This window comes from Yersinia antarctica (assembly GCF_056636475.1).
The window spans coordinates 1495001-1725686 of the sequence record NZ_JBSJQF010000001.1; the positions used below are offsets into that span (position 1 = coordinate 1495001).

Here is a 230686-nt window from a genome sequence, read left to right on the forward strand (position 1 = left end):
TCGTATTGGAAATGGCCTTGGGCATATAACGTCAATCATACATGTCATTTAAGAATTATTCATGGTGCATGGTGCTGACGCAAGTTTACTTATCAATCCGTGCTTTCACGCTCTATTCAAGTAGCGACCCTCTGGAGGTGCAACTTAAACAGTCCGAATCTGCGCAGCAGCCCACTAAAATAAAACAGGCACTGACAATGCAGCGCCTGCTAATGCGAGTCAACTCGAACAACTATGGTCAGGGTTGATACTGCCCCACGCCAATTTCATTTTCTTTTCGGGTCCGCGCAATGACCGATTGTGGCGATTCATGAACCCGTAGCGCCATCTGGTCTTCGGTGCGCTGCAAAATACCGCGCAGTGAACTGGCATAAACGTCTACAATTTCGACATCAACGAATTTGCCAATCATCTCTGGTGTACCTTCAAAATTCACCACCCGGTTATTTTCGGTACGCCCGGCCAGCTCCATCGCACTTTTGCGGGAGGGGCCTTCTACCAGAATACGTTGCACACTACCAACCATCTCGCGGCTGATTTCCATGGCCTGCTGAGTGATACGCTGTTGCAAAATATGCAGTCGCTGTTTTTTCTCCTCTTCACTGACATCGTCTGGTAGCTCTGCCGCGGGTGTGCCAGGGCGTGGAGAGTAAATAAAGCTGTAACTGGTATCGAAATGAATCTCCGCGACCAGCTTGATGGTTTGTGCAAAATCCTGCTGAGTTTCACCAGGGAAACCGATAATAAAATCGGAACTTATCTGGATATCTGGCCGCGCCTGCCGCAGTTTGCGGATGATAGCTTTGTACTCCAGTGCGGTGTGGGCGCGTTTCATCATGGTTAAAATTCGGTCGGAACCACTTTGCACTGGCAGATGCAGAAAACTCACCAGTTCTGGCGTATCGCGATAAACATCGATGATATCGTCGGTAAACTCAATCGGATGGCTGGTGGTAAAGCGAATGCGATCGATACCGTCAATGGCGGCAACCAGCCGCAATAACTCGGCAAAACTACAGATATCGCCGTCATAGGTGGCACCGCGATAGGCATTGACATTCTGGCCGAGCAGATTCACTTCCCGCACCCCTTGGGACGCTAACTGTGCAATTTCAAACAGAATATCGTCACTTGGGCGGCTGATCTCTTCGCCACGAGTGTAAGGCACCACGCAGAAGGTACAATATTTATTGCATCCTTCCATGATAGAAACGAACGCGGTCGGGCCTTCAGCACGCGGCTCTGGCAGCCGATCAAACTTTTCAATCTCAGGGAAGCTGATATCTACCACCGGACTGTGCGTGCCTTGGACGTGGTTAATCATTTCTGGCAGGCGATGCAGGGTTTGCGGCCCGAAAATGACATCAACACAGGGCGCGCGTTGGCGCAGATGTTCGCCTTCCTGTGATGCTACACATCCACCGACACCAATAATCAGATTGGGATTCTTTTCTTTCAGGAGCTTCCAATGGCCCAGCAGGCTGAATACTTTTTCTTGTGCTTTTTCGCGAATTGAACAGGTATTCAGTAGCAGTAAATCGGCTTCTTCCGGGATCTCAGTCAACTGGTAGCCATGGGTGCTGGCCAGCAAATCTGCCATTTTAGATGAATCATATTCATTCATCTGGCAGCCCCAGGTTTTAATATGCAGTTTTTTCGTCATGGCTTATCTACCATCAAAAATTCATCATAAATGTCACATCGCGCGGTGCGGTGATCCATGTGTTCGCCAGGCGCAAAGGCTCACTAGTTGCGGGGTATTGTAGTCATTTGCAGTTGCGATGACCACCGCAGTTCGGCTTAGTTATTCTGTGGGGTGATGAAAAATCCGGTACACTGAGGGCAGATAAAGTATGGATGTTATTTTAACTTTTAAAAAATGGCCAAAATGAATAAATCGCAACCAAATTATGATGTTGTGGTGGTGGGGGGCGGTATGGTCGGTGCTGCTGCCGCGCTTGGACTGGCACAAACAGGCTGGTCAGTCGCGTTACTTGAGCATGAAGCCCCAGCCCCATTTGAGGCTGACAGCGTGCCCGATTTACGGGTTTCCGCTATCGGCTGCACTTCGGTGTCGTTGCTGAAACAGCTCGGTGTCTGGCCGCAGGTACAGCAGATGCGTTATGCACCTTATCGTCGGTTGGAGACCTGGGAGCAGCCCGGTTCACAGGTGGTGTTTGATGCCGCCTCGCTCTCTTTACCTGAGCTGGGGTTTATGGTTGAGAACCGGATTTTGCAGTTGGCATTATGGCAACAGATAGCGGAATGCCCCAATTTAACGTTGCTGTGCCCGTCACGGCTGCAAACTATGGTTAGAGTAGATGAGTGCTGGCAAATCACGTTAGACGCTCAGCAACAGATACAGGGCCGTTTAGTGATAGGTGCTGATGGTGCCAACTCTCTGGTACGACGGTTAGCTGGTATCGGCACCAATGGCTGGCAGTATCGCCAGTCTTGCATGTTAATTACGGTAGAGACGGATACAGCTCAGCAAGACACCACCTGGCAGCAGTTTTTCCCAACGGGGCCGCGTGCTTTCTTACCGCTATTTGGCCAGTGGGCATCATTGGTCTGGTACGACAGCCCGCAGCGTATTCGTCAGCTTCAGGCGCTGCCGATGGCACAGTTGAATCAGGAAATTGCCAAGGCTTTCCCATCACGTTTGGGGGCTGTTAAAGCGATTGCTGCTGGCTCTTTCCCGCTAGTGCGGCGCCATGCACAACGTTATGTACAGCCGGGATTGGTCTTACTCGGGGATGCAGCCCATACCATTAATCCACTGGCCGGGCAGGGGGTGAATCTGGGATATCGCGATGTCGATGCGCTGTTGGAGGTGCTAAATCAAGCGCGTGAACGGGCAGAACCGTGGCACAGCGAGCGGGTATTACTGCGTTATCAACGCCGCCGCCGCACTGATAATCTGATTATGCAAAGTGGTATGGATGTGTTTTACACCACATTCAGCAATGATCTGCCACCGGTGAAATTCGTACGGAATCTGGCGTTGATAGCCGCTCAGCGCGCGGGCAAATTGAAAGAACATGCGTTGAGGTATGCATTGGGGTTGTAGGGGATGTCTGTTTTTTTGAGTTCAATACTTAATATTTGGGACAGTTCGGAGCTGGTTTCGGTTGATATTCGATCTGTTCTTTTGGCGGGCGTTGTCGCCTCAAGCAACCATCAATCGAAACCTAATCCAACCTGGACTTGAGACATCGGACTCAAGTAAGAGGGAATATAGTGAAATCCCAGAATGCAAAAAGCCCGCCGAAGCGAGCTTTTCTAAATTTGGCTGGGGTACGAGGATTCGAACCTCGGAATGCTGGAATCAGAATCCAGTGCCTTACCGCTTGGCGATACCCCAAAAGATGGTGGCTACGACGGGAATCGAACCTGTGACCCCAGCATTATGAGTGCTGTGCTCTAACCAGCTGAGCTACGTAGCCGTCTTTAAATCTTTAATCTTGAGAAGTTGTATGGCTGGGATACCAGGATTCGAACCTGGGAATGCCAGGATCAAAACCTGGTGCCTTACCGCTTGGCGATATCCCAACTGAAATACAATTCTTTTTTATATGACAACTCTCTTGCCTTACAGCTATCCATCCAAAAAAAAGATGGCTGGGATACCAGGATTCGAACCTGGGAATGCCAGGATCAAAACCTGGTGCCTTACCGCTTGGCGATATCCCATCCGCTGTGACAAACCGATGAACGAATAATGGTGCGGGAGGCGAGACTTGAACTCGCACACCTTGCGGCGCTAGAACCTAAATCTAGTGCGTCTACCAATTTCGCCACTCCCGCAAAAAGATGGTGGCTACGACGGGAATCGAACCTGTGACCCCAGCATTATGAGTGCTGTGCTCTAACCAGCTGAGCTACGTAGCCATCTTTTTCCGCATTACCTTCATCGGCGTTGCGGGGCGCATTATGCGTATATGGCCGAATTGCGTCAACTAATTTTTTCCCAAAAAAGCGCTGAAAGGGTTCGTTTGTGTGGCTTGTGAACAGTCTGGTGATTAAAGCAGCACTTATGGTGATTAATTGTTGAATTTGCCAGCAAAAAACAAGGCTACCCTAGGGCAGCCTTGAGATTGGACAGTCAATATAGGCAGACCATCACATTCAATTATTTATAAGCGTCCTGATGCACGCCAACCGCACGGCCGGAAGGGTCATCCATACTTTTGAATGATTCATCCCACTCGATGGCTTTTGCTGATGAACAGGCGACTGATGGGCCACCAGGGACACATTCAGCGACACTTGGCAGCGGGAACAGCTCTTCAAAAATTTCGCGATACAAGTAGCCTTCTTTTGACGATGGCGTGTTGTATGGGAAACGGAAGTGGGCAGTTTCCATCTGTTGATCAGTGACTTGCTCTGCGGCTTTCTCTTTTAGTGTGTCAATCCAGCTATAGCCGACACCATCAGAGAATTGTTCTTTCTGACGCCAGGCGACGCTGTGTGGTAAGTAAGATTCAAAACATTCACGCAGGACATGTTTTTCCATTTTGCCATTACCACACATTTTGTCCTGCGGATTGATACGCATCGCAACATCGAGGAAGTTCTTATCTAGGAAGGGGACGCGGGCCTCAACACCCCAGGCAGACATCGCTTTGTTGGCACGCGCACAGTCATACATGTGCAGGGCTAGCAATTTACGCACAGTCTCTTCATGCAATTCTTTCGCATTTGGTGCTTTGTGGAAGTAGAGGTAGCCGCCGAACACTTCATCAGACCCTTCGCCAGACAGCACCATCTTGATCCCCATCGCTTTGATTTTACGCGACATCAGATACATTGGTGTTGAGGCACGGATGGTGGTGACATCATAGGTTTCAATGTGATAAATCACATCACGGATAGCATCCAAACCTTCTTGCACGGTGAAATGAATTTCATGGTGCACGGTACCTAAATGGTTGGCGACTTCTTTCGCAGCACGTAAATCCGGTGAGCCAATCAGACCCACTGCAAAGGAGTGCAGTTGTGGCCACCAGGCTTCACTGCGCTCATCGTCTTCGACACGACGGGCGGCAAATTTTTTGGTGATAGCAGAGATAACGGAAGAGTCCAGACCACCGGACAGCAATACACCGTAAGGCACGTCAGACATCAAGTGGCTTTTTACCGCGTCTTCTAACGCGTTAGCCAACTGAACTTTGTCAGTTACATTGTCTTTGACGTTGTCGAAATCAAACCAATCGCGATGATAGTATTCGCGAATCTCACCCTCTTTACTCCACAGATAGCTGCCCGCTGGGAACTCTTTAATGGTGCGGCACACCGGTACCAATGCTTTCATCTCTGAAGCAACAAACATGTTGCCGTTTTCATCATGGCCCATATATAGCGGGATAATCCCCAAATGGTCACGGCCAATCAGATAGGCATCTTTTTCTGTATCGTACAGGACGAAAGCGAACATACCTTGCAGGTCATCAAGGAAGTCTGGGCCTTTTTCCTGATACAACGCCAGAATCACTTCACAATCTGAGCCGGTTTGAAACGCGTAACGGTCACCATATTGCTGACGTAATGCCTGATGATTATAGATTTCACCGTTAACGGCCAAAATATGCGTGTGGGCCGCATTAAACAGGGGCTGGGCACCGGTATTGACGTCAACGATAGACAAACGTTCGTGGGCGAGAATGGCTTTATCATTTGCCCACACACCAGACCAATCCGGGCCACGATGGCGCATTAAACGTGACATTTCCAGCGCTTTTTTACGTAACTCAATGGGGTCGGTTTTAAGGTCGAGGACCCCGAAAATAGAACACATAATAATCTCCCTAACTTCTCTGCTTTGGCGGTGATGATGTTGAATTTGAGTCGTTCATCGCTGGATCTGTTTTTTCACACTTGCTTATGAGTGATGCAAGTTATGCCCCATGACGATGCAGTCATCCAAATTATTTCTAAACTAGATGTGAGAAATACATGCAATTTATACGCCAATTCACAGCGCTATTATTTTGGTGCAATGGTTGGTACGGCAATGGGTACCTATACCCAAAGCACTTGACGTTGCAGGCAGGCAGCCAGCGAGTCAGTCCCGATGAGCTTAACTCAGTCAAGTGATTCGGGTGAGTGAACCCAGCTAACACCCCAGCAGCTTCAAGGACGAAGGCTATAAAAGAAAATGCGCCAAAATAGGGCGTAATGGCAAGAAACTTTGGTGCACTGCACTAAAAAAAGGCATAGCGCTAAAGGGGGTGGGGGCAAAAAAGAGAGTGGCGGCCATGACATGACCGCCAACAGAGATTAGATAATATTGATATCAACCACGGAAGAGAAAACGTAGTTCGGGCGAAATGGCATGGCTTCAATATCTGTTAGCGTTGAAACACCGGACAGGACCAAAATCGTTTTCAACCCAGCCTGGAAACCGGCCAGAATATCGGTACGTAGGTTATCACCGACAATTACCGTGCTTTCTGAATGGGCATGCATTTTATTCAGCGCCGCGCGAATGATCCACGGGCTGGGCTTGCCCACATAAAACGGCTTGCGACCGGAGATTTTCTCAATAGGTGCGCACAATGCGCCACACGCCGGAGCAAACCCGTGCCCGTGGCTATCGGGGTTGGTGGCAATAAAACGCGCACCATTGGCGACAAAATAGGCGGCTTTATGCATCATGTCCCAGTTATAGGAACGGGTTTCACCAACAATAACAAAATCAGGATTGATATCGGTGATGGTAAAGCCAGCTTTATAGAGTTCGTGCACTAATGCACCTTCACCCACAACATAGGCCTTTTTACCTTCCTGATTGCGCAGGAAGTCGGCAGTCGCCATCGCCGAGGTATAAAAGGCGCTTTCGGGTACGTCCAACCCAGCAGAACTGAAGCGGTTAGCCAGATCCTGCGCGGTTTGTGACGGATAGTTGGTCAGAATAACCAGCGGCATTCCAGCATTTTGAATCCGGGCCAGAAAGTCGTTAGCGCCCGGTATCGCTTTATTATCATGTAACAACACACCATCGATATCACAAATAACGCTTTTAATTGTCATGGTTAAACCCAAATTAATTGGAGTTACAGTTAGGCAGCAAATGAGTGCATCCCGATGTGCTGACGCTGGTCAGTATTCGGGTCAGTGAGAGCAGCAGCCTCAAGTCAGAAGGGTATTATATTACTCATTTTTGCACGGCAATGGTCCACTATAACATGACCGATAAGGCGTTTACCCCTGCCGTTGCCTTATTTGCATCTACGCGTTAGCTTTCCAGCAGGCGTTGCAATAATACACCGTTCAACATGGCGCGCTTAGCCAGAGCAAAAGCACCAATTGCAGACTGATGATCAAGCTGCGACGTCACGATAGGCAGATTCAGGCGGAAGTTTTTCAATACTTGTGTATTGATGCAACTCTGAATGGCTGGCAGTAGGATTTTATCGGCTTCAATGATTTCACCCGCAATAACGACTTTTTGCGGATTAAATAAGTTGATGGCGATAGAAATGGCTTTGCCCAGATAGCGGCCCACGTGCTCAATCACTTCGCTTGCCAGCAAGTCACCCCGGTTAGCCGCTTTGCAGATAGCGCCGATATGACAATCATCCAACGTTAATTTGCTTGGGTAGCCCTGAGCGAGCAGGTGGCGCACTCGATTTTCAATGGCTGCATTGGAGGCAACTGTTTCCAGGCAGCCAAAATTGCCGCAATAACAGCGCTCACCCAATGGATCAATCTGGATATGACCGATTTCACCCACGTTACCGTTACTGCCCAAGAATATCTGGCTGTTAACGATAATACCCGCATCGGTACCACGATGCAGACGAACCAAGATGGAGTCTTCACAGTCACGAGTTGCACCAAAGTAGTGCTCCGCCAGTGCCAAACTACGAATATCGTGGCCAACAAAACTGGTGACATTAAAACGATTTTGCAGATTTTCGACTAATGGCCAGTTGCTGACACTGATATGGGGCATATAGCGCACGATACCTTTGTGCGGTTCAACCAGGCCTGGGAGGATAACCGCAATGGCAATCAGCTCACGCAATTTGCGCTGATAGGCTTCGATAAACTGACTGATAATAGTAAACAGCGCGTGTTCCAGCGTTTCTTGCGTGCGTTCAGGTAGCGAATAATGTTCTTCACCCAGTGATTTACCGCTCATATCAAACAGGGTAATAGTCGCATCATGGCGGCCCAGGCGCACCGCAATGGTATGGAACTGGCGGTTTTCTGTCACTATAGATATAGCACGGCGACCGCCGGTAGAGGCTTGCTGATCAACTTCCTTGATAAGCCCCCGTTCCAGCAGCTGACGCGTAATTTTGGTGACACTGGCGGGGGCGAGTTGGCTGAGATCGGCAATCTGAATGCGCGAGATCGGGCCTTGCTGATCAATAAGCCGGTAAACAACGGCACCATTGAGTTGTTTCACAAGATCCACATTACCAATTTGTGACTGTCCGCCGGTGCTCATCAATAAAATTACTCGCTTATTTTAAAACCTCGTTACCGTTAACGATGGTTTTAGTGATTTTATAATCGCGGGTAAAGGCAGTCAGGTTGGCCACTTTGCCGACTTCAATACTCCCTAACTGCTTATCCACGCCAATAGCGCGGGCCGCATACAGTGTCGCCATACGCAATGTTTCGTCCAGTGCGATGCCAACGTGTTCCACACTATTTTGTACCGCTTCGATCATCGTCAGTGCTGAGCCGCTTAATGTGCCATTCTCATCCACACATAAACCATTGCGATAGTATATTGTTTTGCCAGCAAAAATAAATTGATCAATTTCAGCACCCGCCGGAGCGGTAGCATCAGTTACCAGTACCAGCTTGTCACCTTTCAGACGTTTTGCGTTGCGAATATTGGCCCAGTCGACATGCAGGCCATCTGCTATCACCCCGGTGTAGATTTCCGGCGTATCAAAAATCGCTCCGATCAGGCCGGGTTCACGCCCGGTGATGTATGGCATGGCATTATACAGATGTGTCGCAAAGCGGATACCGGCCGCAAAGCCTTGGCGGGCTTGCTGATAAGTGGCATTCGAGTGACCGGCTGAAACCAAAATACCGGCTTCAGTCAACTGGCGAATGTATTTGTCATCAACCATCTCTGGTGCCAGAGTGAATTGGGTAATCACATCCGCATTTGCACACAGATAATCAATCATCTCTGCGGTTGGTTTGCGAATAAACGCTGGGTTATGTGTGCCTTTCTTGAGTGGGCTAAGATATGGCCCCTCCAGATGCAGACCCAACGCTTTATGTTGGTTTTTTTGCAGGTATGAACGCATGACATTAATGCCGTGCTTCATAAACTCATCACTACATGTGATGAGTGTTGGCAGGAAGCTGGTGCAACCAGACTTTTCATTCGCGCGCTGCATGATATCCAATGTCTCTTCGGAGATAGCTTCGAGAGAATCATTGAATTGCACGCCGCCGCAGCCATTTAACTGCACATCAATAAAACCGGGGGCCAGAATGGCGCCACCCAAATCGCGCACCTCAATATCAGCCGGAAGTTCAGCGGCAGGACAGATACGTTCGATCAATCCATCAGCCACGACAACAGCATGATTATCCAGTACTTCGTGGCTGGTATAAATACGGCCGTGAGTTAAAGCGTACATCTTAGCCCCCTGATGACTGTTACAGACCTTTGATATTTTCAGCTTCCAATTCGTGGAAGTATTTTACAGTTTTAACCTTCAATTCCATAGTGGAAGGTTCATCACACACCATGATGGCTTTGGCATGCAGTTGCAGGCAACTGATGGTCCACATGTGGTTGATGCTACCTTCGACCGCAGCTTGCAAGGCTTGTGCTTTACCGTGGCCAGTGACCAGAATCATCACTTCTTCCGCATCCAGCAAGGTACCTACACCTACTGTAAGCGCATATTTCGGCACGAGGTTTGCATCACCACCAAAGAAGCGGGAGTTAGCGATGCGGGTTTCTTGCGTTAGCGTTTTGATACGAGTACGGGATGCCAAAGACGATGCCGGTTCATTAAATGCGATGTGACCGTCAACGCCCACGCCACCCATAAACAGGTTAATTTTACCGTAAGACTTAATTTTTTCTTCGTAACGACGACATTCTTCATCGATATCTGGCGCGTTGCCATTTAACAGGTTGATGTTCTCGGCTGGGATATCAACATGATCGAAGAAATTGGAGTGCATGAAGGTGTAGTAACTTTCGGGGTGTTCTTGTGGCAAACCGACATATTCGTCCATGTTGAACGTAACCACGTTTTGAAAACTGACGTCACCGGCTTTGTGCATCGCGACCAGATGTTTGTATGCTTCCATCGGTGTGCCACCGGTTGGCAGACCCAGTACAAACGGGCGCTCAGCGGTTGGTTTAAACGAATTGATACGGCTAACGATATGACGTGCTGCCCATTTACCAACTTCGGTGGTGTTTTTCAGTGGGATAAGTCTCATCTTGCACCTCTTGGATTGCTAATAGTGGCTATACTCTACGCGATTTGAATCATCAGCTAAGCGTAACCCAGATTTTGACTCATGCGTTGGTACAATGCTTTGTTCATTTTTCGAATGATAAAATAAGTTTTGTATCGTGGCTAGTGCATTGGTGCTTTTTCACTAGTTTTTGGTGACATTTATCACAGAATAGGGGGTTTTAATTTGCGTTACGAAATAATTTTTTTACACTCCGCAATGAGTAATACGTGCCGTGAATAAATAAAAAGTGTGCCATGCGTTTTTCTAAAAGGTAGTGAGTCAATTAAATAAACTACTTAAAGGATCCGATAGCGGACGAATAGGGGGAAAGGTGAATATTCTTAGTTACTTACAAAAAGTGGGCCGGGCCTTGATGGTCCCAGTGGCCACACTACCAGCCGCCGCGATACTGATGGGCGTAGGCTATTGGATCGATCCGGTAAGCTGGGGTGGTGATAATGCACTGGCGGCATTATTTATCAAATCCGGTGCGGCGATTATCGACAACATGTCCGTGCTGTTCGCAATTGGTGTTGCTTACGGTATGTCAAAAGACAAAGACGGTGCGGCTGCACTGACCGGCTTTGTAGGTTTCCTGGTATTAACCACGCTGTGCTCGCCTGCTGCGGTGTCGATGATTCAAAAGATCCCGGTTGATCAGGTTCCGGCCGCTTTTGGTAAAATCAACAACCAGTTCGTGGGTATTCTGGTGGGTATTATCTCTGCTGAGTTGTACAACCGCTTTAGCAGCGTTGAATTGCCAAAAGCACTCTCCTTCTTCAGCGGCCGCCGTCTGGTTCCAATTCTGACGTCCTTCCTGATGATCGTGGTTGCCTTCATTCTGATGTACGTTTGGCCACTGATTTATAACGCGCTGGTGACCTTCGGCGAATACATCAAAGATATGGGTTCAGTGGGGGCGGGTATCTATGCCTTCTTCAACCGCTTGCTTATCCCAGTCGGCCTGCACCATGCCCTGAACTCAGTGTTCTGGTTTGACGTTGCTGGTATTAACGATATTCCTAACTTCCTCGGTGGCCAACAATCTATCGATTCTGGTAAAGCTGTTGTGGGTATCACTGGCCGTTATCAGGCTGGCTTCTTCCCAATCATGATGTTTGGTTTACCGGGTGCGGCGTTGGCGATTTATCACTGCGCGCGTCCTGAAAATAGAGCGAAAGTGGCTGGTATCATGTTGGCGGGTGCATTTGCAGCTTTCTTCACTGGTATCACCGAACCACTTGAATTCTCCTTCATGTTTGTCGCACCGGTACTGTACTTCTTGCACGCCGTGCTGACCGGTATTTCGGTGTTCATTGCTGCCAGCATGCATTGGATTGCCGGCTTTGGTTTCAGCGCCGGTTTAGTGGATATGGTGCTCTCTTCTCGCAACCCGCTAGCCACACAGTGGTATATGCTGATCCCACAAGGTTTGGTGTTCTTCGCCATTTACTACGTGGTGTTCCGTTTCACCATCCAGAAATTCAACTTGCTGACACCTGGGCGTGAATTGGCAGTTGAAGGCAGTGAAGAAGATGGTTATGACGTCAATGTTGATAACACCCCAGCAGTAAACGAAAGTGAAATCAACGGTTTGGCGCGTCGCTATATTGGTGCTATCGGTGGTTCAGATAACCTGACTGCCATTGATGCCTGCATCACCCGCCTACGTCTGAACGTAAAAGATTCTGCCCAGGTTAATGACAGTGTTGCCAAGCGCTTAGGTGCGTCAGGTGTCATTCGTCTGAATAAACAAAGTGTGCAAATCATTGTGGGTACCCGCGCAGAATTGATTGCTTCGGCCATGCGTACTGTGTTGGCAGGTGGTTCGGTTCCTGCCGCCACCAGCAGTTCTGTGGCACCCGCAGACGTTAAGCCTCAGGCAGTTATTAACACCACTAAAACAGCCTCTCTGGTACTGGTTTCGCCTATTACAGGTGATGTTGTCGCACTGGATCAGGTTCCTGATGAAGCTTTTGCCAGCAAAGCAGTCGGTGAGGGTGTTGCCATCCGTCCTACTGATAAAATGGTGGTTTCTCCGGCGAACGGGACTATCGTAAAAATCTTCAATACTGACCATGCATTCTGTCTGGAAACTGAAACCGGCGCAGAAATTGTGGTTCATATCGGGATTGATACGGTAAAACTGAACGGTCAGGGCTTTGCTCGTCTGGTTGACGAGGGAGCCACTGTCGTTGCCGGTCAACCGATATTGGAACTGGACCTGGCTTATCTGAACGCCAATGCGCGCTCAATGATTAGCCCGGTTGTGGTAAGCAATATTGATGATTATGCCGGTATCTCGGTATTGGCAGGCAGCTCTGTTGTTGCCGGTCAAAGCCCGTTGTTTGAGATTCAGAGCAAATAATTGGCTTATACTCGTCATACTTCAAGCTGCATGTACGTTGGCTGCGTTCAATCACCCGAATCACTTACTACAGTAAGCTCATCGGGATTCATTCGCTTGCCGCCTTCCTGCAACTCGTATTATTTAGAGTATAGAATTCGCGGTAGTAGAGTACTTATGTATTGAATGACCGGACTGAGTTTTAATCAAATCAGCGGGAAGAGAGCAATCTCTTCCCGTTTTTTTGTTTTATTTCCTGTAACAAACGGTTGTTTCCAAGTCGGGCTTGTTGGATTATATGCGGTTATATTTGTTGCGTTTGCATTGAGGAATAGAACAATGAGTGAGGCAGAAGCCCGCCCGAGTAATTTTATCCGTCAGATAATTGACGAAGATTTAGCCAGCGGTAAACACACGTCGGTTCATACCCGCTTTCCGCCAGAGCCAAATGGCTACCTGCATATTGGTCATGCCAAATCTATCTGCCTGAACTTTGGCATCGCACAAGATTATCAGGGTCAGTGTAATTTGCGTTTCGACGACACCAACCCGGTGAAAGAAGACGTCGAGTTCGTCGAGTCGATTAAACACGATGTAGAGTGGCTAGGCTTCACCTGGAGCGGTGATGTGCGTTACTCCTCAGACTATTTCGACCAACTGTACCAGTACGCTGTCGAGCTGATTAATAAGGGCCTGGCGTATGTCGATGAGTTAACCGCTGAGCAGATGCGCGAATATCGCGGCACACTGACTGCGCCGGGGAAAAATAGCCCGTACCGTGATCGCAGTGTGGAAGAGAATCTGGCGCTGTTTGAAAAGATGCGTGCTGGTGGTTTTGCTGAGGGAACTGCGTGTCTGCGTGCCAAAATCGATATGGCGTCACCGTTTATCGTGATGCGTGACCCGGTGCTGTATCGTATTAAGTTTGCCGAACACCATCAGTCTGGTAACAAGTGGTGCATCTACCCGATGTATGACTTTACCCATTGTATTTCTGATGCGATTGAAGGGATCACCCATTCACTCTGTACGCTGGAATTCCAGGATAACCGCCGCTTATATGATTGGGTGCTGGATAATATCTCTATCGAATGTCATCCGCGTCAGTATGAATTCTCTCGCCTGAATCTAGAATACGCCATTATGTCTAAGCGTAAGCTGAATCAATTGGTGACCGAGAAAGTCGTGGAAGGCTGGGATGATCCACGTATGCCAACGATTTCTGGTTTGCGTCGCCGTGGCTACACCGCGGCTTCCATCCGGGAGTTCTGCCGCCGTATTGGGGTGACCAAGCAGGATAACAACGTTGAAATGATGTCACTGGAGTCTTGTATCCGTGATGATCTCAACGAAAATGCCCCACGGGCCATGGCGGTTCTTGACCCAATCAAGGTGATTATTGAAAATCGTGTGGCCGGGGAAGAGTGGCTGACTATGCCAAATCACCCGAATAACCCGGAGATGGGCACGCGTCAGGTTCCTTTCGATAGCGAGCTTTATATCGATCGCGCCGACTTCCGTGAAGAAGCCAATAAACAGTACAAGCGTTTGGTGCTAGGCAAAGAAGTGCGCTTACGTAATGCCTATGTTATCAAAGCTGAACGTGTCGAAAAGGACACAGAAGGCAATGTGACTACGCTTTATTGCAGTTATGACGCAGAAACCTTAAACAAAGATCCAGCCGATGGCCGCAAAGTTAAAGGCGTTATTCATTGGGTTTCTGTTAAGCATGCATTGCCGGCAGAAATTCGCCTGTATGACCGTCTGTTTAGCGTACCAAACCCTGCGGCGGCGGAAGACTTCTTGTCTACCATCAATCCTGAGTCGTTGATTATCCGTCAGGGTTTTGTTGAACCAGGTTTGGTTGATGCGGTTCCAGAGCTAACCTATCAATTTGAACGTGAAGGTTATTTCTGTGCCGATAGCCGCTATTCACGCCCTGATGCCTTGGTATTTAACCGTACTGTCGGTTTGCGTGATACTTGGGCGGCAAAAGCGACCAGTTAAGTTTTAGTTCTCACTCAGAACAGTAGAATTGGCGTGGCTTAGTCCACGCTTTTTTTATGCCCTGATTTCCTGCAAATTTGATGTTAACAACGGGTATTCACCCAAATCACATGACTGCGTAAGTTCATCCAGATAGCTGTGCGTTGTCTGGTTGCACACTCGGTTTATTAGAAATAAAACTGAAATTGTTTATTGTACTAAACACTAATAACTCCCTTTCTCTTTTCCACTTCTGCGTTTTATCCCCTGGTCAATGTCGACATATTGCTCCTTTTTTTAGCAACAAAGCGGCTGTCTGTAAGTCTTTCTTAAATATTCGCTTTACGAATTAACTGAGGAGAAATCCCTATTTCATGGAGAGAAAACGCAGGCTTTATTGCATCGGCTGAAACCATTCAATATGTCAATGAGAGAAGATTTATAATTAAGAATATGACGTTATGCATTGTTTTTAAAGCTTTTGTGGGCTCTGTAATATTTTTTCACAGTTATGTGCTCGTTGTCATACTTTGAATAATTAGCGTTATTTTTAATTGATAATTCGCGTCGCGAAAAATAGTCTGTGTGGCAGCAGCAATCTACAGAGCGGTTGTTTTTCGCAACAGAAGTTTTTTAGCAGTAATGGCTGGTGGTTATTTCTCCCCAGCAAAAATTTTACCCACTAGGGTTTTTTTGAGGCTAAACCTGTGAGCTGTGGTGGACACAGGCAACGCACTTTAAATGTGATGTCAAAGAGGAATTTTTTCATATGGTTACGCACGGTGCTAAACGTAAAACGCTGGCGCTCGCAGTCGCGGGTGCATTGTTAGGAACGGGGTACATGGTAGCCCCAGAGGCCAAGGCTAAAGGCTTTATTGATGATTCGTCACTGACCGGTGGGATTTATTATTGGCAGCGTCAGCGTGACCGTAAAGATTTAACGCCAGGGAGTGCGGAGTACGGCAAATATGTCGCCAACTTGCACCATTCTACCTTTAACGCCAATCTGGATTTCTCTTCCGGTTATGCGGCTGACATGTTTGGTATTGACTTGGCTGCTTTCGGCGCAGTTGAAATGACCAACAGTGGCCCGGCAGCGCCAAACGAAATTGGTTTCAGTGACGCTAAAACCCGTTGGGATGAGAAATGGACCGGTGATAAGAGTGGCGTCAGTGTTTATAAAGCCGCGGCCAAATTTAAGTTAGGTGATTTCTGGGCGCGGGGTGGTTATATCCAGCCAACGGGTCAGACACTGCTCGCACCACACTGGAGCTTTATGCCAGGGACCTACCGTGGGGCTGAAGGTGGCGCCAAATTCGATTTTGATACTGCCGGTGCCTTGTCCATGTCTTACATGTGGACTGATGAATATAAAGCACCTTGGTATCAGAATATGTACAACTTCCGCCAGGCTGATGGCAAGACCGGAGTAAGTTACCTGCACTCAATCGGTGCTAAATACGATTTCAAAAACAAACTGGTGATGGAAGCGGCATTTGGCCAGGCAAAAGATTACATGGACCAGTATTTCGCCAAGGCTTCTTACGCCTTCCCGGTGGCTGGCAATGATCTTCGTACCTCTTATCAGTTCTACGGCGCAAAAGATAAAGTTGATGGCGGTGCCAGCAATGTAAACGACGTCTATGACGGATTAGCCTGGCTACAAGCGCTGACATTGGGCTACACCACCGGGCCATTTGACTTGCGTCTTGAAGGTACCTGGGCCAAAGCTGACGGTAACCAAGGTTACTTCCTGCAACGTATGACGCCAGGCTATGCGACCTCTAATGGCCGTTTGGATGTTTGGTGGGATTCCCGCTCTGATTTCAACGCCAACGGCGAAAAAGCGCTGTTTGGTGGCGTGATGTATGACCTGAAAAACTGGAATCTTGCGGGTTGGTCAGTGGGAACCTCCTATGCGTATGGCTGGGATGCAAAACCAAGTACTAACCCAATTTATGACCAGAATACGCGTCTGAAAGAATCTGCTTGGAACTTTGATGTTCTCTACACTCTGCAAGAAGGCCGGGCGAAAGGCACGCTCTTCAAACTGCATTACACCATGTATGACAACCACACCAATATTCCAAGCTTTGGCGGCGGTTTTGGCAACGTATTCCAGGATGAAAAAGACGTTAAATTCATCGTGATTGCACCCTTTACCATCTTCTGATGTTGACCACTTTTTGATTGCCATCCCCGGTAACCAACCCGGGGACATAATGGAGCACCCGCCATGAAGAAAATGCTTTTTATTATTACCACAGTATTGGGATTAAGTGCCTGCGCACCACAAACCCCAGTTCAACCGGAAGATAGCAAACTCAAACAAGCCTACAGCGCGTGCATCAATGCCAGCGAAGGTTCGCCAGAAAGATTGATCCCCTGCAAGGCGGTGCTAGATGTGCTGAAACAAGAGAAAGCGCATCAGGCTTTTACTGAGAAAGAGACCGTTCGAGTATTGGATTACCAGCGTTGCATTGATGCTGCACATACCGGTAATGGTCAGGCCTATGACGCGCAATGCGGGAAGCTGTGGCAAGAAATACGCAGTAATAATAACCCAGATAAATAATAGTCCTGATAAAAGTGACCAGGATAACGGCAATTGAGCTAACAATAACGCTGCCAGCAGCAATACTGTCAATAGCCGTTTTGGCAGCAGTTATTAATTACGGATGAGGTTAGTGATGAATAAATTCAAATTAAATGCTTTAGCGGCGATAACCGCAACCTTTGGCTTGATGGGATATGCCAATGCTGATACCCGTAATCAACAACTTGTTGATCAACTCAGCACATTGAAAGTTAATTATAAATTGTTGGATAACCGTGCTGCTGAAAATGGCGTTGATTGCGCCAAACTGGGTGCCGACTGGGCATCATGTAATAAAATCATGATTACTCTGACCAACACCGGGGATGAGATAGTCGGCCAAGACTGGGCTATTTATTTCCATAGTATCCGCCAGATTCTGACCGTCGATAATAGCCAGTTTAAAATTACGCATCTGACGGGCGATTTGCATAAAATTGAACCTACCGCCAAATTCACCGGATTCCCCGCCAATCAAGCGGTTGAAATCCCTATTACTGGCGAATACTGGCAGTTGTTTGCCACTGACTTTATGCCGCGCTGGTATGCCACTGCTGGCGATGCTAAACCCAAAGTACTAAAAAATACCGATACCGAAGATATCAATGAGTATCTGACACAGTTTACTGGCGATCAGTGGAAACGCACCAAAGATGACAATAATGTGCTGATGACGCCGGAATCACGCTTTGTTAAAAACGAAGCGGTAAAAACGTTGTCTGTGGCTAACTTGCGTGGGCAAATAATCCCTACGCCTATGGAGATTAAGCTCTATAAACAGGATGTGGATCTGAGTCACGGGGTTGCGCTGGATCTGAGTGTATTGCCTAAAGCTGCCGCAGAGGCAGCTCAGCAGCGCTTCGAATTACTGGGTCTGAAGGCCAATTCAGCCGGTTTCCCGATAAAAACTGTGATTCAACCTGCCGCGTTTAAAGGTGACTTAGCGGTTTCCGGTGCTTACGAGCTGAAAATTGGCGAGAAAGGGGCACAGGTTATTGGTTTTGATCCGAGCGGCGTGTTCTATGGCCTGCAATCCATTCTATCGTTGGTTCCGACTGACGGCACTAAGACTATTGCCACTCTTGAGGCGAAAGATGCGCCACGTTTTGAATACCGGGGTGTGTTCCTCGATGTTGGCCGTAATTTTAAAACCAAAGATGCAGTGCTGCGCTTACTTGATCAGATGTCAGCTTATAAGCTGAACAAATTCCACTTCCATCTAAGTGATGATGAAGGCTGGCGTATTGAAATCCCAGGCTTGCCCGAATTGACCGATGTTGGTAGCAAACGTTGTCACGATTTGACGGAGAATACCTGCTTGCTGCCGCAATTGGGTTCTGGCCCAGACAGCAATAATATGGGTAGCGGCCATTTCACTCGTGATGATTATATTGAGATTCTGAAATATGCCAAAGCACGCCAGATTGATGTGATCCCTGAAATCGATGTGCCAGCACACGCCCGTGCAGCCGTAGTGTCGATGGAAGCCCGTTATAACAATCTAATGAAACAGGGCAAAGAAAAAGAAGCTAACGAATTCCGTCTGCTTGACCCGACTGATGATTCCAATACCACGTCAGTTCAGTTCTATGAGCGTAAAAGCTATCTCAACCCATGCCTCGACTCTTCTAAGCGGTTTGTCGATAAAGTGATTGGCGAAATGGCGCAGATGCATAAAGAAGCCGGTATGCCACTGACTACCTGGCACTTTGGTGGCGATGAAGCGAAAAATATCCGTTTGGGTGCGGGTTATCAGGACAAAAACGGGCCGATTGAAGCGGGTAAAGGCATTATTGATAAGAGTGTTGAAGATAAACCTTGGGCCAAATCACAAGTTTGTCAGGATATGGTCAAACAAGGCAAGGTGCAGGATGTTGAACATCTTTCCAGCTATTTTGCCATTGAAGTCAGTAAGTTGGTTAATGCTCACGGCATCGAGAAGATGCAGGCTTGGCAGGATGGGTTGAAAGACGCCAAAGACGCTAAAGCGTTTGCCACTAAACGCGTTGGTGTCAACTTCTGGGATACCCTCTATTGGGGTGGTGCTGACTCAATCAATGATTGGGCCAATAAAGGTTATGAAGTGGTCGCGTCAAATCCAGATTATGTCTACTTCGATATGCCATATGAAGTTAATCCGAATGAACGCGGTTACTACTGGGCAACCCGCTTTAATGACGAAGCGAAAGTATTCAGCTTCGCACCAGATAACATGCCGCAGAATGCCGAGACCTCAGTGGACCGCGATGGTAATCACTTTAGCGCGAAAAGCGATAAACCTTGGCCGGGTGTACATGGCATCTCGGGTCAGTCATGGAATGAAACCGTCCGCACTGATGAGCAGATGGAATACATGATCTTCCCGCGGATGTTGCCATTGGCCGAGCGTGCCTGGCATCGCGCTTCGTGGGAGCAAGATTACAAAGCGGGCCGCGAATATCAAGGTGGCCAGACGCATAGCGTCGATACCAAGGCGTTGGACATCGATTGGCAACGTTTTGCCAACATCATGGGCCAACGTGAACTGGCAAAACTGGATAAAGCCGGTGTGTCATATCGCCTGCCTGTCCCCGGTGCTCGGGTTGTGGCGGGGCAGTTGGAAGCCAATATCTCACTGCCGGGCCTGATTATCGAGTATTCAACTGATGGCGGTAAGCAGTGGCAGAAGTATGATGCGAAGGCAAAACCTACCGTGAGTGGCGAGGTGATGATCCGCTCCACCAGCCCAGACGGTAAGCGTAGTAGCCGTGCTGAGTCGGTTAAAGTCTGAAAATTGGTAATATCGAGCTGTGTCTAATGTTATCTCCTGTTTGCTTTATTTTTTGGCTAAACAAATTTAAGTGAAGTTGAGTTGATGGTTTTTCCCCCGGCAGGTCCGGGGTTTTTTTTGCTGTAAAATTGATGCAGCTCGCTAAAAGGGGGAGAGTCAATAAATGGGGGCGATAAACAGTGAATTTGTCACTCAGGAAAGATCAATAACGGGATAGATACCCAATGTTATTGGTGTTGCAGATAGCTAGCAGGCGAACGAACCCAGAACATCGCTAATACTCTAGTGGCTTTCAGTACCAAGGGGATAAATATCAAGGACATAAATAAGAACGACCACCTGACTCCCAACCGAGAGATACTCAGGTATAGAACGGGAAAGGTGGCCATCTTGCTGATAGCTTATGTTAACCAAACAGTAGAACCTATCAATCTGGATTAAACATAAGCCGTAGTGTATTCAGTGCTTAAAATCTTTATAAGATAATGCTTTCAAAGCACATTATCTTTTATCGTGTGCCGACTCGTTTTCACGGCAATCACCGGTCTCACAATGGCCGTACAGATACAGACTGTGATTGGTCAGCTTGATACCATGCTGTTTAGAAATTTCACGTTGAAGCGATTCAATGGATTCATTGCTAAACTCAATCACTTTGCCGCAATCCAGGCAAATCAAGTGATCATGATGATGCTGCTGCGTCAGCTCAAAGACTGATTTACCGCCTTCGAAATTGTGGCGGGTAACAATACCGGCATCATCAAACTGGTTCAGTACGCGGTAAACCGTGGCTAAACCAATCTCTTCACCAATATCGATCAGCTTTTTATAAAGATCTTCCGCGCTGACGTGGTGGCACGCCGGATCTTGCAACACTTCCAGAATTTTAAGCCGGGGCAGTGTTACTTTAAGGCCTGCGTTTTTTAAGGCTTTGTTGTTGTCAGTCATGCGGATTCAGTCCTGTTACTATCGTTTCAAATTAAGGCTGTTCAGCCTATGACATCCGTGGCGCAATAATTACAATTGCGTCTCATTATAGAACTGCTAGCCCCAAATGAAAACCGTGGTTGTTAACAAAGATATAATTGCACACTTTGTAAGATTAATCATGCAGTGTATTGATGAATGGGGATAACACATCATTTAAGTGTACAGTGACGAGGGATAAAGTTACAAATTTGTAGCAGTTTATTTTCATTTTGCGCGCAGGAAGATGTGGATATGTGGGCCGCTTAACAAAGCACAATCGGATAGCCGGACGCGCTGTTCACCATGGATGGGAGCTAAAGAGAGAGAGAACAACGTTATGACAAAAAGCACAGCTCAAAAGGATAAAAGGCAACGGAAACGCCCGGCAGTGTTGAACACGACCATAGCGTTTCCGACAGGCTTGATTAACCCACTATCTCAGACAGGCTCAGTTCTTCAGTAATCTGTTTTACCCATGCCTCAACCCGCTCATTGGTAAGTTCTGGCTGACGGTCTTCATCAATTGCCAGACCAATAAAGTGGTCGTCATCCGCCAGACCTTTGGACGCTTCAAAATGGTAGCCCGCGGTTGGCCAATGGCCCACGATTGCGGCACCACGTGGCTCAATGATGTCGCGCACGGTACCCATCGCATCACAGAAATATTCTGCGTAGTCTTCCTGGTCACCACAACCAAACAGCGCCACCAACTTGCCATTGAAATCGATCTCTTCCAGTGTTGGGAAGAAATCATCCCAATCACACTGCGCTTCGCCGTAATACCAGGTTGGGATCCCAATCAGCAAAATATCGAAGCCTTCTAAATCTTCTTTACTGCTTTTGGCAATGTCGTGAACCTCAGCAACATCTTTGCCCAGTTGCTTTTGGATCATCTTGGCAATGTTTTCAGTATTGCCAGTATCGCTGCCAAAGAAAATGCCTACAGTTGCCATATAGCTAAATACCTTTTAAATTCAAATAGTTATGCAAATTACTGAGCGTTCTGCCCAATATTATAACACATGTATAGGGCGACATAATGCCAGAGAACCCCATCAGGCTTTTATCAAGTTTATGCGATATTAAATTTTTGTGAGTCGCTCAACCTTATAACACCATTGCCGATAACCGTTGTGTAACTGAATAGTTGCAATTTGCGGTGCCAGGGGGAAACCCGTCAGATGAAGGTCTGCCGGCAAAGGAGTTGTCGTTAGCTGTATGAACGTCCTTTATTGCTTTTCGGTCATCAAATAACACCAGAGTCTCTAACGATAACTATCCGATATATAAGGGGAACGAACATGCAGTTTTTAAAAAATATTACTATCAGGGCGGCATTGCTTTGGGTACTTGGCGCATTTTGTCTGCTCTGGGGCGGTGTATCGGCCTATACCTTGTTATCACTCAACCAACTGACACAATCCTCCAACGCGAATACTGTGTTGGTTGAAAATATGAATTTGGTTAATCAGGGGACGGATCAATATTTCCGTATGGTGACACGTCTGTCTCGTTCAGTAGATTACCGCCAGAGCGGTAATATCGTGGATGCTGACAAAGAATTGAAATCATCCCATGTTGCATTGGAAAACCTGAAACAAAAGTTGGCAGAATTTAAAACTATTGACCATGCACAGTTAGACTCCGCTTTGGTTAGCGGCGTGATTGATGGATGGAGTGGGTTAATTGAACAAGGGGTTACGCCGCTGTATCAAGCTGCAATGGACAATAACAGCGCCGCTTATCAGGATTTAGCGAAAAAAACGGTACCTGCATTGAGTCGCCAGTATGGTTCAGTGGCTGAAAAGTTTAATCAGGCGGCATCAAAAGCTATCGGGGTGGCTAAAGATCAATTCTCTCATTTGACCAAAGTGAGCAGCATTACCCTTATCTCAGCGCTGATCGCCGGTCTGGTGATTTTACTGGCAACAGATCGCTATCTGGTTGCCAACCTGGTGCGCCCACTGGACGATATTCGCGAGCATTTTCGCGTGATTGCTTCTGGTCAGCTTGGTCTGCCTATTGCTGATTTTGGTCGCAACTGTGTTGGGCGGTTATTCCCGCTGCTGCGTGATGTACAAACCAGTTTGGTGAATACTGTTCAGGCAATTCGTAGTAACACCGATGGGATCTATCATGGTGCAGCCGAGATTTCAGCCGGTAACACCGATTTGTCATCCCGCACTGAGCAGCAAGCTGCGGCGCTTGAAGAAACAGCGGCTAGCATGGAGCAGTTAACCGCAACCGTAAAACACAATGCTGATAATGCACACCATGCCAGTCAACTGGCGGCGAATGCCTCCGCCACCGCGAAAAAGGGCGGAATATTGGTAGCAGATGTGGTTAACACCATGAATGAGATTTCAGCCAGTTCGCGGAAAATAGCCGATATCACGACGGTAATTAACAGCATTGCTTTTCAGACTAACATTTTGGCACTGAATGCAGCCGTTGAAGCCGCCCGTGCCGGTGAACAAGGTCGTGGCTTTGCTGTGGTTGCCAGCGAGGTGCGTAATCTTGCACAACGCAGTGCACAGGCCGCGAAGGAGATTGATGGCTTGATTAATGAGTCGGTTAGCCGTGTCAGTAGTGGTTCGGCCTTGGTGGAAAGTGCTGGTATTACTATGGATGAAATTGTTCGTTCCATCACCAATGTGACCGATTTAATGGGTGAGATAGCTTCTGCATCTGATGAACAGAGCAAAGGTATTAGCCAGGTCGGACAAGCGGTGGCAGAAATGGACAGTGTGACACAGCAAAATGCCGCGTTAGTACAGCAAGCTTCCCGTGCTGCGGCCTCGCTAGAAGAGCAGGCCACTCAGTTAAACCGGGCGGTGGCCGTGTTTAAACTAAAGGCAGATGACGAACGAGTAAAACCGGCAGTGAAAACACGGGCAAATCCGTTAACCGCAGCACCTGCCAGCGCGAGAGTGGATAACAACGCAAACTGGGAAACATTCTAAAAACCGCTAACAGCCCGGTGACTTCAGTATGAGCGGGGTAAAGTAAAAACGGCGTAGCGTAAGTGATTACGCCACGCCGTCGTGGTAACCGATAGGGTTAAAACCCTTCTTGTGAATGGGCTAATTGAGCCAGCAACATTTGTTCAATCAGCTCACTACGGCTGATGTTACGCTGCTCTGCAAGGCTGTTGAGAGCATCGACGGCATCGGCATTAATCTTCAGTTCCACGCGTCGTAAGCCACGCACTTTATCGCGCCGTAGTTGATTTCGCTTATTAATTCTAAGCTGCTCATCACGGGATAATGGATTTGTTTTCGGACGCCCCGGACGGCGTTCATCTGCGAACAGATCCAGCGTCGTGCGATCCGTTTGTTCTTTTGCCATAGGTAGCAGTACTACAAGGGATTTACATCAGAAAGCGTAACGAAGCCTTGTCTGACGATTCGGTTTACATGTTTCAGGTTGAGAACATAGCTTGAGCGCATTGAATAACCTATATACCAGCAGCCTGAATTTGCATTTGCACCGGTTACGATCTGTGAACAGCGACCGAAGTCCGCAGCAAAATTAGAGCGCGCCATAATACCCCAGCCAACTGAGCAACGACAATGCTTTACTGTGATTAGATTGTGCTAATTCGTTCTTTTTTGCACAATTTTTCCACAGGAAATACATTTTTTTTCCCCAGGGGATGATTTTTAATCAATCCCCATCGTGCGCTGTACTTTTTTTATTCAGCCTCTTTTTCATCGATGCTGTTTTCATCAATAAAGCGGTGGATAGCCCGCAAGACAGAATCCGGCTTTTCCGCATGTACCCAGTGGCCAGTCCCTGCGACCACATAGGCTCGGGCTTGCGGGAATTGGCGGGCAATATCATCACGATGGCTATCTTGAATATATGGCGACAGCTCACCGCGAATAAAGAGGATTGGGTGCGGCCACGGTGGAATAGGCTGCCAGCCGACAATATTTTCGTATTGATCCCAGAGTGTGGGCACATTAAACCGCCATTCGCCGTTGTGGAATGATTTCAATAAGAACTGAATGACCCCTTCTTCTTTTATCGACTCACGCATCAATTGAGCGGCTTCTTGTCGCTGGGTTATACCCGCAGTACTCACAGCATTGAGGGCAGTAAAGATAGTGTCGTGGCGGCGTACTTGATAGTTAACCGGGGCGACATCAATCGCGACCAGCTTTGCAATACGATGAGGAGCAATTGCTGTCAGTGCCATTGCCACTTTACCTCCCATCGAATGGCCGATGATAATGGCTTTCTCTATTGCGAGGTGGTCGAGCAGCTCCAGCACATCCTGCGCCATTGCAGGGTAATCCACTTGCGGTGAGCGGGGTGATAAACCATGGTCACGCATATCAACCTGAACCACGGTATGATCTCTTTGCAAGTCACGGGCCAAAACACCCAGGTTATCCAGATTACCAAATAGCCCATGAATCAGCATGATTGGCAGGGAAGGTGTGGCAGAAAGCGCGTTTTGTAAGCGGAAGTTTAATTTCATAGCGACGTTCATACTGAGAGATAATGTGGTTAGGATATCATGGCTGAACAAAGGTGTGCTGTTACACAATTATTTGCCTTATCATCAGTCATATGTAGATTATTGAGTTGCTGTGGGTGGGGTGGGCCATTTATCCCGATAAAGCCATTATAAAGGTACTCGTCAGCGCACTTTGACTTTATAATCCTAAGATATGTATAAGAAAGTAGAAACCCGTACTGGATAAAGATGAAAACTATTGAACTCGACGAAGAACTTTATCGCTATATTGCCAGCCATACGCAGCACATTGGCGAGAGCGCGTCTGATATTTTACGACGTATGCTGAAGTTTACGGCCGGTCAGCCGGTACCCAGTATCCCTGCCAGCACTGATGCGGTGAAAGCGGCTACAGCTCCAGCACCACGAGATCGGGTTCGTGCAGTGCGTGAATTGCTGTTGTCCGATGAGTATGCAGAGCAAAATAGGGCGGTTAACCGCTTTATGTTGGTGTTATCCACACTTTACACGCTGGATGCACAGGCGTTTACCGAGGCGACTGAATCATTACATGGTCGCACCCGGGTTTATTTTGCCGGTGACCAACAGACATTGTTGCAAAACGGGACGCACACCAAACCCAAACATGTCCCAGGTACGCCATACTGGGTTATTACCAATACCAATACCGAGCGTAAACGCAGTATGGTGCAACATCTCATGCTGGCAATGCAGTTCCCGCCGGATTTGACCGAAAAAGTGTGCGGGACTATTTAATTTCGTTGAACCGATACCCAAAGAAATTGGAGTTGCAGGTAGGCAGCAAGCGAACGACAAATGGGTTGTAAACCATGTTGAACAGCACTTGCACTGGCCCGCAGGGTGAGCCTCATCAGAGGCTCATAATCCCGATGAACTTACGCAAATATGCGATTCGGGTGAGTGAACGCAGCTTGCGGCTCCAAGTGCGAAGGGGATATATAGGGAGTAGTGACTGTGGCCAATCACCCTCGTGCCGGGCAACCCGCTCAGCAAAGCGATTTGATAAATGTTGCGCAGTTAACGTCGCAATATTATGTATTGCAGCCAGATGCTGAAAATCCGGCCCATGCGGTCAAATTTGGCACCTCCGGCCATCGTGGCAGTTCATTACGCCACAGTTTTAATGAAGCACACATCTTAGCAATCGCTCAGGCGATCGCCGAAGTTCGTCATCAACATGGCATTAGTGGCCCGTGTTATGTGGGTAAAGATACCCATGCACTCTCTGAACCGGCATTTATCTCGGTATTAGAAGTGCTGACGGCGAATGGTGTGGATGTCGTGGTACAGCAAGATAATGGTTTTACACCAACCCCGGCGATTTCACATGCTATTCTCTGCCATAATGTGCAGGGGAAAGCCTTGGCTGACGGCATTGTTATCACACCGTCACACAATCCGCCTGAAGATGGTGGCATCAAGTACAACCCACCGAATGGCGGCCCGGCCGATACCAATCTGACCTCGGTAATTGAAAAAAGAGCTAATCAGTTACTCAGCCTGAAATTAGAGGGCATCAAACGCCAAACGCTGGATAAAGCCTGGCGTGGTAATCATCTGCGTGAGCAAGATTTGATTCAGCCGTATGTTGCAGGCTTGGTGGATGTGGTCGATATTCCGGCTATTCAACGTGCTGGTTTGAAATTAGGTGTTGATCCTCTCGGTGGCTCCGGTATTGCTTATTGGCAACGTATTGGTGAGCACTATAAGCTGGATCTAACACTGGTTAATGATTCTATCGATCAGACCTTCCGCTTTATGCATCTGGACCATGATGGCGTGATCCGGATGGATTGCTCGTCAGAGTCCGCCATGGCTGGCTTATTGGCGTTACGCGATAAATTTGATTTAGCTTTTGCTAACGATCCCGATTATGACCGCCATGGTATTGTGACTCCGGCAGGGTTGATGAATCCGAATCATTATCTTGCAGTATCGATCAATTACCTGTTCCAGCACCGTCCACAATGGGGAGCTGAGGTGGCCGTGGGTAAAACCCTGGTCTCCAGTGCGATGATTGATCGCGTGGTGGCTGATTTAGGCCGTAAGTTGGTAGAAGTTCCGGTCGGCTTTAAATGGTTTGTTGACGGTTTGCACGACGGTAGCTTTGGTTTTGGCGGTGAAGAGAGTGCTGGGGCTTCCTTCCTGCGCTTCGATGGCACGCCGTGGTCTACTGATAAAGACGGTATTATCATGTGTTTGCTGGCAGCAGAAATCACAGCAGTTACCGGTAAAAATCCACAGCATCACTATGATGATTTAGCTAAACGCTTTGGCGCACCGAGCTATAACCGTATTCAGGCTCCGGCGACTCAGGCGCAGAAAAACGCGTTGTCTAAACTGTCACCTGAGATGGTGACAGCCAACATGTTGGCGGGTGATCCTATTACTGCTCGTTTAACCACAGCACCTGGCAATGGTGCATCCATTGGCGGCCTGAAAGTGATGACGGATAACGGCTGGTTTGCGGCCCGTCCATCCGGTACTGAAGACGCTTACAAAATTTACTGTGAAAGTTTTATCAGCCCAGAGCATCGTGAAAAGATAGAGCAGGAAGCCGTAGATATTGTCAGTGAAGTGCTAGCGGGTAAATAGTCATAACCGGTAAGAAATAGCGCCTATTGGTGCTATTTCTTCGCCAGAAGTTACATCAGCCGATAAGCTGACACCTAATATTATATTTCTTCTTTTAGCCCTGTTTTCCATTGCCAGGAGCCGATTACCCCAATGCTACTAGCAATGCTCCGGCGGTAATCAGTGCGACGCCCAAACTCGCCACCAGCGAGATTTTTTCACCAAACAGGATAACCGCCAGGATCACCGCAAAAACTACACTGAGTTTATCAATCGGGGCCACTTGAGAGACATTGCCATGCTTGATAGCCATAAAGTAAAACAGCCAGGATAACGCACCCGCAACGCCACTGAGAATAATGAATAACAGGGCTTTTTTATCGGCCAATACACCACTGATCAGATTGAATTTCCCTTGAGCTAACACCACACCGACCAGGAACAGCGCCATCACGACAGCACGAACGGCAGTCGCAGTATTGGCATCCAACTGCTGCAAGCCGATTTTACCGAAGATAGCGACCAGAGAGGCGGTGAAGGCAGATAGCAGGGCGTAAATCAACCATGTACTCATGAATAATAAGACCTATTAGCATTTAAAAGTTTGATGCTACGCCGCTGACAGCTATTTTCCTAGTATCAATGTAAATTTTTATATCACACAAGGTGTTACGGGATAAAGCGATAGCCGACGCCGGTTTCAGTTAGCAGATGCTTAGGGCGGGTCGGGTCTGTTTCTAATTTCTGCCGTAAATGGCCCATATAAATACGCAGATAGTGGCTGTGTTCGACATAATTTGGCCCCCAGACTTGGCTTAATAACTGGCGCTGGGTAATGACTTTACCGGCATTCGCCAATAATGCAGAGAGCAGGCGAAACTCAATCGGTGTCAGGTGCAGATTTTCGCCGGCACGGGTAACCTGACGATTAATCAGATCAACGCTGATATCCGCAAAGCCCACCAGCGGGCTTTCCTGACTACCACCGCTATGGCGGCGCAAAGCAACCCGCACTCTAGCTAATAACTCACTGATTCCAAATGGTTTGCTTAGGTAGTCATCGGCTCCGGCATCCAACGCGGCCACTTTATCTTCTTCATTGTTACGAGCCGATAAGACGATAATAGGAATGGCACTCCACTGGCGCAGGTCTTGAATATAAGTCAGTCCATCGCCGTCTGGTAACCCCAAATCCAAAATAATCAGGTCTGGTTTGCGGGTACCGGCTTCAATTAGCCCCCGTTGCAAGGTATCACTCTCGAATACTCGCCAGCCCTCACTCTCCAGCGCAATACGAACAAAGCGCCGGATCTCTTTTTCATCTTCTACGATTAGAATGTTAGTCGGGGATATAGTCACTTCTCCTTCATTAGGCTATTTTATTTGCCATTTTGAACCTGGGCAGTGCTCAGAATCCTCACGTACTCGGTGTACACTCCGGTTCTTCCGCTCTGTCCGTGTTCAAACTGCCTGCAACAATGACGCCTACTGAGATAGGTTCTATACCCGTCATACTTCAAGCTGCTTGTGTGTTGGCTGCTTTCGTTACTCGGCCCGTCCATGGGCCTCGCCTCTGTGAGGCCGCTGCAAGCAGCGTTCAAATCTGCTCCTGGCAGGTTTGTCACCCCGGTCACTTACTTAAGTAAGTGACCGGGGACTTACTCAGTTGCCGCCTTCCTGCAACTCGAATTATTTAGGGTATATCATTTTTCAGCATCAAGGTGTTCACTATCAATGTTTTCACCATCAATATCTGGCGCTCTCTCGAGTGGTAGCGTGAAGCGGAAGCTAGCACCGCCATCTTTATTGTTCTCAACCCAGATACGCCCGCCGTGTACATCAATAATGGCACGACAAATGGCTAAACCCAAGCCGACACCGGGAATGGCTGACTCTTTGTTACCTCGGGAGAATTTATCAAAGATTAGCTGTTCTTGCCCAAGGGTCACTCCTGGGCCATTATCCCATACTTCTACATTTAGCCACTCACCTTGTACCGCGGCCCGAATCCCCAGCAATGCCCCCTGACCGGCATATTTATGTGCATTTTCCAACAAATTGATAAACACCCGTTCCAGTAAGCTGCCGTCACAGTTGATCAACACCATTTCATCCGGTAACTCGACGTTGATGTGATGATGATTGAGGGCGGTTTCTAGCATATGCAGGGCGCTACCCACGATCTCTTCCAGTGATTGCCACTCTTTACGTAGATTAAACCCACCCGATTGAATACGCGCCATATCCAATAAGTTATTCACCAGTCGGGTGGTACTCAGCACTTGTTGGCGGATTTGATTGGCTTGCGGCGCATGGCGTGAACCTTCCGCTGCCAGATCCAGCGTCAAAATTTCGGCCTGACCGAATAGCACCGTCAATGGGGTACGTAAATCATGAGATAGTGCCGCCAGCAGTGAGTTACGCAGTTGCTCGCGTTCGGCATCCAGTTTTGCCAATTCGGCACTGCGTGCCAGATGTAGCCTTTCCAGAGCATTGGCGATCAGACTGGTAAAGGTTTGCAGCAAGCGCTGCTGCTCCGGCACCATTAATTGGCGCAGGTTGGCAGGTTCGATTGCCAGCACGCCAAAAGTTTGCTTGGAGGCGGTCAACGGTAATAACTGATAGGGGACACCGGGCAGGGTGTCGGTACCGGCACCTGCCGGTGCGCCTTTGTCAAAACTCCAGCGGGCAATAGCCACATCAACAGAAAGTGCGCCGCCTTCGTCAGTGGCGACTTGCTGCAAGCGTCCATCTTCCTGTGGCAGTAACAGGTCAGTTTTCGCTTGAAAACTGCTGGAGAGAAAATGACGACTGGTTTTGACAATATCCGCAGGCGTTAGGGCACGGCTTAATCCGCGCGACATCTCATACAAATGCCTGGCGCGTTGCTCGCGATAACGGGCAATTCTGGCTTGATAGCGCACCCCAGCGGTAAGATTACCCACCACGATACCGACAATCAGCATCACGCCAAACGTCACCAGATACTGCACATCAGTGACCGCCAGTGACCCATGCGGTTGAACAAAAAACAGATCGAAACTGGCGACATTAATCACTGCCGCCAAGACTGACGGCCAGCGGCCATAGAACAGTGCAATAATCACCACACCCAGTAAGTAGACCATCACCAGGTTGGCTTGATCGAAACCGGGGATGAGCCACTGCGATAACACCGTAATCAGGGCACACAAGCCGATGGCTGCCGCACAGCCACGCAGTTGCATCCGCCACTTTTCAGTAAAGGTACGAGAATCACTCTCTTTCACCACATTGGGGGGGGTATCGCCCTCCAGTGCAATAATCACCAAATCCAGATCTGGCCCCAGCTTGCCCAGGCGATCTGCAAAGCTACCACGCAGTTTCCACTGTTTTTCCGTGCGGCGACCAATGATGATTTTCCCCAGATTATGTTCTCGGGCGTAACGCAGGATGGCCTGTTCTTCACGGGGTTCTGACAGCGTAGCGGTTTCTGCTCCTAACTCTTGCGCCAATTTTAGTGTGCGTAAAATGGCCCGGCGCTTCGCTTCCGGCAGGCCATGCAGACGGGGTGTTTCCACATAGACTGCATGCCAGATACACCCCAGTCGGGCTGCCAGCCGGGCAGCAGTTCGGACCAGTTTTTCGTTACCGCTGTTATGGCCAATACACAATAAAATGGCATCACGGGTATGCCAGACACGTTCGCGCCCCTGAGTGTCACGGAAAGCACGCATCTGATCATCAACCCGATCCGCGGTACGGCGCAGTGCCAGTTCGCGCAGGGCGATTAAATTGCCCTTACGGAAGAAGTGCTCAATGGCTCGCTCCGCCTGACCCGAAATATAGACCTTGCCTTCATTCAGCCGCTGGCGCAGGTCATCGGGGGGGAGGTCGACCAAAACCACTTCAGTGGCTTCATCAAACATATGGTCGGGCACGGTTTCCCGCACCCGGATACCGGTCACGCCGCCGACCACATCATTCAGGCTTTCTAGATGCTGTACATTGACGGTGGTCAGCACATCAATGCCAGCATCCAGCAGTTCTTCAACATCCTGCCAGCGTTTCGGATGGCGCGAGCCATAGGCATTACTGTGCGCCAGCTCATCCATCAGGATCAGTGCCGGGTGGCGTGCCAGGGCCGCATCCAAATCAAATTCACGTACCTGACGATTGCGGTGATGAATTCGCTTTTGCGGTAGGATGGTCAGCCCTTCGAGCAGCGCTGCGGTTTCGCTACGCCCGTGTGTTTCCACCACACCAACCAATACATCCAGCCCTTGAGTCCGCAGGCGCTGAGCCTCTTGCAGCATGGCGTAAGTTTTGCCTACCCCCGCACAGGCCCCGAAAAACACTTTTAGCCGGCCACGGGTTTTCTCATTGGCTGCTGCGAGCAGGCTGTCGGGGTCGGGGCGGGTTGGTTCTGCATCCACCATGTTATGTCCTTAAGATTTTGCCGGGTTGATCGGTACTTTTACCGGGCTTTGGGCATCCAACGCCATATTCAGATTCAGCACATTCACCACAGATTCACCGAAGAAGTTCGGTGTCGCTTTTTGCACACTACTATCAATCAACTGCTTCACTTCAGACAATGGCATCTGGCGCACGCTGGCGATGCGGGGAGCCTGATAATAGGCCGCTTCCAGTGAAATACTGGGATCCAGACCACTGCCTGATGCTGTCACCAAATCAACCGGGACTGGGCCAGTTTGTGTCGGGTTAGCCTGACGCAGTAATGTTACTCGCTCACTGATAACCTGATCCAGTGCGGGATTGCTGATGGACAGATTACTCCCACCAGAGGCCATTGGATTATAAGGCATATCTGCTGTTACCGATGGGCGGCCAGCAAAATAGCCTGGCTGAGTAAAGTTTTGGCCTAGCAAGGTAGAGCCGACAACTTCATCACCCAGCATCGCCAGTGAACCACGCGCTTGCTCGGCAAACATCAATTTTGCCAATCCGGTAGTCAGCAGAGGATAAGCTATCCCGGTGATAAGTGTCAGTAATATCAGTAGAACCAATGAAGGTCGCAGGTATGACATGGATATTGCCTCTCTATTCGGTCTTAATAGCGGCCACGAGCAAAACACGCCGTGGCCATTGCAAACATTAATTACTGAGTTTTCAGCTCATCATTAGGGCGGTCAGTACCAGATCGATCAGCTTGATACCGACAAACGGCACCAATAGGCCACCCAGCCCATAAATCCACAAGTTACGGCGCAGCAGCGCCGCTGCACTCATCGCCTTGTAACTCACCCCTTTCAGTGCCAGCGGGATCAGGAACATAATCACCAGTGCGTTAAAAATAACCGCCGACAGTATGGCCGACGCCGGGGAGTGCAACTGCATGACGTTCAGGGCATTAAGCTGCGGATAGGTAGCTGCAAATGCAGCCGGGATAATGGCGAAATATTTAGCAACGTCGTTGGCGATACTGAAGGTGGTCAGCGAGCCACGGGTCATCAGCATCTGTTTACCGATATGCACCACTTCAATCAACTTGGTCGGGTTAGAATCCAAATCCACCATGTTGCCAGCTTCTTTCGCCGCTTGTGTCCCCGAGTTCATCGCCACGGCGACGTCAGCCTGCGCCAGTGCCGGGGCGTCGTTGGTACCGTCACCGGTCATTGCCACCAATCGACCTTCGGCCTGATACTGGCGAATCAATGCCAGTTTGGCCTCTGGCGTGGCTTCCGCCAGAAAATCATCCACACCCGCTTCGGCGGCAATGGCGGCTGCTGTCAGGCGGTTATCACCGGTGATCATCACTGTTTTGATGCCCATTTTGCGCAACTCGGCAAAACGTTCTTTGATGCCACCTTTGACGATATCTTTCAGCGCCACTACACCCAGCACCCGTGGCCCATCGGCCACCACCAGTGGCGTACCACCGGTGCGGGCGACGCTTTCCACCGCGTCTTCCACTGCCCGCGGGAAATGGCCCTGATTGGACTCGACATGGCGGCGAATAGCATCCACAGCACCTTTACGGATCATTCTGTCCTGCACGTTCACACCACTCATCCGTGTTTGTGCCGAGAAAGGCACAAAGGTGGCATTTAGACTGTGCAAGTCACGTTCGCGCAGGTTAAAGCGCTGTTTCGCTAACACCACGATACTGCGGCCTTCTGGCGTTTCATCCGCCAAAGAAGAGAGTTGCGCGGCATCGGCCAGTTGTTGCTCGGTGACACCCGGTGCAGGTAAAAACTCAGACGCCTGGCGGTTACCCAGTGTGATAGTGCCGGTTTTATCCAACAACAGCACATCAACGTCACCGGCCGCTTCCACCGCGCGCCCGCTGGTGGCAATCACGTTAGCGCCCAGCATCCGGCTCATCCCGGCAACCCCGATGGCTGATAGCAGGCCACCGATAGTGGTTGGGATCAGACAAACCAGCAGCGCCACCAGTACCGTAATTGTCACCGGTGAACCGGCATGGTTGGCCTCAACACTGAACACCGAGAACGGATAGAGTGTCGCCGTCGCCAGTAAGAAGACAATAGTCAGAGCCACCAGCAAAATGGTCAACGCCACTTCGTTAGGGGTTTTACGCCGTTTCGCGCCTTCAACCATGGCGATCATCCGGTCGAGGAAGGTTTCGCCGGGGTTAACGCTGCACTCAACTACCAACCAGTCGGACAGCACGCGGGTACCGCCGGTCACGGAAGAGAAGTCACCACCGGATTCACGGATAACCGGAGCAGATTCGCCGGTAATGGCGCTTTCATCAACGGATGCACCACCTTCCAGCACTTCGCCGTCACAGGGCACGGTATCGCCAGCTTCAATCAACACCACATCGCCTTTGCGCAAGCTATCGGCGGAGACTTTCTCCTGTGGCGCATCAAAGCGGGCTTCTGACAATTTTTTGGCCCAACTGGTTTTTTTCACCCCACGCAGACTTTCTGCTTGCGCTTTACTGCGCCCCTCGGCCAAAGCTTCGGCGAAGTTGGCAAACAGCACGGTAAACCACAGCCACAGAGCCACATTGCCGGTAAACATGGCACTACCGGTGGTTTGGCCGCTTAATATCGCCAGCCAAATCAGAGTGGTCAGCCAACTCCCCAGATAGACCACGAACATCACTGGGTTACGCCATTGGACGCGTGGGTCCAGTTTCTTCACGGCATCAATAAGCGCAGTACGAACCAGTGCTGGCTCAAAAATCGCGCGTTGTTTGCGTGTCATAGTAGTTCTCTCATCAATGTGCTAACCAAACTTGCAGATGCTCAGCAACCGGACCTAAGGCCAGCGCTGGGATAAAGGTCAATGCGCCGACCAACAGCACCGTACCTACCAGCAAACCGATAAATAGTGGTCCAGCGGTTGGCAGCGTGCCATTACCCGCGGGTTGCCGCTTCTTCGCCACCAATGAGTTGGCAATGGCTAATACCGGCAGAATCACGCCAAAGCGGCCGAAGAACATGGCGGCAGCCAGCAGCAGGTTATAAAACGGCGTATTGACACTCAGACCAGCAAAGGCGCTGCCGTTATTGTTGGCCGCAGAGGAGAGGGCGTAGAGAACTTCGCTAAAACCATGCGCACCGGGGTTAAGAATCCCCGCCCGCCCGGCATCAGTGCAGAGTGCTAGTGCGGTACCCAGCAGCACGATAGCCGGGGTGACCAGAATGGCCAGCGCGGTCATTTTCATATCAAATACGTCAATTTTCTTGCCAAGATATTCAGGGGTACGACCAATCATCAACCCGGCAATAAAGACGGTCAGCAGCACGAATAGCAGCATGCCGTATAACCCAGAACCGACCCCACCAAACACCACCTCGCCAATCTGCATTAACCACATCGGTACCATGCCACCTAAGGCGGTAAAGGAGTCATGCATGGCGTTAACGGCCCCACAAGAGGCTGCGGTAGTGACCACGGCATACATACTGGTTGCCAGAATGCCGAAGCGGGATTCTTTACCTTCCATATTGATATTGCTGTCGGCACCTAACTGAGTTAAGTGCGGGTTACCGGCCAGTTCTGCATACATCACCACGACTACGGCCACCACAAAAATCAGTGACATAGCCCAGATCAGCGCATGGCCCTGACGGCTATCACCCACCACCTGACCGAAGGCAAAACAGAGTGCACAGGGTATGAGGAAAATCGCCAGCATCTGCACAAAGTTACTAAAAGCAGTTGGGTTTTCAAATGGATGTGCGGAGTTAGCGCCAAAAAAACCGCCGCCGTTGGTCCCCAACATTTTTATGGCTTCCTGCGAGGCTACCGGTCCCATTGGTAGGGTCTGTTTTACCCCTTCAAGGGTGGTGATATGCAGGTAGCCATCCAGGTTTTGTAATACCCCCTGACTGACGAAAATTAGCGCGATAATCAGCGCAATCGGCAGCAACACATATAAGGTGATGCGCACCAGATCGACCCAGGCATTTCCCAGTGTGTGGGCAGAATGGCGGGCAAAGGCACGGATCAGAGCAAAAGCGACGGCAATGCCGGTTGCAGCAGAGAGGAAGTTTTGTACCGTCAGACCGGCCATTTGACTCAGATAGCTGAGGGTGTTTTCGCCGCTATAGGCTTGCCAGTTGGTGTTAGTGACAAAGCTGACCGCGGTATTTAAGGCCAGATGCCATGACATACCCGGCATGTGTTCAGGATTTAGCGGTAACGAACCTTGCGCCATCAACAGCGTGAACAGCAAGGCAATACCCAGTAAGTTAAAGCAGAGAATGGCGAGCGCATATTGCCAGCCGTTCATCTCTTCATTTTTTACACCGCTACAACGCCATAAACCGGCCTCGACTTGGCGCAATGGCGCAAAGGGTTCGCCTTCGATTATGCGAGCCAAAAAGCTCCCCAACGGACGGGACAGCACCAACAACACCAGCATGAAGCTGGCGATAAGCAGAAATCCTGACGCTGCCATTTAAAAATCCTCCGCATTAAACAAGGCATAAACCAGATAGCCAAGAAGCAGTAGGACCAACAGCGCACCACTAATGATGCTGAAACTCACGATACACCTCCATAACGCTTATTTTTAATAACAACAGCTTATGAAGTCGAGCGAAAAGTTCCTGATAAAAAATGGCCGAGAGGTGTAAAAAAAGTATAAAAACGGTCAAAAAATAGACATAAAATGGGTGTAAATTAACCAGTGGCGGCGCAGTATCGCCAATTCTGGCCCTTGAAGGGTTAGGCACTGAGTCAATACATATAATGTGCCAATTACTAAAGAGTACATAACTGTAATGTAACTAATGATTGGTTTTAAATTAACCTTTCTGTAACAAAATTACAGAATTGACAATTTATTTCGGATTTTGACGTAATTGAGTGGTCGGATGAGTGGTAAAATTTCAACCGATACGGTAAAATTTTGTCCAGTTTCCAATTTTGTTTATTTTATTTTTAACGCCAAGTTGTAAATCGACTCTCTGTTTAACCGAGTTGGCTGTTACACCAAGGCGTTTTAAAGGAGGATCGTTATGACCATGTACAACGCATACCCATTGCATCAGGTTCTCTTGCGCCGGAGCGCAGTGATTCTGGTCGGTTTACTGGCACTGCCGGTGATGCTTTTCCGCAAAGATCGCGCCCGTTTTTACAGCTATCTGCACCGGGTTTGGGCTAAAACCAGTGATAAGCCGGTGTGGTTGGCACAGTCTGAATCGGCAATACAGGATTTTTACTGAGATAAATCAGTAAGCTGCTCGTAGATAAAAACGGCGTAAAATTAATGGCCCGTGGGTTAACACTCGCGGGCTTTTTACTGCCTTTATATCTGCCCCAGATATAAAGGTATCAAGCAAGAGCGTGGTTCTCGGGCAACAACTGTTATGCTGTGATGAGAAAAGCTGCCAAGGCCAAGGGAGAATAGAATGCTGGAGAGTAATCAGGTAACCCACAGTATCGAGTACTGCCATGCGCGAGACGAGCTTGATGCGTTATATGCAGCAGGCATAACACGTGGCCAATTGATGGATTTTCATAGCCGCTATAAGTTAGTGCTGTTGGCGCATTCGCAGCCTGAATACCGCGAAATCGGTCCTTTTATTGCCTCAATGGATAGATGGTCATCATTAATTGAGTTTACTGATGAGTATCGTCAGCGTTTACTGCATTTGTTGTCTCATCAGCCAACGTCCGCCAATCACACCAACGTATTAATGCATGTACAGGGTTATTTTCGGCCTTACCTTACGTCAACACAACGTCAGGCATTGGCACAGCTTATCGAGCAGTATCGGGTAGGTGAGTTGCCTTTGAGTGTCCCCATCGGCCAAATAAATGCTTACTTGGTTGAATTCCCGAATGAGTATCTGGCCGGACAACGCTATTTTACATTTTACTCGGCACAAGGATAAGGCATGGCGACGCATCTGGTCTGGTTTCGTAATGATTTACGCGTAACGGATAATCTGGCGCTGCATGCCGCTTGTCAGGACCCACAAGCCACTGTGATTGCGCTATTTATCGCGACCCCTGCACAATGGGCGGCACATGATATGGCCCCTCGGCAGGCCACCTTCCTGCTGCAAAACCTACAACAGTTACAGCACGCACTGGCTATCCGGGCGATACCGCTACACTATCATCAGTGTGATGATTTTCAGGACTCCATTATCTGGCTGGATGATTTTTGTCAGCAGCAGCAAGTTGATGCGCTATTTTTTAACCAACAGTATGAGTTAAATGAACAACTGCGAGATGGGGCGCTAGTGACGCGGCTCAATCATCGGCAAGAAGCCGGTCACACCATTACCTGCCACCGTTTCGATGACAGTGTGTTATTGCCGCCGGGCAGTGTCCTGACCGGTAATAATGAGATGTACAAAGTATTTACCCCGTTTCGTCGTGCTTTTATTCAGCGTTTAATGATGAGTGAATGCCGTTGTGTCCCTGCGCCAAAAACGCGCGATAACGTGGTAGCTGCCATGCCATTACCACTGCTCCCGTTTGACTATCCGCAACAACCGGTAGATAGCCAATTATTTCAGGCAGGCGAAGAGGCGGCATTACATCGCCTGCGCAGTTTTTGTCGCGAGCAGGTTCAGGACTACCAGCAACAACGTGATCTGCCTGCTGTGGCAGGAACCAGTTGTTTGTCACCTTATCTGGCGTTGGGGATACTTTCGCCCCGTCAATGCTTTAACCGCTTGTTGGCAGAATGTCCCGCGTTGCTGGAAAACTCCGACGGCGGTGCTTTTACTTGGCTCAATGAGTTGGTCTGGCGTGAATTTTATCGTCATTTGTTAGTGGCTTATCCGCGTTTATGCCAGCATCGTCCCTTTATTGACTGGACTGATGGCGTAATATGGCATCACTCAGAACAGCAACTACTTGCCTGGCAGCAGGGACAAACAGGTTACCCTATTGTTGATGCAGCTATGCGGCAGTTGAATGAAACCGGCTGGATGCATAACCGCCTGCGAATGATCAGCGCCAGTTTTCTGGTTAAAGACCTGTTGATCGATTGGCGACACGGCGAACGCTATTTTATGTCCCAACTATTGGATGGGGATTTGGCCGCCAATAATGGAGGCTGGCAGTGGGCTGCCTCCACGGGTACTGATGCTGCACCCTATTTTCGTATTTTTAATCCCACCACCCAGGGCGAGCGTTTTGACCCGAGCGGCGTTTTTATCCGCCGTTGGTTACCTGAGCTGGCTAGGGTGCCAGACAGTGATATCCATCAGCCATGGCGCTGGGCGCAGCGGCAACAGCAACATCTGGATTACCCACTACCGCTGGTGGATCATAAGCTGGCCAGATTGGCTACACTCGCGGCATTTGAAGCCGCTAAGCGGGATGGCCGCAAGGATCCCTAATCACCAGGAGCTTGCATGTTTTTGACATATATTTCGACTAAATTCTGTGTTTCAACTAAAACCCATGTTTTAACGAAACCCACGTTATGTACCAATAAGATAACCCACATGGTGCTTAACGCCGGGCTGATTTTATCGTTTAGCCTATATAGCTCGCTGGCAGCGGCCGGTTTTGAGGTGGTGGCACTGGGGGTGGATGGTGGTGTCAGCGATGGCAATCTGACATCTTATCTGATTCGTGATGATAGCCAGCCGGTCTATTTAGCTCTGGATGCCGGTTCGGTGCTACCGGGTATTGCCAAAGCTCTGGAGAAGGGCGCTTTCCCCGATATTACCGATGAAACCGCCGCCCCGCTGACACGTCAGGGTTATATCTTTCGCCAGCGCATCAACAGCTATTTTCTTAGTCATGCCCATCTTGACCATGTTTCCGGCCTGATTATCGGTTCGCCGCAAGACAGCAACAAGCCCCTTTATGCCTCGGCAGACACGATTGATGTATTGCGAAACTACTATTTTAACTGGCGTGTCTGGCCTAACTTTACTGACAGCGGCAGCGGTACCCGGCTGGGAACCTATCGCATGCAAATGGTGCGGCTAAACCAGCCTCTAAGCCTGGGCTTAACCCGTTTGACGGGGGAATTGTATCCACTGAGCCATGATAAGTCCCCCTCTGCTATGTTATTGATCAGTAGTAATAATCAGTCATTTGCCTATTTTGGTGATACTGGCCCGGATGAGATGGAAAAGTCGAAAAATCTGGATACGGTGTGGCGTAACTTGGCCGAAAAGGTTAAACAGCAGCAATTGAAAGGGATGATAATCGAAGTTTCTTTCCCCAATGACGTTGCTGATAACAAGTTGTACGGCCATATGACGCCTAAGTGGTTGCTGAAGGAATTGAAAAATCTGGAGAAATACAGCGGTGAAGGCCAACCATTAAAGGGGCTGCCGGTGGTTATCAGTCATATAAAACCTTCATTTAAACAGGGACAAGATGTGCGTAAAACCATTGCCACTGAGTTGCAACAAGGTAATGATATGGGGGTTAATTTTATCCTGATGGAGCAAGGCGATAGCCAGCGTTTTTAACTACCCATTTATATTTTTTGAGGCTGATGAAATGCGCAATACCGAACTGGAAACTCTACTCAATAGCCAACTGAATATCTCGGCTTTTCAAGACTATGCACCCAATGGTTTGCAAGTTGAGGGGCGCGAAGAGATCAAGCGCATTGTCACCGGCGTGACCGCCAGCCAGGCACTATTGGATGCTGCGGTTGGGCAACAGGCCGATGCTATTTTGGTTCATCACGGTTATTTTTGGAAAAATGAACCGGTCGTGGTGCGTGGAATGAAACGTAACCGGCTGAAAACATTGCTTACCAACGATATCAATTTGTATGGCTACCATTTGCCACTGGATGCTCATCCTGAATTAGGCAATAACGCGCAATTGGCTAAATTACTGGGTATTCGGGTGTCGGGTGAAATTGAATCTTTCTTACCTTATGGTGAGTTTGATGCACCGTTAAATGCGGTAATTTTACGTGAACGGCTGGAAAAATTGTTGGGCCGTGAGGTATTACATTGTGGTGATCGAGCGCCAGTAGATGTGCGTCGTCTTGCCTGGTGTACCGGCGGCGGGCAGGGTTTTATCCAACAAGCGGCTGATTTTGGTGTTGATGCATTTATCACTGGTGAAGTTTCAGAGCAAACAATTCATATTGCCCGGGAGATGGGCGTGAATTTTTATGCTGCGGGGCATCACGCCACTGAGCGCTACGGTATCAAGGCGTTAGGCGAATGGTTGGCTAGCAAGCATCAATTTGAAGTTATCTTTATCGATATCCCCAATCCCGCCTGACCATTATGCAACATTATGCACTGGTAATAAGTATCGGTGCATAATCTACTGTAGGTATCTCCTTGTTTATGTGCAATTAAACCATACTTTAAACAAGGTTTTATCCTCTCTCTGGCTATTTAAAATCATCATCTGGCCATAGTTGGATGATAAAGCGACAGTTTTTAAGAATGTTTGCTCTCTATAGCCTGATTCTAAATAAGAAAAGAATCGATTATTTACCACTTTCCTTCGTAAAAAACTTCAAAATACGCTGTTTTTAGCGGTTAATTTCAGGATTTACATTGAATCTAGTGATTGCTGATATCTATTGGTTGATTCAGTTCTATTGACAGCAGTTAGGTGCTAACGCATAAATATGTCCTTATAAAAGCTATTTATCTAATGAAAATAAAAACTATACATGTCTTAGGGGGACGGGAGTGCAAAGAGCACGATGCTATTTATTGGGAGAGAGTGCGGTGGTTCTGGAATTGGAACCGCCGGTAACATTAGCAAGCCAGCAACGGATCTGGGGCTTAGCTGATCGTCTGATTCATCATCCTGATGTCCTTGAAGCGATTCCGGGTATGAATAATCTGACTCTATTATTGTCAGATCCACAAAATACGGCGCTGGACGCCATTGAACGCCTCCAACGCTGGTGGGAGGAGAGCGAATCATTAGTGCCTGAATCACGTGATATCACCATTCCAGTGATTTATGGCGGTGAGGCAGGCCCAGACCTGGCTGAAGTGGCTCGTCACACTGGCATGACAGAGCGTCAGGTGGTGGAGTGCCACGCTGGCGCGAGCTATATCGTCTATTTTTTGGGGTTCCAGCCGGGCTTCTCATATCTGGGGGGGATGCCGGAAAAACTCGCCACGCCACGGCGTGCTGAACCACGTTTAGTGGTCGCGCCCGGTTCTGTCGGTATTGGCGGTAGCCAAACCGGTATCTATCCACTGGCAACGCCCGGCGGCTGGCAACTTATTGGCCGCACATCATTGGCACTGTTTAACCCGCTGGAGATGCCGCCAACCTTGTTACGGCCCGGCGATAATGTGCGCTTCCTGCCCTTAAAGGAGGGCGTATGCTGAATATTATTCGTTCAGGTATTTATACCACAGTACAAGACAGTGGCCGTGGCGGTTTTCGCCGTTTGGGAATCAGCCAGGGTGGGGCACTCGATTTACCGGCGCTCAGCATGGCAAATATGCTGGTAGGTAATGAGCCTGATGCTGCCGGGCTGGAAATTACCCTTGGTCAGTTTACGGCACAATTTACGCAACCAGGCTGGATAGCGGTGACAGGAGCCGGTTGCGATGCCCGGCTTGATAACCAATTGCTGTGGACCGGCTGGCGTTATCCGGTCAAGCCGGGGCAGCAGCTAAAACTCAGTGTGCCACATCGGGGAATGCGCAGCTATTTAGCCATCTCTGGAGGGATTGCAGTACCGGAGATGTTGGGTTCACGCAGCACCGACCTGAAAGCCGGTTTTGGCGGTTATCAGGGGCGACTGATCAAAGATGGCGACACCCTGCCATTAGGCCAAGCCACACGTTTACCACGTGAATCAGTCGGTATCAAACAACTGTTATTTGGTAACCGTGTCCGGGCTGTTCCTGGCCCGGAATATCATGAGTTCGACGATATCGCACAGGGTGCTTTTTGGCGTGAAGCCTGGCAACTCAGCCCACAGAGCAACCGTATGGGATATCGCCTGACCGGGCGCGAATTAGCGCGCACCACGGACCGCGAGATGCTATCCCACGGATTATTACCTGGCGTGGTGCAAGTGCCGCACAACGGCCAGCCGATTGTGCTGATGGCTGATGCGCAGACAACCGGCGGTTATCCGCGCATTGCCTGCGTTATCGAAGCAGATCTTTATCATTTAGCTCAGCTTAGGCTCGGCGAACCAGTGCATTTTGTGCCATGCACAGTTGAGGAGGCGCTGCGGGCCAAAGCGGAGCAACAGCATTTCTTAAAACAGATCGAATGGGGTTTACAGCAAGGATTCGATGCGACGGAGGCCAAATGAAGATTGATTTAAACGCCGACTTAGGTGAAGGCTGCGCTAATGATCAAGCACTGCTGCAATTGGTCAGTTCAGCCAATATTGCCTGTGGCTTTCATGCCGGTGATGCGCAGACCATGCGCCAGTCGGTGCGCTGGGCTATGGAATATGGCGTTGCTATCGGTGCGCATCCGAGTTTCCCTGATCGCGAGAATTTTGGTCGAACCGCGATGCAGTTACCCCCTGAGACGGTGTATGCCCAAGTGGTTTATCAATTAGGTGCCTTGGCAGCTATCGTGAAGGCGGAGGGCGGCGTGATGCAACATGTGAAGCCTCATGGCATGTTGTATAACCAGGCGGCGGTTGATCCTCTGCTGGCGGATGCCATAGCGAAAGCGGTGAAAGCCGTGGACACGTCGTTACGGCTGGTTGGATTGGCGGGAAGCGAATTGATCCGTGCCGGTGAACGCGCAGGTTTGGTGACCCGACAAGAGGTATTCGCTGATCGTCGCTATCAGCCTGATGGCACTCTAGTGCCGCGCAGCCAGCCAGATGCCTTAATTGAAAGTGACGAGTTGGCGTTGTCACAAACGTTGGCAATGGTGCAGCGTCAGCAGGTTCAGGCTCGTGATAGCAGTTGGGTAGCGGTACAGGCGGATACAGTATGCGTCCACGGTGATGGAGCCCATGCCTTGGATTTTGCCCGCCGTTTACGCCACAGTTTTCAGCAGCAAAATATCACGGTAACCGCGCAGTAAGATGGACGTTGGGCAGTAAAAATTATAACCGCCTGGCCCGGGTGGAATGGCTTCATCAATTAGCTACATATCACACTTTATAACAACACTTTAGGACAGGAGAGTCACCTTGGAACAAACGGTAAACCTTTGGCCGCTAATTGGTATTGCGGCGATCGTAATCGGATTTTTACTGCGTATCAACGCAGTACTGGTGGTGATTACCGCCGGTATCATCACTGGTCTGGCGGCGCTAATGCCAATGGCCACTATTTTGGAAAAACTGGGTGAAGGTTTTCTCAATACCCGCAACCTGCCTCTGATTCTGTTACTGCCACTGGCTGTTATCGGCTTGCTGGAGCGCCACGGCTTGAAAGAGCGAGCGCAGGCGTGGATTTCACAAATTAAAAGTGCCACCTCTGGCCGTTTATTGATTGTGTATCTGTTTGTGCGTGAAGCGACAGCCGCGCTGGGTTTAACCAGTCTGGGTGGTCATCCGCAAATGGTACGGCCATTACTGGCACCGATGGCAGAAGGGGCGGCTGAAACCCGTTATGGTGAGTTACCGGAGAAAGTGCGTTATCGCCTGCGTGCAATGTCTGCCGCGACCGATAACGTTGGGTTGTTCTTCGGTGAAGATATTTTTGTCGCTTTCGGTGCGATTATTTTTATGCACAACTTTATGCTGGAATCCGGTGGCATTCAGACCGAGCCGTTACACATTGCGTTGTGGGGTATCCCGACGGCGATTTGTGCTTTCCTGATCCACGCCTACCGTTTGCAACGTTTGGATAAACACCTCGCCGCTGAGTTAACCGCGCTGAGTCAGTCTGCTTTGGCTACCAAGGGAGACGCAAAATGATTTTCCAACAACAATATCTTTATTGGCTGGCTGGCGTAGTGCTGTTGATTGTCGCGTTAATGTCATTTCGTGATAAGGCCAACCCGCGCCGTATCACCACCGGTTTATTTTGGGGATTATACGGGCTGATTTTCCTGGTGGGTGATTGGACCTATCGTCTGGCCAATACTTTGGCGGGCGAGGGACCGGATGAGAAGCGCATTCTGAATATTACTGTCGGTGTGGTGGTGGTGATTATGGCGCTGATTGCCGGTTTTGGTGGGGTAAAACTGGGTAGCTATCATCAACGCACTCCAGAACAGCGCGAAGTGAGTGCCAAGCGTTTGGGGAACCGGCTGTTCATCCCGGCATTGGCTATCCCAGTGGTGACGGTTATTGGCGTGCTGCTGTTTAACAATATCCCCGCGCTGGATCAATGGCTGTTTGGCACCGGCAACCACGCCACCTTAGTCACCTTATTCTCGATGACTGTTGGTTGTGTTCTCGGTTTGATTATTGCGGTCGTCATGACCCACGAAACCGCGGCACAACCGGTGCAGGAAGCTCGGCGTTTGCTCGATTCCATCGGCTGGGCATTTATCTTGCCACAGATATTGGCCACCCTTGGCCTGCTGTTTACCACCGCCGGGGTCGGAACTGCTATTGCCCATCTGACACAGGAATATCTGGCAGTCGATCATCGCTTTGTCGCCGTAGCGGTCTATGCTATTGGCATGGCACTGTTAACCATGATCATGGGTAATGCCTTTGCTGCTTTCCCCATCGTCACTGCCGGTATCGGTATTCCAATTTTAGTATTGCAACACGGCGGTAATCCCGCAGTGATGGCAGCTATTGGTATGTTCTCAGGGTACTGCGGTACCTTAATGACGCCGATGGCAGCCAACTTTAATATCGTTCCTGCTGCGTTACTGGAGTTGCCGGATAAGAATGCGGTGATTAAAGTCCAGATTCCAACCGGGGTGACTCTATTGATTGTTAACGTATTCTTGCTGTATTTCCTGATGTTCCTCTAGGAGTGGTGATGAGAAGTGTATTAATTACCGGGTTTGAGCCATTTGGTGGGGAGCGAGTAAATCCTTCTTGGGAAGTGGTCAAACAATTGAATGATTTAATGCTGGGTGGGGTCAGAGTGGTGGCTCGCCAGTTGCCTTGCGCCTTTGGTGAAGCATTAATTGCGTTGAATGCCGCGATAGATGAAATTCAGCCAGTATTGGTGTTGGCTGTCGGTCAGGCCGGGGGACGCGCCGATATTACTATCGAACGGGTAGCTATTAACGTTGATGATGCCCGTATTCCTGACAATTTGGGGAATCAACCGGTAGATCAGCCGATAGTTGAGGATGGCCCGGCGGCATACTTTACCCGTTTGCCCATCAAGGCGATGGTGCAGGGTATCCGTGAGGCGGGCATTCCGGCCTCGGTCTCCCAGACGGCCGGAACCTATGTCTGTAACCATGTGATGTACGGGTTATTGCATCGGTTAAACCAGCTCAATAGTGAGGTGAAGGGTGGTTTCATTCATATCCCTTATCTGCCGGAACAGGCGGTAGCTCACCCCGGATCACCCAGTATGTCAACACATTCAGTGCTGGTAGCCTTAGAACTGGCTATCTCTATTGCCATGCAAATTGAACACGATCTGCATATATCAGGCGGCGCGATCCACTGATTTCTCTATAAAAAAACGCCACCTTCACCGGTGGCGCTCTCATCATAAACAGTCTAATTACTCTGCTTATTTCTTCAGTTGACTATTGAAGTCACGTTCGGCATAACCGGTATAAAGCTGACGCGGACGGGCAATTTTAAGGCCCTCATCGTGCATTTCATTCCAGTGAGCAATCCAGCCAATGGTACGGGCTATCGCGAACATCACGGTAAACATTGAAGACGGGATCCCCATGGCTTTCAGGATGATACCTGAATAGAAGTCCACGTTTGGATATAGCTTTTTCTCAACGAAGTAGGGGTCTTCCAGTGCGATACGTTCCAGCTCTTTCGCGACAGCAAATAGGCTGTCATTTTCCAGTTTGAGTTCTTTCAATACCTCATCACAGGTTTCTTTCATCACCGTAGCGCGCGGATCGTAATTCTTATACACGCGGTGACCGAAGCCCATCAGGCGGAATGAGTCGTTTTTATCCTTCGCGCGTTTGATAAATTCTGGAATATGCTCGACAGATTTAATCTCTTCCAGCATTTTCAGGCAGGCTTCGTTCGCGCCGCCGTGAGCTGGCCCCCACAGGGATGCTATCCCCGCGGCGATACAGGCAAACGGGTTAGCGCCCGAAGAACCTGCGGTGCGCACAGTAGAGGTAGAGGCGTTCTGTTCGTGGTCGGCATGTAGGATAAAAATACGATCCATCGCGCGTTCCAGCACCGGGTTGACTTCATACTCTTCGCACGGTGTGGAGAACATCATACGCAGGAAGTTACCGGCATAGGACAGGTCGTTACGTGGATAAACAAACGGCTGGCCGATGGAATATTTATAACACATGGCAGCCACTGTTGGCATTTTAGACAGCAGACGGAAGGCGGTAATTTCACGATGGCGCTCGTTGTTTACATCCAGTGCGTCATGGTAGAACGCGGCCAGTGCACCGGTCACTCCGCATAATACAGCCATCGGATGTGAGTCGCGACGGAACCCACGGAACAAGCTGGTGATTTGCTCGTGGATCATGGTGTGGCGGGTTACTGTCGCTTTGAAGGTTTCATACTCTTCTGCTGTGGGGGTTTCGCCGTACAGCAAAATGTAGCAAACTTCCAGATAAGTAGAGTTTTTTGCCAATTGATCAATAGGGTATCCACGATGCAGTAGGATCCCTTTATCACCATCGATAAACGTGATTTTTGATTCGCAGGACGCGGTAGAGGTAAACCCAGGGTCATAGGTAAAATACCCTTTAGAACCTAAAGTGCTGACGTCGATCACGTCAGTGCCGAGGGTTGGGGATAGAACCTTCAGTTCAATCGCAGCTTCGCCTGCCAGATTCAGCGTCGCTTTTTTATCAGCCATTTACAGTCTCCTTCGCGCTTATTTTAAAAACCGCTAACAACTGGAATGTCTTAGATGCCTGTAGGGCATTATCTTATCGGCACTGCTCTGTTTGATTCACGATTAAACGTTTTATTCACGATTAAAACATGATTTAGGGTACAGAGTGTCTTACCAATGCGGCCAGCGATCCGAGAGGCTGGATCGATAGCGACGTTACAAAGTTGTTAACGATTTGTCGGATGCTTATCGTTTATAGTTCATTGCCTACGATATCTATGGGGATATTCACTTAATACACTGTTGCATAACTTAGGCTTATGGGGAAGTGTATCCGCAGACCTTTAGTGCATCATAGGGCTTATTTCTACCCTAGTTGTAATGGAAATGTTTATTCTTTGTCAAATCAGATAATTAATTTTATATAAATTGTGTAAATCGTGATCCTAATCACTGTTCAGGGGAAATGTTACCAATCGGTTTGTGTGGGAATTGTAATAAGAATGTGAACCCCCTATACTGCCGCCAGGTCTCCGGATTACCCTGAAGTAGGAGCACCCAGCGTTATATAGAACACGTCATTTAGGCATGCAGGATGTTATGTTTAAATGTGCGATGTGAAGGGTTTCGGCTCTTAACGCTGTCTGATCCCAACAAGGCCCGGAGGAAGGAAAATAATAAGAGCTGTGTGGGCAAAACCGTGAAAAAACAAAGACCTGTCAACTTGGATCTGCAAACGATTCGATTTCCCGTTACTGCGATAGCGTCCATTTTACACCGAGTCTCTGGCGTAATTACTTTCGTTGCCGTTGGTATCCTCCTTTGGCTGTTAGGTTTGTCTGTTTCCTCGCAAGAGGGATTCATGCAAGCAGCGGCTGTCATGAATAGTTTTATTGTTAAATTCATCTTCTGGGGAATACTTACTGCGCTGGCCTATCACGTTTGCGGTGGCATCCGTCACTTGCTTATGGATTTTGGCTACATCGAAGAGAGCTTGGCTGCGGGGACCCGCTCCGCACAAGTAACAATGGTGTTAACCTTGGTGCTGTCAGTTTTAGCTGGAGTCCTCGTATGGTAAGCAATGCTTCTGCGTTAGGGCGTAATGGAGTACACGACTGGCTGTTACTGCGTGCTTCTGCAATCGTCATCACTCTTTATATTCTTTATATCCTGGGCTTCGTCGTTATTGTCCCGGACATCACCTATGAAATCTGGCGCGGCTTTTTTGCCTCGCACATCACAAAAGTATTTACCCTGCTGACCTTGCTGTCGATTCTGGCTCACGCTTGGATTGGTCTGTGGCAGGTATTAACGGACTATATAAAGCCGCTAGCGGTACGACTGGTGTTACAACTGGCCGTTGTGGTTACGCTGCTGGTCTATCTATTGTATGGAACAATTGTGGTGTGGGGTGCTTAAATGAAACTGCCGGTCAGAGAGTTTGACGCTGTCGTCGTCGGTGCAGGTGGTGCAGGTATGCGCGCCGCACTGCAAATTTCACAAATGGGGCTGTCTTGTGCCCTGATATCTAAAGTTTTCCCTACCCGTTCCCATACGGTATCTGCGCAGGGCGGTATTACCGTGGCGCTGGGTAATACCCATGAAGATAACTGGGAATGGCATATGTATGACACGGTAAAAGGTTCCGATTATATCGGTGACCAGGATGCCATTGAATATATGTGTAAAACCGGTCCAGAAGCGGTACTCGAACTGGAACATATGGGGTTACCTTTCTCCCGTTTAGAAGATGGCAGCATTTATCAGCGGCCATTTGGTGGGCAATCGCGCAACTTTGGTGGTGAGCAGGCGGCGCGAACTGCGGCAGCCGCAGACCGTACCGGCCATGCGCTATTACACACCCTTTATCAGCAAAACCTGAAAAACCACACCACTATCTTCTCTGAGTGGTATGCACTGGATCTGGTGAAAAATCAGGATGGCGCCTTCGTTGGCTGTACTGCTATCTGTATTGAAACCGGTGAAGTGGTCTATTTCAAAGCGCGGGCCACGGTGCTGGCCACCGGTGGTGCGGGTCGTATCTATCAATCAACCACCAATGCGCACATTAATACCGGTGACGGCGTGGGGATGGCACTGCGTGCCGGTGTACCGGTGCAGGATATGGAAATGTGGCAGTTCCACCCGACGGGTATCGCTGGGGCGGGGGTGCTGGTTACCGAGGGTTGCCGTGGTGAAGGTGGCTATCTGCTGAATAAGCACGGTGAACGCTTTATGGAACGTTATGCCCCGAACGCCAAAGATTTGGCGGGTCGTGACGTGGTTGCACGTTCCATTATGATTGAAATCCGTGAAGGTCGTGGCTGTGATGGTCCTTGGGGCCCACATGCCAAACTGAAATTAGATCACTTGGGTAAAGATGTGCTGGAATCCCGCCTGCCGGGCATCCTTGAGTTATCTCGCACCTTTGCTCATGTTGACCCAATCAAAGAGCCTATTCCGGTTATTCCAACCTGTCATTACATGATGGGCGGTATTCCGACCAAAGTGACCGGCCAGGCAATTACAGTAAATGAAAAGGGTGAAGATGTTGTCATCCCTGGTTTGTTTGCGGTCGGTGAAATCGCCTGTGTTTCCGTCCACGGTGCCAACCGCCTGGGGGGCAACTCATTGCTGGACCTGGTGGTGTTTGGTCGTGCTGCCGGTATGCATCTGCAAGAGTCATTACTGGAGCAGGGTGCTAGCCGCGATGCCAGCGAATCAGATATTGAAGCCTCACTGGAACGAATGAACCGTTGGAACAACACCCGTTCAGGTGAAGATCCCGTTGAGATCCGCAAAGCACTGCAATCTTGCATGCAGCATAACTTCTCGGTATTCCGCGAAGGTGATGCGATGGCGAAAGGATTGGAAGAGTTAAGAACTATCCGCGAACGTCTGCAAAATGCCCGTCTGGATGACACTTCCAGCGAGTTCAATACCCAGCGTATTGAATGTCTGGAATTGGATAACCTGATGGAAACTGCGTTTTCCACCGCCGTATCAGCAAACTTCCGTACCGAAAGTCGTGGTGCTCATAGCCGCTTCGACTTCCCGGACCGTGATGATGCTAACTGGCTGTGCCATTCGCTCTATTTGCCAGACACTGAGAGCATGACCCGCCGTGAGGTAAACATGCAGCCTAAGCTACGCGCGGCATTCCCGCCGAAAGTGCGTTCTTATTAATGCATGTGTTGTGTTGATAGGGTTAAACCTAACCCGTTGCGGAGGAAAAGGTCATGAAACTTGAGTTCTCAATTTATCGTTATAACCCGGACATCGATAACGCGCCGCACATGCAGGATTATGAGCTGGAAGCGGAAGAAGGCCGGGATATGATGTTGCTGGATGCGCTCATCCAGTTGAAAGAAAAAGATCCTACCCTGTCGTTTCGCCGTTCATGCCGTGAAGGTGTGTGTGGTTCAGACGGTTTGAATATGAATGGCAAAAACGGTCTGGCTTGTATTACGCCAGTCTCGGCATTGCAAAAGGGTAATAAAAAGATTGTGATTCGCCCATTGCCGGGGTTACCGGTGGTGCGGGATTTAGTGGTCGATATGGGGCAGTTTTATACTCAGTACGAGAAAATTAAACCTTACCTGTTGAATGATGGCAAAAATCCGCCGGCACGTGAGCATTTGCAATCCCCGGAACAGCGCGAAAAACTGGATGGTTTGTATGAATGCATCCTGTGCGCCTGTTGCTCGACATCTTGTCCGTCATTCTGGTGGAATCCAGATAAGTTTGTCGGCCCGGCAGGGTTACTGGCTGCTTATCGCTTCCTGATTGACAGCCGTGATACCGAAACAGCAGCACGGTTGGATGACCTGGACGACGCTTTTAGTGTTTTCCGCTGCCATAGCATCATGAATTGTGTCAGTGTTTGTCCTAAAGGCCTTAACCCGACCAAAGCAATTGGTCACATTAAGTCTATGTTGTTACAGCGTAGCGCATGATAGTTACAGCGTAGCGCATGTATAGCTACAGGGTAGCGAATGATAGTTGCAACGTAGTGCATGATGTGAGTTTATTAACCCGGGGAATGTATTTCCCGGGTTGCTTCAAGGTAGGGAATCTCTAAAAGCCGGCATGCAGTCAGTTTTTAGAGGTTCCTTGAACGGGACCGTTAAGGTCCATAACAGAACGTGCATTGAGCATGTCGAGTGAACCGTTTTTACGGCAAACCGTTGATACTACGGTGTATATGTTAACCACGGCGAAAACTGAAGCTTCAAAGCTTAAGGGATCATGATGCAGAACGGCGCAATGAAGGCCTGGCTGGATTCCTCCTATCTGGCGGGCGCGAACCAGTCCTACATAGAGCAGCTCTATGAAGACTTTTTAACCGATCCTGGTTCCGTTGATGATAGTTGGCGTTCAATTTTTCAACAGCTACCAACAACGGGTGTAAAACCTGATCAGTTCCACTCTCAAACACGTGAGTATTTCCGTCGCTTGGCGAAGGATTCCTCTCGTTATAACTCATCCATCAGCGATCCTGAAAATGATGCCAAGCAAGTTAAGGTGTTGCAGTTAATCAACGCCTTCCGCTTCCGTGGTCATCAACATGCCAACCTTGATCCACTCGGTTTGTGGAAGCAGGAGTCTGTTCCAGACCTTGAACCTTCCTACCACCACCTGACCGAAGCCGATTTCCAAAACACCTTCAATGTGGGTTCTTTTGCTATTGGCAAAGAAACCATGAAGTTGTCTGACCTGTATGCAGCACTGAAACAGACCTATTGCGGCTCTATCGGCGCTGAATACATGCACATTACCAACACCGAAGAAAAACGCTGGCTTCAGCAGCGTATTGAGTCGGTGGTTGGGAAACCGACATTCAGTGATGAAGAAAAACGTCGCTTCCTGAGCGAATTGACTGCCGCTGAAGGTCTGGAACGTTATTTAGGGGCTAAATTCCCGGGCGCGAAGCGTTTCTCGCTGGAGGGCGGCGATTCGCTGGTCACCATGCTGAAAGAGATGATTCGCCATGCGGGGAAAAATGGTACCCGTGAAGTGGTTCTGGGGATGGCTCACCGTGGCCGCCTCAACGTATTGATCAACGTTTTGGGTAAGAAGCCGGAAGATTTGTTTGACGAATTTGCCGGTAAGCATAAAGAGCATCTGGGGACCGGTGACGTTAAATATCACCAAGGCTTCTCATCCGATGTGGAAACTGAAGGTGGCCTGGTTCACCTGGCACTGGCCTTTAACCCATCCCATCTGGAAATTGTCAGCCCGGTGGTTATCGGTTCGGTACGTGCACGCCGTGATCGTCTGGATGAAGCACGCAGCAATATGGTTCTGCCAATCACTATTCATGGTGATGCGGCGATTACTGGCCAGGGCGTGGTGCAAGAAACACTGAATATGTCACAGGCACGTGGCTATGAAGTGGGCGGGACGGTGCGCATTGTTATCAACAACCAGATTGGTTTCACTACCTCGAACCCACTGGATGCGCGTTCTACCCAGTACTGTACCGATATCGCCAAAATGGTACAGGCTCCGATTTTCCACGTGAATGCTGATGATCCTGAAGCTGTGGCGTTTGTTACCCGTCTGGCGTTGGATTTCCGTAACACCTTTAAACGTGACGTGATGATCGATCTGGTTTGCTATCGCCGCCATGGGCATAACGAAGCCGATGAGCCAAGTGCAACGCAGCCCGTGATGTATCAGAAGATCAAAAAACACCCGACGCCGCGCAAGATTTATGCTGACAAGCTGACCGAGCAAAATATCGCCAGCCTGGAAGATGCCACGGAAATGGTCAACCTGTATCGTGATGCGCTGGATGGTGGTGACTGTGTGGTGGAAGAGTGGCGTCCGATGAATCTGCAATCCTTCACCTGGTCGCCGTATCTGAACCATGAGTGGGACGAAGAATATCCAAGCAAAGTTGAGATGAAACGCCTGCAAGATCTGGCGCGTCGCATCAGCCATGCGCCGGAAGCCATTGAAATGCAATCCCGTGTTGCCAAGATTTATGGCGATCGTGCTTTGATGGCAAGTGGTGAGAAGCCGTTTGACTGGGGTGGGGCTGAAACACTGGCTTACGCAACGCTGGTAGATGAAGGGATTCCGATTCGTTTGTCCGGTGAAGACGCGGGTCGCGGTACCTTCTTCCATCGTCATGCGGTGATCCATAACCAGAAAAATGGCTCGGTTTATGTGCCGCTGGCGAACGTACACAGTGGGCAGGGTGACTTCCAGGTTTGGGACTCCGTGCTGTCAGAAGAAGCGGTGTTAGCATTTGAATATGGCTATGCCACCGCAGAACCACGCACCCTGACTATCTGGGAAGCGCAGTTTGGTGACTTTGCCAACGGTGCGCAAGTGGTTATCGACCAGTTCATCAGCTCCGGTGAGCAGAAATGGGGCCGGATGTGTGGCCTGGTGATGTTGCTGCCACATGGTTATGAAGGGCAGGGTCCAGAGCACTCCTCCGCACGACTGGAGCGTTATCTGCAACTTTGTGCCGAACAAAATATGCAGGTGTGTATCCCCTCTACGCCGGCGCAGGTTTACCACATGATCCGTCGTCAGGCATTACGTGGTATGCGTCGCCCGCTGGTGGTAATGTCACCTAAGTCATTGTTGCGTCATCCGTTGGCCATATCATCGCTTGATGAATTGGCAAATGGCAGCTTCTTACCAGCGATTGGTGAAGTTGACGAGCTGGATGCGAAAGGCGTCAAACGTGTCGTTATGTGTTCAGGCAAAGTGTATTACGACCTGCTGGAACAACGCCGTAAGAATGGGCAAACCGATGTTGCTATCGTGCGTATTGAGCAGCTTTATCCGTTCCCGCATCATGCTGTACAAGCGGTGTTGGAACAGTTCGCTCATGTGCATGATTTCGTCTGGTGCCAGGAAGAGCCGCTGAACCAGGGTGCCTGGTATTGTAGCCAGCACAACTTCCGCGAAGTGATTCCATTTGGTGCTTCCTTGCGTTATGCCGGTCGCCCGGCATCAGCTTCACCGGCAGTTGGATACATTTCCGTACACCAGAAACAACAACAAGCTCTGGTTAATGACGCGCTTACCGTCGAGTAGCGAGCCGGTTAACATATAAAGGATAGAGAATGAGTAGCGTAGATATTAATGTTCCTGACCTCCCTGAGTCTGTCGCTGATGGCTCTGTAGCAACTTGGCACAAGAAACCGGGCGACAGCGTTAAACGCGATGAAGTGCTGGTTGAGATTGAAACGGACAAAGTGATTCTGGAAGTTCCGGCCAGTCAGGACGGTATTTTAGACGCCATTTTGGAAGACGAAGGCGCGACTGTGACCTCACGTCAGGTACTGGGCCGTATTCGTCCAAGTGACAGTTCAGGTAAGCCGACGGAAGAAAAAAGTCAAAGCACTGAGTCCACTCCGGCGCAGCGCCAGACCGCTAGCCTGGAAGAAGAGAGTAACGATACTCTCAGCCCGGCAATTCGCCGTCTGATTGCAGAACATGACCTTGATGCTACTGCCATTAAAGGCAGCGGCGTGGGTGGCCGTATTACCCGTGAAGATGTCGATAGTCATTTGGCAAACCGTAAAACGGCACCGGCAGTGGCTGAGACCAAAGTAGCCGCCGCCGCACCTGCGGCACTGGCTAGCCGTAGCGAAAAACGCGTACCTATGACCCGCTTGCGTAAACGTGTTGCTGAGCGTTTGTTGGAAGCGAAAAACAGTACAGCAATGCTGACCACGTTTAACGAAATCAATATGAAGCCGATCATGGACCTGCGTAAGCAGTACGGTGAAGCTTTCGAGAAGCGCCACGGTGTTCGTCTTGGCTTTATGTCCTTCTATATCAAAGCGGTAGTTGAAGCTTTGAAACGTTATCCTGAAGTGAATGCTTCTATTGATGGCGAAGATGTGGTCTATCACAACTACTTTGATGTCAGTATTGCGGTTTCTACCCCGCGCGGTCTGGTGACGCCAGTGTTGCGTGATGTAGATACCCTGGGTATGGCTGATATCGAGAAGAAAATCAAAGAACTGGCTGTAAAAGGCCGTGACGGCAAACTGAAAGTAGAAGAGCTGACTGGCGGTAATTTCACTATTACCAATGGCGGCGTATTCGGCTCCCTGATGTCGACTCCGATCATTAACCCACCACAAAGCGCGATCCTTGGTATGCATGCTATCAAAGACCGGCCAATGGCGGTAAATGGTCAGGTAGTGATTCTGCCAATGATGTATTTGGCACTGTCCTACGATCACCGTTTGATTGATGGCCGCGAGTCCGTGGGTTATCTGGTGACGGTGAAAGAGATGCTGGAAGATCCAGCTCGCTTACTGCTCGACGTATAAAAAAGATAAATGACAAGGTCAGTCTGATTGCAAGGTGTTGATTAACCTGCCTCCGTGCAATCAGGCTACCTAGTAGGCTTCGGCCCATCTCAGACCTTATATGGATAGAACATCATGAATTTACACGAATATCAGGCAAAACAACTGTTTGCTCGGTATGGCATGCCAGCGCCAACTGGCTACGCTTGTACTACACCGCGTGAAGCAGAAGAAGCCGCATCTAAAATCGGTGCTGGCCCGTGGGTGGTTAAATGTCAGGTGCATGCGGGTGGTCGCGGTAAAGCGGGCGGCGTGAAACTGGTTAACAGCAAAGAAGATATTCGTGCTTTCGCTGAACAGTGGTTGGGTAAAAACTTGGTGACCTACCAGACAGATGCCCACGGTCAGCCGGTTCACCAAATTCTGGTTGAAGCTGCGACTGATATCGATAAAGAGCTGTATCTGGGCGCGGTTATTGACCGTAGCTCCCGTCGCGTGGTGTTTATGGCATCCACTGAAGGCGGTGTTGAAATTGAGAAAGTTGCCGAAGAAACGCCTGAACTGATCCACAAAATCGCATTGGATCCGTTGACGGGGCCGCAGCCTTATCAGGGCCGCGAGTTAGCCTTTAAACTGGGCCTGACCGGTAAGCAAGTCACTCAGTTCACCAAGATCTTTATGGGCCTGGCAACATTGTTCTTGGAACGTGACTTGGCGATGGTTGAGATCAACCCGCTGGTGATTACCAAACAGGGCGATCTGATCTGTCTGGATGGCAAGCTGGGTGCTGATGGTAACGCCTTGTTCCGTCAACCAGAACTGCGTGAAATGCGTGATAAGTCGCAGGAAGATAAACGTGAAGCTGATGCGGCGCAGTGGGAACTGAACTACGTGGCGTTGGATGGCAACATTGGTTGCATGGTTAACGGTGCCGGTTTGGCAATGGGAACCATGGACATCGTGAAACTTCACGGTGGTGAACCGGCTAACTTCCTCGATGTTGGCGGTGGTGCAACCAAAGAGCGTGTGACTGAAGCATTCAAAATCATTCTGTCTGATGACAAAGTGAAAGCGGTTCTGGTTAACATTTTCGGCGGCATTGTGCGCTGTGACCTGATCGCTGACGGCATCATTGGTGCGGTTGAAGAAGTGGGCGTAAACGTGCCAGTGGTGGTTCGTCTGGAAGGAAATAACGCTGAACTGGGTGCCAAAAAATTGGCAGACAGCGGTTTGAATATCATTGCTGCGACCAGCCTGACAGATGCGGCTCAGCAAGTTGTAGCGGCAGTGGGGGCTAAATAATGTCTATTTTAATTGATAAAAACACCAAAGTTATTTGCCAGGGTTTTACCGGTAGCCAAGGGACTTTCCACTCCGAACAAGCTATTGCCTATGGTACAAAAATGGTTGGCGGCGTAACGCCAGGTAAAGGCGGCACCCAGCATCTGGGCCTGCCAGTATTCAATACCGTACGTGAAGCAGTAGAAACTACCGGTGCTACGGCATCTGTTATCTACGTGCCAGCGCCGTTCTGTAAAGACTCCATTCTGGAAGCTATTGATGCCGGTATCAAACTGATCATCTGTATTACTGAAGGCATCCCAACACTGGATATGCTGGTAGTAAAAGTCAGATTAGAACAGTCTGATGCACGGATGATCGGTCCGAACTGCCCAGGTGTTATCACCCCAGGTGAATGTAAGATTGGCATCATGCCGGGCCACATTCATTTACCGGGCAAAGTGGGTATTGTTTCTCGTTCCGGTACTTTGACCTATGAAGCGGTAAAACAAACCACGGATATCGGTTTCGGTCAGTCCACTTGTGTTGGCATCGGTGGCGACCCGATCCCAGGTTCTAACTTCATTGATATTCTGAAGTTGTTCCAGGAAGACCCGCAGACTGAAGTTATTGTGATGATCGGTGAAATTGGTGGTAACGCTGAAGAAGAAGCCGCTGCTTATATTAAAGATCACGTGACCAAACCTGTTGTGGGTTACATCGCCGGTGTAACTGCACCAAAAGGTAAGCGTATGGGCCACGCAGGCGCCATCATTGCGGGTGGTAAAGGAACTGCGGATGATAAGTTCGCGGCGCTGGAAGCTGCCGGTGTGAAAACAGTCCGTAGCCTGGCTGAAATCGGCAATGCCGTTAAAGCTGTGTTACCGCAGTAAGCCATTAGACACGATGTTAGTTTGATAACTAACTCAAGATAGAGGCCACCTTGCGGTGGCCTTTTTTGTGGCTAATCAGAACGTATTCAGGGCGGTGATTAAGATAATATCTGTTTGCGCTTGTTGCTTAGCCTGCTCAGTGCTGGCACTGGTAGTTTGTTGCTGCAACGTAGCCAATGCAGCATCATAACTGGCTCTATCCTTAAACAACTTATCTTTGACGTTAATTGACGCAATATTGGTGTAGCGACCATCTGCTGTTGCTGGTACTGCAATTTTGCCACTATTAATCAACTGTTTGACAATCTTCTGCTGTTTGTCAAAACCTTCCAACCCGATTAAATGCCAGCGCTGCTGAACTTTACCCTCATACTTCCCGGCCTTAATATCAGTCAAATAGCGAATGGTCAGATTACGTATTGTGCCGTCTTCCTCACCGTATTGTGCTTTACTGTCTGATAACACTTGGAATTTCTGTCCTTCCAATGCGCCACCTTTTTGCGTCAAATGCCCCATCCGGTAACTGTTCATTCCCAGATGAATAGGAGTGCTATCGGTAACAGGCGTGCCGTCATTGAGGCGTAGGTCGGTGATGCGCGAACCTGCTGGTTTACGCAAATCGATGGTGTAGGTCACACCATCGAAGAAGTCATTGGTCGAATATTTTGAAGCGCGACGTTGTGGATTAAAACTGTAGGTGACATCACCCGCTTTAACCTGATTAAAGTAATCAGCCGACCACTCCATGTACTGTTTTAACGCTTTACCGGTCAGAGCATAAACGGTGATTTCACCGCCGGCATATTGATAGTTAAATGCAATGTCTTTAGCGGTGATATCACCGACATCCAGTTTAGGATGGTCGTTATCAATCTGTAAGGCAATAACCTGCGCCTGAGGAGCATAATAATGTGCCGCCTCCTGATACAACGCGCTGATACCGGTATCCTGAATATGAACCTGAGGAATACCTTTAATCTCATCGGCCGGTACCAGATTACTGCCGCTCAAGGTTGCAATCACCCGATTAGCATTGGCGCGCAAAATATCATGATAAGGCTGGTAAATCGCTTCCAGCTTTTTATCAGACTCGACTCCCTTGATCGGGTAGGTATAGCTGTCTTTATCCACCAGATGATATTTACCCTCACGCTGCTCAAATTTCAGATCAATGCGGGAGAGCGCGCGGCCATACTTATCCGGTTCAGTGATAATGACACCGTTAACCACTGCTTTATCAATCTTCACATGCATATGACCTGCGACAATGGCTGCCAGCTCTGGATTGGCCTTGGCGATATCGCCAACCCCGGTGCCAGGGCGCTGATTCTCATTATCGACTCCCATATGGGCAACCAGCACGATGGCATCTACTTGTGGCTGGATTTGCTGAATAACCTTTTTCACTTCTTGTACTGGATCGGTGAAATGAATGCCATTGATACGGTCGGTGCCTTGTGCAAACTCCGCAGTCATTGGGGTATCCATGCCAATAATGCCGATTTTCACCCCCTGACGTTCGATGATTTTATAAGAGGGGAGGTAAGGTTTACCTGAATCCCAGAAGATATTCCCCGCCAGTGCCGTGCCATCAAATTGTTTTAGTGAAGTGGAAAGGGCTTTCAGGCCAAAATCAAATTCGTGGTTGCCCATCACCCAGGCATCATATTTTAAGGCATTGAAGCCGAGAATCATCGGGCTGATCGGCTCATTTTTAAAGGTTTCAACAAAGTTGCCCTGAAGGGTATCACCGGCATCGACCAGAATCACATTCGGCTGTTCAGCCCGTATTTTTTGCACTTTCGTGGCTATCTGGCTCAGGCTACCGGCTAAGTTTTCACTGTCACTGGCATAGTCCCACGGCACAAAAGTACCATGTAAATCAGAGGTGCCTAAAATAGTGATATCAACTTGTTGCGCGGCGATGGAAGTGGTACTGACACAGAGTAATGTGGTGAGCGCTATTTTTTTCATTGTAGAGGATTCAATATTTTATCAAGAAATAGCATTTCATCATGCAACAAAATGGCAACACTTGCGAACGCTTCCCTCAAGTTAGACTAATATATTTATATAAAACTCGGAATTGTGATTTAACTCTCTCTGAGTGTAATAAATTTAAACGTTAATCTGGATCGCATAATAACGCAGTAATAAAGCATTAGAGAAACCATAAAATTACATTTCATTAACAGATTGGGGTTATATAAAAACAATCAAACTTTTAATTAACATGAAAAAGAATTAATTGTTCTAAATCAAGTTTTGAATATAGCAATAATGTTCATATGAGCTTAAATTGTTCTAGATCAAACTACGGCGGGATGGGCAAATGGCCTGTTTGTTGACCTGTATCCAGAACTCAACGCTGGGTCACGTAAAATCCTATTTATTGTGTGGGATTAGAAGCGTACTATTACCGCGGTGTAATACTGGGTAGTTGATATTGTTATTTTTGTTGTGTTTTTTTGGGCATTCACTGCGGGGTAATTTCAGGGCTTCCAATTTAGTTAGCGGAGGCTCGGTTGCCGCAAGTCGGAGTCTTCCTGCGAGGAGCAAGGAGTCAAGATGTTTGATATTGTCGAACTGTCACGGTTACAGTTTGCCTTAACGGCAATGTACCATTTCTTATTTGTCCCACTAACGCTGGGTATGGCGTTTATGTTGGCAATTATGGAATCGGTTTATGTGCTGTCTGGTAAACAAATCTATAAAGATATGACCAAATTCTGGGGCAAGTTATTTGCTATTAACTTTGCTCTGGGGGTTGCTACTGGTTTGACTATGGAGTTCCAGTTCGGGACTAACTGGTCATATTTCTCACATTACGTCGGTGATATCTTCGGTGCCCCTCTGGCAATTGAAGGTTTGATGGCGTTCTTCCTGGAGTCTACTTTCGTCGGTCTGTTCTTCTTCGGATGGGATCGCCTGAGTAAACATCAGCATTTGGCTGTAACCTGGCTGGTTGCATTAGGCTCTAACTTCTCTGCGTTGTGGATCTTGGTTGCCAACGGTTGGATGCAAAACCCGATTGCATCTGATTTCAACTTTGAAACTATGCGTATGGAAATGCTGAGCTTCTCTGAACTGGTTCTCAACCCGGTTGCACAGGTGAAATTCGTTCACACTGTAGCGGCAGGGTATGTGACTGGCGCGATGTTTGTGCTGGGTATCAGTTCTTACTATCTGTTGAAAGGCCGTGATATTCCGTTTGCCAAGCGTTCCTTTGCCATTGCGGCGAGCTTTGGCTTGGCTGCCGTATTGTCGGTTATCGTGCTGGGTGATGAATCTGGTTACGAAATGGGCGATGTGCAGAAAACCAAATTGGCTGCAATTGAAGCTGAATGGGAAACCCAACCGCCTCCGGCAGCCTTTACGCTGTTTGCTATCCCGAATCAAGAAACCATGGAAAACCGATTTGCGGTTCAGATTCCATTTGCCTTGGGGATAATAGCGACCCGTTCATTGGATACACCGGTTATCGGCTTGCGTGATTTGATGTCTCAGCATGAAGTCCGTATCCGTAATGGTATTCATGCTTACAGTCTGCTAGAAAAATTACGTTCGGGTAACACTGACCCTGAGGTGCGTGAAGCCTTTAGTAAGGCGAAACAAGATCTGGGCTACGGTCTGTTACTGAAGCGTTATACCCAAAACGTTACCGATGCGACTGAAGAACAAATTCAGTTGGCGGCTAAAGACTCAATCCCACGTGTTCTGCCACTGTATTTCGCTTTCCGCATCATGGTTGCCTGTGGCTTCCTGATGTTGCTGATTATCGGTCTGTCCTTCTATAACGTAGTTCGTGGCCGGATTGGTGAGAAAAAATGGTTACTGCGCGCAGCATTGTTTGGTATTCCGTTGCCGTGGATTGCAGTAGAAGCAGGTTGGTTTGTGGCGGAATATGGTCGTCAGCCATGGGCTATCGGTGAAGTGCTGCCGACAGCAATTGCAAACTCGTCAGTCACCGCTGGGGATATTCTATTCTCCATGGGGTTGATCTGTGGTCTGTACACGCTGTTCCTGGTGGCAGAAATGTACCTGATGTTCAAATTCGCGCGCCTTGGGCCAAGTAGCCTGAAAACGGGCCGCTATCATTTTGAACAGCCGACTGCCCCAGTGCAGGAAGCACGGTAAACAGGAGTCCACTTATGTTTGATTATGAAGTATTACGATTTATCTGGTGGCTGCTGATCGGTGTGCTGCTGATTGGGTTCGCAGTAACCGATGGTTTCGATATGGGTGTCGGTATCCTGCTGCGTATCATCGGTAAGAATGATACAGAACGTCGTATTATGATTAACTCGATTGCCCCTCACTGGGATGGTAATCAGGTTTGGTTGATCACTGCGGGTGGGGCGCTGTTTGCTGCCTGGCCAATGGTGTATGCAGCCGCATTCTCCGGCTTCTATATTGCGATGATTCTGGTATTGGCTGCGTTATTCTTCCGTCCGGTCGGTTTTGATTACCGTTCTAAGGTGGAAGATAACCGTTGGCGCAATATGTGGGACTGGGGCATTTTTGCTGGTAGCTTCGTGCCAGCGGTAGTCTTCGGTGTGGCATTCGGTAACTTGCTGCAAGGGGTACCGTTCCACATGGATAGCTACATGCGCCTGTTCTACACCGGTAACTTCTTCCAGTTGCTGAATCCGTTTGGGCTACTGGCGGGTGTTGTCAGCTTGACCATGCTGGTAACGCAAGGTGCTACTTACCTGCAAATGCGTACCCGTGGTGAGTTGCATCTGCGCTCCCGTACTGCGGCTCAGATCTCTGCGTTGGTGATGAGTGTGGCCTTCCTGTTGGCCGGTATCTGGTTAGTTAAAGGTATTGATGGCTTCGTTATAACCTCAGCTTTGGATACGGCGGCTGAATCTAACCCGATGCGCAAAGAAGTTGCACATCAGGCGGGTGCATGGTTGATTAACTTCAATAAGTACCCAAGCCTGTGGGCGCTACCTGCTCTTGGGGTTATTCTGCCACTGTTCACCATTTTGCTGTCGCGCTTTGAAAAAGGGGCTTGGGCCTTCCTGTTCTCATCACTGACTATTGCCTGTGTGATTCTGACTACCGGGGTAACTATGTTCCCGTTCGTTATGCCATCAAGCACGGTACCAAATGTCAGTCTGACAATGTGGGATGCCACCTCTAGCCTGTTGACGCTGAAAGTGATGACCGTTGTTGCGATAATCTTTGTTCCTATCATCCTGCTGTACACCAGTTGGTGTTACTACAAGATGTTCGGGCGCATTGATAAAGACTTTATCGAAAACAATAAGCACTCACTGTACTAAGGAGCATAAAGCATGTGGTATTTTGCCTGGATTCTAGGGACACTTCTGGCCTGCTCCTTTGGTATCATTACTGCTCTGGCGCTGGAGCAGAGTGAAGCCAATGCAGCAGCGAAAGCCGCTAATAATGGCAATGATGATGTTGTCTGATAAGTTATACGATTTACTGGATAAGGGCCCGTTCAGGGCCCTTTCACTGGTGCTCGCGTTTGCTGTGGCATTCTGTGTGTTTTGGGACCCTTCGCGTTTTGCGGCGGCAACCAGTTCACTTGAGGTCTGGCAAGAGGTGTTTATCGTGTGGGCGGTTTGTACCGGTGTGATTCATGGGGTAGGTTTTCGCCCTAAGCGGATATGGTTGCGTGCTTTTTTCTCACCACTTCCCGCAATTGTGATCTTGGGCGCGGGATTATTCTACTTTTTTGTCTAATCTGTACACGTTTCGTCTAATCTGAACACAATCTATCCTTATGGGCCATTCGGCCCATAATTATTTTCGTTCTATTCCCTCAAGTGATTCCAAAGCTTAGCGCTCTTCAGTATAGTGTGTCCGTTAACTGCATTACTGGGAAGTAGAGTGAGTAATACGTTGTTTCGATGGCCGGTACGTGTCTATTTTGAAGACACCGATGCTGGCGGCGTGGTATACCACGCACGCTACGTTGCCTTTTATGAAAGGGCGCGCACTGAAATGTTGCGCCAACGCAATTTTCACCAGCAGCAATTGCTCAGTGAGCATGTCGCTTTCGCTGTCCGCCGCATGACGGTAGAATACCTGGCACCGGCACGTCTTGATGATATGCTGGAAGTACAGAGTGAAATTACCGCAATGCGTGGGGCTTCTCTCACGTTTGCTCAACGAATTCTCGACACACATGGCAATCTTCTGAGTAGTGCAGAAGTATTGATCGCATGTATCGATCCACACCAAATGAAGCCAAGAGCGCTTCCTAAGTCTATTGTCGCGGAGTTTAAGTAGTGGCTGACATGAACATTCTGGATTTATTCCTGCAGGCAAGCCTATTCGTTAAGCTTATCATGCTGGTATTAATGGGCTTTTCTATTGCTTCATGGGCGATCATCATTCAACGAACGCGTATTCTGAATGCTGCCACCCGCGATGCAGAAGCCTTTGAAGATAAGTTTTGGTCCGGTATTGAGCTGTCTCGCTTGTATCAGGAAAGCCAGGCTCGTCGCGAGACTCTCGGGGGCTCCGAGCAGATCTTCCATTCTGGATTTAAAGAGTTTGCCCGTTTACATCGCGCAAACAGCCATGCACCAGAGGCGGTGATTGACGGTGCCTCCCGTGCGATGCGCATCTCAATGAACCGTGAATTAGAAGCTCTGGAAACTCATATTCCATTCCTCGGTACTGTTGGTTCCATCAGCCCGTATATTGGCCTGTTTGGTACAGTATGGGGGATTATGCATGCCTTTATTTCTCTGGGTGCAGTAAAGCAGGCGACGTTACAAATGGTCGCACCAGGTATTGCCGAAGCACTGATTGCTACCGCGATCGGTCTGTTCGCTGCGATCCCTGCTGTTATGGCCTATAACCGCCTGAACCAGCGCGTGAATAAACTTGAACAAAACTATGACAACTTCATGGAAGAGTTCATTGCTATTCTGCATCGTCAGGCTTTTGCCAGCGCCGAGAGCAAATAAGTAGGGGGTTGTATGGCGCGAGTACGTGGTCGTAAACGTCGCGAGCTTAAGTCTGAAATTAACATTGTTCCCTTACTGGACGTGTTGCTGGTGCTATTGCTGATCTTTATGGCGACCGCGCCGATCATTACACAAAGCGTTGAGGTGGACTTGCCCGACGCGACGGACTCAAAAACCGTCTCAAGTGATGATAATCCACCAGTGATTGTGGAAGTGTCAGGGGTGGGGCAATACTCGTTGGTGGTAGATCACCAGCGGATGGAGCAACTGCCTTCAGAACAAGTTGTGGCAGAGGCTCAGGCCAGATTGAAATCGAATCCGAAAACTGTGTTCCTGATAGGTGGTGCTAAAGAGGTGCCTTATGATGAAATTATCAAGGCTCTGAATATGCTGCATCAGGCGGGTGTGACGTCGGTGGGCTTAATGACTCAACCGATATAAATTTGCGTTGATATTGGTTGGATTGAGAGTCACTCCAGCCAGTAGATACCTTGTTTTTAGCAGTTCCGTTTTTTAGCAATAGATGCGGACATCGAGTGTGGAAATCGAGCGTGGGTAAGGCAACCGAGCAAAATGATAAGCTGAATCGCGCCGTTATCGTGTCGGTGGTTCTGCACATCATATTGATTGCCCTGTTGATTTGGGGCTCTCTGACGCAGAAGACTGAAATGGGCGGCGGCGGTGCTGGCGGCGAAGTTATTGACGCCGTCATGGTCGATCCGGGCGCAGTAACAGAACAGTATAACCGTCAGCAGCAACAGCAGACTGACGCTAAACGCGCAGAACAACAGCGCCAGAAAAAAGCCGATAAGCAAGCAGAAGAATTGCAGCAAAAGCAGGCTGCTGAGCAACAACGGCTGAAAGAATTGGAAAAAGAGCGTCTGCAAGCGCAAGAAGATGCCAAGCAGGCGGCTGAAGAACAGAAAAAACAAGCCGCTGAGCAGCAAAAAGAGGCCGCTGAGCAACAGAAAGTTGCTGCTGCCGCTGCTGCAAAAGCGAAAGAAGAGCAGAAACAGGCAGAGGCCGCAGCCGCACAAGCAAAAGCAGAAGCTGATAAAATCGTGAAAGCACAAGCTGACGCGCAGAAAAAAGCAGAAGCCGAAGCCAAAAAAGAGGCGGCTGTAGCAGCAGCAGCGAAGAAACAAGCTGATGCTGAGAAAAAAGCGGCCGCAGAGGCTAAAAAAACCGCTGCTGCTGATGCCAAAAAAAAAGCGGCTGCAGAAGCGGCGGCAACAACCGATGTTGATGATTTATTTGGTGGTTTAGCTAACTCCAAAAATGCACCGAAAAGTGGGGCCGGCGCGGGCGCTGCTGCTGCGGGTAAAGGTGGTGGCAAGAAGAGCGGGGCATCAGCGGGTGATGTTAGTGGCTATTTGGGCCAGATAACCGCCGCGATCCAGAGTAAATTTTATGATGCAGATCTTTACAAAGGCCGTACCTGTGATCTGCGAATTAAATTAGCACCAGATGGTCTATTAATTGATGTTAAAGCAGAAGGGGGTGACCCGGCACTGTGCCAGGCTGCTATCGCTGCTGCAAAACAAGCGAAGATTCCTAAGCCTCCAAGCTCGGACGTTTATGAAGTGTTTAAGAATGCTCCGCTTGTATTTAAACCTCAATAAAGGTTGATTAACAGGGGTATAACTTTGTTGATCAACCGTGGATTATGTAGTTTTGTTTGCGTTGGTTTGTTAAAATTCTGCTAATTATCGCGGGCATCCCGCTCGGATAAGGGAGATAAGATGAAGCAGGCATTTCGAGTTGCGCTAGGCTTTTTAGTTTTGTGGGCTTCTGTGTTACATGCAGAAGTTCGAATTGAGATTACCCAAGGGGTAGACTCTGCTCGTCCAATTGGTGTTGTTCCGTTTAAATGGATGGGGCCGGGTACACCACCTGAAGAGATCGGTGCTATTGTTGGCGCAGATTTACGTAACAGCGGCAAATTTAACCCAATTGATGCGGCTCGCATGCCACAACAGCCTTCAACTGCGGCAGAAGTAACGCCAGCAGCCTGGACTGCGTTGGGTATTGATGCTGTTGTTGTTGGTCAGGTTCAACCGAGTGCTGATGGTAGCTATGTGGTTTCTTACCAGTTAGTCGATACTTCTGGTGCAGCCGGTAGCGTTTTAGCGCAAAATCAGTATAAAGTAACTAAACAATGGTTACGTTATTCAGCGCATACTGCCAGTGATGAAGTATTTGAGAAGCTGACTGGGATTAAAGGTGCTTTCCGTACCCGTATTGCTTATGTTGTGCAAACCAACGGCGGCAAATTCCCACACGAATTGCGAGTTTCTGATTACGACGGCTACAACCAGTTTGTCGTTCACCGTTCGCCAGAACCTTTGATGTCACCAGCCTGGTCTTCAGATGGTAGCAAAATTGCTTATGTCACTTTCGAGAGTGGTAAGTCAGCACTGGTTATTCAGACGCTGGCTAATGGTGCAATCAGACAAGTGGCTTCATTCCCTCGTCATAACGGTGCGCCTTCTTTCTCACCGGACGGGACTAAACTGGCTTTCGCGTTATCTAAAAGCGGTAGTTTGAACTTGTATGTTATGGACTTAGGATCTGGTCAAATCAGCCAGGTTACTGATGGTCGTAGCAATAACACTGAACCAAGCTGGTTCCCGGATAGCCAGAATCTGGCCTATACCTCGGATCAGGGTGGTCGTCCACAAGTGTATAAAGTGAATATTAATGGTGGTGCACCACAGCGAATCACGTGGGAAGGTTCTCAGAACCAGAACGCAGATGTGAGTCCTGATGGTAAGTTCCTGGCATTGGTTAGTTCTAATGGTGGGGCACAACACATCGCCAAACAGGATCTAGAAACGGGAGCCGTTCAAGTATTAACGGACACGTTCCTGGATGAAACGCCTAGTATCGCGCCTAACGGCACCATGGTTATCTATAGCTCGACACAAGGGCTGGGAGCTGTGTTACAGCTGGTCTCGACTGATGGGCGTTTCAAAGCGCGTCTTCCGGCAACTGATGGACAGGTCAAATTTCCTGCCTGGTCGCCGTATCTGTGATGCATGTGTAAATACGTATGTATGGCAAACTATAAAAGGATCAAAGAGATGCAACTGAACAAAGTGCTAAAAGGGCTAATGTTGGCTTTGCCAGTTCTGGCAATCGCTGCGTGTAGTTCTAACAAAAGCGCAAATAATGACCAATCTGGCATGGGCGCTGGCACTGGTACAGAAAATGGCAGCAACTTGTCTTCAGAAGAGCAAGCTCGTCTTCAGATGCAAGAACTGCAAAAGAACAATATCGTTTACTTCGGTTTCGATAAATACGATATCGGTTCTGACTTCGCTCAAATGCTGGATGCACATGCTGCATTCCTGCGTAGCAACCCATCTTACAAAGTTGTTGTTGAAGGCCACGCGGATGAACGCGGTACGCCAGAATACAACATCGCGTTGGGCGAGCGTCGTGCAAATGCTGTGAAAATGTATCTGCAAGGTAAAGGCGTTTCGGCTGACCAGATCTCTATCGTTTCTTACGGTAAAGAGAAACCAGCAGTACTGGGCCATGACGAAGCAGCGTTTGCTAAAAACCGTCGTGCAGTTCTGGTTTACTAAGAGAATCGCATGAACAGTAACTTCAGACGTCACTTAGTGGGTCTGTCGTTACTGGTTGGCGTAGCGGTCCCATGGGCCGCTACTGCCCAAGCGCCAATCAGTAATGTCGGCTCCGGCTCGGTAGAAGATCGGGTCACTCAACTTGAGCGTATTTCCAACGCTCACAGCCAACTATTAACTCAACTTCAGCAACAGCTATCCGATTCGCAACGCGATGTAGATAGTTTACGCGGTCAGATCCAAGAAAATCAGTACCAGCTCAATCAAATTGTTGAGCGGCAAAAACAGATCTACCAGCAGATGGAGAGTCTGAGCGGTGGTCAGGGGGCGCAGGGTTCAGCTTCTGCGGCTACTGGTGCTGCGACAGATAATTCTGCGGCTGGAAGTTCCGCTACTGCTGCCGCAGGCGCAGCGGCTGCTACAGCGGCACCTGCAGCAAGTACTGGTGATGAAAACAGCGATTATAATGCAGCCGTTTCTTTGGCTCTTGAGAAAAAGCAATTCGATCAAGCGATCACTGCTTTCCAAGGTTTTGTGAAACAGTATCCAAAGTCGACTTACCAGCCTAATGCCAACTATTGGTTAGGGCAGTTGTATTACAACAAAGGTAAGAAAGACGACGCTGCATATTATTATGCTGTTGTAGTAAAAAATTATCCAAAGTCTCCAAAAAGTTCAGAAGCGATGTTTAAAGTTGGGGTGATCATGCAGGATAAAGGCCAAAGCGATAAAGCGAAGGCGGTTTATCAACAAGTGATCAAGCAATATCCTAATACTGATGCTGCTAAACAGGCACAGAAACGTTTATCTGCTCTTTAGCCATTTTCGAGTCCAGGAATTGGTCATATTGACTAATTTCTGGACTTTGGCGAGCGAAGAACAAGCAGTTAAACGCTTCAACAGAAATTTAAGTTGCACTGTGAAGAGAAATTAGTAATATATGCCGCCGTTGCCAAGACAACTTGTAAAACGTTAAAGCAGCAGGAAATTATAGTAAGCAATGCACATAATGGGTCGTTAGCTCAGTTGGTAGAGCAGTTGACTTTTAATCAATTGGTCGCAGGTTCGAATCCCGCACGACCCACCATTATGCAGAGTTATTAGGGTATCAAATCGTAGGGATGAGAGCCGTAAAGATTCGAGCCGAGCGAAGCGAGACAGCAACGCGTAGCGTTGACCCGAAGGGCGAGTCCGCAGGACGAGTAATCCCGCACGACCACCACTATGTTAAGCAGTACCGCATTACAGCGGGTCGTTAGCTCAGTTGGTAGAGCAGTTGACTTTTAATCAATTGGTCGCAGGTTCGAATCCCGCACGACCCACCATTCTCCCCGCACGCCGGTTTGAATGTAAGAAGTTGAAATCAGCGCAAAGATTTTTCTTCCTGTTTTGTACTAAAAAGTACCCGAAGTGCGAGTAATCCCGCACGACAGGCACTAAATTGTCATTAGTAGCATACATAATGGGTCGTTAGCTCAGTTGGTAGAGCAGTTGACTTTTAATCAATTGGTCGCAGGTTCGAATCCCGCACGACCCACCATTATGTCAAGTAATCCCGCACGACAGGCACTGAATTGTCATTAGTAGTACACATAATGGGTCGTTAGCTCAGTTGGTAGAGCAGTTGACTTTTAATCAATTGGTCGCAGGTTCGAATCCCGCACGACCCACCATTATGCAGAGTTATTAGGGTATCAAATCGTAGGGATGAGAGCCGTAAAGGTTCGAGCCGAGCGAAGCGAGACAGCAACGCGTAGCGTTGACCCGAAGGGCGAGTCCGCAGGACGAGTAATCCCGCACGACCCACCATTATGTCAAGTAATCCCGCACAACCTACCATTATACCCCCCAGTGATACCTTTTCCCTGCAATGTTACATATACTGCTAATCTCAGTGTCCCAAAGTTCCCCCTATAATTCTCTGACATTCCATCTGCATCTCACTTTTCCATCTCATTTTTAACTCCATTAAACATTTTCACCATTATCAGACAATTTTTGGCGACTTTTAGCTGGATATTGGGTATTTTGTTTAGGATAAAAAACAAATGAAGTCTTACTGGCAGCCAGCAACGTTTGCTGACTCTGGAATAACTGGCAACAGAGATGTGAGCGATGAGTGAAACTTTTGATGTAAATGCGGCTATTTATCCATTTCCTCCACGGCCTGTCCTTTTGGATGAAGAGGAAAAAGCCTTTTACCGTGAGAAGATCAAAACACTGCTGAAGCAGCGCGATGCAGTGTTAGTCGCTCACTATTATACTGATCCCGAAATCCAAGCTTTAGCCGAAGAAACCGGCGGTTGCGTCGCCGATTCCCTTGAAATGGCACGATTTGGTAATAACCATCCGGCATCGACATTACTGGTCGCCGGCGTGCGTTTCATGGGAGAGACGGCCAAAATCTTGAACCCTGAGAAGCAAGTATTGATGCCAACCCTGAATGCCGAGTGTTCACTGGATTTAGGCTGCCCGGCGGATGAATTTGCCGCATTTTGTGATAGTCATCCAGACCGCACCGTAGTGGTGTATGCCAATACCTCTGCGGCGGTTAAGGCCCGAGCTGATTGGGTAGTGACCTCCAGTATTGCGGTTGAGCTTATTGAGCATCTCGATAGCTTGGGTGAGAAAATTATCTGGGCGCCGGATCGCCACTTGGGCAATTATGTGCAGAAGAAGAGTGGGGCCGATGTATTGTGCTGGCAGGGGGCCTGTATCGTCCATGACGAGTTTAAAACTCAGGCACTGGCTCGCATGAAAGTACTGCATCCTGATGCTGCGGTGTTAGTTCACCCGGAATCACCCCAGGCCGTGGTTGATATGGCTGATGCTGTCGGCTCGACTAGCCAACTGATTCAGGCTGCAAAAACGTTGCCACAGCAAAAACTTATTGTGGCGACTGACCGTGGCATTTTTTACAAAATGCAGCAGGCGTGCCCAGATAAAGAATTATTCGAAGCCCCGACGGCGGGTGAAGGTGCGACGTGCAGAACATGCGCTCACTGTCCGTGGATGGCAATGAATGGTCTCAGAGCGATTGCTGAGGGGCTGGAGCAGGGAGGTGTAATGCATGAGATACATGTCGATGAAGAATTGCGTCAGCAGGCGCTGATACCGCTGAATCGGATGTTGGATTTTGCCAACCAGTTGAAGTTACAGGTCAAAGGCAATGCCTAAGTCGTAAATGACACCGATTGACCTCAATACTTATTATTTCTCCCCAATAAAAGGATTGCCAGATGGATTTCCTCAGTACAAGCAATATATTGGTGCATATTCCGCTGGGTGCGGGGGGGTATGACCTTTCATGGATAGAGGCGATTGGTACCCTGTTTGGATTACTCTGTATTTGGTTTGCCAGCAAAGAGAAGATAATTAACTATTTGTTTGGCCTGATTAACCCCCCATGTCAGGGTAGTTGTCGCCTCTAACTGAAAACATCCAAGGGGCTGGAGACAACAAGAATGAAAACGTATTCACCTGAGCTTAAAGCCGCTGTGATTGCCAGAATGATGCCACCACACAATCAGCCGGTTGTTCAGATTGCACGCTCTGAGGGGATCCCTGTCAATACGCTTTACACCTGGCGCTCCAAGGCAGGTATTTCGACCGCGAGCACCCACGTTGAGGTAAAAACCCCGCAGCAATGGTCCCGTGAGGCTCGTTTTGCCATCCTGGTTGAAACGGCACCTCTTTCCGCCCATGCTGTTGCTGAGTACTGTCGCCGTAAAGGGCTCTACCCTGAGCAAATTCAGCAGTGGAAGAATGAGATAATGCAGCCAGATCCGCGTGAAGAGAAAGCACTCGTCAAGAAACAGCAAAACGAAATTCATCAGCTTAAGCGTGAAATTGCCCGCAAGGATAAGGCGTTGGCTGAGGCTGCGGCATTGCTGATATTGCAAAAAAAGTTCAAGGCGTTGTTCGTCGAGGAAAACGGGGACGAATGACGCCGACTCCGGACAGGCTGCGATTGATGACAATCGTAAAGGAAGCCGTTGCTGCAGGCGCGAGGCTGAGCGAGGCTTGCCAGTCTATTGGGCTTAGTGAGCGAACATTACAGCGTTGGGGAAAAGGGACGCATGACCGCAGACCCACGGCGTCACGGCCCATCCCGAAGAACAAACTCACTGCCGAAGAGGAACAACAGGTTTTAGCCCTCTGTCATGAACTGCGGTTCGCCAGCCTGCCACCGACGCAAATCGTTCCTTTGTTGGCGGATGAAAAGCGCTATATCGCCAGTGAGTCAACGTTTTATCGGATACTAAGACGTGCTGGCGAAACAACGCACCGTGGTCGGCAGAGGGTAGCGCAAAGCAAGCCGCTATCGACCTGGAGGGCGACGGCACCGAATCAGGTGTGGTCATGGGATATTACCTGGCTGAGGTCGCTGACGGCAGGACACTGGTTCTATCTGTACCTGATAGAAGACGTGTTCAGCCGCAAAATCGTCGGTCACGAGGTTCACTTGGTTGAAAGTGGTGAGCATGCGGCAGAGCTGATGAATCGGACAGTGCTGAGCGAACGCTGTTGGCAGGAGCCGCTGGTACTGCATGCGGATAACGGAGCCCCGATGAAGTCACAGGTGCTGCAGGTAAAGCTTGCGGAACTTAAGATAACCCCGTCGCACAGCCGGCCACGGGTGAGCAACGATAACGCGTATGTTGAATCGCTGTTCAGGACGTTGAAATACGTGCCGAGCTGGCCGGAGAAGGGCTTCGCGACGCTGGAGGATGCGCAGGCGTGGGTAGAAACCTTCGTTGGCTGGTATAACGAAGAACATCGGCACAGTGGTATCCGTTACGTCACACCAGGGCAACGACACAGAGGTGAAGATCGGGCACTACTGGCGCAGCGTAAATCGGTCTATGAAGCGGCGAAAATGCAGAATCCACATCGGTGGTCAGGTTCAACGAGAAACTGGCACCGGCAGGATGAGGTCTGGTTAAATCCGGAACGTGAAACGTTGGCCGCATGAATTAACTGAGGCGACAACTACCTTGACACGCGCCGTTAACGTGACGTTATTTGCGGTAATCTTTTTCCAGATTCAGCTCTATGCCAGCCTGCTATTACAGTTGTTCTTCTTCGTCGCTAATATCTATGGCTGGTATGCCTGGAGTAAGCAAACGTCTGATAATCAAGCTGAATTGAAAATTCGCTGGTTATCATTGCCGAAAGCATTGATTTGGGGCGCAGTGTGCGTGGCTGGTATCGCTTTAATGACCTTGCATATTGATACTGTTTTTGCCGGGTTGACCCGTGCCGCAGTGGTGGTGATGCAGCGTTTGGGCGCTAATGTGCAAATGCCTGAACTGCAACCTGATGCATTCCCATTCTGGGATTCCACCATGATGGTGTTATCAATTGTGGCGATGATCCTGATGACACGCAAATATGTTGAGAACTGGCTGATTTGGGTGGTGATTGATGTCATCAGTGTAGCGATTTTCGCCTATCAGGGGGTTTATGCGATGGCTCTGGAATACGTGATACTGACACTGATTGCCCTGAATGGCTCTTGGTTGTGGATGAAGAGCGCGGCAAAAAATCATTCACGTCCGTTATCAACTCAGAGTCACTAGCGGCTAAGTCAGGCCACTGTTTTATCGGGCTTATCTCCGTTGAAACAGTGGCCTGTTTGCCCTCAGTGAGGGTGGTAATGGTGCGCGTCGTTACTGGCGGTCTGATTGATACCACAATCGGGTGCGGCGCAATGCTGATATTCCATTTGAATGGTGGCATGCCCAATATTGTAGTGATGCAGTAAATGGTGCTGGATACGATGCAATAATTCATCGTTATCCCTCGGAGGGATCACTTGCACATGCAGCGTCATTAGCCGTTTTTCGCCAACTTGCCATAAGTGAACATGATGAACGTCCCTCACTTCATATATGCTGGCACATAAGTCTTTGCGCAATTTGGTGATATCAATCTCTTGCGGCGCGCCCTCTAACAGTTCGTGAAAACTCACTTTCAGCAGCCGCCAGGCGCTGCGGAGCACCAACACTGAGACCAATACCGACAATATCGGATCAATAGGTGTCCAGCCGGTAGTCAGAATGACCACGGCAGCCACTATCGCCCCAACGGAACCTAATAGATCTCCCAGCACATGTAAGGCTGCGGCGCGCACATTGATATTCTTTTCTTCCTCGCCACGATGCAGTATCCAGAAGCAGAAAATATTCGCACATAATCCGGCGATGGCGATGAATAACATCGGCATCCCCATCACTTCATGGGGAGAAAAGAAACGCCGTACCGCTTCCCAGACTATCAATACCACAATCAACAATAATGCCGCCGCGTTGACGAACGCCGCCAGTGTGGTCAGGCGCAAATAACCAAAGGTATGGCGAGAGTCAGGTTTTCGCTGCGAGAAATGAACTGCCATCAATGCGATGAATAATGCGGCCGAGTCTGTCAGCATATGTCCGGCATCCGCCAATAATGCCAGCGAACCCGATAGCCAGCCACCAATGGCTTCCACCACCATAAACAGAGTGGTAACCACAAAAGCTATCAGTAGGCGTTTGCTGTTGCTGTCTTGGGGGAAAAATGAAGATACAGCCATAGTTATCCTTGGACCATAAGATGTGTGCACCGAACTGTCGGTTTATGTTAGCTCTGACAGGGTTTGATTCAAACCTTTAATCAACTGTGCTAATAGATTCTGCAGTTGAGTATAGGCCGCAGGAGCGATTTTTCCTTGCTGGCATTGGCTAATTAACTGCTGACATAATGCGGCACCTGCGGCATTTTGCAATATCAGAAAACTGCCCTTAATGCGGTGTAATACCTGTGCACGGGCCGCTAGCGGCTGTGGTACCAGTGCAAGTTGTTGGCGGTCATGCACCATGGAATCAAGCAGCGTCACCACTAATTTGCGCACCATAATTGGGTCTTGATTACCCAATCGTAATAGTATTTCCCGCAGGTTATCGTAAACCGGTTGCTCTGTGGTCATAACGGTTTGTATGCGTAATACCCGCTCAATATCACTGAGTGTCACCGGTTTGGTCAGCCAATGGTCGATAACGATATTCCCAGGCCGGATACGGGTAAATTCTTGTACATCGGCCGAGCAAAGGATGATTTTTACCGCCTTAGACTGAGATGGGCGCTCTTGTCGGCGAATGATTCGCGCCAGGGTAAAACCATCCAGAGTGGGCATATTGTAATCGACAAACAGCACATCGAACGGTTGCTGAAAATGAGCGTGTAATAGCTGGCGGCCATTATCAAACAGCTCGGATTCAATACCAAAATGCCTGAGCTGTTGTTGCATCAATAGGAGGTTACTCGGGTGGTCATCAACCATCGCGACACGAAGAGGAGACCGGCATAACGTGTCTGTAATTTCTGTTGCGGGCCTCAGGATTGGCGGCGATACCGTCTCCATGGCAAGCAATAATTTGATGGTGACCACGGTGCCTTTATTCAGCTCTGAGGCTAGGCTGATAGTGCCATTCATTCGGTCAATAAGCTCTTTGCAGATCGATAAACCCAAACCACTGCCTGGGATCATCAGATTGTTGCTGCTCTCAACCCGATAAAAGGGCTGGAACAGGTGGGGTATTTCCGCAGCGGCTATTCCGCAACCACTGTCCTCCACCTGCAATATCAACTCTCCTTGCCCTTCGTGCTGCGGTTGCCACGCCATCCGAACATTAATTTCGCCTTGGCGGGTAAACTTAATGGCATTGTTAATTAGATTGTTCATGACCTGAAGTAAGCGACCGCCATCAAGCAGAACTGTTTCAGGTAAGTTATCACTGTAACTGACATTTAAGGTTATCGGCCGCATACCCAACAGCGGTTGATAAACCGCGCGAATATGATTAATCCAAGGAATCAACGCAGTAGGTTGTGGTAAAAGCTGTAACGAGCCAATTTCCAACTTGGCATAATCTTGTAGGTCATTGAGTAGACTTAATAACGATGATGCTGAGCTGTAAATAACGGGCAAATTACCCTGCGCGATAGTGTTTTTTTTAAGCTCCAGTTCCAACAAACCAAGGATGGCATTCATTGGTGTTCGTAGCTCATGGCTGATAGTTGCCAGAAATTTACTTTTCATCTGATTAGCGGTTTCGGCTTGCAGGCGCGCCTGTTCCAAGACTTCTCGCTCACGTCGCTCTTTGCGCCGCTGAATAAAACGGCGGACCATCACCACCAAGAGCAGTATCAATAGCCCGCCAAGGGCGCTAAACAACCAGGTGGCAGGGGGCATCATGCGATTTTCATTTACCGCATCAATAATATTGCGAGGATCGGATACCCATTCATCACGCAGTGATTGTAGGGTGGCGGGGGGGATTTGTAGCAAGTTTTTATTGAGAATCGACAGCAGTAACGGTGAATGTTGGGCGACGCCAAAGGCCAGTGGATAAGCAATGTTATCTGCCGCAAATGCCAGTTTGATGACCCCGGAATAGCGGGAAAGAACCATAAAATTGGCGGAGATGACATTATCAATCAACCCGTCCAACTGCCCATTAGCCAGTGCATCATACATTGCCTTACGGTTAGCAAAGACAGTGGCCAAGGTCTGGGGGGGGATCAGTTGCTGACCTAAATCCCCTTCCACCACACCGAGACGCTTGCCAGATAGATCTCCCCACGTTGAGACGTTATGGGTGAACGCGTTGGTATACACCCCCCACAAGGCACGGTGAATGGGCATCGAGCTGTCATATTGCGCTTTGAAACCACCGGCTAGCGGCAGTAAAGCCCGCATCATGGCCCTATTTTGTTGCACCAGTTGATCGGCCAACCGTGGGTTACTGCTCCAGACAGGCGAAAATTGCAGGCCAGTATTTTGCGCAATGGTATTGAGAATATCGACAATATAGCCGCGTGGTTGTTTATCGCTGCCACGATAAGTAAAGGGATAGTCATCATCGATGGCGGCGTAATACACCACGGGATGGGCCTTAACCCATTCTTGCTCCATGCGGGTAAGATCAGCATTACCGGTATCGAGATAGCTGGGAATTTTTTTACTCCAGCGGCCCTGAATGGTATTAAGAACGTCCATAGGGACGTTGCTGATAACGTGATCAAGCGTCTCTATCAATGCCGGATTGGTTGCCGCAAACACCAAAGAGATACTGCCGGGCTTTATATCATTCTCAACCTGATAAATTTGCCCCAGTTGCAGTTGATCAATAATAAAGCTGGCACTGGTTTCATCGGCAATAAAGTAGTCATTAAGGCCGTTTAATAAGGAGTAAATGGCTTGCAGATTATTATCAAACAGCTGGTTATGCGGGGTTTTATTCTGAATTTCATCGACCAACTGCATACCGGCCATTTTACTAATAGCAATGCGCGCATCAGCCGAGTTTAACATTACATGACGGCTATTTTGGCGGCTACGTAACACCAGTAACTTACTGACATAGTAAGGTTTTGATATATATAAGTTGGGATTTAATGCGCTGCGAGGTAAACCAAACAGTAGGTCGATATCACCTTGTTTTAATGCCTGATTCAGGGTTGTGGCGTCGGAGAAGCCTATTACCTCCACATTGGCCCCGGTTGCTTGCTTAATATAGTTAAGGTAATCGGCATTCAGACCGTACAGGTCACCATCGACAATAATATTATACGGGCTCACATTGTCGTTGAGGATGCCAACCCGCAAAGTGGCATTACGCCATGGATTATTAGGTGTGATAAACGGTGTGCTGGCCGGTATGTTCAAGCTGCTAACTAAATTGTAGTGCAAAGTAGATGTCGCTTGTGCGGGTAGCAGCAGGCAGAATTGGACAATGAATAGCAATACTAACCCGCATTTTCTCATGGTTGTAGCTCGTTAAATACGGCAATTAATGCCAGTAAATTTGCTGCACCGGTTTTATTGAGAATATTTTTCTTATGTGTGCTGACAGTTTTATTGCTGATATTCAGTAACTCAGCAATATGTAAATTAGAATGGCCTTTACTGAGTAATCCCAATATTTGCAGCTCTTTCTGGGTTAAATGGTATTTTTCATCGTTAGGTGTGGAGCTGCTATCCAGCGTACTGGCGGGGAATACTCGTTGGCCGGCAATAACGGCATCAATGGCTTGCAATAGGTTATCCATCGGCTGCCCTTTATGCATAAAACCCTGTGCCCCAGCGGAATAAGCCATTTTGGCATAAACCTCTTCTTCCTGGGCGGTGTAAATCATGATGGACTGCTGTGGATAGTGGCGGCGGATTTTGCGTAAAAACTGCAAACCGTCAAGCTGTGGCAAACTGATATCCAAAATTAACAGATCAAAGTGATATTCCGCCAATAAGACCAATGCCTGCTGGTCATCAGCAGCGCAATGCAGATGATAACGTGGTGTCGCGCGCATCAGTGCGGCTTCAAGGGCAACATGCACCACGGGGTGATCATCAACTAACAGTAACCTAGGCATAAACCGTATTAACCTTTAGGGATAAGAGGGGGGTGATAACCGAGTATGACTCTTATTAATGATTTTATAACAAATAACAATCCAGATAAAAATTGATGGCTTCATTCAATAAGTTGATACCTAATCGAGTAAACCGCATTATTGCTGTTTATCTGCACAGAACACCAAATGTAATAAAGTAGATTTACAGCGTTCAATTCACCAGCTAGATTGGTTCAACTAGATTGGTACCGATAGACGTTGTGCGATGACCGTCACAAGACTTAATGGAAGAACTATGAATTACCTGAATGATGACCTACGGATTAATGAAATTAAGGAACTCCTGCCCCCTGTTGCTTTGTTAGAGAAGTTTCCAGCCAGTGAGAACGCAGCAGAGACGGTATCCAAGAGCCGCACAGCTATTCATAACATCCTGCGTGCCCAAGACGACCGTTTGTTGGTTGTCATCGGTCCATGCTCTATTCATGATACCCAAGCGGCCAAAGAGTATGCGGCCCGTTTGCTAACCCTGCGTGAAGAACTGCAAGGCGAGCTTGAAGTGGTGATGCGGGTTTATTTTGAAAAACCGCGTACCACGGTGGGTTGGAAAGGTCTGATTAACGATCCGCATATGGATGCTAGCTATGACATCAATGACGGTCTGCGTATCGCGCGTAAGTTATTGTTAGATATCAACGAGAGCGGGCTGCCAGCAGCGGGTGAGTTTTTGGATATGATAACCCCGCAGTATTTGGCTGACCTGATGAGCTGGGGGGCCATCGGCGCCCGTACCACTGAATCTCAGGTTCACCGTGAGCTGGCTTCAGGTCTGTCTTGCCCGGTTGGGTTTAAAAATGGCACCGATGGCACTATCAAGGTCGCTATCGATGCCATTAATGCGGCTAGTGCACCGCACTGCTTCCTGTCAGTGACCAAATGGGGTCATTCAGCGATTGTAAATACCGCCGGTAACGACGATTGTCATATTATTCTGCGTGGTGGCAAAGAGCCAAACTACAGCAGTGCTCATGTTGCTGCGGTTAAAGAAGGGCTGAGTAAAGCGGGCCTGGAACCACAGATCATGATCGATTTCAGCCATGCTAATAGTAGCAAGCAATTTAAAAAGCAGATGGACGTCAGTAAAGATGTCTGCAACCAGATTGCTCATGGTGAAAAATCGATTATGGGCGTGATGATTGAAAGTCATTTGGTGGAAGGCAATCAGAATCTGGAAAGTGGCGAACCACTGACTTACGGCAAAAGTGTCACCGATGCGTGTATCGGCTGGGAAGACACCGAAACGGTATTACGTGAGTTAGCAGATGCCGTCAAAGCGCGCCGCCAATAATAGCGAGCAGGCAAATAAAAACCCCCGGCATTGATCATGTTCGGGGGTTTTTTAATGGTGCTAATCAGGGATGATTACTTCGCTTTGCCTTGGTTAGCAACAGCGGCGGCTTTAGCCGCGATTTCATCAGCGTTACCCAGATAGTAGCGTTTGATTGGTTTGAAGTTTTCATCAAACTCATACACCAAAGGTACGGCAGTTGGGATGTTCAGCTCAAGAATTTCATCTTCGCTCAGGTCATCCAGATATTTTACCAATGCTCGCAGAGAGTTACCGTGGGCGGCGATAATGACTCGCTCACCACTGACAATGCGGGGTTTGATCACTTCATTCCAGTAAGGAATAACGCGTTCGATGGTCAGCGCCAGGCTTTCTGTGGTTGGCAGTTCTGCATCGGTAAGTTTTGCGTAACGTGGGTCATTACCAGGGAAGCGCTCATCGCTTTTTTCCAGCGCAGGTGGGGTGATAGCAAAACCACGACGCCACAATTTAACTTGCTCGTCGCCATACTTGGCCGCAGTTTCTGATTTATCCAGACCTTGCAGTGCGCCGTAATGACGCTCATTCAGTTTCCAGGTTTTTTCCGTTGGCAGCCAGGCCTGATCCAGTTCATCCAGCACACTCCACAAGGTGTGGATAGCACGTTTCAGTACTGAGGTATAAGCAAAATCAAACGCGAAACCTTCGTCTTTTAACAGCTTGCCCGCCGCTTGTGCTTCTCCACGGCCTTTCTCAGATAAATCAACATCATACCAACCGGTGAAGCGGTTTTCATTGTTCCACTGACTTTCGCCGTGTCGTACCAGAACCAGCTTAGTTACTGCCATAGCGTTAACTCCTTTAATGTGAAACTCAATCTCTATACCCCTCGGACTTGAAGACGCTGTCTAACCACGCAATTACCTGAGGGTATAGATTAATATTCAATGATAACTATTATCATTATATTGCGGGATTGCCGCCAACAGCAATGGTTTGTGTTTAACCATAGCCAATTTTTTAGCGGAAGTTAAGCTCATTGGGGTTCCCTCGCTTACCGCCTTCCTGGATCTTGATATTTATTAGGTATCGGTTTATATCCAATTAAAAGAGGGGTACTAAATACCCCTCCGGCTGCGGGGATTAGGCGGCTTTCTTCAGGCAGGTACTCATAAAGGTTTTTCGCTCATCACCTTTTAACGCTTTGGTCGCTGCGTCGGCATTGCAGCTTTTCATTTTCTGCTGTTGTGGCGTCAGGGCTTTTTCATCGGGATGAATCTGCGCTTTCAGGCACTGACTCATAAACTTCTTCCGATCATCGCCTTTCAGTGATTGGGTCGTTGCCTGCTGATTACAGTCAGTCATCTTCTTCTGTTGTGCGGCCTGAGCGGGTGACGGTGTTTTCGCCGTATCTGCTGCCATCACATTGACACTAATCAGTAATCCCGCACAGAGTAACCATAGGGTAGTTAGGCGCATAAACATTCCTTAAATAATATTGAGGGTCGGAAAGGGCGGGAAACAGGTCAGTATCACCGCAGATAGATGCTGTTAAGCGTAGTCGGCAGTGCTCAATATGGGTAGTTATCCCCGTCATCTTTCAAACAGCGTTCAAATCGGTTCCCGACCGATTTGTCACCCGAATCACTGACCTATGTCAGCTCATCGGGATCTCGTCTTCCTGCATCTTGAAATCTGTTGGGTATATAGCTTTATAGCGCGATAAAGTGATAAACCGTGGTGGCGCGGTAGGTTTTCCCCGGTTTTAGCCAGCAATCAGGTTGTGGCCATTCGGGGTGGTTAGGGCTATCAGGTAGGAATTCACTTTCCAGCGCTACGCCGGTGTAGCTGGCGTAAGTGCCCCCTTTGCGGGCCGGTGTTCCGCCAAGGAAGTTGCCACTATACAACTGCAACGCAGGTGCGGTGGTATAAACACTCATTTGTACCCGGTTATCAGATGACCACAGATGAGCCGCCGGGCTTTCCGTTGCACCGCAAGTACGATGGAGCAGGTAAGCATGATCATAGCCTTTAACCCGCTGCTGACAACGGTCTTGCAGGAAGTCGCGTGCCAATGTTTTTGGTTGTCGGAAATCCATACCGGTTTTCTCAACATTAGCCAATCCGCCGCTTGGGATCCCCTCACTATCAACCGGTAAGTAACGATCCGCAAATAGCTGCAACCGATGCGCCCGTACGTCCAGCCCTTCACCATCAAGATTAAAGTAAGCATGATTGGTCAGATTCACCGGACAGGTTTTATCGACCTGAGCCTGATAGTGGATCTCCAATCGGTTATCTTCCGTCAACAGATATTGCACTTCGGCGGTCAGATTACCGGGGAAGCCCTGATCACCATCAGGTGAGTGCAGTTGATAAGTCACCTGCCTCTCATCCTGCTTAACCTTTTGCCAGCGGCGAGCATGGAAACCTTCATGACCACCATGCAGTTGGTTAGGTCCCTGATTAGGTAACAGATTGAGGGTTTGACCCTCCACCGTGATTTGGCTGTTAGCAATACGGTTGGCATAGCGGCCAACGGTGGCACCAAGATAAGCGGCTTGACGTAGGTAGTCTGCGGGAGTCTGGCAGCCCAGCAATAGCTCGCGCTTTTCGCCATCGGTCAGCGGCAGGACCGCAGATAGCCAGGTTGCGCCCCAGTCCATCAGCGTTACACTCATACCGGCTTTATTATGCAATTCGGTCAATTCAAAGGGGTGACCATCTGGTGCTAACTGGTCAACACTGCTTGATGATGCAGCGTCGTTTTTCAGCATAAACCCGCTCCTTGTGAAGCCTGACATACGTAGAAGGTCTCTTTCCTACCGCCGCTATGAGCCGGATACTCCTGGGCTACGGCTGCACGAACCTGCTCAACCAGCGACGTTGGCATCAGTGCGACAATGCAGCCACCGAACCCCCCGCCAGTCATACGAACACCACCTTGCTCCCCAATAACGGATTTCACAATATCCACCAAGCTATCGATCGGCGGAACTGTGATCTCGAAGTCATCACGCATCGAAATATGAGACTCCTGCATCAATTGCCCCATCAATTTCAAATCACCGGAGGCCAGGGCATCAGCTGCCGCTAGCGTGCGTTCGTTTTCGGTAATTACATGGCGTGCACGCTTAGCGACGACGGGATCCAGCTCATCCTGAATAGAGAAGAACAGGGTTGGATCCACATCACGCAAGGCTTTAACACCAAAGAAACGGGCGGCAGTTTCACATTGCTGGCGGCGGGTGTTGTATTCGCTATCAACCAGACCCCGTTTCACATTGGAGTTAATGATGACGACCGCAACGTTTTCCGGCATTGCCACGGCACGGGTTTCAAGGGTACGGCAATCGATCAGTAGTGCATGATCTTGTTTACCCAGCGCTGAAATGAGCTGATCCATAATGCCGCAGTTACAGCCAACAAACTGGTTCTCTGCCTCTTGCCCATTTAGCGCCAGATCGACACCGCTAAGGGGCAATTGATAAAGAGACTGCAACGCTTGCCCGACCGCGACCTCAAGTGATGCTGAAGAGCTGAGACCGGCACCTTGTGGCACATTGCCACTGATCACCAGATCTGCACCACCAAAATCGGCATGGCGCAGTTGCAAGTGTTTCACGACGCCGCGCACGTAATCCGCCCAGCGGTATTCGGCATGTGGGACGATTGGCGCATCCAGTGAGAATATATCCTGCTGATTTTCATAATCAGCAGCAATAACACGAATCTGGCGGTCATCACGTTTGCCACAACTGATGACGGTTTCATAATCAATAGCACAGGGCAGCACGAAACCGTCGTTATAATCGGTGTGTTCGCCAATAAGATTGACGCGACCCGGCGCTTTGATAGTGATGTCAGGTTCTTGATTAAACTGTTGGCGAAAAATAGCCTGGGTATGCTGTTTTAAACTCATTATTTGACTCCGGCTTCTCGATAATGAACATCACTTACTGCCCGCAGGTGTTCAGCCGCCTGTTCTGCTGTAAGGTCGCGCTGGGTTTCAGCCAACATCTCATAACCCACCATAAATTTACGTACCGACGCCGAACGCAGCAACGGCGGATAAAAATGAGCATGCAATTGCCAGTGTGTGTTGTCGCTTGCGTTATACGGTGCGCCATGCCACCCCATCGAATAGGGAAAAGAGCACGAGAACAAGTTGTCGTAGCGGCTGGTCAGCTTTTTCAGGGCAATGGCGAGACAACTGCGTTGTTCCACAGAAAGGTCTTCTAACCGCAGCACATGGGTCTTGGGCAGTAATAATATTTCAAACGGCCATGCTGCCCAATAGGGCACTACCGCCAGCCAGTGCTCGGTTTCAACTACCGTCCTGCTGCCGTCACGACGCTCACGTTCAGCATAATCGACCAGCATGGGGGACTGATTTTGCTGAAAATAGTGCTGTTGCAGGCTGTCTTCCCGTGCCGCTTCATTTGGCAAAAAACTATTGGCCCAAATTTGGCCATGGGGATGCGGATTTGAGCACCCCATCGCCGCGCCTTTATTTTCAAATACCTGCACCCATGGGTAGGTTTGGCCTAATTCGGCACTCTGTTGCTGCCAGGTCTGAATAACATCTTCCAACGCAGGCAAAGAGAGTTGCGGCAGCGTCTTACTGTGGTCAGGTGAGAAGCAAATAACCCTGCTGGTGCCGCGCGCACTTTGGCTCCGCATCAAGGGATCATCACTTTGCGGCGCATCAGGTGTATCTGGCATCAGCGCGGCAAAGTCATTGGTAAACACATAGGTTGATGGATAGTCAGGATTGACATCGCCGGTCACCCGAGTATTACCAGGGCACAAGAAGCAATCAGGGTCGTGCGCCGGTAAATTCTCCGTCGCCGGGGCCTCTTGCTGGCCTTGCCATGGGCGCTTGGCCCGATGAGGTGAGACCAGCACCCATTGATCACTTAATGGATTGTATCTACGGTGTGGATGCTCCACAGGGTTAAAATCAGTCATAACAACACCTTAATCGGGATAGCCCTGAGGATTATTGGATTGCCAACGCCAGGTATCTGCCGCCATTTCATCAAGCGAGCGGTGTACCCGCCAACCCAATTGTGCGGCAGCTTTGCTCGGATCTGCCCAGTAAGCCGGTAAGTCACCTTCGCGGCGCGGGGCAAAATGGTAGGCCAGCGGCTTGCCACACGCCTTGCTGAATGCCTCGACCACTTGTAAAACACTGCTACCCACGCCGGCACCCAGATTGAAAATATGCACGCCAGGCTGATTGTGTAGTTTTTTCATCGCCGCCACATGGCCATCTGCTAAATCGACCACGTGAATATAATCGCGTACCCCGGTGCCATCAGGTGTCGGGTAGTCATTACCGAATATGGCCAGCGATTCACGACGACCAACGGCAACTTGTGCAATAAATGGCATCAGGTTATTCGGGATACCTTGTGGGTCTTCACCCATGGAGCCTGACGGATGTGCGCCAACGGGATTGAAATAGCGCAGAATGGTCATATTCCATTGTGGGTCAGCCAGTTGCACATCTTGCAAAATTTGCTCAACCATCAACTTGCTACGGCCATACGGGCTGGATGGCAAGCCGGTCGGGAAGCTTTCGACATACGGAATTTGTGGCTGATCACCGTAGACCGTGGCAGAGGAACTGAAGATAAAGTTTTTGATCTGTGCAGCACGCATGGCCTCCAGCAATACTAAGGTGCCGAAGACATTATTATTGTAATATTCCAGTGGCTTACTGACCGACTCACCCACGGCTTTCAGGCCAGCAAAGTGAATGACTGCATGGATAGACTGCTCAGCAAATATTCGGTCGAGTAAAGCGCGGTCACGGATGTCACCTTGATAAAGCTTCGGTGTATAGCCGCTAAGGGCATGTATCCGGGCTAATACGCTGGATTTGCTGTTGCAAAGGTTATCGAGGATGACCGGTTGGTAGCCAGCTTCAATCAATTGCACACAGGTATGGCTACCGATGTAACCGCTACCACCTGTTACCAGAACGTACATAAAAGACTCCTCGAATGACTTTAGTCTAAGAAAGATAGCACGCCATTATGTGAGAAAAGGTGATCTGCGCTCAATAATGGAATCGTTTACATTTAAATTTCTCCCAGTTTAATCCCAGTAAAAGCATAAAGACAGGGGAATAAGCAAGGATAGGCAAAAACAAGAGATAAATAACAGTCACCACATAGATAACTGGATTGGTAGCGTTCTCATCCATTAATTCAGCAGAAATGTCCTGCCTGTTATGCACCGCCCGATTCCAGTTAAGAATGCTAGCCTCGGGTCGGTAGATAACAGGGTAGATAAAGATTAGTGCGATGAATAAAGAGGATAAGTGAAGAACAATAAATGCATCAAATTCAGGGCGAAGTGAAAGGCAACCGCCACCCATAAACGACCACTCCACAGCCATGCCAGGCCGTAAATTAACCCTGCCAATGCGGCGAACACCATCAATAGCGGGCCGCCTGCAATATGTGCTGCGCCAAATAATAGGGCGGTGAGCAGTAGGGCCGGATAGTTACCCAACCACTGACTTAACCTTTGTTGCAAATAGCCACGAAACAGTGCTTCTTCTGCCAGACAAACAAAAAACACATTAGCGACCACAAAGGAACCTATCCATGCTGGGGTTTGCATCTCAATTTTCAGGCCGCCTAAGGCAACAGCCAGCAACAGCAATGCAGGGATACTGACAATCAATACCAGCCAGCTTGCACGGCTCACTGATGGATGCTTTTTCGCGACAAATAAGGTTGGCAGGCAAACCAGTAAAATAAAAGGTATTAATGCTTTATCAAGATTGTAATACAGGCTGAAGGGTGCGCTGAGTGGCCCTGTCTTCACGTCTTTCAATACATTTAGATTATTAAAACCGGGTACCAGATGCAGAAACAGTGCGATTGCTGCCATCACCAGCAGCAATTCCAGTGCGACGGCCGGCCATTTCCGGTGACGATATTTTTTCAGTAGTAGTGCCACAATCAATGTTAGAAGCAAGAATGCGGCCGATGGTAGAGTCAAAACACCGTGATACAAGGCAATTGACAGTGACGACAGCAAGAGAAACAGGGAAAGTACCCGGTTAATTGATAAGAAAAGTAACGAAGCAGCAAGTATGCCCCACATAAATATCCCTTTAATGTTATGCCCGTCATCTTTCAAATCGCAGGTGCGGTGGCCGCTTGATTCGCTCGGCTTATAGGGCTATACCCCTTTTGAGACTTAGCCTGCGGACTCACGTACATGCAGTTCAAATCGGCTTATGAGCGCTTTGTTTCTTGCGGCTGGCCTGCACCTGAAATTTATAGGGTATAAATCCTGATGGTGGCTGAATATGTTAAGTTTATCGCCGGCTCTGATAGGGGCTGGCAGTAAGAATGATAGCATAAGCCCCCGCCAATAAACGCCGCTTCCGTTGAGGATAGCTCTCATTATCCTCAACGAAATGCCTGAAGAGTTTTAACCTGCTAACTTTTCCTGTTGGTAGTGATAAATATCGCCATCAGGAACAAAGGTCAGACGGTGGGTAATGCACTGTGGTGCATCTTCAGCATGGTGAGAAACGAATAACAGTTGCGTGTCACCCTCACTGATCATTACATCAATAAAACGCCGTACCAATAGGCGATTAAGCGGGTCCAAACCCTGCAAGGGTTCATCAAGAATCAACAGTGCAGGATGCTTAACCAGTGCTCGGGCGATCAGTGCCAACCGCTGTTGTCCCCAAGAGAGACTGTGGAAGGGCTGATTAGCGGTCACGGCGGAAAAACCGAGTAAGTCTAACCATTGATTGGCTAATTGTTGTTGGCGATCAGACACTGCCTGATAAATACCGATTGAATCGAAAAAACCGGAGAGAATCACGGTACGTAGATTGGTGCTGACGCGGTAATCCAGATGCAAACTACTGCTGACATAACCAATATGGCGTTTAATATCCCAGATAGTTTCCCCACTGCCACGGCGGCGGCCAAACAGTGTCAAATCATTACTGTATCCTTGCGGATGGTCGCCAGTAATCAGGCTGAGTAAGGTTGACTTCCCAGCACCGTTTTGGCCAATAATTTGCCAGTGTTCACCGGGATTAACCTGCCAACTCAGGTTATGAAGAATAGGGCGGTCATTGTATTCAACCACGCCATTACGCAAGATAATTAGTGGCTTATCTGGTGCGAAAGGGGCCTGCTGTTGCGGGTGTTCTGTTTCTGGCAACAACATACCATCAAGGTTTTCACTGTGCGCCAGTTGGGCAATCAATGCCTCGGAAAGTATCTGCTGGCGGGGGCCAGTATGGGTTAATTGGCAATCTGCCAGCACACCGACGTATTGCACAAAATCAGGGATATCATCAAAACGATTTAGTACCAGCACCAGCGTGACACCTTGTGCTGAAAGGGTGGATAGCATACCAGCCAACTGCGTGCGGGCTGTCACATCCAGACCATCAAAGGGTTCATCCAGAATCAACAGATCCGGTTGTGGCATCAGCGCTCGGCACAGCAATGTTTTGCGGGTCTCACCAGTAGAAAGATATTTAAAGCGACGCGAGAGTAACTGGCTGATACCAAACTGCTCTGCCAACTGCTGACAACGTTGCGGATCAACGTATTCTTCCTGAATGATCTCTGCGGTAGTACGCCCGGTATCGTCTTCATCTGCGCTGAGTAAATCAGTGTTATTGCGCTGCCACTCTTCGCTGACTAACTGCTGAAGTTGCTCGAACGACAAATGCACGCTGTGGCGAAAATGGTTGTGGCGGCTGCCGCTCAACAGGATTAATTCCCCTGCTAATGCCTTTGCCAACGCGGATTTCCCGCTACCATTGGCACCGACAAATGCCCAGCTATCACCCGATTGAACATGCAATGCTGGCAGGATGAGTGTCCGGGTGTCACTCAGGCGAAAACAACCTTGCGATATTTGCAACTCCGACATCATTCTTTCCATATTTTGCAACACAATAAGGGGGTTAGGGATAATCGGAAAGGGGCAAAATGTCAACAGTAAATACTAAGGTTATTTTGCATAACTAAGCTGAATTATTTAGCAAAGTGTAGCGATAATGACCCGATCTGCATTGAATTGGGCAATAACGTGACTACCAACATGCAAATTCAGCTTATGTAATTCGCTATTGTTTTGTGTCGAACACAAGCTGGCTCCCCCAGTTAAGGTCACGATAACTTCACTGTGATCGCTGCCGGGTTCAATACTGGCCACGGTGCCGGGCAGAGAGTTATCAGCAGCCCCCGCCAGTGCCTGATTAGTAACCAGTTTTACCCAAGGGGCTTTGATCAGTGCCAATACTTCTTTGCCCGCCGAAAGTTGCAAGCGATCAGCACTCTGTTGAGTGAGTGCCGCAGATAACCGGGTTTTGCCGTCTGATAATAGGATATTGACGTGTTGTTGAACCTGCTGATGATCCCGCTCAATCAGGGTGCCGAAAAATTGATTACGGGCGCTGGTTTGTAAAGAGAAGCGCGAAATAGCTGCCAATAAACTATCGAGTGGCAGCGAATCATCTTTCAGCGTGTCAAATGCCTTTTGCTGGATCTTGGCGAGCAAATCATAAAGTTGAATTAAACGCTCGCCGTAACGAGTCAGGTGCGCGCCGCCACCGCCTTTACCACCTGTTGCCCGCTCAACCAATATTTCCTCGGCTAAGGTATTCATTTCGTTAATCGCGTCCCAGGCACTTTTATAGCTAATCCCAGCCAGTTTTGCGCCCTGGCTGATGGAACCGGTATGCTGTATTTGTTTCAGTAATGCGATACGCCGGGGATCAGCAAACAGCCGTTGCTGAAGTTTTAGGGTAAGAAGAATTTCAGCCTGCATGATTTTTTACTCCGGCGGGAAAGGATTATTGCTATCTAAGTGCTTGTATACACCTGAATCGCACGTTTGGCAGGTTACATTCTTTTGCTGTTAGTTAAAATAACAGGGTTCATTCATCGCTGATATAATTTACAGTAAATGATAGATCCTAGTTATTGTGATAACGTAAGTTATCGCTCAATGAGCAGTAATGAGAGGCTGATATGTTGGATTTATTGAAAAGTCTGGTCTTTGCCGTGGTCATGGTACCGGTGGTGATGGCCGTGATTCTGGGGCTTATCTATGGACTGGGCGAGGTGTTCAACGTCATCTCTAAGACCGGTCACACCAAAGAACGCTCTTAATCTGATTTCTGAATGCCCGGCACATAGACGCTGGGCATTTTCGTTTTTCTCCCTCATTTCCTCCACTCCCCCACTTGTTACCACAGCTCAAGATACCTCACATCTTGCCGATAAACTGCATGACCTGCTTATAATGTTGCGTTATATTCCCATGTATATAGCGATTTCATTAATGCGGAGAACAACATGAAGAATCAATACGGTAACGCCAAGGTTTGGGTAGCGAGTGCAACACTGCTGGCAGCATTTTCCGGCACCACGTTAGCGGCGGACAACATTACAGTGTTTGCTGCGGCTTCATTGACCAATGCATTACAAGATATTGCCGTACAGTATAAAAAAGAGAAGCAGGTTGATGTTGTTGCGTCGTATGCTTCATCTTCAACGTTGGCACGCCAGATTGAGCAGGGCGCACCGGCTGATATGTTTATTTCTGCCGATCAGCAATGGATGGATTATGCTATTGATAAACAGCAAATTGTTGCCAATACTCGCTACACCTTATTAGGTAATGAACTGGTATTAATTGCTCCGCAAGACAGTAAAATAGATAAAGTCGTAATCGATAAAAAAACCGACTGGAAGAAATTATTGGATGGTGGCCGTTTGGCGGTGGGCGATCCTGATCATGTTCCTGCTGGGATTTATGCCAAAGAGTCACTGGAGAATTTAGGTGCCTGGTCAACTTTAGCCCCTGAAATGGCGCGGGCCAATAACGTGCGCAGTGCAATGGCACTGGTCGAACGGGCAGAAGCGCCGCTGGGTATTGTCTATGGTTCAGATGCGATAGCCAGTAACAAAGTTAAGGTTGTGGGGATATTCCCGGAAGCAAGTCATAAGCCGGTTGAATACCCGATGGCAATTGTTAAAGGTCATGAAAACCCGACCGTGAGTGCTTTTTATGATTACCTGAAAAGCCCAGCAGCGGCGGTTATTTTCAAAAATTATGGATTTACCCCACGCTAATGATATTGAGTGAGTATGAGTGGCAGGCAATTATTCTTAGTCTGAAGGTTTCAGCGGTTGCGGTGGCGTGCAGTTTGCCGTTAGGCATTTTAATGGCGTGGATTTTAGTGCGCTGCCGTTTTCCCGGTAAATCGTTGTTAGACAGTATTATTCACTTACCACTGGTGCTGCCACCCGTGGTGATTGGCTATTTATTGTTGATAAGCATGGGGCGGCGCGGTTTTATTGGCGAGTGGCTCTATAGCTGGTTTGGCATTAATTTCAGTTTTAGTTGGCGTGGTGCGGCGTTAGCCTCGGCGGTGGTGGCCTTTCCGCTGATGGTGAGGGCTATCCGGCTGGCGTTGGAAGCAGTTGATACGCGTCTGGAACTGGCGGCCCGCACGCTAGGAGCCAATCCGTGGCGGGTGTTTTTCACCATTACGTTACCGCTCTCTTTACCGGGGGTGATTGCTGGCACCGTGCTTTCTTTTGCCCGTTCACTGGGGGAGTTTGGGGCGACCATCACTTTCGTCTCCAATATTCCCGGTGAAACCCGCACTATTCCACTGGCAATGTACACACTGATTGAAACCCCTGGGGCGGAAGCTGCTGCTGCGCGTTTGTGTGTCATTGCCATTATTCTGTCGTTGGTGGCGTTGCTATTATCCGAATGGCTGGCCCGCTGGGGTAAAAAACGCATGGGGGCACCATGTTAGAGCTGGATTTCAGTCAGCAACTGGGCGATTTGGATTTACGTGTTTCCACCAATCTGCCCGCCCAAGGTATCACCGCTATTTTCGGGTTGTCGGGGGCCGGTAAAACCTCATTAATTAATGTTATTGGTGGCCTGACCCGTCCGCAGCAAGGCAAAGTGGTGTTAAATGGCCGGGTGCTGGTGGATGCCGAGCAGCAAATCTATCTGCCACCGGAAAAACGCAAAGTCGGTTACGTATTTCAGGATGCGCGCTTATTTCCCCATTATCGGGTGCGGGGCAATTTACAATACGGCATGGCCCCGTCAATGCGTGGGCAATTTGACACAATTGTCGGTTTGCTGGGTATCGAGCCACTATTAAGTCGTTTCCCACTGACCCTCTCTGGCGGCGAGAAACAGCGTGTTGCTATTGGGCGCGCATTATTGACCGCCCCCGAACTGTTGTTGATGGATGAGCCACTGGCCTCTCTGGATTTGCCCCGCAAACGTGAGCTGCTGCCTTATCTGGAGCGGTTGGCGCAAGATGTTAACACCCCTATTTTGTATGTTAGCCACAGCATGGATGAGATCCTGCGGCTGGCAGATCAAGTGGTGGTTATGGATGGTGGCAAAGTCCGCGCGGTCGGCGGGCTGGAGGAAGTGTGGGCCAGTAGTGCATTGCGCCCGTGGCTGCAACGGGAAGAACCGAGCAGCATACTGCGGGTCAGTGTCATTGGTCACCACGACCGCTATGCCATGACCGCGCTGGCGTTAGGTGATCAGCGCTTGTGTGTGGGTAAGCTTGATGCGCAAGAGGGTAGCTCAATGCGTATTCGGATTAATGCAGCCGATGTTTCGTTGGTATTACAGCCACCGCAAAGCAGCAGTATCCGTAATATCTTGCCGGTAAAAATTGCCGAATGCCTTGAGGTGGATGGGCAGGTCGATGTCAAACTCGCGGTTGGTGATCAATGGTTGTGGGCGCGGATCACGCCGTGGGCACGGGATGAATTGGCGCTTAAACCCGGTCAGTGGGTGTATGCACAGATAAAAAGTGTCTCATTTAACCGCAAGAATTGAGGGCGATAACCGCTGGGTTCACCCGACGATAAAACGCCCGTCAGCCGGGCGTTTTTTACTATCAAGCCAGGACATGCTGGCGGATGACGCCAGCAATACCGGGTTGTTCGTTATCGGCAATCACCAGGTCAGCCCGCTGTTTGATAGCATCGGCGCTATTCCCCATCGCCACTCCCAAACCAGCGCTTTCCAGCATGCTCAGGTCATTAAAGTTATCACCAAAGGCAACCACATCTTTCATGCTCAAACCCTGAGATTCAACCCATTGCTGTAGCCGCTTACCTTTGCTGTTACCCGCCTGTGCGATATCAACTTGATCATGCCATGACCATTCGCAAGCCAACCCCATGTCATTCTCAATCTGGGTTGCGAGCGCTCTCAGTTGCTCAATATCCGAGTGTGAAGTGGCGAATTTCCAGATAGAACTGGCAGTGTGAGCAGCATCAAGCAAGCTATCAACGTGGAGTAGCGTTGGGCGCTGAGCGGGTGGTAATGACTCAGCCCAACTGAGTGAGCGAATCACATGCCCGCTGGTTTGCTGATAGAGCATGGCATCGTCCACATACATTAGCCCGTGGATACCGGTTTGCTCCAGCAACTGCAACACCTGAACCGCTTGTTGAGGCTGCAAGGGGTTTGAATCTAATACCTTTTTGGCATGGTAATCATAAATATAGGTACCGTTACAGCAAATTGCAGGTGTATCAAGTTCTAGTGCCTGATAAAACGGGTGAATAGCAACATGATGGCGGCCGGTCACCACTACCACTTTGATGCCTTCAGCACGGGCTTGCGCCAGTGCGGACAAGGATTCTGGCAGAATACGTTTTTTGTGATCCAGTAGCGTTCCGTCTAGATCCAGTGCAATTATGCGATAGGTCATGGCAGCAATAGTCTCGTTAATAAGGGCATTAATAGTATGGTTACATAGTATTACCCGATGGTACACCGGATGGCGGGTTGATTAAACCAAGCCTGGGAGTGGGTAGCATAATCAGCTAAAAATAAGCAGGATAAGTTTTAAACAGCGCGACAGCAGACTGTTGTTATGTCCGCCGAGTCAGGTAAGCTAGGCTAAACAGTGTTGCCTAATAGGTTCGACTAAGGAGTAGAGATGAAGCAAGTGGTTTACGTGGCAAGCCCAGACAGTCAGCAGATCCATGTTTGGCAATTAGATTCCGCCGGTGCATTAACCTTATTACAAACGGTGGAGGTGCCGGGGCAAGTGCAGCCGATGACAATCAATCCAAACCAGCGCCAGTTATATGTAGGGGTGCGCCCCGATTTTGCCATTGTCAGCTACAACATCAGCGACGATGGCACATTGACCGCCGCTGGCATGGCACCACTGCCAGGCAGCCCAACGCACATTGGCACTGATTTACAAGGCCGCTTCCTGTTCTCTGCTTCATATAGCTTTAACTGTGTCAGCATTAGCCCTATTGATGAGCAGGGTGTGGTACAGGCACCTATTCAGCAATTGGATGATTTGCCTGCTCCACATTCGGCGAATATTGATCCGACCAATCAAATATTACTGGTACCTTGCCTGAAAGAAGATAAGGTGCGGTTATTTGATCTGAGCCTTGAGGGTAAACTGACCCCACACGTTCAGGCGGCGATACCGGTTGCTGCCGGTGCGGGCCCACGTCATATGGCCTTCCACCCCAATAAACACGTCGCCTATTGTGTTAACGAGCTGAATAGCTCGGTAGATGTGTATCAAATCAACAAAAACGGCCAAGAATACCAGCTAATACAGACGCTGGATGCGATGCCAACAGACTTTACCGGCACTCGTTGGGCGGCTGATATCCATATTACGCCAAATGGCCGTCATCTCTATATCAGTGACCGTACTGCCAGTCTGCTGGGTATTTTCAGTGTTTCTGACGATGGGCGTGAGATTACGTTGGTCGGGCACCAACAGACTGAAGCACAGCCACGCGGTTTTAATATCGATAACAGTGGTAACTTCCTGATCTCTTCCGGCCAGAAGTCGGATCATATTGCCGTGTATCGTATTGATCAACACAGCGGTGAGCTAACCCCCCTGAAGCGCTATGCAGTAGGGAAAGGGCCAATGTGGGTCACTATTTTGGCACCAAGAGCTTAAAAAATAATATTGCAGGGCGGGGAAATGTGTCGAAGGGGTCGTAACGGCGTAAGCCGTCGCAGCGCCCATCGGTGCAGTTGCCCCGCCAATTTGCGAACGATATTGTCCACCACTGCTTTAGTGGATATTTACTATCGCAGCTTTCACCGCATCCGTTAACCGCGTCAGTGATTGTGGCGAGATAATATAAGGCGGCATCAGGTAAATCAGTTTACCAAACGGGCGGATCCACACGCCGTGCTCGACAAATTGCCGTTGCAGGCGCGCGACGTTAACCGGCTCTTTCATTTCCACTACCCCAATTGCCCCTAATACCCGCACATCGGCTACTGCTTCATGTTCTGCAAGTAGCATTAACGCGTGTTTCAATTGGTTTTCTATGGCGGCAACCTGCTGTTGCCAGTGATTCTCAGCCAACAGACTCAAGTTTGCCGAGGCGACAGCGCAAGCCAATGGATTAGCCATAAATGTCGGGCCGTGCATAAAGCAACCCGCATCACCGTTACTGATGGTTTCTGCCACCTTACGGGTAGTTAAGGTAGCCGATAAAGTCAGGTAGCCGCCGGTCAACGCCTTACCCAAACACAGAATGTCCGGCACGATTTGCGCATGTTCGCAGGCGAAAAATTTGCCGGTGCGGCCAAAACCGGTAGCAATTTCATCGGCAATCAACAAAATCTGGTGCTGATCGCACAATGCTCTGACCTCACGCAAATAGGCGGGGTGATAGATACGCATTCCACCGGCACCTTGCACTATCGGTTCCAGAATAACTGCGGCTATCTCGCTGGAATGTGTGGCTATCATTGCAGCAAAATCAGTGATGTCTTCCGGGTTCCACGGCTCGTCGAAGCGGCATTGTGGCGCGCGGGCAAACAGATTTTCAGCTAAATACCCCTGATACAAACTGTGCATTGAATTCTGGGGATCACAAACTGACATCGCACCAAAAGTATCACCATGGTAGCCGTGGCGCAGGGTTAAAATCCGTTGCCGCCGTTCACCTTTGGCCTGCCAGTATTGCAATGCCATTTTCAATGCCACTTCAACGGCCACCGAACCCGAATCAGCGAGAAAAACACACTCTAGTGCCGAAGGGGTTAGAGCAACCAACTGTTGGCAGAGTTCCACGGCGGGCGGGTGGGTGATACCTCCAAACATCACATGGGACATTTTATCCAACTGCTGATGTGCCGCGTGGTTCAGTACCGGATGATTATAGCCGTGAATGGCCGCCCACCATGATGACATGCCATCGATCAGACGTCGGCCATCAGCCAGTTGCAGCTCAACGCCATCAGCTGCGACCACCGGATAGCAGGGAAGCGGGTCAGTCATTGAGGTGTAGGGGTGCCAGATATGACGTTGATCAAAAGCCAGGTCAGAAGGTGTCATGAGGATTGTTGTAAACCAATTCATTGCAAGAATGGTTGACAGTATATCGAGTTTATTTACACTGGCGAAACTTTTTTCTCTTCCTTGGAGAAGCCGTAATGGCAAATTATATTCGCTGGACAGTCGGGCAAGCCCAGGCCTTGTTTGAAAAACCACTGCTGGATTTATTGTTTGAAGCGCAGCAGATTCATCGTCAGCATTTTGACTCGCGTCAGGTGCAAGTCAGTACTTTGCTGTCGATTAAGACCGGTGCTTGCCCGGAAGATTGCAAATATTGCCCGCAAAGCTCGCGTTACAAAACTGGCTTGGAAAGTGAGCGCTTAATGCAGGTTGAACAAGTGCTGGCGTCAGCGAAAAAGGCCAAAGCCGCCGGCTCAACCCGTTTCTGTATGGGCGCGGCCTGGAAGAATCCCCATGAGCGTGACATGCCTTATTTGGAGAAAATGGTTGAAGGTGTCAAGGCCATGGGGATGGAAACCTGTATGACGCTTGGCTCGCTGGATAAACAGCAAGCTCACCGGTTGGCAGAGGCTGGGCTGGATTATTACAACCACAATCTTGATACCTCGCCGGAATTCTACGGCAGCATCATTACCACCCGCAGTTATCAGGAACGGCTCGATACCCTCAGTGAAGTTCGTGACGCCGGTATCAAAGTCTGTTCGGGAGGCATTGTCGGGTTAGGCGAAACTGTTCGTGACCGCGCAGGGCTACTGGTACAACTGGCGAATTTGCCCAAACCGCCTGAAAGTGTGCCGATCAATATGCTGGTAAAAGTGAAAGGCACGCCGATGGAAAATAACGACGACGTCGATGCTTTCGAGTTTATCCGCACCATCGCTATCGCACGTATCATGATGCCAACCTCTTACGTGCGTTTATCTGCCGGTCGCGAACAAATGAACGAGCAAACGCAGGCGATGTGCTTTATGGCAGGGGCTAACTCTATTTTCTACGGCTGTAAATTGCTTACCACGGCGAATCCTGAAGAAGATAAAGATCTGCAACTGTTTCGTAAATTGGGGCTGAATCCACAGCAAACCGCCACCGAGCAAGGGGATCGCGAACAGCAGCAAGTATTGACTGAGCAACTCTTGCAGCGTGACTCATTGCCTGGTGAGAGCACACAATTTTATAACGCGGCAATCTGATGAACTGGCAAAGCAAGATAGAGCAGGGGCTGCAACAGCGACGCGACGCCGCGGCCTACCGTAGCCGTCAGGTTAATGAGGGGGCGAGTGGGCGCTGGTTGCAATCAGCAGAACGGCGTTATCTCAACTTCTCCAGCAATGATTATCTGGGGTTAAGTCAGGATCCCGACGTGATTGCGGCGTGGCAGCAGGGGGCGCAACGCTATGGTGTTGGCAGTGGTGGCTCTGGCCATGTTACCGGCTATAGCCGGCCTCATGCCCAACTGGAACACCAATTGGCGGACTGGCTGGGTTATCCGCGTGCATTGTTGTTTATCTCAGGCTACGCGGCAAATCAGGCGGTGTTGGCGGCGTTAACTGCCGCCGACGACAGGATACTGGCCGATAAACTCAGCCACGCCTCTTTGCTGGAGGCGGCTGCACACTCTCCGGCTCAATTGCGGCGCTTTGTGCATAATCAGCCCGATGCGCTACAAAACCTACTCGATAAACCCTGTGCGGGCCAAACATTGGTGGTCACCGAAGGCGTTTTTAGTATGGACGGTGATAGCGCTCCACTGGCTGCTTTGCAGCAAAAAACTGTGGCGGCGGGTGGCTGGTTACTGGTGGATGATGCGCACGGAATTGGGGTGTGTGGCGAAGGTGGCCGTGGTAGTTGCTGGCAGCAAGGGGTAAAACCTGAACTGTTAGTGGTCACTTTTGGCAAGGCATTCGGCCTAAGTGGGGCGGCAGTGTTGTGTCAGGAACCGGTTGCCGAGTATCTGCTGCAATATGCCCGCCACCTGATATACAGCACCGCGATGCCGCCAGCACAGGCTTGTGCGCTGCAAGTGGCACTATTACGTATTCAGCAAGGTGACGACTTGCGACAGCAGCTTCAGCAACGTATTGCGCAATTTCGGCGTGGAGCGGCAGACTTACCGTTGCAATTAGGGGCATCTGAAACCGCTATTCAGCCACTGCTGGTGGGTGACAATCAGCAAACACTGACACTGGCGGAGCAACTACGCGCCGAGGGGTTATGGGTAACGGCGATTCGCCCTCCAACAGTCCCGCCGGGGGGCGCCAGATTGCGTATTACCCTGAGTGCTGCGCATCAATATGATGATATCGACAGATTGCTGGAGGTGCTGTATGGCGTTTGTCGCTGATAATCCACGATTACCCTTGGTTGATAAACCGGCGATTGCGGCTGCATTTAGCCGGGCTGCTGGCAGCTACGACTCAGCGGCAAGTTTGCAACGGGAAACGGGGAATACCTTATTGGCGCTGGGTTATCAGCACCCTGGTGCGTCGGTGCTGGATGCCGGGTGCGGTACTGGCTATTTCAGCCGCCGTTGGCGTGAACGAGACAGATATGTTACTGCGCTAGATTTGGCCGCCGGAATGTTGGATCACGCCCGGCGACAGCAGGCTGCGGACAGCTATTTATTGGCTGATATTGAGAATATACCGCTGCCAGATCAAAGCGTTGATATTTGTTTTAGTAATCTGGCGCTACAGTGGTGTGCTGATTTACCGCAGGCGCTAGCTGAGTTATATCGCGTCACGCGAGTTGGCGGCATCATTCTGTTTTCTACCTTGGCAAAGGGGTCTCTTGACGAGCTGGGGCAGGCGTGGCAACAGGTAGATGGCCAGCGCCATGTGAATGATTTTCTCCCCTTTCAGCATATCAGTAACGCTTGTCAGGGGTATCGCCATCACCTGACAACCGAGTTATATCAGCAACAGTTTCCTGATGTAATTGCGCTTATGCGCTCTCTGCAAGGCATTGGTGCTACGCATTTACATCAGGGGCGTCAGTCTGGGTTAAGTGGTCGCCAGCGGCTGGTGGCCCTGCAACGCGCTTATAGCACCCAATCTGGCACCTACCCGCTGAGTTACCATTTAGTTTTTGGGGTTATATATCGTGATTAAACGTTGGTTTATCACTGGCACGGATACCGATGTCGGTAAGACAGTTGCCAGTTGTGCCCTACTGCAAGCCGCAGCCCAGCAGGGCTATCGCACCGCCGGTTATAAACCGGTGGCATCCGGCAGCCAGATGACGCCTGACGGATTGCGCAACAGTGATGCTTTGGCGCTACAAGCAAACAGCAGTACGGCACTTAGTTATTCACAGGTGAATCCGCTCACATTTCTGGAGGCAACCTCGCCCCATATTGCCAGTGCCAGCGAAGGGCGTGAGATTGATTTGTCAGTTTTATCGCAAGGACTACAGCAGCTTGAGCACTCAGCAGAATGGATATTGGTCGAAGGGGCTGGCGGCTGGTTTACCCCACTGTCGCCACAGGCAACTTTTGCCGATTGGGTTTTACGAGAGCAACTGCCAGTAATTATGGTTGTTGGCATCAAATTGGGATGTATCAATCATGCTTTGTTGACCGCTTTGGCTATCCGACAAGCTGGGCTGAAACTGGTAGGGTGGATCGCTAATGAGGTGATACCTGCGGGGGGGCGACAAGTTGAGTATATGGCAACATTGACACAGATGATCAGTGCCCCGCGATTAGGTGTCGTCCCCTATCTGACGGACCTTGACGTGTATCCCATCACCCAGCGGCGTGATCTTGGTGGCTATTTGGATTTAGGACTTTTGGCTGAGGTGCCACTGAGCTGAATTTTTGACGGCGATATGACCCTAAAGGGCTAATAGACATTATTAGCCCTGAGTTTTTTGCGGAGTATGGCCGCTATCATCGGCTTTAGTTTGCATGAGGGAGAAACCACTCTGCGCCATATTAACTGGCCAAATGCGTAATAATCATCTCTTCATCCAATTGCGCCAATGTTCCTTGTGCCACATTTCGGCCATCGGCCATCAAACAGAATCGATCTGCCACATGCTGAATAAAGGGTAAACGGTGTTCAACCAAAAGTACCGTCAAACCCAGGCTACGACTGAGCTGATGTAGGATATTGCCAATATCCTCAGTCAACGGCGGTAAAATACCACTCCCCGGTTCATCAAGAATCAACAGTTCTGGCTCTGTCACCAGTGCTCTGGCAATGGCCAACTGCTGTTGTTGATTACGGGTTAGCTCCCCACCACGTTGGGTGCGTTTGTCATACAGTTGCGGGAATATATCAAAAATCCAGCCCGGAATTTGGCGCGACTTATGGCGGCCCGCCAGCACGGCTATCAGCATATTCTCCTCTACACTCAGTTGAGAGAAGATCTGCTGCCCTTGTGGTACATAGCCAATACCCAGAGCAGTACGCCCCTCAACCGGCTGCTGTAGCAAATTCTGCGGCGGTTCATGATTAGGTTGCCAGGTCATGGTGCCACTCTTAATTGGCAGATGCCCCATGATGCAATTAATTAACGTCGTTTTTCCTACGCCATTACGGCCAATCAGGCAGGTACACTGCCCACGGGGGATCTCGAGATTAATATCCCAAAGGATATGATTCTGTCCATAGTATTGATTCACAGCGGTTAAACTCAGCATCAGTGCTTCTCCTCAGTCGATCTCAGTAGTTCACAGGTGGCCCGGTGTTCTGTAACGGCTAGTGAAGGATTAACCAGCAAATCTGCATACTTGGTAGCGGCAGTACAGCATAAAACACCACACTTCTAACGGGTGGTTGTCGGTGTAAATTGAGGTGAAATGGGCGAATTGCGGCATTAAATGGCATCAACAGGCTATTTTTATCCTTAATCACCCTGCGATAGGATGATTTTTAGTCTATTAATGCGTTGCACCGCTTTAGACCATTTCCCCTTTAATCTCTCCGTTTCACAGAGATATAAAGCAACTCTTGGGCCAAGTTGCTATACAGAGAGTAAAATCTGTTTGTTAACAGGCTGTAAATGGTTTTAACGCGCAGCGTGGGGTAAAAATAGCTCAGCCTGGCGGGGGGCGAGCGTAGAGTGATGGCTAGCTTGCACTTAAGCGGTGCTTTGGTGGAGAAAATGGTGCAGTAGAAAAAGAGAGAGGTCAGAGGTCATTAGATACAGGTGTTAACTAGTGAAAATTATAGAATTAGCAAGCTACATAGTTAGCACTAATTGAAATATGCGGTGAAATAAAAATGTAAAAAAAACACTAAAAAAGCCAGTTAGTCCCCATTTATCCCCCAAGCTTTGCTTTTCGCCAACTCCCAGCCGCTGTGGGGTTGAATGAGTTATCCACCATTCCTGTGGATAACCTTGTGCATTAGCCATAGAAAACTGATGGCAAGCGAGAGCGGGCGCGGGCGCGGGCGCGGCTTGCGCTCCTGTTGTCCGCATTCTCTACTTTTTAATAATTTACTTTACTTTCAATTGGTTATTTAAAATCAAGCGCTGAAAAATCATAACTGGCGATGATGAGTGATCTTTAATCGATTAGTTATCACTAATGTGTTTATGTTAACAGTTGGGGATAAAAACGCTTTTACAGTGCAGCTGTCGTTTAGATGTCACTGTAACGAGGCAAACAATCTCCTGGTGAAAGACATTCCTACATTTTGGTGCTTGAAGCTGGTTTTATATCCAGTATCATAGAGGTGGCAAAATTCTATGGGGCTTTCATAATTAGCCTCCTGATAGTGTGTGTTTCTCCAGTGGGTAGCAAATTCATGAGTAAATTATTCAAACTACATTCTGAGTTTAAGCCAGCAGGCGACCAGCCTGAGGCCATCCGTAAACTGGAAGAAGGGCTAGAGAATGGTCTGGCTCATCAGACACTGTTGGGGGTAACGGGGTCAGGTAAAACCTTTACGATAGCCAATGTTATTGCTGATTTGAATCGCCCAACCATGGTGCTGGCACCCAATAAGACATTGGCAGCACAGCTTTATGGTGAGATGAAAGAGTTCTTTCCCGATAACGCGGTAGAGTATTTCGTCTCCTACTATGACTACTACCAGCCTGAAGCCTATGTCCCAAGCTCTGATACGTTTATTGAAAAAGATGCCTCGGTAAATGAGCATATCGAGCAAATGCGGCTATCTGCGACCAAAGCACTGCTGGAAAGGCGTGATGTTATCGTGGTGGCGTCGGTTTCTGCGATTTATGGTCTGGGTGATCCTGATTTATACCTGAAAATGATGCTGCATCTGACTAAGGGTATGATCATCGATCAGCGCTCTATTTTGCGTCGCTTATCCGAATTGCAGTACAGCCGTAATGATCAGGTATTCCAGCGCGGTACCTTCCGGGTGCGTGGTGAAGTTATCGACATCTTCCCCGCAGAATCTGATGAATGGGCGTTGCGGGTAGAGTTGTTCGATGAAGAGGTCGAACGGTTGTCCATCTTTGATCCATTGACAGGCCAGTTACAGCATGAAGTACCGCGCTTTACGGTCTATCCTAAAACGCACTACGTTACCCCGCGCGAGCGTATTTTGCAGGCCATGGAAGAGATCAAAGTCGAATTGGCCGACCGCCGTCAGGTGCTATTAGCCAATAATAAGTTGTTGGAAGAGCAACGTATTAGCCAGCGGACCCAGTTTGACCTTGAAATGATGAATGAGCTGGGCTATTGCTCCGGTATTGAAAACTATTCCCGCTACCTTTCGGGCCGTGGTCCAGGCGAAGCACCACCGACGCTATTTGACTATCTACCGGCTGACGGTCTGTTGGTGGTTGATGAATCCCACGTCACTATTCCGCAAATCGGCGGGATGTACAAAGGTGACCGCTCACGCAAAGAAACATTGGTGGAATATGGTTTCCGGCTGCCATCGGCACTGGATAACCGGCCAATGCGGTTTGAAGAGTTTGAAGCACTGGCACCACAAACTATTTATGTTTCAGCAACTCCAGGTAAATATGAGCTGGAGAAATCCGGTGGCGATATCATCGATCAGGTCGTGCGGCCGACGGGCCTGCTCGACCCATTAATTGAAGTACGGCCGGTAGCCACACAGGTTGATGACTTGCTGTCAGAGATCCGTATTCGTGCAGCGATTAACGAGCGGGTGCTGGTGACCACGCTGACCAAACGTATGGCTGAAGACCTGACCGAGTATCTTGGAGAGCATGGCGCCCGTGTTCGTTACCTGCATTCGGATATTGATACCGTTGAACGGGTAGAGATCATTCGTGATCTGCGTTTGGGTGAGTTTGATGTATTGGTGGGAATCAACTTACTGCGCGAAGGTTTGGATATGCCAGAGGTTTCTCTGGTCGCAATTCTTGATGCTGATAAAGAAGGTTTCCTGCGTTCTGAACGCTCTTTAATCCAGACCATTGGCCGTGCGGCGCGTAACCTTAATGGTAAAGCAATACTGTATGGCGACAGAATTACCGCCTCAATGGAAAAGGCTATTGGTGAAACGGAACGGCGCCGTGTCAAACAGCAAGCTTACAACGAAGAACGTGGCATCATTCCGCAAGGGTTGAACAAGAAGATTGGCGATATTCTGCAATTGGGCCAACCCTCTTCCCGTGGTAAAGGGAAAGGGCGGGGCGGCAAAGTGGCCGATCCCAATAATTATCACGCCTTGCCACCAAAAGCGCTTGATCAGAAAATCCGTGAGTTGGAGTCTAAAATGTACACCCACGCGCAAAATCTGGAGTTTGAGCAGGCAGCAGAACTGCGTGATCAAGTCCATCAGTTGCGCCAGCAATTTATCGCGATATCTTGATGCTCATCAGCCCTGCATTATGTGGGCGGTAAGCAATGGTGCGACAAATCGGGAATTTATGCTTGTCGCATCAACCTATCCTGATTAAGGTGTGCGACTAATAAAATCATCACCTAGATAGACTCAAATAACCTGGCGTTGCAGGTTGGTGGCAAACCCACAATTCAGCAGCCCCAAGTCGGAGAGTAAAAGTGCGAGATAAATAATGAGTGATCACTTGTCGAAAGATCCATTACACGGTATTACCCTTGAACAACTGCTGACCAAACTGGTTGAGCATTATGGCTGGGAGGAGTTGGCATACCGTATCAATATCAACTGTTTCATCAGCGATCCCAGCATTAAATCCAGCCTGAAGTTTTTACGCCGTACACCATGGGCTAGAACTAAAGTGGAGGCGCTGTATATCCATATGAATGACAGCGCAAGGTTGCAAGCTCAAACTCAAGCTAAGCCTCTTAGCTAGTTTGCCCCACCGAGCTGTTGCAGGGTGTTTTCCAGTGCCTGGCGCAGTAGCTCACGGTCATGGCGGTAAGGGATATCTTTTGCTTCCAGTGGCTGCTGGATAATAATCCTGTCTGTTACACCACTGATATCAATTTGTGGACTGACAATTGCCGCATCAATAATTTTGCGGCCAATCTTGCTTTCCATTATCGCCAGTTTTTCTTGCAACGATAGCGCGGCCGCCGCCACACTGAGTTCACGCCCCAGATTACCGATATAAATCATACTGGCAGAGCTGCGTCGTAAGGCCTGAGTTAAGTCATCTAGCAGTAACAAGGGCATCAGACTGGTTAAGAAACTACCTGGCCCAATCAAAATAACATCGGCCTGGCTAATTGCTTCCACGGCTTCCCGCGTGGCGTGAACGTGCGGTGACAACAACATCTCTTGTGGCATTTTTGCCAGTTGGTCGATATTCACCTCACCATAAACGGGGTGCCCTTCATGATCGATGGCCAGCAGATCGACCGGCTGCTCAGACATTGGGATGAGCCATGCCTCAACCTTCAGCAAGCTACGTACCAGATTGATTGCCTCGATAGGTCTGATGCTGAGATGGTCTAACGCTTTGAGCATTAAATTGCCCAGATTATGGCCCGAGAGTTCGCCATTACCGCTAAAACGGTATTCAAACATTGCCGAAGCCACACTCGGCTCAGTGATCAACTGATTAAGGCAATTGCGGGTATCACCCCAGGCAATCCCTCCTTCTGAACGGCGAATGCGGCCAGTCGAGCCGCCATTATCGGTGGTGGTAACAATACCTGTCAGGCGTGAACCCAGTGGCGAAAGGGCTGACATCACGCGCCCCAGGCCATGGCCTCCCCCTAAAGCAACCACTCGATCGAGATCCGCTAATGTGCGATTTCGCATATTTTTCCTGTCTAAATATTGTTGCCTGGCTCTAATAGCGTAGCTAAGGGTGAAATTGCTGCATAAGTTAACGGATTTGCCGCGAAAACGCGATAAAAGCCATTGTTTTAGTGATTTTAAACAAAGTATTAGCAACGGATTACAATAGACTGAATAACAATGAGTTTTGTTAGATAAGTCGTTGTATATAAAAATATATAACGAAAAACAGCCATTGGCTATCCTGCCGTTTTAGCGTTAGAATCTCTAGGAAAAATAGGGTTTTTAGTGACTCATCTGCCACTAAGCGCTTTACTTTTTAAACCATGGTTCGGTGGGCAGTAGGTAAACTGTCACTGAACATAAACTCCTAGCCTTGGCGTCTACGTTGTCTCGTCCGCGAACAATATGATGCTCTGGCCGTGGCTTTAAGCCGCCAGGGTGCGAGGTAGAAATGCCTGCATCTCCCGTATTTGGAAAGGTGTTATGGTACAACTCACTGACGCATTTGCGCGCAAGTTCTATTATTTGCGCCTATCAATCACCGATGTGTGCAATTTCCGTTGCACCTATTGCTTGCCGGATGGCTATCGCCCCGACGGATTAAAAAGCTTTCTGAGTCTGGACGAGATAAGCCGCGTCAGCCGCGCCTTTGCTCTGTTGGGAACAGAAAAAATTCGTCTGACGGGCGGCGAACCTTCTATGCGGCGCGACTTCACCGATATCATCGCGACTATCAAACAAAATCCGGCGATCCGCACACTGGCAGTCACCACCAATGGCTACCGTTTAGCCCGTGACGCCGCCCAATGGCGGGAGGCTGGATTGACAGCCATTAACGTCAGTGTCGATAGCCTTGACCCGCGACAATTTCATGCCATAACCGGGCAGGATAAATTTCATCAGGTCATGCAAGGCATTGATGCTGCCTTCGATGCTGGTTTTGAGAAAGTCAAAATCAATGCCGTACTGATGCGTGATGTCAATGATCGCAATCTGAATGCCTTCCTCAGTTGGATAAAATCGCGACCGATTCAACTGCGGTTTATCGAATTAATGGAAACCGGCGAGGGGGGGAAGCTGTTTCGTCAGCATCATGTCTCCGGTGGTGTCATCCGCCAGCAATTACTCCAACAAGGTTGGCAACAGCAAGCGCGGGCGCGCAGTGATGGCCCGGCGCAGGTGTTTTATCATCCGGATTATCTGGGAGAGGTCGGGCTGATTATGCCGTATGAGAAAGACTTCTGCGCCAGTTGTAACCGCTTGCGTGTTTCAGCGCTGGGAAATCTGCATTTATGCTTATTTGGCGAGCAAGGTATTACGCTACGTGACTTACTGGGCAGCGATGACCAGCAAGATGAGTTAATGGCACGCATCCAGAGTGCATTGCAAACCAAGAAACAGACCCATTTTCTGCATCAGGGCAACAGCGGTATTACCCAGAATTTATCGTTTATTGGCGGTTGATAGCGGGCAACGTTAAGAACAGAAGAGAATATATGACCCAACTAACTCACATTAACGCCGCAGGCGAAGCCCATATGGTGGATGTTTCCACTAAAGCAGAAACTGTGCGCGAAGCACGGGCAGAGGCTTTTGTTGAAATGCAGGCCGCGACGTTGGCGATGATTATCGAGGGCAGCCACCACAAAGGTGATGTCTTTGCCACTGCGCGTATTGCCGGGATTCAGGCGGCTAAAAAAACCTGGGAATTGATCCCACTGTGCCACCCACTGTTGCTGACCAAAGTTGAAGTTCAACTGGAAGCACAACCAGAACACAACCGTGTGCGTATCGAAACTTGCTGTCGCTTGACCGGTAAAACCGGCGTGGAAATGGAAGCGCTGACGGCAGCTTCCGTTGCCGCCCTGACAATTTACGATATGTGCAAAGCGGTACAAAAAGACATGATAATTGGCCCGGTGCGCCTGTTAGCAAAAAGTGGCGGGAAATCCGGTGATTTTAAGGTGAACCCATGATTCAGATTCTCTTTTTTGCTCAGGTGCGTGAACTGGTCGGAACCGACAGCCTGCAATTGGCGGCGGAATTTCCCACTGTCGAGGCACTGCGCCAATCCCTGTGCCAACGGGGCGAACGCTGGCAATTAGCCCTTGAAGAAGGCAAATTACTGACTGCAGTGAATCAATCACTGGTCAATGTTCACCATCCGCTGGTGGCGGGTGATGAAGTGGCGTTCTTCCCGCCGGTGACCGGAGGTTGATAATGGAGCATACCCGTATTCGTGTGGGCACTGAGACCTTCAGTGTGGGTGATGAGTATCACTGGTTGTCACAGTGTGATGAAGATGGCGCGGTGGTGACCTTTACCGGCAAAGTCCGTAATCACAACCTGGGTGATAGCGTCAGTGCACTGACGCTGGAACATTACCCAGGCATGACAGAAAAGGCGTTAGCTGAGATTATTGATGACGCCCGCAGCCGTTGGCCTTTACAGCGTGTTAGCGTTATTCATCGGGTAGGGCCACTGTTCCCCGGCGATGAAATCGTCTTTGTCGGGGTGACCAGTACCCATCGCAGTATGGCGTTTGATGCGGCTGAATTTATAATGGATTACCTGAAAACAAAGGCACCATTTTGGAAACGGGAAGCCACAACGGATGGCGAACGTTGGGTTGAATCACGCGACAGTGATCATCAGGCGGCCAGGCGTTGGTAAATTGAGCGTAAACCAGTGTAAAGATCACTGCTAAATGTCTATTTTTACTCCCTTGTTGACTGTACTTCTGTGGTACCCTTAAAAAGTCGGTGGGCTGTCAATTTAGATGGCCTGTATCATTATTTATATGCATAAGGTAACTACCATGGATCGCTATCCACGCTCTAATGGTTCGATTGTCGAACGTGCCAACACAGGCATTCAGGCATACATGGCGCAGGTATACGGCTGGATGACCTGTGGTCTGTTATTAACGGCGGTTGTCGCTTGGTACGCAGCGAATACCCCTGCGATACTCAACTTTATATTTTCCAGTCAGATCACCTTTTTCGGGCTGATTATTGTTCAGTTAGGTCTGGTATTTGTTATTTCTGGCATGGTTAACCGCCTGAGTGGCTCGATGGCTACCTCGCTGTTTATGCTCTATTCCGCATTAACCGGCTTGACGATATCCAGCATTTTCATCATGTACACCAGCTCTTCTATCGCCAGCACATTCTTGATTGCTGCCGGTATGTTTGGTGCCATGAGTTTCTACGGCTATACCACCAAGCGTGATTTGAGTGGTATGGGCAGCATGCTGTTTATGGGCCTGATCGGTATCGTGTTGGCATCGATTGTTAACATCTGGCTGAAAAGCACGGCGCTAATGTGGGCAGTGACCTACATCGGGGTGTTAGTGTTTGTTGGTTTGACTGCTTATGATACCCAGAAGTTGAAAAACATGGGCTCACAGTTGGATGCCAATGATAAAGATAACTTCCGCAAGTATTCCATCGTGGGTGCTTTGACGCTGTATCTTGATTTCATTAACTTGTTCTTGATGTTACTGCGGATTTTCGGCAACCGCCGTTAAGCTGGCTGATTCAGGGCTGCGACGCGGCAAACTTGCTCGCCGTACGCTGCTCGAAATGCTCATTGACCGATGTCAACTGCGCTTTCTGCGCTACGGGCGTCGGTCAATTTTTTGGTCTCGCAACTTGCTCGTTGTATAGGTTGATCAAAATTTTAAAGGACACCCCTGTGGTGTCCTTTTTGCTTTTTGGTGAATGCAGGTAAGTCTTGCTACCGTTTAATGTCGCTATGCAATTTTCCGCCTAAACATCCCATAGGCGGCACTCCCCGTGGTGGCGGTTATCACGAGTAACGGCCACAAACTGTGCCAGATAATATCGAAACTGGCATCCTTGAGGTAAATCTGTTTGGTGATATCTGTAAAGTGGCGGATAGGGTTGATCCACGTAATATTTTGCAGCCAGATAGGCATATTCTCGACCGGCGAGACATAACCGGACAGCAAGATAGCGGGCATCATAAAAACAAACACGCCAATAAAAGCCTGCTGCTGAGTGGAACATAACGAGGAAATCAGCAAACCGAAGCCAACGAGCGACAAGCCGTAGAGCAGCATGGTGCCATAAAACAGTGCCAACGAACCAGCAAACGGAATTTGGTAAAAAAAGATACCGATAAACAAGACGATACTTGCCTGGAAAGTCGCGACAATCAGTGCCGGGACAGCTTTACCAATAAAAATCTGCCAGGTGGTTAGCGGTGAAACTAACAACTGCTCGAGTGTCCCTTGCTCCCGCTCACGAGCCACCGACAGTGATGTCACAATAAGCACCCCGATAGTCGTAATCATCGCAATCAATGATGGCACCACGAACCATTTGTAGTTCAGATTCGGGTTATACCAATTGCGGATGACCAACTCGCTGTTGTTGGGCTTTATCTGGCCTTGGGTTAATTCTAATTGATAATTTTGTACGATTTGCTGAATGTAATTGGCGGCAATTTGCGCGCTGTTGGAGTTACGCCCATCCAGCAATAATTGCAACTGAGTGGTTTTGCCATTAGCCAGGTCAGCACTGAATTGCTCTGGGAAACGTATCAAAAGCAGTGCTCGCTGGTTATCAATCACTGGCTGAATTTCTTGCGGGCTGTGGAGCAGTAAGACATGAGAAAAAGCCTCTGCTTTGGCAAAGCGTTGGGTCAGCTCTACAGATGCTTTCCCGCTGTCTTCGCTATAAATAGCAATGGTGGCATTGGTCACTTCCAATGTAGCGGCGAATGGGAACAAAATGACTTGTAATATGACCGGCATAATTAATATTGCACGTGTCTGTGGTTCCCGCAGCAGTGACTGCAACTCTTTGATAATCAATGTGTAGAGGCGGTGAAACATATCTTGCTTCCTTCCTTTAATCTAATCGGCGCCTAATCTAATCGACGATTAGTTTTCCATGCCGTCAGGCCGATAAATACGGCTGCTGAGGCGACCAGGAACAACAGGTTAATCACCAGCACGGTGCCGATATTCCCCGCCAGAAACAGGGTTTGCAGACTGCTGACAAAATAACGGGCCGGAATGATATAGGTTACGGCGCGCACGATAGCGGGCATGCTGTCAATTTCGAAAATGAAGCCAGACAGCATCACAGCCGGCAGGAATGCGGCATTCAAGGCCACCATTGCGGCGTTAAATTGATTGCGGGTAATGGTCGAAATTAGCAATCCCATACCCAGAGTGCTGGCCAAAAATAGGCTGGTCATAACAAATAGTATCCACAATGAGCCACGGAAAGGCACATCAAGGATAAATACCGACACCGCCATGCAGAGTGTCATGGCTATCATGCCCAGGACGTAATAGGGGATCAGTTTCGACAACAGCAACTCGCTGCGCGTGACCTGGGTCGACAGCAGCGCTTCCATGGTTCCGCGCTCCCATTCACGGGCGATCACCAGCGAGGTTAGAATCGCGCCGATAACCGTCATAATAATGGTAATGGCTCCGGGAATAATAAAATGTCGGCTGATGGCGGCAGGGTTAAACCAATAACGGACCTGAATCTCAATCAGAGGATCGTTTTTTTGCCCTAGGTTTTGCGCCTGTTGTTGTTGCCAGATTTGCCACACCCCTTGTGCGTAGCCTTGCACAAAGTTGGCGGTATTGGGTTCACTGCCATCAGTAATCACCTGAATGGGGGCTTTACTTTCGGGGCGCGCAAGCTGCTGCGCAAAATCATTGGGGATCACAATTAGCCCACGAATCTTTCCGGCTTGCATCGCCTGAATTAGCGCCTGGCGATTATCACTGATTTGCGGTGAAATATAAGGTGAACTGGCGAAGGCGTTAGCCAGATCCTGAGCCGGTTTGCTCTGTTGCTCCATTAAAATGCCGACGTGCAGTTTGCTGGAGTCCAGATTGATGCCATAGCCAAAGATAAACAGCAGCAACAGCGGGATGACGAATGCGATCAATCCACTGCTCGGGTCACGCAGTATTTGCCGGGTCTCTTTACGGCATAAAGCCCGTAGGCGACGCCAGGAAAACCCCGTGTCCTGATAAGTTTCGCTCTCATTTACCGACGATTTATCCACTGGCAATAGATGTGGCTCGGTCATGACTGTTGCTCCTTATCATTTTGCTGATCATAGCGCTGCACCAGCCCAATAAAGGCCTCTTCCATGGAGGGATTAAGATTATTATCACTGGCAACCTGTTGTTTTAACTCATCCGGTGTGCCGGCTGCGATAATTTTGCCACGGTAAACCAGCCCGATACGATCACAGTATTCCGCTTCATCCATAAAGTGGGTGGTAACCATGACGGTGACACCTTTATCTACCATCCCATTGATATGCAACCAAAACTCACGGCGGGTGAGGGGGTCGACACCGGACGTTGGTTCATCCAGGAACAGAATGTCTGGTTCATGCATTAACGCGCAGGCCAATGCTAAACGCTGTTTAAACCCCAGAGGCAGTGAGTCCGGGGTTTGTTTGAGGATTGGGGTAAAGTTAAAGGCTGAGGTCATGTCAGCTATTTTATCGCGTTGTGTTTTGCCTTGCAGACCATAAACGCCGGAGAAAAACTTCAGGTTTTGTTCAACGGTCAGATTGCCATACAACGAGAATTTCTGCGCCATATAGCCCAAATGTTGTCGTGCTTTACCTGAACTGGTTTTCAGATCCATTCCCAGTACCAATGCTTTGCCTGAGCTGGGGACTAACAAACCGCACATCATTTTAAAGGTAGTGGATTTACCCGCCCCATTCGGACCGAGTAGACCAAATATCTCACCGCGTTTGACCTGAAAATTTACATGATCGGTAGCAGCAAAATCGCCAAATTTTTTGGTTAACTCTTGGGCTTCAATCACGGTCTCCTGATGGCTACCTGCGACTTTGGGCATGATCTTCGCCAACGCGGACTCACTGGCGGGGCCGCCCCCCAACAGGTCGATAAAGGCATCCTCAAAGCGCGGTTCTGCTTCAGTTATCTCGGCATTCGGTTGATTGAGTAGTGGCAATAGTTGGCTGTGATCCACGTCGGGTTTGAGGATTAACCGCACATACTTCCCCTGGATAACCCCATCACTCACTTGGGGCAATGCCAGCGCATGTTGTAACAGTTTACGGTTGGTCCCGGTTTGCGCTGCCAGCAAAATTGTGCGCCCACTCATCCGTTGTGTCAGGCTTTGAGGTGCACCGCTGTACAGCAACTTCCCTTCATTTAGCAACAACACTTCGCGGCATTGCTCTGCTTCATCCAGATATGATGTGCTCCACAGGATAAGCATGCCATCGCTCGCTAACTCATGCACCATGCGCCATAGCTCGCGGCGTGAAATCGGGTCAACGCCGACACCCGGCTCATCGAGCAACAGTACTTTGGGCTGACCGACCAGAGTACAGGCCAAGCCCAGTTTTTGCTTCATCCCGCCGGACAGTTTTCCCGCCAGCCGGTCAGTAAAGCGGGTTAAATCGGTAAACGTCAGCAGGCGCTCAAATATTTGGCGGCGAAGCTCACCGGTAACCCCGCGTAGATCGGCATACAGCGTCAGGTTCTCCATCACCGTGAGATCTTCATATAAACCAAACTTTTGTGGCATATATCCGAGAATAGAATGTAACTGGCGATCGTTTTCTAACGGGTCCAGCCCGACCACCGTCATCTTGCCTTGACTGGGTTTGAGTAATCCGGCGAGCATACGGAGTAGGGTGGTTTTACCGGCCCCGTCCGGCCCAACCAAACCAGTGACTGCACCACTGCGGATCTCTGTCGTCAGGCTGGCGACGGCGGGGTTATCCAGTCCGGGGAAGCGTTTTTCAACACCCTCCAAAGTAATAAGATGCTGGATTCCATTCATAGCTCATGCCGCCTTAAGGTTGTGCGAAACGAACGGTGACGGGCATACCTTGTCGTAACGATTCATCGGGATCAGTGATAATGATACGTAAGCGATAAACCAGATCGGTACGCAGCTCAGGCGTTTCGACACTTTTAGGGGTAAATTCCGCCGTGGGTGATACGAAACCTATTTTGCCGTGATATGGCTTGTCCGGGCGGCCATCGGTAAATACGTCGACTTCGGTACCGGGAATGGCCTGATTCAAGTGGGGCTCACTGACGTAGGCCCGTACCCATACCGGATCGGTCAGTGACAGGGTAAATACGGTGTTACTGGCGGATAAAATGGTCCCCGGCTCAACCGCGCGAGTGAGTACGGTACCCGCTGATGGCGCGAGCAGGGTAGTGTCTTGCAGGTTGAGTTGAGCTTGAGCCAGTTCAGCTTCACTTTGGGCCAGATTTGCTTCGGCTTGCGCAATTTCCTGTGGCCGGTTACCACTCAAATATTGTGCGAGCTTATCTTTGGAGGCTTGCAGATTAGCCTGTGCTTGATTACGAGCAGTTCGAGCATTCTCTAGCTCGTTGGCCGAGGTGGCTTTACTTGCCCACAACCCTTGTTGACGTTTTAGGAAGCTATCGGCATAGCCAAATGCCGCTTCTCGCTGAGCAACTTCAGATTTTACCTGTGCTATCTCCTCGTCACGGTATCCTGCCTTCAATAAAGCCAACTGTGCTTGCGCGCTTTGAACATTGGCTTGCGCTTGTTTGAGTGCATTGAGATAAGGGCCGTCATCCAGTTTCCCCAGAACTTCCCCTGGCTGGATTTTATCCCCTTCATCGACAGCCAGAGACGCCAGCCGACCACCGACTCGAAAGCCTAAATTCACTGTGCGAATATCCACATTGCCGTACAGCGTCAATGATGCGTCGTGTTGTTGACGGTAGTAGTTCCAGCCATAACCTATCGCCGCCAGTAGGGCAACAATAACGACGGCCACTATAATCTTCTTGCGATTCATAATGCTCCCTATCGACCATGTCTATAGCTACAATTTTATAACGACCCCTTCAATACGCTCACCGTACTGATTTGTCCCGCAATCCGTAAAGCAGCAGGTCAATGTGTTCGATAAGTACCTGATTGATCATTTCACTTTCAGCCTCACCAATATCCAACCAACCGGCCTGGCGGCGGATAGTCTCGCGCCCCATGCGAAAGGCCAACACTTCACCAATCAAGGCATGGGTATGAAGAATCGTTTTGGTTGCACTGGCATCAGCACCAATAAATGCGGCCAGCAGCAGATTGAGTTTTTGGTGTAATGGCGCAATAGCCTGCACATGAATCAGTGGGTAAGCATCGCTCGGGGAGAGTTGCTCACGCGCCATGATTTTGCTCATATTCAACGTTTCTGGCTGGGTCATTAGATGGCTGAATTCCAGTAACCCACGGCGAATAAAATGCAACTGTTGCTCGGCGATTTGTGCGTGAATCGGTTGTTGGAGAAACTGGTCAATCTCTTGTGCCAGCGGTGAGAAGGTCTGCTGAATGAAATCCGCTATTTGTTGCGCGACCGCCAGATACAACCCTTCTTTAGAGTTGAAATAGTAGGTGATGGCCGCAATGTTCTGTCCTGCCCGTTGGGCGATATCCCGAGTTGTTGCCCCTTTCAGGCCTAACTCACCAAATAATTCGGTAGCCGCCTGAATCAATTGTTGGCGGGCTTGCTCACCACGACTGGTAACGGGCGTGGATAATATTAAGGAATGAGGTGTGGAATGAGACATCGTCACCATACTTAATAAATTGAAATTAGTTAAATGCTAAGAGGTAGTCGAACAATTAATCAATCATATGATTAACTTTAGGTCGTCCCAAAGAATATGTAAAGTTAGCGCGGATAAAAGCCTGGTTTTTGCGATCGGGGATGGATAAATGACAAGTAATAAATCAATTCTCTTGATGTTTGCGCTAATAAAAATCTTAAGAAATGTGTAAATATCCCTTTTCTTGCTAAAGATCTGCTACAATCAGCCGCAATGGTGCACTGCAGTTTGTGCCAATCCTCGTGGTAATGCCTCAATTCATGCCTCGTCTGATAATCTTCCCTTGAAACTGCACCTGACGATATCGTTGGGATTGGGAAGATCTGGAGCTTCTTGTAATATGTCATTTGATTCTCTCGGCCTAAACGCCGACATCCTGCGTGCTGTTGAAGAGCAGGGCTACCTTGTGCCGACACCGATTCAACGTCAGGCAATCCCTGTGGTACTGGAAGGCCGTGATTTAATGGCCAGTGCGCAAACGGGTACCGGTAAAACCGCTGGTTTCACCTTGCCATTGCTGCAACTGCTTAGTCAGGATCAACAGCCAATTAAAGGCCGTCGCCCGGTACGTGCGTTGATCTTAACGCCTACCCGTGAGCTGGCTGCGCAGATTGACGAAAACGTACAGAGTTACAGTAAATATCTGAAGCTACGTTCGCTGGTGGTATTTGGCGGCGTTAGCATTAACCCCCAGATGATGAAACTGCGTGGTGGTGTTGATATTTTAGTCGCGACGCCTGGCCGTTTACTGGATCTGGAACATCAGAACGCAGTAGATTTGTCCAAGATCGAAATTTTGGTATTGGACGAAGCTGACCGCATGCTGGATATGGGCTTTATTCACGATATCCGTCGCGTATTAGCCAAACTGCCCTCTAAGCGCCAGAACTTGCTGTTCTCCGCCACCTTCTCAGATGAAATTAAAGGTCTGGCGAGCAAGCTGTTGAACAACCCGGCTTCCGTTGAAGTAGCGCGCCGCAATACAGCTTCTGAACAAATTGCGCAAAGTGTTCATTTTGTGGATAAAAACCGTAAACGTGAATTATTGTCTCAGATGATTGGTGAGGGCAACTGGCAGCAAGTGTTGGTGTTTAACCGCACTAAGCATGGTGCTAACCATTTGGCTGAACAACTGAATAAAGACGGCATTACCTCCGCGGCAATTCACGGTAATAAGAGTCAGGGCGCGCGTACTCGTGCATTGGCTGATTTTAAAGACGGTAAAATCCGGGTTCTGGTAGCCACTGATATTGCTGCCCGTGGTCTGGACATTGATCAGTTACCCCATGTGGTTAACTATGAATTACCTAACGTACCAGAAGATTACGTGCACCGTATTGGTCGTACGGGCCGCGCGGAACGCACAGGTGAAGCGATTTCACTGGTTTGCGTTGATGAGCATAAACTGTTGCGTGATATTGAGCGTTTACTGAAGCGTGAAATTCCGCGCATCGCGCTGGATGGCTATGAGCCGGACCCAAGCATCAAAGCTGATCCGATTCAAAATGGTCGCCAGGGCCGTGGCGCACAACGTCCAGGAATGGGGCGTGGTAGCAGCGCAGGCCGTCCACAGAATGGTGGTGGTGCAGCCGGTCGCGGCGATAGCCGTAACAGTCGCCCACGTAGCCAGGCTGATGGTCAACGTCGCCCTGCTGGCCCTTCTTCACGTGGCCGTAGCAGTAAACCAGGCGAATAAGCGGTAATCCCTTTCGCTGATCAAACCGCTTCTTTGAGGCGGTTTTTTTTCATCTGAATTGGCGTTCCTGCTGGGTTATTCCTTGTTTTACACCTCAATTCCCCCGTATCATTGCCGGTCTTTTTTACGTTTATACTGGGCGAGTGCGGATAATGGATCAGGGTAATTAGCATGCGGGTATTATTGGCGCCGATGGAAGGGGTATTAGATTCACTGGTGCGCGAACTCCTCAGCGAAGTGAACGATTATGACCTTTGTATCACTGAGTTTTTACGGGTGGTCGATCAACTTTTGCCAGCAAAATCCTTCTATCGTCTCTGCCCTGAATTACATCATCAAAGCCGTACTCCCTCCGGCACCTTAGTTCGTATTCAATTATTGGGTCAATATCCCGAGTGGCTGGCGGAAAACGCGGCTCGCGCGGTAGAACTTGGCTCATACGGTGTCGATCTCAATTGTGGGTGTCCTTCAAAGTTGGTGAATGGCAGTGGCGGTGGTGCCACATTGCTGAAAGATCCTGAATTGATTTATCAGGGAGCCAAAGCGATGCGTGAAGCCGTGCCTGCGCATTTGCCAGTCACAGTCAAAATTCGTTTGGGCTGGGATTCTGGCGCTCGTCAGTTTGAAATCGCAGACGCAGTGCAACAAGCGGGCGCGACTGAACTGGCAGTACATGGCCGCACCAAAGAAGATGGTTATCAAGCCGAACGAATTAATTGGCAAGCGATTGGCGAAATACGCCAGCGGCTGACTATCCCCGTGATTGCCAATGGTGAGATCTGGGATTACCAGAGCGCGCAGGAGTGCATGAAGGTGACGGGCTGTGATGCCGTGATGCTAGGGCGCGGGGCATTAAATGTACCGAATCTGAGCCGGGTGGTGAAGTATAACGAACCGCATATGGCTTGGTCTGAAGTGGTAAAACTGCTGCAAAAATATGTGCAGTTGGAAAAGCAGGGCGATACCGGCCTGTATCATGTTGCCCGCATCAAACAGTGGTTGGGTTATTTACGTAAAGAATATGCTGAAGCAACAGATTTATTCAGTGAAATCCGTGCGTTAAAAAACTCAAAAGATATTGCGTTGGCTATTCTGCGGGTATGAATTTTCTATTACTTATATATTAGCCATATAAATCCTAACCCTAAATATAGCTTAAACAAGAATAGTTATTCTTTTGATTTGTTTTAAGTATCGCGTTTATAGTGTGCCTGCATTTTAAATGCAGTATCTCGTTAGGCGAGGCTCCTATACAAACACAGGTTACTGATCTGACGACGTCCAGAGACGCCCAAGGTTAGGACAGGTTATATCGGATTAAGGTATAACCCAAAGTAACTTCTGAGAAATCAGATACGTTGTATAGTGCTAAAACTTAGACACGGAGATAGCCATTGAGCACTCTCTAATCTGGTTACGCCCCTATGTGAGGACTGTTTAGTTAATTTATAACAGTAATAGGGTCATTTATGAGTTCACATTTCGATTTAGCAATACCAAAGCAATCCAATCAAGGCGAGGATAAAGAGTCCACCTTAGGTGCCTATATGAGCGATACTTATATTACGGTATCGGCTGATATGTCAGTCACTGAGGCTAAAGCCTATTTCTTGCAGAATATCTCAGATAGTGAAATACCAACGCAATTGTTGGTAACAAATGGCAATCGGCATTTGGTCGGCTTACTCTCGGTTAAAAATCTACTGACGGAAGAACAGCCTGATATAAAAGTATTTCAAATTATCAATCAGAGTTATTTCTCGGTATCTCCAGAGCAGGATCGTCATGAGGCGGCAAGTTTACTGGCAAAAAGCGGCCTGGATATTGTTCCGGTATTAAGCCACGGAAAATTAGTGGGGGTATTACGGGCGAAAGATATTGCCGAATTGATCGAAGATGAAAATACTGAGGATGCCCAACGGCAAGGAGCCAGTTTGCCTCTCGACGAGCCTTACTTGCAAACTAGTCCGATAACATTATGGCGTAAACGCGTTATATGGTTATTACTGTTATTTGTGGCAGAAGCTTATACCGGAACAGTATTGAAAGCGTTTGAAGAGCAATTGGAAGCCGCTATCGCGCTGGCTTTCTTTATTCCATTACTGATTGGAACCGGTGGTAACAGTGGTACGCAAATTACCTCGACTCTGGTACGGGCCATGGCTTTGGGGGAGGTGAGTCTGCGCAATGTGGGGGCGGTATTGCGTAAAGAGGTCTCTACTTCTCTGATGGTGGCAACGACGATTGGGCTGGCGGCCTGGATCCGCGCTTGGTTCCTGGGCGTAGGGATGGAAGTCACCATTGTGGTGAGCTTAACTGTTGTTGCTATCACCGTGTGGAGTGCCATTGTCTCTTCTATTATTCCGATGGTATTAAAACGGATGTCAATTGATCCTGCGGTGGTCTCCGCACCTTTTATTGCTACCTTTATTGATGGTACCGGCCTGATTATTTACTTTGAAATCGCACAATTAGTGATGAGTGATTTGGTATAACGCCCCATTCCCGAACGAAACGCAACAAACCATCATGCGTTATGCAGCGAGTAGATACTCTAAAAATACCTCATTCGGTGAGCTGTATTCCAGAGATTTGCGCCCCCGAGTGTTGAGGATGTGCTCCAGTCTCGCAATATCTTCATCGCTGACGCCATTAAAATCGGTTCCTTTCGGATAAAACCGCCGTATCAGACCGTTGGTATGCTCATTCAACCCCCGCTCCCAGGAATGATAAGGCCGGGCAAAGTAAACCTTTGCGCCCGTTACCTGAGTGATGTCCTTATGTTTCGCAAACTCGGGTCCGTTATCTGCCGTCAGGGTTTTAAACTCGCAGAAAGTATTCGCCACGATGTCCCTGAACGCTTCCACGACGCTCTCAGCGCACTTATTGGGGAGTTTACGGATAATGACCTGCTTTGTGGCTTTGTCCACGACCGTCAGCAGGAATGACTTCTGGTCTTTGCCAAAAATCGTATCGATTTCAACATGCCCGGGAACCTGTTTGAGTTCAGCCTCAGCAGGCCTGTGCTCAATGCCAACCCTGTCCGGGATGGGCGTGCGTCCGGGCTCACCCGTATCATAGCGATAGCGTTTACCCCGGTGAGGGAGCTGAAGGTAAAGCTTACCGCCAGCCTGTCTGTCCGAACGGATATAGCGGTAGAGGGTATTTTTGCTGACGGCGATATCAAACTGGATTTTCAGTCTCCCAGAGATAACCTCAGGGGAGGTATGTACAGCCAGCGCCTGCCGGAGAAAGTCTTGTGTCTGCTGGCCCAGAGGGACACAGGCATTGTGTGCCGAGGTGTCGCCCCGCCGTTGTCTGGCTAAGGCATCAGCGCGTCTGGAGGAGTAAAGTCCGTTGAAAGCGGGGTCCGTATTACGCCTGAGCTCCCGGCTCAGGGTAGAGCGAGAGACATCCAGTTCTCTGGCAATGCAGGACTGATTAACGCCTTCAGCTTTTCGTTTTTCGATGTAAAAGCGCTCATGCTGAGTCAAATGTTTTCCCTTCATGCAACAGGGTCTCCGACAGGGTCAATACGGCTATTTTATCCGTACCTGACCGGTGGGTCACTTTGTTGCATTTCGTTTGGGAATTGGCGAACAGGCTGACAATGAAAAGGCCGTGCGCGGCCTTTTCTGATAAATATCACTGCTATTTCTTCTTACGCCCGATAAACTTTGCAATACCCAATAGGAATACTGCACCAACAAGAATCAGCAATGCGTCAACCCAGAAGGTTAGTGATGCTAGATTTTCATCATGAATATCCGCTAAACCTGCCGCTATTAGAAATACACCAAAGAGAATACCAAAGATTGTTGTTCCCATATAAATACCTATGAATCAGTTTTATATCCGTCATACTTCAAGCTGCATTGGCTACGTTCAATCACCCGAATCACTTACTCATGTAAGCTCATCGGGGTTAATGAGCCTCACCCTGCGGGCGGCATAAATGCTGTTCAAATCGGTTTCCGACCGATTTGTCTCTCGCTTGCCGACTTCCTGCAACTCGAATTATTTAGGGTATATCTAAAAATTATGTTGGCAATTATAGGGTAATAATTAGTCTAGCAAGCGTTTTTTTTGTCATTATTGATAATCTGTTTAGATTTATAGCGCTAATCTTTCCGCCAATTAACGTCACATCCCGCGTAATTTAGCAAAATTGAATTATCCTGACCTAAATTGAGCCACGATGGCTGCTTGCTTATTTTATAAACAATCACTATCTTTCAAAATAATGCTCACAATAAGTCTTTGTTCCTTTCTTTGAAAAGTGTTTACCGGTGAGTAGCAATTAGGCAGCTTTAATCTTTGTAACAATCATTTGAAGAATGTGTGGTGCGCCGTGCATTACTGTAATTTATAATGCGCCAAACCAACCACAATCACTCCCGACAACCTATCTAAGCTGACGAACATGCATGTGAAAATCCGTTTTGCACTATTAAGTTTTTTGCTTTTATCTACCGGTATCAGTGTTGTTCCTTTAGCCTCTGCCAGTGGTGGGACGGCTGAAATTAAAGGGAAAACGCCCTTGGAACTGGCATCCGGCAGCGCGATGGTGGTTGATTTACAAACAAATAAAGTGATTTACGCTAACAATGCTGATGAAGTGGTACCCATTGCGTCAATCACCAAACTGATGACCGCAATGGTGGTGTTGGATGCCAAATTGCCACTGGATGAGATTATCTCAGTAGATATTCATCAAACTAAAGAAATGAAAGGGGTATTTTCTCGGGTTAGGGTAAACAGTGAAATCAGTCGCAAAGATATGCTGCTATTAGCATTAATGTCATCGGAAAACCGCGCTGCGGCGAGTCTGGCGCATCACTATCCCGGAGGCTATAACGCATTTATTAACGCAATGAATGCGAAAGCGAAATCTTTGGGAATGACCAAAACACGTTATGTTGAGCCAACAGGTCTGTCGATTGATAATGTCTCGACCGCGCATGATTTGACCAAGTTGCTGGTGGCGACCAAACAATACCCGCTGATTGGGCAACTAAGCACTACCACTGAGAAAATGGCAACTTTCCGTGACCCTGATTATACGCTGCCATTTCGTAACACTAACCATTTAGTTTATAACGATAAATGGAATATTCAGCTCACTAAAACCGGCTTTACGAATCAAGCTGGGCACTGTTTGGCAATGCGGACCGTCATTGGCAATCGTCCTGTAGCTCTTGTGGTGTTAGATGCCTTTGGTAAATATACGCATTTTGCCGATGCAAACCGCCTACGCAGTTGGATGGAAACCGGTAAAGCCGCGCCGATCCCTGGGGCTGCCAAAAGCTATCGTCAGCAAAAAGATGGGCAAGGGCGTTTAGCTCAGGTGTCGGAATAGGTAGAGAACACAGTCAGTAGATAGCAGAATTTGCAGACGGGCTGCAAATTCTGCTTAAAGCAATTGGCGGATATTTACATCTCTCTGATAATCATTAGAAAATCAATTTAAACACACCAGTAATCGTCAACAACCCGACAATAAAAATAATGGCGATAATCCACAGTATTATTTTCATTCTGTCTCCCAGACTTAGCATTAATACCGACTAACATTTGTTAGCCGCACCAACCTCGTTGGCTCTAGACTATGACTATAGTTTGTTTGGCAGAATTCAGGAGATAGAGGACTTGAATTCAGATAATGCCTAATTCGACTTGATATGGAGCCCAGTATCGGGGTGATATTATTCTTTCTGCCAGGATTTACGTTTTGAGGTTTTACCAATCCCAGGATTAAAGCTGTTGGTTGGGTCTATCTGTTGGTAAAAATCCTTTAAGGCAGGTTTGGCTATATAGAGATGCCCCACATTGTGCTCAGCCGGATATTCCGCCCCTTTGTCATTCAGCAGCGCCAGCATTTTTTGTTTTAATGCCTGAGTATCAACACCTTTTTTCACAATATAGTCCTGATGGAAGACATGGCACAAGAAATGGCCGTAATAGAGTTTGGCGACCAGGCATTGGTCTATTTCTGCCGGGAGGGTCTCAAACCATTGTTCTTCATTGCGCGGTAGCGCAATATCCAGAGCCAGAATATCCTCCACTTTATCAGCGTGAACAGCGTGATAGCGCACAGCAGCACCTGCTGCGGCAAAGCGGTGTAAAAAGGCTTTCTTGCCTTCATCAGCGGTACAGGTAATGAAGTTACCTTCCGCCGTCGCAAAAAAGTCCTTCAAAAACTGCTGTGCTTCAGGAATACCTGCACCTGACATTTTAAGCATCAAATGATGCTCATATTTACTCCGATATGTTTTGAGGCGTTTAGGTAAATGGTTGGGCAGTACCTGGCTGAAGCCTTGCATTATTCGATCAGTTAAATGGTCGATTAAAAAAGGAACTTTGCTAAGCCGCGCATCAATTTTGCCCTTTAGGGTAAAGAAACGAGGCATATTATTGGTACCCATGCTATTTATCATGACAAAGGTATCTTTGCCGTACACTTCAGCAATATCAAAAATATCGCGATGCATATATTCACCAGCGACGGGCAAATGTTTAAAGTCACGTAAAATTGCACGGCGTAATTCAGTCAATACCTGAGTCTGATTGGTGCCGATATAAAAGACTTGCTGTTGTTTTTCACTGGGAAAAGTGTCAAGCCGTACTGCAAATACGGCCAATTTACCGGCACATCCCGAGGCTTCAAATAATCGTCTTGGATCGGCATTGAAACGTGAAGGGGTTGGCGCATCAATATCTCTTACTCGCGTAGCATATTCGTGGTCGGAGGTTTGTTGTGTACCTTGTGCAATATCGCTGGCACGATATTTACCCCGTTCCAGCCGTTGCAAAATCTCTTCTGGCGTATTGCCTAAATTAATCCCTAAATGATTGATTAACTGTAACTCACCCTGAGCATCAATCTGTGCGTACAGTGCCATTTCGGTGTAGGCAGGGCCTCTTTGAACCAATGACCCCCCTGAGTTATTACAAATGCCCCCCACCACCGAGGCACCGATGCAAGAGGACCCAATGACCGAATGGGGTTCACGATCATAAGGTTTCAGACGTTTTTCCAATTGATTCAGCGTACTGCCAGGAAAACCAATAACCTGCTTTCCATCATTTAATAGCTGGATTTGATTGAGGCGCAAAGTATTTAATATAACAATGGGTCGATCATAATCATTACCACTGGGGGTTGAGCCTTCTGTCAGCCCGGTGTTCGCTGCCTGCATGATAACAATGGTATCGGCGGCCACACAGGCTTGTAGCAACTGCCATTGCTGTAATAACGTTGAAGGAAACACTACCGCAAGAGCAGATCCTGTTCCTGAGCGGAAACCCGTACGATAACGCTCTGTCTGCCGTTCGCCGGTTAGCAAGTAGCGCGCACCCACAATCTGCTGCAACTGGTTCAGCAAGGTTTGCCTTTTTTCATCATTGGATTGATTCATTGGTGCCGCTCCCTGTAATGGCATTGACTTTTGTTAGCATTCATCCACGTATCGGCTGATAGCAAACCGCTCTTCGGATGCCATGAAGTAAACATGAGGGAGGAAAGGGTTTCCTGATGAATCGTTTGCTTTGTGAGCTAGCTCTCGTTATTAGTGCTAAAATTGTCTTCAACCTTCATCATTCCCGCCGTTTAAACATTACTAACATTAATGATTTATCAGAAAATTATTCAGCGTATCAAGGCTAGGTTGAGTCATTGGGATATTGATAAGTATTTTGATCATTACGTGATGAGGTATAGGATCGAGTTTAATGATTACACTGATTAGTAAGGCATTTATGAGTGAGCATTTTGTTGGTAAATATGAAGTTGAGTTAAAGTTCCATGTATCGAACATCAGCCAATTACATGAACAACTAGCATTACATCAAGCATTGCCATTTACCCTCAATAATAATGAAAAAGATATCTATCTGGAAGCCAACGGCGGTGATTTAGCGGCTAAACAGGTCAGTATGGTTTTACGTGAGATGAACCCGTCAGGTATTCGTTTATGGATAGTAAAAGGGCCGGGAACTGAAAGCTGTGAGGCCAGCAATATTGAGGATATAACCAAGGTTCAAAGCATGCTGGCGACGTTAGGCTATCAGCCAGCATTTATGCTGGAAAAAATACGGAGTATCTACTTTATTGGGAAGTTTCATGTCACGGTTGATAGCTTGGCGGGTCTTGGCGATTTTGCCGAAATAGCCATCATGACTGATGATGCTACGGCCCTGGATAGCCTTAAAGTCGAATGCCAACAGTTAGCCGATAAATTAGGGCTATTGCCACAACAACAAGAAACTCAATCTTACCGGCAGCTATTAGGTTTTTAGTCCGATGGTGATGTCATGTCGGCCGTGTTGCATACCACGGCCAGACAGCGTTATTTCTTCATCAAAGACTTTAGGTTGGCGAATGGATTATGGGTAGCAACACCCTGATCATTCTGGGCATCATCCCCGGCAATCACAGTCGACCCATATTGGTCTGCTTCGGTGTATTTAGAGTGTTCATGATCATGACAAAAAAGGCATAACATCTCCCAATTGCTGCCATCTTCTGGGTTATTGCTATGATCATGGTCAATATGGTGAACCGTCAGCTCTCGCAGATTGGAATAAACAAACTCTCGTGAACATTTACCGCAAACCCACGGAAAAATTTTCAGTGCTTTCTCCCGATAGCCACTTTCCAGCCGGGTGTAATTCTTCGGTATATATGCCATGTGAACCCTCAATTCTGCGAGAAATAATGGTTTTATTTTAGCGTGAATTCAGGCTGTAGACTATCAACTATTGGTTATAGGTATTGAGGTGACAGTCTATAATTACGATCGGTCACTATAGGATCATATTGAATCGATTATAAAAAATAAGATTCAAATAATAATCGCATTCGGCGTATTTTTGAGACTTTTGCTGATGATTTAAAGGGATAAGACGTTTTACACTATGCCATGCTTTACACTATCAGTATTAAAGTTATTAGCATGAGATTATCTGTGTTCCGCTAATAGGCTTATTTTACAGCAGGCAATACAGTATGTTTCGCCTGAAACCCTTTGTCGATACAGTTGAGGCGATATGAAAGAATCTGAGGTACTGGCCGAAGTCAGTAATGAAAACCAGACATTGGTTGCTGTGGTGCAACAGGATAATCGGGTAGTTTACTTCTATATTTATCCGCAGGAGGCATTTGAAGAGCGTTTTCCCGTGCGTGCCTGCTGGGTGAGAAATCTGGTTGCTGCGCCACCATCGGCTGATAATACCGCCCTTGAACAAGGGTTGGCCCCACGATTAGCCGCAGAGTTCTGCCGTAATGTGGCGGGCGAGGCGGAGCTGGATGCGCAGTATATTACGATAGTCTGGTCTGAAAGTGACGACGGTGCGGCATTGTGGTATCAGGGACAACTGTTGGCAATTATTCCTGGCTGGAGCCTCTATATTGATCACTCAATTTGCTATTCCGCCAGTTGTATTAAAGATAATCCACTGACATTACCTCTGGGGTCAGCTTCAACCAATACACAATATGCCAATGCGCAACATACTCGTCAATTTTGGCGGGCCTGGCAACAGGAAGAGGGAAATCCGTGGCCTGCATTACAAGCTGAATATATTCAATATTATGAGCAGCACTTCGGTCCATCGGTAAAATATTATGCCATCGATCAGGGGACGTGGCCGCCAATGGCCATCTCCCAACATGAGAAAGAGGGAATATATTACTTTCTGACCGTGGGGGTCAGTATTCGTCCTCAGCCATGGGTTGAAATATTATTTAATGATGATGCAGCTAAATACCGGCGCTTGGAGATGGCGATTGCAATTGATAGCCAATATGTCAACGAAGACAACGCTATTCACATGGCCAGTGCGCTGGCAGGATTTGCCCACGTTCCCTGGAGTAAAATAACCTGGCTTGGCGAAGGGCATACACTGGAGTCGGCTGTCGCCCCTAAGGGTTATGAAGGCTATATTTTATCATCAGCGTTATATGCTGATGCAGACAATCTTACTCTACCTCTTCAACAAGGTGATCCGGTTAATATGTATTGGGTCAGCCCTGTGTTTACAAGCGAACGAGAGTTTGCGCATAGTGTGCCAAATGGTGGATATGATTTATTGAAAAAGCTACAACAGCAGGGAATTAATCATGTTTTCACCCCGCGACAGCCGGTTATTTGATTTGTATTTAACTTGGCTGGTCTGATTTGCAGATTTTGTTAATCGGGTCTTAACTTAATGATGTTAGCTGTTTTAAGACTGTCAGGTTAAGCCCGTTATGTTTACCTGAGACCTATGTTTAAGATTGAACGCAAAGCTGAAAGGCGGATCAACAACAGTGGGTAGTCAAATCAGTTATCAGCAAATATTAATTTTATGGAGGTGTTTATGGGCATACTATCTTGGATTATTTTTGGTCTTATCGCCGGTGTTTTGGCTAAATGGATTATGCCCGGAGAGGATGGCGGTGGCTTTATTATGACCGTAATCCTTGGCGTGGTCGGTGCCCTGGTGGGGGGCTATATTAGTGTCTTCTTTGGTATGGGCAAAGTTGATGGGTTTAATTTTGGCAGCTTTGTCGTGGCGGTTATCGGTTCACTGGTTGTGCTGTTTGTCTACCGTAAATTAAGAAGTTAGATACTCATCAATATCCTGTAATTGAGTAAAGTATAAGAAAGGTGGCTATTTTTTGTCACCTTTCTCTCATAAAACTTTCATCAAGATGCAATAGAATTATCCGTTAATAGCTCATGACGACAGGCAATCTGAGAGACATGTTATGGGCCAGGCATTACGTAAATTCACTGTGGCTGACTATCCGGCTGCGGTGCAAGAACCGCGTAAGAAGGTACTTGCCGTTAAGGGATTAGTTAAAGCGTACCAATCACAACACCGTGTGCTGGATGATATTAATTTTGAACTCCATGCAGGTGAGTTTGTTGCAATTATTGGCCGCTCCGGTGCCGGAAAATCAACATTGTTACATGTTTTAAATGGCACTATTCCCAGCAGTGCGGGTGAAATTATTAATTACCATGACAATGGCGATACGCAAAATATTGCAGCACTAACAACCAAGCAGATGCGTAAATGGCGCGCAAAATGCGGCATGATCTTCCAAGATTTCTGTTTGGTCCCCCGTCTTGATGTTATTACTAATGTTTTGTTAGGCCGCCTGAGTTACACCTCCACGTTTAAATCATTTTTCAAAATATTTGCTGATGAAGATCGGGCTAGAGCAATTGAGTTATTACAATGGCTTAATATGTTACCCCATGCGTTGCAGCGTGCAGAGAATCTCTCTGGCGGCCAAATGCAACGGGTGGCCATTTGCCGCGCCATGATGCAAAACCCCAAAATATTATTGGCTGATGAACCTGTCGCTTCTTTAGATCCAAAAAACACAACCCGCATTATGAATACATTACAGAAAATAAGTGAAAACGATATTGCTGTAATTGTGAACTTACACTCTGTTGATTTGGTGAAAGACTATTGCACCCGAGTGATTGGTATTGCCCACGGGCGGATTGTCTTTGATGGGCATCCTTCACTGTTAAATGATTCTATTATTCAAGATATTTACAGCGATGAATCCACTGAACTTTTGCATTAATCCCCACTTATCCCTTTATCAGAATAGGTTATTTTAATGAAAAAAGTACTTTGTCTTACCTCATTAGTGGCAAGTTTTATGGTATTTAATGCTACAGCAGCGGATGCACCAAAAGAAATTAATCTGGGTATTCTTGGTGGGCAGAATGCGACACAACAAATTGGCGATAATATGTGTGTCAAAGAGTTTTTAGATAAAGAGTTAAATGTAAAAACAAACTTGCATAATGCATCAGACTATTCTGGCGTAATACAAGGCCTATTAGGTGGGAAGATTGACTTGGTATTAAGTATGTCTCCTTCCTCTTTTGCCTCTGTTTATATTAAAGATCCTAAAGCCGTTGATATTGTAGGTATTGCTATCGATGATACTGACAAATCACGCGGTTATCACTCTGTGGTTGTGGTGAAAGCGGATAGCCCTTATCAGAAAATTGAAGATTTGAAAGGTAAAGCGTTCGGTTTTGCTGACCCAGATTCAACCTCTGGTTTTTTAATCCCTAATCAAAGTTTTAAACAGAAATTTGGTGGAACACCGGATAATAAATATAACGACTTCTTCTCTAGCGTGACATTCTCTGGTGGTCATGAACAAGATATTCTGGGTGTCATTAACGGGCAATTCGCCGGTGCTGTCACCTGGGCTTCCATGATCGGTGACTATAACACCGGTTATACCAGTGGTGCATTTACGCGCATGATTCGTATGGATCACCCGGATTTAATGAAACAGATCCGTATCATCTGGCAGTCGCCACTGATCCCCAACGGCCCGATTCTTGTCCGCAGTGCATTACCGTCTGAATTTAAAGCGCAATTAGTCGCTGCGGTTAAAAAACTGGATAAAGAGGATCACGGTTGTTTCATTAAAGCGATGGGTGGCAAACAGCATATTGGTGAAACATCCCTCAGCGAGTATCAAACTATCATTGATATGAAGCGTGAATTAACCAAAGGTGATCGTTAATTCGGTCCGGCGGATAAAACGAAATAGCTCTGGCTTGCCGGAGCTATTGCTTTTAGGTGGTAGCTTATTTTGAATACTGATTTTAACCACTACTACCAGCAGATTCGCGGTAAACAAAAACGTGAAACGTTGATTTGGTCATTAACGCTGGCAATTATTTATCTGGGTGCTGGAAGTATTGCTGAGTTTAATTTACATACTGTTCTTATTTCCATCCCACATTTTTTTGATTATCTAGCCGAAACGATACCGGTACTCTATTGGCACAATTTATTTGCCGATGGTCACACGGAGGGGTCTCTGGCTTATTGGGGTTATCGGTTACCTATACAGTTACCGCTGATTTGGGAAACGCTGCAATTGGCGGTGGCAGCCACTATTTTATCCGTGGTGGTTGCGGTTATCCTGGCCTTCCTGGCTGCGAATAATACTCAAAGCCCGCCTTGGTTACGGTTATCTATTCGAACTTTTGTGGCATTTTTACGCACCATGCCGGAATTGGCATGGGCAGTGATGTTTGTTATGGCTTTTGGTATCGGGGCAATTCCCGGTTTTCTGGCACTGGCATTACATACGATTGGCAGTTTGACTAAGTTGTTTTATGAATCGCTTGAAACGGTATCTGATAAACCGGTGCGTGGGCTGGCGGCCTGTGGTGCGGGTAAATTACAACGAATGCGTTTTGCGCTGTGGCCACAGGTAAAACCGATATTTCTCTCTTATAGCTTTATGCGTCTGGAGATTAATTTCCGCCAATCGACCATTCTAGGACTGGTTGGTGCTGGTGGGATTGGGCAGGAACTGATGACGTCAATAAAATTGGACCGTTATGATCAGGTGAGCATGACATTGCTGCTGATTATTATTGTGGTATCGCTGTTGGATTATACCTCGGGTAAATTACGTCAGCACGTTGTGGAAGGAGCTTCATAATGTTGGCTCATCATTTAACACCGTCACAGATATTGACTTTAAAACAGCAATATCCGCAATTTTTCTTACAGCAAAAACGGTATATCAGGTTAGTTACCGCCATTACTGTCGGTATTTTTTTATATTATCTATTTTTCTTTAAAGTCTTTGGTATCCCTTGGCAGACATTTGCTAATGGAAGCCAGCAAATAAGCCGCTATTTTTTGCGTATGTTTGTTTGGCATGATTTCATTAATTGGCCATTTAAATACTATTTCAGTCAGATATTTATTACCTTGGCAATTGTATTCGCAGGGACTTTAACCGCGACGGTGCTGGCTTTGCCGCTATCATTTTTAGCCGCACGCAACGTAATGTCGACACCGGGATTACGTATTATTTCCTTTATAATTCGGCGCTTTTTGGATGTTTTTCGTGGCATTGATATGGCAATTTGGGGACTGATTTTTGTTCGTGCCGTTGGTATGGGGCCGCTTGCCGGGGTGTTAGCTATTATTATGCAAGATATAGGGTTGTTGGGTAAACTCTATGCTGAAGGGCATGAAGCTGTTGATAAATCGCCTAATCGCGGCTTGACCGCCATGGGGGCTAATGCTTTGCAAAAACACCGTTTTGGTATTTTTACTCAGTCCTTCCCAACACTGTTAGCGCTAAGCCTTTATCAAATTGAGTCAAATACGCGTTCTGCCGCAGTATTAGGTTTTGTGGGGGCGGGAGGTATTGGCTTGGTTTATGCCGAGAATATGCGTCTATGGAACTGGGATGTTGTGATGTTTATTACCTTAATAATGGTTGTGGTAGTTATGATTATGGATAAAATATCTGCCACATTACGTAGAAAATACATTTCCGGTGAGGATATCGCCCTTTATCAATCCAGCTATAACAGTAAGATGAATAGCTGATCTTTAATAAAGTAGAAAGATGAAGGGAATATTAATTTATCTTAGCCCTTCAAATTTCATTATTATTGAGTTTTATGTATTCTACCGGAATGCATACTTTTCTCATTAATCAGATTTGCATTGAGAAAATCAACGTAAATCTATACAATACTGCCCGCTAGACGTGAAAGAAGCCTTTTGTTTTTCTTGCGATATTCGCCCACGTCTACTCTAAATAATAGGAATAGGGCAGTAATATGATGAACAACGATGTGCTCCGTAGTGTTCGCTACATGCTTAACGTAAACGATATCAAGATAGCAGAAATCATTAAGCTGGCTGATTTTGAAGTGAACAATGCGGATGTCGTTAATTTTCTTAAAAAAGAAGATGAGGCCGGTTATCAAGATTGCCCTGATCTGGTAATGGCACATTTCCTTAATGGTTTGATCTTCTTTAGACGTGGTAAAGATGACAAGTTCCCGGCCCCAGCGGTAGAGCCAGTCATTACCAACAATATTGTATTGAAAAAACTACGTGTGGCATTTGAGTTGAAAGATACCGATATGCACGATGTTTTTAATGCGGTTGAATTCCCAGTATCTAAACCTGAGCTAAATGCACTGTTCCGCAAAGAGGGCAGCAAAAACTTCCGCCCATGTGGTGATCAGGCTTTGCGTTATTTTCTGAAAGGTTTGACGCTACGTATACGTGGCCCTAAAAAGTAAGATTGATCATATCGATATAACTATCTGATATAGATTATTAATAACAAAACAGGAGTGGCAATTTGGCACTCCTGTTTTTCGTTAAAATTAAGCTACACTCTTCTCACCAATCTCTGAATTAACACCATTCTGTTTTTTAATTACCTGCCCACATACTTCCTCTCATTGTTGCACTATCTGTGCCCGTGCGTTGTGCATTATTGGTGCAGACAATTAGGCCGTTTATCCGGTTATTTGGTAACGTTATCTATAATCTTCAATTAAATTATTAAGATATAAAACTGGCATGGCGATTGCGCAGAGTAATCCGATCTTGTGTGTTTTACTCAACGACCAGAGGTTAACGCTATGCAACATCGTAACTTGATTAAGGTTTTTGCTCTTTCAGCTTCAGTTATCAGTATGGGTGTGGCTTTTGGCACGCTGGCTGCCGACACCATCAAAGTGGGTATCTTGCACTCGTTGTCCGGCACGATGGCTATCTCTGAAACACCATTGAAAGATATGGCTTTGATGAGTATTGATGATATCAATGCTCATGGTGGTGTATTGGGTAAACAACTGGAGCCGGTTATTGTCGATCCGGCCTCTAACTGGCCACTCTTTGCCGAGAAAGCGCGGCAATTATTAACACAAGATAAAGTCGCCGTCGTATTTGGTGCCTGGACGTCGGTTTCACGTAAGTCTGTCTTACCGGTATTTGAAGAGTTAAATGGTCTACTGTTCTATCCGGTACAGTATGAGGGGGAAGAGATGTCGCCCAACGTCTTCTATACCGGTGCGGCACCAAACCAACAGGCTATCCCTGCTGTGGAATACTTATTAAGTGAAGATGGGGGTGGTGCAAAACGCTTTATTTTGTTAGGGACGGATTATGTCTACCCGCGCACTACCAACAAAATCCTACGTGCCTTCCTGCATACCAAAGGTATTCAGGATAAAGATATCGAAGAGATTTATACCCCGTTTGGTTACAGCGATTACCAAACTATTGTGGGTAATATTAAGAAATTCTCTGCCGATGGCAAAACCGCCGTTATTTCCACCATCAACGGCGATTCAAATGTTCCCTTCTACAAAGAATTAGCCAACCAAGGTATCAAAGCGACTGATGTGCCTGTCATTGCGTTCTCTGTGGGTGAAGAGGAACTACGTGGCATTGATACCAAACCACTGGTGGGGAATCTGGCGGCCTGGAACTACTTCCAATCGGTGGATAATCCGACGAACAAGACGTTTGTTGAACAATGGAAAGCCTATGCCAAAGCGCATAAGTTGCCGAATGCAGATACTGCTGTCACCAATGATCCGATGGAAGCTACTTGGGTAGGTATGCATATGTGGGCCCAGGCAGTAGAAAAAGCTAAATCAACCGATGTGGATAAGGTTCGTGCTGCGATGGCCGGACAAACCTATCCAGCACCATCAGGATTTACGCTGACAATGGATAAAACTAATCACCATCTGCACAAACCGGTGATGATTGGCGAAATTGAGGCTAACGGACAATTCAACGTGGTATGGCAAACCGATGCGCCAATTCGTGCTCAGCCATGGAGCCCGTTCATCGCCGGAAATGACAAGAAGCCGGATCATCCAGTGAAAAGCACTCAGTAGCGATGACTCTCCAGGGCCAGATTTTGCTGGCTCTGGATCTTTTTTGCCATATATCAGTGATGAGCGGGCCTATGAAATTGTTAATTCCTGTTTGGAGTAGAGCAGTCAATTTTTTGCTCAGGCCGCTGATAGGCCTGTTACTGAGCTTTTCAGCCTTGGCAACAGCAGGGCCAGCCCATGATTTTGCTGTGGCTAATCGTTCACAGCAAGCCGCTATGTTGCAGCAATGGGCGACCGAACCGGATGCTAGCCGATTACCCTTATTGCAGGCACTGAAACAAGAAACGTTGGTGGTCGATAGCACAGGGCAGGCATTCATCCAGCATAATCAGAGTTTCACCCCGCTGGAAGGGCAGTTACAACCTGTCGGTACACCAAAGAAAATCTGGCTCAATAACCGCTTACGTATTCTGATTGCTAATGCACTGACGGCTCAACGGCTGGCAAGTGAAGACGAGTCAGTGCGCTTGCAAGCGGCACTAGAGTTACAGCAGCAAGCGCAAAGTGATCAATTACCGTTACTTAATCAGCGTCTTAAATTGGAAACAGACAGTAAAGTCAAAGAGGCGCTAAGTATTGCTTTGGCTAATTTACAACTGACCGATAGTAACCCTTTGGTGCGCCTGAATGCTGTGCAATTGCTCGGACAATCAGGTTCGCCACAAACCCAATCTCGTTTGCAAAGCTTAACCGATGCTAAAACCGAGCCTGATGCACAAGTGCGTGCCGCGGCAGCCAGTAGTTTGAAACAGGTACAAAATCGGTTGATGGTCGGGGATATTATTGGGCAAGTATTCAGCGGGTTATCACTAGGCTCTATCTTGTTGCTAGCAGCTCTTGGGTTAGCCATCACTTACGGCCTATTGGGTGTTATCAATATGGCCCATGGTGAAATGCTGATGTTGGGAGCCTATTCAGCTTACTTGGTGCAATCACTGTTTCAGCAATTAGCTCCGCATTGGCTAGCCCTCTATCCGTTGGTCGCCTTGCCGGTCGCGTTCTTTATTACGGCTGGAATCGGCATGGCTTTGGAACGAACGGTAATTCGGCATCTTTATGGCCGCCCGCTGGAAACGCTGTTGGCAACCTGGGGAATTAGTCTAATGCTGATTCAGAGCGTGCGTATGATTTTTGGCGCGCAAAACTTGGAAGTCGCTAACCCTGCGTGGCTGTCTGGCGGGGTACAGATTTTGCCAAATCTGGTTTTGCCATGGAATCGTATCGCCGTTATCGCCTTTGTGATCATTGTTCTGTTACTCACTTGGCTGTTGCTAAATAAAACCCGCCTCGGTCTACAGGTACGGGCAGTGACGCAAAATCGCGCCATGGCTGCTTGCTGTGGGGTGGCAACCGGCAGGGTTGATATGCTGGCTTTTGGTCTGGGTTCGGGTATTGCCGGATTAGGAGGGGTTGCCCTGTCACAACTGGGAAATGTTGGTCCGGAATTAGGGCAGGGCTACATCATCGATTCCTTCCTGGTTGTTGTGCTTGGTGGTGTCGGACAACTGGCTGGCAGTGTTGTTGCAGCACTGGGGTTAGGCATGCTGAATAAAATTTTGGAACCGCAGATTGGCGCAGTATTAGGTAAGATTTTGATTTTAGTGCTAATCATATTATTTATTCAAAAACGGCCGCAGGGTCTGTTTGCCCTCAAGGGCAGGGTGAGTGATTAATGAATCAACCTTTAGCTATAACCTTGACGCAAAAAGCACCTGTTATCAGCTTATCATTGGGGGCTGTAGTTGTTACTGCACTGATTATTTTGCCTTTTTTAGCACTGCTGCCGGCTGATAATCCCCTCGCAATATCAACCTATACCTTAACGCTTATCGGTAAGATTCTATGCTATGCAGTAGTGGCTATCGCACTTGATCTGGTATGTGGATATGCCGGTTTACTGTCTCTTGGCCATGGCCTATTTTTCGCACTTGGTGGTTATGCCATGGGCATGTATCTGATGCGTCAGGCGGCTGGTGATGGCCTGCCTGCATTCATGTCTTTTCTATCCTGGTCTGAGTTGCCGTGGTTTTGGAGTGGTAGCCAATATTTTATTTGGGCATTGTGCCTGATCGTCTTGGTTCCCGGTTTACTGGCTTTTATTTTTGGATATTTCGCCTTTCGTTCCAAAATAAAGGGCGTCTATTTCTCTATCATGACGCAGGCGCTGACTTACGCGGGGATGTTACTGTTTTTCCGTAACGAAACGGGCTTTGGCGGTAACAACGGTTTCACCGGATTTACCACTATGCTGGGCTTCCCGGTATCGGCAACCTCTACCCGTATTGCCCTGTTTCTGGCCTCACTCGCTTTGTTAATCGCCAGTTTGGTATTGGGCTTTGCATTGGCCCGCACCAAGTTTGGGCGAGTGTTGACCGCCGTGCGTGATGCTGAAAATCGCCTGACATTTTGTGGCTATGATCCGAAAGGTTTCAAGCTGTTTGTCTGGACATTATCAGCCGTACTCTGTGCTCTGGCGGGAGCGTTGTATGTACCTCAGGTTGGTATCATCAATCCAAGTGAAATGTCGCCAACCAACTCTATTGAAGCTGCTATCTGGGTAGCACTTGGGGGGCGCGGGACATTAATTGGCCCGGTATTAGGGGCTGGCATTGTCAATGGCGCAAAAAGCTGGTTCACCATGGCAATGCCAGAATATTGGCAGTTCTTCCTCGGATTGATATTTATTTTGGTTACGTTGTTCTTACCTAAGGGTGTTATCGGGTTACTGCGGCGGGGGAAAGACAAATGAGCCGGTTTCAAATTACGGAACAACTGATTTATCCCGAGATAATTGCTCAGGAACCCGGTGCGTTAGAGCATGCGGCCGACAAGCATCGCCAGCAACGGGATCCGGTGTTAACCCTCGAAAATATTAATGTTAGTTTTGATGGCTTTCATGCTTTGCGTGATCTCTCATTGCAAATAGGTGTTGGCGAGCTGCGTTGCATTATTGGCCCGAATGGTGCGGGTAAAACCACGCTGATGGATGTGATAACCGGTAAAACACGTCCCCAGGCCGGTAAGATGACCTATGACCAACACCATGATCTCTCAATGATGAATACGATAGAGATTGCTCAAGCAGGGATTGGCCGGAAATTCCAGAAACCGACGGTATTTGAAGCGCTAAGTGTGTTTGAAAATCTTGAGTTGGCACAAAAAAGCACCAAAACGGTCTGGGCCAGTCTGCGCGCCAAGTTGAACAGTGAGCAGCGGGATCAAATTGATGAAACCCTTACTATGTTGCGCCTTAGTGAGATGCGACAGCGGCAGGCAGGCTTGTTATCTCATGGTCAAAAGCAGTTTCTTGAAATTGGGATGTTATTGGTGCAAGACCCGCATTTGCTACTGTTGGATGAGCCCGCCGCAGGGATGACCGATGCCGAGACCGCCTATACCGCCGAGTTGTTTAATCAATTAGCCGGGAAGCATTCACTGATGGTCGTGGAGCACGATATGGGGTTCGTCGAGTCTATTGCTGATCATGTCACGGTGTTGCATCAGGGCCAGGTGTTGGCCGAGGGGTCATTGGCAGAGGTGCAGGCCAACGAGCAAGTGATCGAGGTATATTTGGGGCGCTGAGCCGTTCTGACTCGGTGTTGCTTCCCCCCTCATTTGGGTTGACCAAACTTCGGGGATTGCGCCTTGATTCATAGCGGCTGATCGGCGTTGTTTCTCCTGCCATATCATGTGATCGGGTTTTGGTGACTAACAGTTAACTGGATATTTAAGGTCAATATATGCTGCAAGTGAATGAACTTGATCAATATTACGGTGGCAGCCATATCTTGCGTGGTTTGTCATTCGAGGCTGCGATAGGTGAGGTTACTTGCTTATTGGGCCGTAATGGCGTTGGTAAAACGACATTACTCAAATGCTTGATGGGACTGGTGCCGGTCAAAAACGGTAGCATTACATGGGAAGGTAAAAATATTAGCCATCAGTCACCACACCAACGGGTGAAAGGAGGCATTGCTTATGTGCCACAAGGTAGAGAAATTTTCCCCAGATTAACGGTTGAGGAGAACATTCTATTGGGGCTTTCTCGTTTTCCCGGCGCCCAGAGCAAGTTAGTACCTGAAAGTATTTATCAGTTATTCCCAGTGTTACAAGAAATGAAACATCGCCGTGGTGGGGATCTATCTGGTGGGCAGCAGCAGCAGTTGGCGATTGGGCGCGCATTGGCTTGCCAGCCTCGTTTGCTCATTTTGGATGAGCCAACTGAGGGAATTCAACCTTCGGTTATCAAAGAGATAGGTATAGTTATCAAAAAACTGGCTGTTCAAGGGGATATGGCTATCTTGTTGGTTGAGCAGTTTTATGATTTTGCCGCAGAGCTGGCGGATAACTATTTAGTGATGTCCCGTGGCAAAATTATCCAGCGTGGCCACGGCACTGATATGGAGTTAGACGGTGTCCGTGGCCTGGTTGCTATCTGATAGGCTCTTATGGGAGGCGGGTATCCTCGATGGGCAGTGAATCGAATGCCCCCCATTGCGCCCAAGAACCATCATAGAGTGATACTGATGGTGCGTTTAATGCCGCCAGCCCCAAAGCTACCACTGCGGCTGTTACGCCAGAACCACAGCTGGTAATAATGGGCTTGGTTAAATCCACGCCTTGAGCGGCAAAAATACGTGCCAGTGCTTGTGGCGATTTCAAATTACCATTTTCTACCATGCTCCCCCACGGGACATTAATACTGCCGGGGATACGGCCAAGGCGCAGACCAGGGCGAGGCTCAGGCTCTTGGGCTTTAAATCTGTTGGCTGGCCGAGCATCTATAATTTGTACTTCACTATTTCCCAGTACGGCGACAACCTCATCAACGTTTTTGACCGCAGCACTATTGAAAGCCACATTGAACACTTGCGGGGTTGATTTTGCCTGGCCGCTTTCTAATGCATAGCCCGCTTGCCGCCATCCGTTGATACCACCGGCCAATATACGCACATTTTTGGCACCAAAAGTACGGAACGTCCACCAAACGCGTGGTGCGGAAAACAGGTTACCGTCGTCATAAATCACTAAAGTATGTTGCTCACTTACCCCTAATTGACCAACCCTCTCACTGAATTCCTGTGGCGATGGCAGCATATGTGGCAATTCAGTACTGTGGTCTGCAATTTCATCAATATCAAAGTAAACGGCTCCCGGGATATGCCCTTGCTCGAACTCAGCCTGAATGTCTCTTTTAGGTATCAATCCCGGCGGTGACATTCTGGCATCCAGAATAACGATATCGGCATCATTAGCATGTTCTGCCAGCCATTGTGCTGTAACCAGAAAAGGTGAGTTCATAGCAAGTTACCTGTCAACATTATAAAGGAGCGATGGGATTTATCGCTTCATCTTGATGCCCACTATATAACGAAATTACGCTATTGAAACCCCGACTTGCTCATGATGCGTGACGCTTCGCATTTATTGAAATTTATTATTCAATAAATTACATAATGAAAATATATAATTAATTAATTGAATTTGGAATTCAATCTGTGAACTACATTCTGATAGAAATATCCTGCTTGTGTAAGCTTTCATTAGCTTGACCCTTTTCTTCGTAGCGCCTCGCAAAAATAACTTTTAATTTCATATTGACTTGATAGTGAAATTTTAATTTCGTATAACCAGTGGCAAGTAAAGCTACCTTATCGGGGCTTTAATTTATAAACAGGTAAGGGGAATAAAATGAAAAAAGTTCGAATTGGCCTTATTGGTACTGGTTATATCGGCCGTTGCCACGCCATTGCTTACGCGCAGGTTGCGACTGTTTTTCCACTCAAGGGTCAGCCAGTATTAGAGATGTTGGCAGAAGTGACTCCTGAATTGGCTCAAAAACGTGCTGCAGAATTTGGTTTTTCCCGATCTACCTCCCATTGGCGCGAACTGGTTGCCGATCCTGATATTGATGTGGTGGATATTTGTGCACCAAATTTCTTGCATAAGGAGATGGCTCTAGCAGCAATTAGCCACGGCAAACATGTTTATTCAGAAAAGCCACTGGCGCTGAGTGCTGCCGATGCTAAAGAAATGGTCGATGCTGCACGTGCAAAAGGGGTAAAAACGTTGGTGGGTTTCAATTATATGAAAAATCCAACGAGTCAGTTAGCGCGAGAAATTATTGCAAACGGTGAGATTGGTGAGGTCGTGCATTTTTATGGTACTCATAATGAAGATTATCTGGCTGATCCACTCACACCTTTGGACTGGCATTGTACCAAGGCGCAGGCAGGTCTGGGGGCCTTGGGGGATTTAGCCGCACACATTGTTAATATGGCTCATTATCTGGTCGGCGATATCACCCGTGTCTGTGGCGATATGCAAACTATCATCAGACGGCGCCCTGACCCGAAAGATCCCTCATCGCTTCTTGCGGTGGAGAATGAAGATCAAGCCAGTGCATTGGTGCATTTTAGCAATGGTGCTATGGGGACCATAGAAACTTCACGGATTGCTTGTGGCCGTAAAATGGGGCTGACATATGTAATCACCGGCACTAAAGGTGCGATCAGTTATTCTCAAGAACGCATGGCGGAATTACAGCTCTATCGCCATGATGATCCACAGGCCAGACAAGGGTTTAAAACATTACTTATAGGGCCACAGCATCCAGACTATGCGGCTTTTTGTGTCAGTGCAGGACATGGTATTGGATTTAACGATCAAAAAACGGTTGAGATCCGCGATTTGATTAACGGCATTGCTGCCGATGACCGTATGTGGCCGGATTTTGAAGAAGGTTGGAAAGTATCGAAAGTATTGGATGCTATTGCCGTTTCTGCCGAGGAACGATGCTGGGTAAATGTCTTAACAGATTGACCATTCTGCTACAGCTAACATTTTTAATTTCTACAATGTCAATGCGAAGAGAGGTTATCTAATTCTCAGATTTACATAGCACCTTAAGTTAGTTAGTGGTGAGCATCATTTAGCTGATACTGGCCCGAATTAGGCCATGTATGAGTTTTAAATATGCCCACTGCTGACACTAAACGTAATAATCACGCGACAACTACTGCTCATTATCTTAGTGAGCAGCAACGGGCAAAGGTAAAGCAGTTGTCCCGTTCTTGGCTATGGCGTCTGGAGATCCCTACTTGGATATTGATCGGTGTCATTTACACTGGGTGGTTTGTTGGTGTTATTCATTGGCAGCAATTAGGGCCAGTGATGGGAAGTGTTCTGCTGATCTTGTTGAGTGCGTGGTATATGTCTTTGCAACATGAGTTGATTCACGGCCATCCAACCCGTTGGCGGAGGGTAAATCAGCTATTTGGAACTTTGCCACTGGCGGTATGGTACCCCTATGGCCTTTATCGTGATTCTCATATTCAACATCACCGCGATGAGGATTTGACTCACCCAGAAAAAGATCCAGAGTGCTATTACTACACGGCAACACAATGGCAATACTTCCACATATTACTCAAAGGTATTATACGTGCGAGTAACACCTTTGTGGGGCGGCTAGCCCTCGGGCCATCACTAGACATCATTAATACTCTTCGCAGCGCAGCCCGGGCTTTTATTTCCGGCGATCGCTCGGCCATATTCATGTGGCTGATTCATTTAGGGCTACTTTACGGGTTACTTCACTGGATGGCAGGCTATGGTATTTCTGCCGTTTTCTACCTACTGGCGATTAGCTATCCGGCACTTAGTCTGACTAAAGTAAGATCTTTTTTTGAACATCGTGCAGCGCCAGAGAGTTCGGCGCGCTCAGCCTTGAATGAAGCTGCATGGCCATGGCGTCTGTTATTTCTAAACCTCAATTACCACTTGGTGCATCATGATTTGCCAGCCTTACCTTGGTACGGGTTACGCCAGATTTATCTGGAAAACCGCGTTCAATATCAGCAGCGCAGCGGGCAATTTGTCGTGAACGGCTATACTCAATGGTTTGACGCATTTGCTTTTACTGCGTTGGAAATAGAAGTACACCCATTTTACGATTGCGAGAATAAAACTGTTGCGGCAGAAGAGCGGTATGGTGTGATTAAAAGTAGTAGCCAGCATTCTGAATCAACCTAAATCAGCCCGCTGAGGTTAAAACGGCTATGGATTCAGGTGAAAAAATTCTTAGCGATCTCTTCTGTTATTTGAAAATTGCTGTTGTTATATACAGTATTTAATGTAATCTTAACTGAAAATTTTGCTGTTACAACACAGCTTAAATACTTAGCTATCAAACTGTTACGTATTATAGATACAAACCTACAAGCCTAATGTAACGCTAATAATATATTTAATATCAATTGGTTATTTGGTTTGTTTTGGACTAAATCTAATATGGTTACTCATCTGTTAAAGATGTCTTGGCCGCACACCCTGTAAACATTCAGCTACTACAAGTATGCAAGAATGAACGTTAACTCACCCTTGAGCACATGAGAGGTAAGCATGGCAATGACCCTAACCCGTGGCCGGATTTTTGCATTGGCGGCAATGGTGCTAACGGCATCAACCGGTATATCACAGGCCGCAGATACTGTCCGAGTTGGCTCAAAAATTGATACTGAAGGTTCATTGCTGGGCAATATTATTGTGCAGGTACTGGATGCTAACGGGATAAAAACCACCAATAAATCACAGTTGGGCACCACCAAAGTAGTGCGTGGTGCTATCACTGCGGGTGAGATTGATATTTACCCTGAATATACCGGTAATGGGGCTTTTTTCTTCTCGGATGAAAAAGATCCCGCTTGGAAAAATGCGAAAGCAGGCTATGAAAAAGTCAAAGCGTTAGATTACGAGAAGAACAAACTGGTGTGGCTCTCACCTGCTCCAGCGAACAATACATGGACCATTGCAGTACGCCAGGATTTAGCCCAAGCGAATAACTTGAAAACGCTGGAGGATTTGGGGAAATGGATTAATGCTGGTGGTAAATTCAAATTAGCGGCCTCCGCCGAGTTTATTGAACGGCCAGATGCCTTGCCTGCTTTCCAGCAAGCTTACGGCTTTAAATTGAATCAAGACCAATTGTTATCATTAGCCGGTGGTGACACTGCGGTGACGATTAAAGCTGCGGCAGAACAGACCTCTGGTGTTAATGCTGCCATGGCGTATGGCACTGATGGCCCGGTTGCTGCTTTAGGCTTACAAACACTCGAAGACACTAAGGGTGTGCAACCTATTTATGCGCCGACGCCGATCATTCGTGAGGCCACACTGAAAGCGCATCCAACGATACCTGCTTTACTCAATCCTGTATTTGCTACCCTTGATGGGCCGACGCTACAAAAACTGAATGCCCGCATTGCGGTTGAAGGTCAGGATGCGAAAAAAGTGGCAGCTAATTATCTGAAAGAGAAAGGGTTTGTTAAAGGATAGTGGTGGGTGTCAGAGATGGCGCTGTAGGCATCTGATTTATAGCGCTATCAAAGAAACAGGTCACTCGTTATTACAACAAAGGTTACCTGTCATGGAGATGGATTTTTATGGCTGTCAAAAACCGGGTCCTGCTAGTACTGGCTATTTTATTGGTTTTATCAGGTGCTGGGCTGTCTTTTGTGAGCCATGCACCTAACCGATTGATTTCCGGGCAAGGGATCTCGTTGTTATCGCTGATAAGTGGATCAAATGGGGCAGTGCTAATTCCTATTCTGATCCTGCTTATTTTTGCGTTCTTAAAACAAAATATCGTGCTGTATTGGCTAACAGTATTATTTGCCGAGTTGCTGCTTTTGGGTTTGTTGTTATTGGCTGGCACGACCGCCATACAGCTTGCCGGAGGTGGCGAGAGTCTGGCACGTACCTCATTAGGTGGAGGGTTCTGGCTGATGAGTGGGATGAGTCTATTGATTGCCGTCGATAGCTTATCTCGTGCCATTGTTAACCCTGTGTGGCGCAGTGTGGCTAATGTCTTACTGCTTCTGCCGGTAGTGATATTGCTCATGATGGGGCAGTTGGATCAACTATCGTTAATGAAAGAGTACGTTAACCGGCAAGACGTATTTAATGATGCGCTATGGCAACATCTTCAGATTTTACTCGCAACATTGATACCCGCCACCCTTTTGGGGGTCCCACTCGGCTTACTCTGTTTTCGTTCTCGTCATTTTCAAAGCACCATTTTTTCGACATTGAATATTATTCAAACCATTCCATCTATTGCCTTATTTGGCCTGCTAATTGCACCTTTAGCGGGGCTGGCTGCGGCTCTTCCCTGGTTGGCAGAGCATGGTGTCAGCGGTATCGGCCTGGCCCCGGCTATTGTCGCGTTGGTGCTTTATGCATTGTTGCCATTAGTCCGTAATGTGGTCGCAGGGCTAGAGTCGGTGCCTGACAGTGTTGTCGAGTCGGCCCGAGGTATGGGGATGACTCGCAGCCAGTTGTTCTTTCAGGTGCAAATACCTATTGCGATGCCACTTATTTTATCCGGTATCCGCATTGTCGCGGTACAAACAGTAGGGCTGGCTGTCGTGGCTGCATTGATTGGTGCGGGTGGGTTAGGAGCGATTGTGTTCCAAGGTTTGCTTAGCAGCGCATTGGATCTCGTGCTGCTTGGCGTTATCCCCGTGATTGTGATGGCGGTTGTGGTTGATTCGCTGTTTAAATTTATGGTTATTTTTATGGATACTTCACGTCGATGATTCATTTCCATCAGGTAAGTAAATATTTTGCCGGTAAACGAGCGGTCGATAATCTGACGTTGCAGATAGCCAAGGGTGAGTTTACTGTACTCATCGGTACCTCTGGCTCCGGTAAATCGACCACATTAAAAATGATTAACCGCCTTATTGAACATGATGAGGGGGAGATTCATTTTGCTGGTGAAGAAATTCGTAACTATAAACCTGAAGATATTCGGCGGCGGATGGGATATGCCATCCAATCGATAGGTTTATTTCCACACTGGACGGTGGAGCGCAATATTGCCACTGTGCCACAGTTGTTGAAATGGCCCCAGGACCGTATTTGCCAACGCGTCATTGAATTACTTGAGCTACTGCATCTGGAACCAGAACAATTTCTCCACCGCTATCCTCATCAATTGTCTGGTGGGCAGCAACAGCGTGTCGGTGTCGCTCGTGCCTTGGCAGCAGATCCTGAAGTCTTATTGATGGATGAGCCCTTTGGCGCGTTAGACCCGGTGACGCGCTCGGCACTCCAGTTTGAAATTACCCGTATTCATCAATTATCGGGTCGGACTATCGTGCTGGTGACTCATGATATTGATGAGGCGTTGAGTCTGGCTGATCGCATAGTTCTGATGGATGAAGGCCGAGTCATTCAGCAGGGAACGCCTCTTGAAATGCTAGCTCAACCCGCCAATGATTTTGTTCGTGATTTCTTTGGTCGTAGTGATCTCGGAATTAAGCTGTTATCACTGGGGTGGGCTGAACAACGGGTCAGGCGCGGTGAAACGTTGATAGGGCCGCCGATTCTCGGTACTACCAGCCTGCGCGAGGCGCTTTCCCTGTTTGTGTCTCGTCAGACCGATAAACTGCCGGTGGCTGATGAATATGGGCAATCACTAGGTGTGCTTTATTTTGCTGATTTGGTGGCAGATAAGGGGAGCGTGTGAAACCTGATACCGCTCATACCCGTGATACGGCCCATACTTATAAGCCAACAAAGAAAGCGTTTAAATGGGTAGTGTCCGATGTACTGCGCTGGCTAAAAGACCCTCTGTGCTGGGCGCTGCTGCTGTTGACCGGTTTGGTTTTTGGTATGACCTCTCTACACGGTTTCTTTGCCGCGTTATTTCCTGATCTCGATCGGCCTGTCTACCTGCAAGATACATTCTGGTCACTGGTGGTTGCTCATGTCTTATTGGTGCTGGTTTCCAGTGTTATCGCTGTTTTGATAGGAGTGATTGCGGGTATTGCTGTGACACGTCCCATGGGGAAAGAGTTTCGCTCAGTGGTGGAAACCGTTGTTGCTATGGGGCAGACTTTTCCACCGGTGGCGGTGCTGGCTATTGCCGTACCGGTGATGGGATTTAGTGAAAAACCCGCCATTATCGCTTTGGTGCTTTATGGTTTATTGCCGATTTTACAAGGAACCATCACCGGTATCGAGTCTGTCTCCCGCGGCATTCATGAGGTGGCAGAAGGGGTGGGAATGAGTGCCAGGCAGATTTTGTGGCAGGTTGAATTGCCACTGGCAGCACCTATTATCGTTGCAGGTATCCGAACCTCGGTCATTATCAATATAGGTACTGCCGCAATAGCATCAACTGTTGGGACGAAAACCTTGGGTTCTCCGATCATTATCGGACTTAGCGGTTTTAATACGGCTTACGTTATCCAGGGGGCGGTTGTGGTCGCACTATTGGCTATTATTACGGATATGATTTTTGCTCGTTGGGCCAGGCGGCTGTCACGTTGGCGGGAATTACAATCTCTTCCGATAGACCGGCACGATTAATGTTTTGGCTGTTTTGCGCTCTGATTAGTAACAGGTGCCTATGCTAATTTCACTTCCTATGTATGGTGTCGAGCCGCAGGATGTTTTGCCTTTTTGGCGGTTATTATCGCAACAACTGCACCGTCATGGGGTTATAGGGGTATATGGTGCTCCAGGGATAAGTGATCAACTCATCTGGCCTACTGATTTACTGCAACATTGGCGTGATCCTAATTTGCTGTTGAGCCAAACCTGCGGTTTTCCTCTAGTGACGTTATTGCAACAGCAGGTGCAATTGATTGGGGTATTTAGCTATCAATCACCTTACTGTTCGGGGGAATATTACCGTAGTTTGGTTGTGGTCCGTGCTGATGAAAAAGGCCAACAACTGGCAGATTTTCGCCATAGAATAGTTGCCTATAACAGTATGGATTCTCAGTCTGGATACAATGCACTACGTGCTTTAATTGCACCATTGGCGATCAATGGGCATTTTTTTTCTCACAGTTTGGCCTCTGGCGGGCATTATCATTCGATCTCGATGATCCAACAGCGACAGGCCGATATTGCCGCAATAGATTGTGTCAGTTTTGCACTATTACAGCGGGCCAATCCCTCAGCCGTTGCCGGATTAAAAATAATAGCGCAAACCGACGCGGCTCCTGGTCTGCCACTTATCACTTCATTGTCAACTTCAGCACAACAGCTTACCCAGATCCGCCAGGCTATTACGGCTACCGTTAATTCTCCTGAAGCCACGTCTGCCAAAGATAGGTTATTAATAAAATCATTTAGTGTTTTACCAATTTCGGCTTATGACGTAATTAGAAAGATGCAAGAAAAAGCGTTCTCTGCAGGAGTAATAACACTTTGATAAGACGTGTTATTAGTGTGAGTAAACAAGCCAAGCTCCTGCTGAAGCAATCGCTGAGATAAGCACTTTACTGTTCAGTACACGAGGCAGTCATTGCCCCGTGTATGGCTCAATAGAAAAACTAAGTGATATCAATTACAACAAGCCGCCACCTTCAACATCAATCACGCTACCGGTCATAAAACTGTTTTCCAGCAATAACACAAAGGCACCCGCAATATCAACCGGTTGGCCGACTCGACCGACAGGTAGTGAGGCTGCCATTTTTGTAAACATAGCCTGTCGCTGCTCATTACTCATACTATTATAAGCTTCAGTGGCGGTTACGCCTGGGCTGACTACATTGACCCGTCGTGGGGCCAGTTCTTTGGCTAACTGCTTACCGACTGCTTCCAATGCAGCATTAATAGCTGTTTTGATGAACTGGCCGCTGACAAACTTACGTGACAACAAACCTGACGTCAGGGTTATCGAACCCTGTTGGTGCAGATAAGGTAAAGCTGATTGTATCGCCCGCAGTGCTCCCCACAGTTTTACATCAAAATTTTCCTGAGCTTCGCTTAAAGAGGTGTCCGCCAAAGCGTGTGCTTGCACCGCAGGCCCGGCGGTAATAACCAAGTGATCAAAGGCTCCGATCTGTGCAAACAGACGCTTGAGTGATTCTGCATCAGTCATATCAGCAGATAAGCGGCACATAGCACTATCGTGATCGATAGATTGTGAGCCTGCCGAACGGCGCGAAACCAAGACGACTTTGGCACCTCGACTGATGGCGGCATAAGCCACGGCTGCGCCAATACCCCTGTTGCCCCCAAGAATAACCAGTTTTTGTTGATTGAGTGGAGAACTGAATTGATGCTGAGATAACGTTGTGATGTCCATAATGAGTCCTGTATTTAAATAAGGGTTTCACTCTTCATCTATAGTCATCTATTGAAAGTTGTCTAACAATCGACTAAAAAGACAATCACCTGTAAAGGAAATTTACTAATGATCTCATTTAGTGATCTGGATGTTTTTGTTCGAACGGTTGACTGCGGTAGTTTGTCTGAAGCTGCTCGTCGGCTCGATATCACACCCGCAGCAGCCAGTATTGCGGTAAAACGCCTGGAGTCTCAACTGGGTGTGCGTTTGTTGGTCCGCTCAACTCGCAGTTTGCGCCTAACAGAAGCAGGGGCCAGCTATCTTGATAGTGCACGTATTGCGTTAGGGGCATTAGTTGAGGGAGAACAGGCAATTCAGAAAAAAATGACGGGCTTATCTGGAGTATTACAACTTTCAGCCCCTTCAGACTTTGGCCGTAATTTATTAGTCGATTGGTTGAATGATTTCAAACAACAACATCCGCATATTCAATTGCATTTGTTACTCAACGACCGCCACGCTGATCTTTTCCGCGAACCGGTAGATATTGCTTTGCGTTTCGGGGTGCCTACCGATTCCAGCTTGGTGGCATTGCCCGTTCTAACTCAACATCGGCGTATGTTATGTGCCAGCCCTGCCTATCTTGCCCGTTACGGCGTGCCGCAGACACCAGCTCAATTGGCCGACCATCATTCGGCGTTATATCAGCGCAATGGTCGACTTTATAACCAATGGCGGTTAATGCGACAGGGGGAAGAACAAGAGGTAACGATGTCCGGTGAATACGTCAGTGATGATGGTGAGATAGCGCGACGTTGGGCACTGGCGGGGTTGGGTATTGCCAATAAGGCTGCTATTGATGTAGTCGATGATATCCGGTCAGGGCGTTTGGTTCAGGTATTGCCAAGCTGGCAGGGCGAAGTCTTACCCTTAAATCTATTGTGCCCCCACCGCTCGCAGGTGTCAGAGCGGGTCAGGGGTTTACAGACTTTTTTGCAACAACGATGCCGCGATTGGATGGGCGCTTACGGTGATTCCTGACCATTGTTGGATAAGCCCGCAGGGCCAATATCAGACAGTGCGCCAATTCCCAAACGAAATGCAACAAAGTGACCCACCGGTCAGGTACGGATAAAATAGCCGTATTGACCCTGTCGGAGACCCTGTTGCATGAAGGGAAAACATTTGACTCAGCATGAGCGCTTTTACATCGAAAAACGAAAAGCTGAAGGCGTTAATCAGTCCTGCATTGCCAGAGAACTGGATGTCTCTCGCTCTACCCTGAGCCGGGAGCTCAGGCGTAATACGGACCCCGCTTTCAACGGACTTTACTCCTCCAGACGCGCTGATGCCTTAGCCAGACAACGGCGGGGCGCCACCTCGGCACACAATGCCTGTTTCCCTCTGGGCCAGCAGACACAAGACTTTCTCCGGCAGGCGCTGGCTGTACATACCTCCCCTGAGGTTATCTGTGGGAGACTGAAAATCCAGTTTGATATCGCCGTCAGCAAAAATACCCTCTACCGCTATATCCGTTCGGACAGACAGGCTGGCGGTAAGCTTTACCTTCAGTTCCCTCACCGGGGTAAACGCTATCGCTATGATACGGGTGAGCCCGGACGCACGCCCATCCCGGACAGGGTTGGCATTGAGCACAGGCCTGCTGAGGCTGAACTCAAACAGGTTCCCGGGCATGTTGAAATCGATACGATTTTTGGCAAAGACCAGAAGTCATTCCTGCTGACGGTCGTGGACAAAGCCACAAAGCAGGTCATTATCCGTAAACTCCCCAATAAGTGCGCTGAGAGCGTCGTGGAAGCGTTCAGGGACATCGTGGCGAATACTTTCTGCGAGTTTAAAACCCTGACGGCAGATAACGGACCCGAGTTTGCGAAACATAAGGACATCACTCAGGTAACGGGCGCAAAGGTTTACTTTGCCCGGCCTTATCATTCCTGGGAGCGGGGGTTGAATGAGCATACCAACGGTCTGATACGGCGGTTTTACCCGAAAGGAACCGATTTTAATGGCGTCAGCGATGAAGATATTGCGAGACTGGAGCACATCCTCAACACTCGGGGGCGCAAATCTCTGGAATACAGCTCACCGAATGAGGTATTTTTAGAGTATCTACTCGCTGCATAACGCATGATGGTTTGTTGCGTTTCGTTCGGGAATGGGGCGTGGGGAGGATTCGGTCGTTTCAGTTTCATGTGGGGTGGTTGAACGAGTATAGATGTTCAACCCGGCGAGAAAAACGCCACCTAATGAACTCAGTGCCATTATCGCAATCAGGATAATGAGTGCTTTTCTTAGCATAATTTTTTCACTTTTTATCGAAACAGAGGGAATTATAATCTGTTCACTGAATGAAACAACCATGTTACATGGTTGATGCATCTATATTCTGGATAAAATAAACACGTCGGCCGTTGCAGCTTAACGAGGCTTAAACAGAAATTTCCCCAATGTGACCAATATTACCGCAGAAACAATCACCGCTAATGCACACCATTCAGTAGTTGATAAACTTTCACCGGCAAAGCCAATACCGAGCAACACCGCAACAACCGGGTTCACATAGGCATAACTGGTGGCGACCGCCGGGCGCACATTTTTTAGCAAGAACATATAAGCGCTAATGGCGAGCATTGAGCCGAAAACAATCAGGTAAAGTAACGAGAGAATGCCACCCATGGTCGGCATTTGTTCCAGTTGTTCACCACTTAGCGTACTGGCAAGTAACAACACCACACCTGCAACCAGCATCTGTGCGGCACCGGACATGGCACCACTGGGGAGCGCCAGCCGTGAAGCCCAGACCGAGCCAAATGCCCAACTGGCTGAGGCCAATAATATCAACATTGCCCCCACCGGATTACCTAATAAGTTGCTACCAGTATTGAGCAAGATGATACCTACCAACCCGAGAGCAATCCCAGACCATTCCAGTTTTGTGTTACGCATCCCCCATAACATACTGAAACACAAAGTGAATAGTGGAACAGTCGCCACCATGACGGCGGCAATCCCTGAGGGAACATGTTGATGTTCGGCGATGGTAACCAGCCCATTACCGATAGCCAATAATAAGATACCTATCGCACTGGCGCCCAGCCATTGGCGGAATGTGGGCAGGGCGTGACCACGAATGGCTAAAAAGCTGAACAGCAATACACCCGCAATCAGGTAACGTAAGCCAGCCATCATCAATGGGGGCCAGCTCTCTACCCCGATACGTATGACCAGGTAAGTCGAACCCCAAACGAAGTATAAAGTGAAAAGTGAACCAACCAGCAACCACAGATTACGGCTATTTTGCTTAAGCATAATTATTCAATAAAAAAGGGAGCGGTGAAACATCGAGGTATCAGTAAACATGAGAATAGCTGCCATTAGCAAAGGTTTTTATCATTTTTTTACGTTTTAATTTTTCGTCTGAAATTTACGCAAAAACAGTGAGTTATTCTTGAATATAATAACTGATGAGTTAATAAACAACTGATAGTTTCAGTGCTTCCCATGCAAGCTAAGGTTGCTTCAGGCATGATGCATAAAATCCGATACTTATATTGTTAATTATTAGATAAGGTGAATTACTTATGACATCAACAGCTTTGCCAATCACTCGCCGGTTTGATTTTCGAACACTAAATCCGGTGCGGAGATACGCCGGGTTGATGGTGCTATTTATTTTGCTCGCAATCCCGTTTGCCGATGCAGCGCAGAGTAATTCGCTAAACAGTGACTATGCTTTTTTGTCTGCCAGTGAATTGCAGCATAACCAGCAGAGTATTGCGCAAAATCAGGCGCCAAAGGAGACCATACGGGCTTACCAGCAGTTATTACAGCAGGCGGATAAAGCGCTGCAACGGCCCGATCAAAGTGTCACAGACAAGAGTATTGTGCCGCCCAGTGGTTCGAAACATGATTATCTCAGTCTTAGTGCCTACTGGTGGCCTGATAGCCAAAAAAGTGATGGGTTACCTTGGATGCGCAAAGATGGGCAGATAAATCCGGCCAGTAAAAATGCGGATAGCGACGGGGTGCGTCTGGCTGATTTTACCGCTCAGGTACAGGCGTTGACGCTGGCCTGGTATTTTTCTGGCCAGCAGAAATATGCTGATAAAGCGATTAGCATGATTCGAACCTGGTTTATCAACCCGCAAACGCGCATGAACCCGAACCTCGATTATGCTCAGGGCGTGCCGGGTATTGCTGCGGGACGTAGCACTGGTATTTTGGATGGGCGCTACTTTGCCACTCGTATTGTCGATTCACTGATTATGTTGCGGCAGAATAAACGTTGGACGGCGCAAGATGAAAAGCAGATGCAACAGTGGATGACGGAATACTTACACTGGCTACAGCACAGCCCGGCAGGTAAAAAAGAGGCGGCGGCGCAGAATAATCACGGTAACTGGTACACAGTCCAGGTGGCTGGAATTGCCTGGTATTTGCAACAACCACAACGGGTTACCGAGATGGCTGAATTATTGAAAACCAAACTGGATACTCAACTCGCTGCGGAAGGCTCGCAACCCCTGGAATTGGCGCGGACCCGTTCTTTTCATTACAGTTATTTCAGTTTGCAGGCGGCGACGCTGATGGCGCAGTTGGCGGATAAAGTGCAAATCGACTTGTGGCGTTATCAAACACCGAATGGCAGTAGTTTGATTAAAGCGCTTGATTTTATGGCTCCCTATTCTGATGAACAGACAAAGTGGCCCTATCGCAGTCTTGATCACATGGGAGTGCGGTTGGTACCACTGATGGTTCAGGCAGATAAAGCGCTAGGCGAGAATCGCTATCAGCGGTGGATCAAACAAGCCGACTTTACTGTTATGCCGAGCAAGGAAGGGGCGAAGCGCAAAGGGGCGGTAACTGAAGCGCGGCGAGATATCTGGTTATTGGCCGTGACTACTCAGCAAAGTGAATAGTTAATTAGAGTATAAATAACAAAAAAAGCCGGGAGTTATCCCGGCGTAATAACAGGTAATAAATTCACAATGAAGCATTCAAACAGTAAATTAATGAGGGTCATACTAAGGCGAAAAATTTAGAACTGATAAACCAAACCAACCGCAACAACGTTGTCAGTATTAAGTTTCAGTTTATTATCATCACTCAACTGGTTAATTTTATAATCAACATAGGTGGACATGTTTTTATTGAAGTAATAAGACGCACCGATATCAACATATTTAACCAGATCAGTATCACCGATCCCTTCGATATCTTTCCCTTTAGATTGAACATACGCCAGCGATGGTTTCAAACCGAAATCAAATAAATATTGTGCCACTAATTCTACGTTTTGAGTTTTATTAGCAAAACCACTTACACCAGTTGACACATTATTAATGGTTGCCGTACCTGAGATAGGGGTCATATTACGGGTTTCAGCATAGGTTGCGGCCAAATAAACACCGTTGTCATCATATTTCAGACCCGTTGTCCAAGCATCAGCTTTATCGCCTTTACCAAAGTTGCCGTTCTTCTGCGCCGTAGTTCGGTTAGAAGAAGCATATGCAGCAGCCACGCTCACGCCAGCACCAATTTCATAACTGGAAGACAAACCGAAACCGTCGCCATTTTGTTTGGTGGCATCTGCGCGGCCGTTATTGCTATCGGCTTCGCTGCCATTTTTGCCTTGGTATTGTAGCGAGAATTTCAGCCCATCAACCAGACCGAAGAAATCAGTGTTGCGATAAGTAGCCACACCGGTAGTACGACCGGTCATGAAGTTATCGGTTCTGGTGTAGCTGTCGTTACCGAACTCAGGCAACATATCGGTCCAGGCTGCCACGTCATATAACACACCGTAGTTACGGCCATAATCGATTGAACCTAATTTGCCGTAACGTAAACCAGCAAAAGCTAAACGTGTCTTATTGTCTTTTGTTTCCTGGCTTTCTGCGTAGTTAGCGGCAATGTTATATTCCCACTGGCCATAACCGGACAGTTGGTCAGTAATTTGGGTGGCACCTTTAAAACCAAAACGCACGTAAGATTTATCGCCGTCACTTTTATTATTATCAGAAAAGTAATGCAGTGCTTTGACTTTTCCGTATAAATCAAGTTTATTACCGTCTTTGTTATAAATTTCTGCTGCATGTGACGTAGTGGCAACTAATAAAGCCGGTACCAGGATTGCCAGAAGATTACGTTTCATATTTTTGCCCTGTTTCTCTTATTTAAAAAGACGCGAGTAGAAGATTTTTTTGCTGTATTCAATATCTATCTGAATTCGGCCAGCGCAGAATTTTTACCGCATCTGTGTGATATATTTATGACAAATCATAAATAACTGCGACATTGCGTAAATTTCATCACGCGGTGATTTGCCAGGTCAGAGGATTTCAGCTACTACGGCGGTGCTTTCGGGCTGACGCCAGCGTTGTGGTGTGGGACAATAGGGCAACACTCAGTTTAGATAAGATATGCATGGCGTTGTCCCCGGCAGTAAAAGAACAAATCAGTCAGTGGTATAAGGCTCTCCAGCAGCAGATCCCGGATTTTATCTCCCGGGCACCGCAGCGCCAGATGATCGCCGAAGTGGCGAAAACGCTGGCCGGTGGTGCTGGCCGTCATTTGGCTATTGAGGCGCCGACCGGTGTTGGCAAAACGCTGTCTTATCTGATCCCTGGCATTGCAGTCAGCCGAGCAGAAAGCAAACCATTGGTGGTGAGCACCGCTAATGTGGCTTTACAGGATCAGATTTACAGTAAAGACTTGCCGCTATTGAAGAAAATTATTCCCGACCTTAAATTTACCGGTGCTTTCGGGCGTGGGCGATATGTGTGTCCACGTAATCTGGCGGCTATGTGTACGGATGTTTCTGGCCAAGGGGATTTATCGCTGTTTCTCGGCGATGAATTGGCCCCCGCCAATGGTGAGGAACAAGCAACTTGTCTGACGCTGTCTAAGCTACTGAGCAGCCATGTCTGGGACGGGCTGCGTGACCATCATCAGTTGGCGCTTAGTGATAGCCTGTGGACTAAATTGAGTACCGATAAGGCGAATTGCCTTGGGCGTAACTGCCATTATTATCGTGAGTGTCCGTTCTTTATTGCGCGCAAAGAAATCGAAAGTGCCGATGTTGTGGTTGCCAACCATGCATTAGTGATGGCTGCATTGGAAACTGAATCGGTGCTACCCAATCCGAAAGAATTACTGTTGGTATTGGATGAAGGCCACCATTTGCCTGATGTAGCGCGCGATGCGCTAGAAATTGAAGGTGAGATCACCGCGTTCTTTGCCAATATGCAGTTGGATATGATTGTGCGGCTGGTGGATCAATGCATGGTGCAATATCGGCCTAAAAATCCGCCTGGTTTAGCGAATCCAGAGCGCTTGAAAGACCATTGCGAGCAGTTGCGCGAGCTGATGTTGAGTGTGGAACAACAAGTCAGTCAACTGCTTCCTGCCGATGCCAATCCGGCGGTGTACCGTTTTGAAATGGGTGAGTTACCGGGGAGTTTGACAGAAGATTGCGCCAAATTATTCAAACTGACCGATGCTTTGCGCGGTTTGGTCGAATTTGTACTGAACGATTTGAGTGAGCAAACCGGTAAGCACGATATTGTGCGTCTGCATCGCGCCATCCTGCAAATGAGCCGTACACTGGGTTATCTGGAGGCCATGAGCAAACTTTGGCGGCTTGCGGCAATGGAAAAAGCCTCGAATGCGCCGATATCCAAATGGGTAACCCGTGATTATCGCGAGAATCAAACGCACCTCTATTTCCACTGTGTTGGCATCCGTGTCAGTGACCAGCTAGATAAAATGTTATGGCGCAAAGTCCCCCATGTGATTGTGACTTCAGCGACATTACGTTCACTCAACAGCTTTGCCCGCTTGCAGGAGCTCAGTGGCCTGAGTGAGAAGGCCGGCGACCGGTTTGAAACACTGTCATCCCCGTTTAACCATATTGAACAGGGGAAGTTGATTATTCCCAAAATGCGCTTCGAGCCAACTATGGCCCATGAAGCTGAACATCTGGCTGAAATGGCGCAATTTTTCCGTGCGCAGCAGGCCAGTGGGCGGCATAAAGGAATGTTGATTTTGTTCAGTAGTCATCGGGCGATGCAAACCTTTCTCAGCCATGTGACCGATCTGCGTTTGATGCTGTTGGTGCAGGGGGACCAACCCCGTTACCGACTGGTGGAAGAGCACCGTAAGCGGGTCAATAACGGTACTGCCAGTGTATTGATTGGTCTGCAATCATTTGCTGAAGGGTTGGATTTGAAAGGTGAATTGTTGACCCAGGTTCATATTCACAAAATTTCGTTCCCACCGATTGATAGCCCGGTGATTCTCACTGAAGGGGAGTGGCTGAAGTCGTTAAAACGTTATCCGTTTGAAGTGCAAAGTTTGCCAAGTGCCTCGTTTAATCTGATCCAACAGGTTGGTCGTTTGATTCGTAGTAATCAATGCCACGGTGAGATCGTTATTTACGATCGGCGTTTATTGACTAAGGGTTATGGTTCACGATTGTTGGCGGCACTACCGGTCTTCCCAATTGAACAACCGGAGATGCCGGCGGAGGTGATTATGCCGGCTGCGGTAATAAAAGCCCCGGCGAAGGCGGCGGTAAAAAGAGGGCGGCGGAAACGGACTGTTTTATAAGTATGTTTTCTTTATTCATTAAAACGATATGTTTTCGCGAAGACCAAAACACTCGGTATTCTGTTGAGATAAAAGGCCGGCATCACCGGCCTTAACCTTTAGTTAAACAGTCGGAGTACGTGATCTAGAATTAACGAAGACAATGTAAAGTCTGGATCGGCGAAAGTAACCCCCTGAGCGCCCAAATGAGAGAACAAAGGCAATGTTAGTGCTGGTAGCACGCATAAAAGCAGCCCGTTAATACCACTGGCGATAAGTGCTCCACGGAACCCCCCCGTCGCATTGCCAAAAATAGCGGCTGCACCGCCGGTAATAAAACTGGCCATAATGCCTGGTACGATAATGGGCAATCCAATAAATGGGAAGATAAGGATACAAACCAGCTCGACGGAAAAACTCATCAAAAATCCGATTAGTGTCGCATTAGGTGCTTTGGTAAATAGCACCATAACATCAACGGCAGGTACAGAGCCTGGTGCAAATACTCGCGCGAAGCCTTTAAAGGCAGGGACGATTTCAGCGGTAAATAAATTAACTCCAGCCTTAGCTAAATAGAGTCCGCATGTAAAAATAGCCGACTGCTCCAAGATGAAGATAATCACATTTTTATCAGCAGCACCGGCCCCATAAACCAATTTCATTGCATCTGTAATCTGCGGTTGTGTCGCAAAAATACAAGATATCAATAACAAAATTAACATGGTTAATAGTGTGGCAATATTGGGTTCGCGCAGGAAATCAAACTTATTACTGATTTTAATGTTTTCAGTATCAGAGTTTTTATTACCGAACCATTTCCCCATGTAAGATCCTATTACGTAAGAGGAAATTGCGGCATGGGAAATAGCATACTCATTTGAACCAATGATTTCACGACTGAATCGGCTAAGAATATAGGGTGATACGGCCATATAAAAACCAATAATAATTGTGGCGATAATAACTATTGGATAATGGCTGTAGCCCAGTTGCATAAGCACGGCAGTCAATGCAAAAGCCATAAATAAAACAAGGTGTAATGATAAATAGATAAATTTGAACCGGGTAAATCTTGCCAACAGAATGTTGAGTATCATAGAAAATAGCAGAATAAGTGCTGCTGTTGCACCAATTTTATCAATTGTTGCCGCCATGATAGCTTCATTACTGGGTACGACACCGACAATATTAAATGCACTGGAAAATAGTGTGCTGAATGCCGTAAGTACCTTCATTAAAATACTGCCACCGACTTTTATCATCGTAAACCCGATAAAAGAGAGGAAAGTACCGGTAATTAAACGAGAAACAGATGCTTTTTGAAAGAGTAAACCTAAAAATGCCACAATGGCAATTATTACTGCTGGCGTTTTTACTAAACTAAGCAATATATCCAACTTACCACCTCACCCCGAAGATATGCATATCGTAAAATATGTTTTTATTAACATTTTTATGACAAATGATGTTGTCACAAATAAAGTATCCCTTTAATGCTAAAAGTTATTCGAGCTGCGCATCACATATTTAAAACATAATTCCATTTTATATGGAATGCTATTTTAATTTTGTTTTTATTGTGTTCTGAATTTGTTGTGAAAATGCATATAAATACAGTGAAAACTGTTTTCATCTGAAATCTTTTTCTATGCGTATAAATCCAATGACTAAGATTATATAAGCCGCTGGTGAGCTGACTCTAACAAGTCATGCCTGGCAGTACCTCCGGTGTAAATTGCTGGTTATTGGTTAGCGGCAACGTTTACTGTTATCGACATGTTTAGCAGGCAGGGGTAAAGCAGAATGAAACAGCTAATGGCAGAGTTTATTGGCACTTTCTGGCTGGTGTTAGGCGGGTGTGGTAGCGCAGTATTGGCTGCAATGTTCCCGGTGGCGGGTATTGGATTTTTGGGGGTGGCATTGGCGTTCGGGCTGACTGTCGTCACGATGGCGTATGCACTGGCGGCATGTCTCAGGTGCGCATTTTAACCCGGCAGTGTCACTCGGTTTATGGGTGGGTGGGCGTTTCTCTGGCGCACAATTAGTGCCTTATATTGTAGCGCAAGTGCTGGGGGGGCTGGCCGGGGCCGCCATTTTGTATTTAATCGCCAGTGGCAAAGCCGGGTTTGATGTTAGTGCCGGGTTCGCCAGTAATGGTTTTGGTGTTCGCTCGCCGGGGGGATATAACTTACAAGCGGTACTGGTGGCTGAAGTGGTTCTTACCATGGGGTTTGTGATGGTTATCATGGGGGCGACCGATAAACCTTCTCATGCAATTGCAGCGCCGTTGGCTATTGGGCTATGTCTTACACTGATCCATTTAATCAGTATTCCAGTGGATAATACTTCGGTAAATCCTGCACGTAGTACCGCTGTGGCTATTTTTGCCGGTGGAATAGCATTGCAGCAGTTATGGGTATTCTGGCTGGCCCCGTTGGTAGGAGGAGCCTTAGGTGGCGCTATTTATCGGGTATTGTTTAGCCCACCGGAAGAGTTAAACAAACCACTGTAGTTTGCCTGTCACTGCCGCAAGTTGTTCTGGCAGTGGCGGGTTTCACCCGCTAGCCTACCATCAGTACGACTCATCTCTATTAGCCGCACAGTTCTAATTATTTTGGGTATCGATATCACTATTAGTGATAAAGTTTCAGCAATAAGTTACCTGATTTATGTTTAACCGCGACGGACAGGGGAAATGCCGCACCATGGATTACAGTAAAATTATTAAAGAGATTGGGCGCGGTAAGAATCATGCGCGTGATCTGGAAAAGTTTACCGCTTATGAACTGTATAAAGTCATGTTGGCAGGGCAGGTCCCCGAGTTGGAGCTAGGGGAGATCCTGATAGCCTTTCGTATTAAAGGTGAATCCGAACAGGAGATTCTGGGCTTTTATCAGGCGATGCAAGAACAGGTGATGCCACTACGCGCGCCAATGGATTATCCACTCCCCGTGGTGATCCCAAGTTATAATGGTGCACGCAAACAGGCTAATCTGACCCCGTTATTGGCATTATTACTTTCACGCCTAGGGTTACCGGTGGTGGTACACGGCGTGACTGAGGACAGCAGCCGGGTAACCAGTGCCGAGATTTTCCAGCAACTGAATATTCCGTGGTCACTTGATGCCGCTGAAGCCCAACAACGGCTTGATAGCGGGTTGCCGGTATTTATCCCTGTATCAGCATTATCGACTCAATTAGACCAACAATTACAGTTACGCTGGCGGATGGGGGTTAGAAATAGCAGTCACACATTGGCGAAACTGGCAACACCGTTTATTCACGATAATGCATTGCGTCTTGCCAGTGTTTCGCACCCAGAATATATGCAAAAAGTCGGCGGCTTCTTTCAGGCGATCGGCGCACCGGCACTGCTACAGCAAGGGACCGAAGGGGAGGTTTATGCTAACCCATCGCGTTGCCCACCAATTCATTACATCAATGGGGGGGAACAGCAAATTTTACTGGATCGCCAGTTAGAGCAGGGCGAACTGGTGTTACCCTCGTCGAAAGATGCCGCCATAACGGCCCGCTGGATTGAAGGTTGTTTGGCTGGTGAATGGCCTATTCCTGATGCTATCCAAAAACAGTTAGCATGTTGTCTGGTGGCAGTCGGGCGGGCTGATACCCTCGAGCATGCGCTGCAACAGATTGAGACTATGTGAGTTTTTGCGCGAGCAACGGGGTAAAGTGGTATCAGAGAGTGGCACTGAACTAAGCCCATTTATTCTGAGTAAATCGTGGTGATGACATCAAATGAAGTCGCCTACCGATAGGATTCGCTTTTATTTTGATGGCAATACCCACCACCCGTTCTGCGGCAATTTATGCTATCTTACGCGCCAGAAAATGCCGATCAGAGAGCCAGACGATGGAAAACAAAAAAATATTCCCCAAAGAAAAAAGCGGATTGCATCCCCGAAATCGTCATCGCTCACGCTATGATTTTGATGCTCTTTCAGTAAGTTGCCCGGAGTTAGTTCCTTTTCTGGCAGCTACCGCCTATGGTGATATTTCTATCGATTTTGCCGATCCTCTGGCGGTCAAAATGCTCAACCGGGCATTGCTGAAGCATTTCTACGGTATTGAATATTGGGATATTCCAGCTGACTTTTTATGCCCACCGATCCCAGGTCGTGCTGACTATGTGCACCATCTGGCCGATTTATTGGCCAGTTGTAATGACGGGGTTATCCCGCAGGGTAGAAATATTGCGCTGCTGGATATTGGCGTCGGTGCCAACTGTATTTATCCGATTATTGGTCAGCGGGAATACGGCTGGCGTTTTACCGGGACTGACATTGATCCGCAAGCACTCAGTGCGGCAAAAATGGTGGTGTCAATGAACCCGACGCTGAAAAACACCTTGCGACTTAAACAGCAAAAAGACTCACAAGCTATTTTCGACGGTATTCTGGCGGTGAATGAACGTTACGATGCCACACTATGTAATCCGCCGTTCCATGCCTCCGCAGAAGAGGCCGCAGCAACCACGCGTCGCAAGTTGCACAAACTGGGTAAAAGTGAAGTTGCCGCTAAACCGGTACAAAACTTTGGCGGGAAAAATAGCGAATTGTGGTGTGAAGGTGGAGAAGAAGGGTTCGTTAGTCGCATGGTGGCAGAGAGCGCAACTAAGGCGCAAAACTGTTTTTGGTTCACTTCATTGATCTCGAAGAAGACCACCTTACCGGCAATCTATCATGCCCTGCGCTATGCCAACGCCGTTGAGGTCCGCACCATTGATATGGCACAAGGGCAAAAAGTCAGCCGGTTTGTGGCATGGACGTTCCTGACGCCGGAGCAGCAGGCGGCGTGGAAAGTTGAACGTTGGTAATACCCTTCGTCCTTGACGCCGCAGGGGTGTTGGCTGCGCGCACTTACCCGAATCACTGACTTGAGTCAGCTCATCGGGGTGCGTTTACTGGCCGCCTACCTGCAACGTCAATGACTTTGGGTATGTCCTTCTTCGTCCTTGACGCCGCAGGGGTGTTGGCTGCGCGCACTTACCCGAATCACTGACTTGAGTCAGCTCATCGGGGTGCGTTTACTGGCCGCCTACCTGCAACGTCAATGACTTTGGGTATGTCCTTCTTCGTCCTTGACGCCGCAGGGGTGTTGGCTGCGCGCACTTACCCCAATCACTGACTTGAGTCTGTAATATCTATGGGCAATATTCAATTATAGGGATATTGCTCTATTTCCCACGGTTTTATTTCCCTCTCATTGCACTAACAGCAAACCCCCATATTTTCGTCTATGCTAATTAAGATAAATCTTAGTCAGGCGCTATAGCTGACAAATCTTGCTTATATTGTGATGATTTTTTCTTTTTGATTTTATTAACTCAGCTACCTCATCGTCCAGGGTGAAGAATAAAACTTACACCTGCCCTCTTTCACGGGGCAGGGGTTTTATTGTGCAAATAGGTTGATAGCCACATGACTTATTTGCTGCTTAATCATTCGCCATAAGGACTCAATTTATGTTGTTCAATTTCAGCTCATCTCAGGCATCCCCTCGTGCCGAACTGACATCGATTGATAGTGCTGTCCCGATGATTATTTTCAAGCCAGATGGTACGGTAAAACACGCTAATACATTATTTTTACAAGTAATGGGATACCAACAGGATGAGGTGGTCGGCAAACATCATAAACTGTTCTGTGACCCACAATATGTACTCACTGATGCCTACCGCCGCCACTGGCAACTGCTCAATGAAGGGCGACCGATTACCGATAATATTAAGCGTATCCGCAAGGATGGCAGCATTGTTTGGTTGCAGGGAACCTATACACCGGTACTCGATAGTAGTGGAAATGTGATTGAAATTATTAAGCTCGCCAGTGATGTGACCGAGCGTATTTTGCAATCTCAGGAACACCAGAGTTTGCTAAAAGCACTTAACCGTTCAATGGGGATGATCACTTTCACACCACAAGGCATTATTTTGGATGCCAACGAGAATCTGCTGAAGGTTATTGGTTATTCACTGGCAGATATTCAACATAAATCTCATCAGATACTCTGCACACCAGAATTTGCACATAGCGATGAATACTACCAGCACTGGCAGCGGTTAGCCCATGGTGAGTTTATTATTGGCCGTTTTGAGCGTCTTAATAGACATGGCAAACGGGTATGGCTGGAGGCCAGTTATAACCCGATTATGGATAACGAGGGACAAGTGATTAAAGTGGTGAAGATTGCTCAGGATATTACACAATTGATGTTGCAGCAGGAGCATGAGGAGAACCTGATCCGCGATGTGCACTATTTATCATTAACCACCGACCGTTCAGCGTCACAAGGGGCTGAGATTGTTCAACAGGCTGTTCGTGGTATGCAAGAGGTTGAGTCTATTGCACGCGAAACCTCTGATGTGGTCAGTGATTTGGGCCGCTGCTCACAAGAGATTGGTACCATGGTGGAAGCGATTCGTAAAATATCGTCTCAAACCAATCTATTAGCGATCAATGCCTCGATTGAAGCGGCTCATGCCGGTGAGCATGGCAAGGGTTTCTCGGTGGTGGCAAGTGAGGTCCGTTTATTGGCGGACCAGTCACGCAAGGCAGCGACTGAAATCGAGCAGATGACAAAGAGCATACAAAATGGGGTGATGGCGGCTATCAAGGGTATGGGGACTTGTGTCGAACAAGCGGGGGGCGGGGTGACGCTGACCCAAGATGCCGGTGAGGTTATTAATCAGGTCAATATTGGGATGCAGGATGTAGTGAAACTCATGACCGCATTTGCTCAGGTCAAGAATCAACAAGCGCCGGTATGATTGGCCTATCAGCATAAAAAAATCTGGCGGGGATCATCAAGATGCCCGCCAGAGGTATTTTAGGGTAATGTCAGCCTGCGCCTCAGGAAACGTGTTGGAGGAATTCCCGTAAACGTTCACTTGGCGGATTTGAGATAAGGCTATCCGGGTTGCCATCCTCAGCGACCCGACCTTTATCAATGAAGATAAGACGCGATGCCACTTTCTGGGCAAAACCCACTTCATGGGTGACGATGACCATGGTCATGCCTTCTTCGGCCAAGTCCTTCATTACCGTCAATACTTCGTGACGTAATTCTGGATCCAGTGCCGAGGTCGGCTCATCAAACAACATCAACTTGGGTTTTACCGCCAGCGCACGAGCGATAGCGACACGCTGCTGTTGGCCACCCGATAGCTCTGCGGGAAAATGATGTGCGCGTTCTGCCAATCCAACTTTGGTTAACAACTCCATAGCGAGTTTGTTGGCTGCTTCTTTAGAAGCACCACGAACGCGAATCGGACCAAAGGCGACGTTTTCCAAGGCCGTCAGGTGGGGGAACAGATAAAACTGTTGGAACACCATGCCAGCTTCCTGACGGATCAGGCGCTCATCGACTTTGGGGTCATTGACATTCAGACCATCGACAATCAACTCACCACTGGTGATAACTTCCAGCTTATTGATACAACGCAGCAGGGTGGACTTACCCGAGCCGGAAGGGCCAATAATAACCACCACTTCACCCTTGGTGATATTCAAATTGATGTCGTGAAGCACTTGGGTTTTACCAAAGTGTTTAGAGACGTTTTTGAATTCAATCATATTATTTTCAGCTTTCTTTCTAACCGGCGCAGAACGAAGCTCAGAGCCAAGGTGATAATCAGGTAGATCACCGCCACCGCACTCCATATCTCCATGGCGCGGAAGTTGCCGGCAATAATTTCCTGACCCTGACGAGTCAGTTCTGCTACGCCAATCACGATAAACAGTGAGGTGTCTTTAATACTGACGATCCACTGGTTACCGAGTGGTGGCAGCATACGGCGCAGAGCCAAAGGGGCTATTACGTAACGCAAGGTATCGCGTTTGGATAAGCCGAGAGCCAGACCGGCCTCGCGAAATCCATTGTGGATTGACAGCACCGCACCACGGGTAATTTCTGCGATGTAAGCCCCTGAGTTAATAATAATGGTCACAACGGCTGCTGAGAAAGGATCGATGCGCACCGGCATCATCATCGGCAACGCAAAGTAGATAAACATCACCTGCACCACAATCGGCGTGCCACGGATCAGTTCAATAAAGACTAATGCGATATTTCTGCTCAGCCAACCGCCATAAGCGCGGGCAAACCCTGCTATAACCCCAATAATCAGGCCGCCAAGCAACCCCAGGACCGAGATCCATAGGGTTAACTTGGCGCCTTCAAGCAGGATTGGGATGGCGGGCCAAATAGCGCTCCATTCAAACTGCATGGATATTCTCCTGGTCTAAAAACGGCAAAAATGAATTACTTAGGTTCTACGCCGAACCATTTTTTATAGATTGCAGCGTAAGTGCCGTCTTCTTTCAGAGATTTCAGAGCAACGTTAACTTTGTCACGCAGGTCACTGCCTTGTGGGAATGCAACACCATATTGCTGAGCTTTGATAGATTCACCCACCGCTTTGAACTGGCCATTGCCGGCAGTTTTGATGAAGTAAAGGATGTTTGGCGTGTCATGCAAAACGGCATCAGCGCGGCCAGTACCTAACTCCAAATAGGCGTTATCGATATTCGGGAATTGGCGCAGGTCTTTGGTTTTGATGTTGGCTTTAGCATAATCGACAGAACCGGTGCCGCTTTTTACTGCCAACACTTTACCTTTCAGATCAGCTTCGCCTTTGATGTCATTGTTGTCAGCTTTTACCATCACCAGCAGGCCGCTGTTGTAGTAGCCATCAGAGAAATCAACGGCTTTTTTACGTTCGTCGGTAATAGTGATACCGGCTAGTGCCAGATCCACGTTCTTGGTTTGCAGTGCTGGAATGATACCGCTGAAATCCATTGGTTTCAGGGTGTATTTCAAATCCAGTTTCTTCGCGATGGCATCCCACAAGTCGATATCAAAACCGACATATTTATCCCCTTGTTTGAATTCAAAAGGGACGAACGCGGTGTCGGTAGCAACGATCAATTCTTTTTCTGCGGCGTGAGAACTAACAGCAAAGGCCAGCGTAAGTGCGACCAATGAAACTTTGACAAGTGACTTCATAAGTGGGAGTTCCTTTGTACTTTTGTGGATGGAGATCCGTTTTTTATATTTCAGATAGCAATATGAAAAGATCGTGCCAGAAATGCAAGTTATTTAAAAATAACGAAATTATTCTAAGTGATTAGCATGCAATTACTTAGCTGACATTGTTTGCACCATCATGACTCACCAAAATAGTGCGTTAATATCATTTTGGTGCAACTAATCCATTATTTACTTATTATTAACTAGTTCGTTAATAATGTACAATCGATAATCAACATCAATGTAACAATATTGTTAACTATCTCCGATTTTTGTTCGATAATGGTGCAATAAGGGGGATGAAGGGGAGGGATTGCTATCTGAGTTGGCTATCTTTACTGCCACGGCGGTTATATCCGGCATGGCTGGCCTGATGCTTGTCTAATTGATTCTGGCAGTTCAGGCAATATTTTACCCCCGCCAGAACTTTACGCCGTGCTTCTGGAATGGCTTGACCACATTCAAGGCAATATAGCTCACTTTCACCACTGCCAAGCGCCTGTCTTGCGCGTTGTACCGCATCTTCAACGGTGGAGTCAATTTGATCTTGTACTGCGCCGTCGCCGGCCCATCCACTTGCCATATGACCTCCGTGCGTAGGGCCGGATAACCGGCCCTGTACCCATCTTCGTTAAAATTGCAGGTGTATTGGCTATTCTCATTACCCGGTCTATCTTTCTGCCATTTTACGATCTATTGGGTATCATACTGAGGATTACTCAATATTTGACTCGATAAACCACAGGAATTTATCCAGATCACGTGATGCGGCAGTAAACATATCAGCACTGTCTTCATCTTCTACTTCTGAAATTGCCTTACGAATATCATTAGCAACCACGGCGTAGCGGTCTGCCAGCGCTTTAAGATGTTCTTGCACGCTATGGATATTGGTTGGGTAACTTTTCAGCGGTGTTTTATCATTAATGACTTGTGTGGTTCCGAGCGCGACACCACCGAGTTGTACCGCTCGTTCTGCGAAGGTATCTAGGTGATCAGTGAGGGCTGTGCGGAAGCCATCCAGCATTTCATGCACCGCGATAAAGTTGGCACCGCGCATATTCCAGTGAGCCTGTTTGGTCATCAGCGACAGATCAATAAACTGAATAACCATACGGTTTAATACTTTCACTGTGTCAACTTTGACATGTTCTTCAACATCGTTGCGAGTGTAGAGCAGTTCGGAAGATTTTGTTTTTACCAGTTTTGCTGTACTCATAATAGGTATCCCTTTATTGAGTTGATTACCAATTTCTTCACCGCAATAAGTATAACAAAGATATTTAAGTTTGTAGGGTAGATTCGGCCTATCAATTAAATAGTTGATAGTGGTGTTTATTTGTAAATGTAATTTATTGTTTCTTTTTAAGAATATTATCATCGCGGTGTTTATGGCTAATTGAAAATAACTATTGCTGTGATTTGTATGGTTTTTATGAGGCCAATATCCATTTGGATGCTTTCAATAATATTTAATGCCACGGATGAGGCGAAGGTGTTATTAATTAATAGCTTGGCGAACATGAGTAATATATATAATGCGATGAATAGTTCCATACCGGAACGAATCAGCAGGTATGCCAGTCAATAAATTCAACCAGCATACCCGGTATGACTACTGAGCGTGGGCAACAATAAACAAGCGGGGGAATGCCAACAAACGGCGACCATCGGCCTGTTGCGGATAGGCCACATCAATGATTGCCAGATAGTCTTGCAAAAAATCCAATCGCATTGCTTCAGAGAGCGGTTCAAGAAAAGGCCGTAAACCTGTGGCTCGCAGCCAATCGACGATGGCTTGCGCTGAAGGCATCGGGTGGTAATAGGTAGTGCGCCAAATATCTATCCGCTCTGCATTGGGGGCCAGTAAGTCATAATACTGATTGGCTGACAGAACCTTCGCCCGTATTGCCCCCGCCTCTTGTAGTGTTTGCTGCCATGGACCGTTTTCTGCAACTTCACGCATAGCTCGATGGCTGGGCTCCTCCAAATTATCTGGCATCTGGACCGCAAGTATGCCGTGGGTAGCCAACTTGGAGAACAAATAGGGAAAGAGTTGCTGATGATCGGTTAGCCATTGTAACGATGCGTTAGCATAAATAAGATCTTGTGGCTCAGCGGGTTGCCACTGGCGAATATCCGCTTCAAGAAATGCACATGCCGGCAGGCGCTGTTGCGCACTGGCCAACATCGCCACCGAGTTATCAATCCCAACCAGCTGCGCCTGCGGAAAACGCTGGTGCAGCAATTGGGTAGAGTTGCCTGGCCCACAACCTAAATCGCTGATGCGCTGTGGCTGGGTAGTGCTGATATGTGCGAGCAAATCACCGGCAGGGCGGGTACGTTCTGCTTCAAATTGGCGGTATAAATCAGGATCCCAGTCTTGCATGCATAACCTCCGGTAGAAAAAGATCAGTAATGCGGATAAGTGATAGCCGCTGACGCGTGCATATTTATCTATTATAGATTCTGCAATGGCCCGCTAAACAGCACCGCACCGGTTGGCTGGCCAGTGGGCGAGCCGCCGTGAGGCTCCAGACTGATTGCTAATAACGAATTCGCCATTAACTGGTTTTCAGTCAGAGTCAGTTGTGTTGGCCCATGGGTATTGAGTAACCCCAGTGAGTGTGGTTTTTCACCCGCCGGAATACTCCATAATTCAAGGCTATTACGCTCACTGACTACCACGGGGTTAAGGGGAGTTAATGTCAGGCTACGAGTCGATTTCTCCAGACTGACCACCCATTGACCACTTTGCTGACTATTGGAGAGCACGGCCACCGGGACGGATGTTGGTGGCTCTACCAATAAACGTGGGATCACCAGGACTGCGGCCAGTGCGGCGGCGACAGCCCACCCCAAATAAGACCAACGATTACGTTTGATATGGCGCAGGTTGATTGGTGGTAACTCTAACTCCAGCCGCTTCCATACGCGTTCAGGAGGCTCCAGCGGGGCCAATTGATTATCCAGTTGGGTAAACAGACGCTGCCAACTGGCAACATCTGCCGCCAACTGTGGGTCACGACGGAATCGGCGTTCAAAATGCAGCCGGGCAAGTCCGCGCAGGGTTCCCAGCGCATATTCAGCGGCCAATGCTGAGTCATATTCGCGTCTGTTTTTCATAAGCCTACGCAGCCCTTCAAGTGATCGAGTGCACGACGTATCCAGCTTTTTATCGTACCAAGTGGTTGTTGTAGATGAGTAGAGATCTCCCCATGAGAAAGCCCCTGATAATAAGCCAACATAATACTTTGTCGTTGCTCAACCGGCAGATGTGCCAAACAGTCTGCCAATTGTTTAGCTTCACTGTCTTGCTGCAATTGAGCCAGAGGCGTCAGTGTGTCATCGGTCAAATAATCGGTTTGGTCATCGTTCAACGTTTGCAGACGATTATCACTGCCGCGCATCAAATCGATGGCCCGATTACGCACAATATGGGTCAACCAGGTTAATGGGGCACTGAGTTGCGCATTGTAATTATCGGCCCGATGCCAGACGGTGAGGAAACAGTCGTGCAAAACCTCCTCTGCCCGAGCAGGGTTGCGCAGCATTCTTAAGGCGACCGCGAATAGTCTGGGGGAAGTGAGCCGGTATAGTTTTTCAAACGCGGACTGATCACCTTGAGCAATGGCATCGATCAGCCCGATTTGTTGTTCCAGTGAGTATTCATTCATGCGCCAATCCCTAAAAAAGCCGTCAGGTGCAGTGAGACACTGCACCCAGTATAGACGGGTTTTATTTAGGCATCAGAACAGTATCAATCACATCGATCACGCCATTTTTCTGTTGTACATCATAGGTGCTGATATTGGCGATGTTCCCTTTTCCATCTTTAAGCTGAATGTTATGTGGCCCGTTGTTCATAATCCATAGTGATTGGCCATTGACAGTTTTCAGCTCGGCAGTACCCCCTCCGGCTTTAATTTTACTTTCTAACTGTTTCATATCGTAGTTCCCGGCCACCACGTGATAGGTCAAGATTTGGGTGAGCATGGCTTTATTTTCTGGTTTGACCAGACTTTCAACTGTACCGGCGGGCAATTTTGCAAACGCGGCATTGGTGGGCGCGAACAGGGTAAATGGCCCAGGGCCTTGCAGGGTATCAACCAACCCTGCAGCTTTAACCGCAGCGACTAAGGTCGTGTGATCTTTTGAGTTAACCGCATTCTCGATAATATTTTTACTCGGCAACATCGAAGCACCACCTACCATAACAGTTTCGGACATCATGGCGGCCATAGAGACAGTACTGAACAGTAAGGAAGCACAGATAGCAGAACGAAGAAGAGTTTTCATAATGTATTCCTTTTAGGACGGTTGAGGTGAAGTCTTGCCTCACATCTACCTATACGAATCAGCCTGGTGTTTTGGATGCAAAAAAAAGGAAAATAATTAATAAAAAACGCCAACCCGTGCAGTGCTGGGCTGGCGTTTGATAAATAACAATAGGATAGAAGGTGAGAGGGCTGAACTAGCCCTGATGCGCGCAGCACCCTTCAGGCAATTTGATCCAGTTGTGGCTTGGGTTTGATAGTCAGTGTGGCCCCGATAGAGGCACTGATAATTGATGCCAGAGCCAACCATTGAACCCATGTCAGATGTTCATTTAAGAATACCAACCCTGAAATGGCCGCCAGTGCTGGCTCCAGACTCATTAACGTGCCAAATGTGCGCGTAGGGAGCCGGGTCAGTGCGACCATTTCTAGTGAGTAGGGTAATGCCGTCGACAAAATAGCGACAGCCAGAGCAACGGGGAGAATGGCGGGATCGAACAGGGCAAGGCCGTTATATGCTACGCCAATTGGGCAAAATACCAGTGCTGCGATCAGAGAACCTACCGCGACAGTCCCAGGACCGTGATCACCGCCGGCTTTCTGCCCTGAAATAATATACAGCGCCCAACAGGCTCCAGCACCCAAGGCACAAGCCGCGCCAAATAAATCAATGGTACCAATGTTATGTCCCAGCGGTAATAAGAACCATAGCCCCAGAACGGCCAACCCTACCCAGATAAAGTCCACCGGGCGGCGAGAAGAGAACATGGCAACCGCCAACGGGCCGGTGAACTCCAATGCGACGGCAATACCCAATGGCACCGTTTTTAGTGACAGGTAAAACAAAAAGTTCATTCCACCTAATGTCACACCATAAATAAGCAGGGGTAAGCGGCTGCCTGAGGTGAATCGCATTCGCCAAGGTTTAAAGATGACAAACAAAATAAGTGTGCCGATACCGAGCCGCAGCGAGGTTATTCCTTGCGCGCCAACCAGTGGGAACAAACTTTTCGCCAACGATGCACCACTCTGGATGGAGATCATGGCAATCACCAGTAACAGAATAGGGACTAAGGGAAGTGAATGTTTGGATGAAGGAGACAAAGACATCCTGTTAAGCCTCAAAGAAAATTATTAGGTAGCTATTTTTGCCAGTGTAAATGAAATGTCAGCCAAGTGTTTGAAAATCACCAAAGGAGCGAAAAAAGAAACGGAAAGCAGTGAAAGAAATAATAAATTTTCAGCATTGCGGTTTTTTAACGCTATTTCTGCTGGTTATTTAAGCGCTAAAACTAAGAATAGTCTGGAATGGCTTTTGGTGATGGGAGTCACAAAAAGGTGTAGAATGGCGGAAATTCGTAAGCGTATTAGTAAGATGGAAGATTCTTGAAACCCTTTGTTACACCAAATAAATGATTAGACAATCATATGTAGGCAGAGTTTCCTACTATTTATTGTTATAATTTCATGGTGTTTTTGTTTCATCTAAAAATTTGCGTCTTTCGAGGTGGTTATGAATAAAATTGCATGTCTTTCAGCAGTAGCAGCTTGTGTATTAGCAGTGACCGCAGGTTCAGCCTTTGCCGGTCAAAGCACCGTTTCTGGTGGTTATGCCCAGAGCGATTATCAAGGTGTTGCTAACAAATCTTCAGGTTTCAACCTGAAATACCGTTACGAGTGGAGTGATTCTCAACTGGGTTACATCACCTCTTTCACTCACACTGAAAAAAGCAGCTTCGGTGACAGCTCGTCGGTATACAACAAAGCACAATACAATGCTATCACCGGTGGTCCAGCTTACCGTATCAACGATTGGGCTAGCGTTTATGGCCTGGTAGGTGTGGGTTACGGTCGTTTCAGCCAGAACTACCCAACTTCTGCTAGCGATAAAAGCAGCACCAGCGATTACGGCTTTACTTACGGCGCAGGTATGCAGTTCAACCCAATGCAAAATGTTGCCCTGGACGTTTCTTACGAACAGAGCCGCATCCGCAACGTTGATGTCGGTACTTGGGTTGCTGGCGTAGGTTACACTTTCTAAGCGACTGCTTAGAATAGTTAGCACTCATCTTTCACGGTGTTATGCTGTGTCTGATAAAAATCCGCTTTCGGGCGGATTTTTTTCGCCTGTCATATGATGCAGATGTGAGGCTGGCGTGTGATAACTATTTAACCGCATTTACGGCATCGACAATCAGCGCGATTATCTGCTGTGGATGAGAGAGTATCGAGGCGTGGCTGGAGGGTAACTCAATCACCTTTTGGGCCTGAATTCGAGCAGCAAAACCGCGTTGTGTTTCGACCGGCAGCATTCTGTCTTCCGTTGAAACCTGATACCAGCAAGGTTTGACCCGCCAGGCAGGCTGAGCAGACTTATCAGTAAAAGCGCGAGTTGCTAAGGGTTTTTGCACCATAGACATCACCAGTGCTTCATTCTCATCAATGTCCTGACACATATTTTCGTGGAACTGGTCAGTGTCAATCCATAGAAATCCATTATCATCCGGGCGAATATAAGCGGCGCCAATAGGCGGTTCACGCAGTGCAAAAGTACTGGATAAGCTCTCTCCCGCATCGGGGGCAAAAGCGGCGAGATAGACCATACCGACCACATTTTGCAGATGCCCGACTTGTGTAATGACCATGCCACCATAAGAGTGGCCCACTAATAGGGTAGGGCCATATAAGGCGGTAGTTAGCTTAATGGTCCGCTCCACGTCATCTGCTAATGATGTCAGCGGATTTTGTATTGCAATGACCCGGTGCCCCATGGTGTGCAGGGCTGGGATAATATAGCGCCACTGTGAGCCATCAGCCCATGCGCCATGGACCAATACAATATTAAGTTTTGTCGCCATATTTCCTCCTGAACGGGTATTAGTCCAAGCGGTGCATAATATCGTTATGCAGAAATAGCATTCTTGACGAATAACAACTTCTACTCATTTACCTGCATTAATGAAAAATCTTGTTTATAGCCAGATGTTATTAAAATTAAACAAATCTGTTATTAGGTTTAAAGTATAAAGCGCTGAGCGCTGATGGCTTTAGGATAAGGATGAAAATGAAGTACCGAATAATCCATTTGGATATCAATTGGCGATATAAAATTCCTGCGAATAGGATTCGCTATATTTTAAATTAATAAAAACAAGAGATTAACAAGGTTCTCTGTTTGGGTGTTACTGCGTAATTTACTGGTAAAAATGAGATAATATGACACACTACTATTAGTGCGGATTAACCTTCAGGCTCTTATCGTGATTCACGCATTAAGCTAAATAAAAAAATTGATGGTCATAAAACAGTTGGTTGTAATAAACGATAGGTTGTAATAAAACAATAGGTTGTAATAAAAAATGGGTTTAAATCATGACGACACTCAGTGAACAGGCTCCACCTCTGTTACATGACACCAAGCTTGAACAGCAGATTTTAAGACGTTCAATTTTTTGCACTTTGTTTATCGCCATTATGGGGATTGTTTTTGGTATCGTATGCGGTTCGATGTCGATTATTTTCGATGGTATGTTCTCTGCTTTAGATGCTGGAATGTGCAGTTTATCGCTATTGGTTTCCCGATTACTTGGTCAGCCGCACAGTCGGCGTTTTCAATACGGTTTCTGGCATGTTGAACCACTGGTTCTGGCTTTCAATGGCAGCTTGCTGGCCTTTCTTTGTCTTTACGCATTCGTCAATGCCATTAAGGGGATTTTCGACGGCGGCAGGGAATTGGAGTTGGGGTGGGCGATTGTTTATGCATTAGTGGTCAGTATTTTCTGTTTCACCCTCTTTTTAAAACAACGTCGTTTAAATAAACGAGTCAAATCCGAGCTAATTGCATTGGATACCAAAAGCTGGTTAATGTCGGCCTGCATCAGTTCTGCGTTATTAGTAGCCTTCTTGCTTTCATGGTGTATGGAAGGTACCCGCTATGCGCATTTGATTGTTTATACCGACCCCGCTGTATTGGCCTTGTTAACCTTGGTCTTAATACCTGTGCCAATAAAAACAGTCATTTCGGCAGTTCGTGAAGTATTACAAATGACGCCAGACAATCTGGATAATGCCATTGAGAGCTTAATGGATAAGTTAATGGCAAAATATAAATTTATTGATTACTCCCACTATGCCACCCGCATGGGGCGGGGGTTGTTTATCGAGATTCATGTGGTTATTCCACCAGAGATGGAGACGAATGGTGTCAGTTATTTTGACAAATTACGCGATGAAATAGCCAAAGAAATTGGCGAGTCCGGCCCTCATCGGTGGCTAACGATCTCCTTTACCCGCGATGCAAAGTGGTTATAGCATCAACATCAATAGCGGGTATGGCGGCGTGTAAATAAATTAACCAAGGTAATGATTCTTATGAACAAGATGATTATTAAGCGTCAGATAAAACTTAACGCTATTGATACGCCGCCAAGGTTTGATGCTGTTACTAAGGTAGCCATTAATGATGAAACCATCGAATATCGCAAAGCTAAAGTTATTAGTAATATGCGCCGTGCCGCTATCGATTATTTATTGGTGTATGCGGACAAAGAGCATGGGGGTAACTTTGAATATCTGGCGGGGTTTATTCCCCGTTTTGAAGAAGCGGCTCTGGTGTTACATGTCTCGGGCGAGGTCTATTTATTATTAGGTAACGAGAATTTAAAGTTATCTGACTATGCCAGAGTCAGAAATACCGTGATTCATGTCCCCTATTTTTCATTGCCAAATCAACCAATGGACAACAGTAAAACGCTTACTGAATTATTGGCAGCAACCGGGATTCAGCAGGCTAAAAAGATTGGGGTTGCAGGATGGAAACTGTTTACCAGTAAGCTGGACGATAACAGTCAGCTATTTGATATTCCGCATTTTATTTTGGATGCAATTAAAAAGTCTGCTTCACCGGTAGCAACGATTATTAACGCTACCAGTCTATTTATTGGCAGTGATATTGCAGCTAGAGTGACCAATAATGCTAATGAATTGGCGCACTATGAATATGGCGCTAATTTGGCGTCGAATCGTATTCTTAATGCATTGGCGGCGGTTGATATCGGCATAACAGAAAAGCAACTGGGCAGTTATCTGGCAGATGAAGGCCAACCGAACACTGTTGTGATAATTGCTGCGACTGGCGCCAGATTTGAACAGGCAAATTTATATCCCAGTGATAAAGCGGTACAACTCGGCGATAAAATATCATTGACCACTGGGTTTAAAGGCGGTTTGAGCAGTAGAACCGGCTATGCGGTTCATCATGTAGATGAACTACCACGCGCGGAAAGAGATTATCTTGATAAGGTTGCGCTACCTTATTACACAACAGTCGTCGCTTGGCTGGAAAATATTCGTATTGGTATGCCAGGAAAAGAGATGTACGCATTAGTGGAAACGGTTTTCCCTAAATCACAATACCATTGGTCGCTAAATCCCGGCCATTTAGTTGCTGATGAAGAGTGGTTGTGCTCTCCCATTTATAGCGATTCTGAAGAGATAATTCGCAGTGGGATGATATTCCAAATCGATATCATTCCTTCGGTAAAAGGTTATGCCGGAGTGAGTGCTGAGGAGTGTATTGCACTGGCTGATCAGCATTTACGTAATGCGCTCGCTACACAGTACCCTGATGTTTGGCAAAGAATACAAAAACGGCGTAGTTATCTCAGCGATATCCTGAATATCCATCTCAGCGAAGAGGTGCTACCGATGTCTAACACAGTTGGCTATCTGCGGCCATTCCTGCTGGATAAATACAGCGCATTGCAATGTATTGATGAGTAACAGCACGAATAACCTAGGGTTTAGGGTATTTATTTAAGGGGCTAATAGTCCCTTTTAGTGGCATCAAGCTTTTATTGCCGCAGCCACTTACCGTCAGATTTAAGCGCTTGCTGAGATTTCGTGCAAAACTGGAGGCGATACTCTTGCCATCTTGTGGCATAATGCGCGCCGAATCACATTTTCTATAATTCTTGAATATCCCTATTCAGTAATCCAATCGAGAGCGAGCTCTGTGCTAAGTACTAACAATATCACCATGCAATTCGGCAGCAAGCCGCTGTTTGAAAACATTTCAGTAAAATTCGGTGGCGGTAATCGCTATGGTCTGATCGGCGCTAATGGCTGTGGTAAATCCACCTTCATGAAAATCCTTGGCGGTGATTTAGTTCCTAGCGGCGGTAACGTATTCCTTGACCCGAATGAGCGTCTGGGTAAGTTACGTCAGGACCAATTCGCCTTTGAAAACAACACAGTGCTGGACACCGTTATTATGGGTCACGGCGAGCTGTGGGAAGTAAAAGAAGAGCGCGACCGCATCTACGCTATGGCTGAAATGAGCGAAGCAGACGGCTATAAAGTGGCTGATCTGGAAGTTGCCTATGGTGAAATGGATGGTTACAGCGCAGAAGCCCGTGCCGGTGAATTATTGCTTGGTGTAGGTATTCCGGTTGAACAACATTATGGGTTGATGAGCGAAATCGCTCCTGGCTTTAAATTGCGTGTATTGCTGGCGCAAGCCCTGTTCTCAGACCCGGAAATTTTGCTCCTCGACGAACCGACCAACAACCTGGATATTGATACTATCCGCTGGTTGGAACAAGTGCTGAACGAACGTAGCAGCACCATGATTATTATTTCCCATGACCGTCACTTCCTGAACATGGTGTGTACCCACATGGCGGATCTGGATTATGGCGAACTGCGTGTTTATCCGGGTAACTATGACGAATACATGACGGCGGCGACGCAAGCTCGTGATCGTCTGTTGTCAGATAACGCCAAGAAAAAGGCCCAGATCTCTGAGCTGCAATCTTTCGTTAGCCGCTTTAGTGCCAACGCCTCTAAATCCAAACAGGCGACGTCTCGCGCCCGCCAGATTGATAAAATTCAGCTTGATGAAGTGAAAGCATCTAGCCGCCAGAACCCGTTTATCCGCTTTGATCAGGATAAAAAACTGTTCCGTAATGCGCTGGAAGTTGAACTGTTGACCAAAGGTTTTGATGACGGCCCGCTGTTTAAAAAACTGGATTTGCGCCTGGAAGTGGGTGAAAAAGTGGCTATCCTCGGGCCAAACGGTATCGGTAAATCGACTTTGCTGAAAACCTTGGTAGGGGATTATGAGCCGGATTCTGGCACCGTAAAATGGTCTGAAAACAGTAAGATTGGTTACTATGCACAGGATCATGCCAGCGATTTTGAAATCGATCTGACGGTATTTGACTGGATGAGTCAGTGGAAACAGGAAAAAGACGACGAGCAGGCTGTGCGCAGTGTGCTGGGCCGTTTACTGTTTAGCCAGGACGATATTAAGAAGAAAGTACAGGTCTTGTCTGGTGGTGAGAAAGGGCGGATGTTGTTTGGTAAGCTGATGATGCAGCGCCCTAACATCATGGTAATGGATGAGCCAACCAACCATTTGGATATGGAATCGATTGAAGCGCTGAACATGGCATTAGAAATGTACGAAGGCACGCTAATCTTCGTTTCCCATGACCGTGAGTTCGTTAGTTCTTTGGCGACCCGAGTGATTGAAATGACACCAGGCAAGCTGATCGACTTTACCGGTAACTACGAAGACTATCTGCGTAGCCAGGGTATTCAGTCCTGATTAGTTGATGGTGTGTTGATAAGAGAGCTGATGCATTGCATCAGCTTTTTTTTTGCGCTAAATAGGCGGCTAATCTTTGCCACAGACTTCACAGTGGGCATCTTTGGCTAGCTTCATGGTCCGAAACTCTGCCGTTGCGGCGTCATACATCAATATGCGCCCAGATATCACCTGACCATAATCAGCTAACAGCTTTATGGTTTCCATCGCTTGTAAATTACCAATAATCCCCACCAAGGGCGACATTACCCCGGCTTCAACACAGGTCAGTGCATTGTCACCGAATAACCGACTGAGGCAGCGATAGCAGGGTTGGTTTGGCTGATAAGTGAAAACACTAATTTGCCCCTCCATGCGAATTGCTGCACCTGAAACCAGTGGTTTACGTTGTGCATGACACAGTCGATTGAGTTGCTCGCGGCTGGTGACATTATCGGTACAATCCAACACCAACTGATGTTCAGCAATGGTTGCCGCGAGTTGTTGGTCATCTAACTGACCATCAATGGATTTCAGTGCCAAATGAGGGTTCATTTCAGACAGCGTCAGTGCCGCAGAGGCCACTTTTGACATTCCGATACGATTATCGCGATGCAAAACCTGCCGCTGCAGGTTGGAAAGCGAAACCGTATCAAAATCCAGCAGGGTAAGGTGGCCCACGCCTGCTGCTGCCAGATATTGTGCGGCTGCGCATCCTAGCCCCCCTAATCCAACGATTAACACCTTGGCAGCATTCAGTTTTTCCTGACCGTCAAAATCAAAACCGCGCAGCACGATTTGCCGGTTATAACGCAGGGCTTGGGCATCGGTCAGTTCTGGCAGCATCTCAGCCTCTCCACCATGTACAATTTATTGCCCCAATAGCCCGTTAAACAGTTCGATTTCAACTGTTTCACCGACCGAGACAGAACCGCGTTCTCGTTCCAGCACAATAAAGCAGTTACCTTGGCTGAATGAACTGAATACGTGAGACCCCTGATGACCTGTGGTGCGTACTTCCAATTCACCGTTAGCATTGGTGGAGAAAATACCGCGTTGAAAATCTAAACGGCCGGGGGATTTCTTCAATTTTGTCGCCGCGACCGCGTTGAGGCGCAGTGGTGGACGCCACCCCGCATGGCCGGAGAGTTTAGCAATAAGGGGTTGTACCAACTGATAGAATGTTAGCGCCGCCGAGACCGGATTACCCGGTAAGCCGCAGAACCAGGCGTTATCCAATTTGCCGAAAGCAAACGGTTTGCCGGGTTTTATCGCCAACTTCCAGAAACCGATATCGCCTAACTCTTCCAGCATCTGTTTGGTGTAATCCGCTTCACCCACCGAGACACCACCACTGCTGATAACAAGGTCAGCGGCGGCATCGGCTTGTTCAAATGCTTTGCGCAATGCGAGTTGATCGTCACGGATCACGCCAAGGTCAACTATTTGGCAGCCTAACTGTTGCAGCATCAACCGTACCGCGAAGCGGTTAGTATCGTAAATCTGTCCTTCGCCTAAGGGCTGCCCGACTGGTTGCAATTCATCGCCGGTAGAGAAAATAGCCACTTTCAGTGTGCGAAACACGGCAATCTCTGCAATGCCTAATGAGGCGAGTAGCGGTAATTGCGCCGCGCCTAATTTTACCCCCGCGGGGAAAACGGCAGCACCCTGTTGGATATCTTCACCCGGCAAGCGGATATTTTGCCCAACCTGCACCTGGCTATTGAATATGACACCTTGTTCGCCAGCCACGGCCTGTTCTTGCATGATGACGGCATCGGCTCCTTCAGGAATAGGGGCACCGGTCATGATTCGCACGCAAGTATTGGCTGGCCACTCACCTTTAAACGGTGCACCGGCAAAAGCCTTGCCGGCTACCGGCAGCGGTAATGTGCTGCTAAGCTCATTACAACGCACGGCATATCCGTCCATGGCTGAATTGGCGAAGGGGGGCACAGCAATCGGTGATGTAATTGCACTGGCGGTGATACGTCCCGCCGCTTCGGTCAATGCGATGATTTCTGTTGCCTGCAATGGCGTAACCTGCGACAGCATTTTAGTCAGAGCTTGTTCGAGAGAGAGTAAATCCGAGGTATTACTGTGATCCATGCTGGACTCCGTGGTCAGTGTGCACCGTTAGCTAGAGGTAATTATGGGTGCTGAGCTACCATCAAATAATGAAACCATTATGGCAGAGATTGTCAGGTGGGTGAATGGATGGCGGCGCAAAGAGACGATAGATTGATACTGCCTTGATCAGTGCTATTATTTTCATGGGTATAAACCTTCGGCAGGCAACACAGGGGTGTGACATGGAGTATCAATCGATTCTGGACTTTTGGTTTAACGAGATGGACCCGGCGTTGTGGTTCAAAAAGGATGAGGATTTTGATGCTCTGCTACGCAAGCGGTTTGGCCCGGTTTGGCAAGCGGCATCAAAGGGGGAATTGGCCCACTGGCGGTTTAAAATTGAAGGGCGTTTGGCGGAAATATTGATACTGGATCAATTCAGCAGAAACCTGTTCCGTGATTTACCTGCATCATTTTCTTGTGACGGGATGGCGCTGGTGCTAGCGCAGGAAGCAATCAGCAGTGGTCAGACGAAACAATTATCTGATATTCAACGCGGCTTTCTTTATCTTCCTTTTATGCATTCCGAATCGGCGCTTATTCATAAACAGGCATTAGAACTCTTTACCGAATTGGGTAATGACAATCAGCTTGATTATGAGTTACGCCATAAAGCGATTATTGATCGCTTTGGCCGTTACCCACACCGCAATCATATCCTTGGGCGAGTCTCAAGTGCAGAGGAACAGGCTTTTCTTCTCCAGCCTGATTCTGCTTTCTAGACAGAAAATGGCAGACGAATACAGGGTCAGCAAAATCGCTGTGCTGGCCACTTATCGTCACTTTGACTACGTACTGTTCCCGTTTTTTTCTGTCGTGCCGCTCACAAAAAAACCTTCACCAAACAGTCGACTTAACATATTTATGTAATTGACATCACAAAGGAAATTGAGGTTTTTCCTAAACTACTCTCTGCGCTATAACTCTCATTGAAACGATAATGTTACCAATATATAACAATCTAACAATATAAAAATGAGAGTTCAGTGTCTGTGATTTCTCGGTTCTGAGCTTATATGGCATGGACGTTTAACAATGTGGCAGACGCATCATTATGGTTGAAACAACTTCATTAGACACTACTGTGGTAGAAGGTCAGGGAACATCAGCACGTCTGACAGATAAAGCAGATACCCGGCAACGGATACGAGCCATTGTTGGGGCCTCTTCTGGGAATTTGGTTGAATGGTTTGATTTCTATATTTACTCTTTTTGCGCGCTCTATTTTGCCCCGCTTTTTTTCCCCAGTGATAATCCAACCACCCAATTAGTGCAGACTGCCGGTGTTTTTGCTGCTGGTTTTTTGATGCGGCCGATTGGCGGCTGGTTATTTGGTTATATTGCTGACAAACATGGCCGCAAGTTATCCATGTTGATTTCGGTCTATATGATGTGTGCCGGCTCGTTGATGATTGCCTGCCTGCCAACCTATGCGTCAATTGGTAGCCTGGCACCGGTCTTACTGTTAGTCGCCCGTTTATTCCAGGGGTTATCTGTTGGGGGCGAATATGGTACCAGTGCCACCTATATGAGTGAAGTCGCAGTGAAAGGGCACAAAGGGTTTTATGCTTCGTTCCAATATGTCACATTAATTGGCGGCCAATTGCTGGCATTATTGGTGCTGGTTCTATTACAGCAAACACTTTCATCAGAGGTATTGCACAGTTGGGGCTGGCGTATTCCTTTTGTTCTGGGCGCACTGTTGGCAGTGGTTGCTCTTTACTTACGCCGTTCACTGAATGAAACCTCGGATGAGAAGAACCGTAATAAGAAAGATGCGGGTAGTTTGAAAGGGCTATGGAAGAACCGTCGCGCATTTATTATGGTACTAGGCTTCACCGCGGGTGGCTCTCTTTCTTTTTATACCTACACCACTTATATGCAAAAGTATTTAGTCAATACCGCCGGGATGGATGTGAAAACCGCCAGCCTGGTCATGACGGCGGCATTATTTATTTTTATGTTGGTACAACCTTTATTTGGTGCATTATCCGATCGCATTAGCCGGCGTACATTTATGCTAACGTTTGGCCTATTATCAATGCTATTAACGGTACCTATTCTGCACGCCCTAAAAGGGGTAACCAGTCCATATATTGCGTTTATGCTGATTATTACCGCCCTGATTATTCTCAGTTTTTATACTTCTATTGGTGGGTTACTAAAAGCAGAGATGTTCCCGCCAGAAGTCAGAGCCTTAGGTGTTGGCCTGTCTTATGTAGTTGCAAATGCCATGTTTGGTGGTAGTGCTGAATATGTGGCGCTGTCTCTTAAGTCTTTTGATATGGAAAACAGCTTCTTTTGGTACGTTTCGGCAATGTGCTTCGTTACCTTCCTGGTTTCATTGCGCCTGCACCGCAAAGGGCAAGAGGTTGAGTTATAGTGCGAAACCTACATTAATTGCTTTTACCTCCATATGATGAGTTAACTCTTTATTAAATAGAGTTAACTCATCACCATCCAATAATTGGCTAGCAGGGGTCTTCCCGATGAGATAGGCCGATAATGCTTTATATTCATGCGAGGTTAATTCCTCCAGTTTTCTAATATTTACGTCTCTAATATTAACGCTATCTATGTTTACGATGGGTATTATATCACGCATGTTACGCTCCTGTTTTTAAGTTAATTTTCCATCTCTCATGGTTATTATTCTATTACCATATTTGGCGGCTTCATCTGAGTGTGTAACCATTATTATGGTTGTTCCGGTCTGATTTATTCTGCTTAATTGTTCAAGTACATTTCGGGTGTTTTTACTGTCCAAATTACCGGTTGGCTCATCAGCTAACAATAATGCTGGATTGGATACCATGGCACGGGCAATGGCGACTCGTTGTTGCTGACCACCTGATAATTGCATTGGTTTATGATCTCTACGATTCTCGATAGCAAAAAGGTTTAAAATCCGATTAACGCGTTCAATACGTTCTTTTTTTGCAACATGGCGATACTTCAGTGGTAACTCAATATTATCGAATATTGATAAATGTGGAATAAGATTAAATGATTGAACAATATAGCCTATCAACTCACGCCTTAATATAATTCGTTGTGAGTAACTTAGGGATACGACATCCTTTCCTGTTAAGGTAAGTGAGCCACTATCAAGTGAGTCAAACATGCCTATAATGTTGAGCAGAGTCGATTTCCCCGATCCTGATGGACCCATAATTGATACGAATTCACCTTGTTCCACAGCGAGGTTCAGGTGATGAAATACCCGGGTTTTAATCGTTTTTGTTATGAAACACTTTTCTGCATTTTGTATGTTTAGCATATTATTTAAACTCAATTATATTATATTGGTTACTGTTTGAATATGAAGGGATGATAATACGTTGACCTGAATTTAGTCCTGCTGTTATTTCTGTTTTTTCTGCGTTGCGGCGCTTAATTTCTACTTTAGTTTTAATCGCATGATCATGTTTTTGTTGGTAGATATAGAGGTAGTTACCCCCATGTTTATCTGAAGTAATACTTTCATTGGGTACTAATAATATCTTCTCTTTCTCATCTTGCAATGAGATTTCTATTTCAATAGATTGGCCTCTTTTTAGCGGGACTTTGTTTAATTGAGTCGGTGTCAGCTTTGCCTTAAACTTGCCATTATCAATAACTGTGGAGACCGATTCAATAAGCAGTACAATATCCTGGCCATTTATTTTTGCAATAACACGAGTTTGTGGTTTTATCTTATCCAAGTAATATTCACTCAAAAAAACATTGAAATAATATGAATTGAAATTATCTACGACTGCTATTTTTTCACCAGGCTTTATTTGCTGGCCTAACTCAATGTCCAAAACAGATAAAGAGCCGTCAATAGGTGCAGTTATTACTAATTGATCGATGCCCGTTTCAATCATTCCCATCATTCGTTCAAGTAATAAAATAGAGTCATTAATATTATTTAATTGCTTAGGAAGTGATTTTTGGTTTTTGTTATTATGTTCTAGTAATATCTCACTCTTAGTTTTCCAATTTTTCAGTATATCTTTTTGGTTTTCTAACTCTGATTTTGCAATCATCGATTTTGTATCGAGGACTTGATGCCTGACAAGGTTTTTGCTAACAACCTCGATCTGGTGTTGAGCTTCTTGTAGGCTGAGTTTGGTATCTCGATTATCTTGTTCCAATCGCATTTTCATATTACGCAGATTATTTATTTGTTCGGCGATATCTGCTATTCTGGAGGTTGTTTCTAACATGAAATCATAATTGGATAAACGAACGATAACATCACCTTTGTTAACCGCTTCAAAAGCTTTTTTGGCAATTTCAATGACTTTCCCCCCACGTTCACTTGATATAATCGTGCTTTCCTTCGGTACCGTAATGGCACGTGTAATTAATACGTCCTGAAATTCCTCAGGCTTAACCGTAATGAAAATAGTGTTTTCCCGCGCAACTAATAACGTATTTTGGCTTGTGAATAAAGAGTAAATGTAAAAAAACAGGCAATCAGTATAAGTGATACACCTATAATAATTAACGTTATGCGTAAGTTTGTATGTGCATTTTTTTCAATTTTTATATCCATATGTTTATTATTTCTTTTTGGTATTTATGTTGTCATTATTAAAGATCAGCGTAATAGTCATAATGACAACTATGCTAATTATGAAAATAAAAAGTGTAGCAGTGGCATTGACGTATGAAAGATTATCCACAGCATGGTATTGAACCAACCATCGATGCAATAAAAAGAAACCCATCGAGAATGCTATTATAGCAGCAAAAATAATGGGGGCGATATTTTGCTGTATAAAGAAAACGATATGGGTATAAATAGAACCACCAATAGACTCCATTATTCTTAATGTCTTACCGATTCGTTTGGTTTCGGATATACTGATGATTACTGTGCTTATTAATATTAATAAAATTGAAAGTATGGCAACAAAATTAGCTGTTTTTTGCATAAGTCTATTCGTATTGAAATATGCTTGATGTAAATGTTCCACTGTTTGTATTTGCGTGGGGTTAACCCGATATCGCTCAAGTGTTTTTTTAACTTCCCAAAGATCCTGTATATATTGCAATTTTAATGCGCCATATCGTTGGGACTTGTTTTCAATAAATATCAATAGTGGTGTGGTGTTTTTATTGACATCTGCAAGATAAAAATCATTTATTATTCTAAGGATTCTTATTTTATGTTCAGAGTCATTATCATTAATGTAAAATATGCTATTCAATGTTTCATCATAGGAATGTTGCCCCATTAAAGTCATAAAGGATTGAGTCGCTATCGCATGGACAATATTATTATCATCACTCGGCATTAGCACATTATCATACCCTGCTAATACCTTAACTCCCCAGGTATCAAGGAAGTATTTATTAGCATTAAGTGTATTTACTGTTACTAACTTATCTTTCTCTTGCTGATTAAGATGAAATATTGACGTGTTTGTCCTCGACATGTCAAAGGGTTGCCAGCTACTAAGTGCGATAGACTCTATATTTACAGTATTCTTCAATTCATTTTGTAAACTATTTATTGCTGCTTGATCAATTAACTCATCACTTAAAGTAAATGTCACTATATTGTCTTTTTCATAACCAAAATTATGATGCTGCATAAAGTCATTCTGTGTCAATATTCCTGCCCATAAGTAAACTATTATGCCTGCGATTGTTATTTGTATGCACAGTGCTCCTTGATGGACGTAGCGTGATATTGGCTGTTGATTATAAATATTATAATGGCCAGATTGATTGGGAAAAACGGTAACATATAGATATGTTATATGAGAAATGAGAATTGCTGTATAAATTGAAATCAATGTAAAAAAGAAGGAGGCTAGTAATGTTTTAGTTTCTTGAATGAGAATTAACTCTTTAACGCCTGTAGATAGCTGTATTAAAACAATCAGAAAGAGGATTGCTAACAGGAGTACAAAAAAGGTTTGAAGCAGTGCGATGGAAAGTGCTTCAGTCAATAGTTGATAACGAGAGGCTCCGAGCGATTTCTTTATCTGGAAACTGTTTTTTTTATTGGTATTTATTACATTGTTAACATTAAAAAAGTTCATGGTGGTTGTTAGAAATATAAAAATACCGGCTGCATATAAGCTGTATAAATAGGATTTTGCAATAACTGTGCTGATCTCATCAGGTAACCCATTATCGTAATGGATATCGGTAATATTACGTGCAGATAATTGAATGAACTCTTCGGGGCTAAATGGTGCTCCAGGGAGTTGGGGGGCGTAACGGGTAACGAGTGTACCCAATTGTTCAGAATCGGGTTTTTCTCCTGCGTCCATTGTAATAAAGGCATAAGCGTGCATATCGTACCAATCATGCCTTTTATCATGATAGCCATCTATGAGTTCGGGAGAAAATGCAATCACGGCGTTGGTTTTAAAACGGCTATCCTTATGCAAACTAACCATATCTTTAATGACGAATTGGCCTTTGTTCCCTAAGGTGATAACGTGCCCGACCGGATTATCCAGATGAAGATATTGACGATTAAATTCTGGCGTAATAATAATTTCATTCTGGGTCAGATGAGGGCGGTATTGAGAAATATTTGGTTCATATAGATTAGGTTGATCATTACTCAGTTTATAGGGATTAATGACATTGAAGAAATTCGGACTAACGGTATAAATCTCTACTTTGCTGTGAGTTTGGTCATTCACTTGTAAGTCTGTAAATAGACGTAGTGCATAGATAACCTCTTTAATGTTCTTTGCATTCTGCAATGCTGGAATCAATGGAAAAGGTACTTGTGCTGATTTTACATCGTCACCGTTTGGCAAGTTAAACTGAGTTTCTATGCGATATATTTTTGCGTGGTCATTGTGGTAATTTTCAATACTTCTATCCGTTAAATAAAGCAGTAATACTAAAAATGATGAGAGCATACCTAAAGCCGTTATTATTATCGCTAATATACTTGCCATCGGGCTAAGCTTTACATCATTAATGAATTCACTTGTAAACATACAAGAATATCTCAATTTATTTATCCCCATGATTTCAAAACGTAAATGTGTTGGATGCGTTTATTTCTGCCTTCCTTCCTACATATTGAAACCTATAAGGTGTATTGAATTGCTTTCATTGTTACTGCTATGTGGAGCAAGGTTAGGCCATTAATGATTTATGGCCTAACCAATAATTTCTGAATGGTTCATGTTTTTCTATTCTTCAGCAAAGCTTCTTGACCAGTTCCATGCTGTTATTTTGCTTCGCAGGGTATTGTTTTTTATTTTTTCTATTTCATTGTCATTTATATAAAATGCATTACTCTTAAATGATTCTTCTAATGATTGCAACTTACCTTTTAGTGCTATTAAGTGGCTGTATTTTATTTCTTTATCATCTGATTGCTTTGAAATATTCATATAACACTCCATTTAAATAATTATCTTTGAATGTAATTAAGTACCAAAAAGATTCTTACTGTTTATTTGTAATTCTATTTTTGGAATTTATCAATATTTTTATTTATAGATATGTTTGTATGGAATGTGATTAGCTATCATGTTTTTTAATTTTTCGATTGTTAATTAGCTATAACTGTAACGGGAATAACTATGCATTTCTACGTTAAAATAAAAAAGCCCCGTAGGGCTTAAAATAGTTATGATTGATAATCACGTTAATTACATCGATTACGGATGTAAGAATTCCGCATGGAAGCGTAAGTGATCTTCAATAAATGTGGCTATGGTGAAATAGCTATGGTCATAACCAGGCTGAATACGAAGTGTCAGTGGCCAATCGCGCTGCCGCGCCAATTCAGCTAATTTTGCCGGTTGTAACTGGTCAGCCAGAAACTGATCACTATCACCTTGATCTACCAGCATCGGCAGTTGGGTGTGCGCATGTGTAAGTAAGTGGCAACTATCATATTGCAACCACTGACTCTCATCGGTACCCAAATACGCAGTCAAGGCTTTGCGCCCCCAAGGCACCTGACACGGATTGACTATCGGCGCAAAGGCCGAAGCTGATTGGTATTGCTGCGGGTTACGCAGTGCTAGCATCAATGCCCCGTGCCCCCCCATTGAATGGCCACAGATAGACTGACGGTCACTCACTCTGAAATGTTGGGCGATCAAAGCCGGTAACTCTTGGCTGATATAATCATACATCTGAAAATGTTTAGACCAAGGGGCTTGTGTTGCGTTGAGGTAGAACCCCGCGCCTTGTCCTAAATCATAACCTTCGTCATTCGGCACATCATCGCCACGTGGGCTGGTATCCGGCATAACCAGTACCAGACCCAACTCAGCGGCCACCCGCTGAGCACCGGCTTTCAATGTAAAGTTTTCATCATTACAGGTCAGACCCGACAGCCAGTAAAGCACTGGTGGCGGGTTGTCATCCCGTAAGGGGGGCAGATAGATGCTGAAGGTCATATTGCAATTCAGGCTGCTGGCGGTGTGGCGATAGCGTTGCTGCCACCCGCCAAACATCCGGTGCTCTTCGAGAAGTTCAAGTGACGTATTCATGCGTTGCCTGCCTCCTTGGCTTATTTGTTTTGTGAAGAATGATTAAAATGGATCACGGTACGGATAGATTTACCTTCATGCATCAAATCGAAGGCTTCGTTGATTTGATCTAACCCCATGGTATGGGTAATAAAATCATTCAGAGCGAATTTACCGTCCAGATATTGCTGCACGATGCCCGGTAACTCGGAGCGTCCTTTAACGCCACCAAATGCTGAGCCACGCCATACGCGGCCTGTGACCAATTGGAATGGACGAGTCGAAATCTCTTCACCGGCACCAGCAACACCAATGATGACTGATTCGCCCCAGCCTTTATGGCAGCACTCAAGCGCTGAGCGCATAACATTGACGTTACCAATACATTCAAAGGAGAAATCTACGCCGCCATCGGTCAGCTCGACGATCACATCCTGAATAGGTTTATCATAATCTTTCGGGTTAATCAGGTCTGTTGCGCCCAGTTTGCGGGCCAGCTCGAATTTACTGGTATTGAGATCAATACCAATGATGCGGCTAGCGCCAGCCATTTTCGCCCCAATCACTGCCGATAAACCAATGCCACCCAAGCCGAAGATGGCGACAGTGTCGCCCGGTTTGACTTTTGCTGTGTTCATCACAGCCCCCATGCCGGTGGTGACGCCACAACCGAGCAGACAAACTTCTTCTAATGGCGCTTCTTTATTGATTTTTGCCAGTGATATTTCCGGTACCACTGTCAGTTCAGAGAAGGTTGAAGTCCCCATGTAATGGAAGATCGGTTGGCCATTTTTAGAGAAACGAGTGGTGCCATCAGGCATCAAACCCTTGCCCTGAGTGCTGCGGATCGCCTGACACAAATTGGTTTTACCGGAGCGGCAGAATTTACATTCACCGCATTCTGGAGTGTACAGCGGAATGACGTGATCACCCACTGCAACGCTGGTAACACCTTCGCCGATTGCTTCTACAATCCCACCACCTTCATGGCCGAGGATCACTGGGAATATCCCTTCGGGATCTTTGCCTGACAAGGTGTAGGCATCGGTGTGGCATACGCCACTGGCGACAATCCGTACCAGCACTTCGCCTTTCTGCGGTGGCATCAAATCAACTTCTTCAACCGATAGCGGCTGGTTTGGCCCCCATGCGACTGCGGCGCGAGTTTTAATCATCTGCATGGTGTTGCTCCTATAGCTTCTGTGTGGTGACTGTTATATAAATTAATTGTTTATGTGTCTAATATGTTGCATCTGGCTGTCTGGACGTAAGTCAACATGGTTTGTATAAATTATGGCCGATAAGCGGCAAGCCGTCAGATAAGTCACTGAATTTCAATCTGCTCGATAATCAGTTCTTTTAAGGTGCGGACATTGGGGCTAAAGGCATCTTTACGCCAGATAAGCCAAGTTGCGGTATCGGCAATATCAGCCGGTAAGGCATGAACTTGTACCCGTTCATGGCCCGGCAGTAGCGCCAATACGGAATGGGGTATCAATGCCAGCCCGGCACCACTGGCAACACAGGCCAGCATGGCATGGTAAGACTGGATTTCCATAATATGGCCCGGTAAGACACCGGCCTGACGGAACCAACTCTCCTGGCGCAAGCGGTAAGAGCAGCTGGGGCGAAAGGCAAACAGTGTCTCATCCACCGCATCGCGGGCTTGCATAATCGGAGGGTGGTCCAAACAAGAAATGATCACCAGTTGTTCGTCGAAAGAGCGACAACCGTGCAGTTCATCATGTTGAACTGGCCCATCAACGAGTGCTGCCGCCAGTGTTCCGGCCCGTACCTGTTCAATGATTTCACCCGATGTCCCGGTGATAAGCGATAAGGAGACCTGTGGGTAGCGCTGATGATAGGCCGCCAGCAAATTAGGCAGACGGGTGGCAGCAGTGCTTTCCATCGAGCCTAACGGGAAATTACCCGCCGGTTCGCCAGCATGCGTAATGCGCATTGCCTCTTCGCTTAGCGCCAGGATCCGGTTGGCATAGCAGAGGAAGTTATGTCCCATCGGGGAGAGCCGCAGGCGCTGTTTTTCACGGATAAACAGGTCGGCACCCAGCTCAACTTCAAGTTGGCGCAGGCGGGTCGTCAAATTTGACGGGACGCGGTGCATCTGCTCCGCTGCCCGGGCAACGGAACCGGTTTCTGCTACACAGCAAAACATGCGTAGCTGGGTCAGGTCCATAGGTGTTCTCTTTTTGTGATGAACTTAGTTAGTATTATTCATTTTTTGTGATTCTAATGCTCAGGCATGATATTGGCAACTTTCTTTTAACCGTCTGGCAGGAATTATCTGTCAGCAAACAATGGGCAGGGCAGATGGCATTAAGAATTGCATTAAGTGGTTTTCTCGCGTTAGTGGTGGCGATGGGAATTGGCCGTTTTGCTTTTACGCCGCAAGTACCGCTAATGATCGCAGAGCATCAGTTCACCCTAACCGGTGCCGGGCTGGTGGCAGCCTTTAATTATCTGGGATACCTGTTTGGCGCTTTTGATGCTATGCGTGCCAGCCGCCATGTGGAGCGCCGTTTATGGCTCGGATTGTGGGGAGCGGTAACGCTTACGCTGCTATCCGCAGTAGTTGATGGGCCGTGGTGGCATGGCGTGGTACGTTTTGCCATTGGCTGGGCCAGTGGTTGGTCGATGGTACTTATCGCCGCCTGGACCAATGAACGTCTGGCCCACTTTGGCCGTCCGGCACTCAGTGCCGCAGTATTTGCCGGACCAGGCGCGGGCATATTCATCAGCGGTATGTTGGCAGTGGTTATTCATAGCTATGGCTTATCGGCCGCAGAAGCCTGGCTGGTCTATGGTGTATTGGCGTTAGTTATTATTGCCATGATCAGTATTAATCTGCCGCGAAGTGGGGAACTACATCGCCCGCATATCGCTGCGATTCCACTGACCTTAACGCCAGCACTCAAGCGCCTGGTGTGGAGCTACAGTCTGGCGGGATTCGGTTATATTCTGCCCGCAACATTTTTATCGCAAATGGCAGCAGCGCGCTTCCCAGATAGCCTGTTTGCCCAGTTTGTCTGGCCGGTGTTTGGTGGCGCGGCGGTGATAGGGATCACTATCGGTATTTTGACCCGCCATTGCCTGAGTTCGCAAACCCGCTTGGCATTAACACTCTGGGTACAGGCATTGGGGGTATTGTGCGCGGAGCTAGTGCCGGGAGTTAGTGGGTTGGCATTAGGGGCATTACTGACCGGTGGCGGTTTCCTGAGTGTGGTGCAACTTTCATTGCAGCATGGCCGGGAGCTGGCACCGCAACACACCCGCTATATGGCTGGTTTACTGACCACCGGTTATGCTATCGGACAACTGGTTGGCCCAATATTATCCGCTATCTCAACAACCTTGACTCACCGGTTAGAGCCTGCGCTGTACGTGGCAGTGCTGGCACTGTTCATTGCTGGAGGGTTGGTTATCAAAACGCCACGTCGCGCTCAGGAAACAGTTACCGGTTGATTTACGCTACAGTGGATGCACCAAATGCAACTATTTCATCATGATGTAAATAACGATTCGATATGAATAACAATCACTGGATAATCATTTTGCTCTCAACTAAAGTGGGGAGCAAAATCCGAACGTGATCTACATCATGTTTATACTGTTCGGATGTGTACGCCTGCTGGAGAAAAGAATGTCATCGCTAAGTAAAGAAGCTGAGTTGGTTCATGAGGCATTGCTGGCCCGTGGTCTTGAAACCCCGCTGCGCAAACAAGAGTTAGATGCCCAAACGCGTAAAACCAAGATTCAAGCGCATATGACTGAAGTCATGCAATTGCTGAATCTTGATTTGTCTGACGATAGTCTGGCGGATACGCCAAGACGTATTGCCAAAATGTATGTTGATGAGATTTTCTCTGGACTGGATTACGAAAATTTCCCCAAAATCACCCTGATTCAGAATAAAATGAAGGTCGATGAAATGGTCACGGTACGAGATATCACCCTGACCAGTACCTGCGAACATCATTTTGTCACTATTGATGGTAAAGCCACTGTCGCTTATATTCCCAAAGACAGTGTGATTGGTTTATCTAAAATCAACCGTATCGTGCAGTTCTTTGCTCAGCGCCCGCAAGTGCAAGAGCGGCTGACACAGCAAATCCTGTTGGCACTACAGACACTGTTAGGCACTAATAATGTCGCAGTTTCTATCGATGCGGTGCATTATTGCGTTAAAGCGCGCGGTATTCGTGATGCTACCAGTGCGACCACCACGACATCATTAGGCGGGTTATTCAAATCTAGCCAGAATACGCGCCAGGAATTCCTGCGTGCTGTTCGTCATAATAGCTAACGTCACAACGGCTAATTAGCCTTTTCCAGAGAGGGTACCAGTGGGTGCCCGTACACAGGATGTCAGGTATGCGTCAACGCATCGCAACGTTAGACAGTGCGCGAGGGCTGGCCATCCTTGGCATTCTGCTGCTTAATATCAGCGCCTTCGGTCTGTCAAAGGCTGCTTATCTTAATCCGGCCTATCTGGGCCTTCCTTCGCTATCCGATGCCTGGACTTGGGCCATTCTCGATATTGTGGCACAGGCCAAGTTCTTATCTATTTTCGCCATTCTGTTTGGTGCGGGCCTTGAGCTATTACTTAAACGCGGCAAGAGCTGGATTCGGGCGCGACTTTCCTTATTGCTATTACTGGGATTAATTCACGGTATCTTTTTCTGGGATGGAGACATTCTATTTGCTTATGGTTTGATCGGTCTGGTGTGTTGGCGAATGATTCGTGATGCCAAAGATGCCGCCAGTTTGTTGCGTACCGGTGCGGTGCTTTATTTAGTGGGTGTCGCGGTATTGCTGTTACTGGGGTTTATCACTAATGGCGAACCGGGGCGATTTTGGCAGCCGGGGCCTGCGGATCTGCAATATGAGCAATTTTGGAAGTTGCAGGGGGGCATGGAAGCCTGGAAGAATCGGTTAGATCTGTTGTCATCCAATTTGATTGCTATCGGCGCCCAATATGGCTGGGAGCTGGCTGGCTCGATGTTATTTGGTGCTGGGTTAATGCGTTCTGGCTGGCTACGCGGTGATTTTAGCTTGCGCCACTACCGTTTGCTTGCGGCATGTTTGATACCGCTTTCATTAGTTATCCAAATACCTGGGGTGGCACTGCAATGGGCAGTGGGCTGGGATTACCGTTGGAGCGGTTTTTTGTTGCAAGTTCCCCGTGAGTTAGGGGCTCCATTACAGGCTGTGGGCTATCTGGCTCTGCTGTATGGCTTCGGTCCCACAATATCCGGTTGGCGTGTCAATCATTGGTTGGCACAGGTAGGGCGCATGGCTCTGAGTAATTATTTACTGCAAACATTGATATGTACGTTGATTTTCTATCACTTCGGCTTATATCAACAGCTTGACCGCCTACAACTCCTCGCGATTGTTCCACTGGTCTGGCTGTGTAATATCCTATTCTCCCTGCTATGGCTGCATTACTTTGCCCAAGGGCCACTCGAGTGGTTATGGCGAAAATTGACCGCCTATGCTTGCGGTCAATCGTTACAACCACGCAACACTAAGCCCTGAATGAGTCTGTAAAGTAAAAATGATCGAGCGGGTTGCAAATTTGTATGTAAACGTTTTCTTTCTTGTGACGCATTTCACGTGGCAAATTCAACAAACTGGGTAGGATAAGCCACCTGCCATGCCCAGTTCACATCAACACGCGCATGGTTACTTATTCACAGGATAAGGTCATGGCTGCTCTGCATTCATCTGGAAATAGTATCACCATTCGTGATGTGGCCTCGCGGGCTGGCGTTTCGCTGGCTACGGTATCCCGTGTCCTCAATAACAGCGCTGCTATTCGGCCAGAAACGCGCGCCGCAGTGCTGAAAGCGGTGTCAGAGCTGGGCTACCGCCCAAATGCTAATGCACAAAAACTGGCAACACAAAGTAGCGATACTGTCGGTGTGGTGGTGATGGATGTCTCTGATCCCTTTTTTGGTGCCTTGGTGAAAGCGGTAGACACCGTAGCCCAACGACATCAAAAATATCTGTTGATTGGTAATAGCTACCACCAGGCCGATAAAGAGCGTCATGCCATTGAAGTGCTACTGCGTCAACGCTGTAATTCATTGGTTGTTCACGCTAAGGCATTGAGTGACGGTGAGTTAATCGCTTTTTTAGACCAGGTTCCAGGTATGGTTCTTATTAATAGGATTATTCCTGGGTTTGAGCACCGTTGTGTAGGATTAGACAATGTTAGCGGTGCGCAAATGGCATGCCGTTTACTGCTTAAACAAGGGCACCAACGTATCGGTTTTCTCGGTTCCAACCACCCCATTGATGATGTTATCCAGCGTCAAACGGGTTACCTAAATGCGCTTGAGACCGCCGGAGTCACTGCTCCTGACAGTTGGCGAGCATTTGGTACTCCTGATCTGGCTGGGGGGGAGCGTGCCATGATTGACTTGCTGGGGCGCAATTTACAGCTCAGTGCGGTGTTTGCCTATAACGACTCAATGGCTGCTGGTGCGCTGGCGGTGTTGAAAGAAAACGGTATCAGTGTCCCTGAGCAGTTTTCGCTGGTGGGCTTTGATGATATCCCTATTGCCCGCTATACCAGCCCCAAATTGACCACAGTGCGTTATCCTATTGTTTCTATGGCAACTTTAGCCACCGAGCTGGCACTTGAAGGGGCCAGTCATCCGCCAGACCCGCACGCGGCTTATTGTTTTAAACCCACATTGGTACCGCGTCATTCTGTCGCAATTTGTGGGGTCGCTCACTAGTTACGTATTTATTCTTGTGTAACCGTTTTCAATCTGTGAGAAAATTCACAGATTCTTAACAACGGCCCGTCTATGCTCTAGTTGTTTTCTACCTGAATGTATCAATATGTCATCGGTTACCGGATAAAAAAACACACGGTAGCGGGTTTTAGAATAGTAATTTACAAACACGCGTTCCGCAGATGTTGAGTTTGTAAGTGGCATGGTTTTTGACGACTCAGGCGGCTTTCTCGGAGTGGAGTGCGCTCAAGGACGATAGATATTCAGTGTCAGCAGCTTTGAACGATGGGTCTTTCTCACGTTAAGGCGACGGTGTTATCACCCTGTACTACCCTACATAAACCCGGAGATACAAATGAATAAGAAGGTTTTCACATTAGCGACCCTGGTTGCCAGCATGATGTTTGGCGCGGCTGCTCAAGCTGATACCCGTATTGGTGTCACTATTTATAAATATGATGACAACTTTATGTCCGTGGTCCGTAAAGCTATCGAGAAAGATGCTAAAGCATCTCCTGACGTTACCTTACTGATGAATGACTCCCAAAATGACCAGTCCAAGCAAAACGATCAGATTGACGTATTGCTGGCTAAAGGTGTGAAAGGGCTAGCCATTAACCTGGTCGACCCAGCAGCAGCACCGGTTGTTATTGATAAAGCACGCGGCAACGATGTGCCGATCGTGTTCTATAACAAAGAACCTTCACGTAAGGCATTGGATAGTTACGATAAAGCTTACTATGTAGGGACTGACTCTAAAGAGTCTGGTGTTATTCAGGGTGAGCTGATTGCGAAACACTGGAAAGCCAACCCAGCATGGGATCTGAATAAAGATGGCAAAATCCAATTTGTGCTGTTGAAAGGCGAGCCGGGTCACCCAGACGCTGAAGCACGTACAACTTATGTCATTAAAACGTTGAATGAAAAAGGTCTGCCGACTCAACAATTGCAGTTAGATACTGCAATGTGGGATACCGCGCAAGCTAAAGATAAAATGGATGCCTGGTTATCTGGCCCTAACGCCAACAAGATCGAAGTGGTTATTGCTAACAACGATGCGATGGCGATGGGTGCAGTAGAAGCCTTGAAAGCCCATAACAAAACCAGTATTCCAGTATTTGGTGTTGATGCCTTGCCAGAAGCGTTAGCGCTGGTGAAATCAGGCCAAATGGCCGGTACCGTATTGAACGATGCCAACAATCAAGCTAAAGCAACTTTCGATTTAGTTAAAAATCTGGCTGCCGGTAAACCTGCTGCTGAAGGGACTAACTGGAAAATCGAAAACAAAATCGTACGTATTCCGTATGTAGGTGTTGATAAAGATAACCTGGCTGAATTTACTAAATAACAGCCTGTCGTGATAGGTGGTGCCCAAAGCCGTGTCAGTGCTAAGGGTAAAGCAGTAATTATTAACCTTCTGGCCCCGATATTGGGTAACCAGCACCGGGGCCGAAGGTTTTTTTGCATTGATCCTTATTTTGAATATGCACTTATCGGCGAATAAGGTATTTATTTCGCAGGTGAGTGGCAATTCTTAGCCAGGTATAACTATGGCCGATATTAATACAGCACAACCCCGTGAGTGGTTGCTGGAAATGAGTAATATCAATAAATCATTTCCGGGTGTAAAGGCGTTAGATAACGTAAATCTTAAAGTGCGGCCAAGTTCGATCCATGCATTAATGGGAGAAAATGGTGCAGGTAAGTCAACGCTATTAAAATGTCTGTTTGGTATCTATAAAAAAGACTCCGGGAGTATTCTCTTTCAGGGGCAAGAAATAGAATTTAAAAGCTCTAAAGAAGCATTAGAGCACGGTGTCTCTATGGTTCATCAGGAATTAAACCTGGTGTTACAACGTACAGTGATGGACAACATGTGGCTGGGTCGTTACCCAACCAAAGGTTTTTTTGTCGATCAAGATAAAATGTACAAAGATACCAAAGCTATCTTTGATGAATTGGATATTGATATTGATCCCCGCGATAAAGTCGCAACATTATCAGTATCTCAAATGCAAATGATCGAGATTGCCAAAGCATTCTCTTATAACGCCAAAATCGTCATTATGGATGAACCGACCTCTTCATTAACTGAGAAAGAGGTTAATCATCTATTTACGATTATTCGTAAATTGAAAGAGCGTGGCTGCGGCATTGTTTATATCTCTCACAAGATGGAAGAAATATTCCAACTGTGTGATGAAATCACTATTTTGCGTGATGGTCAGTGGATTACTACCCAGCCGCTGGAAGGGCTGACCATGGATCAGATAATCTCAATGATGGTGGGGCGCTCACTGAGTCAGCGTTTCCCTGATCGCCTGAACACGCCGGGTGAAGTCATTCTGGAAGTGAAAAATCTGACCTCGCTGCGCCAACCCTCGATCCGTGATGTCTCCTTTGATTTGCATAAAGGCGAGATTTTGGGGATTGCTGGCTTGGTTGGGGCCAAGCGCACCGATATTGTTGAAACCTTATTTGGTATCCGCGAAAAAGTGGCCGGGACCATTAAGTTACATGGCAAAAGTATTAATAACCATAGTGCCAATGAAGCCATTAATCATGGGTTTGCACTGGTAACTGAAGAGCGCCGCTCAACCGGGATTTACGCTTATCTCGATGTGGGTTTTAATTCCCTGATCTCTAATATCCGTAACTATAAAAATAAATTTGGGCTGCTGGATAATACGCGCATGAAGAGCGATACCCAATGGGTTATCGATGCGATGCGTGTAAAAACGCCCGGTCACCGTACCAGTATTGGCTCTTTATCCGGTGGTAACCAGCAGAAAGTAATTATTGGCCGTTGGCTACTGACTCAACCAGAAATATTAATGTTGGATGAGCCGACTCGAGGTATTGATGTCGGTGCTAAGTTTGAAATCTATCAGTTAATGACTGAATTAGCGAAGAAAGACAAAGGGATTATTATTATCTCCTCTGAAATGCCTGAGCTACTAGGGATCACTGACAGAATTTTAGTAATGAGTAATGGTCAGGTTGCGGGAATTGTTGATACTAAGCAAACCACGCAAAATGAAATATTACGTCTTGCATCCTTGCATCTCTAATCTAGTCGAAGGTTCTTATTATGAATGCGTTAAATAAGAAAAGTATGCTCACTTACCTTAAAGAGAGCGGGATTTATGTGGTGTTGTTCGTATTACTGGCAATTATTATTGTTAAGGATCCGACGTTTTTAAGTCTGATGAACTTAAGTAACATTCTAACCCAATCATCGGTGCGTATTATTATCGCACTGGGTGTGGCAGGGCTGATTGTTACCCAAGGGACCGACCTGTCAGCCGGGCGTCAGGTAGGTTTGGCGGCGGTAGTTGCGGCGACCATGTTGCAAGCAATGGATAACGTTAATAAAGTTTTCCCTGATTTACACACAGTGCCGATTCCGATTGTTATTTTAACCGTCTGTCTGATTGGTGCGATTATTGGTTTGGTCAACGGTATTATCATTGCTTACCTGAATGTGACTCCATTTATTACCACATTAGGTACGATGATTATCGTCTACGGGATTAACTCCCTGTATTACGATTTCGTTGGCGCATCACCGATTGCAGGTTTTGATCCGGCATTCTCAACCTTTGCTCAAGGGTTCTTACGATTTGGTGATTTCAAACTGTCTTATATTACCTTCTATGCTTTGATTGCTATCGGCTTTGTCTGGGTGCTGTGGAATAAAACTCGTTTTGGTAAGAATATTTTTGCCATCGGCGGTAACCCGGAAGCGGCAAAAGTTTCTGGTGTGAATGTGCCACTAAACTTGATCATGATCTATGCCTTGTCCGGTGTGTTCTATGCTTTCGGCGGTATGTTGGAAGCAGGCCGTATCGGTAGTGCGACTAACAACCTTGGCTTTATGTACGAGTTGGATGCGATTGCCGCCTGTGTGGTGGGCGGTGTGTCCTTTAGTGGTGGTGTTGGTACCGTTATCGGCGTAGTGACTGGGGTAATTATCTTTACCGTTATTAACTACGGATTAACTTATATCGGTGTGAACCCTTATTGGCAGTATATTATTAAAGGTGCGATCATTATCTTTGCCGTCGCATTAGACTCACTGAAATACGCTAAGAAGAAATAATCGGTTATTGTGAATTAACGTAACAGCCAGTCAGGGGTAAACCCGACTGGCTGTTACGTTATGGGTGTCACTTTTATTCACGTCATTTCGTCAAATTTGTCGATATCAATGGCGCTATTGACTCAATGAGCTGGATTGCGCAGATAAATAATCCAATAGGTCAGGCCAACCAATAACCCACCACCAATAATATTGCCGATAGTCACCGGGATTAGATTATCGATAATAAAGTTATTTAGGGTCAGCGCAGAAAATTGATCCGGGGTAGCATTAATTGATAGCCAGAACCTCGGTGATGCATAATCGCGGATGACAATAGCTAATGGGATCAAAAACATATTGGCAATGCTGTGTTCAAAACCGCTGGCGACAAACATGCCGATAGGCAGTAACATCACCACAATTTTATCCGTCAAAGTATGGCCGGAATAGCTCATCCATACTGCCAGGCAGACCATTAGATTAGCCAGAATCCCCAAACACACCGCTTCTACAAACGTATGATGCAATTTGTGTTCGGCTGTTTGTAACACATTCAAGCCCCATAAACCATTTGCCGCCGTATGCTGACCGGCAAACCAAATCAATGCCACAAAGAACAGTGCACCAATAAGATTACCGAAATAGACATTCACCCAATTACAGATTAATTGCCGCCAACTGATTTTGCCACTGGCTTTAGCCACCACAATGAGTACTGTGGATGTGAATAAATCAGCCCCACAGATAATCACTAAAATCAGGCCAAGAGAGAAACACAGGCCGCCTACCAACTTTGCTAACCCAAATGCCACCACGCCAGCAGTGCCGGTTGTTGCTGTAATGTAGAAGACAAAAGCGATAGAGATGAATACACCGGCAGTCATGGCTAAATAAAAGGTGGTGGCCGGATTCTTAGTGGCTTTATATATACCGACTTGCTCTGCCAGTTTTGCCATATCAACCGGAAGTCGCAGATCAAAGGGATTTTCAATGCTCATTGATAACTCCTTACTTATTATTTTATCGGTGTAGGGGAATGAAAACTAATATTAATAAATTATTTTTCTGACCTAAATGTAATGCATTTTTCATACCAGAGATTCATTGAGCGATTTTACTGTTGCATTTTGTATCTTCCCTAAAATTGGTTTTTTCTGGGTCAGATATTAATACTTATTTTTGTTTTCGATATATATTTATTTATATAGTGCTAGTTGTAATTTGATGTTCCATGTAGGGTGAGTATTACATGTAACCTAATGTTTTTATTTATCTTACGATGTAAATGAGACGTGATTTCAACTGATTGGTAAGACGGAAAAATTACGGAGAAATAGTTTGTTAACCCAGATCAAGCTTATCGTCTGTTGATATATATTTGTTCAGTTTAATACCTTAAAGTAGTGATCATTTTTCTGGGCTTAATAACGACGTTTATGGATAGAGCAAAAAAACTACCCCGTCCCACATTGGCTCAAGTTTGGCAAGATACACTGTTCACGGTATCAAAAAAGTTATTATTGCTGCGGGATATAACCGATTTAGTTAATGAACTCAGAAAGCTCTCTTTTTCTGTGGTGCGTTTTCAGCGGGTCAATTTATTACTGCTTAACCCTCTTTATAACCAAAATACCCTTTATACCCATGACGATGCGACCAACAAGGTGCAGGGATCGCAAAATATCTTGTTTGCCGAAGGCCCCGGTGGCTTAGCCTGGCAGCAGCAGACGCCTTTGCAGACTGACCATCGCCGTATGCAAAGGGAGTTTTCTGCTGTTTGTGATTTGATTCCCTATCAGGCATTGCACTCTGGCTGCCATTTCCCCTTGGGTCATGACAATCACTGGTCTGGCTGTATCGAATTTATTAAAACTGATGACAGTGAGTTTGATGAACAAGCAGTTACTTTTCTGGGATTACTGGCAGATGTAGTGGCAATCGCCGTTGATAATATTGCTGAAATCAATCGGGCATTTTCCGAGCGTGAAAAACTGCGCTTTGAGCGCGACCACTATCGGATTTTAGTGGATGTGACCAATACGGTTATTTCTAAGCTGGAGTTGGATGTATTAGCGGCAGAAGTATCAAAAGAGATACATCGATTTTTTAATATTGATTACATTAGCTTAGCGCTCTGTGGTACCCATAAGGATAAAAATAAGTTAAATGTATTTTCTACCCGCTACCAGAGTGGCAAGGCCGTACAGTATCAGCAGGCATGGGTGGATATTACCGGCACTTTGGCTGGGCAGGTTTTACAGAGTAAAACGTTATTGCTGGTTAATTTGGCTGATATCTCTCTTTTGGCACCGGACGATAAGCAACTGGCAAATATGCTGGATGAAGGGTTACAAGTTGTTTGCCTGTTGCCGCTTTTTTTCGGTCACAAAATGTTAGGTGTTTTGAAACTGGCACAATGTCAGAGTGATATTTTCACTGATAGCAATCTAAAACTGTTGCGCCAAATTGCAGCTCGTATTGCCATTGCGGTTGATAATGCTCTGGCCTACAACGAAATTACCCGCCTAAAAGATTCGTTGGTAAATGAAAATCTCTATCTAACGGACCAGATTATTCATAATGAAGAGTTTGGCGAGATAATCGGTAATAGTGCAGGGATTAAAGCAGTACTGGAACAAGTTGAGATGGTGGCTTCCAGTGATTGTACCGTATTGATCCTGGGGGAAACCGGCACCGGCAAAGAGCTGATTGCCCGGGCTATTCATAATTTGAGTACCCGCAAGAATAAACGCATGGTGAAAATGAACTGTGCAGCCATTCCATCGGGTTTGATGGAAAGTGATCTGTTCGGTCATGAGAAGGGGGCTTATACCGGTGCATCATCACAGCGTATTGGCCGGTTTGAAATGGCTGACGGCGGTACACTATTTCTTGATGAAGTGGGCGATATTCCTCTGGAACTACAGCCTAAATTATTACGTGTATTGCAAGAGCGGGAAATAGAACGCCTTGGCGGCAGTAAAATTATTCCGGTGGATGTTCGCCTAATTGCTGCGACCAATCGTGATTTAAAATTGATGATGGTGAATCGCGAATATCGCAGTGACCTCTATTATCGGCTTAATGTTTTTCCGATTGTGATCCCTCCGCTGCGTGAGCGGCCGGAAGATATTCCGTTGCTGGTAAAATTCTTTACTCAAAAAATAGCCAAACGGATGAATCGCACTATCGACACAATTCCTGGTGAAACATTACGTTTGCTCAGCCGTTTACCGTGGCCGGGCAATATTCGTGAATTGGAAAATGTTATTGAGCGGGCGGTCATCCTTAGCCGTGGCACTACGCTGAATTTGCAGTTACAAGAGCTGGAATATCATTTGTCGCCGCTAGAGGTTACTAAACCCGTGGCAGAGAGGGTTGTGCATAAAACCTTATTACCCGAAAGTGAAGAGCCTGAATCTTCAGAGTCTGAGCGCGCGCGAATTGTTCGGGTATTACGTGAAACCAATGGCGTGGTTGCAGGCCCCAAAGGGGCCGCCATTAAGTTAGGGCTAAAACGCACCACCTTGTTATCACGGATGCAGCGGTTAGGAATATCAGTAAAAAGTATCGAAGATGAAGATGGGATGGATTAACTCATTTATTTGCTTCGAATAAAACTAATATCTATTTACCGAATACCGTGTTGAACCAAGCAGTGCCAAACCCTTCTACCTGAACGCGGCGTCGCGAGCAAAGCCAGTCTGGGCGCGCTCAGCGCACAGCCACCGGAGTGTACATATAAGTACATGACGGTGGCGAGCACTGCGTAAACCCAGAATGGCAAAGCGCAGTAGCCGTTAACCGATCACCCCACTTCGGCTTCTCTACGTAACCGCGCCTTCAACTGACTGTATTCCTGTTGCACATAGTTTTCTGCCCACGTTTGATCTGGGATGGCTTCCAGCTTCACCGCGCAATATTTATATTCCGGTGTTTTGGAAATCGGATCCAGATGGTCCAGCGTCAGCTCATTACAGGCACCAATCCACCACTGGTAGGTCATATATACCGCACCGATATTAATGCGTTCACTGACTGAGACCCGCGTGATAACTTTACCGCGACGCGATTCTACCCACACCAGTTGTTGATCCTGCAAGCGCATTTTATCCGCATCCTGCGGGCTGATTTGCACATAACCTGGTTCATCGGCCAGTGTTTGCAGTGCGGAACAGTTGCCAGTCATCGAACGGCAGGAGTAGTGGCCGACCTCACGCACGGTACACAACACCAGCGGATATTGCTCATCCACCAGTTCCATTGGCGCACGCCATTCACTGGCAAATAACAATCCTTTGCCGCCAGGGCGGTCAAACTTATTACCGGCATACAACCAGGGGGTTCCGGGACTGTCTTCAGTGGTACATGGCCATGGGATATAGCCCAAACCTGCCATTTTCTCGTAGGTTGCGCCATAGTACAGCGGGCACAACTCACGCAGTTCATCCCAAATCTCTTTGGTATTGTTATATTTCATCGGATAGCCGAGTGCGGTCGCCATCAGACTAATAATTTCCCAATCTGGTTTTACATCACCTTGTGGCTCAACCGCTTTTTCAAACCGCTGGAAACCACGGTCTGCTGCAGAATAGACCCCTTCATGTTCGCCCCACGAGGTGGCGGGGAAGATAACATCCGCCTCGGCTGCGGTTTTAGTCATAAAGATATCTTGCACAATCAGCAGTTCTAATTCGCTGAAGGCTTCACGCATCATGGACAAATCCGGTTCGGTCTGGAGTGGATCTTCGCCCATCACGTAGTTGGCTTTAATTTTCCCCTCTTTCACTTTATGTGGAACATCGGTCAGCGAGTAACCGACTTTATCGGACAGGGATGGTACCCCCCAGGCTTTGGCAAATTTTTCCAGTGTGGCGGGATCGGTCACAGATTGATAACCCGGATACATATTTGGCAATGCGCCCATATCGCAGGCACCCTGCACGTTGTTTTGCCCGCGTACCGGACCAACACCGACATTCGGGCGCCCCAGATTACCGGTTAACAGTGCCAGTCCTGACAACCCTTTCACGACATCTACGCCCTGGCCCCACTGAGTGACACCCATCCCCCACAAGATGGTGGCTGAAGGGGCGGCGGCATAGATACGCATGGCTTCACGAATTGATTTCGCCGGCAGGCCAGTAATGCTTTCGACATATTCCGGGGTGTATTTGGCGACGATTTCACGGTACTCGTCGAAGCCCTCGGTATAGCGGGAGACATAATCTTTATCGTACAGCTCTTCAGTGATCAACACATTGGCAAAGGCATTTACCAGTGCCATATTGGAGCCGTTTTTCAGGGGTAACCAGAGATCTGCAATACGCGCCGTTTCGATATGGCGTGGATCGCAGACAATCACTTTCGCGCCTTTTTCTTTGGCTTTCAGAATACGGCGGGCCACGATCGGATGGGAGTCAGCGGCGTTGTAGCCAAACACTAAAATACATTTGGTATCTTCAATCTCACAGATTGAATTACTCATCGCGCCATTACCCAATGTCACTTGCAGCCCGGCGACCGACGGGCCGTGGCAAACACGGGCGCAGCAGTCAATATTGTTGCTGCCGGTAACCGCACGGGCAAATTTCTGCATCACATAGTTGGTTTCATTGCCTGGGCCACGGGATGAACCGGTATGCATAATGGCTTCCGGGCCATATTTTTCTTTGATTGCCCGCAGTTTACTGCTAGCAAACTCAATCGCTTCATCCCAGGATACCGCCTCCAGCTTGCCGCCTTTTTGGCGACGGATCATCGGCTGTTTAAGGCGCGGAGTTAGCAATTTGGTGTCATTGAGAAAGTCCCAACCATAGTAGCCTTTCAGACACAACTCACCCTGATTGGTGACGCCATTTGCGCCTTCAGCGCCAACCACTTTGCCATTCTCAACCAGCAAATTGATTTTGCAGCCGGAGCCACAGTACGGGCAGACCGTTAATGCTTTTTTCATAATAATTACCCTTCGTTCTTGGAGCCGCAGCCTTATTGACTAAAAGCTCATTTCGTTGGCTTCATCTAAAGCAGCACGCATCTGTTTTTTGCGCAGCATGGCCTGCATGGTGTCGCGGCCAATCATGTGCAGCGCCTGCGTTGGGCAAACGGAGATACACGCCGGGCCGGCGGCTTGCCCTTCGCACAAGTCACATTTCTGTGCTTCGGCTTTCAGGCAGAATCCTTGTGAGAGGCCGTTAAACATCACTTCGACCTGTTTGGTCACGACGCTCATCGCACCATACGGGCAGGCAACGACACAGGTTTTGCAGCCAATGCATTTTTCCTGCAACACTTGAATACTGTCCGCTGCCCGAACAATTGCGCCGTTCGGGCAAACATTGGCACAAGGGGCATCTTCACAGTGCCGACACATAATGGCGGTACTGACATTTAGCCCTTTAACCACCTTCAGCCGAGGCGCGAAATTGGCTTTAGTTAGCGTGTCCAGCTTGCCACCGTTGTGTGCCAGCACGCAGGCCACCTCACAGGTGCGGCAGCCAATACACTTTTTGGGGTCTGCGATTATGAACCGGTTCATTGTGTTCTCTCCTTCCCCTTCATCTTTCAAGTTGCAGATGTGTTGGCTGCACTTGCTTACCCGAATCACTTACTTGAGTAAGCTCATCGGGACTCACTCGCTTGCCGCCTTCCTGCACCTTGAAATCTATTGGGGATAAATATCTTCATCTTTCAAGTTGCAGGTGTGTTGGCTGCACTTGCTTACCCGAATCACTTACTTGAGTAAGCTCATCGGGACTCACTCGCTTGCCGCCTTCCTGCACCTTGAAATCTATTGGGGATAAATATCTTCATCTTTCAAGTTGCAGATGTGTTGGCTGCACTCGTTCGCCCGAATCACTTACTTGAGTAAGCTCATCGGGACTCACTCGCTTGCCGCCTTCCTGCACCTTGAAATCTATTGGGTATAAATTGATAGATCTGGCAGATTCACGTTTAGAACAGCTAATCTGGCTCATTACCTTACATACTGCATGGTTTATGCCAACTTGAAGTGGTCAGGTAAAAGTGAATAAATGTGATTGTTTTATAAAGGATTAGTGGATGCTGATGTGGGCGGGGAGGTTAACAGGAAACTGTCGGCTGGCATGACGTCGGCAAATTTGACGACGCCATGCCGTCATTTCGCTATAAATGCGCGAAACCACCGTCACCTTGCCAGTGTGGCAGTTGTTGATACACCGTTTCTACCGCCTGTTTTACTGGCTCGGTCATTGGGAAGTAAAACGCTACTAAGGTGGGTTGAATCCCTACAAAAATGACTTCACTAATATCTTCCTTTAACTGATCAATTAGAAAGTCGAGCGGTAAATTATGGGTGCTCATGATAAACATTTCGGCAATTCGCTCAGGGTCAATGATGCGAATCTCACCCGGCGGCAGCTCCATATCGGCAGCATCGACAATAACTAATCGCGTCGGTTGCAATGCGCGAATACGATGCACCACATTTTCCGGTGCCGAACCACCGTCAATCACCTGCCAGTCAATCAGTGGTTGTTGTGTCATGCGTTCAGCCAGTAGTGGGCCTGCGCCGTCATCGCCCATCATGCTGTTGCCAACGGTTAACACTAGATTGAGGGCGGTGGTGTGAGTGGCGGGGAGATGTGGCATGTTCATGGGCGGCGTTTCACCATTAAATAGATGGCAGGTTCCTGCTCGATATCGTACAGGGTTTGCAGCAGTTGTTGGCTCCATGGCTGGTGGAGTGAGGCGGAGTTTTCAGCCAGTGGTGCGAAGGCTTTTGCCAATAACTGGGTATGGGTACTGTCGATGGTGATTTCACCAAACTTCAGTAAACCGGCCATCTTGCGGTGAGCCTCGCCGGCGGGCAACTGACCAAACCATTGTTCATATTCTGCCAGCGGGCATTCCATGATGGCTTTTAAGCAATCAATCACCCCCACATGGTGGCCGATAGCCAGTGAGTAATACATCACTTGTTGTGCTTGCTCGGGCATATCGTCATCACTGTCGAGGAATTTCTGATTCAGTGCATAGAAAATAACCTTAGCGGACATCAGCTTTGCCTCCCGCCAATTGTATCAGGGCAATGTGTTGCAGGTTAGCGAATATCTCGCTCAGACGCGGATCATCTTGTTGGCGCAGGTAGTTCTGGCAGCGCTGTTCAAATTCCGGTAATGGCTGATTGACCAGCAGCGACAAGAAACTGTCGGTGATTTCCCGCCCCTGGCGATAGCCGGCCATACGGCGCGCTTCACGCTCCAACAGCACTCGCAGATTGAGCGGTGCATCGGGGTGAATCAGCGCGACGCGTTCATCGGCACTCTCCTGATGCTCTTCGCCTTTCAGTTTTTGCTCCAGCAGACCCAATGCCACGGCAAAACCATAGATGGTTGCGGCTGGGGTCGGCGGGCAACCGGGAATGTACACATCAATCGGTACGATGGTATCGCTGCCACCCCAGACACAGTACAGGTCATGGAAGATGCCACCACCACAACCACACGCGCCGTAAGAGACGCAGATTTTTGGGTCCGGTGCCGATTCATAAGCGCGCAGTGCCGGTGTGCGCATGGCGCGAGTAACCGCACCGGTAAACAGCAAAATATCCGCGTGGCGGGGGGAGGCGACTACTTTGATACCAAAGCGCTCGGTGTCGAACAGTGGGGTGATTGAGGAGAAAATCTCAATCTCACAGCCGTTGCAGCCACCACAATCCACCCGATAGACATAGGCGGAGCGCTTGATATCTTTCAATAATTTACTTTTTAACTGGGCAACCGAGGGATCAAGTGCGATCGGCTGGCTAACATGGTGCCCCCAGCCCGGTTTTAATGAATGTGGTTGGCTCATAGCTTGCCCCTCCCTTCGCTATGCTGATCCAGCATGACGTTGTTATTAATAACGATATTCTGTTTGCGCTTACACTCAGGGCAAGTTTCAAAATGTGGCCGCTGCTGCTCGACATCCTCGGCCGCCATCCCGGAATGAATCAGCAGTGCCATGACATAATCCACTTCTTTTTTCGGTGCAAAGGGTTGCTGGCATTGCTGGCAATGGGCAAGGGTAAAACTGGCGCGCTGATACAAATCCGCTTTGTTGAAGACGGCCAGTTCAAACTCTTGTGATAACACAATGGCGCGGGTCGGGCAGACCTCCTCACAGCGGCCACAAAAAATGCAACGCCCGAGAAATAACTGCCACTGACGAGTGCCGCTAGCAAGATCGGTTTCCATGGTTAGCGCATTGGCAGGGCAGGCCATGGTACAAGCACCACAGGCGATGCATTGCTCGGCATCATATTGCGGTTTGCCGCGAAAACCGTGGCTGACCTCAAGCGGCTTAAACGGGTATTTCACCGTGGTGTCGCCCACTTTCAGGATGGTTTTAAACAGTTTGAACATTCTTCATCCCTCTATTTGAGCGGCGAATGGGTGCGCTCAATGCCATAACGCTCGATCTCTTTGTACGGCACAGTGACGGATTTTTGCTTGCGCACATCCACCAGAGTGACCCGGTCAGTACAGGAGTAGCAGGGATCGAGGCTGCCGATAATCAGGGGCGCATCGGAGACGGTATTGCCGCGCAACATATAACGCAGCACCGGCCAATTGGCGTAAGTTGCCGCACGGCAACGCCAGCGGAATAGCTTCTGGTTGTCGCCGGTCATGCTCCAATGCACATCTTCGCCACGTGGTGCTTCCGAGAACCCGAGGGCGAACTTGTAAGGTTGGTAATTGACTTTTTCTTCCAGCAGCGGCCCGCCAGGCATATGGTTCAGGCCATATTCAATCATCACCAGCGAGTCAAAGAACTCGCGCACCCGCACCAGCAGGCGGGAGTGGACATCGCAGCCATCAAGGGTAAACAACTCTTTGGGCACATTGGCATAGTTGGCGTAGCTGTGGTCATGGCGCATATCACGCGCATAGCCACTGGCGCGGATCATTGGGCCGACCGGACTGAAATCGCGGGCGATTTTGCGATCCAGCAGGCCCACCCCCACGGTACGTTGTTCGATATTGGCGGTGCTCATCAACATATCCACTAACTGGCCGATATCGGCACGCATCTCCGAGACCAATTGCAGCGTTTTGATGCGATCCGCTTTCAGGATATCGCGGCGTACGCCACCAATCAGATTCAGACCGTAGGTTTTACGTGCGCCAGTGAGCATCTCAGCAATCGTCATCGCTTTTTCACGCACGCGGAAGAACTGCATAAAACCGGTATCGAAACCAACAAAGTGACAAGACAAACCGATATTGAGCAGATGGCTGTGCAGCCGCTCTACTTCAAGCAAAATGGTGCGGATCATCTGTGCCCGTGGCGGCACGATAATGCCCAAAGCATTTTCAATGGAAGAGGTGTAGGCCACGCTGTGGGTGAAGCCACAGATGCCGCAGATGCGATCTGACAGGAAGGTGACGTCGTTGTAACCCATGCGAGTTTCGGCCAGTTTCTCCATGCCACGATGGACATAAAATAGGCGGTAATCGGCATCAATAATATCTTCGCCGTCGACAAACAGCCGGAAGTGACCCGGTTCGTCAGAGGTAATATGCATTGGGCCAATAGGCACCACCCGGCTACTGCTGCCTGCTTCGTTTTCAAACTGATAGGTTTCTGTATCGCTGGTGGGCGTGGGGCGCTGGCGATAGTCCATGGTGTCTTTACGCAACGGATAGAGGTCATCTGGCCAATCATCGGGCAGCACTAAACGGCGCTCATCAGGCAGACCAACCGGTTGCAGACCATACATATCGCGTACTTCTCGCTCGCCCCAGACGGCGGCAGGTACCCGAGGTGTGACTGACGGGAACTCCGGTCGTTCAGGGCTGATAAGTGCTTTGACAATCACCCAGCACTTATCGCCATACTGCTTACCGGTCTCTTCGCCATATTGTTCACGGCCTTCCATCGACAGCACATAGTAAATGGCAAAATAGCCATTCAGGCTGCGTTCATCATTACCAAACAGCACCGACAACCAGCCACCTTGTTGATAATAAAGGTGCTCTACCACATCGGGCAGGCTATTTAGTTTGATGGTAATGGTCAGTTGATCAGGGGTTTGCCACTCTTCATCTAAAATCGCCGCAGGAAATTGTTCACGCAGGCGGGCTACATAGGCTGCACCCAGCTTTTCACCGCTGTGTGGATGGCTTGACACCGGCTGACCTGAACCCGGAATAGCTGAAATAGGGGTTTCGCGAGTCACGTTACATCTCCTGACGATTCGGGGTTAGTTGCACCGCACTATGGCTCTGTGCAACGGATGGAATGGGCTGAGTTACGGGTTGCGGTGGAGAGAGGTGCTGCCACGGCAGCATAAATTGTTGCTGGGTTGGCTCACTGCCATCGTTATTGAGAACAATCTGGGCCGCATCGGTCAATAAACGGGTCACTGGAGCCGGAATATGCACGCCAAGCAACAGCATCAACAACAACAGTATCGCCATCGGCGCGGTGGTCAGAATACCCAGTTCGCCTTTGCTGACCGCTGCCGGTGGTGTTCCCAACACGGTGTTGGCTATCATGCGTACCAATCCGGCCAGTACCAGTGTTAGTAGCAAGAGCAGGGCGATAACCAGCCAAATATGGCCGGCGTCAATCGCGGCAGCCACCACCATAAACTCACTGATAAATACGTTAAACGGCGGCATCCCGGCCAGCGCTAATGCGCCACCAGCCAGTAACACCGCAGTCAGCGGTGCGACGCGGATAATGCCTTTAATCGCGCCCATATCCCGCGTGCCGTATTTCAATAACACATTGCCGGAACCACAGAACAGCAAGGTCTTAGCCAGGCTGTGATTCAAGGTGTGGAACAGTGCTGCCAGCACACCTAGCGGGCCGCCAATGCCCAGCGCAACCGCAATTAACCCCATATTCTCGACGCTGGAATAGGCCAGTAAACGCTTCATATCGCGCTGAGCCAGAATAAAGAAGGCGGATACCGCAACCGACATCATGCCGAACACCAACAGCAGCATTTGTGGGAAATGTGGCCCGATGGCGGCGCTGATAATGATGTAGTAACGGATGATAACCAGCAGGGCGCAGTTAAGCAGTACGGCGGATAACAGGGCGCTGGTGGGGCTAGGAGCTTCACTGTGGGCATCCGGTAGCCACGAATGCATTGGGAACAGCCCGGTTTTGGTACCGAAGCCAATCAGGATAAAGACAAACGCCAGATGCATCAGGCTGGGGTCCAACTCTTTAGCGTGTTCAGAAACCACGGTCCAGAAGATAGCACTGCCCGGATCTGCCAGCACATTCGCGGCATTGGCATATACCAGCACTGTGCCGTACAACCCGAATGCCACACCGACGGTACAGATAATAATGTACTTCCACGCCGCCTCCAGTGAGGAGCGCTGCCCGTATAATCCCACCAAAAAGGCTGAGCTGAGGGTAGTGGCTTCAATACCAACCCACATCAGGATCAGGTTATTACTGGTGACCACCAACAGCATGGTGAACAGGAACAGATGGAAGAAACCGTAGTAGTTGCACAGCGTGCCAACTGTGATTTCGCCATTATTCACTTCATGACGCATATAGCCAAGGGAATAGAGACCGGTGATAAAGCCGATAATGCCCAGAATAGCGAGGAACAGCGCGCTGAGACTATCGATATGCAGCCAATTATGCGCCGCCAGAATCTCCCCGCCCAGCGCAACCCGACACACTACCGTCAGCGCCACCACTAGCAACACAGTGATGCCGGTAAAATGCACCCAAGTGGTTGCCATCCGTGCGGCACTGCCTAACGCCCGGCAAGCGAACGCGAGCAATGAGGCTATTAGAGGTATCGCCAGCAGCAACAACAGCAGGTCAGTATTACTCATTTCATTACCCCTTTAGCGCCGTCAGTTGTTTAACATCCAGCGTGTGCAGCGTGCGGTAAATCTTGCGCGCCATGAGCGTCATCACAATCACCGCGAAGATGGCATCGGTGGCAACGCCAATCTCGACCAATTCCGGTGCGCGGAAGGCCAGCAGCGCCAGCATCAGATGAGCCCCGTTCTCCATCAGGCAATAGCCAAAGATATTTTTCAGAATATTGCGTTGGGTGACGATACACAGCAGGCCAATCAGGAAATGCCCCAATGAGACGGCCAGCGCCGGTTTCAGTGCGCTGACCATGGGCAGTTGCACCGGTTCAACCACGAAGTAGCTCAGCAAGATAATGATGGCGGCGATAAAAATCAGGCTGGCGGTACCAATGATGCCGCCATTGGCTTTGGGATCGTCCATTTGGCGAAAAGCGCGATACATAATCCACGGCACCAGCACCACTTTGGTGACAAAGGCACTCAGCGACCACAGGTACAGCTCGTGGGCACCCAAGGTTTCAGCCAGTACCAGAAAAATCAGCACCAGTACCAGTGACTGCAAGGCATAAAGCAGCGCCGAAGTGGCGGGTTTCTTGGCGATGATTACCAGTAGTGAGGTAATGATCAGCAGCCCTGCGAGGTTATTTACGACCAAATTATTGACAAGAAGTGTTCCGGTCATTTTCTACTCCCTTATCCGAGCCAGGCGACAGCAATAAAGCTTGAGCACACCGACATAATCACCAGAATCACCAATACCCCCTGCATCGCCAGTGGCAGCGGTTTGGCGCAGGCGACCTCTGGTGATGGTTTACCGGGTACGGTTTGCCCGAACCAGTAGAGGAACCAGCCAAAGCTCGCTACCGATTCAAGTAGTGCCAGCACCAGCAGAGGTATCAGTAGCCAATGTTCGTGAGAGAGCGAGAAGCCAGCGGCAAAAATAGGGAATTTGCTGAAGAAGCCATTAAAAGGTGGCACCCCAGTGATTGCCAGTGCAGCGACACAGAACCCCACGCCCAGTAGTGGCATTTTGCCCATGATGCCTTTGAGTTTGGGTAACATACGAGTACCGCAGCTATAGCTCAGCGCACCTGCCACTAAGAAGAACAGACTCTTGGCAAACGCATGGTTAAAGATGTAGGCAATGCCGCCATCAAAGGCCATTTTTGAGCCATAGATAGCCAACGACAGAGCGAAGAAGATGTAAGACAACTGGGTAATGGTGGAGTAGGCCAGCAGCCGCTTCATATCTTTTTGTGGCAGATACATAAAGAAGCCATAGATCAGCGTAATCACTGCCATCACCATGCCCACGGTGCCAATTATTTGGGGTACATCGCCAGCGGAATAAATAGCGCGGGCAAAGATATAAACCCCCACTTTGACCATCGAGGCGGCGTGCAGGTATGAACTGACCGGCGTCGGGGCTTCCATCGCATCCGGTAACCAGATATGCAGTGGCAACTGGGCGGATTTCCCCCAAGCGGCAAACAGGATGCCGCCGAACACTATGATTTTGGTGCTGTTGTCTAATTGCGCCAGTGCCGTTAGGGCAAAGGTGCCGGTATTAACCAGTAACACCGCGGCCGCCAGATACAGGCCGATAGCCGCAACATGGGTTACCAGCAGCGCTTTGAGTGCCGAGCGCAGTGACTTCTGACTCTGGTAGTAACCAATTAATCCCCACGAACAACCGCCGGTGATTTCAAAGAAGAACAACTGACCCAGCAGAGTGGATGACAATACCAACCCGGCCATTGCACCGATAAATACCAGCAACAGGGCGTAGTAGCGGTTAGTGCCTTCGTGCGGGTGCTCGCGATTACCCAGGGTCAGATAACTGGTAGAATAGATACTGACCAGCAGCCCAAGAAAGACGACGGCGAAAGCAATCAAGGTACTGATGCGGTCGATAGTCAGGCCAAACAGCGCCATATCGCCGTAGTGAATTAGATCAACCGTGACATCAATCTTCCCGCCACTTAAGTAGATATAGGCCAGCAACAGGGTTCCGAGAGTTGCCAGTAGTGAAAAGAAAGTACAGGACCATTTTGCCCATTGCTGTGGCAAGCAGGCCGTGAGGATGGCACCGGCAAATGGGACCAGAATGGTCGCAAGGGCGATGTTCATTAGGGCGATATTCATAAGAGCCATGTTCTCCATGATGGGTTTATTAGCTCCTTAAAGACCTGTGAGATAGAAAACCAGGGACAAGGCAGCAACACCAAACCCCAGCCAGGTAACACGGGAGGTCAACAGGAAGCGCCCACGGGCGATACTGTTTTCCACGATGGAGGCCAGTACAAACACCACCACCAGCTTGATAATGCAGGCCAGTAGCGCCCACAACAGGCCAAATCCAGTGAGTACTGCCAGCTTGCCGAACGGAATAAACACGGCGAGGAACAGTTGTGCCACCACCACTTGTTTCAGGCTGATGCCCCATTTGACCAGACCCAGCGCGGCACCTGAGTATTCGGTTAGCGGCCCTTCTTGTAACTCTTGCTCAGCTTCGGCGACATCAAACGGGATTTTGCCCATCTCGATAAACACGGCGAAACCACAGGCCAGTAACGCCAGCGCGGTTGCGGTCGGCGATTGCCAGTGGCCGGTCGAGAGTGCAGTACTGATGGTGCCGATATTGGTCGAACCGGCGATTAACCCCACTACCAGTAGCGACAGAATCAGTGTCGGTTCCACCAGCACACCAAGGGTTAACTCACGGCTGGCACCGATACCGGCAAAGATGCTGCCGCTATCCAGACCGGCCAGTGAGAAGAAGAAGCGGAACAGCGCGAACAGATAAAGCAGGGCTATCAGGTCTCCTGCCACGCCAAATGGCGATGCTAGCGTGAAAATGGGCAGCGCCATCGCAATCAGCAACATGCTGCCTAATAACACATAAGGCATCAGACGGAAGATGATGCCTGCATTCGCCGGTGCTACATCCTGACGTTTTAACAGTTTGGCTAAATCACGATAGTCTTGTAGCACGCCCGGCCCGCGGCGTGAGTGCATGCGGGCTTTTACCATGCGCGAAATACCCGACATCAATGGTGCCAGCGCCAGCATGAAAAGCGCCTGCCCAATGGCGAAGGCAATCATAGAGACCGCAGGCATATCAGTAGTTGGCATTGCTCGTCTCCTTAAATAGCCGCGATTATCAGCAGGGTAACCAGTGCGGCGACCACATACAGACAGTAGAGGCGGAAATCACCCTGTTGTAGCCATTGAATACGCTGGCTGAGCCATTGGATCAGGCGAATAAGCGGGGCCACAATTTTGTCGTCCCATAGCGGCTCTACCCGCCCGGCACCACTGATCGAGTGCTCAAGAGCACGTTGCATCATCGGTGCGGGGGAGAGGGTTTTACGCATTCGATAGAGTGGGGCAAACATCATCCGCAAGGGTTGAGTAAAACCACCGGCGGAGACGGTCATTGCTTGTTCGTAGGCATAACCACAGGCCCATGGGTCACCGCCATGGCGAAATGCCAGACGGCTGCCTTTGTAGAGACTGGCTATCAGTAAAATCACCAGTGGCAGGATTAATAAGCCGAAGAAGATGTAGAGGGTAGACAGCATCGCTTGAGAACTGTGTTGTGGGAACAACAGCGGCCCTTGTGCAACCTGTAAAGTCTGTGCCGCAGGGGCCGCTATCAGGCTACTGGCAATGCGGGCAATCACCGGTGCTACCTCGGTGGCACCAATCCCCAATGCCAGGCACAGTAGGGCCAGCAACAGCATGGCTGCCGTCATTGGCCACGGCACTTCCCGCGCCTGTGCGGCTTTTTCCGTGCGCGGTAGGCCGCAGAAGCTAATGCCGTAGACTTTAACGAAGCACATGGCCGCCAGCGCGCCGGTAATTGCCAGCATGACGATGGCAATCGGTCCGGCCAGACGAATAATAAATCCACCATCTTTGGTCATAGTAAATAACGATTGATAGGTGAACCATTCACTGACAAAACCATTGAAGGGCGGCAGCGCTGAAATTGCCATACATCCCACCAGAAACGCCAGTGCGGTATACGGCATCATCCTTGCCAGCCCACCCATCTTTTCCATATCTTTGGTGTGCACCCGGTAGATAACGGCGCCAGCGCCAAGGAACAATAACCCTTTGAATACTGCATGGTTAAGCAGATGGTAGAGTGCACCCAGTAGGCCAAGGGCGGCCAATATAGGCTGGTGGCCCGCGATACCTATCATGCCAACCCCAACGCCCATCAGAATAATGCCGATGTTTTCAACTGTGTGATAAGCCAGCAGCCGTTTGATATCGTGTTCGGCTAATGCATACAGCACTCCCAGTACCGACGACACTGCACCAAAGGCCAGCACCACCACTCCCCACCATATTTGGCTGGCACCGAGTAAATCGATACCAACCTTGATGATGCCGAAGATACCAATTTTTACCATCACGCCGGACATCAAGGCCGAGGCATGAGATGGGGCTGCGGGATGGGCGCGTGGGAGCCAGCCATGTAATGGCAGCATCCCAGCTTTGGCACCAAAACCGAAGAAAGCCAGCAGGAAGATAACGGAAGCCATCACCGGCTCTGGATGCACCTGCCGGAAGGAGGAAAATTCCAGGCTGCCGCTCTGGCGGTACAATAAGAAGAAGGCAATCATGATTAACACGGAACCGGCGTGGGCAATCAGAAAGTAGAGTAGGCCGGCGCTGATAGCATCGTCGTCTTGATCGGAAATTACCAAGAAGTAGGAAGCCAATGACATCATTTCAAAGAAAATAATAAAGTAGAAGGCGTTATCCACCACCACCAGTGCCACCATCGAGGCGATGAACAGGTTCATAAATACCCCCATTCCCCATGCCCCACGCCCTTTGTATTCCTGCACATAAGCCAGTGAATACAGCGAAGTGACCACCACTAGCAGTGAGATGACCATCAGCATAAAGGCCGCCAATGGATCAAGGCGCAGACTGAAGGCCGCGAAGGGGAATGGCCCGGCGGTGATAAAGGTAATGATATCGCCCCCCAGTAAGGTTGGCGCGGCGGCAAACAAGCCAGCAACCCCACCCAGCAATGAAGCCAGCCCAGCGGCATAAATCGCCAGCGTTTCCCGGCGAGCCAAAAGTAGCGAAAGTAGCGCACCAGCCAGATAGAGCAGTAAGGAGAGCCACAGTAGCTCCAGAGAGTTCATCATCTTTTCTGCTCCTCGTGAGAGAGGGTGGGCGAGCTGTCCCCGGTGATAAAGGGCAGGTCGTTGGCAAACCCACGGGCCGCAGCGAGCCGTTTAGCCTGATTGGCTTGCTCGATGCTGTGTTCATCCACCAACATCAGTGCGTTAGTGGGGCAGACCCGTACACATTCCGGTCCCTGTGGTTGGAAGCTGCATAGGTCACATTTCACAGCAATGGCACGAACACCGGCCGTCCAGGCCAGGAACGGGTTCATGTTGGCCGGGCTGAATGGCACATCAGACAGCTCGGTCATCGGAATATATTCAGGAAAGCTCTCCGGCACGGCTAATGGCTTACTGCCAGCGGGCGTAATTGCGCCAAACGGGCAGGCGATACCACAGAGCTTGCAGCCGATGCAGGTGGTTTCATCCAACTCAACGGCGTTATTGGTCAACGTGATGGCATTGACCGGACAAACTCGCGCGCACCATGCATCCTCGCAGTGGCGACAGAGAATCGGTGCTGTGACCGTGGCATTTCGCATCACGGTCAATCTGGGGTGCTCTTGTAAACCCTTGGCTTTATGCACCTGGCTGCAAGCAGCCATGCAGGTATTGCATCCAATACAAAGCCTCGACTCCGCAATGACAAAGCGGTTCATAGCCATACCCTCCGGGACAAAAATCTGGTGACAGTCAGGCTGATAGCAATCATTTCTAAGCTGCAAAGCATATTCTGTGCCAGCACGCCTGCTGCTGCTGTAAAAGAGCGGTGAAGGCACGCCTGCTGTGCATTGGGGCGGGGGGAGTAAATAGCGGAGATTTAAACGGCAGTGAAAATGGCGTAATTACGGTGGTTAAGTGTCGACATTAGTGACGAAACCGCCGCTCATCAATGACACTTCGACAGTGATTGCTCACCTTAATCATCTGGTTGCGGCCACATCTAAATAATAGTGTTATTTATTAGTTGTTTAGATGATTTTTCGAACAAGTGAAAATCAGCGCGTGGCTGGCATCTTCTTTGCATCGCTATTGTCAGGGATACGCCACAGGAGCAGCACGGTCATGCATGAAATAACCTTGTGCCAACATGCTATTGCCATGATGGAACAGCAGGCTCGCTTACATGGCGCGCAGCGAATTACGGGGGTGTGGTTAGAAACCGGCGCATTTTCCTGCGTCGAACCGCAGGCGTTAGAGTTCTGTTTTGAGTTGGTATGCCGAGGCACGCTGGCGGAAGGTTGTGTGCTGCATCTTAGCCAGCAGCCGTCACAGGTGTGGTGCTTTGATTGCCAGCAGCAGGTTAATTTGCTGAGTAGCAAAGTGATACGTTGCCCATTGTGTGCCGGGAGCCATTTACGCATCGGCGCATCTGATGATGGCGTCATACTTAAGCGACTGGAGGTGGAATGAGTTTACTTTTTTTAACTGAAATTGGGCGATTGAATAACGCAGAGGCTAGGCTATGTGTATAGGCATCCCCGGTCAAATTGTCGCACTGGATGAAACTCAGCCCGGTACTGCCTGGGTGGATGTGTGCGGTGTGCGGCGTTCGGCGAATATTATGCTGGTGGCTGCCGACTCGCAGGCCAGTCTGGCATTAATCGGCCATTGGGTGTTGGTGCATGTCGGGTTTGCCATGAGCAGGCTGGATGAAGAGGAAGCACTGGAAACCTTGCAGTTGTTACAGCAGATGGGGGAGGTTGAGAGTGATGTAGGGGCATTCTTGGGGCAAAGGGGTTAACCGGACGGGTGTATTATTAAAAACAGGATCGGATTAGATTTCGGTTGTTAGTGCCTCATAGCTCACTTGACCTTTGATAAACCCAATCCAATAGCAAAAGCTAATTCAAAATCATGGTGCTGGTGCAGGATTTTTCTGCTTTTCTTCTGCCAGCCGGTGTTCCAGTTCAACCAATTGTTCCGGTGAGACGGCCGGATAACCTTGTGCGTCATCGGGGATCACATGTATCGCAGGGATAGGGATTAATGGCCCAAGAAAACGTGGTTCGCGTTTCAGAATATAGAGATCCGACAATGCGCCGAGACGGGCAAAAATCTCACGCACTCGCACATTGAGCATATCTTTGGGGGACGGGACGGCAAAACACTGCGCCTGAATCCCCATATGGAGGGCGATAAACAGTGCCCGTTCGCAGTGGAAGCGCTGGGTAATGATAATAAAATCGTTGGTGTCGAATACCTTACGGGTGCGCACGATGGAGTCCAATGTACGGAAGCCCGCGTAATCCAGCACGATATCAGCGGGGGCGACACCGGCGGCGATCAGGTCGCGGCGCATGGTCATCGGCTCATTATAACTTTGCAGCGCATTATCGCCGCTAAGCAGTAAATAACTGACTTTGCCACTGTTATAGGCGTTTATCGCCCCTTGGATCCGATATTGATAAAACTGATTAATACCACCAGTGCGATAATATTTAGCTGTACCCAAGACCACACCGACCTGCCGGTGGGGCAAGTCTTGTAGCTCATCATAGATAAAGGGGGCTGTTTTCCAGCTAATCCAGCGATCGAGCGCAATAGCAGTCACCATCAGCAACCCTACGATGGTAATCAAGCTAATAATCAGGCGTTTCCACATTCTCAGGCCTTTGATGCATCCAATCTACTGGTCATATTTGCAAGGCTACTTTACCTGCGCATGCGGCGCAAGCCTTATACCCTTCGTCCTTGAAGCTACAGCGTTGTTGGCTTGTCGGCTGGCTGTAACTCCAATGCCTTTGGGTATTATCTTCGTCCTTGAAGCTACAGGGGGATTCGTTATTCGGCCCATACCGAAGTACAGGCCGAATAATAACTAGAACGATGTGCGCTTATAAGTGCGGTACTGCGGCTGCCAATAGTTATGCTCAATGGCTTTTGCCAGCGCTTCTTCTGAGGTAACAATGGCGACACCTTGCAACTGCGCCGCTTTGCCCACCTGCATTGCAATGCTCTTTGACACAGCCTGAATATCGTCGATACGCGGCAGCAATGCCCCTTCACCGTTCGATGCTAGTGGTGAACAGTCAGCCAATGCACGACTGGCTGCCATCAACATACCGTCGGTCACCCGCCGGGCGCCCGATGCCAGCACACCCAAACCAATCCCTGGGAAGATATAAGAGTTATTGCATTGTGCAATCGGATACAGCTTCTCCTTATAACTAACCGGTGAGAATGGGCTGCCCGTGGCAACCAGTGCGGCACCATCGGTCCAGTTAATAATGTCCTCTGGCCGTGCTTCAACCCGTGATGTCGGGTTAGACAATGGCATTACAATCGGCCGTGGACAGTGCTGGTGCATCTCGCGGATCAGCTCTTCAGTAAACAACCCCGGCTGGCCTGAGACACCAATCAGCACGGTCGGTTTAGCATTGCGCACCACATCCAGCAGTGAAATTGAGTCACTGGCCAGATTCCAGCTTTGTAGCGAATCACTCTTTTGCACCAGTTTACTTTGGAAATCCAATAAGTTAGGTAGTTTGTCAGTCAACAGACCAAAACGGTCAACCATAAAGACTCTCGCCCGAGCTTGATCTTCACTCAAACCTTCTGAAATCATCTGTGCAATGATCTGTTCAGCAATACCGCAACCTGCTGATCCGGCGCCGAGGAAGGTGACGGTTTGGTCGCGTAACTGGCTGCCTGCGGCATGGCTGGCAGCAATCAGGCTACCCAGCGTGACCGCCGCGGTGCCCTGAATATCATCATTGAAACAACATAGCTCGTCACGGTAGCGGTTCAGCAGCGGGGTGGCATTGTTCTGCGCAAAATCTTCAAACTGCAACAACACATTTGGCCAGCGGCGTTTGACCGCCTGAATGAATTCGTCAACAAAAGCATAATATTCATCACCGGAAATACGCGGATGACGCCATCCCATATACAGCGGGTCATTCAGGCGTTGCGGGTTGTTGGTCCCGACATCTAACACTACCGGCAATGTATAGGCTGGACTGATACCACCGCACGCGGTATACAGCGACAATTTACCAATGGGGATCCCCATGCCGCCAATACCCTGATCGCCAAGGCCGAGAATTCGCTCACCGTCGGTTACCACGATAACTTTCACGTTCTGTTTAGTGGCGTTTTGTAACATATCGTCAATGTGTTCACGGTTTGGGTAAGAGATAAATAACCCACGCGCACGACGATAGATATCAGAGAAGTGTTCACAAGCCTCGCCAACGGTAGGCGTGTAGATAATTGGCATCATCTCGCTGAGATGGGCGTCCAGCAGGCGGTAAAACAGAGTCTCATTGGTGTCTTGAATGTTGCGCAGATAGATATGCTTGTCGTCGTCATTTTTAAAATCTTGATACTGGCGGTAAGCGCGCTCAGCTTGTTCTTCAATAGTTTCAACCGCTTCAGGCAACAATCCGTGTAAGTTAAAGTGGTTGCGCTCATCATTAGTAAAGGCGCTGCCTTTGTTAAGGAGAGGGAATTCTAACAGGATCGGACCAGCGTAGGGGATATAGAGGGTGCGCTTACTTTCGTATTCAAGTTCCATGAGTTTTACTCTTATATGACTATGGGTATTGATAGCAATTGTTGCCCTGATCCTAAAAGATAAGAAGAATATGTACAGCTTTTGTTAGTTAAATATGTCTGTAATCGGTAAAAGTGCGAGTTAACTTGCAGATTTAGCTGAGCAGTTTATTGGAACCAGGCGTCATTCGTTGCGAGGTCTCGGTGCTATGATCGGCATCGCTCAGGCCAGCTTATGGCTTGGAATACCAGATGACTTATCAGGTCGTACACGCGGGAATGAGTTTCACTGCTATTTAGGGGAATCGGTAGGATTAGCGTGATAACTGGGGGTTAGCCATGTAACCCCCAATTAGTTGGGTGTTATTTAGGCAAAAATGTCACGTGTTTTACATCATCGCAACCTAAGGCTGCCAGTGTTGCCAGTGTGGCATCCCACTGAGTCAGTGTCGGATTACTGCCCTCAATCAGCACCGCACGGCGAATGGCCGCGCAATCCCCACCGGTAATGTTGGTCAGGATCAATGCAGCTTGCAGCGGTGGTAGGCTGGGGTTGAAGGCGGCATTTTCTGCATAACGGCCCACATAGATAGCACCATCAGCCGCTTCCAATGCAACACCGCTATGAGCATTGCTATAAGGAGCATGACTGTGGTTCGCACCTTCGAGGGCTGCCTGAGTCAGTGCATCGGTTTCAGCTACGGTGTAGCCATGAAACACCGGATCCATCAGCAGCGTGGTGATATCCAAATCTTTCGGGCCGAAAGAGTCAGGCAAATAGTGACCCAGGGTTGCGGCAGGGCGGCCCGGCAAATGGATATGCAGGTCGGTTCCGCTATTCAGCTCATTCATAAACTGGCGGCAATGACCACAGGGAGTGTAATTAACAGTAATTGCGACCAGGCTGGCTTCGCCGCGTAACCAGGCATGAGTAACCGCACACTGCTCGGCATGAATGGTTTGTTGTAGCGGTACACCGCTAAACTCCATATTGGCGCCAAAATAGAGGTTGCCGCTGCTCCCCTGAGCGATAGCACCAACCATAAAATGAGAGATTGGCGCCAGCGCACACGCGGCAGCCAGCGGCAACAACGCGAATGCCAGCGCATTGTCATCCAACCCACTGATGCTTTTTACCGTTTCCACTTGCTTCGCTGTCAACATGGCAGGGAAATCGTTTGCGCTCAGAATAGGTTCAAGTGCTGATTGCAGTGAAGCGGGTAGCTTAGCCCAAGGGGCATGAAAACGTGCTTGCATAGGGAGTCTCTCCAAGAGTAACGGGAAACTATTTTAGGCAGCTTAGGGGCTTCTTGATGTGATTAAGATCTCATTACCAATGAAATCGATGCAAGTAAAATCTCAAATGAGAGATGTATCTCAAATTTAAACCTGAAAACAGGCGCTATTTCACCTTGTTACTGTAGACCCTGATATACGTTTGCGCGTCAGGGTCTCACGCCATTAGCCGAACAAATGGAGTAACACCGGGAATAGGAAAGGAGCCAACAGTGAAGTGATAATCCCGCAGATTACCAGTGCCAGTGAGCTAAATGCACCTTCCTGAAAGTCCATTTCAGCACAACGGGCGGTGCCCAGTGCATGGGAGGCGGTACCCATGGCTAAACCTCGCGAGGCCTTAGTGGTTATCTTTAATAAATTTAGCAAGCTATGGCCAAATACCGCACCCAAAATACCGACAAAAATGACGCATACTGCGCTGATGGCGGGTAAGCCATGGATAGACTCAGCGACGGCCATGGCAATAGGTGTGGTGACAGATTTAGGCAATACCGAAGCCGCAATCTCCGGGGTTGCTCCCATCCACAGGGCAACCGCCGTACCACTAACCATGGCGGTAATACTGCCAATAAAACAGATACTGATAATGGATTTCCAGCGGGCGCGAATTTGATGCAATTGTTCATATAGCGGGAAAGCTAGCGCCACCACGGCGGGTTGCAGTAAATCATTCAATACTTTGCTGCCAGCAAAATAGTTGGCATAGGGCATATGCGTGACCAGCAGCAATGGAATGATAACAACCATCGATATCAATAATGGGTTAAGCAGTGGCATTTTCAGCCAGCGGGCTAAGCGACGCGCACCAAAGAATACGATTAAGGTGAGTGGCAGTGACCACCATAAATTGCTGATCATTTGTCGTCCTCGGTATGGGTAGGAGAACCAATGACTTTGCGTTCGCGGTGAACATAATGAGAACTGTAAGCCACCACCAACATGACAATTAGGGTGCTGACAAAGCAGGAAACTACGATGGGACCAAACTGTTTAGTCAGTTGGTCGTAGTACTGCATCACACCGACACCAATCGGCACAAACAACAGCGCCATATAACGGATCAGTAGGTGGCAACCGGGTTTCACCCAGATTGAAGGCAATATCTGGGATGCCAGCAGAGCAAATAGAATCAGCATCCCAATGATACTGCCAGGGATGGTGATAGGCAGCAGCAAAGCCAGTGCTTTACCCGCCCATAAGCACAGATAAATAATGGCGAAAGCCCGCAGGTACTGCCAGCAAAGTGAAGTCACATTGCGCATAGAAAAGGTCCTGAGTTACGGAGTGCATTCATCATACAATTAAGTTTGATTATGTGCTAGCTGTCACACTATGAATAATAGACTCATCATGTATCAAACTGTGAGCGTGTTGATTTGCTACTACACATAACTTATTCGCAGCCCGCCTTGCTGCATCTGGGCGCCTATTGGGTATGTTCTGATACCTGATGGGGTTGAGCCGACTGCGTCTTAGCCAATCGATAGCCACGATACAAAAATGCCAGCCCCAAAATAGCCGCGATAATCAGCATATAGAACATCATCTGCGGTGCGGCCCAGGCTAGCAAGAAGCCACAAAGTACCGGATTAATCGCTCCGCCTAACTGACCGAGATTTTGTACCCCATAGTAACTGCCTTTGAGATTCGCTGGAGCAATAAAATCGATAAACAAGTATTCGACTGGGATAACAATAATTTCGCCCAATGAGAAAATCGCCATTGCCAGCATCCATAGTGGAATTGAATCTTGAGCCGCCATAAATCCGAGTAGGCCAATGATAAAGAACAGGGTGCCAAACATCAGCCAGCGCATTAAGTTCTGCTGATTCATACGGCGACTTAATAAGTATTGCAGGGTAATCACAATAGTTGCATTAACGGTCATTACTGCACCGATCACCTGATAGGCAAATTTAGCATCTGACACCGTAATCAGATATTGAGATAAATAACCCGAGAATTGGCCAAAGACAATGGCACTGAGCATACTGCCCAGGGTGAAGTAAATCAGCCGTTTATCACAACGTAAGATAGTAAATGTTTGGCGGAAATCCGGTACTGATTCGCTGGCTGAATGTTCTGTTGCTAACATATCGGTACTGCTTATTCTGAATTTCAACGCCACCGCGACCAGCAACGCCAATACACCCGAAATGATAAAAGGCAATTGTGAGCCAAAACCAACCACCAAAACCCCCATCGCCGGCCCCACCGCCCAGCCGACATTGACCAGTGTGTAGTTAGCTGAAAAGGCTTTAATACGTTCATTTACTGGCAGCCAATCAGCAAAACAGGCTTTGAGCGCGATACTGTAAACCGAGTAGGCCGAATGCAGCAGCGCCAAAATCAGAATGATCCAGGCCGGATGCTCAATCCATGGCAAAGTAAAAAATGTGGCAGAAAACAGACTTATTGCGAGCAAAATCAATAGCTTTTTATTGAATTTGTCCACCAGATAGCCACCATATAGGCTAGTGAAAATACCTAACGTCAAACTTGCCCCTAACACCAGCCCGACTTTATCGGGAGCCAACTGAAAATGCTCAGCCAAATAGATAGTTATAAAGGGCAGGGTGATAGCTCGCCCAATAGTCAGGACCAGCGAAGCAATCAATAAATTGGTGACACGTGATGGAAATCCTTTCATGGCATTTTCTTTTTTAATTATTTGGATAATAAGATATATCTATGCGGATTATTTCTAATAAAAAGAATGACTCGCACAGCGCTACGACAGTGGCTCAACCAACTACATTAGACTATTGCGGCGATAAAGAGAGGGGGGAGGGAGGAAAAATTTTTGTAAGCAGCAGATCGGCCTGAATCGATCTGCCAGTAATTGATATCGCCAAGGTCATGGGCGTTACCGCTAACATAGCAGTAACGTCAAGGACGAAGAGGATAATTAACCTAAATATTCGATGATTGACAGCCCAGCGTTATAATCGGTGCTGTAGATAATCCCTTGTGCATCAACAAACACATCACATGACTGAATAACTTGTGGCCGACCAGGGCGTTTATCCACCATTTTTTCCGGGGCTGCAGGCACTAATGCACCGGTTTCCTTCGGTTGGTATGGGTTACTGATGTCGTAAGCGCGCACTCCGGCATTTTGATAGGTAGCAAAAATCAGTGACGAACTGATAAAGCTGCCTGGGCGGTTCTCATGCAGGTTGTGCGGGCCGAAATGCGCCCCTTTTGTGACGTAATCCCGCTCATCAGGTACCGGAAAAGTTGAGATACTCACCGGATTGCTTGGCTCACGAATATCGAACAGCCAAATATGCTTTTCACCATCTTCCTGATTATCCAGCACCGCCTCATCCAGCACCACTAATAGGTCGCGGTCTGGCAATGGAAGTGCAGTATGGGTACCGCCACCAAAGGGGGGGCTCCAGTTGCGATGGCTGATCAGTTTCGGCTCATGCCGGTCAGAGACATCCAGCAGGGTCAGTCCACCATCGCGCCAACTGCCATAGGCTGTATCACCGCTGATAATGGCATGATGCAATGCGTAACGTTTGCCTTCTGGCCAGCTTGGTTGCTCACCCGCCGCAGTATGCATGCCGGGTAAAGCATAACGCCCCGCCACCTGTGGTTTTTGCGGGTCAGCCAGATCAATGGCCAGGAAAATATAATCACTGTAGCCATCCAGCAATGCAGAAACATAAGCCCAGCGGCCGCCAACATACCAGATGCGATGAATACCAATACCATCAAGCGGCAGGAAGCTAATTTCACGCGGTCTATCCGGTATCGAAATATCAAAAATACGTAAACCGGCACTCCAACTGCGACCTTCCTGCCGGGTACTGACGGTTTGTGCCACGGAGCGGGTGTAATAGACTTTCTCTTGCGCAAAACTGGCGTCGGCAAACAGGTCGCGTGCGTTAATCACCAGCAGCAGGTCATCATGGACTTGTAAGTGTACGTTCCAAGTATTGGGGGGAGCGGCGATAAAACCTGCCGGGCGCGGATTTTTCGCATCCCGCACATCAATAATTGATACCCCTTGCGATACCATATGGCCGACATAGGCATAGCCACGGTGCACCATTACCTGTACACCGTCGGGTTTTCCGCCCTGATTGCTATGGCCAATCAGCCGCATATTGCGGCTGTATTCGGGTTGTGGCAAGGAAGCTTGCGTTGCCATCTATTTCACTCCCAGTCGGTTAGATTTACTGGCCGTTTTTGGCGGCAAGGGTGGCGAACCAGGGTGAGTTGAAATCATCGGATTGGCCCCAGCCCGGAATGATTTTACTCAAGCCTGCCACGTTAACCGCGCCGGGTTGACTGGCCAGCAAGGCTTGTGGAATGGATGCAGCACGGAACTCATAACTGGCAGGCGTCTCTTCCCCAGCAATCTTCTTGGCGACCAAACGTAAGTTAACGGCTCCAATCAGTTTAGGATCGACGGCAACACTGACTTTCCATGGGCTATTGGCTTCACGCATCAGTTGTAAATCCTGATTCGATATATCAATGCTGTAGAGTTTGATCTCGGTACGGCCATTTTCCTGTAAGGCTTTATAAGCGCCTTGAGTAAAGGCATCCCAAGTTCCCCAGATTGCGTCGATTTTGCCTTTCGGATATTTTGCCAATACGGCACCGACTTTATTGGCGGTATCACCCTGCACATCAGAAGACACGGCTCCGATAGACTCCAGTTCATGAATACCCGGATTCTGTTTTAGCAGTGCCTGATAAGCGGCCTGGCGACGTTCCATCGGTGGGAAACCGGCAACCCAAAGCTTGATGATATTGGCTGTACCGTTGAAGTCTTTGACCAATTGGCCAAAGGATTCATTGGTCAGGGATGCATCATCCTGCTGAGTGACGGTCAGGCCGGGAATCTCGCCCTGAATAGCGGTATCGAACACCGATACCGCAATGCCGCTGGCTGCAATCCGTTTAACCAGTTCGGTTGAGTACGGGTCACGCCCCTGAGAGAGAATGATGCCGTCATATTTTTGGCTGATGGCCTGATTCACAAAGTCTTGAAAACGGGCGTCGTCACCGTTGCTCAAGAAGGTATCGACTTTGAAACCGAGCTTTTTACCTTCTTTTAATACACCGGACAAAAATTGAGTGGTGTTGTCATCAGATCCCAGGTTACGGATCACGGCAATTTTAATCTGCCCTGGATGTTTGGCGATAGCATCTGGGATCGGGGCTACCGTGGCGGTGTCCGCTGCGAATACCGGCAGTGCTGTCAGTAGGCTCAGGGCCAGTAAAGGGGAAGCAATTTTTTTCATCCAAAACTCCGTCATGGTGTCGATAAGTTATGCAAAGTGAGTGGTGTTGTCGTTGTTATGGCTATCTTTGTGTCTAGACGTCTATTCGCCGCTGTACAGCATCATAACCATAACTATTTTGATTAGGAATTAACTTTGTTATGAATTTTTGGATTGGGTTATATCTTTTAGTTTGGATGGCTTAAATAAGCAGCAAAATAGGGCTAATGGATTATTATGCTGCGAGGAAATAGGCTTAATAACCTTTCTATTACAATGGTTTATTCTTGCGTTGAGTATTCCCTTATTTTTATTAGGATTAATTTTTTATTTCGTTGTTTGCTCAGTACTGATACCCTAATGAAAATGTGTAGTAATCAATAATAGAGGTTCAATTCCATAATATAGATAGGTTTTGCAATTTTAAAGTTAATGATATTTAAAGGATTAAAGTCACTATGGAAAAAGTTAGCAGTCTATATAAATTCAGGCAGGAGAGTGCTGATAGAACACAATTGAGTTTGTGCTGTTTTACCTATAAGAATATCTATTTTTATCTGTCACGCAGTGAGTTTTTATTTCTATTTATTCGCTATTTATTAGCATTGACGGTACTCATTTTTTTAATAATAATACTATTTCCTGATTTAGCAGATGAAGTCTTGTCTTTATCGATTCAGGTTTTCCCCGCAGTCTACTCATTAGTCTTATTGCTGCCTTGCTTCAATCGGTTAACCTACCAAAATCTGACGCCTTATTGGTTGGTTTTTCATCTTTTCCCCATTATTGAAATGGTTATACACAATACAGTTACCTCATTCTTATCAGATTTATTTTTACTGTATCTGATATTTATAAATATTTATGATGTGAAGCTGCCAGATTGTGAGCGAAAAAAACAATTTGCTGCTGTTATAACGGAAGAGTATCCGTTTGGTCTCGCTATTGCTTGCTTTAGTGCATTATATATAAGTTTCTTTCTATTATTTGAACTGGATGATGCCATTATTTCCCTGATGTTACTGTCGTGGATTTTCTTTTTACTGGCAAGGTGGCATTGGCCGGTTGTGATGTTAAATTTATTAGGCGCCATCGGCGTATTTTGGTTTTTCGCATCAGGTTTTGTCGAGATGAAACATCATAAGAATATTATTATTAATGCGCTAATTAAGGTTTCTTTGCTGGACAGTATTCTGTTTCTTATTTTCTCATTAAGCTTATTTATTAATATGCTGTTTTGGTTGGAGGCATGGCAACGGGAGCGGTTGTCCACCATTACCAACATTGTGCGATAAAAAATGCCGGTTAGGTTTCCCCTGACCGGCATTTTTGCTATTTCCTGACAATTTAGTTATTCCCTGACAACCACTTTCGTCAGAGAACACTGTCATACATCAAATCATTTCACTTGCATGCCGGGTTGGGCACCACTGTCTGGGCTAAGCAGGAAGATATCTTTACCGCCAGGGCCTGCCGCCATCACCATACCTTCTGAAAGACCGAAGCGCATTTTGCGAGGTGCCAGGTTAGCCACCATCATGGTCAATCGGCCTTCCAATACTTTCGGGTCAGGATATGCAGAACGGATGCCAGAGAAGACCTGGCGAGTTTGGCCGCCGATATCCAAAGTCAGTTTCAATAACTTATCAGAGCCTTCAACAAATTCTGCCTGCTGAATCAGCGCAATACGCATATCCACTTTAGCAAAATCATCAAAACTGATGGTTTCCTGAATCGGAGAGTCAGCTAATGGCCCGGTGGCTACCACTGTTGGTGCCATATCCGCTTTAGACGAAGTAACCATTTCGTTAACTTTATCTAACTCGATACGATTGAACAGGGCTTTAAAGGTATTGATCTGATGGCCTAACAGCGGTT

201 protein-coding genes, 10 tRNA genes, 2 other RNA genes, 4 pseudogenes and 2 riboswitches (1 of these 219 only partly in view) are annotated in these 230686 nt (G+C 48.0%); of the genes and pseudogenes, 116 read left to right on the top strand and 101 right to left on the bottom strand.

From position 1 onward, the window contains the following. Positions 1-238 precede the first annotated feature (238 nt). On the bottom strand, positions 239-1663 hold the full coding sequence (gene miaB, locus ACWJJO_RS06905) for a tRNA (N6-isopentenyl adenosine(37)-C2)-methylthiotransferase MiaB (RefSeq protein WP_083159649.1): 1425 nt from the start codon (positions 1661-1663) through the stop codon (positions 239-241). 225 nt (positions 1664-1888) lie between these two features. Between miaB and ubiF the strand changes: the two genes are divergently transcribed. Continuing rightward, complete coding sequence (gene ubiF / locus ACWJJO_RS06910) at positions 1889-3070, top strand: 3-demethoxyubiquinol 3-hydroxylase (RefSeq protein WP_083163811.1); 1182 nt, start codon at positions 1889-1891, stop codon at positions 3068-3070. 219 nt (positions 3071-3289) lie between these two features. Here ubiF and ACWJJO_RS06915 read toward each other — a convergent pair. From ACWJJO_RS06915 to nagB, 11 genes are all read right to left on the bottom strand, one after another. Further along, positions 3290-3364, bottom strand: a tRNA-Gln gene (locus ACWJJO_RS06915). Positions 3365-3369: 5 nt separating this feature from the next. Further along, positions 3370-3446, bottom strand: a tRNA-Met gene (locus ACWJJO_RS06920). 31 nt (positions 3447-3477) lie between these two features. Next, positions 3478-3552: transfer RNA gene (locus tag ACWJJO_RS06925), tRNA-Gln, on the bottom strand. Between the two features lie 66 nt (positions 3553-3618). Next, positions 3619-3693, bottom strand: a tRNA-Gln gene (locus ACWJJO_RS06930). A gap of 29 nt (positions 3694-3722) precedes the next feature. Next, positions 3723-3807, bottom strand: a tRNA-Leu gene (locus tag ACWJJO_RS06935). Between the two features lie 7 nt (positions 3808-3814). Next, positions 3815-3891, bottom strand: a tRNA-Met gene (locus ACWJJO_RS06940). A 241-nt stretch (positions 3892-4132) separates the two neighbouring features. Continuing rightward, positions 4133-5797 (bottom strand): asparagine synthase B, encoded by a 1665-nt coding sequence (asnB, locus tag ACWJJO_RS06945; protein ID WP_481090851.1) that lies wholly within the window; start codon positions 5795-5797, stop codon positions 4133-4135. A gap of 482 nt (positions 5798-6279) precedes the next feature. After that, entirely contained in the window at positions 6280-7032 is a 753-nt protein-coding gene (locus ACWJJO_RS06950) for an HAD-IIA family hydrolase (protein ID WP_032908027.1), read from the bottom strand. Between the two features lie 205 nt (positions 7033-7237). Further along, on the bottom strand, positions 7238-8458 hold the full coding sequence (gene nagC, locus ACWJJO_RS06955; RefSeq protein WP_481090852.1) for a DNA-binding transcriptional regulator NagC: 1221 nt from the start codon (positions 8456-8458) through the stop codon (positions 7238-7240). A gap of 16 nt (positions 8459-8474) precedes the next feature. After that, positions 8475-9620, bottom strand: coding sequence for an N-acetylglucosamine-6-phosphate deacetylase (gene nagA, locus ACWJJO_RS06960; protein WP_420072733.1), 1146 nt, complete (start codon positions 9618-9620; stop codon positions 8475-8477). A gap of 19 nt (positions 9621-9639) precedes the next feature. Beyond that, positions 9640-10440 carry a glucosamine-6-phosphate deaminase gene (gene nagB, locus ACWJJO_RS06965; protein WP_481090853.1) on the bottom strand — a complete coding sequence of 267 codons (801 nt, stop codon included), beginning with the start codon at positions 10438-10440 and terminating at the stop codon, positions 9640-9642. Positions 10441-10792: 352 nt separating this feature from the next. Between nagB and nagE the strand changes: the two genes are divergently transcribed. The 5 genes from nagE to ACWJJO_RS06990 all read left to right on the top strand — a co-directional run bounded on the left by nagE (position 10793) and on the right by ACWJJO_RS06990 (position 20160). Further along, positions 10793-12829 carry an N-acetylglucosamine-specific PTS transporter subunit IIBC gene (nagE, locus tag ACWJJO_RS06970; RefSeq protein ID WP_083159639.1) on the top strand — a complete coding sequence of 679 codons (2037 nt, stop codon included), beginning with the start codon at positions 10793-10795 and terminating at the stop codon, positions 12827-12829. A 318-nt stretch (positions 12830-13147) separates the two neighbouring features. Next, positions 13148-14815 carry a glutamine--tRNA ligase gene (gene glnS / locus ACWJJO_RS06975; protein ID WP_372568859.1) on the top strand — a complete coding sequence of 556 codons (1668 nt, stop codon included), beginning with the start codon at positions 13148-13150 and terminating at the stop codon, positions 14813-14815. A 748-nt stretch (positions 14816-15563) separates the two neighbouring features. After that, positions 15564-16967: a chitoporin ChiP gene (gene chiP / locus ACWJJO_RS06980; RefSeq protein ID WP_481090854.1), complete on the top strand. Its 1404-nt coding sequence runs from the start codon at positions 15564-15566 to the stop codon at positions 16965-16967. Between the two features lie 63 nt (positions 16968-17030). Continuing rightward, positions 17031-17369: a ChiQ/YbfN family lipoprotein gene (chiQ, locus tag ACWJJO_RS06985; protein WP_083159636.1), complete on the top strand. Its 339-nt coding sequence runs from the start codon at positions 17031-17033 to the stop codon at positions 17367-17369. Positions 17370-17484: 115 nt separating this feature from the next. Next, complete coding sequence (locus ACWJJO_RS06990) at positions 17485-20160, top strand: beta-N-acetylhexosaminidase (RefSeq protein ID WP_481090855.1); 2676 nt, start codon at positions 17485-17487, stop codon at positions 20158-20160. 501 nt (positions 20161-20661) lie between these two features. On the opposite strand, the gene fur is transcribed toward ACWJJO_RS06990, so the two are convergent. Next, entirely contained in the window at positions 20662-21108 is a 447-nt protein-coding gene (gene fur / locus ACWJJO_RS06995; protein ID WP_083159634.1) for a ferric iron uptake transcriptional regulator, read from the bottom strand. A gap of 446 nt (positions 21109-21554) precedes the next feature. Next, on the bottom strand, positions 21555-22082 hold the full coding sequence (fldA, locus tag ACWJJO_RS07000; RefSeq protein WP_083159633.1) for a flavodoxin FldA: 528 nt from the start codon (positions 22080-22082) through the stop codon (positions 21555-21557). A gap of 348 nt (positions 22083-22430) precedes the next feature. Here fldA and ACWJJO_RS07005 point away from each other — a divergent pair, with 348 nt between their 5' ends. Further along, positions 22431-24092 carry a methyl-accepting chemotaxis protein gene (locus tag ACWJJO_RS07005; protein WP_481090856.1) on the top strand — a complete coding sequence of 554 codons (1662 nt, stop codon included), beginning with the start codon at positions 22431-22433 and terminating at the stop codon, positions 24090-24092. Positions 24093-24189: 97 nt separating this feature from the next. Here ACWJJO_RS07005 and ybfE read toward each other — a convergent pair whose 3' ends face one another. Both ybfE and ybfF read right to left on the bottom strand, forming a co-directional pair. Beyond that, the gene (gene ybfE, locus ACWJJO_RS07010) at positions 24190-24477 is read right to left on the bottom strand and encodes a LexA regulated protein (RefSeq protein WP_005163374.1); all 288 of its coding nucleotides are present in this window, start codon (positions 24475-24477) and stop codon (positions 24190-24192) included. 346 nt (positions 24478-24823) lie between these two features. Beyond that, the gene (gene ybfF / locus ACWJJO_RS07015; RefSeq protein WP_083159630.1) at positions 24824-25615 is read right to left on the bottom strand and encodes an esterase; all 792 of its coding nucleotides are present in this window, start codon (positions 25613-25615) and stop codon (positions 24824-24826) included. A 228-nt stretch (positions 25616-25843) separates the two neighbouring features. On the opposite strand from ybfF, the gene seqA reads away from it, so the two are divergent. Beyond that, complete coding sequence (gene seqA, locus ACWJJO_RS07020) at positions 25844-26371, top strand: replication initiation negative regulator SeqA (RefSeq protein WP_083159628.1); 528 nt, start codon at positions 25844-25846, stop codon at positions 26369-26371. A gap of 219 nt (positions 26372-26590) precedes the next feature. Continuing rightward, positions 26591-28231, top strand: a complete 1641-nt coding sequence (gene pgm / locus ACWJJO_RS07025; protein ID WP_442821115.1) for a phosphoglucomutase (alpha-D-glucose-1,6-bisphosphate-dependent) — start codon at positions 26591-26593, stop codon at positions 28229-28231. Positions 28232-28355: 124 nt separating this feature from the next. Here the strand turns inward: pgm and ACWJJO_RS07030 are convergent, their stop codons facing one another. From ACWJJO_RS07030 to ACWJJO_RS07060, 7 genes are all read right to left on the bottom strand, one after another. Further along, positions 28356-28784, bottom strand: coding sequence for an EamA family transporter (locus ACWJJO_RS07030; protein WP_442821114.1), 429 nt, complete (start codon positions 28782-28784; stop codon positions 28356-28358). A 95-nt stretch (positions 28785-28879) separates the two neighbouring features. After that, positions 28880-29569: a two-component system response regulator KdpE gene (kdpE, locus tag ACWJJO_RS07035; RefSeq protein ID WP_083159624.1), complete on the bottom strand. Its 690-nt coding sequence runs from the start codon at positions 29567-29569 to the stop codon at positions 28880-28882. Between the two features lie 344 nt (positions 29570-29913). After that, on the bottom strand, positions 29914-32628 hold the full coding sequence (gene kdpD / locus ACWJJO_RS07040; protein WP_102970448.1) for a two-component system sensor histidine kinase KdpD: 2715 nt from the start codon (positions 32626-32628) through the stop codon (positions 29914-29916). 9 nt (positions 32629-32637) lie between these two features. Then, complete coding sequence (gene kdpC, locus ACWJJO_RS07045) at positions 32638-33240, bottom strand: potassium-transporting ATPase subunit KdpC (RefSeq protein WP_083159620.1); 603 nt, start codon at positions 33238-33240, stop codon at positions 32638-32640. Between the two features lie 82 nt (positions 33241-33322). Next, positions 33323-35389 (bottom strand): potassium-transporting ATPase subunit KdpB, encoded by a 2067-nt coding sequence (gene kdpB, locus ACWJJO_RS07050; RefSeq protein ID WP_083159618.1) that lies wholly within the window; start codon positions 35387-35389, stop codon positions 33323-33325. Positions 35390-35402: 13 nt separating this feature from the next. Next, entirely contained in the window at positions 35403-37091 is a 1689-nt protein-coding gene (gene kdpA / locus ACWJJO_RS07055) for a potassium-transporting ATPase subunit KdpA (RefSeq protein WP_083159617.1), read from the bottom strand. Further along, the gene (locus ACWJJO_RS07060; RefSeq protein WP_032907040.1) at positions 37092-37181 is read right to left on the bottom strand and encodes a K(+)-transporting ATPase subunit F; all 90 of its coding nucleotides are present in this window, start codon (positions 37179-37181) and stop codon (positions 37092-37094) included. Between the two features lie 472 nt (positions 37182-37653). Here ACWJJO_RS07060 and ACWJJO_RS07065 point away from each other — a divergent pair, with 472 nt between their 5' ends. The 11 genes from ACWJJO_RS07065 to pcp all read left to right on the top strand — a co-directional run bounded on the left by ACWJJO_RS07065 (position 37654) and on the right by pcp (position 47133). Then, complete coding sequence (locus tag ACWJJO_RS07065) at positions 37654-37860, top strand: YbfA family protein (RefSeq protein WP_083159616.1); 207 nt, start codon at positions 37654-37656, stop codon at positions 37858-37860. Positions 37861-38046: 186 nt separating this feature from the next. Next, positions 38047-38532, top strand: a complete 486-nt coding sequence (locus ACWJJO_RS07070; RefSeq protein ID WP_083159615.1) for a YbgA family protein — start codon at positions 38047-38049, stop codon at positions 38530-38532. A 3-nt stretch (positions 38533-38535) separates the two neighbouring features. Next, positions 38536-39996: a deoxyribodipyrimidine photo-lyase gene (gene phrB, locus ACWJJO_RS07075; RefSeq protein ID WP_481090857.1), complete on the top strand. Its 1461-nt coding sequence runs from the start codon at positions 38536-38538 to the stop codon at positions 39994-39996. Positions 39997-40104: 108 nt separating this feature from the next. After that, the gene (locus ACWJJO_RS07080; protein ID WP_481091567.1) at positions 40105-41088 is read left to right on the top strand and encodes an MBL fold metallo-hydrolase; all 984 of its coding nucleotides are present in this window, start codon (positions 40105-40107) and stop codon (positions 41086-41088) included. Positions 41089-41119: 31 nt separating this feature from the next. Then, positions 41120-41863 (top strand): type 2 GTP cyclohydrolase I, encoded by a 744-nt coding sequence (locus tag ACWJJO_RS07085; protein ID WP_083159613.1) that lies wholly within the window; start codon positions 41120-41122, stop codon positions 41861-41863. 422 nt (positions 41864-42285) lie between these two features. After that, complete coding sequence (pxpB, locus tag ACWJJO_RS07090) at positions 42286-42942, top strand: 5-oxoprolinase subunit PxpB (protein ID WP_050086195.1); 657 nt, start codon at positions 42286-42288, stop codon at positions 42940-42942. Next, entirely contained in the window at positions 42936-43886 is a 951-nt protein-coding gene (pxpC, locus tag ACWJJO_RS07095) for a 5-oxoprolinase subunit PxpC (protein ID WP_372568866.1), read from the top strand. Before pxpB ends, pxpC begins: the two co-directional genes overlap by 7 nt. Further along, complete coding sequence (gene pxpA, locus ACWJJO_RS07100; protein WP_083159610.1) at positions 43883-44620, top strand: 5-oxoprolinase subunit PxpA; 738 nt, start codon at positions 43883-43885, stop codon at positions 44618-44620. The genes pxpC and pxpA overlap by 4 nt, the downstream gene beginning before the upstream one ends. A gap of 109 nt (positions 44621-44729) precedes the next feature. Continuing rightward, positions 44730-45461: a DUF969 domain-containing protein gene (locus ACWJJO_RS07105; protein ID WP_372558356.1), complete on the top strand. Its 732-nt coding sequence runs from the start codon at positions 44730-44732 to the stop codon at positions 45459-45461. Next, a complete protein-coding gene (locus tag ACWJJO_RS07110) occupies positions 45458-46477 on the top strand; it encodes a DUF979 domain-containing protein (protein WP_481090858.1) in 1020 nt (339 codons plus the stop codon). Before ACWJJO_RS07105 ends, ACWJJO_RS07110 begins: the two co-directional genes overlap by 4 nt. Positions 46478-46485: 8 nt before the next feature. Next, on the top strand, positions 46486-47133 hold the full coding sequence (gene pcp / locus ACWJJO_RS07115) for a pyroglutamyl-peptidase I (RefSeq protein ID WP_083159607.1): 648 nt from the start codon (positions 46486-46488) through the stop codon (positions 47131-47133). A 66-nt stretch (positions 47134-47199) separates the two neighbouring features. Here pcp and ACWJJO_RS07120 read toward each other — a convergent pair whose 3' ends face one another. Beyond that, a complete protein-coding gene (locus ACWJJO_RS07120; RefSeq protein ID WP_083159605.1) occupies positions 47200-48486 on the bottom strand; it encodes a citrate synthase in 1287 nt (428 codons plus the stop codon). 667 nt (positions 48487-49153) lie between these two features. Here ACWJJO_RS07120 and sdhC point away from each other — a divergent pair. The 8 genes from sdhC (at position 49154) to sucD (ending at position 58927) form a co-directional block, all read left to right on the top strand. After that, positions 49154-49543, top strand: a complete 390-nt coding sequence (sdhC, locus tag ACWJJO_RS07125) for a succinate dehydrogenase cytochrome b556 subunit (protein ID WP_083163805.1) — start codon at positions 49154-49156, stop codon at positions 49541-49543. Then, positions 49537-49884: a succinate dehydrogenase membrane anchor subunit gene (gene sdhD / locus ACWJJO_RS07130; protein ID WP_050098880.1), complete on the top strand. Its 348-nt coding sequence runs from the start codon at positions 49537-49539 to the stop codon at positions 49882-49884. Before sdhC ends, sdhD begins: the two co-directional genes overlap by 7 nt. Next, on the top strand, positions 49885-51651 hold the full coding sequence (gene sdhA, locus ACWJJO_RS07135; RefSeq protein ID WP_083159603.1) for a succinate dehydrogenase flavoprotein subunit: 1767 nt from the start codon (positions 49885-49887) through the stop codon (positions 51649-51651). Positions 51652-51704: 53 nt separating this feature from the next. Further along, on the top strand, positions 51705-52421 hold the full coding sequence (locus tag ACWJJO_RS07140; RefSeq protein ID WP_083159601.1) for a succinate dehydrogenase iron-sulfur subunit: 717 nt from the start codon (positions 51705-51707) through the stop codon (positions 52419-52421). Between the two features lie 295 nt (positions 52422-52716). Next, positions 52717-55524: a 2-oxoglutarate dehydrogenase E1 component gene (gene sucA, locus ACWJJO_RS07145; RefSeq protein ID WP_083159599.1), complete on the top strand. Its 2808-nt coding sequence runs from the start codon at positions 52717-52719 to the stop codon at positions 55522-55524. Between the two features lie 29 nt (positions 55525-55553). Beyond that, positions 55554-56774, top strand: coding sequence for a 2-oxoglutarate dehydrogenase complex dihydrolipoyllysine-residue succinyltransferase (gene odhB / locus ACWJJO_RS07150; RefSeq protein ID WP_083159597.1), 1221 nt, complete (start codon positions 55554-55556; stop codon positions 56772-56774). A 114-nt stretch (positions 56775-56888) separates the two neighbouring features. Next, a complete protein-coding gene (gene sucC, locus ACWJJO_RS07155) occupies positions 56889-58055 on the top strand; it encodes an ADP-forming succinate--CoA ligase subunit beta (protein WP_005188956.1) in 1167 nt (388 codons plus the stop codon). Continuing rightward, positions 58055-58927 (top strand): succinate--CoA ligase subunit alpha, encoded by an 873-nt coding sequence (sucD, locus tag ACWJJO_RS07160; RefSeq protein WP_083159595.1) that lies wholly within the window; start codon positions 58055-58057, stop codon positions 58925-58927. Before sucC ends, sucD begins: the two co-directional genes overlap by 1 nt. A gap of 75 nt (positions 58928-59002) precedes the next feature. Here the strand turns inward: sucD and ACWJJO_RS07165 are convergent, their stop codons facing one another. Next, positions 59003-60901: a bifunctional metallophosphatase/5'-nucleotidase gene (locus ACWJJO_RS07165; RefSeq protein WP_083159593.1), complete on the bottom strand. Its 1899-nt coding sequence runs from the start codon at positions 60899-60901 to the stop codon at positions 59003-59005. 594 nt (positions 60902-61495) lie between these two features. Between ACWJJO_RS07165 and cydA the strand changes: the two genes are divergently transcribed. The 21 genes and pseudogenes from cydA to pnuC (ACWJJO_RS07270) all read left to right on the top strand — a co-directional run. Next, positions 61496-63064, top strand: a complete 1569-nt coding sequence (gene cydA / locus ACWJJO_RS07170) for a cytochrome ubiquinol oxidase subunit I (RefSeq protein WP_083159591.1) — start codon at positions 61496-61498, stop codon at positions 63062-63064. A gap of 14 nt (positions 63065-63078) precedes the next feature. After that, positions 63079-64218: a cytochrome d ubiquinol oxidase subunit II gene (cydB, locus tag ACWJJO_RS07175; protein WP_481090859.1), complete on the top strand. Its 1140-nt coding sequence runs from the start codon at positions 63079-63081 to the stop codon at positions 64216-64218. A gap of 12 nt (positions 64219-64230) precedes the next feature. Then, on the top strand, positions 64231-64365 hold the full coding sequence (gene cydX / locus ACWJJO_RS07180; RefSeq protein WP_025383069.1) for a cytochrome bd-I oxidase subunit CydX: 135 nt from the start codon (positions 64231-64233) through the stop codon (positions 64363-64365). After that, a complete protein-coding gene (ybgE, locus tag ACWJJO_RS07185) occupies positions 64355-64642 on the top strand; it encodes a cyd operon protein YbgE (protein ID WP_442851332.1) in 288 nt (95 codons plus the stop codon). The genes cydX and ybgE overlap by 11 nt, the downstream gene beginning before the upstream one ends. 147 nt (positions 64643-64789) lie before the next feature. Then, the gene (gene ybgC, locus ACWJJO_RS07190; RefSeq protein WP_032907060.1) at positions 64790-65191 is read left to right on the top strand and encodes a tol-pal system-associated acyl-CoA thioesterase; all 402 of its coding nucleotides are present in this window, start codon (positions 64790-64792) and stop codon (positions 65189-65191) included. Then, complete coding sequence (gene tolQ / locus ACWJJO_RS07195; RefSeq protein WP_005188971.1) at positions 65191-65877, top strand: Tol-Pal system protein TolQ; 687 nt, start codon at positions 65191-65193, stop codon at positions 65875-65877. The genes ybgC and tolQ overlap by 1 nt, the downstream gene beginning before the upstream one ends. Positions 65878-65889: 12 nt before the next feature. Then, positions 65890-66318, top strand: a complete 429-nt coding sequence (tolR, locus tag ACWJJO_RS07200) for a colicin uptake protein TolR (RefSeq protein WP_083159585.1) — start codon at positions 65890-65892, stop codon at positions 66316-66318. Positions 66319-66428: 110 nt separating this feature from the next. Next, entirely contained in the window at positions 66429-67499 is a 1071-nt protein-coding gene (tolA, locus tag ACWJJO_RS07205; RefSeq protein ID WP_481090860.1) for a cell envelope integrity protein TolA, read from the top strand. 120 nt (positions 67500-67619) lie between these two features. Next, positions 67620-68912, top strand: a complete 1293-nt coding sequence (gene tolB / locus ACWJJO_RS07210; protein ID WP_083159580.1) for a Tol-Pal system beta propeller repeat protein TolB — start codon at positions 67620-67622, stop codon at positions 68910-68912. A gap of 48 nt (positions 68913-68960) precedes the next feature. Continuing rightward, positions 68961-69467 (top strand): peptidoglycan-associated lipoprotein Pal, encoded by a 507-nt coding sequence (gene pal, locus ACWJJO_RS07215; protein WP_004393299.1) that lies wholly within the window; start codon positions 68961-68963, stop codon positions 69465-69467. 9 nt (positions 69468-69476) lie between these two features. Continuing rightward, complete coding sequence (gene cpoB / locus ACWJJO_RS07220; RefSeq protein WP_083159578.1) at positions 69477-70286, top strand: cell division protein CpoB; 810 nt, start codon at positions 69477-69479, stop codon at positions 70284-70286. Positions 70287-70478: 192 nt separating this feature from the next. Then, positions 70479-70554, top strand: a tRNA-Lys gene (locus tag ACWJJO_RS07225). A gap of 12 nt (positions 70555-70566) precedes the next feature. After that, a non-coding RNA gene (locus ACWJJO_RS07230) (RtT sRNA) lies at positions 70567-70692 on the top strand. A 24-nt stretch (positions 70693-70716) separates the two neighbouring features. Next, positions 70717-70792 (top strand) — tRNA-Lys (locus tag ACWJJO_RS07235). 139 nt (positions 70793-70931) lie between these two features. Then, positions 70932-71007, top strand: a tRNA-Lys gene (locus tag ACWJJO_RS07240). A 57-nt stretch (positions 71008-71064) separates the two neighbouring features. Continuing rightward, a tRNA-Lys gene (locus ACWJJO_RS07245) sits at positions 71065-71140 on the top strand. 14 nt (positions 71141-71154) lie between these two features. Next, positions 71155-71276, top strand: a non-coding RNA gene (locus ACWJJO_RS07250) — RtT sRNA. Between the two features lie 306 nt (positions 71277-71582). After that, a complete protein-coding gene (gene nadA / locus ACWJJO_RS07255; protein ID WP_083159576.1) occupies positions 71583-72644 on the top strand; it encodes a quinolinate synthase NadA in 1062 nt (353 codons plus the stop codon). Positions 72645-72706: 62 nt separating this feature from the next. Next, positions 72707-72868: pseudogene (gene pnuC / locus ACWJJO_RS07260) on the top strand (nicotinamide riboside transporter PnuC); the annotation flags it as partial. Between the two features lie 63 nt (positions 72869-72931). Continuing rightward, positions 72932-74442 (top strand): IS3 family transposase gene (locus ACWJJO_RS07265; protein WP_481090522.1). Its coding sequence is split into 2 segments (ribosomal slippage): positions 72932-73367 and positions 73367-74442, totalling 1512 coding nucleotides; the frame shifts between segments, so codons are not numbered across the junction. A 34-nt stretch (positions 74443-74476) separates the two neighbouring features. After that, positions 74477-75049: pseudogene (gene pnuC, locus ACWJJO_RS07270) on the top strand (nicotinamide riboside transporter PnuC); the annotation flags it as partial. Between the two features lie 62 nt (positions 75050-75111). Here the strand turns inward: pnuC (ACWJJO_RS07270) and zitB are convergent. From zitB to ACWJJO_RS07285, 3 genes are read right to left on the bottom strand one after another with little or no spacing between them, the layout of a single operon-like run. Then, positions 75112-76044: a CDF family zinc transporter ZitB gene (gene zitB, locus ACWJJO_RS07275; protein ID WP_481090861.1), complete on the bottom strand. Its 933-nt coding sequence runs from the start codon at positions 76042-76044 to the stop codon at positions 75112-75114. A 42-nt stretch (positions 76045-76086) separates the two neighbouring features. Then, positions 76087-79278 carry an ATP-binding protein gene (locus tag ACWJJO_RS07280; RefSeq protein WP_481090862.1) on the bottom strand — a complete coding sequence of 1064 codons (3192 nt, stop codon included), beginning with the start codon at positions 79276-79278 and terminating at the stop codon, positions 76087-76089. Then, positions 79275-79883, bottom strand: coding sequence for a response regulator (locus ACWJJO_RS07285; RefSeq protein ID WP_481090863.1), 609 nt, complete (start codon positions 79881-79883; stop codon positions 79275-79277). Before ACWJJO_RS07285 ends, ACWJJO_RS07280 begins: the two co-directional genes overlap by 4 nt. 277 nt (positions 79884-80160) lie before the next feature. On the opposite strand from ACWJJO_RS07285, the gene aroG reads away from it, so the two are divergent. Beyond that, positions 80161-81213 (top strand): 3-deoxy-7-phosphoheptulonate synthase AroG, encoded by a 1053-nt coding sequence (gene aroG / locus ACWJJO_RS07290; RefSeq protein WP_481090864.1) that lies wholly within the window; start codon positions 80161-80163, stop codon positions 81211-81213. Between the two features lie 74 nt (positions 81214-81287). Here aroG and gpmA read toward each other — a convergent pair whose 3' ends face one another. The 9 genes from gpmA to modE all read right to left on the bottom strand — a co-directional run bounded on the left by gpmA (position 81288) and on the right by modE (position 91026). Next, positions 81288-82040, bottom strand: coding sequence for a 2,3-diphosphoglycerate-dependent phosphoglycerate mutase (gene gpmA, locus ACWJJO_RS07295; RefSeq protein WP_083159566.1), 753 nt, complete (start codon positions 82038-82040; stop codon positions 81288-81290). 295 nt (positions 82041-82335) lie between these two features. Next, entirely contained in the window at positions 82336-82671 is a 336-nt protein-coding gene (locus ACWJJO_RS07300; RefSeq protein WP_481090865.1) for a PsiF family protein, read from the bottom strand. 233 nt (positions 82672-82904) lie between these two features. Next, on the bottom strand, positions 82905-83969 hold the full coding sequence (galM, locus tag ACWJJO_RS07305; protein WP_481090866.1) for a galactose-1-epimerase: 1065 nt from the start codon (positions 83967-83969) through the stop codon (positions 82905-82907). Next, positions 83963-85114 (bottom strand): galactokinase, encoded by a 1152-nt coding sequence (galK, locus tag ACWJJO_RS07310; protein WP_083159560.1) that lies wholly within the window; start codon positions 85112-85114, stop codon positions 83963-83965. Before galK ends, galM begins: the two co-directional genes overlap by 7 nt. Further along, positions 85114-86163, bottom strand: coding sequence for a galactose-1-phosphate uridylyltransferase (galT, locus tag ACWJJO_RS07315; protein ID WP_481090867.1), 1050 nt, complete (start codon positions 86161-86163; stop codon positions 85114-85116). The genes galK and galT overlap by 1 nt, the downstream gene beginning before the upstream one ends. Before the next feature lie 9 nt (positions 86164-86172). Further along, the gene (gene galE / locus ACWJJO_RS07320) at positions 86173-87189 is read right to left on the bottom strand and encodes a UDP-glucose 4-epimerase GalE (protein ID WP_372568873.1); all 1017 of its coding nucleotides are present in this window, start codon (positions 87187-87189) and stop codon (positions 86173-86175) included. Between the two features lie 309 nt (positions 87190-87498). Then, positions 87499-88317: a CPBP family intramembrane glutamic endopeptidase gene (locus ACWJJO_RS07325; protein WP_481090868.1), complete on the bottom strand. Its 819-nt coding sequence runs from the start codon at positions 88315-88317 to the stop codon at positions 87499-87501. A 333-nt stretch (positions 88318-88650) separates the two neighbouring features. Then, complete coding sequence (gene modF / locus ACWJJO_RS07330; protein ID WP_083159552.1) at positions 88651-90126, bottom strand: molybdate ABC transporter ATP-binding protein ModF; 1476 nt, start codon at positions 90124-90126, stop codon at positions 88651-88653. A 108-nt stretch (positions 90127-90234) separates the two neighbouring features. Next, positions 90235-91026, bottom strand: a complete 792-nt coding sequence (gene modE / locus ACWJJO_RS07335; RefSeq protein WP_442847995.1) for a molybdenum-dependent transcriptional regulator — start codon at positions 91024-91026, stop codon at positions 90235-90237. A 203-nt stretch (positions 91027-91229) separates the two neighbouring features. On the opposite strand from modE, the gene ACWJJO_RS07340 reads away from it, so the two are divergent. The 4 genes from ACWJJO_RS07340 (at position 91230) to modC (ending at position 94089) form a co-directional block, all read left to right on the top strand. Then, positions 91230-91370, top strand: a complete 141-nt coding sequence (locus ACWJJO_RS07340; protein ID WP_083159548.1) for an AcrZ family multidrug efflux pump-associated protein — start codon at positions 91230-91232, stop codon at positions 91368-91370. Positions 91371-91556: 186 nt separating this feature from the next. Continuing rightward, positions 91557-92336 (top strand): molybdate ABC transporter substrate-binding protein, encoded by a 780-nt coding sequence (modA, locus tag ACWJJO_RS07345; protein ID WP_083159546.1) that lies wholly within the window; start codon positions 91557-91559, stop codon positions 92334-92336. Continuing rightward, entirely contained in the window at positions 92336-93031 is a 696-nt protein-coding gene (modB, locus tag ACWJJO_RS07350; protein ID WP_032907071.1) for a molybdate ABC transporter permease subunit, read from the top strand. The genes modA and modB overlap by 1 nt, the downstream gene beginning before the upstream one ends. Continuing rightward, positions 93025-94089 (top strand): molybdenum ABC transporter ATP-binding protein ModC, encoded by a 1065-nt coding sequence (gene modC, locus ACWJJO_RS07355; protein WP_481090869.1) that lies wholly within the window; start codon positions 93025-93027, stop codon positions 94087-94089. The genes modB and modC overlap by 7 nt, the downstream gene beginning before the upstream one ends. A gap of 61 nt (positions 94090-94150) precedes the next feature. On the opposite strand, the gene ACWJJO_RS07360 is transcribed toward modC, so the two are convergent. Next, positions 94151-94972 (bottom strand): pyridoxal phosphatase, encoded by an 822-nt coding sequence (locus tag ACWJJO_RS07360; protein WP_083159542.1) that lies wholly within the window; start codon positions 94970-94972, stop codon positions 94151-94153. Between the two features lie 231 nt (positions 94973-95203). Here ACWJJO_RS07360 and pgl point away from each other — a divergent pair, with 231 nt between their 5' ends. Beyond that, positions 95204-96205: a 6-phosphogluconolactonase gene (gene pgl, locus ACWJJO_RS07365; protein WP_083159540.1), complete on the top strand. Its 1002-nt coding sequence runs from the start codon at positions 95204-95206 to the stop codon at positions 96203-96205. A 117-nt stretch (positions 96206-96322) separates the two neighbouring features. Here pgl and bioA read toward each other — a convergent pair whose 3' ends face one another. Next, the gene (gene bioA / locus ACWJJO_RS07370) at positions 96323-97600 is read right to left on the bottom strand and encodes an adenosylmethionine--8-amino-7-oxononanoate transaminase (RefSeq protein ID WP_442848875.1); all 1278 of its coding nucleotides are present in this window, start codon (positions 97598-97600) and stop codon (positions 96323-96325) included. A gap of 98 nt (positions 97601-97698) precedes the next feature. Between bioA and bioB the strand changes: the two genes are divergently transcribed. Genes bioB through bioD form a run of 4 tightly spaced genes read left to right on the top strand, consistent with a single transcriptional unit; the run spans position 97699 to position 101371 of the window. After that, positions 97699-98751 (top strand): biotin synthase BioB, encoded by a 1053-nt coding sequence (bioB, locus tag ACWJJO_RS07375; protein WP_083159536.1) that lies wholly within the window; start codon positions 97699-97701, stop codon positions 98749-98751. Then, positions 98751-99902: an 8-amino-7-oxononanoate synthase gene (gene bioF, locus ACWJJO_RS07380; protein ID WP_372568876.1), complete on the top strand. Its 1152-nt coding sequence runs from the start codon at positions 98751-98753 to the stop codon at positions 99900-99902. Before bioB ends, bioF begins: the two co-directional genes overlap by 1 nt. Beyond that, a complete protein-coding gene (gene bioC, locus ACWJJO_RS07385; protein WP_372568877.1) occupies positions 99886-100668 on the top strand; it encodes a malonyl-ACP O-methyltransferase BioC in 783 nt (260 codons plus the stop codon). The genes bioF and bioC overlap by 17 nt, the downstream gene beginning before the upstream one ends. After that, complete coding sequence (gene bioD, locus ACWJJO_RS07390; protein WP_102970446.1) at positions 100661-101371, top strand: dethiobiotin synthase; 711 nt, start codon at positions 100661-100663, stop codon at positions 101369-101371. Before bioC ends, bioD begins: the two co-directional genes overlap by 8 nt. A gap of 121 nt (positions 101372-101492) precedes the next feature. Here the strand turns inward: bioD and ACWJJO_RS07395 are convergent, their stop codons facing one another. Then, positions 101493-102203 (bottom strand): ABC transporter ATP-binding protein, encoded by a 711-nt coding sequence (locus tag ACWJJO_RS07395; RefSeq protein ID WP_083159528.1) that lies wholly within the window; start codon positions 102201-102203, stop codon positions 101493-101495. 1111 nt (positions 102204-103314) lie between these two features. Between ACWJJO_RS07395 and uvrB the strand changes: the two genes are divergently transcribed. Next, the gene (gene uvrB / locus ACWJJO_RS07400) at positions 103315-105327 is read left to right on the top strand and encodes an excinuclease ABC subunit UvrB (RefSeq protein WP_050087533.1); all 2013 of its coding nucleotides are present in this window, start codon (positions 103315-103317) and stop codon (positions 105325-105327) included. Between the two features lie 205 nt (positions 105328-105532). Further along, a complete protein-coding gene (locus tag ACWJJO_RS07405; protein WP_083159526.1) occupies positions 105533-105793 on the top strand; it encodes a VF530 family protein in 261 nt (86 codons plus the stop codon). On the opposite strand, the gene ACWJJO_RS07410 is transcribed toward ACWJJO_RS07405, so the two are convergent. Then, a complete protein-coding gene (locus ACWJJO_RS07410) occupies positions 105790-106707 on the bottom strand; it encodes a gluconeogenesis factor YvcK family protein (RefSeq protein WP_083159524.1) in 918 nt (305 codons plus the stop codon). The genes ACWJJO_RS07405 and ACWJJO_RS07410 overlap by 4 nt on opposite strands. Before the next feature lie 334 nt (positions 106708-107041). Then, a riboswitch (molybdenum cofactor riboswitch) is annotated at positions 107042-107186 on the top strand. On the opposite strand from ACWJJO_RS07410, the gene moaA reads away from it, so the two are divergent. The 5 genes from moaA to ACWJJO_RS07435 all read left to right on the top strand — a co-directional run bounded on the left by moaA (position 107173) and on the right by ACWJJO_RS07435 (position 110218). Continuing rightward, the gene (moaA, locus tag ACWJJO_RS07415; protein ID WP_102970445.1) at positions 107173-108153 is read left to right on the top strand and encodes a GTP 3',8-cyclase MoaA; all 981 of its coding nucleotides are present in this window, start codon (positions 107173-107175) and stop codon (positions 108151-108153) included. Its footprint overlaps the riboswitch before it by 14 nt. Positions 108154-108185: 32 nt before the next feature. Next, a complete protein-coding gene (gene moaC, locus ACWJJO_RS07420; protein WP_372558386.1) occupies positions 108186-108665 on the top strand; it encodes a cyclic pyranopterin monophosphate synthase MoaC in 480 nt (159 codons plus the stop codon). After that, on the top strand, positions 108662-108907 hold the full coding sequence (moaD, locus tag ACWJJO_RS07425; RefSeq protein ID WP_032907188.1) for a molybdopterin synthase sulfur carrier subunit: 246 nt from the start codon (positions 108662-108664) through the stop codon (positions 108905-108907). The genes moaC and moaD overlap by 4 nt, the downstream gene beginning before the upstream one ends. Before the next feature lie 2 nt (positions 108908-108909). Then, positions 108910-109362: a molybdopterin synthase catalytic subunit MoaE gene (gene moaE, locus ACWJJO_RS07430; protein WP_193784695.1), complete on the top strand. Its 453-nt coding sequence runs from the start codon at positions 108910-108912 to the stop codon at positions 109360-109362. A gap of 145 nt (positions 109363-109507) precedes the next feature. Then, complete coding sequence (locus ACWJJO_RS07435) at positions 109508-110218, top strand: Bax inhibitor-1/YccA family protein (RefSeq protein ID WP_083159520.1); 711 nt, start codon at positions 109508-109510, stop codon at positions 110216-110218. A gap of 225 nt (positions 110219-110443) precedes the next feature. On the opposite strand, the gene ACWJJO_RS07440 is transcribed toward ACWJJO_RS07435, so the two are convergent. The 5 genes from ACWJJO_RS07440 to ACWJJO_RS07460 are packed head-to-tail and all read right to left on the bottom strand — an operon-like array spanning position 110444 to position 116290. Next, a complete protein-coding gene (locus ACWJJO_RS07440; protein ID WP_083159518.1) occupies positions 110444-111550 on the bottom strand; it encodes an ABC transporter permease in 1107 nt (368 codons plus the stop codon). A 32-nt stretch (positions 111551-111582) separates the two neighbouring features. After that, positions 111583-112773, bottom strand: coding sequence for an ABC transporter permease (locus tag ACWJJO_RS07445; protein WP_083159516.1), 1191 nt, complete (start codon positions 112771-112773; stop codon positions 111583-111585). Continuing rightward, a complete protein-coding gene (locus tag ACWJJO_RS07450; RefSeq protein WP_481090870.1) occupies positions 112770-114521 on the bottom strand; it encodes an ATP-binding cassette domain-containing protein in 1752 nt (583 codons plus the stop codon). Before ACWJJO_RS07450 ends, ACWJJO_RS07445 begins: the two co-directional genes overlap by 4 nt. Before the next feature lie 13 nt (positions 114522-114534). Next, positions 114535-115521, bottom strand: coding sequence for a secretion protein HlyD (hlyD, locus tag ACWJJO_RS07455; RefSeq protein ID WP_083159512.1), 987 nt, complete (start codon positions 115519-115521; stop codon positions 114535-114537). Positions 115522-115579: 58 nt separating this feature from the next. After that, entirely contained in the window at positions 115580-116290 is a 711-nt protein-coding gene (locus ACWJJO_RS07460; protein ID WP_083159510.1) for a transcriptional regulator, read from the bottom strand. 379 nt (positions 116291-116669) lie between these two features. On the opposite strand from ACWJJO_RS07460, the gene rhlE reads away from it, so the two are divergent. The 3 genes from rhlE (at position 116670) to mgtE (ending at position 120520) form a co-directional block, all read left to right on the top strand. Continuing rightward, positions 116670-118025 (top strand): ATP-dependent RNA helicase RhlE, encoded by a 1356-nt coding sequence (gene rhlE, locus ACWJJO_RS07465; RefSeq protein WP_083159508.1) that lies wholly within the window; start codon positions 116670-116672, stop codon positions 118023-118025. A gap of 171 nt (positions 118026-118196) precedes the next feature. Continuing rightward, on the top strand, positions 118197-119129 hold the full coding sequence (dusC, locus tag ACWJJO_RS07470; protein ID WP_083159506.1) for a tRNA dihydrouridine(16) synthase DusC: 933 nt from the start codon (positions 118197-118199) through the stop codon (positions 119127-119129). Between the two features lie 120 nt (positions 119130-119249). After that, a riboswitch (M-box (ykoK) riboswitch) is annotated at positions 119250-119419 on the top strand. Between the two features lie 75 nt (positions 119420-119494). Then, positions 119495-120520 carry a magnesium transporter gene (gene mgtE, locus ACWJJO_RS07475; protein ID WP_083159504.1) on the top strand — a complete coding sequence of 342 codons (1026 nt, stop codon included), beginning with the start codon at positions 119495-119497 and terminating at the stop codon, positions 120518-120520. Positions 120521-120559: 39 nt separating this feature from the next. Here the strand turns inward: mgtE and ACWJJO_RS07480 are convergent, their stop codons facing one another. Both ACWJJO_RS07480 and ACWJJO_RS07485 read right to left on the bottom strand, forming a co-directional pair. Beyond that, positions 120560-121534 carry an IS30 family transposase gene (locus tag ACWJJO_RS07480; protein ID WP_481090871.1) on the bottom strand — a complete coding sequence of 325 codons (975 nt, stop codon included), beginning with the start codon at positions 121532-121534 and terminating at the stop codon, positions 120560-120562. 142 nt (positions 121535-121676) lie between these two features. Continuing rightward, positions 121677-121853 (bottom strand): hypothetical protein, encoded by a 177-nt coding sequence (locus tag ACWJJO_RS07485; protein WP_005189574.1) that lies wholly within the window; start codon positions 121851-121853, stop codon positions 121677-121679. A 595-nt stretch (positions 121854-122448) separates the two neighbouring features. On the opposite strand from ACWJJO_RS07485, the gene pbpG reads away from it, so the two are divergent. Continuing rightward, positions 122449-123384, top strand: a complete 936-nt coding sequence (gene pbpG, locus ACWJJO_RS07490) for a D-alanyl-D-alanine endopeptidase (RefSeq protein ID WP_083159502.1) — start codon at positions 122449-122451, stop codon at positions 123382-123384. 94 nt (positions 123385-123478) lie between these two features. Here the strand turns inward: pbpG and ACWJJO_RS07495 are convergent, their stop codons facing one another. Both ACWJJO_RS07495 and dld read right to left on the bottom strand, forming a co-directional pair. Continuing rightward, entirely contained in the window at positions 123479-123583 is a 105-nt protein-coding gene (locus ACWJJO_RS07495; protein ID WP_481090872.1) for a small membrane protein YohP, read from the bottom strand. A 147-nt stretch (positions 123584-123730) separates the two neighbouring features. Next, positions 123731-125443, bottom strand: coding sequence for a D-lactate dehydrogenase (dld, locus tag ACWJJO_RS07500; protein WP_372568880.1), 1713 nt, complete (start codon positions 125441-125443; stop codon positions 123731-123733). A 340-nt stretch (positions 125444-125783) separates the two neighbouring features. Between dld and ACWJJO_RS07505 the strand changes: the two genes are divergently transcribed. Further along, positions 125784-126323, top strand: coding sequence for a class IV adenylate cyclase (locus tag ACWJJO_RS07505; protein WP_481091568.1), 540 nt, complete (start codon positions 125784-125786; stop codon positions 126321-126323). A 50-nt stretch (positions 126324-126373) separates the two neighbouring features. Here ACWJJO_RS07505 and yajD read toward each other — a convergent pair whose 3' ends face one another. Continuing rightward, entirely contained in the window at positions 126374-126715 is a 342-nt protein-coding gene (gene yajD, locus ACWJJO_RS07510; protein ID WP_005189583.1) for an HNH nuclease YajD, read from the bottom strand. A 358-nt stretch (positions 126716-127073) separates the two neighbouring features. Between yajD and ACWJJO_RS07515 the strand changes: the two genes are divergently transcribed. The 12 genes from ACWJJO_RS07515 to urtE all read left to right on the top strand — a co-directional run bounded on the left by ACWJJO_RS07515 (position 127074) and on the right by urtE (position 139179). Next, positions 127074-128177, top strand: a complete 1104-nt coding sequence (locus ACWJJO_RS07515) for a suppressor of fused domain protein (protein ID WP_083159498.1) — start codon at positions 127074-127076, stop codon at positions 128175-128177. Positions 128178-128384: 207 nt separating this feature from the next. Continuing rightward, positions 128385-128633, top strand: a complete 249-nt coding sequence (locus tag ACWJJO_RS07520) for a GlsB/YeaQ/YmgE family stress response membrane protein (RefSeq protein WP_083159496.1) — start codon at positions 128385-128387, stop codon at positions 128631-128633. 142 nt (positions 128634-128775) lie between these two features. After that, entirely contained in the window at positions 128776-129612 is an 837-nt protein-coding gene (phnC, locus tag ACWJJO_RS07525; RefSeq protein WP_083159494.1) for a phosphonate ABC transporter ATP-binding protein, read from the top strand. Positions 129613-129648: 36 nt separating this feature from the next. Further along, entirely contained in the window at positions 129649-130578 is a 930-nt protein-coding gene (gene phnD / locus ACWJJO_RS07530; protein ID WP_442821100.1) for a phosphonate ABC transporter substrate-binding protein, read from the top strand. A gap of 69 nt (positions 130579-130647) precedes the next feature. Next, a complete protein-coding gene (phnE, locus tag ACWJJO_RS07535) occupies positions 130648-131511 on the top strand; it encodes a phosphonate ABC transporter, permease protein PhnE (protein ID WP_193784694.1) in 864 nt (287 codons plus the stop codon). Continuing rightward, a complete protein-coding gene (phnE, locus tag ACWJJO_RS07540; RefSeq protein ID WP_083159490.1) occupies positions 131511-132416 on the top strand; it encodes a phosphonate ABC transporter, permease protein PhnE in 906 nt (301 codons plus the stop codon). Before phnE (ACWJJO_RS07535) ends, phnE (ACWJJO_RS07540) begins: the two co-directional genes overlap by 1 nt. Positions 132417-132652: 236 nt before the next feature. Next, on the top strand, positions 132653-133123 hold the full coding sequence (locus tag ACWJJO_RS07545; protein ID WP_083159488.1) for a YehS family protein: 471 nt from the start codon (positions 132653-132655) through the stop codon (positions 133121-133123). A 348-nt stretch (positions 133124-133471) separates the two neighbouring features. Next, positions 133472-134740 carry an urea ABC transporter substrate-binding protein gene (urtA, locus tag ACWJJO_RS07550; protein ID WP_083159486.1) on the top strand — a complete coding sequence of 423 codons (1269 nt, stop codon included), beginning with the start codon at positions 133472-133474 and terminating at the stop codon, positions 134738-134740. A 71-nt stretch (positions 134741-134811) separates the two neighbouring features. Further along, the gene (urtB, locus tag ACWJJO_RS07555; protein WP_442821098.1) at positions 134812-136413 is read left to right on the top strand and encodes an urea ABC transporter permease subunit UrtB; all 1602 of its coding nucleotides are present in this window, start codon (positions 134812-134814) and stop codon (positions 136411-136413) included. Beyond that, complete coding sequence (gene urtC / locus ACWJJO_RS07560) at positions 136413-137489, top strand: urea ABC transporter permease subunit UrtC (RefSeq protein ID WP_481090873.1); 1077 nt, start codon at positions 136413-136415, stop codon at positions 137487-137489. Before urtB ends, urtC begins: the two co-directional genes overlap by 1 nt. Then, positions 137486-138322: an urea ABC transporter ATP-binding protein UrtD gene (gene urtD, locus ACWJJO_RS07565; protein ID WP_372568883.1), complete on the top strand. Its 837-nt coding sequence runs from the start codon at positions 137486-137488 to the stop codon at positions 138320-138322. Before urtC ends, urtD begins: the two co-directional genes overlap by 4 nt. 158 nt (positions 138323-138480) lie before the next feature. After that, positions 138481-139179: an urea ABC transporter ATP-binding subunit UrtE gene (gene urtE, locus ACWJJO_RS07570; protein ID WP_083159478.1), complete on the top strand. Its 699-nt coding sequence runs from the start codon at positions 138481-138483 to the stop codon at positions 139177-139179. A gap of 7 nt (positions 139180-139186) precedes the next feature. On the opposite strand, the gene sseA is transcribed toward urtE, so the two are convergent. Beyond that, positions 139187-140041 carry a 3-mercaptopyruvate sulfurtransferase gene (gene sseA, locus ACWJJO_RS07575; protein WP_420073811.1) on the bottom strand — a complete coding sequence of 285 codons (855 nt, stop codon included), beginning with the start codon at positions 140039-140041 and terminating at the stop codon, positions 139187-139189. Between the two features lie 390 nt (positions 140042-140431). Here sseA and ACWJJO_RS07580 point away from each other — a divergent pair, with 390 nt between their 5' ends. The 7 genes from ACWJJO_RS07580 (at position 140432) to ACWJJO_RS07610 (ending at position 147971) form a co-directional block, all read left to right on the top strand. Then, positions 140432-141562 carry a Gfo/Idh/MocA family protein gene (locus tag ACWJJO_RS07580; protein WP_083159474.1) on the top strand — a complete coding sequence of 377 codons (1131 nt, stop codon included), beginning with the start codon at positions 140432-140434 and terminating at the stop codon, positions 141560-141562. 153 nt (positions 141563-141715) lie between these two features. Next, on the top strand, positions 141716-142774 hold the full coding sequence (locus ACWJJO_RS07585) for a fatty acid desaturase (protein ID WP_083159472.1): 1059 nt from the start codon (positions 141716-141718) through the stop codon (positions 142772-142774). A 369-nt stretch (positions 142775-143143) separates the two neighbouring features. Next, entirely contained in the window at positions 143144-144076 is a 933-nt protein-coding gene (gene osmF / locus ACWJJO_RS07590; RefSeq protein ID WP_083159470.1) for a glycine betaine ABC transporter substrate-binding protein OsmF, read from the top strand. Between the two features lie 107 nt (positions 144077-144183). Then, positions 144184-145338, top strand: coding sequence for an ABC transporter permease (locus tag ACWJJO_RS07595; RefSeq protein ID WP_083159468.1), 1155 nt, complete (start codon positions 144184-144186; stop codon positions 145336-145338). After that, complete coding sequence (locus tag ACWJJO_RS07600; protein ID WP_481090874.1) at positions 145335-146273, top strand: ABC transporter ATP-binding protein; 939 nt, start codon at positions 145335-145337, stop codon at positions 146271-146273. Before ACWJJO_RS07595 ends, ACWJJO_RS07600 begins: the two co-directional genes overlap by 4 nt. A gap of 146 nt (positions 146274-146419) precedes the next feature. Further along, the gene (locus ACWJJO_RS07605; RefSeq protein ID WP_372569866.1) at positions 146420-147118 is read left to right on the top strand and encodes an ABC transporter permease; all 699 of its coding nucleotides are present in this window, start codon (positions 146420-146422) and stop codon (positions 147116-147118) included. 58 nt (positions 147119-147176) lie between these two features. After that, on the top strand, positions 147177-147971 hold the full coding sequence (locus ACWJJO_RS07610) for a phosphate/phosphite/phosphonate ABC transporter substrate-binding protein (RefSeq protein ID WP_481091569.1): 795 nt from the start codon (positions 147177-147179) through the stop codon (positions 147969-147971). A gap of 135 nt (positions 147972-148106) precedes the next feature. On the opposite strand, the gene ACWJJO_RS07615 is transcribed toward ACWJJO_RS07610, so the two are convergent. Beyond that, positions 148107-148853: an SDR family oxidoreductase gene (locus ACWJJO_RS07615; RefSeq protein ID WP_083159462.1), complete on the bottom strand. Its 747-nt coding sequence runs from the start codon at positions 148851-148853 to the stop codon at positions 148107-148109. A 108-nt stretch (positions 148854-148961) separates the two neighbouring features. Between ACWJJO_RS07615 and ACWJJO_RS07620 the strand changes: the two genes are divergently transcribed. Continuing rightward, positions 148962-149876, top strand: coding sequence for a LysR family transcriptional regulator (locus ACWJJO_RS07620; protein ID WP_481090875.1), 915 nt, complete (start codon positions 148962-148964; stop codon positions 149874-149876). 129 nt (positions 149877-150005) lie between these two features. Further along, entirely contained in the window at positions 150006-150980 is a 975-nt protein-coding gene (locus tag ACWJJO_RS07625) for an IS30 family transposase (RefSeq protein ID WP_481090876.1), read from the top strand. On the opposite strand, the gene ACWJJO_RS07630 is transcribed toward ACWJJO_RS07625, so the two are convergent. Both ACWJJO_RS07630 and yedA read right to left on the bottom strand, forming a co-directional pair. Next, the gene (locus ACWJJO_RS07630; RefSeq protein WP_481090877.1) at positions 150966-151154 is read right to left on the bottom strand and encodes a hypothetical protein; all 189 of its coding nucleotides are present in this window, start codon (positions 151152-151154) and stop codon (positions 150966-150968) included. The two genes, ACWJJO_RS07625 and ACWJJO_RS07630, sit on opposite strands and share 15 nt — an antisense overlap. Positions 151155-151274: 120 nt before the next feature. Then, the gene (yedA, locus tag ACWJJO_RS07635) at positions 151275-152165 is read right to left on the bottom strand and encodes a drug/metabolite exporter YedA (RefSeq protein ID WP_083159458.1); all 891 of its coding nucleotides are present in this window, start codon (positions 152163-152165) and stop codon (positions 151275-151277) included. Positions 152166-152437: 272 nt separating this feature from the next. Here yedA and ACWJJO_RS07640 point away from each other — a divergent pair, with 272 nt between their 5' ends. Then, positions 152438-153775: an alginate lyase family protein gene (locus tag ACWJJO_RS07640; RefSeq protein ID WP_442821095.1), complete on the top strand. Its 1338-nt coding sequence runs from the start codon at positions 152438-152440 to the stop codon at positions 153773-153775. Between the two features lie 119 nt (positions 153776-153894). Here ACWJJO_RS07640 and ompF2 read toward each other — a convergent pair whose 3' ends face one another. After that, positions 153895-155010 carry a porin OmpF2 gene (gene ompF2 / locus ACWJJO_RS07645; protein ID WP_372558412.1) on the bottom strand — a complete coding sequence of 372 codons (1116 nt, stop codon included), beginning with the start codon at positions 155008-155010 and terminating at the stop codon, positions 153895-153897. A gap of 272 nt (positions 155011-155282) precedes the next feature. Here ompF2 and dinG point away from each other — a divergent pair, with 272 nt between their 5' ends. Beyond that, entirely contained in the window at positions 155283-157466 is a 2184-nt protein-coding gene (gene dinG, locus ACWJJO_RS07650; RefSeq protein WP_442847985.1) for an ATP-dependent DNA helicase DinG, read from the top strand. Positions 157467-157564: 98 nt separating this feature from the next. Here dinG and ACWJJO_RS07655 read toward each other — a convergent pair whose 3' ends face one another. Continuing rightward, positions 157565-158842: a PTS ascorbate transporter subunit IIC gene (locus ACWJJO_RS07655; RefSeq protein ID WP_083159450.1), complete on the bottom strand. Its 1278-nt coding sequence runs from the start codon at positions 158840-158842 to the stop codon at positions 157565-157567. A 406-nt stretch (positions 158843-159248) separates the two neighbouring features. Here ACWJJO_RS07655 and aqpZ point away from each other — a divergent pair. From aqpZ to ACWJJO_RS07675, 4 genes and pseudogenes are all read left to right on the top strand, one after another. Further along, positions 159249-159957, top strand: a pseudogene (gene aqpZ, locus ACWJJO_RS07660) (aquaporin Z). Positions 159958-160150: 193 nt separating this feature from the next. Beyond that, positions 160151-161110, top strand: coding sequence for a DNA-binding protein YbiB (gene ybiB / locus ACWJJO_RS07665; RefSeq protein WP_481090878.1), 960 nt, complete (start codon positions 160151-160153; stop codon positions 161108-161110). A gap of 206 nt (positions 161111-161316) precedes the next feature. Beyond that, positions 161317-162279 carry a 23S rRNA (adenine(1618)-N(6))-methyltransferase RlmF gene (rlmF, locus tag ACWJJO_RS07670; RefSeq protein WP_083163791.1) on the top strand — a complete coding sequence of 321 codons (963 nt, stop codon included), beginning with the start codon at positions 161317-161319 and terminating at the stop codon, positions 162277-162279. Between the two features lie 648 nt (positions 162280-162927). Beyond that, positions 162928-164232 (top strand): methyl-accepting chemotaxis protein, encoded by a 1305-nt coding sequence (locus tag ACWJJO_RS07675; RefSeq protein WP_372568889.1) that lies wholly within the window; start codon positions 162928-162930, stop codon positions 164230-164232. A gap of 82 nt (positions 164233-164314) precedes the next feature. On the opposite strand, the gene glnQ is transcribed toward ACWJJO_RS07675, so the two are convergent. The 10 genes from glnQ to rhtA form a co-directional block, all read right to left on the bottom strand. After that, positions 164315-165037 carry a glutamine ABC transporter ATP-binding protein GlnQ gene (glnQ, locus tag ACWJJO_RS07680; protein WP_083159444.1) on the bottom strand — a complete coding sequence of 241 codons (723 nt, stop codon included), beginning with the start codon at positions 165035-165037 and terminating at the stop codon, positions 164315-164317. After that, the gene (gene glnP, locus ACWJJO_RS07685) at positions 165034-165690 is read right to left on the bottom strand and encodes a glutamine ABC transporter permease GlnP (protein ID WP_004709093.1); all 657 of its coding nucleotides are present in this window, start codon (positions 165688-165690) and stop codon (positions 165034-165036) included. Before glnP ends, glnQ begins: the two co-directional genes overlap by 4 nt. Before the next feature lie 35 nt (positions 165691-165725). Then, positions 165726-166469: a glutamine ABC transporter substrate-binding protein GlnH gene (glnH, locus tag ACWJJO_RS07690; RefSeq protein ID WP_083159442.1), complete on the bottom strand. Its 744-nt coding sequence runs from the start codon at positions 166467-166469 to the stop codon at positions 165726-165728. A gap of 340 nt (positions 166470-166809) precedes the next feature. Next, positions 166810-167076 carry a DksA/TraR family C4-type zinc finger protein gene (locus tag ACWJJO_RS07695; RefSeq protein WP_083159440.1) on the bottom strand — a complete coding sequence of 89 codons (267 nt, stop codon included), beginning with the start codon at positions 167074-167076 and terminating at the stop codon, positions 166810-166812. A gap of 132 nt (positions 167077-167208) precedes the next feature. Further along, complete coding sequence (gene dps / locus ACWJJO_RS07700) at positions 167209-167712, bottom strand: DNA starvation/stationary phase protection protein Dps (RefSeq protein ID WP_083159438.1); 504 nt, start codon at positions 167710-167712, stop codon at positions 167209-167211. Positions 167713-168108: 396 nt separating this feature from the next. Then, entirely contained in the window at positions 168109-168882 is a 774-nt protein-coding gene (gene tam, locus ACWJJO_RS07705) for a trans-aconitate 2-methyltransferase (protein WP_083159436.1), read from the bottom strand. 71 nt (positions 168883-168953) lie between these two features. After that, positions 168954-169619 (bottom strand): anti-sigma factor, encoded by a 666-nt coding sequence (locus tag ACWJJO_RS07710; RefSeq protein ID WP_083159434.1) that lies wholly within the window; start codon positions 169617-169619, stop codon positions 168954-168956. Continuing rightward, positions 169616-170170 carry a sigma-70 family RNA polymerase sigma factor gene (locus ACWJJO_RS07715; RefSeq protein WP_083159432.1) on the bottom strand — a complete coding sequence of 185 codons (555 nt, stop codon included), beginning with the start codon at positions 170168-170170 and terminating at the stop codon, positions 169616-169618. The genes ACWJJO_RS07710 and ACWJJO_RS07715 overlap by 4 nt, the downstream gene beginning before the upstream one ends. A gap of 61 nt (positions 170171-170231) precedes the next feature. Next, positions 170232-170792 (bottom strand): fasciclin domain-containing protein, encoded by a 561-nt coding sequence (locus ACWJJO_RS07720; protein WP_083159430.1) that lies wholly within the window; start codon positions 170790-170792, stop codon positions 170232-170234. 200 nt (positions 170793-170992) lie between these two features. Further along, complete coding sequence (gene rhtA, locus ACWJJO_RS07725; protein ID WP_083159428.1) at positions 170993-171880, bottom strand: threonine/homoserine exporter RhtA; 888 nt, start codon at positions 171878-171880, stop codon at positions 170993-170995. Positions 171881-171950: 70 nt separating this feature from the next. Here rhtA and ACWJJO_RS07730 point away from each other — a divergent pair, with 70 nt between their 5' ends. Then, entirely contained in the window at positions 171951-172160 is a 210-nt protein-coding gene (locus tag ACWJJO_RS07730; protein WP_227746547.1) for a hypothetical protein, read from the top strand. A gap of 123 nt (positions 172161-172283) precedes the next feature. Then, entirely contained in the window at positions 172284-172811 is a 528-nt protein-coding gene (gene ompX, locus ACWJJO_RS07735) for an outer membrane protein OmpX (protein ID WP_083159423.1), read from the top strand. A 124-nt stretch (positions 172812-172935) separates the two neighbouring features. Here ompX and ACWJJO_RS07740 read toward each other — a convergent pair whose 3' ends face one another. Beyond that, positions 172936-173628, bottom strand: a complete 693-nt coding sequence (locus ACWJJO_RS07740) for an alpha/beta fold hydrolase (RefSeq protein WP_442847984.1) — start codon at positions 173626-173628, stop codon at positions 172936-172938. 514 nt (positions 173629-174142) lie between these two features. On the opposite strand from ACWJJO_RS07740, the gene ACWJJO_RS07745 reads away from it, so the two are divergent. From ACWJJO_RS07745 to ACWJJO_RS07755, 3 genes are all read left to right on the top strand, one after another. After that, positions 174143-175081 carry a cation diffusion facilitator family transporter gene (locus tag ACWJJO_RS07745; protein WP_372568892.1) on the top strand — a complete coding sequence of 313 codons (939 nt, stop codon included), beginning with the start codon at positions 174143-174145 and terminating at the stop codon, positions 175079-175081. A 60-nt stretch (positions 175082-175141) separates the two neighbouring features. Beyond that, positions 175142-176551 carry a Xaa-Pro aminopeptidase gene (locus ACWJJO_RS07750; protein ID WP_481090879.1) on the top strand — a complete coding sequence of 470 codons (1410 nt, stop codon included), beginning with the start codon at positions 175142-175144 and terminating at the stop codon, positions 176549-176551. 232 nt (positions 176552-176783) lie between these two features. Continuing rightward, the gene (locus ACWJJO_RS07755; protein ID WP_071843536.1) at positions 176784-178379 is read left to right on the top strand and encodes an ABC-F family ATPase; all 1596 of its coding nucleotides are present in this window, start codon (positions 176784-176786) and stop codon (positions 178377-178379) included. 69 nt (positions 178380-178448) lie between these two features. Here the strand turns inward: ACWJJO_RS07755 and moeB are convergent, their stop codons facing one another. Both moeB and moeA read right to left on the bottom strand, forming a co-directional pair. Next, complete coding sequence (moeB, locus tag ACWJJO_RS07760) at positions 178449-179204, bottom strand: molybdopterin-synthase adenylyltransferase MoeB (RefSeq protein ID WP_193784691.1); 756 nt, start codon at positions 179202-179204, stop codon at positions 178449-178451. Positions 179205-179228: 24 nt separating this feature from the next. Further along, positions 179229-180467, bottom strand: a complete 1239-nt coding sequence (gene moeA / locus ACWJJO_RS07765) for a molybdopterin molybdotransferase MoeA (protein ID WP_083159415.1) — start codon at positions 180465-180467, stop codon at positions 179229-179231. Positions 180468-180670: 203 nt separating this feature from the next. Between moeA and ACWJJO_RS07770 the strand changes: the two genes are divergently transcribed. Together ACWJJO_RS07770 and ACWJJO_RS07775 are read left to right on the top strand one after the other, a co-directional pair. After that, a complete protein-coding gene (locus ACWJJO_RS07770) occupies positions 180671-181210 on the top strand; it encodes a DUF924 family protein (protein ID WP_083159413.1) in 540 nt (179 codons plus the stop codon). 332 nt (positions 181211-181542) lie between these two features. Beyond that, complete coding sequence (locus ACWJJO_RS07775; protein WP_481090880.1) at positions 181543-182871, top strand: MFS family transporter; 1329 nt, start codon at positions 181543-181545, stop codon at positions 182869-182871. Here ACWJJO_RS07775 and ACWJJO_RS07780 read toward each other — a convergent pair. The 8 genes and pseudogenes from ACWJJO_RS07780 to ptrR form a co-directional block, all read right to left on the bottom strand. Beyond that, positions 182866-183093 (bottom strand): hypothetical protein, encoded by a 228-nt coding sequence (locus tag ACWJJO_RS07780; protein ID WP_481090881.1) that lies wholly within the window; start codon positions 183091-183093, stop codon positions 182866-182868. The two genes, ACWJJO_RS07775 and ACWJJO_RS07780, sit on opposite strands and share 6 nt — an antisense overlap. Positions 183094-183108: 15 nt before the next feature. Continuing rightward, positions 183109-183768, bottom strand: a complete 660-nt coding sequence (gene darD / locus ACWJJO_RS07785) for a darobactin export ABC transporter ATP-binding protein (protein WP_481090882.1) — start codon at positions 183766-183768, stop codon at positions 183109-183111. Between the two features lies 1 nt (position 183769). Beyond that, positions 183770-185031: pseudogene (gene darC, locus ACWJJO_RS07790) on the bottom strand (darobactin export ABC transporter periplasmic adaptor subunit). A gap of 7 nt (positions 185032-185038) precedes the next feature. Beyond that, positions 185039-187450 carry a darobactin export ABC transporter permease subunit gene (gene darB, locus ACWJJO_RS07795; protein ID WP_481090883.1) on the bottom strand — a complete coding sequence of 804 codons (2412 nt, stop codon included), beginning with the start codon at positions 187448-187450 and terminating at the stop codon, positions 185039-185041. Positions 187451-187648: 198 nt separating this feature from the next. Beyond that, positions 187649-187852, bottom strand: coding sequence for a darobactin family peptide antibiotic (gene darA / locus ACWJJO_RS07800; RefSeq protein WP_083159407.1), 204 nt, complete (start codon positions 187850-187852; stop codon positions 187649-187651). Between the two features lie 270 nt (positions 187853-188122). Further along, positions 188123-188965 carry an S-formylglutathione hydrolase gene (fghA, locus tag ACWJJO_RS07805; RefSeq protein WP_481090884.1) on the bottom strand — a complete coding sequence of 281 codons (843 nt, stop codon included), beginning with the start codon at positions 188963-188965 and terminating at the stop codon, positions 188123-188125. A gap of 20 nt (positions 188966-188985) precedes the next feature. Further along, complete coding sequence (locus ACWJJO_RS07810; protein ID WP_050311956.1) at positions 188986-190125, bottom strand: S-(hydroxymethyl)glutathione dehydrogenase/class III alcohol dehydrogenase; 1140 nt, start codon at positions 190123-190125, stop codon at positions 188986-188988. A gap of 143 nt (positions 190126-190268) precedes the next feature. After that, positions 190269-191138 (bottom strand): putrescine utilization regulator PtrR, encoded by an 870-nt coding sequence (gene ptrR / locus ACWJJO_RS07815; protein ID WP_481090885.1) that lies wholly within the window; start codon positions 191136-191138, stop codon positions 190269-190271. 134 nt (positions 191139-191272) lie between these two features. On the opposite strand from ptrR, the gene ACWJJO_RS07820 reads away from it, so the two are divergent. The 7 genes from ACWJJO_RS07820 (at position 191273) to mglC (ending at position 199810) form a co-directional block, all read left to right on the top strand. Beyond that, entirely contained in the window at positions 191273-192424 is a 1152-nt protein-coding gene (locus tag ACWJJO_RS07820; RefSeq protein ID WP_481090886.1) for a YbfB/YjiJ family MFS transporter, read from the top strand. Positions 192425-192602: 178 nt separating this feature from the next. Beyond that, on the top strand, positions 192603-193265 hold the full coding sequence (gene folE / locus ACWJJO_RS07825) for a GTP cyclohydrolase I FolE (protein ID WP_042569448.1): 663 nt from the start codon (positions 192603-192605) through the stop codon (positions 193263-193265). Positions 193266-193333: 68 nt separating this feature from the next. Beyond that, complete coding sequence (gene yeiB / locus ACWJJO_RS07830) at positions 193334-194500, top strand: DUF418 domain-containing protein YeiB (RefSeq protein WP_083159389.1); 1167 nt, start codon at positions 193334-193336, stop codon at positions 194498-194500. 170 nt (positions 194501-194670) lie between these two features. Then, positions 194671-195708 (top strand): HTH-type transcriptional regulator GalS, encoded by a 1038-nt coding sequence (gene galS / locus ACWJJO_RS07835; RefSeq protein ID WP_481090887.1) that lies wholly within the window; start codon positions 194671-194673, stop codon positions 195706-195708. A 355-nt stretch (positions 195709-196063) separates the two neighbouring features. Beyond that, positions 196064-197056 carry a galactose/glucose ABC transporter substrate-binding protein MglB gene (gene mglB / locus ACWJJO_RS07840; protein ID WP_372558441.1) on the top strand — a complete coding sequence of 331 codons (993 nt, stop codon included), beginning with the start codon at positions 196064-196066 and terminating at the stop codon, positions 197054-197056. 202 nt (positions 197057-197258) lie between these two features. Further along, positions 197259-198779: a galactose/methyl galactoside ABC transporter ATP-binding protein MglA gene (gene mglA / locus ACWJJO_RS07845; RefSeq protein WP_372568901.1), complete on the top strand. Its 1521-nt coding sequence runs from the start codon at positions 197259-197261 to the stop codon at positions 198777-198779. 20 nt (positions 198780-198799) lie between these two features. Continuing rightward, positions 198800-199810, top strand: coding sequence for a galactose/methyl galactoside ABC transporter permease MglC (gene mglC / locus ACWJJO_RS07850; RefSeq protein WP_005187595.1), 1011 nt, complete (start codon positions 198800-198802; stop codon positions 199808-199810). 122 nt (positions 199811-199932) lie between these two features. On the opposite strand, the gene focA is transcribed toward mglC, so the two are convergent. Continuing rightward, a complete protein-coding gene (gene focA, locus ACWJJO_RS07855) occupies positions 199933-200790 on the bottom strand; it encodes a formate transporter FocA (protein WP_481090888.1) in 858 nt (285 codons plus the stop codon). Positions 200791-201228: 438 nt separating this feature from the next. Between focA and flhA the strand changes: the two genes are divergently transcribed. Continuing rightward, a complete protein-coding gene (gene flhA, locus ACWJJO_RS07860; RefSeq protein WP_481090889.1) occupies positions 201229-203388 on the top strand; it encodes a formate hydrogenlyase transcriptional activator FlhA in 2160 nt (719 codons plus the stop codon). Between the two features lie 212 nt (positions 203389-203600). Here flhA and fdhF read toward each other — a convergent pair whose 3' ends face one another. The 13 genes from fdhF to ACWJJO_RS07925 form a co-directional block, all read right to left on the bottom strand. Continuing rightward, positions 203601-205748: a formate dehydrogenase subunit alpha gene (fdhF, locus tag ACWJJO_RS07865; RefSeq protein ID WP_083159380.1), complete on the bottom strand. Its 2148-nt coding sequence runs from the start codon at positions 205746-205748 to the stop codon at positions 203601-203603. 39 nt (positions 205749-205787) lie between these two features. Next, the gene (locus ACWJJO_RS07870; protein WP_032906839.1) at positions 205788-206330 is read right to left on the bottom strand and encodes a 4Fe-4S binding protein; all 543 of its coding nucleotides are present in this window, start codon (positions 206328-206330) and stop codon (positions 205788-205790) included. A 608-nt stretch (positions 206331-206938) separates the two neighbouring features. Beyond that, positions 206939-207424, bottom strand: coding sequence for a hydrogenase maturation peptidase HycI (hycI, locus tag ACWJJO_RS07875; RefSeq protein ID WP_481091570.1), 486 nt, complete (start codon positions 207422-207424; stop codon positions 206939-206941). 2 nt (positions 207425-207426) lie between these two features. After that, positions 207427-207831, bottom strand: coding sequence for a formate hydrogenlyase maturation HycH family protein (locus ACWJJO_RS07880; protein ID WP_083159378.1), 405 nt, complete (start codon positions 207829-207831; stop codon positions 207427-207429). Then, on the bottom strand, positions 207821-208627 hold the full coding sequence (locus ACWJJO_RS07885; protein WP_372568905.1) for an NADH-quinone oxidoreductase subunit B family protein: 807 nt from the start codon (positions 208625-208627) through the stop codon (positions 207821-207823). The genes ACWJJO_RS07880 and ACWJJO_RS07885 overlap by 11 nt, the downstream gene beginning before the upstream one ends. Next, positions 208624-209178: a hydrogenase 4 subunit H gene (gene hyfH, locus ACWJJO_RS07890; RefSeq protein ID WP_372568906.1), complete on the bottom strand. Its 555-nt coding sequence runs from the start codon at positions 209176-209178 to the stop codon at positions 208624-208626. The genes ACWJJO_RS07885 and hyfH overlap by 4 nt, the downstream gene beginning before the upstream one ends. A gap of 11 nt (positions 209179-209189) precedes the next feature. Then, positions 209190-210995 carry a hydrogenase large subunit gene (locus tag ACWJJO_RS07895; protein WP_083159372.1) on the bottom strand — a complete coding sequence of 602 codons (1806 nt, stop codon included), beginning with the start codon at positions 210993-210995 and terminating at the stop codon, positions 209190-209192. Position 210996: 1 nt separating this feature from the next. After that, a complete protein-coding gene (locus ACWJJO_RS07900; RefSeq protein ID WP_083159370.1) occupies positions 210997-212628 on the bottom strand; it encodes a hydrogenase 4 subunit F in 1632 nt (543 codons plus the stop codon). Positions 212629-212632: 4 nt separating this feature from the next. Beyond that, positions 212633-213298: a hydrogenase 4 membrane subunit gene (gene hyfE, locus ACWJJO_RS07905; RefSeq protein WP_083159369.1), complete on the bottom strand. Its 666-nt coding sequence runs from the start codon at positions 213296-213298 to the stop codon at positions 212633-212635. Between the two features lie 11 nt (positions 213299-213309). Further along, positions 213310-214761 (bottom strand): hydrogenase 4 subunit D, encoded by a 1452-nt coding sequence (locus tag ACWJJO_RS07910; RefSeq protein WP_481090890.1) that lies wholly within the window; start codon positions 214759-214761, stop codon positions 213310-213312. 36 nt (positions 214762-214797) lie between these two features. Continuing rightward, complete coding sequence (locus ACWJJO_RS07915) at positions 214798-215751, bottom strand: respiratory chain complex I subunit 1 family protein (protein WP_083159367.1); 954 nt, start codon at positions 215749-215751, stop codon at positions 214798-214800. Positions 215752-215762: 11 nt separating this feature from the next. Beyond that, positions 215763-217790: a hydrogenase 4 subunit B gene (gene hyfB / locus ACWJJO_RS07920; RefSeq protein ID WP_481090891.1), complete on the bottom strand. Its 2028-nt coding sequence runs from the start codon at positions 217788-217790 to the stop codon at positions 215763-215765. After that, positions 217787-218428: a 4Fe-4S dicluster domain-containing protein gene (locus ACWJJO_RS07925; RefSeq protein WP_032906844.1), complete on the bottom strand. Its 642-nt coding sequence runs from the start codon at positions 218426-218428 to the stop codon at positions 217787-217789. The genes hyfB and ACWJJO_RS07925 overlap by 4 nt, the downstream gene beginning before the upstream one ends. A 406-nt stretch (positions 218429-218834) precedes the next feature. On the opposite strand from ACWJJO_RS07925, the gene hypA reads away from it, so the two are divergent. Together hypA and ACWJJO_RS07935 are read left to right on the top strand one after the other, a co-directional pair. Beyond that, entirely contained in the window at positions 218835-219182 is a 348-nt protein-coding gene (hypA, locus tag ACWJJO_RS07930) for a hydrogenase maturation nickel metallochaperone HypA (RefSeq protein ID WP_083159365.1), read from the top strand. A 52-nt stretch (positions 219183-219234) separates the two neighbouring features. Then, complete coding sequence (locus ACWJJO_RS07935) at positions 219235-219513, top strand: HypC/HybG/HupF family hydrogenase formation chaperone (RefSeq protein ID WP_481090892.1); 279 nt, start codon at positions 219235-219237, stop codon at positions 219511-219513. Between the two features lie 111 nt (positions 219514-219624). Here the strand turns inward: ACWJJO_RS07935 and sanA are convergent, their stop codons facing one another. From sanA to ACWJJO_RS07975, 8 genes are all read right to left on the bottom strand, one after another. Beyond that, positions 219625-220374, bottom strand: coding sequence for an outer membrane permeability protein SanA (gene sanA / locus ACWJJO_RS07940; RefSeq protein ID WP_083159363.1), 750 nt, complete (start codon positions 220372-220374; stop codon positions 219625-219627). 216 nt (positions 220375-220590) lie between these two features. Then, positions 220591-222288, bottom strand: a complete 1698-nt coding sequence (locus ACWJJO_RS07945) for an NAD-dependent malic enzyme (RefSeq protein WP_083159362.1) — start codon at positions 222286-222288, stop codon at positions 220591-220593. Positions 222289-222629: 341 nt separating this feature from the next. Beyond that, complete coding sequence (cdd, locus tag ACWJJO_RS07950) at positions 222630-223523, bottom strand: cytidine deaminase (protein WP_372558455.1); 894 nt, start codon at positions 223521-223523, stop codon at positions 222630-222632. A gap of 204 nt (positions 223524-223727) precedes the next feature. After that, a complete protein-coding gene (locus ACWJJO_RS07955; RefSeq protein WP_032906846.1) occupies positions 223728-224423 on the bottom strand; it encodes a CidB/LrgB family autolysis modulator in 696 nt (231 codons plus the stop codon). Further along, positions 224420-224827, bottom strand: a complete 408-nt coding sequence (locus tag ACWJJO_RS07960; RefSeq protein WP_083159360.1) for a CidA/LrgA family protein — start codon at positions 224825-224827, stop codon at positions 224420-224422. Before ACWJJO_RS07960 ends, ACWJJO_RS07955 begins: the two co-directional genes overlap by 4 nt. Before the next feature lie 164 nt (positions 224828-224991). Beyond that, positions 224992-226215, bottom strand: a complete 1224-nt coding sequence (locus ACWJJO_RS07965) for an MFS transporter (RefSeq protein ID WP_481090893.1) — start codon at positions 226213-226215, stop codon at positions 224992-224994. A gap of 258 nt (positions 226216-226473) precedes the next feature. Continuing rightward, positions 226474-227727 carry an LVIVD repeat-containing protein gene (locus tag ACWJJO_RS07970; RefSeq protein ID WP_083159358.1) on the bottom strand — a complete coding sequence of 418 codons (1254 nt, stop codon included), beginning with the start codon at positions 227725-227727 and terminating at the stop codon, positions 226474-226476. A gap of 25 nt (positions 227728-227752) precedes the next feature. Further along, positions 227753-228829, bottom strand: coding sequence for a sugar ABC transporter substrate-binding protein (locus ACWJJO_RS07975; protein WP_481090894.1), 1077 nt, complete (start codon positions 228827-228829; stop codon positions 227753-227755). Between the two features lie 437 nt (positions 228830-229266). Here ACWJJO_RS07975 and ACWJJO_RS07980 point away from each other — a divergent pair, with 437 nt between their 5' ends. Next, entirely contained in the window at positions 229267-230103 is an 837-nt protein-coding gene (locus ACWJJO_RS07980) for a hypothetical protein (protein WP_083159356.1), read from the top strand. A gap of 104 nt (positions 230104-230207) precedes the next feature. Here ACWJJO_RS07980 and metG read toward each other — a convergent pair whose 3' ends face one another. After that, positions 230208-230686, bottom strand: partial view of a methionine--tRNA ligase gene (gene metG, locus ACWJJO_RS07985; protein WP_083159355.1) — the final stretch only. Its footprint extends 1549 nt past the window's final position; 479 of the gene's 2028 nt are visible here — the last part of the coding sequence; the start codon falls outside the window, past its right edge; it ends in the stop codon at positions 230208-230210.

What these genes read in the sequence shown, in the direction of transcription:
- miaB (WP_083159649.1), bottom strand. Translation starts at nt 1,663, where the DNA reads ATGACGAAAAAACTGCATATTAAAACCTGGGGCTGCCAGATGAATGAA.
- ubiF (WP_083163811.1), top strand. Translation starts at nt 1,889, where the DNA reads ATGAATAAATCGCAACCAAATTATGATGTTGTGGTGGTGGGGGGCGGT.
- asnB (WP_481090851.1), bottom strand. Translation starts at nt 5,797, where the DNA reads ATGTGTTCTATTTTCGGGGTCCTCGACCTTAAAACCGACCCCATTGAG.
- ACWJJO_RS06950 (WP_032908027.1), bottom strand. Translation starts at nt 7,032, where the DNA reads ATGACAATTAAAAGCGTTATTTGTGATATCGATGGTGTGTTGTTACAT.
- nagC (WP_481090852.1), bottom strand. Translation starts at nt 8,458, where the DNA reads ATGAGCACCGGCGGACAGTCACAAATTGGTAATGTGGATCTTGTGAAA.
- nagA (WP_420072733.1), bottom strand. Translation starts at nt 9,620, where the DNA reads ATGTACGCTTTAACTCACGGCCGTATTTATACCAGCCACGAAGTACTG.
- nagB (WP_481090853.1), bottom strand. Translation starts at nt 10,440, where the DNA reads ATGAGACTTATCCCACTGAAAAACACCACCGAAGTTGGTAAATGGGCA.
- glnS (WP_372568859.1), top strand. Translation starts at nt 13,148, where the DNA reads ATGAGTGAGGCAGAAGCCCGCCCGAGTAATTTTATCCGTCAGATAATT.
- chiP (WP_481090854.1), top strand. Translation starts at nt 15,564, where the DNA reads ATGGTTACGCACGGTGCTAAACGTAAAACGCTGGCGCTCGCAGTCGCG.
- chiQ (WP_083159636.1), top strand. Translation starts at nt 17,031, where the DNA reads ATGAAGAAAATGCTTTTTATTATTACCACAGTATTGGGATTAAGTGCC.
- ACWJJO_RS06990 (WP_481090855.1), top strand. Translation starts at nt 17,485, where the DNA reads ATGAATAAATTCAAATTAAATGCTTTAGCGGCGATAACCGCAACCTTT.
- fur (WP_083159634.1), bottom strand. Translation starts at nt 21,108, where the DNA reads ATGACTGACAACAACAAAGCCTTAAAAAACGCAGGCCTTAAAGTAACA.
- fldA (WP_083159633.1), bottom strand. Translation starts at nt 22,082, where the DNA reads ATGGCAACTGTAGGCATTTTCTTTGGCAGCGATACTGGCAATACTGAA.
- ACWJJO_RS07005 (WP_481090856.1), top strand. Translation starts at nt 22,431, where the DNA reads ATGCAGTTTTTAAAAAATATTACTATCAGGGCGGCATTGCTTTGGGTA.
- ybfE (WP_005163374.1), bottom strand. Translation starts at nt 24,477, where the DNA reads ATGGCAAAAGAACAAACGGATCGCACGACGCTGGATCTGTTCGCAGAT.
- ybfF (WP_083159630.1), bottom strand. Translation starts at nt 25,615, where the DNA reads ATGAAATTAAACTTCCGCTTACAAAACGCGCTTTCTGCCACACCTTCC.
- seqA (WP_083159628.1), top strand. Translation starts at nt 25,844, where the DNA reads ATGAAAACTATTGAACTCGACGAAGAACTTTATCGCTATATTGCCAGC.
- ACWJJO_RS07030 (WP_442821114.1), bottom strand. Translation starts at nt 28,784, where the DNA reads ATGAGTACATGGTTGATTTACGCCCTGCTATCTGCCTTCACCGCCTCT.
- kdpD (WP_102970448.1), bottom strand. Translation starts at nt 32,628, where the DNA reads ATGGTGGATGCAGAACCAACCCGCCCCGACCCCGACAGCCTGCTCGCA.
- kdpC (WP_083159620.1), bottom strand. Translation starts at nt 33,240, where the DNA reads ATGTCATACCTGCGACCTTCATTGGTTCTACTGATATTACTGACACTT.
- kdpB (WP_083159618.1), bottom strand. Translation starts at nt 35,389, where the DNA reads ATGACACGCAAACAACGCGCGATTTTTGAGCCAGCACTGGTTCGTACT.
- kdpA (WP_083159617.1), bottom strand. Translation starts at nt 37,091, where the DNA reads ATGGCAGCGTCAGGATTTCTGCTTATCGCCAGCTTCATGCTGGTGTTG.
- ACWJJO_RS07065 (WP_083159616.1), top strand. Translation starts at nt 37,654, where the DNA reads ATGACCATGTACAACGCATACCCATTGCATCAGGTTCTCTTGCGCCGG.
- ACWJJO_RS07070 (WP_083159615.1), top strand. Translation starts at nt 38,047, where the DNA reads ATGCTGGAGAGTAATCAGGTAACCCACAGTATCGAGTACTGCCATGCG.
- phrB (WP_481090857.1), top strand. Translation starts at nt 38,536, where the DNA reads ATGGCGACGCATCTGGTCTGGTTTCGTAATGATTTACGCGTAACGGAT.
- ACWJJO_RS07080 (WP_481091567.1), top strand. Translation starts at nt 40,105, where the DNA reads ATGGTGCTTAACGCCGGGCTGATTTTATCGTTTAGCCTATATAGCTCG.
- ACWJJO_RS07085 (WP_083159613.1), top strand. Translation starts at nt 41,120, where the DNA reads ATGCGCAATACCGAACTGGAAACTCTACTCAATAGCCAACTGAATATC.
- pxpC (WP_372568866.1), top strand. Translation starts at nt 42,936, where the DNA reads ATGCTGAATATTATTCGTTCAGGTATTTATACCACAGTACAAGACAGT.
- pxpA (WP_083159610.1), top strand. Translation starts at nt 43,883, where the DNA reads ATGAAGATTGATTTAAACGCCGACTTAGGTGAAGGCTGCGCTAATGAT.
- ACWJJO_RS07110 (WP_481090858.1), top strand. Translation starts at nt 45,458, where the DNA reads ATGATTTTCCAACAACAATATCTTTATTGGCTGGCTGGCGTAGTGCTG.
- pcp (WP_083159607.1), top strand. Translation starts at nt 46,486, where the DNA reads ATGAGAAGTGTATTAATTACCGGGTTTGAGCCATTTGGTGGGGAGCGA.
- ACWJJO_RS07120 (WP_083159605.1), bottom strand. Translation starts at nt 48,486, where the DNA reads ATGGCTGATAAAAAAGCGACGCTGAATCTGGCAGGCGAAGCTGCGATT.
- sdhD (WP_050098880.1), top strand. Translation starts at nt 49,537, where the DNA reads ATGGTAAGCAATGCTTCTGCGTTAGGGCGTAATGGAGTACACGACTGG.
- sdhA (WP_083159603.1), top strand. Translation starts at nt 49,885, where the DNA reads ATGAAACTGCCGGTCAGAGAGTTTGACGCTGTCGTCGTCGGTGCAGGT.
- ACWJJO_RS07140 (WP_083159601.1), top strand. Translation starts at nt 51,705, where the DNA reads ATGAAACTTGAGTTCTCAATTTATCGTTATAACCCGGACATCGATAAC.
- sucA (WP_083159599.1), top strand. Translation starts at nt 52,717, where the DNA reads ATGCAGAACGGCGCAATGAAGGCCTGGCTGGATTCCTCCTATCTGGCG.
- odhB (WP_083159597.1), top strand. Translation starts at nt 55,554, where the DNA reads ATGAGTAGCGTAGATATTAATGTTCCTGACCTCCCTGAGTCTGTCGCT.
- sucC (WP_005188956.1), top strand. Translation starts at nt 56,889, where the DNA reads ATGAATTTACACGAATATCAGGCAAAACAACTGTTTGCTCGGTATGGC.
- sucD (WP_083159595.1), top strand. Translation starts at nt 58,055, where the DNA reads ATGTCTATTTTAATTGATAAAAACACCAAAGTTATTTGCCAGGGTTTT.
- ACWJJO_RS07165 (WP_083159593.1), bottom strand. Translation starts at nt 60,901, where the DNA reads ATGAAAAAAATAGCGCTCACCACATTACTCTGTGTCAGTACCACTTCC.
- cydA (WP_083159591.1), top strand. Translation starts at nt 61,496, where the DNA reads ATGTTTGATATTGTCGAACTGTCACGGTTACAGTTTGCCTTAACGGCA.
- cydB (WP_481090859.1), top strand. Translation starts at nt 63,079, where the DNA reads ATGTTTGATTATGAAGTATTACGATTTATCTGGTGGCTGCTGATCGGT.
- cydX (WP_025383069.1), top strand. Translation starts at nt 64,231, where the DNA reads ATGTGGTATTTTGCCTGGATTCTAGGGACACTTCTGGCCTGCTCCTTT.
- ybgE (WP_442851332.1), top strand. Translation starts at nt 64,355, where the DNA reads ATGTTGTCTGATAAGTTATACGATTTACTGGATAAGGGCCCGTTCAGG.
- tolR (WP_083159585.1), top strand. Translation starts at nt 65,890, where the DNA reads ATGGCGCGAGTACGTGGTCGTAAACGTCGCGAGCTTAAGTCTGAAATT.
- tolB (WP_083159580.1), top strand. Translation starts at nt 67,620, where the DNA reads ATGAAGCAGGCATTTCGAGTTGCGCTAGGCTTTTTAGTTTTGTGGGCT.
- pal (WP_004393299.1), top strand. Translation starts at nt 68,961, where the DNA reads ATGCAACTGAACAAAGTGCTAAAAGGGCTAATGTTGGCTTTGCCAGTT.
- cpoB (WP_083159578.1), top strand. Translation starts at nt 69,477, where the DNA reads ATGAACAGTAACTTCAGACGTCACTTAGTGGGTCTGTCGTTACTGGTT.
- nadA (WP_083159576.1), top strand. Translation starts at nt 71,583, where the DNA reads ATGAGTGAAACTTTTGATGTAAATGCGGCTATTTATCCATTTCCTCCA.
- zitB (WP_481090861.1), bottom strand. Translation starts at nt 76,044, where the DNA reads ATGGCTGTATCTTCATTTTTCCCCCAAGACAGCAACAGCAAACGCCTA.
- ACWJJO_RS07280 (WP_481090862.1), bottom strand. Translation starts at nt 79,278, where the DNA reads ATGAGAAAATGCGGGTTAGTATTGCTATTCATTGTCCAATTCTGCCTG.
- ACWJJO_RS07285 (WP_481090863.1), bottom strand. Translation starts at nt 79,883, where the DNA reads ATGCCTAGGTTACTGTTAGTTGATGATCACCCCGTGGTGCATGTTGCC.
- aroG (WP_481090864.1), top strand. Translation starts at nt 80,161, where the DNA reads ATGAATTACCTGAATGATGACCTACGGATTAATGAAATTAAGGAACTC.
- gpmA (WP_083159566.1), bottom strand. Translation starts at nt 82,040, where the DNA reads ATGGCAGTAACTAAGCTGGTTCTGGTACGACACGGCGAAAGTCAGTGG.
- ACWJJO_RS07300 (WP_481090865.1), bottom strand. Translation starts at nt 82,671, where the DNA reads ATGCGCCTAACTACCCTATGGTTACTCTGTGCGGGATTACTGATTAGT.
- galM (WP_481090866.1), bottom strand. Translation starts at nt 83,969, where the DNA reads ATGCTGAAAAACGACGCTGCATCATCAAGCAGTGTTGACCAGTTAGCA.
- galK (WP_083159560.1), bottom strand. Translation starts at nt 85,114, where the DNA reads ATGAGTTTAAAACAGCATACCCAGGCTATTTTTCGCCAACAGTTTAAT.
- galT (WP_481090867.1), bottom strand. Translation starts at nt 86,163, where the DNA reads ATGACTGATTTTAACCCTGTGGAGCATCCACACCGTAGATACAATCCA.
- galE (WP_372568873.1), bottom strand. Translation starts at nt 87,189, where the DNA reads ATGTACGTTCTGGTAACAGGTGGTAGCGGTTACATCGGTAGCCATACC.
- ACWJJO_RS07325 (WP_481090868.1), bottom strand. Translation starts at nt 88,317, where the DNA reads ATGTGGGGCATACTTGCTGCTTCGTTACTTTTCTTATCAATTAACCGG.
- modF (WP_083159552.1), bottom strand. Translation starts at nt 90,126, where the DNA reads ATGTCGGAGTTGCAAATATCGCAAGGTTGTTTTCGCCTGAGTGACACC.
- modE (WP_442847995.1), bottom strand. Translation starts at nt 91,026, where the DNA reads ATGCAGGCTGAAATTCTTCTTACCCTAAAACTTCAGCAACGGCTGTTT.
- ACWJJO_RS07340 (WP_083159548.1), top strand. Translation starts at nt 91,230, where the DNA reads ATGTTGGATTTATTGAAAAGTCTGGTCTTTGCCGTGGTCATGGTACCG.
- modA (WP_083159546.1), top strand. Translation starts at nt 91,557, where the DNA reads ATGAAGAATCAATACGGTAACGCCAAGGTTTGGGTAGCGAGTGCAACA.
- modB (WP_032907071.1), top strand. Translation starts at nt 92,336, where the DNA reads ATGATATTGAGTGAGTATGAGTGGCAGGCAATTATTCTTAGTCTGAAG.
- modC (WP_481090869.1), top strand. Translation starts at nt 93,025, where the DNA reads ATGTTAGAGCTGGATTTCAGTCAGCAACTGGGCGATTTGGATTTACGT.
- ACWJJO_RS07360 (WP_083159542.1), bottom strand. Translation starts at nt 94,972, where the DNA reads ATGACCTATCGCATAATTGCACTGGATCTAGACGGAACGCTACTGGAT.
- pgl (WP_083159540.1), top strand. Translation starts at nt 95,204, where the DNA reads ATGAAGCAAGTGGTTTACGTGGCAAGCCCAGACAGTCAGCAGATCCAT.
- bioA (WP_442848875.1), bottom strand. Translation starts at nt 97,600, where the DNA reads ATGACACCTTCTGACCTGGCTTTTGATCAACGTCATATCTGGCACCCC.
- bioB (WP_083159536.1), top strand. Translation starts at nt 97,699, where the DNA reads ATGGCAAATTATATTCGCTGGACAGTCGGGCAAGCCCAGGCCTTGTTT.
- bioF (WP_372568876.1), top strand. Translation starts at nt 98,751, where the DNA reads ATGAACTGGCAAAGCAAGATAGAGCAGGGGCTGCAACAGCGACGCGAC.
- bioC (WP_372568877.1), top strand. Translation starts at nt 99,886, where the DNA reads ATGGCGTTTGTCGCTGATAATCCACGATTACCCTTGGTTGATAAACCG.
- ACWJJO_RS07395 (WP_083159528.1), bottom strand. Translation starts at nt 102,203, where the DNA reads ATGCTGAGTTTAACCGCTGTGAATCAATACTATGGACAGAATCATATC.
- uvrB (WP_050087533.1), top strand. Translation starts at nt 103,315, where the DNA reads ATGAGTAAATTATTCAAACTACATTCTGAGTTTAAGCCAGCAGGCGAC.
- ACWJJO_RS07405 (WP_083159526.1), top strand. Translation starts at nt 105,533, where the DNA reads ATGAGTGATCACTTGTCGAAAGATCCATTACACGGTATTACCCTTGAA.
- ACWJJO_RS07410 (WP_083159524.1), bottom strand. Translation starts at nt 106,707, where the DNA reads ATGCGAAATCGCACATTAGCGGATCTCGATCGAGTGGTTGCTTTAGGG.
- moaA (WP_102970445.1), top strand. Translation starts at nt 107,173, where the DNA reads ATGGTACAACTCACTGACGCATTTGCGCGCAAGTTCTATTATTTGCGC.
- moaC (WP_372558386.1), top strand. Translation starts at nt 108,186, where the DNA reads ATGACCCAACTAACTCACATTAACGCCGCAGGCGAAGCCCATATGGTG.
- moaD (WP_032907188.1), top strand. Translation starts at nt 108,662, where the DNA reads ATGATTCAGATTCTCTTTTTTGCTCAGGTGCGTGAACTGGTCGGAACC.
- moaE (WP_193784695.1), top strand. Translation starts at nt 108,910, where the DNA reads ATGGAGCATACCCGTATTCGTGTGGGCACTGAGACCTTCAGTGTGGGT.
- ACWJJO_RS07435 (WP_083159520.1), top strand. Translation starts at nt 109,508, where the DNA reads ATGGATCGCTATCCACGCTCTAATGGTTCGATTGTCGAACGTGCCAAC.
- ACWJJO_RS07440 (WP_083159518.1), bottom strand. Translation starts at nt 111,550, where the DNA reads ATGTTTCACCGCCTCTACACATTGATTATCAAAGAGTTGCAGTCACTG.
- ACWJJO_RS07445 (WP_083159516.1), bottom strand. Translation starts at nt 112,773, where the DNA reads ATGACCGAGCCACATCTATTGCCAGTGGATAAATCGTCGGTAAATGAG.
- ACWJJO_RS07450 (WP_481090870.1), bottom strand. Translation starts at nt 114,521, where the DNA reads ATGAATGGAATCCAGCATCTTATTACTTTGGAGGGTGTTGAAAAACGC.
- hlyD (WP_083159512.1), bottom strand. Translation starts at nt 115,521, where the DNA reads ATGAATCGCAAGAAGATTATAGTGGCCGTCGTTATTGTTGCCCTACTG.
- ACWJJO_RS07460 (WP_083159510.1), bottom strand. Translation starts at nt 116,290, where the DNA reads ATGTCTCATTCCACACCTCATTCCTTAATATTATCCACGCCCGTTACC.
- rhlE (WP_083159508.1), top strand. Translation starts at nt 116,670, where the DNA reads ATGTCATTTGATTCTCTCGGCCTAAACGCCGACATCCTGCGTGCTGTT.
- dusC (WP_083159506.1), top strand. Translation starts at nt 118,197, where the DNA reads ATGCGGGTATTATTGGCGCCGATGGAAGGGGTATTAGATTCACTGGTG.
- mgtE (WP_083159504.1), top strand. Translation starts at nt 119,495, where the DNA reads ATGAGTTCACATTTCGATTTAGCAATACCAAAGCAATCCAATCAAGGC.
- ACWJJO_RS07480 (WP_481090871.1), bottom strand. Translation starts at nt 121,534, where the DNA reads ATGAAGGGAAAACATTTGACTCAGCATGAGCGCTTTTACATCGAAAAA.
- ACWJJO_RS07485 (WP_005189574.1), bottom strand. Translation starts at nt 121,853, where the DNA reads ATGGGAACAACAATCTTTGGTATTCTCTTTGGTGTATTTCTAATAGCG.
- pbpG (WP_083159502.1), top strand. Translation starts at nt 122,449, where the DNA reads ATGCATGTGAAAATCCGTTTTGCACTATTAAGTTTTTTGCTTTTATCT.
- ACWJJO_RS07495 (WP_481090872.1), bottom strand. Translation starts at nt 123,583, where the DNA reads ATGCTAAGTCTGGGAGACAGAATGAAAATAATACTGTGGATTATCGCC.
- dld (WP_372568880.1), bottom strand. Translation starts at nt 125,443, where the DNA reads ATGAATCAATCCAATGATGAAAAAAGGCAAACCTTGCTGAACCAGTTG.
- ACWJJO_RS07505 (WP_481091568.1), top strand. Translation starts at nt 125,784, where the DNA reads ATGAGTGAGCATTTTGTTGGTAAATATGAAGTTGAGTTAAAGTTCCAT.
- yajD (WP_005189583.1), bottom strand. Translation starts at nt 126,715, where the DNA reads ATGGCATATATACCGAAGAATTACACCCGGCTGGAAAGTGGCTATCGG.
- ACWJJO_RS07515 (WP_083159498.1), top strand. Translation starts at nt 127,074, where the DNA reads ATGAAAGAATCTGAGGTACTGGCCGAAGTCAGTAATGAAAACCAGACA.
- ACWJJO_RS07520 (WP_083159496.1), top strand. Translation starts at nt 128,385, where the DNA reads ATGGGCATACTATCTTGGATTATTTTTGGTCTTATCGCCGGTGTTTTG.
- phnC (WP_083159494.1), top strand. Translation starts at nt 128,776, where the DNA reads ATGGGCCAGGCATTACGTAAATTCACTGTGGCTGACTATCCGGCTGCG.
- phnD (WP_442821100.1), top strand. Translation starts at nt 129,649, where the DNA reads ATGAAAAAAGTACTTTGTCTTACCTCATTAGTGGCAAGTTTTATGGTA.
- phnE (WP_083159490.1), top strand. Translation starts at nt 131,511, where the DNA reads ATGTTGGCTCATCATTTAACACCGTCACAGATATTGACTTTAAAACAG.
- ACWJJO_RS07545 (WP_083159488.1), top strand. Translation starts at nt 132,653, where the DNA reads ATGATGAACAACGATGTGCTCCGTAGTGTTCGCTACATGCTTAACGTA.
- urtA (WP_083159486.1), top strand. Translation starts at nt 133,472, where the DNA reads ATGCAACATCGTAACTTGATTAAGGTTTTTGCTCTTTCAGCTTCAGTT.
- urtB (WP_442821098.1), top strand. Translation starts at nt 134,812, where the DNA reads ATGAAATTGTTAATTCCTGTTTGGAGTAGAGCAGTCAATTTTTTGCTC.
- urtC (WP_481090873.1), top strand. Translation starts at nt 136,413, where the DNA reads ATGAATCAACCTTTAGCTATAACCTTGACGCAAAAAGCACCTGTTATC.
- urtD (WP_372568883.1), top strand. Translation starts at nt 137,486, where the DNA reads ATGAGCCGGTTTCAAATTACGGAACAACTGATTTATCCCGAGATAATT.
- urtE (WP_083159478.1), top strand. Translation starts at nt 138,481, where the DNA reads ATGCTGCAAGTGAATGAACTTGATCAATATTACGGTGGCAGCCATATC.
- sseA (WP_420073811.1), bottom strand. Translation starts at nt 140,041, where the DNA reads ATGAACTCACCTTTTCTGGTTACAGCACAATGGCTGGCAGAACATGCT.
- ACWJJO_RS07580 (WP_083159474.1), top strand. Translation starts at nt 140,432, where the DNA reads ATGAAAAAAGTTCGAATTGGCCTTATTGGTACTGGTTATATCGGCCGT.
- ACWJJO_RS07585 (WP_083159472.1), top strand. Translation starts at nt 141,716, where the DNA reads ATGCCCACTGCTGACACTAAACGTAATAATCACGCGACAACTACTGCT.
- osmF (WP_083159470.1), top strand. Translation starts at nt 143,144, where the DNA reads ATGGCAATGACCCTAACCCGTGGCCGGATTTTTGCATTGGCGGCAATG.
- ACWJJO_RS07595 (WP_083159468.1), top strand. Translation starts at nt 144,184, where the DNA reads ATGGCTGTCAAAAACCGGGTCCTGCTAGTACTGGCTATTTTATTGGTT.
- ACWJJO_RS07600 (WP_481090874.1), top strand. Translation starts at nt 145,335, where the DNA reads ATGATTCATTTCCATCAGGTAAGTAAATATTTTGCCGGTAAACGAGCG.
- ACWJJO_RS07605 (WP_372569866.1), top strand. Translation starts at nt 146,420, where the DNA reads ATGACCTCTCTACACGGTTTCTTTGCCGCGTTATTTCCTGATCTCGAT.
- ACWJJO_RS07610 (WP_481091569.1), top strand. Translation starts at nt 147,177, where the DNA reads ATGTATGGTGTCGAGCCGCAGGATGTTTTGCCTTTTTGGCGGTTATTA.
- ACWJJO_RS07615 (WP_083159462.1), bottom strand. Translation starts at nt 148,853, where the DNA reads ATGGACATCACAACGTTATCTCAGCATCAATTCAGTTCTCCACTCAAT.
- ACWJJO_RS07620 (WP_481090875.1), top strand. Translation starts at nt 148,962, where the DNA reads ATGATCTCATTTAGTGATCTGGATGTTTTTGTTCGAACGGTTGACTGC.
- ACWJJO_RS07625 (WP_481090876.1), top strand. Translation starts at nt 150,006, where the DNA reads ATGAAGGGAAAACATTTGACTCAGCATGAGCGCTTTTACATCGAAAAA.
- ACWJJO_RS07630 (WP_481090877.1), bottom strand. Translation starts at nt 151,154, where the DNA reads ATGCTAAGAAAAGCACTCATTATCCTGATTGCGATAATGGCACTGAGT.
- yedA (WP_083159458.1), bottom strand. Translation starts at nt 152,165, where the DNA reads ATGCTTAAGCAAAATAGCCGTAATCTGTGGTTGCTGGTTGGTTCACTT.
- ACWJJO_RS07640 (WP_442821095.1), top strand. Translation starts at nt 152,438, where the DNA reads ATGACATCAACAGCTTTGCCAATCACTCGCCGGTTTGATTTTCGAACA.
- ompF2 (WP_372558412.1), bottom strand. Translation starts at nt 155,010, where the DNA reads ATGAAACGTAATCTTCTGGCAATCCTGGTACCGGCTTTATTAGTTGCC.
- dinG (WP_442847985.1), top strand. Translation starts at nt 155,283, where the DNA reads ATGGCGTTGTCCCCGGCAGTAAAAGAACAAATCAGTCAGTGGTATAAG.
- ybiB (WP_481090878.1), top strand. Translation starts at nt 160,151, where the DNA reads ATGGATTACAGTAAAATTATTAAAGAGATTGGGCGCGGTAAGAATCAT.
- rlmF (WP_083163791.1), top strand. Translation starts at nt 161,317, where the DNA reads ATGGAAAACAAAAAAATATTCCCCAAAGAAAAAAGCGGATTGCATCCC.
- ACWJJO_RS07675 (WP_372568889.1), top strand. Translation starts at nt 162,928, where the DNA reads ATGTTGTTCAATTTCAGCTCATCTCAGGCATCCCCTCGTGCCGAACTG.
- glnQ (WP_083159444.1), bottom strand. Translation starts at nt 165,037, where the DNA reads ATGATTGAATTCAAAAACGTCTCTAAACACTTTGGTAAAACCCAAGTG.
- glnP (WP_004709093.1), bottom strand. Translation starts at nt 165,690, where the DNA reads ATGCAGTTTGAATGGAGCGCTATTTGGCCCGCCATCCCAATCCTGCTT.
- glnH (WP_083159442.1), bottom strand. Translation starts at nt 166,469, where the DNA reads ATGAAGTCACTTGTCAAAGTTTCATTGGTCGCACTTACGCTGGCCTTT.
- ACWJJO_RS07695 (WP_083159440.1), bottom strand. Translation starts at nt 167,076, where the DNA reads ATGGCAAGTGGATGGGCCGGCGACGGCGCAGTACAAGATCAAATTGAC.
- dps (WP_083159438.1), bottom strand. Translation starts at nt 167,712, where the DNA reads ATGAGTACAGCAAAACTGGTAAAAACAAAATCTTCCGAACTGCTCTAC.
- tam (WP_083159436.1), bottom strand. Translation starts at nt 168,882, where the DNA reads ATGCAAGACTGGGATCCTGATTTATACCGCCAATTTGAAGCAGAACGT.
- ACWJJO_RS07710 (WP_083159434.1), bottom strand. Translation starts at nt 169,619, where the DNA reads ATGAAAAACAGACGCGAATATGACTCAGCATTGGCCGCTGAATATGCG.
- ACWJJO_RS07715 (WP_083159432.1), bottom strand. Translation starts at nt 170,170, where the DNA reads ATGAATGAATACTCACTGGAACAACAAATCGGGCTGATCGATGCCATT.
- ACWJJO_RS07720 (WP_083159430.1), bottom strand. Translation starts at nt 170,792, where the DNA reads ATGAAAACTCTTCTTCGTTCTGCTATCTGTGCTTCCTTACTGTTCAGT.
- rhtA (WP_083159428.1), bottom strand. Translation starts at nt 171,880, where the DNA reads ATGTCTTTGTCTCCTTCATCCAAACATTCACTTCCCTTAGTCCCTATT.
- ompX (WP_083159423.1), top strand. Translation starts at nt 172,284, where the DNA reads ATGAATAAAATTGCATGTCTTTCAGCAGTAGCAGCTTGTGTATTAGCA.
- ACWJJO_RS07740 (WP_442847984.1), bottom strand. Translation starts at nt 173,628, where the DNA reads ATGGCGACAAAACTTAATATTGTATTGGTCCATGGCGCATGGGCTGAT.
- ACWJJO_RS07745 (WP_372568892.1), top strand. Translation starts at nt 174,143, where the DNA reads ATGACGACACTCAGTGAACAGGCTCCACCTCTGTTACATGACACCAAG.
- ACWJJO_RS07750 (WP_481090879.1), top strand. Translation starts at nt 175,142, where the DNA reads ATGAACAAGATGATTATTAAGCGTCAGATAAAACTTAACGCTATTGAT.
- moeB (WP_193784691.1), bottom strand. Translation starts at nt 179,204, where the DNA reads ATGCTGCCAGAACTGACCGATGCCCAAGCCCTGCGTTATAACCGGCAA.
- moeA (WP_083159415.1), bottom strand. Translation starts at nt 180,467, where the DNA reads ATGGATCACAGTAATACCTCGGATTTACTCTCTCTCGAACAAGCTCTG.
- ACWJJO_RS07770 (WP_083159413.1), top strand. Translation starts at nt 180,671, where the DNA reads ATGGAGTATCAATCGATTCTGGACTTTTGGTTTAACGAGATGGACCCG.
- ACWJJO_RS07775 (WP_481090880.1), top strand. Translation starts at nt 181,543, where the DNA reads ATGGTTGAAACAACTTCATTAGACACTACTGTGGTAGAAGGTCAGGGA.
- ACWJJO_RS07780 (WP_481090881.1), bottom strand. Translation starts at nt 183,093, where the DNA reads ATGCGTGATATAATACCCATCGTAAACATAGATAGCGTTAATATTAGA.
- darD (WP_481090882.1), bottom strand. Translation starts at nt 183,768, where the DNA reads ATGCTAAACATACAAAATGCAGAAAAGTGTTTCATAACAAAAACGATT.
- darB (WP_481090883.1), bottom strand. Translation starts at nt 187,450, where the DNA reads ATGTTTACAAGTGAATTCATTAATGATGTAAAGCTTAGCCCGATGGCA.
- darA (WP_083159407.1), bottom strand. Translation starts at nt 187,852, where the DNA reads ATGAATATTTCAAAGCAATCAGATGATAAAGAAATAAAATACAGCCAC.
- fghA (WP_481090884.1), bottom strand. Translation starts at nt 188,965, where the DNA reads ATGAATACGTCACTTGAACTTCTCGAAGAGCACCGGATGTTTGGCGGG.
- ACWJJO_RS07810 (WP_050311956.1), bottom strand. Translation starts at nt 190,125, where the DNA reads ATGCAGATGATTAAAACTCGCGCCGCAGTCGCATGGGGGCCAAACCAG.
- ptrR (WP_481090885.1), bottom strand. Translation starts at nt 191,138, where the DNA reads ATGGACCTGACCCAGCTACGCATGTTTTGCTGTGTAGCAGAAACCGGT.
- ACWJJO_RS07820 (WP_481090886.1), top strand. Translation starts at nt 191,273, where the DNA reads ATGGCATTAAGAATTGCATTAAGTGGTTTTCTCGCGTTAGTGGTGGCG.
- folE (WP_042569448.1), top strand. Translation starts at nt 192,603, where the DNA reads ATGTCATCGCTAAGTAAAGAAGCTGAGTTGGTTCATGAGGCATTGCTG.
- yeiB (WP_083159389.1), top strand. Translation starts at nt 193,334, where the DNA reads ATGCGTCAACGCATCGCAACGTTAGACAGTGCGCGAGGGCTGGCCATC.
- galS (WP_481090887.1), top strand. Translation starts at nt 194,671, where the DNA reads ATGGCTGCTCTGCATTCATCTGGAAATAGTATCACCATTCGTGATGTG.
- mglB (WP_372558441.1), top strand. Translation starts at nt 196,064, where the DNA reads ATGAATAAGAAGGTTTTCACATTAGCGACCCTGGTTGCCAGCATGATG.
- mglA (WP_372568901.1), top strand. Translation starts at nt 197,259, where the DNA reads ATGGCCGATATTAATACAGCACAACCCCGTGAGTGGTTGCTGGAAATG.
- mglC (WP_005187595.1), top strand. Translation starts at nt 198,800, where the DNA reads ATGAATGCGTTAAATAAGAAAAGTATGCTCACTTACCTTAAAGAGAGC.
- focA (WP_481090888.1), bottom strand. Translation starts at nt 200,790, where the DNA reads ATGAGCATTGAAAATCCCTTTGATCTGCGACTTCCGGTTGATATGGCA.
- flhA (WP_481090889.1), top strand. Translation starts at nt 201,229, where the DNA reads ATGGATAGAGCAAAAAAACTACCCCGTCCCACATTGGCTCAAGTTTGG.
- fdhF (WP_083159380.1), bottom strand. Translation starts at nt 205,748, where the DNA reads ATGAAAAAAGCATTAACGGTCTGCCCGTACTGTGGCTCCGGCTGCAAA.
- ACWJJO_RS07870 (WP_032906839.1), bottom strand. Translation starts at nt 206,330, where the DNA reads ATGAACCGGTTCATAATCGCAGACCCCAAAAAGTGTATTGGCTGCCGC.
- hycI (WP_481091570.1), bottom strand. Translation starts at nt 207,424, where the DNA reads ATGCCACATCTCCCCGCCACTCACACCACCGCCCTCAATCTAGTGTTA.
- ACWJJO_RS07880 (WP_083159378.1), bottom strand. Translation starts at nt 207,831, where the DNA reads ATGTCCGCTAAGGTTATTTTCTATGCACTGAATCAGAAATTCCTCGAC.
- ACWJJO_RS07885 (WP_372568905.1), bottom strand. Translation starts at nt 208,627, where the DNA reads ATGAGCCAACCACATTCATTAAAACCGGGCTGGGGGCACCATGTTAGC.
- hyfH (WP_372568906.1), bottom strand. Translation starts at nt 209,178, where the DNA reads ATGTTCAAACTGTTTAAAACCATCCTGAAAGTGGGCGACACCACGGTG.
- ACWJJO_RS07900 (WP_083159370.1), bottom strand. Translation starts at nt 212,628, where the DNA reads ATGAGTAATACTGACCTGCTGTTGTTGCTGCTGGCGATACCTCTAATA.
- hyfE (WP_083159369.1), bottom strand. Translation starts at nt 213,298, where the DNA reads ATGACCGGAACACTTCTTGTCAATAATTTGGTCGTAAATAACCTCGCA.
- ACWJJO_RS07910 (WP_481090890.1), bottom strand. Translation starts at nt 214,761, where the DNA reads ATGAATATCGCCCTAATGAACATCGCCCTTGCGACCATTCTGGTCCCA.
- ACWJJO_RS07915 (WP_083159367.1), bottom strand. Translation starts at nt 215,751, where the DNA reads ATGCCAACTACTGATATGCCTGCGGTCTCTATGATTGCCTTCGCCATT.
- hyfB (WP_481090891.1), bottom strand. Translation starts at nt 217,790, where the DNA reads ATGATGAACTCTCTGGAGCTACTGTGGCTCTCCTTACTGCTCTATCTG.
- ACWJJO_RS07925 (WP_032906844.1), bottom strand. Translation starts at nt 218,428, where the DNA reads ATGAACCGCTTTGTCATTGCGGAGTCGAGGCTTTGTATTGGATGCAAT.
- hypA (WP_083159365.1), top strand. Translation starts at nt 218,835, where the DNA reads ATGCATGAAATAACCTTGTGCCAACATGCTATTGCCATGATGGAACAG.
- ACWJJO_RS07935 (WP_481090892.1), top strand. Translation starts at nt 219,235, where the DNA reads ATGTGTATAGGCATCCCCGGTCAAATTGTCGCACTGGATGAAACTCAG.
- sanA (WP_083159363.1), bottom strand. Translation starts at nt 220,374, where the DNA reads ATGTGGAAACGCCTGATTATTAGCTTGATTACCATCGTAGGGTTGCTG.
- ACWJJO_RS07945 (WP_083159362.1), bottom strand. Translation starts at nt 222,288, where the DNA reads ATGGAACTTGAATACGAAAGTAAGCGCACCCTCTATATCCCCTACGCT.
- cdd (WP_372558455.1), bottom strand. Translation starts at nt 223,523, where the DNA reads ATGCAAGCACGTTTTCATGCCCCTTGGGCTAAGCTACCCGCTTCACTG.
- ACWJJO_RS07955 (WP_032906846.1), bottom strand. Translation starts at nt 224,423, where the DNA reads ATGATCAGCAATTTATGGTGGTCACTGCCACTCACCTTAATCGTATTC.
- ACWJJO_RS07960 (WP_083159360.1), bottom strand. Translation starts at nt 224,827, where the DNA reads ATGCGCAATGTGACTTCACTTTGCTGGCAGTACCTGCGGGCTTTCGCC.
- ACWJJO_RS07965 (WP_481090893.1), bottom strand. Translation starts at nt 226,215, where the DNA reads ATGAAAGGATTTCCATCACGTGTCACCAATTTATTGATTGCTTCGCTG.
- ACWJJO_RS07970 (WP_083159358.1), bottom strand. Translation starts at nt 227,727, where the DNA reads ATGGCAACGCAAGCTTCCTTGCCACAACCCGAATACAGCCGCAATATG.
- ACWJJO_RS07975 (WP_481090894.1), bottom strand. Translation starts at nt 228,829, where the DNA reads ATGAAAAAAATTGCTTCCCCTTTACTGGCCCTGAGCCTACTGACAGCA.
- ACWJJO_RS07980 (WP_083159356.1), top strand. Translation starts at nt 229,267, where the DNA reads ATGGAAAAAGTTAGCAGTCTATATAAATTCAGGCAGGAGAGTGCTGAT.